Origin of the sequence: Bradyrhizobium sp. BWC-3-1 (genome assembly GCF_032917965.1) — a bacterium.
Classification (GTDB): domain Bacteria; phylum Pseudomonadota; class Alphaproteobacteria; order Rhizobiales; family Xanthobacteraceae; genus Bradyrhizobium; species Bradyrhizobium canariense_D.
Map to the genome: position 1 here is coordinate 2,734,230 of NZ_CP136625.1, position 227,812 is coordinate 2,962,041.

Consider the following 227,812-nt stretch of genomic DNA (forward strand, 5'->3'; position numbering starts at 1 on the left):
CTTGCGGTGCAGGCGGTACGCGCCCATGGCCGCCGTGGCACCAGGGTGGGGCCGGCGGAGAACATCGATGCCTGTGCCCCCGCGATCGACACGCCGGAGAACGTCCGCGCCGCAGAGATCGCGCTGCGCGAAATGAACGCCGGCTATCTCAACGTCATCATGACGGGCCAGTACACCGACGCCTTCCTGAATTTCGCCGGGCGCGACGCGCCGAAATACACGGATGCGGAGCTGAAGATCATCTCCTCGCCGGTCGATTTCCTCGGCCTCAACATCTACGCGCCGCAGAACTATGTGGTGGCCTCCGACCAGGGCGCGGGCTTCATGCCGCTGCCGATCCCGAAATCCTTCCCGCACATGAATTCGGACTGGCTGCGCGTCGGCCCCGAGACGATCTACTGGGTGCCCAAGCTGGCGGCAAAGATCTGGAAAACGGACGCGATTTATATCAGCGAGAACGGCACCTCCGGCGACGACGTCGTGACGCCCGACGGCAAGATCTACGACACCGACCGCATCATGTATTTGCGCAACTACCTGGCCCAGCTCCAGCGCGCCACCGCCGAAGGCGTGCCGGTGCGCGGCTATTTCCTCTGGAGCCTGATGGACAATTTCGAATGGGTATTTGGGCTCAACAAGCGCTTTGGGCTCTACCACGTCAATTTCGATACGCAGGTGCGTACGCCGAAACTCAGCGCCAGCTTCTATCGCAACGTGATCGCGAAGAACGCAGCGGGGGTTTGATTGCTCTCCCTCGCCCCGCTCTTGCGGAAGGGCGACGAGCTTGGCTCGCGTTGAGAGGGCGGGGTGAGGCGGTTCCGCCAGCGCGCATTGACTCCCTTGGCCCGCTGATTCAAAACGCTTCCAACCGTTCAACAAGAGGATAATGCCAATGATCGACGCACTCATCATCGATGCCTGCCGGACCCCGCGGGGCGTTGGCAAGGCCGGCAAGGGGGCGCTCTCGGGCATTCATCCGCAGCAGCTGGGAGCAACCGTGCTGCGCGCGCTCGCGACGCGCACCGGCATCGACACCGCCGACGTCGACGACGTCATCTGGGGCTGCAGCGCGCAGGTCGCAACGCAAGGCGGCGATCTCGGCCGCATGTCGGCGCTGGACGCCGGCTACGACGTGCGCGCGAGTGCCGTAACGCTCGACCGCTTCTGCGGCTCCGGCATCACCGCCGTCAACATGGCCGCAAGCTCGATCATGTCGGGCACGGAGGACCTCGTCGTCGCCGGCGGCTGCGAGATGATGTCGATGGAAGGACGCCGCGGCGGCGGTCCGATGATGATGGACAACGGCAATCTGCGCCTGCGAGCGCGGCATCCGCAGTCGCATCAGGGCGTCTGCGCCGACGCGATCGCGACGCTGGAAGGCATCACGCGAAGGGACGTCGACGCGCTGGGCCTCGAAAGCCAGAAGCGTGCCGCGCATGCGATCGCGAACGGCCACTTCAAGAAGAGCCTTGTGCCGGTGCATCGCGAGGACGGCAGCCTCGCGCTCGACCATGAAGAATATCCGCGGCCGCAGACCACGATGGAAGGGCTGAGCGCTTTGAAGCCCGCATTCCCCGCTGTCGCCGACCATGCGCTCGACGACAAGGGCACGACCTATCGCGGCCTGATCCTGCAGAAATACCCCGACCTCGAGATCGACTTCATGCACCACGCCGGCAACTCGTCCGGCGTCGTCGACGGCGCCGCCGCGATCCTTCTGGCTTCGCCCGCTTACGCCAGGGCGCACGGCCTGAAGCCGCGCGCCCGCGTCGTCGCGATGGCGAATATGGGGGACTCGCCGACGCTGATGCTGAACGCGCCGGTGCCGGCGACGCGCAAGGTGTTGGCGAAGGCGGGGCTGACCATCGACGACATCGACCTGTTCGAGATCAACGAGGCCTTTGCCGTGGTTGCGGAAAAATACATCCGCGACCTCAAGCTCGACCGCGCCAGGGTCAACGTCAATGGCGGCTCGATCGCACTCGGCCATCCCATCGGCGCCACCGGCTCGATCCTGATCGGCACCATGCTCGACGAGCTCGAACGGCGCGACTTGAAGCGCGGTCTCGTCACCATGTGCGCGGCCGGTGGCATGGCCCCGGCCGTCATCATCGAACGTATCTAGCACGAGCGAAGCTCGTCGCGCTCCCTAGAAATAAGGGAGAGAAAGTACCCGCGATCGCCACATCACGACGATCTAGGCTTGTTTTCCAGGGTGAATCGCGACCGGACTCCGACAAAGAGGCCGGTCATCGCTTGTCGAAAGCATCGAATCAGCTTTAGCAAGGCTGCGTGCGGGCCTTTGAAACAAGGTAAAATCCGCTGCCTGAGGCCTCTCCCGCTCCGGAAGTGGCTAAAAAGCAGGGTTTTTTGCCACAGAGGGCCAAAAAAGCCCGTAAAACCCCGACAAAACTGTGCAGAAGGCTATAGGCCTTCACCGGTTGGTCTAATATGCAGCCGTTAACGAATCAGAGGAGACACGATGGCCACCCAAATGTCGAAATCGCAGCTGATCGAAAAGATCGCGACCACCACCGAGCTTTCCAAGCGTGACGTCAAGAGCGTCATGGAGACGCTGACCGACGTCGGTCACAAGGAGCTCAAGAAGAACGGCCTGTTCCTGGTGCCGGGCTTCGCCAAGTTCGTGGTCATCAAGAAGCCCGCGACCAAGGCGCGCAAGGGCACCAACCCGTTCACGGGCGAAGAGATGATGTTCAAGGCCAAACCGGCCCGGAAGATCGTTCGCGCCCGCCCGGTCAAGGCCGCCAAGGACGCCGTGGGCTAACAAGGCGAAGGCCCCCTCGAGCGAGGGGGCCTTTTGTTCGGGGCTGTCGCGAGGACTTGAGACGGAGGGCTCAACCCTTGCGGCGCTTCGCCCGGACCGGGGCCGGCTGAAGCCGCGGTCCCGGCATCGCCAGCGCATCGCGAACCCCGTCGATGGCGCGATCCAGCAACTGGCGCAGCCGCTGCGTCGTCCGCGATCGCTTCGCTCTTTCCAGCAATTTCTTCATGGCATTCACTCCGCCGCTTCGACCTTGGCATCGGCTTGGGCCTCGGCCGGCTCGAGCGCCGCGGCGATGGCTTCGTCGACGCGCTCCAGCCAGATGAATTCGAGGTTGTCCCGCGCGCTCTGCGGGATGTCGTCGTAATCCCGCTTGTTGCGCGCCGGCAGCATCACCCGCTTCAGGCCCGCGGCCGCGGCTGCCACCACCTTCTCCTTGATGCCACCGACCGGCAGCACCAGGCCGCGCAGCGAGATCTCGCCGGTCATGGCGGTGTCGCTGCGCACCGTGCGATTGGTGAGCAGGGACGTCAGCGCCGTGAACATCGCAACGCCCGCGCTCGGTCCGTCCTTCGGGGTCGCGCCTGCCGGCACGTGAACGTGGATGTCGCTCTTTTCGAACAGCTGCGGATCGATGCCGAGCTGCGTGGCCTTGCTCTTCACCAGCGTCATCGCAGCCTGCACGCTCTCGCGCATGACCTCGCCGAGCTGGCCGGTCAGGATCATGCCGCCGCGGCCTGATACCCGCGAGGCCTCGATGAACAGGATGTCGCCGCCGACCGGCGTCCAGGCCAGGCCAGTGGCCACGCCTGGAATGCTGGTGCGCTGCGCGATCTCGCCTTCGAAGCGCGGCTGGCCGAGCACAGTGCCGATGTCCTTTGGCGTCACGACGATCTTGGCAGCCGTGCCCTCGGCGACCTGCACGGCAGCATGGCGGAACAGCTTTCCGATCTCCCGCTCCAGGTTACGCACGCCGGCTTCGCGGGTGTAGCCCTTGACCACCAGCTTCAGCGCCTCCGGCTCGATCTCGGCTTGCTCCGGCGTCAAGCCGTTGGCCTCGAGCTGCCGCCGCACCAGATAGCGCCGCGCGATCTCCAGCTTCTCATCCTCGGTGTAGCCGGCGAGGCTGATCAGCTCCATGCGGTCCAGCAACGGACCCGGGATCTGGTCCAGCATGTTTGCGGTCGCGATGAACACCACGCGCGACAGGTCGAAGGGCACGCCCAGGTAATTGTCCCGGAATGTCCCGTTCTGCTCGGGGTCGAGCACCTCCAGCATCGCGGCGGAAGGATCGCCCTGCACGCCGCGGCCCATCTTGTCGATCTCGTCCAGCATCATGACGCAGTTCCGGGCGCCGGCCTTCTTGATGCCCTGGATGATGTTGCCGGGCAGCGCGCCGATATAGGTGCGCCGGTGGCCGCGGATCTCGGCCTCGTCATGCACGCCGCCGAGGCTGACGCGCACGAAGGGACGGTCCATCGCGCGTGCGATGGACTGGCCGAGCGAGGTCTTGCCGACGCCGGGCGGTCCGATGAAGCACAGGATCGGCGCCTTGCCCTGCGGCGCCAGCTTGCGCACCGCCAGATATTCGATGATCCGGCTCTTGATCTTCTCCAGGCCAAAGTGATCGGCGTCGAGGATGCGGCGCGCTTCCTTGATGTCGATCGGCTTCTCCGCGGGCAGTGCCCACGGCAGCTCGATCAGCCAGTCCAGGTAAGTGCGGACCATGCCGGCCTCGCCGGCGGCCTCCGGCATGCGCTCGTAGCGGCGCAGCTCCTTCTTCGCATGTGCATCGGCCTCGGGCGGCATGTTGGCCTTGGCGATGGCAGCCGTCAGCTCGGCCACCTCGGCCGCCTTGCCGTCGCCTTCGCCGAGCTGGCGCTGAATGGTCGCCATCTGCTCGCGCAGGATCGCTTCGCGCTGCCGCTCGTCGAAGCTGGCGCGGGTCTGCTGGCCGATCTCGTTGCTGATGCGCAGCACCTCCAGCCGTTCGGCCAGATGCTTCGACACCTTCTCGACACGCAGAGCGAGGTCGATGGTCTCCAGCACCTCCTGCTTGTCCTGCGGCTTGATGTCCATGAACGAGGTCGCCAGGTCCGCCAGCGCGCCGGGCGCCGTGGTGCCCTGGAACATCGCGACCAGTTCGGGCGGCGCCTGCGGCAGCAGCTCGATCGCCTCGATGGCCTGGCGCTGCAGGTTCAGCCCGCGGGCCTCGATCTCGGGCGTGCTGGTGGTCGGCTCCGGAATCTGCTGGATCCGCGCGGCCGGGAACGGCGTCCCCGGCAGGAAGTCGAGGATGCGCGCGCGCTGCACGCCCTGGCAGACGATGTGATGGGTGCCGTCGGGCGCGGTGATGTAGCGCACGATGTTGGCGATGGTCGCGACCCGATAGAGGTCGTCCGGTCCGGGCTCCTCGGTCTCGGGGCTGCGTTGCAGGACGATGCCGACCGGTCGCTGCTCGCGCAGCGCCTGTTGCGCGGCGGCGACCGACTTCGGCCGTGCGATCGCGATCGGCGCGATGGCGCCGGGGAACAGCACCATTTCGCGCACGGGAATGATGATCAGCGCGTCTTCGGGAATCTTCACGTCGGAATTGCTCTGGGGATTGGTCGGTGCGGTATTCATTGGTTCGGTGGCCATGATCGACCTCAGGATTTGGCGAGGCGCAGCGCGACGCAGCCGTCCATCACGAAGCGGCTGATGGCGTAACGGCCAACGGGCAATGCAATGCGGCGCTCAAAACGCCCCTGCGGCAGTTCGAGCCGGTGGATGCGGGCGTTGCGAAGCTCTGGCGGAAGGGTGCGCTGGCCGGAGATGACGAGCACGCCGTCATGGATGACAGTCTCGACATTGTCGGGATTGACGCCGGGAAGCGCGACCAGGATCAGGAGCTCATGCTCGGTTTCGAGCACGTCGATCGGCGGCTCCCAGCAGGCTTCCTGCCGGCCGAACTGCTGGCGCAGCCGTTCGGCGCGGGTCAGCGAGTCCAAGGCTTCGGACAGCATCCAGTCGAGGGGATTTTTGGGTTGCATGATGCGGGCTCGGCGGGTGAGGAACGCTGAATATGGGGCCGGTTCCCGAGAATTCCAGCCCGGCTGCGCGCAGGTGCCATGCGGATCGTGCGATCCGAAAACAAGCGCCGCGGCCTTCCGGGCCGCGGCGTTCCGTCGTCACCCTATGTGTGCCTCAGGCCGCCTGGCGGTATTCCTCTTCCGCCTCGAGGTTGATCACGGAGGTGGCGAGCTCGGTCAGGGCGTGATCGGTCGCCTCTTCCTCGTCCAGCGTCGCCTGCAGCAGCTTTGCCGCGTCCTGCATGCCGAGCTCCTCGGCCCAGGTGCGCAGCGTGCCGTAGCGGGAGATTTCGTAGTGCTCGACCGCCTGCGCGGCTGCGAGCAGGCCGGCGTCGAGCGCAGGCGCGTTCTTGAACTCCTTCATGATCTCGGCACCTTCGTCGGTGATGCCGTTGATCGCTTCGCAAGGCTTGCCGCGGGCCGGCTTGCCCAGCATCTTAAAGATCTGGTCCAGACGTTTGACCTGGCCCTGGGTCTCGCGCAGATGCTTGTTGAAAGCCGCCGCGAGCTCCTTCGAGTTGGCAGCCTTGGCCATCTTGGGCAGGGTCTTGATGATCTTGTTCTCGGCGAAATAGATGTCCTTGAGCGTCTCCAGGAATAGGTCGCTCAACATCTTCGGCGCCTGACGGGCGCGGCCCGTCGACGATTTCTTGCTTGTGCGCTTCTTTGCTCGTTTTGCCATACATCCTCCTCTTGAGGTGACGCGCGAAGGCATCGCCTTCCGCAATCCTCAGGCGATCAAAAGCTTTCGGAGAACGAAAGTTCCAAACTGCAGCCTGCGCTCAGGTCGGGCGCTTGTAGGGATCTTCCTGCCGCTGCCGCGCCTCGGTGTTGCGGTCGAGCTGCGCGCGCTCGCGGCGCCGCAGGCGCCCCGCCTTCGCCACGCCGTAGACGAGGACCGCACCGAGCACGAAGGCACCGATGAACCAGAGCCAGAGCAGGTTGCCCGAAAGGTGACCCAGCAACATTCCAATTCCACTGTCACTCATTGTGCATCTCCGGTGATTTTCAAAGCGGTTCTATCGGGCTAAGTCAGTCCGCCAGCCATCGTTCCTGCGTCCAGGGAGCCCACCGAGACATGATCGACTTCACCCTGTCCGCGTTCGTGACGCTGCTGCTCGTGGTCGATCCGGTGGGCCTTGCGCCGGCCTTCCTCGCTGCGACCGGAGGCATGCCCGACAAGACCATGCGCACCATCGCGCTGCGTGCGCCGCTGATTGCGGCGTCGATCCTGGTGGTGATCGCCCTGATCGGAAACTGGCTGCTGCGCCAGCTCGGGATCGGCATCCCCGCCTTCCAGATCGCCGGCGGGCTGCTGCTGTTCGGCGTGTCCTACCAGATGATCTTCGGCGACCGTCCGCATCGCGAGGCCCGCGAGGCCGATAAGGCAACCTCGGAGCATGCCTCCGACGTCGCGGTATTCCCGCTGGCGATCCCGATGATGGCCGGTCCCGGCGCGATCGCGACCACGCTGCTCCTGACCGGCGATGCCGGCTACGGGCCGAGGCTCCCGATCATCATCGCGGTCGTCCTCGCCGTGTGCCTGCTCTGCATGCTCTGCTTTGTCTCCGCGAACATGATCGCGCGGAGCCTCGGGCGCACCGGCAACGCCGTCCTCTCGCGCGTGCTCGGCATGCTGCTCGCGGCCTATTCGGTGCAGTTCGTGATCAACGGCTTCGCTGCTGTCCGGGCGAGCTTGCCGTAGAGCTGCGACAATCTGTTAATGCGTTGATTTTCATGTTTATTCCATGATGCCATGAGGCGGTTAGCGGGATCGCGCGCGATCCGGTCCGCTTTCTCTTGCGCTGCCATATTGCTTGACGTACTCCCCGTCTGACAGGCGCCCATCGTCAGGAAATCGAGATGTCGATGACAGCGGACGAGCTCGACAAGAGACAGGCCATCATCGGCGCCTGCCGCCGCATGAATGCGCTCGGCATCAACCAGGGCACCTCGGGCAATATCAGCGTCCGGCATGTGGACGGGCTTCTGGTCACCCCGACCAGCGTGCCCTACGACGCCATGACGCCGGACCAGATCGTGTTCATGACGATGGACGGATCGCACGCGCCCGATCAGAGGCCGTCCAGCGAGTGGCGCTTCCACCTCGACATCCTGAAGGCCCGGCCAGACGTCGACGCCGTCGTCCACGCCCATCCGACCTATTGCACCATCCTGGCGATCATGGGCCTGGAGATCCCGCCCGTGCACTACATGATTGCAGCCGCCGGCGGCGACAGCATCCGCTGCGCGCCCTATGCCACCTTCGGAACGGCGGAGCTGTCCGAACATGCCGTGCGGGCGCTGGAGGGCCGGCTTGCCTGCCTGCTCGACCATCACGGCATGATCGCAATCGGCAAGTCGCTGGACAAGGCGATGTGGCTCGCCGTCGAGGTCGAGACGCTGGCGCGGCAATATCACGGCTGTCTCCAGATCGGAGAGCCGCCGCTGCTGTCGAGCGCCGAGATCGAGCGGGTCCGCCAGCGCATGTCCGGTTACGGCATGTCGGAAGAGTAGGGCGGACAGAACGTGTTCCTGCGGATCAGACATCTCGCCGACCGCAAGGGGACGAACCGCATCATGGTTCGGCTGCGGGCGCTGCTGCGCAGCAACGAATTCTATCTGATCCCGCTGGCGCTGGTGATCGGCACGCTCGCCGGCGCCATCGTGACGCTGATGGCCGAGATTGCGCAGATTGCCCATATGGTGATCTACGGCATTCCCATCGACGTCCGCCTGTCCGCCAATACCAGCGTCAGTCCCTGGGCCGCGCTGATCGCGCCCGCGCTGGGCGGGTTGGTGCTTGGTATAATGGAGTGGTGGCGGCGACGGCTCAAGCTCTCCAGCGCGGTCGATCCGATCGAGGCGAACGCGCTGCGCGGCGGCAATCTGTCGATGCGCGACAGCGTGGTGGTGTCCAGCCAGACGCTGATCTCGAACGGCTGCGGCGCCTCCGTCGGCCTCGAGGCCGGCTATACCCAGATCGGCTCGGGTATCGCCTCGTTGCTCGGCAAGTTCTTCAATCTGCGCCGCAACGATCTGCGCCTGATCGTCGGCTGCGGTGCCGCTGCGGCGATCGCGGCGGCCTTCGGTGCACCGATCACGGGCGCCTTCTACGCCTGCGAGCTGATCGTCGGCGTCTACTCGGTCGGCAGCGCGGCGCCGATCCTCGCCGCCTCGCTCGCGGGCGCCCTGACCGCGCAATGGCTCGGCGGCGCGCCATACTCGCTCGAAATACCCAAGGTCAGCGCCGTCGGCGTCGAGCAATATCTGGCGCTGATCGGTCTCGCGCTCGTCACCAGCGGTGTCGGCATCGCCGTGATGCGCTCGTCCTCGATGTTCGAGCGCCTGTTCAAATGGCTGCCGGTCTGGTTGCGCCCGGTGATCGGCGGCCTCATCGTCGGCGGTTTTGCGATCGTCACGCCGCAGGTGCTGGCGGCCGGCCACGGCGCAATGGTGCTCGATCTCTTTCACGACATGACGATCGGCCTGATCGCGCTGATCATCGCCTTGAAGGTGACGGCCTGCCTGATCTCGCTCGCCTCCGGTTTCCGCGGCGGCCTGTTCTTTGCCTCGCTGTTCGTGGGCAGCCTGATCGGAAAGTTCTTCTCCGCGGTGCTGCTCTTGATCAGCCCGAACTTCGTGATCGATCCGCTGGTCGCGATGCTGACGGGCATGGCGACGCTGGGCGTCGCCATCGTCGGCGGTCCCTTGACCATGTCGTTCCTCGTGCTCGAGATGACCCGCAACGTCGACGTTACCGCCGTGGTGCTCGCCGGCTGCATCGTCACCTCGATCTGCGTCCGCTTCATGTTCGGGCACTCCTTCTCGACCTGGCGCCTGCATCTGCGCGGCGAGACCATCCGCAGCGCCAACGACGTCGGCTGGCTGCGCAACCTCACCGTCGAGCGGCTGATGCGCTCAGATGTTGGCAAGGTGCCGTCGACCACGACGATCGCCGCGGTCCGCCGCGAATTCGCGCTGGGCTCGCGGCCCGGGATCGTCATCGTCAACAATGCGGACGAATATGTCGGCCTTGTCCTGCTGCCCGACCTGTTCTCGGGCGACCTCGACACCATCGCCGACGAAATCCAGGTGATCGAGCTCGCGCGCCTGACCGAGATCGTGCTGATCCCGGAAATGAACGTGAAGTCGGCGATGGCGGTGTTCGACGAGGCGGAGGCCGAGATGCTGGCGGTGGTCGATTCCACCGACAGCCGCAAGGTGGTCGGCTTCCTTACCGAGACCTTCGCCCGCCGCCGCTATGTCGAGGAGATCGACAAGGCGACGCGCGGCGTACTCGGCGCGCTGTCGTAAGGTCACGCGGAAGCGGGACGGCGTGCGTCATGCGCCGCCGTCCGCGCCTGCTATCGGCCTGGCTGCAAGGGAGCAGCGACGACGCTAGCCACGATCCGGCGGACCAGTGGCAGCACCATCAGCAGCGTCGGAAAGGCGACGAGCCATGACAGCGCCCAGGCGCCCGGCCAGGTCGCGAGGAACGCCGGCGTTGCGCCGAGGCTTCGAAGGGTTGAAATGACCGACACCACGGCTGTCATGAGGATGGACAGCACAAATGGCATCACGATCGACGCATAGCGCGCCGGCAGTTTGCGAACCGCAATCATCTGGTTTCTCTTGGAATAAGACGCGTCAGTCACGGTGAACCCAAGAATGGCATCGATCCCGACGGCGTCGGTTGATGCGTTGGTTCACGTAAAACGCTTACGGCGACCGAAAGACGGTGCGCCTGTTCATTATCCGCTCATGTTGGATGGTTCAAGCTGGATCTGGACGTTCGATCTACAATCGTTCAACGCGTGGCAGATGCCGCGATCACGAAACCATTTCAGTGGTTTGGACGTTTAGTCTTGTTTGATTATGTCGCTTCGAGCGAGAACAGGAAGGTCAAGATGAATAAAGGACCGATGATTTCCGCAGCCGGCCGCAGCGTTGGGCTGGCAGCTTTCGCAAGTCTTGTTCTGATGACGGCCCCGATCACCCCTTCGGCTGCCAACTCGCCCGCGCCCACCAAAGCCGCTGCCACGGGCTCGGTCGCTCCGGCTGCCACCGATTTCAGCGCGGCTCGCCGCCACCACTATTATCGGCGAGGTCCGAACGCTGCAGGCCTCGCTTTCATGGGCGTGGCGGCAGGTCTGATCGGCGGCGCGATCGCAGAGAGCAGGCGCCAGGAGTACTACGAGGACCGCTATAATTACGGTCCCGGTCCTTACTACGGCGGCCAGAGATATTACGGCGGCGGTCCCTACTATGGTCCGCGTGGCTATTATCAGCCGTATTAGGCGCCTGTCCTCGCCGCAGTCTCGTTCTCGCCAATGGGCGGTGTTTTGCACCGCCCCTTGTTGCTTCTGCGCGAGGCGTCTCATTGCGCGACCTGTGTCGCGGGCGCGTCAATCCCCTCCAGAAAAAATATTCCGCTTTACCGAAATTCGGAAACGGCGTATGTGTCGCCCATCCTGGCTCATCCTTGAGGGGCGATCTTGTGGTCGTCATGTTCGCGAGCCGGGCTTGCGGTGGACGCGGCAGCGTTCGGGTGCGAGAGGCCAAGGGCAGGGCGGATTGCTCTCCGTGAGCCCAAGGCTGCGTGCCGACGAGCGGCGCTGCTAGGCTTCGTCTCGTCTGTAAGTTTCCGGCTCCGTCGACAGGGCTGGGAAAACTGCGGCGAAATGGCGAGCCGTGCGTACGGCAAAACCGTGTGGTCCTGGCGTCCAGTCATTTCGGGCAGTCGAGGAAAACTAAAAAATGTCGACCAATGAAGGGCTTATGGATCGGTGCCCGGTGCTGCGTCCGGCCCGAAATCGCCGGGCCCTATTAGGCCCTAGTTTCACAGCTGCCGTGTCAAGCGAGAGTTGGGGCTGCGCCCGCGCGAGGTGTGACCCGGCTGGACTGCGCCCGGTCGGCCGGCGGGTCGCGGCGCGGCCCTGCTGGATGCGATGGCCGGGCTTGCCCCTGCGCTGGCAGCGCGCTGTGGGGGCCTCCCTGCGGTCTTCCTGTGGCCCGACACTGACGCCTGACGGCGTGGCCCGTCGCCCGCGGCTCGCCCCGTCCCAGTTGGTGGCCGAACGTTGATCCTGGTCAAGTACTGCAATCGGCTGCCGCTGGATGGATTGCAGAGCTGGGGAAGTAAACATGGAATTCCCACACTGGCTTATGATCGGCGGCGCTTTGCTCGTGTTCGTCGGGTTAGTCGGCGCTGCGCTTCAAAGAAGACCAGCGGCAGCCAACCCGTCAGAAAGTAAGGTAGCCGATGAGCGCCCGGCGGCGCCCCTGCCCAAGTCGCTCAACCGTGCGGCTCGTTCGCTATCCGGGGAAGCCTCCCCCGTAGAAAACCGAGCGTCCCGGCCTTCGCAGATCGAGTAATCGCAATCGTCATGCGACCACACGATGATGCCCAGCGACCTCCCGCGTGCGAGAACTGCGAGCGCGAAATGACGCTGCTCGGAAGATTGTCAGAGATCGGAATTCATAAAGCCGTGCGCGTGTACAGATGCCTGCCTTGCCAGCGCATTGCCACAACGCACGACTGAGGCAGCGGCTGGCAAACTGGCCCGGCTTGCCCCGGTGTGTCTGCAGCCCGGCGCTGGCGGGCTTCTGTACGGCCTTCCCGGGCCTCCGCTGAGGTGGCCCGGCTCCTGTGGTTGGCCGAATGAAGGGCCTACTTTTTCTGCTCTGTGGTGGTCGTCGTGACAGCCGGGGTGCCGTCGCGAGCGTCCCGCCGCTCGTCGCGCCCGGTGCGCCGTTCCTGACGCCGCTCAGTGCGTCCCGTGCGGCGTTCCTGTCGGCGCTCTGTTCGCCCGCTGCGCCGCTCCTGACGGCGTTCTGTGCCTGACTTCGGCGCGTCCGCTGGCGGCGTCGTAGGCGCGGCGGCTGGCGCGGTGGTTTGGGCAACAGCCTCTGAGGCTGCAAAAATTGAGGACGAAGCCACAAGCCCGAACATCCCTGCGTATCCAAGGAAAGTGAGTGCGTTGCGACGACAGACCTGTTTCGGCTCCGACATCTTCAAGCTCCCGGTTTGCTGGCCCGCTGATCAGTCATTTACGTGGTTGGCTTCTAGCCACTCTGGAATTCCCTCCGACGGAATTGACGCTCTTGGCAGGTGCGGGATGATGGTGCCTGCAGTGACAATCAATCCTTCGGTGAATCTGGCTCGCGCAAAATCCCGGGCCTGTGCTTCGGTGACAAACGTCTTCGTTAAGCGCGGATGTCGCCGTCTTAGCAGCGTGCCGTCCATCGGCACTTCAAAGGTGACATACCACGTGTACTTCATACCGCGCGGCCGCTGCCCGTCATCGGTCGCTATCCTCCGGGCCGAGACCAACCGCGACGGCTCTTTTTCTCCCCAGCTACCTGCAAACCACTGGTCTACCGCCGCACGCCGACGCGGTTGACGCCACCATTGGCATTGCCACCGGCATTATGGCGCACCGCAGCGCGGGCTACCGGACGCGCACCGAGCACCACACCGGGCCGAGCAACGCAGCCGGCGGGGTAGGCAGTGTATTGGCAATACACGACCGCATTGGCCGGGCCTGGACTGAGAGTGAGACCTGCAAGCCCCAACAGGCTGCTGGCAGCTATCCCTGCAACAGTCGCCGACTTGATCGAAAAATGCTTCTTAGGATGCATGGTGCGGGTCTCCCTTTTTCGTGCCAGCGCAACAGATGCACGGACGCCGTCTCAGGTGTGGCTGCACGCAGCGTGTCCGCTGAAGGATCGCCGGTGTTGACATAGATCAACCGAGTGTTTGCATCGCCACGCCAGAAGCTCACAGGACGCGAGTGCAGCGCACGCGTGTCGGTTCAGCGCCTGCGGTTCAGGTGGTATGGGTCGGCTTGCGCGCTGAGCCGGTACTGCTGAGCTCGAGGGTAACGAGCCTCGCCAGAAGGGTCGCCGGATAAAGCTGACCGATCACGCTCTCGATATTGCAGAGACTTCGTGCCAACGGATGTACCGGAACGATGTCTCCATACCCAGTCGATGTCAGCGTGACAAAGCTCATGTAAAAAAGCGATGCGGCCACTGAATGATCGTCCTCGAAAGCTATTCCCTTGATTGCGTCCGGAGCCGCTAGCCCTACAAACAGGAACAGCGTTGCAAAGGCCACCGCGATCAACAGGTACAGAAGGATCGCCCCGATAATTCGATGATATGTAACGAGACCTCGCCTAAATACGGCCTGAAGCACGACAACGCCTAACGTGCAGGCAATGACCAACCAAGCGCCCGCCAAGATGTGAAGATGGTAGGGTACAGGGTAGTAGATGCGCAGAAAGAATACGGCGACATTAAAAATCAGCGCCAGCGACATCAGAACGAGGGCAGTTGGGCTGTTGGAGATGATCACCATGCTGACGATGATCGTTAGCAACAGACCATCGGCAAACAGATGGAAGGCGGTAATGCCCATTGCTTGTAGCGGGGCGAAGACAAAAATCAGTAATGCCAGCACGCCCGTCAGCATCGAGAGCAGCCAGTCGATGCGTTCTCCACGCAAACGGCGCAGCTCGCTTATGGGCATCCTCATCGATGCTCCTAACACCGCATGGTGCATCGCACCGACCACACCTTCGCAGCAATACAATTCGAGCCTAAAGTTCAGCGATGTTGACGTAGATCAATGGAGCGGCCTGGCGCTCAGAACGTCGCTTGAGAGTCGGATGCGCCGCCTAGGAGCCCGATCCGCTCGGCAAGAGATACCAGCTCGGCTAACGACCGCACCTGCAATTTCTCCATCACTCCGTGACGGTGAGCTTTTATCGTGCGCTCAGTCGTTCCCAGCGCGTGAGCGATCTGCTTGTTAAGTCTGCCCCGCACGATGAGGTCAAAGACTTGTCGCTCGCGAGGCGTCAACTTAGAGAGGCGGGCACGAGCCATGCTCAGCATGTTCTGTAGGTCTTGTGATGATTGATGATGAGCAAGCGCTCCAGCAATGGCGCGAAGAAGGTCTTCTGAGCTTACGGGCTTGGTCAGGAAGTCCTCCGCACCGGCCTTTATGGTCTTTACCGTGAGAGGAATGTTGCGATAGCCGGAGAGAAATATGATCGGCAATGTCGAGCCGAGTTCGCGCAATCGCGTTTGTAGCGCAGGGCCATCCAAGTCGGGGATTTGCACGTCAAGAAGGATACAACTCGGAACGCTACCGCCCGGCAATCGGTCCAGCAACGCCTGTGCTGACGCATAGACGGCTACATCGTAACCGGCGTGCTTCAAATGACGCTCCATCGCTGTCAAAAAGGACGGATCGTCGTCAACAATATGCACGAGCCCCGGCACCGATCCCCTTTCGTTGCAAAGAGAGTACCGCGCAATTCAAGGTCCGTAAGTATCGTTTAGCGCTCTTTCGGGGCATGGCTGATCTGTCCGTTCTAGAGGCGACTATGCAATTTGTGCCACCTCCGCTGCCGCGCTGCCCGGCCGTCCCGTCGCCTGCCGCCGTGGTGAGGATGACCGGGTGATGGAGCGGGCCGATGCCGCAGTCCTACGCCTGCCCGTCGGCGAAAACGTCGAGGCGGTTAGGCCTCAATGCAGCGACGCGGCCGGAGACAATTGGTCGTTCTTGAAGGTATCAAGCTGAAAGCGGCTAAGAGTCTTGAACGGCGGTCTCTTGTCCAGCCAACTGGCGCGCTGCGTCGAGAGAGTCGATGATAGCGCAACACTCGATGATGCGGTCGTCCCGAAACCGGAGGAAGTGTGCAGCACGGTAGTGCGCGGACCGCTCCGTGGTGCGATCCTTCACCTTGACAATAACCGACAGGGCCGCGCGGTCTTCATTGACGACCGTAGTTAGAGGCCAAAACGAAAGGACTTCCAGTTCCTCATGCACTTCTGTGAATGCTCGCAGAACTTCAGCCTGCCCGCGCCGTCTTCCGAGATATGGGAAAATATCAGCCGGGGCATGGCTCAGGAAATCAATGTTCTCGTCAATTGCGTGCTCAAGATCATTCAAGCGACGATGGGCGAACTGCTCGTAAATCTCGCGGACACGTCGTTCGCTCAAGGCACCCACAGCATTCTCCCGGAGCTATGACAAACCATAGCAGGAACTTCAAGGCGGGACTGTTCCGTTGATTTACATCAAGCGGTGGGCTTGGCGGAGCAGCACCCTCTCGCATGCGGGGGGAATTCATAGAGAGGTGCTTGCAATGCTTCGCTATATCCTCGCGGCACTTGCCGCTTTCGTTTTGCTCATCGCCTGCTTGATCCCGGATGATGCCGAGGCTCGGCGCGGCGGAGGTGCCTATCGCGGTGGCGGCGGTTATCGCGGCGGTGCGGTCGCAGTTCGAGGACCGCGCGGCGGCGGCGCTGTAGCAGTGCGCGGCGGGCGCTACGGCTATCGTGGTGGAGCCTATCGCGGCTATGGCTATCGGGGCTACGGTGTAGGAGCGGCAGCGGTAGGCGCGGCTGCCCTGGGGACCGCTGCGTACCGCCGCAGTTGCTACGATGCTTACGGGAATTATATCTGCGCCTATTAATCCGTGGCAACGCGCGATAGCGCGCTTGGCCTCTGTGCGCAAGCGCTGGTGACCGTCCGCCGATGGCGGCCCTGCGCCATCCGGTCTGCAGGTACTGTGGGCGACGTGGCCTATCGCGGGGTCTGGCCGCCTAGCACCTCATTGATCTGCATCGAGCGATTTTGCGGTGCGCTGAAAAGATTTAGGAATCGTTGAGTAGAGGAGCAGTACACAGATGAGTGACCTTGTCGTAATTGCATTTCCGACCGAGGCGAAGGCGGAGGAAGTTCGTCAAAAGCTGCTGGCCATGCAGAAGGAGTTCCAGATCGATGGAGCTGGCGGATTGGGGAGAGAATTCGACGGGCGACATCAACGTGGCGTCTGGGGAAAGTTGCACTTTCCCGATCACGCTGCGCGGCGTGACGAGTAGCTCGGAAATCTCACGGAAGCCAGCACACGGCAAACTGAAGAAGCTTAACGTTGCGACTTACGAATACAAGACAAAGGCCCGGTACAAGGGAAGTGACACCTTTGCCATCAAGGCAGTGGGTAGGGGCCGAAAGCTTCTGGCACGTCAGTAATCACCGTGCACGCGACGATTAAGTAGGCGGGCGGGGCAGTGAGCGGCGCCAATGCGGATCGCAGTGGGCGGCCAACGGGCGACGCCGCACCAATCAGCCCAGAGGTTCCTCGGATTGTCCCCAATCACCAGAGAGTTGCTCCGTTCGGCATGTCTGGCGACCGAAGTGGTTGCGACTGGCGACCAACGTTTCTCGGCTCGGCATTAATAGCGGCTGGCTGCCGGCGGGCGTTATCTACGTTTGTTTATGAGGGCGGAGCTGAAGTCGTCAGTCGTTGCAAACCGAGGTGATTAACCAGAACAGACCTCGCGCTGCTTTGGCCGCAGACATCAAGAATTTGCATCAGAATTGCGGTCGAACAATTCCAGCGGGTTGCGCAGCGGCATCGTGTGTTGGTGAGTTGCGCCGCCGCATCAATGCGTTAGCACGATGAAATCCGTGTCTTTTCCGGTCTCACGGCTAAATCCGTGGTCGGAAATAATCAATGAAGAGGCCGGCGTCAGAAGTTTTGAGATCCTCTCAACCGTATCCTGTGCTATTTCAATGCGGTTAAGGACAGCGGCGGCCTGATCGGGAAGCGGTGCCGGCACGGTTTGCTTCGCGGGCGCTTCTCGCCCTTTCGTGGCAGCCCCGGACATAGGGGGCAATTCATCTGGAATCGACACGACGCTCCAGCGAATAGCGGTTCTCTCGTTCTGGAATTCCAGTGCGGTAAACACGTGCGTTCCCAGCGGCTCCTCCGGATTTTCGATCTTGACCGGGACATCAAACAACGGCGTGAAGCCCTGACGCACGAACAGCTTGCTCAACTTACGACTGACGAAGATGGAGATCGGAACGATCTTTTTAGGCACGCTTGCAGCGGGAGCTGAGCCCGGCTCCTGGAGGCTGGCGGCTTCTGGAGTCTCGGCGTTTGATAGCAGTGATCCCTGCGTTGCCGCGGCTGCACCGATGCTCTCGGTTGCGACGGTGGCACTCTGGAATTCGGACGAACCAGCCGCGGCCTTCGGTTGAAATAGATGCGGATTGGTTATCTCGACTGGCTGGACATCACCATGCGCAATGATCACGCGCGTGCCGCGCTTCGTGAGATGCCACAGTCGAACGGCAAAATTATCTTTCAAACGGATGCAGCCGTGTGACGCTGGATGCCCAGGCACGACACCGGCGTGCAACGCAATACCTGACCAGGTGATGCGTTGCATGTAGGGCATGGGGGCGCCGCTATAAATATTTGAACGGTGCCATCGTTGTTTGCTGATGACGCTGAACACGCCGAGGGGCGTCGGATGCCCCTCCGTTCCGGTGGACACCGGCGAGCGTGCAATCAGGGCCCCGTTGTCAAAAAGGGAGACCCGTTGGTCTGCTATCGAGATGATGATCTGGAGCGGGCCCTTCGGAAGGGGCTCGAGCCGAAGGCTCTTCGCCATTTCAGAGTTTGTCTGCCGGTGGTGGGGCTTGTGTTTGTACGGAGCGTATTGGCTTCGCCAGAACGTGTGTTGGGGTTCAAACAGAAATTGAGCGTGTGCGACCCCCGCAGGGAGCATGAAAATCGCGAATACAGCGGTTGTTATCGCGCCCTGCATTGCTGACAATTTCTTAACGAACATCGCCCGGTCCCATAGGCGCGATTCCATCGGTTCGAGACGATGCGCGAAGCTGGCGCCTGATGCGTCATCCTGACAGCGCACCAAGCCTCTCCTCCAAATCTGGTCGCAGTGGGTCGAAAATTGGACCGTACTCACAATTGCAGTGCGAGTTGCCATGGAGTGGGGCGCTACTGCTTGCGATTCGACGCGTTGCAATCGGGCAACATGCTTTGGAAATATCAAGGAGCGGCGGTTTGCGCTATTGCGCCACCCACATTGATCCCAAGAATGAGCCGCTTCGCATGCTTGGCTTTTCTACACGGCTCCGGTGGAGCCTATTGGGGGCGACGGCATCATGAACCCGCGGCGATTTACGATAGTGGCGCCGACATTTTGCGGAATGGTCGTTCTCGCGGGGTGGATCGCTGGCTGGCTAGCCGGGTTCGGTCCCGCCGGCACCGAGAACGCTCGCGCAGTGACAATCCAGGACCGCGCAGCATCTCTCGCCGCCACCGCGAGGCTCGCGGATGAACCGCAGGCAATCGCAATGGGCAACACCGGACCCGCGAACGCCGCTGTCGCTAGCGCCGAAGTGGCGACGGCCGCCGAACCCGCGGCGGGGACGGCTACCGACACGACGGCGGCCTCGGATAAATCGGAATCGATCGTCGTGGCCGCGTTGCCCGATCCGTCGCAGACGCGGTCGGCTGATTTACCGCGTGTGCAGGAATCGGTGGACTTGGGCCACCATGATGTCGCCCAACTGGCGCCGACGACGTGCGGTGCATCCGGCGGTGCCTCCAACTCGGGGCCGCAGGATTTCCGGTATCTCATTTGTTACATCTGGTCCGAACTGCCGCCTGCCGAGAAGCCGGCTGCGATCGTCTTGCGTTCGTTCAAGGACATCCCGGTCGGGACGCCGATGGAAGAGATCAAGCGGGCGTCCGACGCTTTCGGTCTGGATTTCACTTTCATGAAGGCGGTGGCCAAGGTCGAGTCCGGTTTCGACCCAAAGCAACGCACCGGGTCGTATATCGGGCTGTTCCAGCTGAGCAAATACGAGTTCGGTAAATTCGGCTCCGGAGATATTCTCAATCCCCGCGATAATGCCGTTGCGGCGGCCTACAAGATCATTACCGAAGGGATTCTGTTCGAGTGGGTGACCCACAGGAAGCCGGACTTGAACGATCTCTACCTGATCCATCAGCAGGGCTGGGAAGGCGCCGCGGAGCACCTCAGCGAACCCAATCGCGTGGCCTGGAAATCGATGTGCGCCACCAGTGAAGGCAGGGAGAAGGGCGAAAAATGGTGCAGGCGCGCGATCTGGGGCAATACGCTTCCGGCCGTTAAGGGGGCGTGGAAATCGGTGGAGAAGCTGACGTCGGAGGCGTTCGTCGGAATGTGGCGCGAGCGGGTTGCTCATTTCCAATCGAGATACATGGGCAACGCGACCGCCGACGCCGAGCGGGCGCAGGTACCAGTGAATGTCCGTTGAGGGGTTGGCAGGAGTTGCCGCACCAAGGGCGAGCGGGGCTTCACCGTCGCTGGTCGCGCGGTTGCACTTTACATGTCAACGACGCGCTCGGGTCGTTCCTGCTGCGTGCTAGCGAGGCGATCGATAAGGTGCCGATCTCTGTTTGTGGCCCAAAGCCGGCCAGTTCAACGCTCCAACTTAGACGGGATTTATCCTGGACACGATGCAGCGCTGCATGCTCAAAGCGACGTCGGAACCAACCGGCGATGACATACGTAAGGCGCGATGCGCTTCGCTCAATGGACAGCGCAAAGGCCCGGTTTGATGGGGTTCTCTCCGGGCCTCTGGCTCCGCTTCGTCGCGCGCCGGTTCGGGATCGACAACCGTCGCAGACGAGACGCCGGCAACGAATACAACCAAAGCCTGAGTCGGATGGTGAAATTGAGGCGCAGACAGCTCCACGCATGCACGGCGATCGGATACGTCTGGTGGCAAAATCTGGCTGAGATCATCAAGCGACCCGCTCACCATGCTGGCAAGCTCGTGCGCCGAAGCATGCTCTGCCCACCGGCGAGCCAACTCCAAACCTTTTGTCGATCTGCCGCTGCGTCCATAGACCCAGACTATCTCCGCGTCCGCGGCCCCGGCGAAACGGATGCCCCGCCGGGGCCTGTACGTTCTCGCCAATCCTGGAAGCTTGGGGGCTGGAAAGAATCGGCAAGGCGCACCGTAGACAAGCAGAAATTCAGGATTTGACTAGTGCACCTTGTGCCAGTGCGTGAATGCCAGCGGGAAGGCATGCTCGTGAACCGATATGGAAGTGTCGCCTGAGGGGCCGAGACTACTTATCCCAACACGGATGAAGAAGCCGCGTTAGTTAAGAACCCTTGATCCATCTCAAGTCTTGCAAGCAAGTGCGGCGTCAGCTTGGTCCATTCATCGCTCTTCGAGGAGGTGAGAATGATCAGGTTAATTGCAATTGGCGCGTTCGCTCTGTCTCTCGCGGTGTCGGCGCAAGCCACACCCATTGCTCCCATGCTCGCGCAGCCGGACAGCATGATCACGGAAATCGCCGCTGCCTGCGGCGCAGGCAGAACTAGGGTGAACGGCATTTGCGTGGCCCGAACAACCGTCCGGCAAACCCGTCGAGCCGTCCGCAGATGTGCGACTGGAATGACCTGCTAGCGTTTGGTCAATAATGCAATAGTTTAGCCCGTCGGGATGGCGGACGGGGCGGCGAAAGCACGCCTTGACCGGTAGTAGCGTGACCCATGATCAAAGCCGAGCACGCATCGAAGAGCGCCATCTGCGCGGTGCTCTCGATGACGTGATCATCGTTCCACTCGTTTTAATCGCGATCGCCGCAAACAAGATTCTGCATTTCACCATTTCGGTGTTGATGCGGCTGCTCGACTATACCTTCCCTCTGGTGATGGAGATTGTTTGGCTTCCGCTCTTCGCAGCCAAGGTGCTGGGCAACTTCGTCGTTGCTGCCGTGGGTGCCGCGCTGCGCATCCTTCCTCTTTCCGAGACGAGACGTCGAAAGTGGATCATATCGATGCGCCGCCGCTGGTCGCGGTTCCGGCGCAAGATTAGCTATCGAGCGTTCGAGCGAACCATGCACCTTGCCTTCGCAAGCGGTATGGCGTGGGTATTTCGAACATGTCGCCATCTCACCCCGAACACCGCATTGCTTGTAATCTTGGCTGCGGTACTGTGGCTTCCGATCTCTTTCGGGGTTGCGACAGCGATGCATGCGGTATTGTTTGCCAAATTAGCGTCCTGGCCAGCCTGGATGCAGCTTTTGCATCCGGTGGCTACGGTCATCGCTAAGAGCAAGCTTCTCGTATTACCGGTGTATCCGGCGGCGTGGCCGCAGGCAAAGAAAAGTGTGTTCGCTCGGTTCATGGGCAAGGCCTACGACAACATTCAGCGTCAGTACGTCACTAGAAAGCTAGGCTATCGTTATCGGCAGGCAGAGACGATCGGCGTCGCAGTGCTTCACGCGTTGATGAGGTTGGCCTGTTTTGCATCGCTGGGTAGATGGCTCCAAAACGCGCACGTCACCGAACATCTTGGCGTGGAAAGACCCACGCAGAAATTGCGTTTGTTCTTTTCCCGGTGGTCAGTCAAGTTTTCGGCCGAATACTACGAAGCACAGGAACGGCAAGCTTCGAACCCGCTCTAGACTGCAAGTCACAGTGACTGGATAGGTGCCGGAAAGTCCATTGAATCAGCGTCTCCCGAGCCACTGGGACCCAACTGAGGCTTGGCATGACACAGACGTCGGAAGAAACGCGAGTTCAACTCGCATTGCGGGTGGGGATGGGATGACCGAAGCAGTACTAGGGAGCGCAAGGTTCTTCCGGCGAACTGGGCCGCATCCGCTCGCGCTCGTTGCCAGCGCGGCGCGGGGTGTGGCGGACGGAGGTGAACTATTGCTGGAAGGCGTGGCCCCTCTCCAAACGGCAGGGCCAACTGAAGTGAGCTTCCTAGACAACCGACGTTACGCTTCTGCGCTGGATCAAACGTCCGCCGGGGCTGTGGTCGTTCACCCTGATATGGCTGCGCGAGTACCAGCAGCCACTGCGGCCATCATAACGAGCGAACCCTATGCCGCTTGGGGCCGCGTTGCTGCCCTTTTCTATCCTGTGCCGCCGCTGCGACCCGGTGTTCACCCGTCCGCCATAGTGGCGGATGACGCACACATTGATCCCTCGACAGAAGTTGGACCCCTGACTGTGATCGAAAGCGGAGTGGAGATAGGGCCCGGCTGTCGGATCGGTCCTTGCGCAGTCATTGGAAGCGGCGTCACCATCGGCAGGGATTGCCGGATTGGCGCACATGTAAGCCTTAGTTACGCGGTTTTGGGAGCACGCGTTTACGTATATCCGGGTGCGCGGATTGGGCAGGAAGGGTTCGGATTCGCCTCCACCAGCGACGGGTTTCTCTCCATCCCCCAGCTTGGGCGAGTTATTCTTGAAGATGATGTTGAAGTTGGTGCCAATTCGACGATTGATCGCGGATCATCGCGAGACACCATAATTGGCGCTGGCTCCCGCCTCGATAACCTTGTGCAAATCGGTCACAATGTTAGTCTCGGCCGCTGTTGCGTCGTAGTTGCACAAGTCGGGATCTCGGGTTCAACCGTACTTGAAGATTTCGTCCGCGTCGGGGGACAGGCTGCTATGGCAGGGCATCTCCGTATCGGTCGAGGTTCGGAAATCGGAGCGCAGGCGGGCGTCATCTCAGATCTAGCACCCGGTGCCAAGGTGCTGGGAAGCCCTGCTCAATCGATAAAAGCCTTCTTTCGACAGACGGTCACACTTAAGAAGATCGCGACCCAGAGGAAATGAGGCGCGCGCCGATAGCCAGTATCGTCGCCATCAAATAGAACGCAAGCCCCTTGGCGGAGGAGAAAATGGAGAGGGCCGTCCTCATAACCACCGTTGTGGCTCTCGGGATAAGCGTTGCAACATGCGCCGAATCTCAGATCGGCCAGTGTTCGTCCTACTACATCTCAGGAATCAATCTTGTGTCGGCGGCCGACGGCCAAGCCGGGCATGTTCAGACCTTTGTCGGGTTTGGCCCCTTCAAGGAAGAGGCGGAGCAGAGCGCCTCAGGATGGTGCTCGCATATCAGGTTCGATCTTGAGACCTGCTTGAACTCGGATCGACGCACCGCGCGCAACCCTCCGTCAGAGGGAGGTGACGCCGCCTTCACCTCAAGTACATGAAGGCGGTGGCGCGCATTACCGGTTGCAGTTAGAGCGCGTCACGAACTGTCAGACGCCGAAGGAGCGCGTGATGTGCGTCGCGATACTTGATGATCGCATCGGCTCAAGAAAAGCAGCGCGACAGCGGCAATCAGGTAACCTTCTAGCAACGGTCTCTCCTTGAAGAGGCTGTTAACCGAGCAGGTCCAGACAATTGGTAACGCCAGCGGTGTGGCTTTCGCGAGCGATTGCCAATGGTCTCAATGTTGGCAGCGGTCCATTAATCCCCCTGCCGCAGGACTCTAGAGCGGTGTCGCCGCTGATTTTCGGACCAATCTATGACTCGAAGACACATATCGCGCCGAAGCATTTCGGTTTTTCCAGATCGGCGGCAGGCGCCTGCCAATCGGACGTTTCGCGAATTTGGAAAGGAGGATTCTCTCCGGCGGCTTTCTGCGCGTCGTCCGACGGGAGAGCGCCGCGAACACCCTCATACATCATGGTGAGGCTCTCGTCCGTGAAAGCTCGATGGTCGGGAGGTAAAGCCTATTAGGTCAGCGGCCACCCGCCGGTCTGATGCGCTGACACAGGCGAGCAAATCGAGTCTCAAGAAGGCACTCGTACTGCCAGCAACCCGTTCTGCGGGACGATCGACTTAAGGAAGCTTCGACAAGAGGTCACTACTGTGATGGCGGAACCGCCTTAGGAAGCGCCAACCGTGCCCGAGCCGTCCGTCGTACCGTGACATGCAACTGGAAGCCCAGCGCGTCCAAGACCGTCAAAACGGTTGTGAAATTTGGATGCTTTGGACCACCGGCAAAGGCGCGATAGAGGGTTTGCCTTGCAATCCCGCATTCGTTGGCGATGTCGGAGACGTTATAATCACTCATAGCAGTGCCAATGGCCTGGCAGATTTCAGTGATGTCCGACCTCTCAAGGGCGCGATTGATGGCGTCGGTTGCGCCGCGGCGGCTTGAGGGACGGCTTGGCAACTTGAGAGATCTTTCGGACATGTTCTCTCCAACACAAAAAGGCCGGCATCTCTGCCGGCCTAATTTACTGGAGAAAGGACGGTCCGACGAGGCTTAGTATCTCGCCGCCACCGGCGCACCGTACCCGCCGAAGCCGCCGAAGCGATAATTGACGCGCAGTGTGACCATATCGACGTCTTGGTTGATCCGGTTCAGCGCACCGGCAACGATGGGGTTGGCAACCGAGAACGAGTTGTTTGCGTTGCCCATGAACAGATGATCGTACTCGATGCCAGCTGACCAGTTCGGTGCAAAACCATACTCCCAGCCCACACCTACGGTCCCGCCCCAGCGGGTTGCGCTTGCGGCCGCGAGTTCAGTCCCTGTGAGCGTGTCGAGGATGCTAAAGCGGTTGCTCGTCACCGCCGCGCCGCCTTTGACGTACAGCAAGGACGCGTTCCAGGAATAGCCGATCTGGCCGGTGAACAGCCCGATGCCGTCCGTTTTCGTCCGGGTCGAAAACGCGGGGTTGATCAGGCTGACACGCTGGCTGCTGAGGTCGGCCCAGTCACCTTGAGCTTCCAATCCAAACACCCACTGGCTGGCCTGCCAACGATACCCGACCTGACCGCCGACAAGGCCGCCCGAGCGCTCGCGACAGCCGTCAGCGAATACCACGCCGGCCGCGCCGACGAAATCCCAGCAATTGCGGCTCTGACCCCAGCCACCGTTCGCACCGATGTAGAACCCGGTCCAGTCGTAGATCGGAGCCGCCAGCGGCGGCGGGGCCTTGGTGTACGGACGTGCTGCCATGTCGGCAGCGGAAGCAGGGGCGGCGAGCCCCAAAGCAAACAACGCAACGGTACCGAGCAGAAATGTCTTCATCAGAGTCTCCATCCCCATGCGCCTGCGATTGCCGACGCTGTCGCAAGTTGCACCAGTAGAACTATACGACTCGCTCCCTGTCGTCCGTGTCCTGCCTGTCACACTGCGCCGCCAAAATGGCTAAGAGGGAACCGAATGCACTCTACCGTGCTTAGGAATTCGTTAACTTTTTCGAGAAGGCAGGTGTGCAGAAAAATGGACGGCCCTGGCCTGGATGACTGAGGCCGGCGGGCGCGTACCTTTTGAAGTTGGTACTTTTCTCGACTGACGATTTGAGTGTGGCCCTCGCGACGAACAGCTGCGGAGCGGTTGGCGCCCAAAAGCAAATCATTGGCCTTCTAGAACAAGCGCTCATTCGCGCTGCTTGTTATGGCGCTCGCCAGCAGGAACGTTGACGTTCATGTCAGCGCTGGCTGCCGGCCGACGGTTTTGTGAGCAAGGTCTTTTCCATTATGACCATATCCCGATTTAGCAGAATTGCAGCTTTCATCGACGGTCCCAACCTCTACGCTACAGCGAAGGCCCTCGATTTTGATCTCGATTACAAGCGGCTACTGAACGAGCTTCGCAGCCGAGGGACACTGACCCGAGCCTTCTACTACACAGCGATCATCGAAGATCAGGAGTACACGTCCATCCGCCCGCTGGTCGATTGGCTCGATTACAACGGCTTCACCGTGATCACAAAAGCCAGCAAAGAATTCTTCGACGCCAATGGCCGCCGCAAGATCAAGGGCAACATGGCTATTGAGCTCGCGGTGCATGCAATGGAATCGGCTCAGCACGTCGATGAGATCATTCTGTTCTCGGGCCACGGAGATTTCCGGGTGTTGGTCCAGGCATTGCAGCGGAGCGGGGTGCGCGTGACGGTCGTCTCGACGCTCTCGACCAAGCCGCCGATGATCGCAGACGAACTGCGGCGCCAAGCAGATGTCTTCACCGACCTCTTGGAATTGCGAAATAAGATTGGCCGCGAACCGTCAATTCGTCCGGGGCCGGGATCTTCCGAACGTCATGCATCGGACGGCCCCGCACAATGCTAGTAACATCGGCATGCTGGGTTCTCAGTGGTACTGAGGTTACGGAGCTTGTCCACTTACGTTGCTTCGCAGGCGGGCCTCGGATCAGTTATAGCCTTAGAAAGATTGCAGCATCCAGATAGCACCGTGCGAACATGTTTTCCAACTTCGGGCCCCGAAGGAAGATCATGCGAGGTGACAACCCGCCCTGCGTTGATACCCAATTCCGAACTGGAGCTGGGTACATCAGATACATCGTCCGTGTGGCTTCTTGATTTGTAATATGGCGTCCACGAGGACCAAGGTCCCAAGCTGCGTGGAAAGCAAGGGCTGTCTTTTCGGTTACGCAGATCCTGTTTGACGGGATCTTCGAAAGCACGATCGTGCAGGCGGAGGCGCAGAGCCCATCAATGACCACCGTCTGGCCCGTGTCCTTCAACTGATCATATCGATCAAGGTAACGTTGGATCAAGCCACCGCGATCATTGGCAATTCTCACCACGGCGTGGCTCTCGCTAGCGCATACGAGCAAAATTGCCGAAGTGAGCAACAGCGCAAGTATTTTCATATTTTGCCTTTTCCGACCGAGACATCAACTAGCAACACTAGCGACTATCATCAGGGATCCTGACTGGCGGGAGATGGAATCGCGGCTTCGCGATGCGCGGCCCAGCAAGTTGTGGCGTCCGGCATTCCGATCCAGCTAAAGGCAGGAACCCAGAAGAAGCTTGCCTGCGGGTAGGGACTGGCATTGATCTAAGTCAATGATTGGCGAGCCGATGAAAGTGAATGACAGCGAGAAGGAAGCTTCACTGCATCTGGTCCAGTGCGTCCCCAGAAAGTGGTCGAACGTGTATACGCAGCTGGGGAGGCGAGGGTACTCCCATGTCCGCGACGATACAGAGTGCCGCGGTAAGTTTTTGTAACCAAGTTCGGGCGCGGCTCGCGCACATGCCCAAGCCCGCCAGTAGCAGAGATCGTCATTTCGCAACACCTTGATCGGTGGCCGCCGGAACAAAAACTCAGCAGCCAAAGGTGTTGCTCAACTTACTCACGGGAGGGACTGCTCCCGATCTTACCTTGTGCGTTTGCCCTCCGTCGACACGAAGCCCGCCGTCAATGCTTGCTCCACCGCAGCCGCCAGCGTGTTGAGATGTTCCGCAATCTTTGCGAAAAGTTCTCGCTTCTGCGGCGATGTCGCTAGCGCGCTGATTAACGCAGCCTCTGCTGCTTGCTTTCGCAGTGCTTCCAGATGGTCCCAGTAACCCTTCACAGCGGCTCGCCACCGGGCTGGCCCAGGGCAAGCGCCTGCTCGACGAAGCCCTCGAATATGGACACCGCATCCTTAATCCTATGACAAGAACCGCTGTCCACCGAAAGCTTTGCATTGAGGTCGAATAGCTCTAGCCAAAAGAGTGGCGCACCATGCAGATCGAGTTCGGAGCCTCGCAGCATGCGGATTTCACAGTTTGCGACCGTGGCGACTGAAACGGACATACCTTGATCGTTGTCCGGGATGCATGAGAGCCGAACGTAAGCCTGCGCGATCTTCAGTTCCGTAAGCGCCCTGCCGGGCGTGCTGCGGTCGATCAAAATTCGGTCCTTGGGTTGGTATCGATGACCAAGCGCGAGCGTCGCTCGCGGGATAGCCTGCGCATTGGGATGGGGTCGGCCGGAGGTAGCAGTGATCGGCTCACACGTGCTTGCTAGAAGTCGCCAATTTTTTGTTCTTTGAGGTCACAAATTCTTTGTGGCGAAAGGCGTCTGCAATCGATCCGATTTCGCCCTTAGGACGGGAGGCGCCCCGTAAACCGCGATGGCTGACCGGCAGCTCCTACAACAGCCGCCGCTCCGATCCGCGTTAGCCATAGTAGCCGGGTCGGATCCGACCCGCGCCCGGCGCCAGCCGACCGGTTTGATCCAAATCAATATCCGCGAAGAATCATTCAGTTCGATCGGCGCGCAGACAGATGTGTTTGTCACGGACGTGCGGTGGCATTCTTGTGATCGTATTTATAAAGGGCTTTGACGTCTTGACCAGGACAGGAATGCGACTATGCGGTCGGCGGGATGCCTGAGTGCGATACCTAGCGCGACTGGTGGTATTGCTCGGCTGGCCTGCGCGCGAGTCGCGGAATCTGGGAAAGATCCAGCAGCGCTGCTTTCGAAAGCGGGATTGACGCTGAACGACTTCAGCGACCCCGCGGTCCGGCTCGAAGTGTCGACCCAGATCATGCTTCTCGAGTTGGCCGCCATAGAATTGGAAGACGATATCTTGGGTTTTCGGCTCGCGCGAGGCTTTGACTTGCGCCAAATCGGCCTTGTTTACTACGTTTTGGCGTCGTCTGAGAATGTCGCCGATGCGCTTCGCGCCGCGGAGCGGTACAGCCGGATCATGAATGAGGGAGTCCGGCTGCGCTTCAACATGGAGGGGCATACTGCGACCATCGCGCTCGAATATGTTGGTGTCGATCGAATGGGCGACCGGCAACAAATCGAATTTTGGATCGTGACGCTGGTGCGGATCTGCAGGCAGGTAACGGACGGTCGTCTGGTGCCGTCTCGGCTGCAGGTGAGGCATCTGCGAGCCGGGATGCCCCCCGAATTTAGAATGTTCTTTGGCAGGGACGTCGAGTTCGGCGCGGACCGCGATGTTATCTCTTTTCCGGTGCCAGTGGCACTGCTCCCGCTGGTCGGCCGCGACGGCTATCTGCACGATTTGTTGCGACGTTATGCGGATGAAGCCTTGGTACGGAAAGCGCCGCATGGCGCGACGCTCCGTTCAAAAGTCGAGAAGACGCTTACCACGCTGCTACCTCACGGTAGAGGCGTCGCGAAGGAAGTCGCGCGGCAGTTGGGACTGAGTACCCGCACCTTGTCGCGCAAGCTTGGCGAAGAGAAGACGTCCTTCGCTGAAATTCTTGATCAACTGCGCGCCGCGCTCGCCAAGCGTTATCTCGAAGAGGAGCAGCTGCCCGTGTCCGAAGTTTCTTGGCTGCTTGGCTATCGCGAACTGAGTTCGCTCACACACGCGTTCAAGCGATGGACCGGAATGACACCTCGACAGTTCCGGTCCAGGCGGTCTCAACCGAGCTGAACAAATTCATCGTTTTACGTGAGGTGTGACGCTGAACGCAAAAACGCGCTGATAGGCCAGAGAACCGCACGCGCCTCGTGCGGGAGGCCACGCTTTCCGTGACGCCGACGGATGCATTGCGCGGCATGATCTTGCTGAAAGTCATTGTGGTCACTGAACCAGCGTTGAGCTTGAGCGCGAGCCCGAACCATGCACAGCTCATTGATCACGGCCCCTCTTTGCCCAGGCATAGCGCCAAACGCATCGTCTGTGGGTCGCGGTTCTTAGCCGGCTTAAAGCCAAACTTGCCGAGCACCGCCAGCATCGACCTGTTCTCGGGCAGGACCTCCGCGGTGAGTTCACGCAATCCGGCATTGGAGGCGATCTCGCCAAGGTGGCGCATCAAGATGGAACCGATGCCTCGGCCCTGCCAAGCGTCTATGACGACGAAGGCCAACTCGGCTCGTCCGGGCTCAAACACGACGTAGCGGCCGCCTCCGACAATCATTGTCCGCTCGGGGCTCTCGACCTCGCACACCAGCGCGACGTGATTCTTGAAGTCGACATTCATGAAGAACGCGCGCTCCTTGTCGGAGAAATGACGCTTGATGCCGAAAAAACGGCGCTGCAACGACTGCGTGCTGGACTGATCCAGCGCGTCGAGGACAGCCGTCTCGTCGGCCGGCCGCAGCGCTCGGAGTTCGGCCGTGCTGCCGTCCCGCAAGTGTTCCGTCACGCTGTATTTAGCGATGTCCCACATGGAGGTCTCGGCTCGGGCGGCCGGAAAGCACGTCGGCCTGAGGCTGGTCTATGACAGGGCGGTTGGTCGCCCGTTTGATTTGTCTCAAGGGCCCGCAAAAAGCCGGCGGCCTGAATCTCAGCAGCAGCTCGACACATTCGGGCGGGATGACCCGCGTGACACGACTGGGCCGGGGTACTGACCGTCCAGCATTGACCTATATCAATGGCCCGCTGTTGCGGCCGGCTTTGGATGCATTCCTACGACATTGAGGTCGGAGCATGCAGATGGAAGTGCCTGGATCGCCCGGTGGTCCGATGTCCGGCCTCGTCGCCTCGGCCGTTGAATACATGGTCGACGCGGGACAACGGAGCATACTCTTTCTCGATGTGATGCGCCGGCGCGGCGACCAATATCGGGAGCACGTCGCCCAAACCGCACCACACGTTCTGCAATATGCGGCCGAACTGATCATCGACGGCCGCGAGTTGGACGAACCCGTCAATTACGTGCTTGTCCGCATCGTCCCGCCAGCCGCCGTCCAAATCGATTCCGCGCGGCGGCCGTTCATCGTGATTGATCCGCGCGCGGGGCACGGTCCAGGCATCGGCGGGTTCAAGGCCGACAGCGAGATCGGCGTCGCGATGAAGGCGGGACATCCCTGCTACTTCATCGGCTTCCTGCCGGAGCCGGTGCCGGGCCAGACTATCGAGCGTATCGCGCGTGCCGAGGCATTGTTCATCGAGAAGGTAGTCAGTTTTCATCGTGAAGCCGAAGGGAAACCCTGCGTCATAGGCAATTGCCAAGCCGGTTGGGCGGTCATGATTTTGGCTTCGGTGCGGCCCGAACTGTTTGGCCCATTGATCATCGCCGGAGCCCCGCTCGCGTACTGGGCGGGCGTGCATGGCAAAAACCCGATGCGATATTCGGGCGGCCTGCTGGGCGGAAGCTGGCTAACTGCGCTCGTTAGCGATCTCGGCGGCGGGAAGTTCGATGGTGCCTGGCTGGTCCAGAACTTCGAAGGCCAAAACCCGTCGAACACGCTCTGGACCAAGCAGTACAATGTCTATTCTAAGGTCGATACCGAATCCGATCGCTACCTCGAGTTCGAGCGCTGGTGGGGTGGGCACGTCAATCTCAACGCCGAGGAGATTCAGTTCATTGTTGACGAACTTTTCGTTGGCAACAACCTGGCCGCTGGCAATATCACCCTGTCCGACGGGCAGAAGGTAGACCTGCGCAACATCAGTTCGCCGATCGTGGTGTTCTGCTCCAAGGGCGACAACATCACTCCGCCACAGCAGGCGCTAGGTTGGATCCTCGAATGCTATGCCGACGTGGATGACATCAGGGCCTTTGGGCAGACGATCGTCTATACGGTTCACGAGAGCGTTGGCCATCTCGGCATCTTCGTTTCAGGCGGCGTCGCCAAGAAGGAGCACGCTGAATTTTCCAGCAACATCGATCTGATCGATGTACTACCGCCCGGCCTTTACAAAGCGACGTTCGAAGCCAAGGACGAGGAGACCACCAGTTCTGATCTCGTTGTTGGCCAATGGGTGATGCGCTGCGAGGCTCGAACGCTTGAGGATATTCGTGCCATGGGCGGCAATTCGCCTGAGGACGAGCGGCGCTTTGCCGCGGCCAAACGCGTCTCCGAGCTTAATCTAGCCGCCTACCGCAAGTTCGTGCAGCCCTGGATCAAGGGCATGGTGGCGCCGCAGACGGCGGAGTTGATGCGCAACCTGCACCCGCTGCGGACGCAATATGAGGCCTTTAGCAGTCAAAATCCGTGGATGAAAGCGGTGAAATCGGCAGCGGAAGGGCTGGAAGAGAACCGCAAGCCGGTTTCGAACGACAATCCGTTCCTGGCGTTTCAGGAGCAGGTCTCCAAGCAAATCGTTCATGCGCTGGACAGCTGGCGCGATTCGCAGGAAGCGATGAGCGAGGCGCTCTTCCTCAACGTCTACGGCTCGCCGGCGCTACAGGCGGCAGTCGGCATACATCCGAAAGGCGAACTGTCGCGCCGGCGCGAGATGCCGCCCGAACACCGTGCCATGCTCGACAAACGGGTCGCCGAGCTCCGATCCAGGATTGGCGAAGGCGGGCTTCGCGAGGCGGCCATCCGTGCCCTGCTTTATGTCGGCTCGGCGAGAGGAATGGTGGACGAACGCAGCATCGAGGCGTTGCGTCAGGCTCGTCGCGACGACAGCGGAGCGCGATTAACGCTTGCGGAATTTAAGATGCTGGTTCGCGAGCAGTTCTTCATGCTGCTGCTCGATCGCGAGGCGGCCCTGGCCGTTATCCCGAAGTTGCTTCCCGACGATGTCAATCAACGCCGCGCGGCTTTTATGACGATGAGCGAGGTGCTGTCGGCCAGCGAGCACATCACAGGCGAGCGCGCCAGCCGCCTGCAGCGTGTCGCACAGCTGTTCGGTCTCGACGCCGAAACGTTGGGGAGGGCGTCGAACGTTGCCCCTTTCGACCCCAAGGCGAAGGCATCGTAACACTGTCTGGAAGGAACCGGCTCATGTCAGCCGACACGTCGCAGGCACAGTCCCCGAGCAAGTACGACCGTCTGATCGCGGCTGCGCAGGCCGTGCCGCCGGCCCCAACCATCGTCGTGCATCCCTGCGATGAAAGCTCATTGCGCGGCGCTGTCGATAGTGCACAGGCCGGCATTATCCGACCGCTTCTGGTCGGACCTGAAAGGAAGATCCGGGATACGGCCGGCAGGCATGGTCTCGACATCGCGGGCTTCGAGCTTGTTGACGTAGCACATAGCGATGAAGCCGCTGCAAAGGCGGTAGAGCTGATCCACGCCGGCCGAGGTGAGCTGTTGATGAAAGGCAGCTTGCACACCGACGAATTGATGCGCGCCGTCACCGCGAAGGCCGGGGGCTTGCGTACCGATCGGCGTATCAGCCATGTCTTCGTGATGGACGTGCCGGCCTATGCTGAGACCATCTTCGTGACGGACGCGGCCATCAACATCTTCCCTGATCTGGACGCCAAACGCGACATCATCCAGAACGCAATCAATCTGTACGTGGAAGCTGGATTCGGCAAGTCGCCGCGCGTGGCAATCCTGTCAGCAGTTGAAACCGTGACCTCGAAGATTCCGTCTACGATCGAGGCGGCAGCACTCTGCAAAATGGCAGATCGCGGGCAGATCACCGGAGGGATCCTCGACGGACCGCTGGCTTTCGACAACGCCATCGACGTGGAGGCAGCGCGGATCAAGGGGATCAAGTCCGAGGTCGCCGGTCGCGCGCAGATCCTCGTCGTTCCCGACCTAGAGGCCGGCAACATGCTTGCAAAGAATCTCGCCTATTTCGCCAAGGCGGACGGCGCGGGCATCGTGCTCGGAGCCCGGGTCCCGGTCGTCCTGACCTCACGCGCGGATTCGGCGCGCGCGCGGATGGCCTCGTGCGCGGTCGCCGCGCTGTATGCCCATGCCCGGCGCCGGCGTGCTCCAACGATTGCCGCGTGAGCGCCATGGACACCATCCTTGTGGTCAATGCCGGCTCCTCCAGCGTCAAGTTCCAGGTCTATTCGATCGAGGGCGAAGGAATACTGCGGCGACAGCTGAAAGGGCAGATGGATGGGATCGGCAGCCGCCCGCGTTTGCGCGCGAGTGGCTCCACCGGCGATCCGCTTGCGGATCGCGCCTATCCGATCGAGGGGGTGCCGGATGTTCCGGCCGCGATGGACATTGCCGGTGCCTGGTTGCGGGACGAGCAACGCATTCGCCCGATCGCTGTCGGTCATCGCGTCGTTCACGGTGGCCCGGACTACGACCGCCCAATTCAAATCGATCATGGTGTCGTGACCCGGCTGGAGCGGTTCATCGCGCTCGCACCGCTGCATCAACCGCATAATTTGGCGCCAATCCGTTCGATTCTCGGCAATTTTCCAGAGCTTCTGCAGGTCGCCTGTTTCGATACCGCATTTCACCGAACGCATAGCGCGGTCGCCGATCATTATGCGATCCCGCATCAGCTTTATGCCGAGGGCGTGCGCCGCTACGGCTTTCACGGTCTCTCCTACGAATACATTGCGAAGACCTTGCCAAAGGTCGCGCCGAAAATCGCGAATGGGCGCGTGATCGTCGCTCACCTTGGAAGCGGCGCCTCGATGTGCGCTCTCAGCGCGGGACGAAGCGTTGAAAGCACCATGGGATTCACCGCTCTCGACGGGCTTCCGATGGGAACCCGCCCGGGTCAGATCGACCCCGGGGTGGTGCTGTATCTGATTTCCGAGAAGGGGATGTCAGCCTCCAACATCCAGAACTTCCTTTATCGCGATTGCGGCTTGAAGGGGTTATCCGGCGTCAGCAACGATATGCGGGAGCTGGAGAGCAGTGAGGATCCGCGAGCCAGACTCGCGATCGAATATTTCAGCTATCGCATAGGCCTCAATGCGGGGATGCTTGCCGCAGCGCTGCAGGGGCTGGACGCCTTTGTGTTTACGGCTGGTATCGGCGAAAACTCCGCAAAAATTCGCGCGCATGTCGCTGGCCAGCTCGCGTGGCTGGGCGTCACGCTCAATCAAGCCGAGAATACGCGCCACTCACAGCTGATCTCCGGTCCCGACAGTCGCATCCCAGTCTATGTGGTGCCCACCGACGAGGAGCTGATGATCGCGCAGCACACACTGTCGCTGCTGATGAAGACAACATCGACCAATCAACGACAGGAGAGGGCGTCATGATTCCCGTATTTCCGGATACCAAGATTGCCCTGAAGGGGAAAAAAGGCCTCGTCGTGGGCATCGCCAACGACCAGTCGATCGCATGGGGATGCGCAAAGGCCTTTCGTGCCCTTGGTGCCGATCTCGCCGTCACCTACCTGAACGACCGCGCGAAGAAGCACGTCGAGCCTCTCGCGCAGGCACTTGAGGCCTCTATTTTCATGCCGCTCGATGTCATGACGGAGGGGCAGACCGAAGAAGTGTTTGCCCGGGTCGAGAGGGACTGGGGCCAGCTCGATTTCCTGCTGCATTCGATCGCCTTCTCACCGAAGGAAGCCTTGCACGGACGTGTGGTGGACGTCGGCCGCGACGCGTTCCTGAAGACGATGGAGGTCTCCTGCTGGTCCTTCATGCGCATGGCTCATCTGGCCGAGCCGCTGATGAAGAACGGCGGCACCATGTTTACCATGACCTATTATGGAAGCCAGATCGTCGTGGAGAACTACAATGTGATGGGTGTCGCCAAGGCTGCGCTCGAGGCCTCGGTGCGCTATATCGCGGCCGAGCTGGGCCCGAAGGGTATCCGCGTGCACGCGATTTCGCCCGGACCGCTGGCCACGCGCGCGGCATCTGGCATTCCCGAGTTCGACGAACTGATGGATAAGGCGCAATCCAAGGCCCCGTCGCGCAGCCTCGTCAGCATTGATGATGTCGGCAACGCCACGGCATTTCTCGCACTCGACGGCGCCAAGCTCATTACGGGAAGCGTTCTCTATATTGATGGTGGTTATCACATCATCGATTGAAGAGGACGGGACGCGACTCAGCGATAGTGCAGGGCGATCAGCTCGGCGATGCAAGCCGGTCGTTTGCCCCCTTCTATCTCGATGACCAGATGATAGTTCACGCGCAGCCCGTCGGGAGGGACATCCTCCGTCTCAGCAACGCTGACGCGGCCGCGCAGCTTTGATCCCGCCGGGACCGGCGAAAGATACCTGATCCTATCCGCGCCGTAGTTCAGGGTGTTGCGGAGGCCTTTCAACCCCATCACAGAGCGGATGAACATCGGTGCCAGCGCCAGGGACAGCATGCCATGGGCGATAGTGGTGCCGCCGGGCATCTCTTTCCTCGCGCGCTCCTGATCGACATGGATCCACTGTTCATCGCAGGTCGCTTCCGCAAACTTGTTGATCCGGTCCTGCGTCACCTCGATCCAGTCGCTGGCGCCGATCTCGGTGCCGACTGCGGATCTGATCTCGTCGAAATCGCCAAATATTCGCATGTCCGTCACCTGGTCAGATATTCATTTCCGGCACGTGTTCGGGAACGACGAGGTCAGCCTCAGTCACCGCCATGACCTCGCCGATCGTGACGCCCGGCGCAGTCTCCAGCAACGTCGCCTTACCGTCGGGAAAGCCGATCACCGCCATGTCGGTGACGACGAGATGGACGGGCCGTGCCGAGGTGAGTGGCAACGTGCATTTCGCGACGATCTTCGACTTGCCTTTCGCCGCATGCTGCATGGCGACGATGACTCGCTTGGCGCCGCTCACCAGGTCCATCGCGCCGCCCATGCCGGGCACCATCTTGCCCGGGATCATCCAGTTGGCGAGATGGCCATGGGCATCAACTTGAAGGCCCCCAAGTACCGTGACGTCGACATGACCGCCGCGGATCAGTCCGAACGACATCGCGCTGTCAAAGGTCGAGGCCCCGGGCAGCGCGCTAATCGGGCGCCCCCCTGCGTCCGTTAGCGTCGGATGCGCCAGGCCTTGCTCGGGGATAGGCCCCGTTCCGATCAGGCCGTTTTCCGACTGGAAGAATACCTTCAGGTCCGTTGGAACGTAGTTCGCGACCAGCGTCGGGATACCGATGCCGAGATTGACGAGGTCGCCGCTCCGAAGCTCCTTGGCGACACGCCGGGCGATGATGATCTGCGGATCCATGTCGTCACCCGTTTGTAATGAGGTAGTCGACGAGCGGCGCCGGGGTCACGACGTGGTCGGGCGCGATCACCCCGACTGGCACGATGTTCTCCGCCGTGACGATCACGGTGTCGGCGGCCATTGCCATGACTGGATTGAAGTTGCGCGAGGTCAGGGCGTACGCCAAGTTGCCGAGGTAGTCGGCAAGGAAGGCGTGCACTAGCGCAAACTGCGCCCGCAAGGCTGTCTCAAGCAGAAAAGGCTTTCCGTCGACTTCGATCTCCCGCTTTCCCTGAGCAACCAGCGTGCCGACGCCGGTTGGCGTCAAAACTCCACCCAGCCCGCATCCACCCGCACGAATGCGCTCGACGAAGGTTCCCTGGGGTACCAGATCGACGGCGATCTGGTTTGCCAGCATCTGCTGCTGTGCCTTCGCATTGAGACCGATATGCGTTGCGGTCAATCGCGCGACCAGCGCAGCATCGAACAGCTTGCCGACGCCCTTGCCGGGGATCGCTGCATCATTGCAGATCAGCGACAGGCCGCCCTTCTTCTGCCGCACCACCTCGTCGAGCAGACGCTCCGGTGTTCCGACACCCATGAAACCGCCGACCATGACACTCGCGCCGACTGGGATCATTGCGACGGCTTCTTCGAGGGAAATGGCCTTCATGAGGAAGAACTCCGGTCGGCGCGTGCAGGGCGGTCAATGAATGCTGGAGGGCGGAAATCGCGCTGCTTTGATCTGCGTCAAGGCTCCGCATCATTCGCGGACGATTCCCACGCTCGCGAGCGTGTCGTGCCAGAGCTTGCGCAGTTCGGTGTGTCGGCTTTCCAAGACTGTGCTGACGGTATCGCGGAAGGGCACCAAGTCAGGACCTTTCAGGAACAGGATCTGTGCCTGTAACAGACGGCCGCTCTCGATCTCGATGCGGCGCAACGCCATCACGAAGGGGTCATTCGCGTTTGCCTCAAGCGGTAGCAACGCAGCTGGCCGGATCCCGGCGTGGACGGCATGCGCGAGCGCGGCGAGGTGTACTGCTTGCCAAAGAGAGCGATCGGCAGTGCCTTCGTTCGGCGTCGGAAGCCAGGCGGCCTCCCAAGACATGGCCATGTAGCCCAGGGCGAGATCCGGCACCCATGTGGTTGCGCGCATCAGAAGCGAGACGATCTCGCTCTCTCGGTAGAATTGAGCGTTCAATTCTGTCTGCCAGCCGGCCTCGAACTTCGCCGGCAGGGCGAGGCCGAATTGCCTTGCGAGAGCGCCATGGGCCGAGATCAGGAAAGCGGCGACGCGGGTCTGCTGACCGTGCGGCACGCGGCCTTCGGAGTCGAGTGGTCCGAGAAGTCCGCTCATGCCGGGGTCCTCTGGACGGGGATGGCACGCAGATGGTCGTAGCCGGCGGGAAATGGAGTGAGCTCACCGCTAGGATCTTCGGGCGCAATCCAGACCGCTTTGTTACCTTGCCAGCGTCCAGCCAGCACGTCGTCGGCGAATCGCGCGAGCAGGTCGGCTGTGAGCGCACCCTTTTCCAACGTGAAGGCGTGATAGGCGCCCGGGATGATCACGAGCGCGCTGTTGGGGATTTCGACTCGCAGCGTGTCGTGCAGGGCGCGCGGCGTCAGGAAGTCGAACTCTCCGTTCAGGATCATGGTTGGGACGGCGATCGAGGCGAGTTGCGGCGTCAGCGGCTGAAAGTCGAGGAACGACTCCATCAGGTTCTGTAACGCGTAGAGGTCATTGACAAGCCAGCCCTGCCGCTTGACCCCGTCGAGCTTGTCCAGCAGCGGCTTCAACCATTCATCGGACAGATTCATCGGCAGCAGCAGATCCTGGAGATAGCCGGTTCCACCCAGAATTAAGCCGGTACGTAGTGCGTTGCCGATCAGGAGAAGTTGAGGCGAAAGCTCGGCAAAGCAACTCATGGGCACCAGACCCGAGAGGCGCCTTCCATGCTCGATCGCGTAGCGCAGCGCGATCAAGCCACCGAAGCTGATTCCACTGAGGAAGACCGAACCTTCACCGAGCATCTCGATCAGGCGATGCAGCGCAAGGACATGGTCGTCCTGATTGATGAAAAGCGTCGGCTTGTCAGAGGCGCCCTGGCCGAGCAGATCGAATGTCGCAACGCGAAATCCCCGTGCGATAAGCGCGTCGCGATAAGCGCTCCACAGTTCGGAATATTGGGTCAGTCCATTGACCAGCACGTACGCCGGCGCCGTCGCAGGACCGTCGAGCTCATACCGGATCCGGTAGGAGCCGTGCGTGAGGAATGGCATCGCGGCGACTCGGCATGTAATTCGTTCTAAAGAATTGTCGCGCGGGCAGTGCGAATTCCCTTGCGCTAGATCAAAGGTCGCGCCGCGTCCGCTCCTAGCGTTTGGGAAAATCAAAGCCTGCCGGAGGAATTCGCCATGATCGGGAGACATGTCATGCGGCGATATCTCATCAGCCTGCTGTTGCTATTGATCGGGACATCGCTCGCGGTTGCGCAGCCCATCACGCGCCGCTCGTCGCAGATGCAGCATGACGGTCTGAAGAAGACCTACGAGATCGCGAATTTTCGACTTGGCGGCAAGTACGATCTCGCCGATCCCTCGAAGTGGGAGAATGGCGGCGAGGGCGGCGTCACGCTCGAATCGCTTGGCGCCGGGAAATTGCACACCGCCTATATCGCGGTCGGTACGCCGCGGCGCAACGCTGCCGGTGAGATCACCAATGCCGTCGTCATCAACTCATATTATTCTGGCGATGCCACCGACATGTACGAGCAGTGGGTCAAAGGAGCAGCCTTGTCAGGCACCGTGCCAATTATTGGTCCGGGCCGGCCCATCGACACGGATCGCTACTACGTCATCATGGTCGATCCACTCGGAACGTGGGGCGCCAGCAAACCGTCGGACGGTCTCGGCGTAAAGTTTCCGCAGTACAGCTACTATGACATGGTCCAGGCCAACTACCGGATGCTGCGCGAGGGGCTGAAGGTCGCGCGCGTTGCGCTGGTGTCCGGCGTATCCATGGGCGGCACGCAGACGTATGTCTGGGGCGTGATGCATCCCGAATATATCGGCGCACTGATGCCGATCGGCGGCACCACGCAGTCGGATGGCGAGGATCCCGTCGGCAACTGGACATTCCAGATGATGACGGCAGCGATCGAATCCGATCCGGTGTGGCAGGAAACGAAGGGTGATTATTACAAGCTGCCCAAGGAGAAGCATCCGATGCCGGGCGTGGCGTTCGGCTGGTCGATCCTCGGGATGACGGGCTATGACTTTGCGTTCCGTACGACCCAGAATTGGGGGGCAGTCCAGCCCGAAATCTTCTATTGGGACCCCCCGAACGAAAAGGCGGCGTTAAACGTCGTCAACCGTGCCAAGCTTTACGATGCGGTCGACCTGGTCTGGCGCAACCGTGTCGGCGAAACGCACAACATCAACCCTTATCTCGGCCGCATCCAGGCGCGGACGCTGGTGATGCACATCACCAATGACCTGTGGCTGAACTTCAAGTTGGCTCAGAAGGCAGTCGATCGCGTGCCTGGTGCAGACCTTATTGCTCAGGAAAGCCCGGTCGCCCATTATGGTGTGTTTCCGATCATCAACCAGCGCAAGAATGACCCGAAGTTCGTTGCCTTCATGGATGATGTGGCGAGCCTCGACCGCGCGCAGAAATTCGTTGACAAGAATTATCGGGTGCCCGGCGTCGCCGAGAACATCGACCCTAAAAAGTCGTTCTGGAAAGAGTTCGTGACCTACCCCTATCCGGTCAAATACGCCAATGCCAAAGACAAGGGCGGCAATTCCTGGCAGATCGGCTACATGGATGAATATGCTGGCACGGATAAGGATCCGAAGGTCCTCGTCGTCATCCATGGCAAAGGCGCTTTCGGCGGTCACTACGGCAACATCATGCAGTATGCGTTGCGCAGCGGCCTTCGCGTGATCGTGCCCGATCTGCCGCATTACGGCATGTCCGGGCCTGGCAATCTCGACAAGAGTCCGGCGCGCACGATGCAGGACATGCGCGAGGTCATCTACGACCTCGTCGTCAACCAGCTCGGCGTCAAGAAGGCGTATTATCTCGGCCATTCGCTCGGCGGTCAGTTCGTGATGGGCTACGCCCTGACCTGGCCGGATACAGTGCAGGGCCTCGCGCTGGAGGCGCCGTCAGGTCTCGAGGAATATCCGCGCGAGATCACCATCGCGAAAGGCAAAAAGGCGCCGCTGTTCGACCCGGCCTTCGATCATGACTTCGACAAGTGGAGGGCGACCTGGGACCAGACCGGGATCCTTGCCGCGGAGAAGGCGCGTGACGAGCAGAACATTCGTGACTTCTTCTACTTCAAGAAGCGTGACCCGGAGACCGGCGCGTCGGCTGCCAAAAGCGGCTATTTCTTCAGCGACAGCGAATATGCCCGCCTCCACACCGAGCAGCGCGTCCGGCTGACCAAGGGCAATCCGAAGGAGCTGGAGCAGTGGTGTAACATCTTTATCTACGACATCTACACGATCGGCGCCGAGCTCCAGCAGGATGATCCGAAGAACCTCTACGAGCGGCTCACGCAGATAAAGGCGCCGATCTTCCTCGCATTCGGCGACAAGGAGCCGTTCATCCCGACGCCGGCATTCAATGGGCTGACGGACCTCGGACGCGACGCCATCACGCCGTTCATGACGCGTATGACTAATGCGGGCAATCGGCCGATCCTGAAGATCTATCCGGAGACCGGGCATTTCATCCACACGGACAATCCGGTCGAATACCCGTCCGACATCGTGGATTTCGTGACGCGGGGAAGCGTCGACACCTCGTCGCCGGTCGGGACCGACCGCATGATCAAGGGGGCGGTGGTCTCGGCCTTGCCGGTGGCTCCGACACCGCCCGGCGCCGCGCCGACCGCCGGCCTGAACAAATAGGGCCGGTTCATGCCAAGGGTGCAGGCGGGCGAAGTCCAGCTGGGCTGGCGAGAGTGGGGACGAGGCGACGTCACCGTCCTCTTCATCCACGGCAATCTAGCCAGCAAGGACTGGATCGAGCTCGCTGCCCCGCTGTTTCCTTCTGGTCTTCGCGTCATCGGCATCGACTGGCGCGGCTGCGGCGACAGCGACCGGCCGAAGCCTACGGTTGACTACACCAACTACACGATGCAGCAGCACGCACAGGACATGCTGGCTGCACTCGATACCCTGGATATCAATTACTGCCACCTTGCAACGCATTCGACGGGCGGCATCATCGCGGCCCGTATGCTGCTGATGCAACCGCGCCGCTTCGGACGGGTATTTGCGCTTGATCCGGTCACGCCGCTGGGCATGGCCTTCAATACTGATCAGATCGGACTGTTTCGGGCTATGATGGCGAGCAAGGAGCTGACCCGCTCGGTGATGGCGACCGCAGCCTCATCGCTGTTCGTGCCTGAAAGCATGGCGCCGAATAAAGTTCCGCAGTTCCGTCCGGGGGGTGCGGACATTCAGGCGTTGTTCGACAGGATCATCGAACAAACTTTTGGCGTCTCCGAAGGCATCTGGATCGGGACACCCGTGAATCTCACGCGCGAACGGGACAGCCGGGAACTGGAAAGCCGCATGCCGGAGATCGGGCATTCGCACCTGGTATTGTGGGGCGAATGGGACGGCTGGATCCCCCCCGCCGATCTTCATATGATGGCCGCGGCAATGCCGGACTGCCGCCTCGTCGTGGTGCCCGGTATCGGGCATTCGATGAACCTCGAAATGCCCGCGCTCTACGCCGGCTATTTTGGTGCGTGGTTCGGGGGACTTGCGGCATAACAAGAAGGAAATGAACGCTATCACCGCGAAGGCAATCATCCCAATCGCCAACCTGTTGTTCATGATCCTTGCCGTCTTCATCAGCAACCAAGGCTAGTCCGAGATTCGGAGTGGGAGCTGTTTGCTAGATCAAAGAATGCACGGACGATGTTGGTGTTGCCTCGTGATCTTGGCGGGTTGATTAAAGGCGCATGTGCCCACACTGCACGGGGAGGAGCGGGACTGGTCACCTCAGCCTCTTCCTATTTGCGCGTCGCTGCTGAATCGACATCCTCAACCGGACGCTGCGCCGTTCAGGACACATTCGATAGTTTTTCATAAATCTGCCGCGGGGGCTCCACCCGAAAGGTGAACTTCCCGACGGCGCTCCACCACAAAGGTGAACGTCTGGGCGAGTGGCATCGACGGAGCCGACAAGCCGCACGGTGCCACCCGCTTCACAGCCGAGATCTAAGCTCAGGCCTCATCCCTTGCTTCTCTACGACTTACCGGCTTTTCTTCCTCTTTCGATATGACTGCTAGGATCTCAAGCTGGTGCGCGAGCGCAGTACAGCTACGCGATGCTTCGCAGGACTGCGGAACGACGCGCCGAATTCGCTGGATCGGCATCGAGCTCTTTGGCTTTCAACGCGAAAGTTTTGCATTGTGAGATAGAGGGGAGTTCTGCTGAGCCCATCTCGCTGCCCCCGTGAAAGCAAGGCTTACCCGGGGCTGAAAGGCACATGTTAATTCCGTCCCTGGCCCCGCATAAAGAGCGGTGTCGGGCAGGACCGGCGCTGGCTGCGCCACCTCGTAGATCCTACTCAGCGCAGTCGGCCGCCGGCATCCGCCCCTGACAGCGATGAGGGCGGGGGACCAGCCTCTCGTTTCTTTGACAGATTTCCCGCGCGGCGCGGACCGAAATTGCTACGGTCTGCTGTAGGCGTCTGGAGCTGGAGAACAAGCTTCAAAACGAGGGAGCCCAACCGAATGCCGCGCCAACCCTACTGGCGATGTTTTTGGAGTGGACGGCGACTTGATAAGGCCGCCAGAGAGACCGCGAGCGCGTCACAACGCAATTAGCACGACGCCGATGAGGGCGCCCGAAAACAGAACCGACACCACAACAAGAATTGCGAAGAGACGATCGAACAGCATGACGGCCTCCTTCGATTGATTCGCGAACATACCATGGTTCAGCGCTTTAAGAATCACACCGATTCCAGCGACTCCATTATCGGCAATGGGCTTTCCGTTTTTGGTACGACCCGGTGGCACAAACCTTCCGGTCGTAGAGTTTGGTCCTCTTGGGGACCCGTTTCTCGCACAGGCGGTCGGTCAGGATGACGCTGCTATTGCGGCCGCGCTTGCCAGCGGTGTCCGCGATGATGGTAGCATCCATGTGGTTTCAGCTCCTAAGGCTTGGGACCAAAGAGCTCGGCTTCAAGACTTTCAGTTTGTCGTGCGGACGCTGAAAGGCGTAGGGCCGGGCCCTTGGTGAAGCCCGCTGAAACAGCCCGCATCAGGGTAGTCGAAAAGCCCTTCTTTCAAAGTCTTTTGTTAGTTTCGGCGTGTTTCACCGAATGCCAAAATATAGACGTGTGGTCCTGGCCGTCGTTGCTACGTCAAGCCCTGGCGAATGCGGCATCTGCGTCAACCGGCGCGGTGGCGGTGACTTTCGTGGGGTGAGGGAGGCCAAAGAGAACTCGGCTCCCGGGAGAGCACGGCATAAGCCGTCCAACCATCGCGCAGGGAAGGCCGAGTGATTGGCTACACCTGTATGCTGCTGTGCGGTTTTCCTGCGTGTGCTTTTCGCGCAGCGGACCGCGGGTGCCAGCCGGCACCGGCCTTCCCTGCGCCCTCTTGGACAAGAGGGTGAAGCGACCAGGCAAAGCTCGGGCGAAATCAGCCGCGAGAACGCGAAGACGTGTCTGCGATTGGACTGGCGCTGCCGCCTCACACTCCGTGCGAGCGCAGCGAAGCAATCCAGAAATGCATCTCCGGAAAATGTCTGGATTGCTTCGTCGCAAGAGCTCCTCGCAATGACGACGTGGAGGCAGTTTCGCTGATCGCGCTAGGCTTCCGGCATCACCGTCCCGCTGGTGCAGACATCGCGCCGTTGGAATAGCGGGACCAGTCGGGCCCGGTCGGCTGCGACGGCCAGAGCGCGGCGTTGGAGTCGCGCACCGACTGGGTGATGGGATGGGGCTGCGCCTTGCGGACATGACGGCGGTCGTTCGCCGCGGCAGTCTGGATGGTGGCGGCGGCAATCAGCGTCGCGCCGAGAATGATGAAAGTCTTTTGCATTGTTTCTTTCTCCCGTGACGACGCCCGGCTGTGAGATGTGTGTTTTGTGTGTCGCCGTCGCGGCTGACATGGCGACGCGCCCGGCCGATATCACCGCTCGCGACATCACATTGGGGCGAGCCAATTTTCTAGCCTCGGCTAAATATTCGGCAATCGCGACCGGTGGCACGGGTGGACTTGCCTGCTCCAATCCGGTTCAATGGGCCAAATCTGGTTTTCAGGCGACAATGATGTCGAAATATCTGCTGGTCCTTCTGCTGATCGCCTCGCCGGCCGTGGCGCAGGTCAAGCTGACCCCAAAAACATCGGCGGCGCATCCGGACCCCTGCGCGCCGATCGGACGGACCGCGGACGGCAAGCTGGTCTACTCCATGAAATGCGAAAATTTGCCGGTGCCGCCTCCGTCGCCGCAGGCGGAACTGAGGGAGGCGCCGCAGCCCGCCGCCGAGCCGGAGCCCGAGACGCGGCGGAGTGGCGTTTTCGGCTGGTCCTACGACCGCAGGTAACGGGCCGCGCCCCTTGCGCGAAGCCCGACGGAGTGCTCTTTGCCTGAAAATTCCCCGTGGGGCCACCGCCCCGATCCAGAGAGATGAGATGACCAAACTCGTTATCCGCGCCGGCGACTTCACCTTCGATGCCCGTTTCGAGGAGCAAGCGGCGCCCAAGACTGTCGCCGCGTTCCGCAAGGCGCTGCCGTTCGAAAGCCACATCATCCACGTGCGCTGGAGCGGCGAGGGGGTGTGGATGCCCCTCGGCGACTTGGACTTCGGTGTCGGTTACGAGAACCACACCAGCTATCCCGCGCCCGGCCAGATCATCCTCTATCCCGGCGGCATCAGCGAGACCGAGATCCTGATGGCCTATGGCGGCGTGCACTTCGCGAGCAAGATGGGCCAACTCGCCGGCAACCATTTCATCACGCTGACCTCTGGTCTGGACAATCTGGCAACGCTCGGCAAGAGCGTGCTGTGGAAGGGTGCGCTGCCGATCCGCTTCGAGGAAGTCTGAGTGACTGGTACCCGCTACCCGCGCGATCTCCGCGGTTACGGCCGCAACCCGCCGCACCCGCAATGGCCCGGCAACGCGCGGGTCGCGGTGCAGTTCGTCGTCAATTTCGAGGAGGGCGGCGAAAACAACATCCTGCATGGCGACCCTGCCTCGGAAGCGTTTCTGTCCGACGTGCTCGGCGCACAGCCTTGGCCCGGCCAGCGCCACGCCAATATCGAATCGATGTTCGAATATGGCTCGCGCGCCGGCTTCTGGCGGCTGTGGCGGATGTTCAGCGAGCGGAAGTGGCCGACCACCGTGTTCGGCGTCGCCACAGCGCTGAAGCGCAATCCGGAAATCGTAGCTGCCATGAAGGAAGCGGGCTGGGACATCGCCAGCCACAGCCTGAAGTGGATCGAGCACAAGGACATGACCGAGGCGCAGGAGCGCGCGGAGATCGCGGAAGCGATCCGCGTCCACACTGCGGCGACCGGCTCGCGGCCGCTCGGCTGGTACACCGGACGCTCCTCGATCAACACCAACCGTCTGTTGATGGAGGAGGGCGGCTTCCTCTATCTCTGCGATTTCTACGCCGACGATCTGCCCTATTGGGTCAAGGGCGCCAGCGGTAAGCAGCTCGTCATTCCCTATACGCTCGACGCCAACGACATGCGCTTCATCAATCCGCAAGGCTTTGCCGAAGGCGAGCAGTTCTTCACCTATCTGAAGGATGCCTTCGACGTGCTCTATGCCGAAGGCCAGAGCGCGCCGAAGATGATATCGGTCGGCCTGCACTGTCGTCTCGCCGGTCGCCCCGGCCGCGCGGCGGGGCTGATCCGCTTCCTCGACTACATCGGCAAGCACGAGCGCGTCTGGGTGCCGACGCGATTGCAGATCGCCCAGCATTGGCACGACAAGCTCGCGCACCTTGCGGCCGACGCATTCGAGATCGGGTGAGGACGATGTCGCAGATATCGCTGTCTGATCTCAATGCCGCCGATGAAGCCGATTTCGTTGCCGCGCTCGCCAACGTCGTTGAATATTCGCCGTGGATCGCCGGTCAACTGGCCGCGAAGCGACCGTTCGCCGGCATCAACCAGTTGCACGCCGCGCTGATGGCGGCGATCCAGAGTGCCGAACCCGAGGTGCAATTGGCGTTGATCCGGGCGCATCCGGACCTCGCCAACAAGACCCAGCGCGCGGCGGGGCTCACCGCGGAATCGACCGACGAGCAGAACAGCGCCGGCCTCGACCGCCTGTCGGAGGCCGAATACGCGGCGTTCGAGCGCGTCAACAATGCCTATCGCGACAAGTTCGACATCCCCTATATCGTCTGCGTGCGCCGTCACACCAGGGATTCCGTGCTGCGCGATTTCGAGACGCGATTGCGCAATATCGCCAAGACCGAGACGCGACGTGCGATCGAGGAGATCGGCCGTATCTCGGCGTTGCGGCTTGATCAACTCGTCGAAGCCGATGACAAGCTCAAGGTCCACGGCCGGCTCTCGACCCATGTGCTGGACAACCACGCCGGCAAACCCGCGCCGGGCATTCCGGTCGAGCTGGTCGAGCTCGCGAATCTCGGCGAGAGCCGCGTGATAGCGCGCGCGGTGACCAATGCGGATGGCCGCACCGACCAGCCGCTGATCGGCGGCCGGCCGCTGCCGATCGGCCGCTACGAGCTCCGGTTTAGCGTCGCCAAATATTATGCCGAGCGCAACGTGCAGCTCACCGACCCGCCGTTCCTCGACGAGATCCCGATACGCTTTGCGATCAGCGAGCCGGAAAGCCACTACCACGTGCCGCTGCTCGTCACGCCCTGGAGCTATTCGACCTATCGCGGCAGTTAATTGCCGAACTTCTCGTGCAGCGCCGGGAACAGCCGGTCCGGCTTGAAGGGCGGCGCCGTGAAGCGGATGCCGGTGGCATCGGCGATCGCGTTGCCGAGGGCGGCGGCGACCGGATTGTACGGACTCTCGCTCATCGACTTCGCCCCCAGCGGCCCGATCGTGTCGGATGTCTCCGCGAAGAAGACCTCGGTGCGGGGGACGTCGGCGAAAGAGGGCAGGTGATAGTCGCGGAATTTGGGGTTGGCAACGCGACCGTCCGCGTCGATCACCATCTCCTCGTAGAGCGCGGCACCGAGCGCCTGCGCGACACCGCCTTCGACCTGGCCGCGGCATTGCATGGGATTGGCGACGACGCCGGCGTCTGCCGCATGCACGCTCCTGAGAATCCGGAGCTCGCCGGTGCCCTTGTTCACGGCGACGCGAAAGCCCTGCACGTTGAAGCCGACCGAACGCGGCGTCCCGCCGGAATTGCCGGCGCCTGCCAACGGCTGTCCGCGCTCGCGCGCGAGCTTTGCCAGCTCGACAAAGGACATGCGCCGTACGCCACTGACGACGGCCTCGCTCTCGAGCGTGCAGCTGCCGACGTCGCAGAGCCATGCGCCGGCGGCGGCCGCCTTCAGCTCGGTTGCGAGCTGCACGGCTGCCGCATGCGTCGCCTTCCCGGCGACGAACATGCCGGCGCTGCCATAGGCGCCGGTGTCGTGGCCGCCATGGGCGGTGTCGGACTGGAGCAGGCGGATCCGGTCGACGGTGGTCGCAAGCGTGGTCGCCGCGATCTGCCGGTGCACGGTGCTGGTGCCGTTGCCGAATTCGACGGTGCCGACCGTGAGGTCGAAGCCGCCGTCCTCGTTGAGCGCGACCGTCGCATCCGCGAGATGGCCCGCCGGGGGCACTGTGTCGATCATGGTGAGCGCGACGCCGTCGCCGATCAGCCACTCCGGCGACAGGTCCGGCTGCGGGCCATCAGCCTGCATCGCGCGCTCGACGAGGTCGAGGCACTGGTCGAGGCCGTAGGAGCCGTAGAACACGTCCTGAAATTCCGACGGCGGTGGCGACACCATGGGATCGCCCGGCTTGACGACGTTGCGCCGCCGCATCTCGTAAGGGCTGATGCCGAGCTGCTTGGCCAGTTCGTCGATCGCGGCCTCGACCGCGATCAGTGTTTGCGGCAAGCCATAACCGCGAAACGCGCCTGCCGGCACAGTATTGGTGTAGACTGCGCAGCCGTCGACCCGCTTGTTCGGGCAATTGTAGACGCTGATGGATTCCGCCAGCGAGTGGAACATCACCGGGCCGGCGTGATTGCCGTAGGCGCCGGTGTTGGAGAGCACGTCGAGCTGGAGCGCGGTGAGCTTGCCGTCCGCGTCGGCACCGGCCTTGACGTGGACCCGCATCGGGTGCCGCGTCGAGGTTGCGATGAACTGCTCCTCCCGGGTGAGCTCCAGCTTCACCGGCCGTCCGGTCTTGCGCGCGGCGAGCGCCAGAATGTCCTCGACGAACATCTCCTGCTTGCCGCCAAAGCCGCCGCCGACGCGCTCGCAGAAGACGCGGACCTTGTCCATGGGAAGCTCGAAGATATCAGACAGCGCGCGCCTGGTCAGGAACGGCACCTGCGTCGAGGTGCGGACATTGAGCACGCCGGAAGCGTCGAGCCAGGCGAGGCCGCCGTGGGTTTCCAAAGCGGCATGCTGCACACGGTGACTATGGAAGGTGCCCTCGAAGGTGACGGCAGATGTCGCGAGCGCAGCCGCCACGTCGCCGAATTCGCCATGCGTCTCCGCGGCGAGGTTGCGCTGGGCGTCGGCGACGCGGTTCGCGGTGGTGCGGTCGGGATGAATGATGGGTGCGCCGGGCGCCATTGCTATTTCAGGGTCGATCAGCGCGGGGAGGACCTCGTAGTCGATCTTCAACCGGCGGCAAGCGTCCTCGGCGGCGGCTTCGCTGTCTGCGACGACGGCGGCAACCTTCTGGCCGATGAAGCGGACGATTTCGTCGAGAACACGGGTGTCCTCGGGATCCATCCAGTCCTTCTCATGCCGCGCGGTCGACATCAGAGTGGTTGGCGCATCCTCATGCGTCAGCACCGCGTGCAGGCCGGGAACGCCCAGCGCTTCCGACTTGTCGATCGCGACGATCCTCGCGTAGGCGTGGGGCGAACGGAGCAGCTTGATATGCAGCAGGCCGTCGATCTGCGTGTCGAACGTGTAGCGCGCCTTGCCGCGCACGACATCGGGGCCAGCTGGCGCCGGCAGGCTGCGGCCGAATGCGGCGCCGGCCTCGACGCTCTCCTCGATGTTGGTCTTGCCTAGCAACGCGTCCTCGATGGCGCGATAGCCGGTGCAGCGGCAGATATTGCCCTTCAGCGCGACGCCGAGATCGGTGCGCTGCGCCTGGTTCAGCGAGGCGCAGGTCAGGATCATGCCGGCGGTGCAGAAGCCGCATTGAAAGCCCTGCGCATCGAGGAAAGCCTGCTGCATCGGGTGCGCGCCGCCGTCTCCGTCCAGACCTTCGATCGTGGTGACGGCGCGACCTTCGGCGCGGAAGGCCGGGATCAGACAGCTATGCACCGGTTCGCCGTCCAGCAGCACGGTGCAGGCGCCGCAATCGCCGGCGTCGCAGCCCTTCTTCACGCCGAAATGGCCGAGCTCGCGCAGGAACGTGCGCAGGCACTGGCCGGCGCGTGGCTCCTGCGGAAACGTCGTGCCATTGACCTCGAAGCTCATGACGACGGTGCTCCGAGGAGTTCGTCGCGAATCTCTTCGGCAAGCCGCAATGTCATGTGCTTGCGCCAGAGCGGCTTGCCGTGGATGTCGGTGTGGTACAGATCGTCCGTAATCTGCTGCGCGATAGCGTCGCGAAGCGCTTTCGTGTGAGGGGCCTCGCGAAAGGACAACCGGATCGGCCGCACCGTCGACGCGGAGACCGTGAGCGTCAGCGTGCCATCGGCATCCAGACTGCCGATCAGGAGCGCCGCCGAGCGGCCGACCGGCGCCAGCGAGATCTGGCGGAAGGCCGTACGACGCTTCAGCGCGGCGATCGGAATATCGATCTGCCGGAGCAGATCCCCCGGCGCCAGAAGGTTACGCTGGTTGCCGGTGACGAAGTCGATGACGGGCATCATCTGTTCGCCGCCGCCGGCCTTCCAGATGGTGCAGACGCCCTCCAGCGCCGCGGTGAGCGAGATCATCGGTCCCGCCGGCAGCGACATGCAGAGATTGCCGCCGACCGTCGCCGTCTTCCATATCTTGAACGAAGCAAGGAAGGCGCGGCAGCACTGGTTGATCAGCGGTGCCGCGAACCAGTCGGGTGGGCAGGCGAATCCATCGAGCTGCGCAACGGTGCAGGTGGCCGCGATGCTGAAATGGCTCTCGGTGACCGTCAGCGCCGGCCATTTGAGGTCGGTGAGATCGATGAGCCGAGTCAGGTGAACTTGCGGCTCCGAGAACAGCCAGGTGCCGCCCGCGAGCCAAGCATCACCTGGCGTCCAAACGGGCAGCTGCGCGCGCGTTTGCGGATGGGCGACCGCTGTGATGGTATTCAAGTCCATGGCGACGCCAACGCTTCCAACGAGTGAATCGAGCCCGGAGAAAGTCTTGCAAGACGAGCGCCAAGTCGCAACAACAAGTCGCAGCAAAAGCGCAATCGGGCCGGCCCCTGCCTTGCAGGCCTGTCGGGAGCGGATGTGAGGAGGAGCAGATTCATGAGCGACGCAAAGCCGATCTGGATCAGGGATCCCCTGGCCGTCCTCGCCGATGGCGCCGAGCGCGGCGTCGTGGTGCAGGACGGCCGGATCGTCGAGCTGGTTCCGGCCGGCGGCGCGCCCGCAACCGTTGACGTCGCGGTGTTCGATGCTGGCGACCACGTCGTGCTGCCGGGCCTCATCAACACCCATCACCATTTCTACCAGACGCTGACGCGGGCGCTACCCGCGGCGATGGACCGCGAGTTGTTTCCCTGGCTCCAGGCGCTCTATCCGGTGTGGGCGAAGCTGACGCCGGAACGGCTGCAGCTCGGCGTCACCGTGGCGATGTCCGAGCTGCTGCTCTCGGGCTGCACCACGACGACGGATCATCACTACGTCTTCCCGGCGGGGCTCGAGGAGTCCGTCGACATCGAGGTCGAGGTCGCAAAGCGGCTCGGCGTGCGCGTGCTGCTCACGCGCGGCTCGATGAACCTGTCGCAGCGCGACGGCGGTCTGCCGCCCGATAGCGTCGTACAGGATGAGGACACCATCCTCGCGGACAGCGCGCGCGTTGTGGCGAAATATCATCAGCGCGGTGCTGATGCGATGGTGCAGATCGCGCTGGCGCCGTGCTCGCCGTTCTCGGCGACGACGTCCCTGATGCGCGCCACCGCCGATCTCGCCGACAAGCTCGACGTACGTCTGCACACCCATCTCGCCGAGACCGAGGACGAGAACAAATTCTGCCAGGAGATGTTTGGCTGCCGTCCGCTCGACTATCTCGAACAATGTGGCTGGCTCAATGCACGGACGTGGCTCGCCCATGGCATCTTCTTCAATGCAGACGAGATGAAGCGGCTAGGCAAGGCGAAGACGACGATCAGTCATTGCGCCTGCAGCAACCAGCTCCTGGCCTCCGGCTGCTGTCCCGTCTGCGAGATGGAGGAGGCCGGTGTCGGCATCGGCATCGGCGTCGATGGCTCGGCCTCGAACGACGGATCGAACCTGATGCAGGAGGTGCGGGCCGCGTTCCTGCTGCAACGGGCGCGCTACGGGGTGACGAAGGTCAGTCACAGGGATGCGCTGCGCTGGGCCACCAAGGGCTCGGCGGCCTGCGTCGGCCGGCCGGAACTTGGCGAGATCGCCATCGGCAAGGCGGCCGATCTCGCGCTGTTCAGGCTCGACGAGCTGCGCTTCTCCGGCCATGGCGATCCCCTGGCTGCACTGGTGCTGTGTGGGGCGCATCGGGCCGACAGGGTGATGGTGGCGGGAAAATGGGCCGTGATCGACGGCGCGATCCCCGGCCTCGATGTGGCAGACCTCATTCACCGCCACAGTTCGGCGGCGCGGGCCATGCAGGCCGGACAATAATCAGGCGAAAATAGAAAGAGGGGGCGACCACAAGTGCCGGGTGCTTCTGGCCACCCCCTCCGAACCTCCTCCGGGAGGAGCAGGTGATTTAGGCGATGCAAGAAGCGTGCTACTTGCCCGGCAGCTTGTCGTCGATGCCTTTGACATAGAAATTCATGCCGAGGATCTGGCCGTCGTCGAGATTGGCGCCGCCCTTGCACTCGACCTCCTTGCCGTCCTGCCCAAGGACCGGGCACTTGAACGGATGCAGCTTGCCCGCGGTGATCGCCGCCTGGGCATCCTCGGCGATCTTCTTCACGTCGTCAGGCATGTTGGTGTAGGGCGCCATCGCGAACATGTGGCTGTCGAGGCCGCCCCATGTGTCCTCGGATTTCCAGGTTCCGTCGAGCTCGGCCTTGACCCGGGCGATGTAGTAGGGACCCCAGGTGTCGAGGATCGAGGTCAGCTGGGTCTTCGGCCCGAACTTGATCATCTCGGAATCCTGGCCGAAGGCGAGCTTGCCGCGTTCGCTGGCGATCTGCATTGCCGCCGGCGAATCCGTGTGCTGCATGATGATGTCGGCGCCCTGGTCGATCAGCGCCTTGGCGGCGTCGGCTTCCTTGCCTGGGTCGAACCAGGTGTTGGCCCAGATGATCTTGACCTTGATGTTCGGGTTGATGGTCTGCGCGGCGAGGATCGTCGCGTTGATGCCGGAGACGACCTCGGGAATCGGGAACGAGCCGATATAGCCGAGCACGCCGGACTTCGACATCTTGGCCGCGATCAGGCCCTGGATGTAGCGGCCCTGGTACCATTTGGCCGAATAGGTCGACATGTTCGGGTTGCGCTTGTATCCGGTCGCGTGCTCGAAATGCACGTTCGGGTATTTCTTCGCGACCTTCAGCGTCGGATCCATGTAGCCGAACGAGGTGGTGAAGATCAGCTTGTTGCCGGCGCGGACGAGCTGCTCGATCGAGCGTTCGGCGTCGGGGCCCTCAGGCACGTTTTCGAGAAAGGTGGTCTCGATCTTGTCGCCGAGCTCCTTCACCAGCGCCTGGCGTGCCAGCTCATGCTGATAGGTCCAGCCGAGGTCACCGACCGGGCCGAGATAGATAAACCCGACTTTCAGCTTGTCGGCGGCGGAGGCTGCACCGACGCTCCCGGCAAGCAAGAGCCCGGCGCCCAGCGCAAGAAGTGATTTCCTCATCATCAATCTCCAAACATCAGGGGAAAGCCATGATCCGCAACGTGCGCGCCCCATCGCGCACGGTGCGGAGATGAAACGCTAGCGGTCAGGCACGAACACGGTGCCAAGCGCAGCCGGTGCGGTCGATCCACCCGTGCGCGCGCGGGAGAGCAGGACCAAGACGATGACAGTCGAAAGATAAGGCAGCGCCGACATCAGCTGCGAGGGAATGCCGACGCCCCAGCCCTGCGCGTGCAGCTGCAGGATCGTCACCGCGCCGAACAGATACGCGCCGACCACGAGGCGGCCTGGCCGCCAGGACGAGAACACCACCAGCGCCAGCGCGATCCAGCCGCGGCCTGCGGTCATGCCCGGAATGAAGAACGGCGTATAGGCGAGCGGCAGATAAGCGCCGGCAAGTCCGGCGCAGGCGCCGCCGAACATCACCGCTAAGGTGCGGATGCGCAGCACGGGATAGCCGAGCGCATGCGCAGACACGTGGTTGTCGCCGCAGGCGCGCAGGATCAATCCTGACCGCGTGCGGTACAGGAACCACCAGACGCCGGCGACCAGCGCCAGAGAAAAATAGATAAAGGCGTCCTCGCCGAACAGCACGCGGCCGATCAGAGGGATGTCGGTAAGGCCGGGAATGTAAAGATGCGTTGCCGGCGTGATGCGCTCGCCGACGAAACCGGCGCCGATCAGGCCGGAGAGTCCGACGCCCAGGATGGTCAGCGCCAGCCCTGTCGCAACCTGGTTGACCGCAAGCCCGAGCGCCATCAGTGCGAAGACCAGTGATATCAACGTGCCGGCGACGATGCCGAACAGTGCGCCGATAAAGATCGAGCCGGTCAACCACGCACCTGCAAAGCCACATGCGGCGCCGACGATCATCATGCCCTCGACGCCGAGATTGAGCACACCGGAGCGCTCGGTCACGAGCTCGCCGGTCGCCGCGATCAGGAGCGGCGTCGAGGCGGCGAGCACCGCGAGGATGATGGCTTCAATGAGTTCCACGAGCCACCTGTCGGTTCGGGAAAACCAGCTTGAAGCGGTAGAGGATGAGGGAATCGCAGGCGAGCACGTAGAACAGCAGGATGCCCTGAAAAACCTTTGTCACGTCCAACGGGATCTTCATCGCGATCTGCGCCTGCTCGCCGCCGATAAAGGTCAACGCGAGAAAAAGGCCTGCAATTAATATTCCAAGGGGGTTCAACCGGCCGAGAAAGGCGACGATGATCGCCGTGAAACCGTAACCCGGCGAGATGCCGGGCTGGAGATGCCCGACCGGACCTGCAACCTCGATGATGCCGGCGAGGCCTGCCAGCGCGCCCGAGACGGCGAAGGTCAGGATGATCAACTGGTTGGAATTGAAGCCGCCGAACCGCGCGGCGCGCGGCGCCGCACCGACCACGCGAATCTCGAATCCCTTGATGGTGCGCCCGAGCAGGATCGCCACCGCCGCGACAACGAGAAGGGCGATGATCGAGCCGAGATGCAGCCGGCCGCCTTCGATCAGCAGCGGCACCGTTGCGACGGGGTCGAACTCGGCGGTGGTCGGAAAGTTGAAACCGTGCGGATCGCGCCAGGGGCCGCGCACGAGATAGTCGAGGAAGAGATCGGCGACATACACAAGCATCAGGCTGGTCAGGATTTCGCTGGCGCCGAACTTCACCTTGCAGATTGCCGGGATCATTGCGTAGAGCGCGCCTGCGGCGGCGGCGAGCACGAGCATGACCGGCAGCACCCAGACACCGGCGTCGGTGCCCTGCGTCTTCACCGCAATCCAGCTTCCGGCGACTGCACCGATCAGGAACTGCCCTTCGGCGCCGATGTTCCAGGCATTGGCGAGATAGCAGAGCGACAGCCCGATCGCGATCATCACCAGCGGTGTCGCCTTCACCGCGATTTCCTGGAGCGAATAGCTGTCGGTCAAAGGCGCGACGAAATAGGCGTGCAGCGCGAGCAGCGGATTCTTGCCAAGGATCGCGAACAGGATGACCATGGTCACGATCGTGAGGCCGATCGCGATCAGCGGCGAGATCAGCGCGATCGTGTTGGAGCGTTCGGCGCGCTTCTCAAGCACCAACTGCATGCGCGGCCTCCTTCGGCTCCAGCGTGCTGCCGCCCATCAACAGGCCTAGTTTTTCGCGCGTCGCCTCGCTGGTGGCGAGCGGTGCGGACAGATGGCCATGGAACATCACGGCGATGCGGTCGGCGATTTCCGCGAGCTCGTCGAGGTCCTGGCTGGTGACGAGCACGGCGGCGCCTGCGGTTGCGAGATCAAGCAGCGCCTGGCGGATGACGGCGGCAGCGCCAGCGTCGACGCCCCAGGTCGGCTGGCTCACCACCAGCACCGCGGGATTGCGCAGGATCTCGCGTCCCACGATGAATTTCTGCAGATTGCCGCCGGAGAGGGATGCTGCTTCCGGATCGCGCTTGGCCTTGCGGACGTCGAAGGTCTCGGTTGCGCGGTCAACCGTCTTCAGGGTGGCGGCAGTATCGATGAAGCCGTGATGGACCATGCCGCTGGCGGCGTGCCCGGTGAGAAGCGCATTCTCGGAAAGCTTCATGCGCGGCGCGGTGCCGTGGCCGAGCCGCTCCTCGGGAACGAATGCCGCGCCGAGCTTGCGGCGCTGCGTGATCGAGAGATGGCCGGCAGCAAGGCCTTCGATGACGATCGTGCCGGGATCCTTCGACAGGCGTTCGCCGGACAGCGCGGCGAAAAGTTCGTCCTGGCCGTTGCCGGCGACCCCGGCGATGCCGAGGATCTCGCCGCCTTTCAGCTCGAACGAGATATGCTCGAGCCGCACGCCATGCGCTTCGCCGGGGGCGAGCGAGAGGTCGTTGACGACGAGACGCGGCACCGTGGTCTGCCGGCCGGCGGCCGCCTTCACCTCCTTGATCTCACCGCCGACCATCATGCGCGCCAGCGAAGCGGCGGTCTCAAGCCTGGGATTGCAGGTCTCCACCTTCTTGCCGCCGCGCAGGATCGTTGCCGTGTCGCACAAGCGCTTCACCTCTTCGAGCTTGTGGCTGATATAAAGGATGGCGCGACCTTCGGCCTTGAGCCGCTCCAGCACGACGAAGAGCTGGTCGGCTTCCTGTGGTGTCAGCACCGAGGTGGGCTCGTCAAGGATCAGGAATTGCGGATCCTGCATCAGCGCGCGAACGATCTCAATGCGCTGGCGTTCGCCGACCGACAATTGCCAGACCTCGCGTTTGGGATCTAGCGGCAATCCATAAGTCTTCGACACCTGCTCAAGCCGCGCCGACATGTCCTTGAAGGATTCTTTCCCGTCGAGGCCGAGCGCGACGTTCTCGGCGACGGTGAGATTGTCGAACAACGAGAAGTGCTGGAACACCATGCCGATGCCGCGGCTGCGCGCTTCCGAGGGGCCGGACAGCACGATCGGCTGGCCCTGCCAGAAAATCTGGCCAGCGCTGGGCTGGATCAGCCCGTAGATCGCCTTGACCAGCGTCGACTTGCCGGCGCCGTTCTCGCCCAGCAGCGCGTGGATTTCCGTTGGCCAGATATCGATGTCGATGGCATCGTTGGCGAGGAAATCGCCATAGCGCTTGGTGAGCCCGACCGTCCTGAGGAGCGGGGACTCGCCGGAATGCAGGCTCTTAGCCGTGGGATCCAACATTCGCTGATGCGCTTGCATGGGGTGAAGTGCCTCAATACTGGGCTAGTTTGAACCGCCGCGTAAGGTGTGAAAAAGCGTCATCCCTTGCTCAACGCTTCGGCAGGCAGGAGGTGTCGGCGAGTCTCGGCTCTCGCCGGCGGCGATCGTCCTCAGACACCTTCCGAGCAGCCTTTGCAGTCCGGGCTTGCGTGTGACGCCTGTTGCAAATTTGTGACGGCTCAAGCCAAATCGGAACCCGCTATGCAGGCTTGGCGTGAAGTTAAGCAGAGACGCGCCAGCACGCGTATGCATTTGCGAACACCGCGACAGTAGCTTCCACCCATCTTGTTTGCCTTGTCCGGTCGACATGAAAAGGCGAACGAAATCAAATGGGGATATCCGGCAATGGGTCGCTCTCGGCCGACGGCGTGGCGGTGAGGTTGGCCTTCCAAATCGGCCGGTGAAACGCCGCGCCCTGTGCAAACAAGCGGCATGCCTTGAAACAAGTTGAGGCTTCTCACTCCGGGAGATCGGCGCAAGTGTCGCACCCAAGGGACGTTCATTTTTACGTGTCCAAACTTGGGGGTATTCAGGATGTCGTTTCGTTTCAAGGCAATTGCAGCAGGCGCGCTGTCACTTGCTACGGTTGCTACCGGTGGCCTGGCTCAGGCGGCGGATCTGCCGGTCAAGGCTGCCAAGAAGGCGGCCGACCTTCCGTTCTTCCTGGTGATCGACGACCGCGTCACCTTCTCCTACATCTTCAATGCCTCGCAGCCCGGTGCGTTCACCAACACCAACGGCGTGATCAACGCCAAGACGACGAAGCAGGTCTACTCCTTCACCCACTTCGATGCCTGGACCTACGGCACCAACTTCTTCACCATCTCGATGTTCAAGTCGGACCACAATGATCCGGCCGGCCCGTGTACCGCCACAGGCGTGGTCGTTTCGCCGGCTGCGGGCTTCGCTGCGACGCCGACGAGCTGTGCCGGCGCGACAGAAATCTACGGTCTTTTCCGCTCGACCTTCGGCTGGAACGAGATCTTCAACACCAAGGCTTTCACGCAGGGCCCGCTGCACAATATCTCGTTCGAGATTGGCATGGATGCCAACACGGAGAACCGCTATTTCGGCGCCGCCAAGCGCGACGTCGTTGCCGGTCTGCAGTTCGCCTTCGATCTCCCCTATAAGGGCTACTTCAACGTCGCGCCGCTGGTGTATTGGGAGTTCGCCAACCACAACTCCTTCTCGCAGTGCGGCGCCGGTTGGTCCGCTCCGTGTATTGCTGACGGCAACACATCGTTCAAGCCGACCTGGGCGATCGAAACCAACTACTATATGGACCTCGGCTTCCTGCCGCAGAACATGCAGTATTTCTCGATCAGCGGCCGCGCGGCGTGGTACGGCAAGAAGGGCACCGACACTGAGCCGCTTCCCGCCAGCGTCGCCAACGGCGTCTATCCCACCAAGGTCGAGTTCAACTCCGAGCCGATCCGCCTGACCCTCGATGCCTCGAAGGCGGTGTGGGGTGAGAAGTACTCGCACTTCGTGGACGTCTGGGTCGCCTACCGGTATTGGCAGAACAAGTTCGGCCTCGATCACAACAACGCGGTGGCCTGCACCACTTTGGCCGGTGGCGCGAGGGTGAGCACCGGCTCCTGCACCGAGTCCTCGCTCTACTCCGGTGTCACTGTGAAATTCTAGCCACCTGACACGCTTCAGGTGAACGACGATGGCGCCGCGTCAAACCTCCGCGGCGTCATCTTCGTTTGTGGGCAGGAAGGTCGGGGATGAGCCGTAGGCGCAATCCGCTCTACGAAATTGAATTGGTGTTTGCTACTTCGTCCACACGCCGTCGTGCAGCGCTTCGGCCTCGTCTTCGAGCAGCGGCCCCGCAACCTCTGTCGGCCGCTGGCCGCTGGCAAAGACTTCGCGACAGGGCAAGTCGAGCGTCGGGTTCTCCGGATGATCGCCGGTGATGCCGCGCAGGCGGTGCTCGCTGAGGCCATAGACGACACGGCCGATGCCGGCCCAGTAGATCGCGCCGGCGCACATCGCGCAGGGCTCGGCGGAGGAATAGAGCGTGGCTCTCGCCAACACCTCGCGGCCAAGCGTGCGGCAGGCCTGCGTGGCGGCGAGGCGCTCGGCATGCGCGGTGCCGTCGTGATCCGGCATGTAGCCGTTCTCGGCCTCGATCAGGACCTTGCCCTCGGCATCGACCACGATGCAGCCGAAGGGATGGTTGCCGTGCGTGAGGGAACGGCGGGCGACCGCGAAGGAAAGGCGGAGGAAGTGCTCGTCACGTTCGGACCCGCCGCTCATCGCTCTTCCCTGGTCAATGCCCCGCCATGTGCCGGCCGACCACGGTGAGATCGGCTTCGCTGGTCCGTGCTTCATACACGAATTCGCCGTGGAACATCACCACCAGCCGATCGGAGAGTTCAAGGAGTTCGTCGAGGTCCTCGCTGACCAACAGCACCGCGGCGCCGCGGTTGCGCGCGGCCATGATCTCGGCATGGATTTGCGCTACCGCCGCGAAATCGAGCCCGAAGCAGGGATTGGCCGCGATCAGCACCTCGACGTCGCCGCCGAGCTCACGGGCCAGCACGGCGCGCTGGACATTGCCGCCCGACAGCGCCGAGATCGGCGTGTCGGGCGTGCGGGTCTTGATCTTGTACTGGGCGATCTTCTTCCGCGCGTCGACGCGGAAGGCACCGCGGTTGAGCCACCAGCCGAGGCTAGCGAAAGGCGCGCGGTCGAATTCGCGGAAGGCGATGTTGTCGGCGACGCTCATGCCGCCGACACAGGCGTTCTTCAGCGGCTCCTCCGGCAGGAGTGACATATTGTGCCGCCGCATCTCCTCGCGGCTGGCGTGATAGGGATCGCCGGCGACGCGGATCTCGCCACTCTCAGCCCCGCGCTGCCCGGCCAGCACCTCGACGAGCTGGCGCTGGCCGTTGCCGGAGACGCCGGCGATGCCGACGATCTCGCCGGCACGGACCGTGAGGGAGACGTCATGCACGGCGATGGCGCCGGCGTCGTCGCGCGCGCGCATCTTCGCCACCTCCAGCCTCGCCTTGCCGGCCTCACCGGTGCGTGGCGGCTGCACCATCAGCTCCTCGGCGCTGATCATGGTGCGCGCCATCGCGTCCGGCGTCAGTTCGGAAACCTTGCCGGCACCGGCGAGCTTGCCGCGGCGCAGGATTGTGACGTCGTCGGCGAAGGCCATGACCTCGCGGAACTTGTGCGTGATCATCAGGATGGTCAGCTCGCCCTTGACGACCATGTCGCGGAGCATGCCAAGCACCTCGTCGGCTTCCGCCGGGGTCAGCACCGAGGTCGGCTCGTCCAGGATCAGGAAGCGACGCTTCAGGTAGAGCTGCTTGAGGATCTCGCATTTCTGCCGTTCGCCCGCGGAGATGTCGGCGACTTTTGACCTGAGCGGTACCTTGAACGGCATGCGCGCGAGAAAGGCCTCGAGCTCCTTCATCTCCTTCGGCCAGTTCAGCACGGCCGGCACGTCATCGCGCGCCAGCACCAGATTTTCGGCGACCGTCATCGCGGGCACCAGCGTGAAATGCTGGTAGACCATGCCGAGGCCGAGTGCGTGGGCGTCCTTTGGATTGCCGATCGCCTGCTCGCGCCCGCCGACGAGAATGTCACCCTCGGTGGCGTGGTAATAGCCCATGATACATTTGACGAGGGTCGACTTGCCGGCGCCGTTCTCGCCGAGCAACGCATGGAACGAACCCGGCCGCACTTTCAGCGCGACATTGTCCAGCGCCAGGAAATCGCCGAAACGCATGGTCATGGCGATGGCATCGACGCCGAAGGCGCCCGATGGCGGTGGCGTTTCGCCGACGATCACGAAATCGCTCCGATGAAGGCGTCGGAGGTCGAGACCGCACCGAACACACCGCCCTGCATCTTGATCATCTTCAGCGCGTGATCGTGGTTGCTCTTGTCGGTCGCACCGCAGCAGTCATGCAACAGCACGCATTCGAAGCCGCGGTCGTTGGCCTCACGCATGGTGGTGTGAACGCAGACGTCGGTGGTGATCCCGGTGAGCACGATGTTCTCGATGCCGCGCACGCGCAGGATCAGCTCCAGATCGGTGGCGCAGAACGAACCCTTGCCGGGCTTGTCGATGATGGGTTCGCCGGGCAGCGGCGCGAGCTCGGGGATGATGTCCCACCCGGGCTCGCCGCGCACCAGGATCCGGCCGCATGGGCCGGGATCGCCGATGCCGGCGCCGATCTGCCGGGAACGCCAGCGCTTGTTGGCAGGAAGATCAGAGAGATCGGGACGGTGGCCTTCGCGGGTATGGATGATGTGAAAGCCTTGAGCGCGCATTGCCGTCAGCAGTTTCTTGATCGGCTCGATCGGCGCCCGCGTCAGTGAGAGATCATAGCCCATCTTGTCCACATAGCCGCCGACGCCGCAGAAATCGGTCTGCATGTCGATGATGATGAGCGCGGTGTTCTCGGGGCGCAGATCGCCGTTATAGGGCCATGCATAGGGTTCGGACTTGATGGTGCGCTCGGGCATGATTTCGCTCTCTAGCGGGTGATCGACAATTCGGCCGGGGCTCCGGTCAACGTGCGTTTCGGCGAGCAGGTGATGATCATGATCGCCAGCGTCAGGAGGTAGGGGGCTGCGTTGAAGAGGTGGTAGCCGGAGGTGACGCCGACCGATTGCAACGCGGGTCCCAGCGCTGCGGCGCCACCGAAAGCGAGCGAGGCCCAGAGACACAGCAAGGGGTCCCAGCGCGCGAAGATCACGAGCGCCACGGCCGTGATGCCCTGGCCCGAGGACAGGCCCTCGTTCCAGCTTCCGGGATAGAACAGCGACAGAAAGGAGCCACCGATGCCGGCGAGGAAGCCGCCGACCATGGTCGCGCGCAAGCGGATCAGCAGCACGGAGTGGCCCATCGCACGCGCGGCGTCCGAACTCTCGCCGGCGGTGCGGATCAGGAGGCCCCAGCGCGTGGTCCGGAAGGCCCAGTAGAGAGTTGGGGCGAGCGCGACACCAATCAGGAACAACACGTTGACCCGTAGTGCCGCGCGCACCTGTGGAATGTCGCTCCACCAGCCGAAATCGATCGCGGGCAGCCGCGGCGCGGTGGGCTCGATCAGCGGCTTGCCGAGATAGAAGGCAAGCCCGGTGCCGAACAGCATCAAGGCGATGCCAACCGCAATGTCGTTGACGCGCGGCAACGAGCAGATGCCGGCATGCAGCGCGCCCAGAAGCGCGCCGGTGATGCCAGCGGCGAGCACGCCGAGCCACGGCGATCCCGTAAGGTAGGAAATCCCGTAGGCGCTCATCGCGCCCATTACCAGCGTGCCTTCGAGGCCGAGATTGATGCGGCCGGAGCGCTCGGTGATGCATTCGCCCAGGCTCACGAACAGGAACGGGGTCGAGACTCGAATGGCGCCGCCGAGCACGGCGAGCGGAACGGTCCAGAGTCCGATCGAGCCGTCTGCCATCTCAGGACTTTCCCTTCAGAAACCCGATGCGGCCGTAGAGCGCATCGCTGGCCAGCACGAAGACGAAGATGATGCCTTGCAGCACCAGCACGGATGCATCCGGCAATCCGAGGCGGCGCTGCAACAGCCCGCCGCTGGCGCTGATACCACCGAGCAGGATCGCGACGGGGATAATGGCGAGCGGATTTTGCCGCGCCAGGAAGGCGACGAGAATCCCTGTGAAGCCGTAGCCTGCGGCGAGGTTCGCGTTGGTGCGCCCCTGCACCGCGGCGACCTCGACCATGCCTGCAAGGCCCGCGGCGCCGCCGGCGAGGAAGCAGACGATCAGGATCAGCTTGCTGACATTGAGACCGACGATCTTCGCAGCGCGGATGTTGCCGCCGGCAACACGCGCGGCGAAGCCAAACACAGTGTGATAGATCAGGATATAGGCGGCGAACGCGGCGATCAGGCCGAACACGAGACCCCAATGCACATCGGTGCCGGGGATCGATCCGATCATGTTGGCCGCGCCGATCTCGCGGGTCGACGGCTTGTTCAGGCTGCCGGGGTCGCGCATCGCGCCTTCGACGAGATGGTTGAGGACCGCGAGCGCGATATAGACGAGCAGCAGGCTCGAGATCGTTTCGTTGACGCCGCGATATTGCCGTAGCGCGCCCGAAAGCATGACCCAGAGGCCGCCGCCGATCACGCCGGCGACGACCATGGCGATTTGCACGATAAGCGGCGGCATGCCCTGAAGCACCAGTGCTGCGCTGGTTGCCGACAGCGCGCCGATCAGGAGTGCGCCTTCGCCGCCGATGATGACCATGCCGAGCTGCGCGGGCAGCGCCGTGCAGAGTGCGGTAAGGATCAGCGGCGCCGCGCGCGTCAACGTGTTCTGCCATGAGAACCAGGTGCCGAACGCGCCGTAGTACATGTAGAAATAGAGGTCGAGCGGGCTCTTGCCGAACATCGCGACCAAGATGCCGAAGACCCCTAGCGCGCCGGCCAGCGCCGCGCCCGGGATCAGGATATATTCGATCGCTCCGCCGTGACGTTGGAGGAATCCCGGATCGGCGGCCGGGGCAACGGTCCCGACCGCTTCAGCGAGATCTGCAGCTTCCGTCGTCACGAAGTCGCCCCGACCACGCCCTCCACGAGATAGTCCATCTTCTCGAGTTCGGGATCCTTCTGGCCGCGATCGGTGCCGGCCGCGATCACCGTCTTGCCCTTGTTGTCGACCAGCCCTCCCTTGAAGATGGCGTAGCCGTCACCGGACAAGAACTTGGCCTTGACGTCGTCGGCGTGCTTGCGCGCCTCGGCGGAGACCGCTTCGCCATAGGGCGAGGTCTTGACGATCTCCTCCTTGAGGCCGCCGCGATAGAAGTTCGGGATGCTCTCGCCGGCGGCGATCATCGTGACGAACTTGGGGTACAGCGCTTCCCAGTTCCACTCGGCGCCCGTGAGATACGCTTTTGGCGCGAGCGGCGACTGGTTGACGTGATAGCCGCACACCATGGCGCCCCGACGCGCGGCGTTCTCGACCATGGTCTTGGGACCATCGACATGGCAGGTGAGGACGTCGACGCCCTGATCGATCAGGCTGTTGGTGGCCTCGGCTTCCTTGACCGGCATCGACCAGTCACCAGTGAAGATCACTTGCGTGGTGGCCTTGGGATTGGCAAGCCTCGCGCCGAGCGCGAATGCGTTGATGTTGCGCAGCACCTGCGGGATCGGCTTGGCCGCTACGAAGCCGAGCTTGCCGCTCTTGGAGCTGTAGCCGGCAACGATGCCCGAGATGTATTGGGCCTCGTCGATGTAGCCGAAATAGCTGCCGGCGTTTTTCGGGTCCTTGTCGCTCCACAGGCCGCCGCAGTGCTCGAAGTGCAGCTTCGGGAATTTGTTGGCCATCTTGACCATGTGAGGATTGTAGTAACCAAACGAGGTCGGGAAGAGCAGGGTGGCGCCGTCGAGATTGATCATGGACTCGATCGTCTTCTCGACCGCGTCGGTCTCCGGCACCTTCTCTTCTTCCACGACTTTGAGGCCGGGAATCTTCTTCAGCGCCGCCGCGCCCTGCGCATGCGCCTGGTTGTAGCCATAGTCGTCCCGCGAGCCGACGTAGATGAATCCGATGGTGGTCTCGGCCGCGAAGGCCGGACGAATGCCCGTCGCCGCACCGAGGGTGACGGCCGCGCCGCCCTGCAACAAATGACGTCGTGAGATCCTGCCAAATTCCATTGCTTGCTCCCCTTGGCGGATGCACCGCCTCATCTCGCGCTGCGCCGGTCTGGCGGAGCCCGGGATAGATTGTCGCAAGCTTCGTGCCAGAGGCTACCGAGGGAGGATTTCCACTTAAGTTATTGAGAGTAATTTGCTATTTTCGGTGATCCGAGCTTGATCAGGAAAGCAGCAGATGAAAATATAGGCAGTATTTTATGATTGTATGCAATGGAGTTAAGCAGTCTTACCCGGCTTAGGCATGTGCATGACGAGGGCCGGGTGGTCTGCCGGCGACCGCATTCATGCTAACCACGCGCTGATTGGAACGATGTCGGTAGCGTGATTTCGCTGGCATCGAACTTGAATCGATAGCCGCCAGGACTGCCGTCGCTGCGGTCTCGAGAGATGGAAAGCCCGCCGAGATGGTTGCTGGTACCGCCGTTCAGAATGGTTCGCTCGGCGAAGAGATCGCGCGAAGGATCAACGAGCTCGCGGCGATCTCGGAAGAAGGCGACAAGCTCACCCGCATCTATCTGACCGGCGAGCTGCGCAAGGCGGCGGACCTCATCCTGAGCTGGATGCACGACGCCGGTATGAGTGCACGTCTCGACGCGATCGGGAATGTCTGCGGGCGCTACGAAGGGGAGCGGCCGGGCGCGCCCTGCCTGATGCTCGGCTCGCACTACGATACCGTGCGCGATGCCGGCAAATGGGACGGGCCGTTGGGCGTGATCACGGCGATCGCCTGCGTCGCCGATCTCAACCGCCGCGGCAAGCGCCTGCCGTTCGCGATCGAAATCGTCGGTTTTGCGGATGAGGAAGGGGTACGCTTTGCCTCCACCCTGCTCGGCAGCCGCGCCGTGGCCGGCACTTTTGACGAAAGCGTCCTCAACACACGCGACAGCGATGGCGTCGCGATGCGCGATGCGCTGGTGCAGTTCGGGCTCGACCCCGATCATATCGGCGCGGCCGCGCGGGCCCGGCGCGAGCTGCTTGCCTATCTCGAGCTGCACATCGAGCAGGGGCCGGTGCTGGAAACGCAAAACCTCCCCGTCGGAGTTGTCACTGCGATCGCGGGCGCGACACGGCTTGCCGCGCGGCTAACCGGCATGGCGGGGCACGCCGGCACGGTGCCGATGGCGCTTCGGCGCGATGCGTTGGCGGGCGCGGCCGAATGCATCGGTGCGATCGAGCAGTTTTGCCGCACCGACGAGGGTGGGCTGGTCGGCACCGTCGGCTACATCCAGGCGAGGCCCGGCGCGACCAACGTCATCCCGGGCGAGGTGTCGTTCACCATCGATATGCGGGCGCCGACCGACATGCACCGCAAGCGCGCGGTCGCCGACGTCGTGAGGCAGATCGAGGCCATCGCAAAGCGCCGCCAATTGACACTTCAGCTCGACGTCACCCACGAGAACCGCACCGCGCCCTGCGCGCCCTGGCTCAAGGAGCAGATCGCGCAGGCGATCAAAGCGGAAGGTTTTTCCGTGTTCGAGCTGCCGAGCGGGGCGGGGCATGACGGCATGGCCATGATCGACATTGCCGACGTCGGCATGATCTTCGTTCGCTGCCGCGGCGGAATCAGCCATCACCCCGACGAGCATGTCGAGCTCGCCGATGCCGACGCCGGCGCGCGAGTGTTGCTGGGGCTGATCGAGAATTTTCGGCCGCGGCAAGGGTAAATCGGCTCCTCACGTCACCGGCTAGAGATAAGAATCAGACAGGTCTAGCGTCGTAACGGCGTCCCGCCGGACCACGAGACAACATTCGACGGCGCGTATGAACAGCGGCATCTCTTTTCCATCCCATGGCGAAAACCGATTTTACCAGGGTATGGCGGCGACCTTCGTTGCCAACGCGCTTCAGGCGGTGAACTTTCTCGGTGATCGATTCCTGAGGCAGTCGCATCATCCGTTCACGGCTATCGAGGACCTTTACCGGCACTCGATGGACAGTGCTTTTGCGGTATCTGAGTCCTTTCTCGTTACGGGCGCGCCGCACGCTTCTGCGTGCTATCCGCGCGACTTTGCCTGGTTCTATCCCGACATCCTCGACCCCGACACCATCATGGATTCGCAGGATGCGGTTCGCCGGGCTCGTCTGCTCGAAAAGAGCGTCCGCCTGCTGCTGGAAGCAGTTCGCGCCAACGTCGTCACGACGACGATCGTCCCGGCGGCGCGCGCCCGGTATCTCGGCGTGAACTATTTCTCGCGCCCTTCGGATACGCTGCTCGGCATTCTGGCCGGCCTGCGGCAGATGATCTCTGCCGAGGAGAGAGCGTCGTCCTATCTGGCGATGTCGCAATGCGCGCATGCCGGTCGCCTGCTGCTGGCCGAATATTGCGGTGATCTGAAGCGCGCGATCCTCCAGCTCGCAAGCGAGCTCGAGCCGTTCAATGATGATGGCTCTACGTATTTGCTGTGCGATGCCAGTGCTCCGCGCTCTGCGGCAACGGACACGCGCGCCGAGCGCAGGCGTTTCGTCACCAATGCCTGCGTCTACACGACCTTCGTGTGGGGCGTGCGGCTCGGGATCATCGACGAGAACGAGCTGAAGCGGCGGCTCGGACGCGACCTGGCGCAGTACAAGAGGGACCTGCTCCGCCTGTTCGGCAAGGGTGGCTATATCAGGCATTCCCTGGATGGCCCCTCAGGCTCGCCGGTGTCCTCGGTCGCTCTGGATTTCGTCAATGTGCATCGCGGCTTCTGGGATATGAACGAGCCGGCCGAGCGCGCGCTGTTCGCAGCCACGGCGGATCTGATCATGGCGGAGCCGCGCTTTCGCATCCCCGGCACATTCCACTTCCTGGTGTCCGCGGATAATCCGCGGAACAAGATGATCCACAAGATCGCGGCTCCCGCCTATCAGGGACGTTCCTCCTGGCCGACGTTCAACGTCGAATTCGCGGATCGCATGCTGGACTATGATGAATTCTCGTGCAGCGATACCTACCGTTCCTGCGCCCAGGGAATTCTGAAGGACATTCGCACCGCAACCGAAGTCCACGGCGGCTATCAGGAACTGATCTCGGAGCGGGGCCTGAAGTATCGCACCTGGGCCTACAAGGGTGCCGTGGCCCACTCCTGGTTTCCGCGTTTCCTCTCTGTGTGGAGGAGGGCGCATGGAACGCCGCTCCTCCATTGGAATGACTGAACGGCGGTCGTTACCCAGCCGTCACGTCCACAAGCTCGCCACCGTCGAGGACCTTGGCCGCCTTGGCGCGATCGAGGTCGCCTTCCCAGGCGGCCACCACCACGGTCGCAACGCAATTGCCGGTGAGGTTGCCGACCGCGCGAGCCATGCCGATGAACCAGTCGACCGACAAGACCAGCACGAGGCCGATCGCAGGGATGCTGGGCACCGCGTTCAGCGTCGCCGCCAGAATCACGATCGCGGAGCCCGGTACGCCATGGGCGCCCTTCGAGGTGATCAGGGAGACGCCGAGCACCAGCAGGAGGTCGCCGAAGGACAGCGGCGTGTTGGTCGCCTGCGCGATGAAGACGACCGCAAGCGTCAGGTAGATCGAGAACGCGTCGAGGTTGAAGGAATATCCGGTCGGAATCACGAGTCCGACGACGGAATCCTTCACGCCCATCCGCTCCAGCTTCTTCATGATCTGCGGCAGCACGGCGTCGGACGAGGCGGTCGCGAGCACGATCGTCAACTCCTCGCGCAGGTAGGCGAGGAATTTGAGGATGTTGATGCCGGCAAGCGCCATGACGCCGCCGAGCACGCCCAGCACGAAGATGCCGACCGAGACGTAGAACAGCGCAACCAGTGAGACGAGCTGCTTGAGCGAGCCGACGCCGTATTTGCCGACGGTGTAGGCGACTGCGCCGAGCACGCCAAGTGGAGCAACGCGGACGATAAGCCCCATGACGCGGAACAGCACGGTCGAGGCGGCATCGATCATCGACGTCACGAGCTTGCCCTTCTCGCCGCCGACCAGTGCGAGGCCTACGCCGAACAGCACGGCGAAAAACAGCACCTGGAGCACGTCGTTGCGCGACAACGCGTCGAACGAGGTGCTCGGGATCACGTTGAGGAGGAAGGAGCCGATGCCGCCGCCCTGAAGCTTGTGGGCGTTGTCGGCATAGGTATTGAGCGCCTTGGCGTCCAGCGTCGAGGGGTCGATGTTCATGCCATGGCCGGGGCCGAAAGTGTAGGCCAGGATGAGACCTACCACGAGCGCGACTGTGGTCATCACCTCGAAATAGACCAGCGCTTTGACGCCGACCCGTCCGACCTTCTTGAGGTCGCCCGCGCCGGCAATGCCGTGCACGACGACGCAGAACACGATCGGCGCCACGATCATCGAAATCAGCTTCAGGAAGGCGTCGCTGAGAATCTTGAGGGAGATGGCAAAATCCGGCGCGGCCACGCCGAGAATGATGCCGAGGATCAGCGCGGCCAGGACCTGGACGAACAGCGACGTGTAGAGCGGCTTTGGCTCGGCGGCCGGGGCCGCGGCAATGGTCGACATGGTGACTCCCCCGTTTTGACGACGTCTCGATCGTCGAAAGGAGCAACTAGCGTGCCAGATTGTCGCGGTTTTCGCTGAGGAGGAGGTCTATTCGGTCTTTTTGCGGTGCGACCGGCATCCGCATCGGCGCCGGGAAACCGTTCCAGGTGCCGTCGGTCACGTGGACAGACGATTTTGCGGTCCACAGTCACGTTCTGCGCGCGGGTGGCCGCGTCACGCCGCGAGATCCAGCAGCCGACACGATCCGCGTACCAGCACCTTGCGTCCATTCGGCGTCATGACCGGCACGCCGTCGCAGACGACGACAAGACCGAACTTGACGAGGCTCTCGATGAGATAGGCCTTGGAAAGGCGACCGTTCGAGACCGGGTCGCGAAGCGCCTTCAGAACCTCCCATTGGTCTGGCGAAAGATCGAAGTCGATGTCGTTGCTCATGTTGCCTCAAGCCGTAGTGCCGTTCGTGCGCCTCTGTTAGAGGCGCTGCATGAAGACCGTGCGACGACAATGAGTCGGGAATTCGGTGAGGCGTTTAGAACTTCTCTTCACAAATTGCTGCACGCCATTGCGCCACAAGAGTTAAGACCGCTCGGTCACGAGGACCGTCCGAGCCTCGATCACATATTGATGATGTAGGCTTGATGTTGGTCCGCGAACTGCCGCACTGCACGGGAAGCGCTGCTGTCCCATTCTGCGTCGCAATATGCACAGAAATCATGAGAACGAAGGGTTCGGGATTCTGTTACGCTGATTCGCGGGGAATGGCTACACACGGCAGGAGTGGAGTGCATGAACAGGCTGGTCGAAATTCGCAGTCAGGAATCCCTGTGCCGGGAGCGCGCCGCGCTTGATTTCCAGCGCCGGGTTTTCTGGCTTGCGCAAGCTCAGGAATGGGAGCAGCGCGCGCTTGACGAGATCGCCTATCATTTCCGGGAGTGCAATGTGGCTCAGATGGAGCTGGGGCGAAACTGACGTCGGCTGTGGGTAAGACCTACTGATAAGTCGCCACAATATCGGACACCGCGCGCTCGAGCTGCTGCGCGGTGGCGCACTGGCGCACCACGCTGCAGAAGGTCGCATAGCGCGGCATCTCGGAATCGCCAAAGCCCCAGGCGAGACGTCCTTCGGGATTGAGCCACACCAGTCGCTTCGAGCGCTCGGAGATGCGGCGCAGGATGTCGGCGCGCGGATCGAGATTGTTGCTGCGGGCATCGCCCAGCACGATCACCGTGGTCTGCGGCGTCAGCGCGCTCATGAACTCCTTCTCGAAATCGGCCAGCGACGAGCCGTAGTCGGAGGAGCCGAAGCCGACCTTGGACATGATCTCGGCCATCGCTTCTTCCGGCGATTTCGATTCCAGGATGTCGCTGACTTCGATCAGATGCGAGGAGAAGGCAAAGGAATTGACGTCGTCGACCACCTCGTGCAGCGAGTGGATCAGGAGCAGGAAGAAATCCGAGACCTGCGCCACCGAGCCCGAGACGTCGCAGAGCGCCACGATCTTCGGCCGATCGCGATGCTTGCGCTTCCAGGCCGTGAGAAAGGGGATGCCGCCCCAGGCGGCATTGCGGCGCAGCGTGCGGCGGACGTCGAGATGACCGCGCCGTTGGCGCTTGCGTGGTTTCGAATAGCGCTCGCGCAGGCGACGTGCGATCTGGCGGATGAGAGCGCGCATCTCCGCGACATGGCGGCGCTCGATGCGGGCAAGCGGCGCGTTGCGAAGAATCTCGTTGCGGAGGTTTTCAGCTTCCTCGCGGGCATAGAGCGCAAGCCCCTGCGCGACGGTGTCGCGGACGGCTTCGCGCAAGGCATCGAGCGCGGCGCGAAGCCGCTCGGCCAGTGCCGGATTGGTCGCGGTCAGCTCGTCGAGATCGTCGCGTAGCCGCTGGAGCCCCATGGCGTCGAGGATGCGGCTGGAGAAGATGCCGCGCTGGGTGGAGTAGCGGATGTCGGATAGGGAGGCCGCACCTGAGGCGCTGGCGATCGCGGCGGTGATCGCGTTGCGATCCTGCGACAGCAGCATCTGCGCGAGGGGACCCAATTCTGCGGGAGGCGAACCGCCGCTCGCATCGCTGGCCGCGCCCGACGACGGAGATTGATCCGCGTTCTCCGAAACATCGTTGCTGTTGGCTTCAGGCTGTTCCTGCCGCGGCTCCGGCTGGCTGAAGAACAGATCGAAACAGTCACCGAGCGCGAGCTTTTCGTCCTGCGACTTGGCGAGCGTCAGAAGGAGCGCATCGCGCAGGATGGTCCGGTCGGAAACGCCGACCTGCTCGACCGCGCGCATGGCATCGATGCTTTCGGCAGGCGAGACATGGACGCCGGCGCCCCGTGCCGCACGGAAGAAACGATGAATATTCTCGCGCATCGGCGTCAACCGAAGACGTTGGATCGTGCTGCCTTGGCAATGAAGGTCGTAATCTGAGGCTGAGCCGCCTCGATGTCGGCCTCGTATTTCAGGAGTACGTTGAGCGTGTCCTTGACGATCTCGGTGTCGAGCTCCGAGGCCTGCAAGAGCACCAGCACGCGGGCCCAGTCGATGGTCTCGCTGACCGAAGGCAGCTTCTTCAGGTCGAGCGAGCGGATTTCGTGGATGAAGCCGACCATCTGCCGCCGCAGCGTCTGCGAAATGTTGGGGACGCGGCTCTCGACGATGCGCTCCTCGAGCCGCTGCTCGGGGAAGCCGATGTGCAGATGCAGGCACCGCCGCTTCAGGGCGTCGCCGAGATCGCGCTCGCTGTTGGAGGTGAGGATCACCGTTGGCGGCGTGATCGCGGAGACGGTGCCGAGTTCGGGGATCGTGACCTGGAAATCGGAGAGAATTTCCAGCAGCAGCGATTCGAATTCCGCATCCGACTTGTCGATTTCGTCGATCAGGAGCACGCAGCCGCCCGGCTGCTCCAGCGCTTGCAGGAGCGGCCGCGGCTCGACGAACTCCTTGGAGAAGAACACGTCACCGAAATCGTGGAGCTGATTAAGTGCAGCGTGCAAAGTCTGCGCGCCGCCGAGGACTTCGCCGAGCTTGTCCTTGAGGATCTGCGTGTAGAGAAGCTGCTTGGCGTATTTCCATTCATAGAGCGCCTTGGCCTCGTCGAGGCCTTCGTAGCATTGCAGGCGGATCATCTTCAGGCCGCGCCAGGCCGCGATCGCCTTGGCAAGCTCGGTCTTGCCGACGCCCGCGGGGCCTTCGACCAGGATCGGCTTCTCGATCTGTTGCGACAAATAGACGGCGGTCGCGATCTGCCGGCTCGCGATGTAGCCTTGCGCGGCGAGGCCGCTCTCCACCGCCTCGATCGCTGTCGAGGGCTTCTGTTCAGCCACGAAAAGGCGCTCCCAAAGGTCTTGATTGAGGCTTGTTCTGCCTGCGTTCACGGCAAAGAACAAGCCTCGTTTGGGAGAGGCCAGACCCGCGCGAATGGGCGTTTTTTCCGCTCAACGCAAATAGTCGGGCGGCCAACCGGCCGCGGGATCAGTGCCGCAGCAACTCCGGCTTGCGGATCGTCTGTCTGACCTCGGCGCCGCAATCGGCGCATTCATAGACGAAGTCGATCGTGGCAAGACTCCAATGCGGTTCGACCTCGCGCACATACATTGGAAGGAACCCCATGCAAGCAGGGCAAATCACAGGCGCGATCTCGATATCCTGATGATGCTGTACATAAGCTGGCATCTCGGCTCTCCTTCGCAGACGACCTCCAAACCCGCGCGAAGGCTACTGCCGGCCGGCGAAAGGCCGACATCAACTCTTTCGAACAGAGGCGGAACGGCGGAGGTTTGTCGTTCGCTGTGACATTCTTGTTACGTCTCTGTACTGTGACGGGTGGACCAAATACCTATTTCAAAGCCCGATCCGATATTCGGACTTTGACCTCAACGATAAGGGAGCAACGCCCATGACGCATGCCATTCGCTTTCACAAGACTGGTGGTCCGGAAGTGCTGGTCTGGGAGGAGGTCAGTGTCGGCAAGCCCGGACCAGGCGAGGCACGAATCCGCCATACCGCCGTCGGTCTCAACTTCGTCGACATCTACAATCGTTCGGGCCTTTACCCGGTGCAACTGCCGAGTGGGCTTGGTAGCGAGGCTGCTGGCGTGGTCGAGGAGGTCGGGCCCGGTGTCGCCGATCTGAAGCCGGGCGATCGCGTCGCCTACGGCGCCTCGCCACTCGGGGCCTATTCCGAGGCGCGGCTGATCCCGGCCGACCGACTGCTGAAGCTGCCGGACGGTGTCGACGACAAGACCGCGGCGGCGATGATGCTGAAGGGGCTCACAACGCAATATCTGATCCGGCAGACCTATCGGGTGAAGGCCGGCGACACCATCCTGCTGCATGCGGCCGCCGGCGGCGTCGGCCTGATTCTCTGCCAGTGGGCCAAGCATCTCGGCGCGACCGTGATCGGCACCGTCAGCAACGACGAGAAGGCCAAGCTCGCCAAGGCGCATGGCTGCGACCATGTCATCATCTATAGCCGCGAGGATTTCGTGAAGCGCGTGGACGAGATCACCGGCGGCAAGAAGGTGCCGGTGGTCTATGACTCCGTCGGCAAGGACACGTTCTTGAAGTCGCTCGACTGCCTCGCGCCGCTCGGCGTCGCCGCGCTGTTCGGTGCGTCCTCCGGCGCCGTCGAGCCGCTCAATCTCGGTCTGCTGGCGCAGAAGGGCTCGCTCTACGTCACCCGGCCGACGCTGTTCACCTACGCCGCCAAGCGTGAGAGCCTGGTCGCGATGGCGGGCGAGCTGTTCGACGTCGTCAAGTCCGGCGCGGTCAAGATCGAGGTGCACCAGACCTATCCACTGAAGGACGCCGCAAAGGCGCATGCAGATCTCGCCGCGCGCAAGACCACGGGATCGACCGTCCTCACGGTGTGATCTCCGACCGGGCTGTGGCGCAGGCTGGCAGAGCGTTTTCGAGCGAACTGGATTCCGGTTCGCGTAGAGAAAACGCGTCAAAATAAGAAATCCAGAGCCCGTTCCGATTCGATCGGAACGGAAAAGGTCGGCCCTGGGCCTGCGTTATGTCCGCTCGTGCTTACGCAGATCGCGGGCGTGATCGAGGCGGAGAGCCTGGAGGTCGACTTCTTCGGGCGGGATCCGGGGCAGGGCAGCCTCAGCGAGGATCGCCTCGGTCACGTCTTCGACCGAATTCTCCACGATTTCCTGGATGAACGAGATATTCCGATATTCCCCTGAGGCAACGCGGGAAATGACCTCGCGCCTGGTGATTTCAGGGTCGACCACTGCCTCGCGGCCGCGGCGCCCATAGTCGATCATCACGACGAAATACTGCATGAAACGATCCTGCCGTGCCCATGGTCGGGACGGCAGAGTATTTCCGAAAAACGGAATCAAGTCAAGGTGAATTTCGTAAAAACGGAATTGCAGCCTACTTGCTCCTCTTGCGCGGGCGCGCCGACTTGGCGCGCAGCCGCTCCAGCTGCCCCTTGGGCATGGACAGGCAGATCTCGCCGACCCACTCTAGTTTCACGCCGACGATCTGCTTGGCATTGAAGCTGCTGAGATTGACGACGGAGGGGGATTTGCCTCGTTCGATGGTCTTCAGATAGCGCTCGCCGGTCTTGAGCCGGACCACGGCCTCCTCGCCGTAGAAGCTCGACAGGGGATGGCGCTGATCCTTGTAGACTACGATTACGTCGCCGCTCTCGTATTTGGGCAGCATCGAATCGCCCACGATCTCGAATGCGATGGTCTCCTCCATGATCGGAAAGGGCAGCGCGATGTCGCCAAGGCCTTCGGGGGGAACCTGCTCATAATCCGGCTCGATCACGGCACCGGCCCCCACGCGGCCCATGATCGGCGCGAGATTGAGCTCGAGATATTCCATGATCGGAATGATTTCCGAAGCCTTCACCAGGCGTTCGCCGCCGAGGATCTCCGAGACAGCGCCGGGGCGTACGCCCATGGCAGCCGCCAGGCCGCCCTTGCTCTTGCCCGTCTTTTCCAGGCCCCGTTCGATCATTGCAGCGTCCAACATGGTGATTCCCTCGATTGTCCATCGTCCGTCTCTTGTAATCCGAAATTCGGAATTGATGCAATTATGAATATCAGAATTATCGCTTGACTTCGACTTCGGAATACCGGAATGTAGGCTCCGCCTCGCGGTCGTGCGATCGGAGGAGGCGCATCACAGGACAGCAGCATGGAACCGGGCCATTGGCCGTCGGAGCACTCCGACGCGCTTCGCGACTATTTTCTCAAGGGGTTGTCTTATGCGGAGATCGGAAGACAGATTAACGCAAGGTTCGGAACGGCTTACACGCGCAACGCGGTGGTCGGCCGCGCCAAGCGGCTCGGGCTGATCGTGCAGGTGCGGATGACGAGCCCGTCGATCGTGCCGGTGCTGCCGTCTGGAGCCTGTCTTATCATCCCGCACCGTCCCGCGTTACTGAACCTGCCGCCGAAATCTGCGATGAAGCCTGCCGCGCAGGTCAAATTGCGCTGCGTCGGCGTCCAGCCGCGCCTGGTCCCGTTGGTCGAACTCGCTGCCGAGGACTGTCGCTATCCCTATGGTGGCGACAAGGACGGGGAGGAGATTACCTTCTGCGGCCATCCAAGTGAGCCGGGCTCGAGCTATTGCACGCCGCATGCGCGCCTGACGCGCCGCGCCGGAGCTGGATCCGCCCGCGTCGCCGGCCCCGTCGTGCTGAGGCTGGTCTCTGCCGCGTGACCCCACGACCGTCCGTTCAATCGTCAATTCGCAAGGAGTATCCGAGTGGCACGTGTCCGACGCAACAGTTCCTTTAAATCGGCGAATGTCTACGACCGACGCTCACGTGAGATACCGTTCAATGCGGAGGTGGCGGAAGTCGAGGTGGACAATCCGCTGGCGCTCGACCCCGGCGAGAAGATTATGGCCGTGCGGTCGATCCGCAGCGATCCGCTCGGCCGGCTGCATGCGCACCGTCAGATCGACGAGGCGCAGTATCGCGGCGGGCGCGCCTTCCAGGACGATTGGGAGAAGGCCGAGCGAGGCCCTCAGGCAATGGACCCGACTCGCGAATATGTCGATGGCGCGCGTACGCGCGAGCCGGTCACCGAGAGCCAACGCCAGGCGGTGCTGCGGCTGAACCGGATCGAGCGCGAACTCGGCACAGACGGCGCTGCGCTAGTGCACGACGTGTTGGTGCTGGGCCTGACCATGGACGAGATCGGCCAGCGTCGCGCCCTCCGTACGCAGCGCTGGATCGACTATTTTGGCCGACGTTTCCGTGAATGCCTGGACCGGTTGGCACTGATCTATGGCTTTGCGACGGAAACGGGGAGACTGCGTGCAGGGCAACGAAGATGACAACGCGCCCGCGACCACGGTCGCGGGCGCGCCGGTCCGCTGCTTAGGGATGCGGTAGGATCTGGTAGGTCGTGGCATAGGGCTCGACCCGCAGCGAGGCGTTGGCCAAAAGCCCGATTCTGGCGGTCGGCGTTTGCTGCAATTCGCCGTTCGGACCGCGATGCACGTTGTATTGCCAGACGGTGAGATCGCCCTTCTGTGCCAGAGCATGTGCAACGGCGCTCGCATCATTGCCGCCGAGGGCCTGAAGCTCCTCCGTCGACAATCCGACGACGATTTCATCCTTGATGGTGACGATCTTGAACAGGTTCATCCTGGTCTCCTGCGCCCACGCGCTTTGTGTCGAGAAGGTGAGAAGCGCGACTGCGGCGCCCTTGGTGAGATCGCAGCGAGAAAGCATGCCGTCGTCCTTTGGTGCTGGGGCGCCCGAATCGATCAATGCATCGGCCACGGCGCCCGTGATCTGCGTGACTGTTACGCCACCGCTTTGTCGTTTGCTCCTCGAAAACAGTTCACGGCCGGAAACAAATGCGGCCCGATGAATCCTGATGCGAAGAGGCAGGTCCAAGTCCAAGAGCTCGAGGGGACGGGTTGGATGAAATCCAAACGTCATAGTTTGTCTCTTGGTCAGAAGGCCGCGCTGTGGCTGCCGATCCATAGCGCGAGATCGACGCCTATTTCGTCGACGATACAACCGCCGACGCCAGATTCAACAATTACGTGTATACACTGAAGAAGCACTGGTTCGCGTCCACCAACGTCCATTCACATCCGAAACAACACGAAACGCAGCGTCGATTGACGGCAATCGAGGCTGTATGCCTGATCGATGCCGCTTCTTGACGCAGGTGGGTGACGGCCGGCCCTATTCCTGTTATCCGGAATTGCCGTGGTGCGATGCAGACGAAGCATCGCTGCGCCAACCGTTAGGCTTGCCGGAGGGGTTGTTTCTTGACATAGTTACAACCTCTTCAGGTGTGCGCGCTTGCACATGTAGCTCGGCGTGCGAATACACCGGGCTTCCCCCCGGGCGGAAGGCGCGCCGTCGCCATAGCATCCGGTTATAGCATCCGGTTGTGGCGTTGGGTTCTTAGTTGGGACCTCGATGTTGGATCACGAAGTCCGATGCTTGTCATAGGTGCGAGATGAAGAACCTCAATTTCGCAGCTGAGCTGCACCTCAAGCTCGGCGCGCCTGCAAGCGGCACCGTCGAAAGCCTGCGCCTGCTCCGCGCCTTTCTGAAGCTTGCGCCCCGGCAGCGTTTCGAGGTCATCAAGCTCGTCGAGGACCTCGCCACCGAAGAAACCCTCCCCGAACACCCCCTGTCGTGAGCCAGCCTGCGCGCCGGCTTTACGCCTTGCCCTTCGTATTCCTGCCACAGCCGGCCGCCGGGCGACGTCTTCCCCGGGGCTGGACGCTGGCAGGCGATCCGGCAAGTGTGGTATTCAGTTCTGAAAACGGGAGGAGTGCGACCATGATCGAACCGAAGCTCGAAGTTCCGGCCGAACTGCGCGACCTGGCCGAGAAGACGATTGACCAGGCGGAAAAGGCGTTCGGCATGTTTTTCGAAGCCGCCACCAAATCGATGACGACCGTTCCGGGCGCGGGGGCGGACGTGTCGAAGCAGGCGCTCGCTTTCACCGAGCAGAACATGAAGTCGGCGTTCGAGCATGCCCGCAAGCTCGTTCATGCGACCGACCTTCAGGAGGCGATGCGAATCCAATCGGATTTCCTGCGCAGCCAGTTCACCAGTGCCGGAGACCACATGCGCCAGATGACCGGTAGTCTGATGCAACCGGGGAAGGGCAAGTCCTAATTCTCGGTATGTTCACGGCGCGTCCACAGATTGGACTTGCACGGCGTGAATATCCGCCACTGGTATCGGTATGATGGGCCGTCGAATGGACCTCATTCGCCGCCCATCATCCTTTCCGCTGATCCCTGTCGGTTCTCAGGCAGGGATTTGCATCTGTCGCAGGTGTCTTGACCAATCGGTCGCTCTGCTAACGCAGCGATGCGATGTAGGCCGCGATATCGGCGGCTTCGATCCGGCTCAAGGGGAAATTCGGCATCTTCGGGTGCGGGTCTAGCAGGAAAAAGGCGAGTCTTTCCGAACTGAAGTCAGGCCTGCGCGCAACGGACACGAAAGAGGGGACGTCGGCGCTCGCCTGAGTCTGGCCGTTCGCCACGACATGGCAGCTGGCGCACCAGCGCCTCGCAAGGTCGGCGCCGTGATCTGGATCGGCGGCGAGAGCGGACGACGTGCCCACGCTCAAGGCCACGGCAACCAGCAGGCAAATTCGTCTCAAATGCCGGTGCATAGGGCAACCCTGTGTGTTGTTGGCTAGCGACGCCGTCCTCATCCGCAACACGAACCCGGAAACTGCGAGAGGTCGATGCGGGCGATGATCGACCGCAGCAGCTTGCGAGCCGAACGATAGAGATGCCGGGCGAATCTCGGCGTCCTTGCCGCGGGTAGGCCAAAGCTTGTCGTATCGATTCTTTTCGTATCAAGGCTTTCGATGGAGTGCGACACGTGCCTCTCCGAGATGGCGAGGCTCTTTCTATCGGGGTAGGCTTGCGGCAGCCTTGATCTGCCGCAAAGGGGCCGGACTAATAGTCGCCGGGGTTCATGATCATCGGGCTTCGTGTATCGGCCGGGGCGAGCGCGCTGCTGGCGCTGTCGCGCAGGAAGCGGTCGAGTGTCGCCTGGATCTTCTCCTTGACCGCATCGGGACCGCGATCGCTCATCTCGGTATGCTGTGCGCCAGTATGGATGATGTCGATGCCGCGCGCCTTGGCCTCTTCCGGCGTCGGCAGCACGCCGGGATCGGTTACAAATTGCGGATCCTTCGAGCGGAACGACAGGATCTTCATGTTGTCGCTAAGCACGAATGGCACCCGCAGATTGTCGAGCGTGATCACTTTCGACACCAGCTCCGGGTGCTGATGGGCGACGTACATCGAAACGTCGCCACCGTTGGAATGGCCGACGAGCGTGATGTGGTCGTAGTCGGCATTCTCCTGCCGCCGCTTCAACTCGCCCAGGGTGAAGAGGATGTTGGCCTCGCAGCGGATATAGACCTCGCGCCGGCCGACATATTGCTGACCGGCCTTGGTCATCAGCGGCGGATCGCTCGGCAGATCCTGCTGGATGCTGGCGACGAGATAACCGCGTGCGGCGAGCACGTTGGCCAGGAAGGAATATTCAGTGGCCTTGACGGTATTGCCATTGCTGATGATGGCGAGCGGGAGCTTCCAGAGGCCAAGATTGGCCTTGGTCTCGTAGTCGCGCCGTACAGCGATTTCGACCGCAATCGGCCGCTGGCGGGCGGCGTCGAACAGGGGCAACACCTCATGGCGGATCGCGAACCGGCTGACGACGAAATACTGGCCGACGCCGAGGACGCAGAGAAACGCCAGAACTGCAAACACCCTCTTCATGGTTCCGTCTCAAATCACTTTTGACTGAACATGGCCATTGGGAACTCCCGGATCGAGAGATCGTGAGCAGGTTACGGGATTAAATTTAGGCAAGACTGTGCGCTGGGCTCAAAAAAGGGCCGCATGTCGGGGGCTACAGCGCGAAGGACAAGGGTTTACAGACAGCCGCCCTTGCCGCGTTCGGAGCAGAGCCGCAATGCGCTTGACAGAGTAAACAGAAAGCGCGGGCTGCGGCGCTCGTTGTCGGGCGCCCGGTAGCTTAGGGGGACGGCCACGCCGAGATCGGCCTGGAAATCGTCCGGCAGGAAGAACCGCACGCCAGCTCCAGCCGAGGTCAGCGACAGACCCTCGTTCAGGCGGTAACCGTGGTTCCAGACTGCACCGGCGTCACCGAAGGCGTAGAGCTGATAGCCGGTCCAGTAGCGGAAATTGAGCTTCTGGTCGAAGCGCAGTTCGAGCGAGCCGGCAAGACCGTTGTCACCGCTGATCTCGGCTGCGCCATAGCCGCGCCCGAAGGCAGCGCCGCCGAGATAGAATTGCTGCGAGGTGAACAGCGGCCGTGACGCCGTCTGGGTCGCAGCGGAGAGCTTGAGCGACCAGACGTCGTTGAGCGTCTGGTAGCGCGTGAACCAGAGGTTCAGCACGGAGAAGTTCGATGACGCGCCGTCGCGCGACAACAGGTCGTCGTCGAAATGCGAGGCACCGAAGATGTCGAGGCCCTGGCGGTAGGTCAGCGTCGCGAAATTGGTGCCGCCGAAATGATCCTGGAGCCGGTAGTCGGCGGTCAGGCTCGCGGTCCTGATGTGGTCGTTGTACCAGGGGCCGTAAAGGTCATGCTCGGACACGTTGCTGAAGGTCGTCGCCGCGGTCAGGGTCAGCGAGGAGGATTGCGACTGCAATGGGACGATGCTGGCACGCAGCTCGAAGGCCTCGGTCGTGGTGATGTCGCTGTCGAGGCGGCGGGCATCGCCCGGCCGAACCGCGCTGTACAACACGGACCCGCCGAGACGCACGCCGTCGACGCCGACAGGTGCGTCGTAGGACAGCCGCGCGAAGCCAAGCTGGCGGGGGTCGTTGGCGATGGTCGACAGGTTGACCGCCAGCGTGTCGCCGGCCGTGAGATAGGAGTTGAACGCGCCGGTCGCATAGGTCTGCCACGGACCGACTGATGATGAGCCGAGATTGTCCAGACCGAACGACGAGAAGACGTGCCAGGTCTTCAAATAGACAATGAGGCGGAAGCGGCCGGTTGCACCGCCGATCTCCTCCAGTGCGGTATCGGTGATCCGGACGCCAGGTCTGCCGTTGACGAGAAAGAGCTGACGCTCCAGCGTTGCCAGGCGCGACGGTTGCTCAGCCAGAACCGGCCCAAGCATCGGTCTCACGCCGAACTGCTCGGCGCCATCGCCTTTCAGCTCGGCCTGCACGATGGCGCCTTCGATCACCTGGATCCGGAGCAGGCCGTCGGCAATGTCCTGCGGCGGCACGATCGCACGGCTCAAGTGAAAACCATCGGCACGGTAGAGATCGCTGATCGCGCCGGCGATCGCGGCGAGATCCGCCTGCGAAACCTTCTTGCCGACATAGGGCTGGTAGACCGCGGCGATGCGATCGGGGGAAACGGCGCGGGCTCCGCTGACGTTGACGCCGCGCAGCACGAATTGAGGTTTGGTATCGCCGCCGGTGCTGGGCTGGTCGACTGTCGGGAGCCTGACCGGCGGACGGCTCAGCGATTCCCGCTCGGTTTGGTTCTCAAAATATTTCTGAGGTTGGCGCGGATCGAACCCCGGCTGGTTCGCCTGCTGCGCGAAAGCCTGAGGAACTCCCGCGAAGATCGGCGCCAACAGCACCGCTGTGGTAATGAGATGCCGCTTCCCAACGCGCGCGACTCGCTTGTCCCCGTAGTTCGACGGAGATGTGCCCCTGATGCTATAAGGGTTCGTTAGCCACATGATTTTTCATAGTTTTTTATGGTCAACGAATGGTTAACGCGACCGCTCCGCTGGCCGCTTCCCGCTAATCCTATGTTGAGTGATTTCGGATACCCCTCAAGGCCGGCTGTAACGCGGACTGAGGATCGTCATGCTGAACAAGGTTGGAATGCGGTGCGCCTTGGCGGCTGCGCTGATGCTGGGAACGGCTTCCGCCGCATCCGCTGCGGATGATGGCGTCTGGTCGGTTGGCAAGGCCACCGGCGAGGTGTGGGTCGCCACCAGCGGCGCTCAGCAAGTGTCCTTGAGTCAGCAGGAGGCGCTCAAGCCCGGCGACACCATTCGTACCGGACGTAATGGCCGCGTGCTCCTCGTCCGCGGCGAGGAGACCATCCTGATCTCTCCCAACTCGGTGGTCGGCTTGCCGACGGAGAAAAAGGACGGTCTCTCGACCACCATCATCCAGCAGGCGGGCTCGATCCTGCTCGAGGTCGAGAAGCGCAACGTCAAGCACTTCGAGGTCGAGACGCCCTATCTCGCCGCCGTGGTCAAGGGCACCCAGTTCAGCGTCACCGTGAATGCGGGCAGCACCAAGGTGGGCGTGCTTCGCGGCCAAGTCGAGGTCTCCGACTTCAAGACCGGGCAGATCGCCCAGGTCCTGCCGGGGCAGGCCGCCACCGTCTTCGAGCATGGCAAGCCCGGCCTCTCTCTGAGCGGCTCCGGTACCTTCAATCCGATCGAGCACGGCAAGCCGCGCGCCTCGAGCATCGAGCGCGTCCCGGTGCCGAAATCGGGTCTGTCGGCCCCGCGCAACGCCGCGAGCGGCCATGCGATCCATGCGCTCGGTCCGATCGACAAGGGCGCCAAGGCGGCCGGCGCGCTCAAGCCATCGCAACCGGCGGCCGGAGCTCACGCGTCCAAGGGCGGTGCTGCAAAGCCCGGCGTCGTGCGCATCTCGAGTTCGCTGGGCGAGGTCAAGCTCAACGTCCACAAGGTCACGCACGGGCTCGCCCACGGCGGCGGTGCCCCCGGACAAGTGCGCAACGCGCACGCCGGCACCGAGACGGTCTGGAGCGACTCGAAAGCGAGCACGACGGCATCCAACAGCACCGGCCAGACTGCGGTCACCACGAGCAGCGGCGTGACGGCTGGCAGCACCAGCTCCTCGGCCGCCAGCACGACAATAGCCGCGACGACGGCCGGTGCGTCCAGCGACGGCTCTGGCGGCGGCAGTGGAAATTCCAGTGGCAAGTCCAACCCCGCCAAGGGCAACTCCGGTAACGGCAATTCCGGCAATGGGAATTCCGGCGACGGTAACGGCAACAACGGCGCCACCGGTAACGGTAGGGGCAACAACGGCAACGGCAACGGCAACGGCAACGGCGGCGGCAACGGCAGCAATGGCCACGGCAATGCCTTTGGCCACAACAAGCACTGAGGCGATTTCGTAGGGGATGAGGGGGCGTACCTGCAGAAGCAGGTGCGCGGGAGGATCGGAGTGACGCGCTATCGTCCGCATATTCTAGTCGTGACCGCGCTGGCGACCGTGCTGTCCACGGGGTGGCATGGTGCGCTTCGCAACGCGCTGACCGACCTGCGGTTCGCATGGCAATCGCGTGCCGCGAGCGGCAACGTCGTCGTGGTGGCCATCGACGCGCCCTCGATCGACCAGATCGGGGTGTGGCCCTGGCCGCGCCGGCTGCACGCGGAATTGTTGCACAGGTTAGAGGCCGCGGGGGCGCAGGACGTCGCTTTCGACGTCGATTTCAGCTCGCCATCCGATCCCGCCTCCGACGAGGCTTTCGTCAACGCGTTGCGTAAGGCCGGCGGCTCGACCATCCTGCCGTCCTTCAAGCAGCCCGCGCCGAATGGCGGCGCAGCTCACATCAATCGCCCCCTCAAGCCGTTCGGCAACCAGTCGTGGCCGGCGCTGGTCAATGTCGCGATCGAATCCGACGGGCTCGTTCGCCGCTATCCGTTCGGCGAGAAGCTCGGCGATGCCGTGATGCCGTCGATGGCCGTCGTGCTGGCCGGGCAGAACGCCAATCGGCGGCCGCCTTTCCTGATCGATTTCAGCATTCGGGCGAACTCGGTTCCGAGTGTCTCCTATGTCGACGTGCTCCGCGGCGAAACCGCCGCTCTGGACAAGCTGAGAGACAAGAAGATCATCATTGGAGCGACGGCGCTCGAGCTCGGCGACCGCTTCAGCGTTCCGAATGGCCGTATTATCTCCGGACCCATCCTCCAGGCGCTGGCAGCGGAATCGATCCTCCAGAACCGGATGCTGCGCTGGACCTCCGATACCGGCATGATCCTGGGTCTCGCTGGGATCTGCCTGCTGATGGTGTATTCGTGGCGCCGCTTCGGACCGGGAATTCGCGCCGCAATCCTGATCTCGGCCGGGGCGGTTTTCGAGCTGCTGGCGGTCCTGGTGCAAGCAAGATGGCCCTTCATCATCGACACATCGTTGTTCCACATCGCGATTGTGGCTTATCTGACGGCGATCGCACTCGACGAAATCGATTTCCGCGGTCTCTTGGGGCGCATCGCCGAAAGCCGCTTTCATCGTATCGCGATGTCGCTCGGCGATGGCCTCGTCTGCACCGACGAAGGTCAGCTGATCACCGTGTGGAATCCCGGCGCCAGTGCGACCTTCGGCTATATGCCCGCCGAGATCATCGGCCGCCCGTTCGAAACGCTGTGCGCCGTGTCGGTGGACGGTGACGCGAGGCCGTCCATGCGCGACGCCGCGCGCCAGGCCCTCCTGGTCCCTGGCGGGGCGGTCGTCGTCGAGTTCGAAGGGCGGCGCAAGAACGGTGAAACTTTCCCGGTCGAGGCGAGCTTCTCGGGCTGGCAGGGAACGGACGGCTTCCAGTACGGAGCCATCCTGCGCGATATCTCGGTCCGCAAGCGTGAGGCCGAACGCGTCAGATATCTCGCCGAGTACGACGCACTGACCGGTCTTGCCAACCGCAACACGCTGCATGCAGGGCTGGTCGGCATGATCGCGGATGCGGGGCAGCGCCCTTGCGAGGTCGCCCTGCTCGTGATCGGGCTCGACGGCTTCCAGAGCATCAATGACATGCTGGGTCATTCGGCCGGAGATCTCGTGCTGCAGGCGGTCGCTGGTCGCCTGAGAGCCGAGGCGCGCGGCGCTGTCGTTGCCCGGCTTAGCGGAGACGAATTCGCCATTGCGCGCAAAGGCGCCGATGGCGACCCGCCAATCGCAGAGTTCGCCGAGCGCATCGCGCGCGCCTTCGAAGCGCCGCTTGCGACCGGCACGCGGCAGCATCGCGTCAGAATCAGCATCGGCGTCGCCATCCATCCGGAAGGCGGGCACAACGCCGACGATCTCCTGAGCAATGCCCATCTCGCTCTGAGCAAGGCAAAGCTGACCCGGCGGGGCAGCCATGTGATCTTCGAGAGCGCGATCCGGGAGGAGCTGGAGAACCGGCTGACGCTGGAGAGTGAATTGGCGCTTGCCGCCGATCGCGGCGAGTTCGAGCTGTTCTACCAGCCCCAGGTTCGCCTGGTCGACGCCAGCCTGGTCGGGGCCGAAGCGCTGATCCGCTGGCGGCATCCCGTGCGCGGCTACGTTTCGCCAGGAGAGTTCATGCCGGTGGTCAATAGCTCGGCCCTGTCCGAGCGGATCGGAAACTGGGTGATGGAGACCGCCTGCCGGCAGGCACGCGCCTGGGAATTGTCCGGCGACAGAGTGCGCGTCGCGATCAATTTGTCGCCCTCGCAGTTGCACTCCGGCGATCTGGCGCATTCGGTTGCGGGGATGCTCGAAGCGACGGGGCTCACACCGTCGCTGCTCGAGCTCGAGGTCACCGAGGACATCCTGCTTCATGATGAAGCGCGCGTGCTCGACATGTTCAAACGCATCCAGCAGCTCGGCGTCCGCGTCCTGTTCGACGATTTCGGCACCGGCTATGCAAGCCTGAGCTATTTGAAGAAGTTTCCGCTCGACGGGCTCAAGATCGACCGGTCGTTCGTGTTCGGTCTGCTCGCGGATTCCGACGATGCCGCGATCGTCGGGTCGACCATCGGCCTCAGCAAACAGCTCGGACTGACAGTCGTGGCCGAAGGCATCGAGAATCGCGCGACGGCCGACTTCCTGGTGAGCATGGGATGCGAGGAAGGCCAGGGTTATTTCTTCGGCCGTCCGATGCCGGCGGAAGCATTCGAGCGGCAATTCCTCGCAGCCGAGTGCGCCGCCGTCAGTGCCGCCTGAACACTTGAGCTTCGATGAAGGTTCCCGCGACATCGCTCAAGTCGCAGGACGGCCGCTGACGGGAAAACCAGAAAGCTGATCGATCTTCCGTATCTGGCTTATCGGCGAAGTGTCGGCCCCTCCCAAGAGGTCCGCTTATCAGGGCATGACGGACCAGAGTTGCTGACGTTGAGATCTTGGCACTGTGACCACAAGCGGTCATCGCGATGACCAGGAGCTGTTCTTACCGACAGCGCGCACAGCATCCCCGAAGCGGATCTACTGCTACGAGGAGCGCTGATCACGAATCGGGGAGCGCGAGCTGGCCACCTGGATGATGCACTGATTTACGCGGAATAATTCGGAAGAGTCGCCGCGGACGCCGCGACGACTCTTCGTGGCCACAGCACATCAGGACGACTTGGCCTTTTCACGGGCTGCTTCGACTGCATCGATCCCGGTCTGCCTGATCCGATCCAGAGCCTCGCCGCCGGTATCGGAAACCTCTGCCAACAGCGTGTCGGAGTTTTCGCGCAACGCCTGCGAGACGGCACCAACACGGCTGTTCAGGTCGGCCTTCACAGCATCGCTGGTCTCTCCGACATACTCATTTTCGATGTCGGTTGCTCTAAATGCCCCTGCGACTGCAGCGCCGATGGCCAAGCCGACGACGCCAAGCACCAGCGGTTGCTTTTCGAGCATATCAGACAACGACGACTTTGCTTTTGAGACGGCTTCGCCGCCCGGAACCTGGTCGCCTACTTTGGCGAAGCCGTCCCGCACCATCTCTACGCCGCTCTCAAACTGGGCCCTCATCTTGTCGGCGGTGTCTGACAGAACGCTGGATGCGGCGCCCTTGGCTGACCGCAACGTATCGTCGCCATCGAGTGACCCTACGTGATCCATTTCGGGCGCCGTGGGAGGCGCCGCAGTGCGCTGGAGCGCCGATGCCGCAGTCCGCATCGTGCTCACTCCGCCATCGACCACACCGGACGCGGCAGCCGCCGTGGACCGAGCCGCGCCCTTGATCCTGTCGTCACCAGCCATAAGCCACAGCGCGCCGCCTCCAATAAGGACGGCGGCGAGGGGATTTTCCTTGGCCGCTGCGACCAGACTATCGAAAAAGCCAGTTTGCGTGCTGCTCATCGGACCATTCCCTTCACAGTGTCCTTGTCCTTTTCCAGCTGCCGGATGGTCTCCCGCGGCGCAAGATTACGGGCGTCCAGCCGGTTGATGCCGACCGCAAACAGCACGCCCGCGATGGCGCCAGCGACAATCGCGGATGTCAGGTAGGAAAGCGGTTGAGACCATCCCGCGGAGATCAACGCCGCGGACAGCGCCAACAGCGCCATCACAAGGGCAGGGATCACCAGGAGAGCGCCACCGGCAAGGAGGCCTGCTGCTCCCGTTATCTTCTGCGCTCTGTCGCTGAGTTCAGCCTTGGCCAAGTCGATCTCGTTCTGGAACAGCTTGGCGAACTGGCCCATCGCTTCGGCTACCAGCGTGGAGATGGTCCGAAGATCGTTCTGGCTTGTCTCGATATCATGCTGAATGGTCATGACACGCTGCCGCCTTTGAAGGACGTTGTTCGCTGCGGATTGTTGCCGGGCGCCGATGAGCCCTGCATTGATGCGTGACCGGCCTTGGCGGAAGACGTGGTTCCGCGCCATTCGTCGCCCTGCGTCGAGGACGTTCCACTGTTCGTTCCAGGTCGCGATGAAGGCGAGTCACCGCCGGAGGCCTTCAAGAAGCGGACGGCGGCGAAACCGGCGAGCACCGAGACGCCGAGGAAAGCAGCTGGCTGACGCTTCGCGAAATCGGTTGCGCCATCGAGGAGATCGCGGAAGCTGCCGTTGCGGATCTTCTCGGCGGTATCTTCAACATAGTCCGCGGCGGAGTTGATGCCGCGGGCGGCAAAAGGCACATCGCTCTCGAAGGCGCGAGCCGCTTCCCGAACATTGCCGGCAAGTCGCTCAATGAACTCGGCTCCAGTCCGCTGCTGCTCGCGTGCCTGGCCGCGAATCTGGTCCATGGTCCCCGAAGCGAGGTCCTTGGCCGCATCCCCGGCTTCCTTGAACTTGTCCTGGGCGACATCAGCGGTTGCGCGGAAGGCCTCGTCGGCCCGCTGCTTCACAGTTGCGCCAGCCTCCGCCATTTGGTCCTTCAGGTTCTTGGGAGATCCCGCGTTCCGATCTTCATTTGAATTCGTGTTTCTGCTCAGGTCTAGATCGCTCATGATGCGTTCCTTCAGGTATTGGAATTGCGGGAGGGATTGAAAGCGGCTCCGACGACGTCGTCGGCGGCTGTCTTGAGGGAGTCAGCGAGGTTCTGAGTCATGCGGCTGGCATGCTCACCGAGGCCGGCCTCAGCGACCCTGCTTGTTGCCGCGTCGGCTGCCGACACTGCGGCATCTTTTGCCGCGTCAAATCCCGATTGAGCCGCCTCGGCAGCGGCCCGCTTCACGCCGTCGCTCGTCTGGCCCATTGCCTTGGCTTCAACCTTGGTTTCCGGAAGAGCGGCTGCGACGATGGCTCCCATCGCCACGCCAAGGCCGGCGATCAGCGCGGCATTATCGCTGATAATCGCGCGAGCTTGTTGGGGCGCTCTGCCGGCCGCGTCCTTCGCTGCGGAGGCACCGTCCTTCGCCGCATCCACCCCGCTCTTAAGCTTCTCGCCAATAGTGTCGGCGGCCTGGGTAGCCCGTGCGCGCAAATCCGCCGCGAGACCGGCAGTCGAATCTTGCGCGATATCGGCCATGCTGGCGGCCTGATTACTGGCGGAAGATAGTTGATCCCTGAGATCGCCTTGCATGGCGCGCGCTCGGCCCGCCATGTCCTCGAAAACCTCGCCCGCCTTGTCCATCGCAGGGCCGGAAACCTCGGAGGCGCGGACTCGCACGGTTTTCGAGGTGAGCGCCAAGCCGGCACCGATCATTAAAAGCGGCAGGGGGACACCGCGCGCCAAGCGCAGAAGTGGAATCGCCACCGCGGTCCCGGCGGCCACCGCTCGCATAGGGTTGTCCATGATTTGCTGTTTCAGTCCGTCGACCCAGCCCTTTGTCGTATGGGTGACGTAGTCGGATACTTCCGACTTGATGTGCTGCGGCGAGACCTTGAGGCGGATGTCCTCGGCCGTCTCCGAGACCTGTTCTTTCAGCCGATCGACCGTAGCGGCCAACTGAGCGCGACTTCGCTCGGACTCACGTCTTAATTCCTCCACGGACCGCGTCATCGCATCACCCTCTCTCGCTTTTCGGATTTCTTGCAATCCAACTCACGGTTTTTTGAATTGTTCCTATTGCGCGCTCCAGCGGTGCATTCCATTCACAGAGCGCACTTGGCCCGGGCGAGAGCGCGATCTGATCTTCGCCAGCGAGACTGCAATACAACTCTGGAGGTGTCTGTGGCAGCTCAGACGGGAGTAGATATCAGCCTACCGGCGCAGAGGACCGCATGGTCTGTTTTTCTGTAGGCCCGGGCGCCGACCTTCATGGGGAGAGGTCCGGGTCCGTCGGGTGCACCGCTACTGCACGCCTTTATTGTCATCGGCAGCTCAATTCTGGTGCCGATTAGGATCGAAATGGAGGAGCTACGATTGAGGCCTAACTGGGCTGAGCGCCAAGAACAAACCAGCTAAACGACAGCGGATCTCGGATCAGCAGGAGTGGCGCACATGAGCGCTAGACGATCGCCAGCAGCATACTCGCCAGTCGTACTGGCCGGATCGGCGGCAGCAATCCGCAGTCCCGCCCTGTTTGGAGCATCCGCAATTGCCTCGCGAGAAGGAGGTCATCACCGAACTCCGCGGTGGCCAAGGAGTTGCGGCATAAGCTCAATTAGCTGTCCCCTGACGCGAGTGAAAGCCGATCCAGGAACGAAGAGCACAACGGTGCGTTCGGCACCTTTCGGGCTAATCGATGCTCACAGCCGGAGTGGACTGCACCGTCCTCTCACGGGAAGGCTTGAGCTGCTTTTGGCCCTTGCCGAAGGTCAATTGAATGCGTGTGCTTTTGATCCGAAGCCGACCGTCTCTACTAAACTGATGGTATGGACGAGATTTTCACAAACAACCGATCGGCGCGACAATGTAAGATGAAATCAGTCGGGGGAGGTCTCGCTTATTGCGTGATCCCAATCGCTGCAGGTCCGCTGCTCTCTGCGGCGACTGTGTTGCCGGTAAACCGGACATCAGGCGGCAGCCGCTTCCTGAGCACATGCGTTAGCGCCGACGCGCGACCGCGACGCCGAACAGGAAAGCAACGAACAGGCTGGCGAGCGGCGCTTCGCGCGTGATCGCGGCGACGGTCGCGAGGGGCCGGCCGGGCTTTCGCGCTTCGTCGATTGCGGAGGTTATGCGGTCGACAGCAGCATGAAGGCCACCTGCGATCTCGCCGACTGTGTGGGATACGTCCGTCGCTGCGTCGATGGCGCGCTCGGCCATGCCGGGATGCGAGGTGGATTGCGGGATCTCCGTGCTCAAGTGCGCGACCTCCGGGCTGATCATGTGACGGAGGCCGATACCTTTGGCTATCCGCGCGAGCGCTCGTTCTGAACAGCGGGTCGCTTGACCTTTGGCTATCCGCGACAGGCGCCGTGGTTTTTACGGCGGGTACCGGCCTTGAATGAGCAATTCGGCGCGCGGGCTTTTGTTCCGAGATGATGCGCCCCTGCGCGGACCGCCCCCCGTCAAACGACGGATGCGAATCTCTGTTAGGCTGGCTCAATCTTGCTGATCTCAGGAGACAGCTGTGACCGACCCGACCACGACGGATCGAGCCCGGCGTATCGCCTTGCTCGGCGCTCCCATCGACATGGGGGCTTCGCAGCGCGGTACCCTGATGGGCCCTGCGGCGCTCCGCACCGCCGGCCTTGCGACGCTGCTCGAGAGCCTGGATTTCGAGGTCGTCGATTACGGCGATCTCTCCGTGGCGGAGCTCCGGGACCTCGCAGACAGGCCGCCCGACAAAGCCAATCACTACCGCGAAATCCAGCGCTGGACGCGCGTGCTGAGTCACAGAGGCTACGAGATCGCGAAAACCGGCGCGCTGCCGATTTTTCTCGGCGGCGATCACACGTTGTCGATGGGATCGGTGAATGCCATGGCCCGTCACTGGCAGGAGCGCGGACGCGAGCTGTTCGTGCTCTGGCTCGATGCACATGCCGACTACAACACGCCCGAGACGACGATCACCGCCAACATGCACGGCATGTCGGCGGCATTCCTTTGCGGCGAACCCGGCCTCGACGGATTGCTCGGCGATGATCCCCGTGCCCCGATCGGTCCCGATCGGCTTGACCTGTTCGGCGCGCGCTCAATCGATAAGCTCGAAAAGGAGTTGATCCGCACGCGCCGGATTAGGGTTGTCGACATGCGGCAGATCGATGAGTTCGGCGTCGCCGTGCTGATCCGCCGCGTCATCGAGCGCGTCAGGGCCAGCAACGGCGTGCTGCATGTCAGCTTCGATGTCGATTTTCTCGACCCCTGCGTCGCACCCGGAGTGGGCACGACTGTGCCGGGCGGCGCGACCTATCGTGAGGCGCATCTGATCATGGAGCTTCTGCATGATTCCGGCGTGGTCGGATCAGTCGACATCGTCGAGCTCAATCCGTTCCTCGACGAGCGTGGCCGCACCGCGCGCACCGCGGTCGAACTGATAGGCAGCCTGTTCGGCCAACAGATCGCCGACCGTCCGACCCCGAGCAATGCGATCGCGCCGGGCGAGTGACGGACGAGCCGTTTGTGCATTGCGAAGAAGAGAACTGCCGTCGTCGCCACCGGATGTAGATCAGTCCAGATGGAAATCGCCCGTTTTTGAAACAGGTGCGAATTGCAAATGCTCGTCGCAGAATGTTTCATGCGGGTCGCGCTTCAGCCGAGGATCCGCAAATGAGCAGAACATTCGACAAACCCGCGGGGACGACTCGCCGCCGCTTTCTGGGCGGCGGCGCTGCGGTGGCGGGTGGTACCGTCCTGGGCGCCCGCGCATCGGTTGCCGCCGAGACCGACAACCTTCCACCCAACATTCCCGAATGGATGAAGGCGCCCGGCGAACCGATGGGAAGCCAGCCCTACGGCGCGCCGTCACCCTTCGAGAACGGCGTCATCAAGAACATCTCGAAGACGCTCAAGCAGTACATCTCGGCCTCCAGCCGTACGCCATTGCAGGAGCTCGACGGCATCATCACGCCCAACGGACTGTTCTACGAGCGGCACCATGGCGGCGTTCCGACCATCGATCCGGCCCAGCACCGGTTGATGCTGCACGGGCTGGTCGAGCGCCCGCTGATTTTTACAATGGATGATCTCAGGCGTTTCCCGTCGGAATCGCGCGTCCACTTTCTCGAATGCTCCGGCAATCCCGGCTACAGCAAGCCTTACGGCAAGACCGCGTCGGACCTCGTGGGTCTGGTCAGTTGTGCAGAATGGACCGGCGTCAGCCTCAAGCTGGTGCTCCAGGAGGCCGGATTGAAGCCGGATGCCAAATGGATCGTCGCCGAAGGTGCCGACGCGGCTGCGCTGACGCGCAGCATCCCGATCGAGAAATGCCTCGAGGACGCCATGCTGGTCTACAGCCAGAACGGGGAGCGGCTGCGTCCGCAGCAGGGCTATCCGCTGCGGCTCTTCCTGCCGGGCTTCGAGGGCAATATGAGTGTCAAGTGGCTGCGGCGCCTGCATGTGACTGCGGAGCCGGTTTACTCGCGCGAGGAGACCTCGAAATACACCGACCTGCTGCCGGACGGCACCGCGCGTGAATTTTCGTTCTACATGGAGGCGAAGTCGATCATCACGCGGCCCTCGGGCGGCCAACGTCTGAGCGCGCCCGGCTTCCACGAGATCACGGGCATCGCCTGGAGCGGGCATGGCAAGATCGCGCGCGTCGAGATGTCCGTGGACGAGGGAAAGAGTTGGCAAAGCGCGCAATTGCAGGAGCCGGTGCTGACGCGTGCGTTGACACGCTTTCGCTTGCCCTGGCAGTGGGACGGAAAGCCTGCCGTGATCCAGAGCCGTGCCATTGACGAAACCGGCTATGTGCAGCCGACTCTGGCCGAGCTGCTCGCGGTGCGCGGCGAGAACTATTTCTACCACAATAACGCGATCTGGCCCTGGCGCATCGCGGCTGACGGCGAGGTGACCAATGCGCTGGCGTGAGACTTGCGGCATTGCTGTCGTCATTGTGCTGTGTACGTTCCCGAGCGGAGCGCAGGCGCAAGCCCCGTACGGCCTCGGACGGCCCGCGACGGCTGCGGAGATTGCGGGCTGGAATATCGATATCGGACGCGACGGCAGCAATCTGCCGAAGGGAAGCGGCTCGGTGAGCCAAGGGCGCGAGGTGTTCGCCCAGCAATGTGCATCATGCCATGGCGACAAAGGCGAGGGCGGGCTGGGTGACCGGCTCGTCGGTGGGCAGGGCACGATCGCAACGCCAAAGCCGGTCCGCACGGTCGGCAGCTATTGGCCGTATGCGCCGACGCTGTTCGACTACATCCGCCGCGCGATGCCGCAGAACGCGCCGCAATCGTTGAGCGATGAAGAGGTTTATGCGGTGTCCGGCTACATCCTGAACCTGAACGGGCTGGTGGGGGCGGATGCGACGCTCGATGCCAAATCGCTTGCGGCTGTCAAAATGCCGAACCGCGACCGGTTCGTCGGCGATACGCGGCCGGATGTGAAACACTGAGCGCCTTGGGACGACCAGGTTCCGTATCCGCTTGGAACTTGCCTTGGCCAAGGGCGGAACTCGCAGGACGCGATTGCATTAACCTGTGAGAGGAAAAGCCTATGGATTCCACGATGGCAACGGATCGCTTCGCAAACTCCATGTCCTCAGCGCTTCGCCATCCCGGCGTAATCGCGTTGATTGTGGCCGCGTTGACGATTGCTGCGATGCTCATCGTCGATCACGGACCATGGAATCGGGCCAAAACGCAGCCCGCCCATGTTGCGATGTACGCAACCACGGGTGAAGCCGCGCGGGCCGCAGGTGCCAAAATTCTCCCGACCGAACCGCACTCCCCGATCGAGCCGGAGCGGCCGGGGCCGAAGACGTCCCCAACCGTGAATCCAGTGACGCCGTAAGACGCTCTAGCCTTTGCGGCCGTAGTTGAGCAATCCGCCGGTGGTCTTCGGCGGATGCGCGCGCAGGGCTTCCTCGTTCGGATCGGTGCCCCAGCCGGGCCGGTCCGGAATGACCAGATGGCCGTTCTGAATGTCGGGCTCATGCGTGAACAGTTCGTGGTCCCACGCCAGGCGATCGATGTCGATCTCCATGATGCGCAGGTTCGGCACGGCGGCGCAGAAATGCGCGTTCATCATCGAACAGAGATGGCCGTAGAAATTGTGCGGGGCAACGTTGACTTCGAACGCTTCCGCGGCGGCTGCGATCTTCATCGACTGCCAGACGCCGTTCCAGGGCGTGTCGATGATCGCGACGTCCATGGCCTGCTCGCGAAAATAGGGCAGGAATTCCCGCAAGCCCAATAGCGTCTCGCAGGACGAGATCGGATGCGGGCTTTGCCTGCGGATGTAACCGAGCGCTTCCGGATTGAAACTGTCGATCTCGATCCAGAACATGTCGAGGTCCGCGATGGTGCGCAGGATCTCCAGATAGCCCTCCGTCTTGGCGTTGAAGTTGCAGTCAAGCAAGATGTCGACGTCGGGGCCTGCACCGTCCCGGATCGCTTCCAGATGCATGCGCAGATCGCGCAGGATTTTGCGATCGACGTTGATCTCGGGAGCGAAGGGCGAGCCGAAGCCCGGTCGCCAACCGGTCGGTTTGCCGTCATCATAGGAGAAGATGTTGGTTTTGAGCGCGGTGAACTTCTTCTCGCGGACCTCGCGTCCGATTGCCTTGACGCCGTCGAGGTTCTCGATCGGCGGCTTGTACCAGGACGGGTGATTGATCCGCCACGTTGCGCAATGCGACCAATAGACCCTGACATGGTCGCGGATCTTGCCGCCGAGCAGTTCGTAGCAGGGCACACCAAGACATTTCGCCTTGGCATCGAGCAGCGCATTCTCGATCGCCCCGAGCGCCTGCGCCACCACGCCGCCGGCGGCGGGACGCGTGGCCGCGAACAGTTCGGCGTAGATGCGCTCGTGCCGGAAAACGTTCTGCCCGACGACGCGGGCAGACAGGCGCTGGATCGCAGCACCGACGCCGGGCGAGCCGAAGCCCTCGTCGAACTCGCTCCAGCCGACGATGCCGTCCTCGGTCGTCAGCTTGACGAAGTGGTAGTTTCTCCAGCCGGCGTCGCAGGCGAGAATTTCGAGACTTGTTGCTTTCGACGATTTGGTCATGTCGCTCCCTGTTGCCCGGCTGGGCTTTTTTCTTTGGCGGGCGCAAGCCCGGGTCCAGCCACGATTGTTAGGCTAACGGCCTTGCGCAGTGAAGCCTGGCGAGGTGTGCAGGGAAGCCCCTTCCGAACGTTCTATCGAGAAACGCGGGGAATCTGGTGGGGACAGCCATGATCTTGCCCGGGATCGTCCTGAAAAGGCGCCATGCTCTGACTTTTTTGGCCACAATCGGGATCGACCCTCCGGCCATGAGATTTCTGGCTGTGATTTCGATCCTGGCGCTGCTCACGATAAGTGGAGCCGCCATTTCAGATCAGTTTCTGACGGCCGATCAGCACGTCGCGCACGGGATGGAATAGCGCGGCGGGCGTATACGTTTTTGTCTTGGGGGAGACAGCGATGCTTTCGATCGACCAATTCCTGCGCTTCATCAGCGTGCCGGCCGTGTTCGCGGCCCTCGTCATCGCCTCGCAGATCTCGGCAGCCTTGTCGCAAGGCAAAGGCTAGTCAGCCGATCAATGACGAGCCGAGCAGGGCGAGCACAGCCAGCGCCATCAACGCGGTGCCGAGCCAGCCCAGCGCGACGAGCCATGACCGACCCTTGAAGCGACCCATGATCGCCTTGCTCGAGACGATCAGCATCATCATGGCCATGATCGGAACGGCCACGATGCCGTTGAGCACCGCGCTCCAGACCAGCATGTGGATCGAGTCGATGCCGGTGAACCCCAGACCGAAGCCGATGATGGTGGCGGCGGCGATGATGGTGTAGAAGCCGACCGCCTCGTCGGGCTTCGCCTCCAGCGTCGCGCGCCAGCCGAAGATCTCCGCCACGCCGTAAGCGGCCGAGCCCGCCAGCACGGGAATTGCGAGCAGGCCGGTGCCGATGATGCCGATCGCGAACAGGGCGAAGGTGAAGTCGCCGGCGAGCGGCCGCAGCGCCTCGGCGGCCTCCGTCGCCGAGTTGATGTTGGTGACGCCATTCGCGTGCAGCACCGAGGCGGTGGTGAGGATGATGAAGAAGGCGATGCCGTTGGAGAGCAGCATGCCGGAGAGTGTGTCGGCCCGGATGCGCGCCAGCTCGAGACTGCCGCCGCGCTTCAGCGCGCGCAGCGGCTTGTCGCGCTTGCCCTGGTTCATCTCCTCGACCTCCTGCGAGGCCTGCCAGAAGAACAAATACGGGCTGATCGTGGTGCCGAGCACGGCGACGACCATCATGAAATAGTCGGCGCTGACATTCGTCTTCGGCCACACCGCCGCGAGCAGCGCCGTGCTCCACGGAATCTTCACGGTGAAGGCGGTCGCGACATAGGCGAACAGCGCCAAGGTGAGGAATTTCAGAACCGGCGAATAGCGCCGATAGGGCAGGAACACCTGCAGCAGGGTCGAGCCCGCCGCGAAGATCAGCGCGTGCTCGTGGTTGAGGCCGCCGATCACCAGCGAGAGCGCCTCCGCCATCGCGGCGATGTCGGCGGCAATGTTGAAGGTGTTGGCGGCGACCAGCATGGCGACGAGCGACAGCACCGCCCAGCGCGGCGCGATCTGCATGACGTTGGCCGCCAGCCCCTTGCCGGTGACGCGGCCGATCCGGGCGCTGACGAGCTGGATGGCGATCATGAACGGCGTGGTCAGAAATACCGTCCAGAGCAGTCCGTAACCGAATTGCGCGCCGGCCTGCGAATAGGTGGCGATGCCGGACGGATCGTCGTCGGCGGCCCCGGTGACGAGACCCGGCCCCAGCCTCTGCAACAGCGACGGTGCGGATTTCGTGGGGCTGACGGCATCGTCGGTCATGGCAGGAGGGATCTCGGTCGGGGCGCGTCCTTCACAAATGCTAATGAGGGAACAAGGTTCCCGGGCTGCGGGTAAGGCGCGCCTCGTTGATTTCTGATAAAGCTAATTTCGTTTGACCCGTCGGGCAAAACACCTGTATAAGTGCATCATCGAAGAATACCCGGTGCAGCGTTTGCACGCATTCCGAGCGCGACCGGACTGCGATGGCCGGCCAGTGCGCAACCCGCGCACGGACACCGGCGAGACGTTTGTCTCCTGAGCGCGTGCGGTCGGGACTATTTGATGCTGACGAACATGCCCCAGGCGCCGGCCAGCGCGGCGCCGGCAAAGACGATCAGCGGGTTGTTGCAGAACGCACTGCCATAGGTGCACATGGTGACGCCGAACGAGCCGATCTCGTGATGGCTCGCGGAGTAGAACAGTCCCGACAGTACCAGCAGCGCGGCGGCGACGTAATACATCGATGATCTCTCCGGCCCTTTCCCGATTGCGTTGGTCGCAGGGGTCATTGTCCAGCATGGCGCGAACCAATTGCATCCTGGCGAACCCGCCCTGCTGCATTTGAACTAAAGTCGACCAATCCCGGGAGATGCTGTCCCCGCGGGCCGCAATCTGGACGTGTGATCGGGGCCAGAACATCTGCGCGGGAACTGTTGGACGCGCTCTCCATTAACGAACACGAACAGACCAATCGAGGGGAGGGGCCCATGGGCGCCGAGCGGATGCACCCTCCGCGGTACTGGCGGATGCGGGCGGAAGAATTTCGCACCAAGGCGGACAATTGCGAATATCGCGAGACGCGGGACGTGCTGCGCAAGGTGGCGCAAAACTACGACGAACTGGCCCGCCGCGCCGCGCGCATCTGCACCGTCGAGAGCCTGGATGAACTGCGGGGAGAGCCCGCCAACAGCAAGCCGGTTTGATCGTTCAGGGCAAACCCGCTTGATGGTTCAGGACGAAGCCGATGATCCGCGCGCGCGATCATGGGGCGTCGTAGGCCGTCGCTTCCATCAGAAGCGCCACCCGCGTGATAGGAACGAATGTCCACTTTGGTACTTTGGAACTCAATCCTCCAACGAGGGATGAGATGAGCAGTGGACAGCAAGCAGGCCCGGCAACGCGGCCGGATCAATATTACGAGCCGGGGCCGGCGTGCCCCAAATGCGAGAGGGGCACGCGCTGCCTGACCTCGATCTTCGACGTGAGGCGCGAACGCTCGGTCCTGATCTATCGGTGCGATTCGTGCCGCGAGGACGTCTGGATCTGAGCGCGCGCCGTCGTCGGCCCATCTGCGGGACGCCCCGTCGGAGATCTCATAGCAATCTCGGATAGGAACTTCGCGGGTTTCGCTCGCTTGTCGCCTGCATCGATCACGCAAGGCGAGACAGCTTCCGACCATGCAATCACGCTACCCGTTGTTGAAGAAGTGGACAGCGGAAGAGCACGAGCGGCTGAAGGCGTTGGCCGAAGCCGGTTGGCGGCCGGACGAGATCGCAGGCGAACTTGGTCGCAGTGAAGCCGCGGTGAGGGTGCGCGCCTGGCAGCACGGCATCGCGCTGCGCCTCGTCACGCAGAAGCGCGGACCCTGAAGACCGGCTGGGTCGAAGGCGGGCATCCCGCCCTGTGTTCACTTGTGAACGGTCCTCAATCGTCTCTCGACGTACTCTGCGAATGGGCAGCAACACGGGAGCTTGTCATGCTCACCCGCGAGGACTTCGAGACGGATCTCGACCGGCAGAAAATGCACCAGCTCGATGCAAGCCAAACGACACGACAATTGCTGCGCCGTTCGCGGGAGCAGATCGCGGCATCGATCTCACTGCTTCAGCAGCAAGTTCCGAAGATCTGGCACCCTGAACCTCCAGAACGATAGAAACCTCTTCCGCCGTTCCCGCGTTTGCGCGCATGGCGGATCAAGACACCAGGCAGCGGCCGATTTGTGCTGCGTGCAACAAACCCATGACATTCATCGACGCGGTGAGTTCACCGGACGGCGCGATGGCCATCTTTCGGTGCTCCCAGTGCAACAAGCTGTTCTGGGAGACGCCCGGGCGAGACCAAAGCCAAAGCCAAAGCCAAAGCCAAAGCCAAAGCCGAAACTAAGGCGTCGAAAAGAAACGGGCCCCAGCCCGGGGGGCGAGCTGAGGCCGTGGGGGGCGCCGGTCGTGCATCCGGACCGACGCGCGAATAACTTTTTGATCCCGAAAGCTGTTCCTATTTCAGGCGAGCGTGGACATCGCGCGCCCCGATGAAACACGCCTGAAACAGTTCTGAAACCCGATTGTCTCGAACGCCCCGCCGGCTGCGTCCGACCAACCTAGCGAAAAGGAGATCATCATGATCCAGGTTGGTTCGAAGGAAGAAGTCGCGTTTTTGCTGGCTCTGTTCGGCACCCACACCCAGCCGGTCAAGCGGCCGGCGAAATCGCGGCAGGCGTGAGGCGCTGATCCATGCCAGGCTTGGCCGAATGCCAGAGCCTCTTGCGGCTTCTGATCGCAAGGGGCGACCCGAAGGCCATCCCGCTCGCGACCGGCGCCATCGATCAATATCTGAACACCGCGCCGGTGTGCATGCGCGGCCGTGGCCTGCGCGTGCTCCAGCGCGACGCGCTCGACCAGCATGGCACTGCGGTGGGCGTGCAGCGCTCGTTCGCGGAAACGGTGGATGCCTACATCGTCGGGAAGCTTGCGGAGGAGTGAGGGGGCCGAATGTCGTTTCGCCCTGTCGCTTTCGGCTTCCTGAAGAGGCACGAACGCGGCAGGAGGGAACCGCGAAGTTCCCGGAACCCATTGATCCCGCATAGATTTTTTCGCGACTTCCGGAAACCTTTGTCCGCTTCGGACCTATTAGGGCAAAGGATGCTGCAATGCCCCGATATTATTTCGATCTGCGCGACGACACTGGTGTAGCGCTCGACGAGGAAGGCTTGGAGCTGGCCAGCTGGCGCGCCGTTCAGGCGGAGGCCGCCAAGTCGGTCGCGGACATGGCGCGCGATGCTATCCTCTCCGCGCCTGCCGCGGGCGGCAGGCAGACAATGGCGATCGACGTTCGCGATGCCAGGGGTCCCGTGATGCAGGTCAAGTTCTCGTTCGCGATCGAGACCTTCAGGACGCCTGCGGCATCACGCGATCATTGACGCGTGAGAACGCCGGGCGGGGATGACTCGGGCTCGAGCACGGCGATCTTGCGGCCGAGCTGCCAGACCTCGACCTTGCCGTGCCGCGTGAACTGCTGCGCGAAGGTGAGGGCGATCGCATCCGACGCGGCCTCGAACGCTTCGGCGGAGCGGAAGACGCCGTTGTCGCCGACCAGGTAAGCGCGATATTGCTGGGTCATGTCGGCGGCCTCAGCCCTGGCGATTGCAGCCAGGCGGCAATATGCATGGCGGTCTCGTCCTGCCGCGCCTGGCGCAGCAGCATCTCGCGGCGGCGCCCCGGCGCGAGCGTGCGCGCCTCCTCGCGCAGCCGCGCGGCCTCCGCGGCGAGCCGTTCGTCGAGTGTCGTGGTCTGCTTGAATCGTCGTCGCTTCTGCATGCACGTCTCCCTCGTTCGCGTGGGGGCGGGAGCGCTGTTGGGCGTTCTCATCACCGGCAGATGCCAATGGATAAAGCTTACAGCCGTCGTCTGAGAAGAAGACACATCATATGATATGTCGGTGGATTAAATTGCGAGAGCAGGTTCAGTGGTTTGAGCCGGTTACTCAAGTTGAGGCAATGTTCACTTTTGGACAGAAGCGAGCTGAGCTGGCGCGGGAAGGGACGCGCCGGATGATCAGCGTGGAATGTGTGGTCTCTGCGCCGGCTCGAGCGCTGCCCAGCTCAGTGCAGCAAAGCCGATGTCATCGTCACGCGCGAGAAGATTTCAGAACAACGTGCGTGTGGCTCGCCACCCGATGCGGGCGAGAGGATGAGTTGACAGTGTTCGCGTTTGTTCTAGCAAGGCAAAAATTCACCTCGGGGCGAAGAGCAGTGTATCTGATCTCGCTCCCAAAATTTGTGCGGGGTAGCCGATGAGCAATTCACTGCTCGCTTTGGTCCTTTTGGACACGCCGGGCGCCGGACATGGCGGCGCTTGCGAAGGCCCTCCGCGCTCGACATCCTGAACTGGCAACTGAGGTTGCAGAGAATGGAGACGCGCAACAGGCTCAGGCAAACTCGCCGCTCATTCGCTGTGGCAACGAGCTTGTTGCCGTCATGTCGATGCCGGCGCCCATTCCTGACGATCCCGGCTTGTGGTCGCGCGCTTCCACGACATGGCCGCAGGCCAAGGCGGCCGCGGCGCGACATCGAGGGCATCTGATCGTCTCTGTGCTTGGCCAAAATCAGCGTCCGTTGCCCGCCGCTCGTCTCACGACTGCCGTTATCGGCGCATTGATTGCGACGGTGCCGGAATGTTGCGCTGTTGTATGGAATGGCAAGGTCGCACGATCCGCCGATCTATGGTTGGACATGTCCAGCCGATCGTTTGCGCCGTATCCAGACTATCCTTCCTCACTGTGGGTGGACATATTGCCGTTCCGATCAAAGACAGGCATCGGAGCGGTAACGATGGGGCTGTCAGCATTCGCTGAGCGTGAAATCGAGTTCGAGACCCACAAGCTGACACTTCCCACGCTGGTCAATAAGGTGGACGGTCTTGCCGTCTATCTGGTTGAGCACGGGCTTGTGGTCAAAGACGGCGATACGTTTGGTCGCGACTCGCGCGAGCGCTTCTCGGCTCGTTATCAGGCCTCCGATCGATTCGAAGGCTTGCCCGTTCTTTTCTGTACCGATGGTTCGGCATAATTGACTGTAACGATACGCGGAGAGAGTTGCGCGCGTCCCATTCAGGATACGTCATTTGACACGTCGGGCAAAACACTGGCAGAATGCATGATCGAGATGAATTTGGATCGAGCCCGCGGGGGTTGCCGCGGGCTTTTTTGTTGGCAGTTGATGGCCGTTCTTCGTCGTGCCCCGATGGGCATGATGTTCAATGGGTCGTAGTCATGGGCGCGGATAGGGCAGTTTCTATTGCGAAACGACCCAGAGCGCGAAACCACAGCTTTTACGAAATGGGTCCCTACTACAGCGTGGGAGGCAAAGGGGGTATTGGCTCGAGGACGAAAGTATCCTTCCTCCGTACAGGGTATTCCGTCTGCCGGCTTCTACCGCGCCTGCGCGGTTCGTGTTTGATAAATCGGCTGGCAGCTTGCCAATTGACCTGGAGCCCTACTACGGCTGGTGGCTCTTTTCGGGTCGGACAAAAGCAGTATTGGAGTGGCTTGATCCGGAGGCCTTTGTGTTTGTGCAATGCACGGTGCGAGTGCCGCATGGTAGCTACGACGGCCCGGACTATTGGATCTGCGATGTTGTTCGCGTCCTTGATGCACTTGATGAAGCGCAATCGCGTTTGACCATCCGAACTGAGGACGATCCTCGCTCCCTCAAATTTGGAAAGAAGGTCTACTTGACCATGCTTGGCTCCAAGCTGATCTTTACAGAGGCTGCAGTCGGCAAAGCGCATATCTTTCGTATGGCTCACAGCGAGGCTGACGTCGTATGCGATCAAGACATGAAGGATGCCTGCAAGTCGGCCGGTCTGATGCATAGTCAGTGCAGGCCATACTAAACTGTCGGGGCAGCTCAATCCTGGGGACACATACCGTGCAGATTAAGCTACCCGAAACGGACCTCAAATCAGCCCAGAGCCTCCTAACCATTGAACTCAAGGATGGTAGCGGCCAGCACGTGGGCCAATACTTCTTCGGAAAGGGACACGGCCGAACGGTTTTCCTGTTCGGCAAGTACAAGGGCGCCTTCAAAACACACGCTGAGTGTCAGGCCTTCGTCGACGGCGTTCTTGCAGTGCTCTTCCCCTGAGAGAGGGTAGCAGCGACTGCCCTGAAAGGAGTGGAATGCTGGCGAAGGAAGCTCGCCGAAGCGGAGATACCAGATCGATAGAGGTTTGACATGATGCCTCCAGAACAGACGGGTGCGACCCCTTTACTGCGCGACCACACCCTTGACGCCCACATGGCGGCTTCTTCGACCTTGGTCTTGGAAAGGTCGAATGTGTTTCGGCATGGAATAAGGACCCGTTTTCGGGGTGATCGGCATCCAATCGGGGGTCTGACTCATTTCCGATGAAGTTCGCCGGGCGACTGTGGTTCTCAAACGGAGAATCAGCGCCATGCGGACGGGCTTTCAAATCTCATCGCTAGTACCGAGTGGTTTGGTGTTTGATGGTGTAAGTGACTCAATGGATTCGGTTATTCTGGCTGTTCGGTCAGAGGCTGCGGAGGCCCAATGCCCTTTGTGCGCGACAGCGTCGCGCCGAATCCATAGCCGATACATCCGGCACGTGGCTGATTTGCCGTCAGCGGGCAGAAGGGTGCGCCTCCGATTGCTCACGCGGCGCTTCACATGTGAGGTGCCGCATTGCCGCCGGCGGATCTTCGCGGAGCGGTTTGGAGAAGACATCGTCCCGCTTCGACGGCGCCGGACGGCACGGTTGGAATACATCGTCCATCACTTGGGGTTGGCGCTCGGCGGCCGGCCGGCGGCAAGCTTCGCCAAGCGGCTCATGCTGCCCGTCAGCAACGATACCTTACTGCGGGTGGTCCGCCGGCGGACGGCGATGCCGACAGATCCATTGCTTGTTGTGGGCATCGATGACTGGGCGTTCCGGAGAAATCATCGATACGGGACGATCGTGTGCGATTTGGAGCGCCGGCGGATCGTTACCCTGCTGCCCGACAGGGAAACTGCGACCGTTCGGGCGTGGCTATCGAAGCACCCAGCGATCAACATTGTGTCGCGAGATCGCGGTGGTGGATACGGCGAGGCAGCAGCCAAGGCGCTGCCGAACGCCATCCAAGTCGCCGACCGCTGGCATCTGATGGAAAATGCGAGCGCGGCCTTCCTTGATGCGGTGCGCCGCTCCATGAACAGAATCCGAACCGCAATTGGAGCGACGACGATCAACCCGGAATTGCTGACCTGTGCGGAAAAGCTGCGCTATCAGGGCTATTTGCGGCGGCAGGACAGCCATGCCGTAATTACGGCTCTCGTCAGCGACGGTGTGTCGCTCAAGGAGATCGTCCGCCGCACAGGACATAGTCGCAATCTGGTTCGCCAAATTAGCCGCGGCGGCGGTACGGATATGTTCCGCACCCGTCAAAGCACCCTGGACGGGCATCTGCCGTTCCTGGACGCGCAGTGGTCAGTCGGCTGTCGCAACGGTGCCGAGCTCTGGCGCCGCTTGAAAGGACAAGGCTTCAAGGGATCGCTGCGCGTCGTGGCGGAATGGGCGACGCGACGGCGACGTGCCGAGACTATCAGCCATCAACAATTGCAGAAGGTCCCCGCCGCCAGGACGATAGCGCAGCTGATGACGACGAAGCGCGACCACCTAACCAAAGCCGAGACCGTCACGCTTGCGGTCATCGAACAAAACGTTCCTATGCTGGCCGATGCCCAAGCTCTCGTTGGCCGCTTCCACGCGATGATCCGAAAGAAGGCCGAGATGGAGCTCGAACCTTGGATTGATGACTCCAAGCGGAGCCTCATTGCCTCGTTCGCGAATGGCATTGCCAACGATAAGGCCGCGGTGCACGCGGCTATCACGCAACCATGGTCCAATGGCCAAGTGGAAGCTCAGATCACCAAGCTCAAGCTGGTCAAACGGCAAATGTACGGGCGCGCTAAGCTCGATCTCCTTCAGGCTAGGCTGATTGGCGCGCCATAAAAACAATCACGATCATCGAATATGCGTCAGAGCCCAATCGGGACCCCGGGATAAGGGTCCACAATGGCTTCCATCGAGTCATGGAAGCCGAGGTTGGGATGCTGGTGGTGGAGACGATTGGTAAGATCCGTCGCGCCTACTTTGTTGATGGTCGTCCGATCAAGGCGATCTGCCGAGAACTTGGCGTATCGCGGAAGGTGGTTCGCAAGGTCATTCGTTCTCAAGCGACGGAGTTCCGGTACGAGCGCGAGACGCAGCCGCTCCCGAAGATGGGTGCCTGGAGTGCCGAGCTCGATCGGTTGCTGGCAAGGAATGAGAGCAAGGCGGCGCGGGAACGGCTGACGCTGATCCGGCTATTCGAGGAGCTTCGCGGCCTCGGTTATGCCGGCGGCTATGATGCGGTTCGTCGATACGCCCGACGGTGGAGCAAGGAACGCGGCACCTCGACAGCGTCGGCTTATGTGCCGCTGAGCTTTGCACCAGGCGAAGCCTACCAGTTCGACTGGAGCCACGAGGTCGTCCTGCTGAGCGGCACCACGGTGATGGTGAAGGCTGCTCATGTCCGGCTCTGTCACAGTCGCATGCTGTTCGTGCGGGCCTATCCGCGCGAGACGCAGGAGATGGTGTTCGACGCCCACGATCGGGCATTCGCCCTGTTCAAAGGCGCCTGCAGCCGCGGCATCTACGACAACATGAAGACCGCGGTGGAGACGATCTTCGTCGGTAAAGGCCGTCTCTACAATCGCCGCTTCCTGCAGATGTGCAGCCACCATCTGGTCGATCCGGTCGCCTGTACGCCAGCGTCGGGCTGGGAGAAGGGGCAGGTCGAGAACCAGGTCGGGCTGGTCCGGGAACGCTTCTTCACGCCGCGGCTGCGGTTCAAAAACCTCGACGAGTTGAACGCCTGGCTGCTCGACAAATGCATCGCCTACGCCAAGGCTCATCGCCATCCGGAGCTGACCGATCAGACGATCTGGGACGTGTTCGAAGCCGAACGCCCCAAACTCGTTCCCTATGCCGGCCGCTTCGACGGCTTCCATGCGGTGACGGCATCGGTCTCGAAGACCTGCCTGGTGCGCTTCGACAACAACAAGTACTCGGTCGCAGCCAGCGCAGTCGGACGACCGGTCGAGGTTCAAGCCTATGCCGATCGCATCGTGATCCGTCAGGATGGACGTATCGTTGCCGAGCACCCGCGATCCTTTGGTCGCGGCGAGACCATCTACGATCCCTGGCATTATGTACCGGTGCTGGCGCGCAAACCCGGCGCCTTGCGCAACGGTGCTCCCCTCAAAGACTGGGTGCTGCCGGCCGCGATCGAGCGGATCCGGCGCAAGCTTGCCAGCACCGACGATGGCAATCGGCAGATGGTCGACATCCTCAACGCGGTGCTGACTGACGGTCTGTCCGCGGTGGAAGCGGCCTGTGCCGAAGCGCTCAGTCACAGCGTCCATTCCGCCGATGTCGTTCTCAATATCCTGGCCCGTCAACGTGAACCCGCCCCACCGGCCAACATCATGACGCCGGCCGCACTGACGCTCCGCCATGCACCGATCGCCGATTGCGCCCGCTACGACAACCTCCGGAGGACCATCTGATGGAACGAACCCAAATCTTCGACCTCATGGGCGAACTCAAGCTCTACGGCATGAAGGCTGCCTTCGACGAGATCATGGCAACTGCCGTCAAGCGCCAGCACGAACCTCAGCGCATTGTCGGCGACCTGCTCAACGCCGAGATCAACGAGAAGCAAGCCAGGTCGATCAAATACCAGCTCACCATTGCCAAGCTGCCGCTCGCCAAGGACATCGCCGACTTCCAGTTCGACGGCACACCGATCAATCAGACTCTCGTCAATGATCTCGCTGGCGGCGGCTTCATCGCCCAACAACGCAACGTCGTGCTGGTCGGCGGCACCGGTACAGGCAAAACACACCTGGCCATTGCCATCGCCAGAAGTTGCATCCGCGATGGCGCTAGAGGACGCTTCTACAACGTCGTCGACCTCGTCAACCGGCTCGAGACTGAAACCCGCAACGGTCGGCAGGGACGGCTCGCCGAGCATCTGACCCGCATGGACTTCATCGCTCTCGACGAGCTGGGCTATCTGCCGTTCGCGCAATCCGGCGGTCAGCTCCTGTTCCATCTCATCAGCCGGCTCTACGAGCGCACCTCCATCATTATCACCACCAATCTCGCGTTCGGCGAATGGCCGAGCGTGTTCGGCGATGCCAAAATGACCACCGCGCTACTCGACCGATTGACCCATCACTGCGACATCGTCGAGACCGGAAACGACAGCTGGCGATTCAAAAGCCGCGACGATGTTCAAACAACCCGCGCTCGCGCCGTCTCCGCAACCCCGCCCAGCTCCGACGACCCGAGCGCTACCAGCAGAGCACGCCGATCAAAGGGGTCCCTTTTGGGCTCTGACGCAGTTTTGGTGCAACTGGGTTTATTCTGCGCCGATTAGTCTGGCTTGAAGCAGATCGATTTTGCCACGGCCGTACATTTGGCGTCTAACGAGCTTGAGGCGCGTAATCTGCCCCTCAGTCTGTCCGTTGGACCATGGCGAGGTGATCGCCGCCCGAACCGCCGCTTCATCGTTCGTTACACCGCGGGCGAACGATGCAACAAGACTGGCGCGAGCGCGCTCGATCCATGGGACGAGGCCCGCCTCGGTCTTGCGTCGGATCATCAGGTGGAATTCGGCGATGATCTCGCGTGCTTCGACCAGGGGCGGCACGCCAGCTTCTACCGCAGCGACGGTCACCGTCTCTGCCTTCGATAGCGTATCCCGTCCGACGGTCATGAGACGAGCGATCGTTCTGGCCGATGGGATCCGATGAAGGGTTTCGACATCAGTCTTTTCGGCCCGCCGTCTACGAGTCGTCCATTCGCCGACAACACGAAGGGAGCCTCGGAAGCCGCGCGCCCGTAAGCGGCGCCAAAGTTCAGCGCCGTTTCGGCAACCGGCTGCCCATTGGTCGTCGAGCCATGGCAGGTGCTGATCGAGAGAGCTCTCCCGGGTCCGGAAGACATCATGGCGTTCGCCACGGATCACCTGTCGTACCAGCTTCCTGCTGTGCCCGGTCTGGCGCACGATCTGCTTGATCGGCGTTCCGCATTTCGACAGGCCCAAGATGGTCGCGTTGGCCTCCTCGCGGCGGAGATAGCCCTCATATTGGAGACGCTCCGCCGCTGTTAGCAGCTTGGGATCGATCGTCGTCGCTCCGATTGCGCTGCGGATCTGGCGCATCGATTTTCGGACGGCATCGAGGAAGGCCCGACTGGCGTTCTCCATCAGATGCCAACGATCTGCGACCTGTACCGCGTGCGGCAGGGCCCTTGCTGCGGCTTCGCCATATCCTCCACCGCGGTCACGGGCGACGATCGTGATCGTGGGATGAGCAGCGAGCCAGGCCTGGGCGGTCGCGGGCTCACGGTCCGGCAGCAGGGTCACCACCCGGCGCCTTTCCAGGTTGCAGATGATGCTGGCGTATCGGTGATTGCGCCGCCAGGCCCAATCATCAATGCCGATAACCCTGAGCGGGTCAGCTGGCGGACGGCTGCGGCGGCGAACCACGCGAAGGAGCGTATCCTTGCTCACCGGCAGCATCAGCCGTTTTGCGAAGCCTGCCGCCGGTCGTCCGCCAAGCGCCAGACCGAGGTGATGGACAATGGAGTCCAGCCTCGCCGTGCGTCGCGCTGATGGAGCCAGCACCCCTTCGAAGCGCTCAGTAAATATTTGGCGCCCGCACAGGACGGCGTCGCAGCGGAAGCGGCGGGCGATCACCAGGAGCTGTGCGATCCGCCCCGAAAGTGGAAGATCAGTCACGCGTCGCCGATACCGGCTATGGACACGCCGGGAAACTGTTCCGCACAATGGACACAGACCAACGCTTCCAGACGCCCGGATCTCAATAACGGTCTTATCACCCTCGTAGTACGCACTCTCTACAACAAACCCACGCGGCACCAGACTGGAGCGGTGGAGTGCTTGCTGCATGGCGTTGATTCTCCTTCAATCAAAGCGCCACGCATCCCCCAAACTGCATCAAAAGTGATGGTGTGGAACGGCCCTTCGAACCGGCATCAAAAGTGCCTAACGTGGTCGCGTAGAGAGGCGCCACAAAGGAAGGACCGTTCCATGGAGAAGATTATCACGGTGGGTTTGGATTTGGCCAAGTCGATCTTTCAAGTTCACGGCATCGCCGAAAACGGGAAAGTCTTGGTTCGTCGCACATTGCGGCGATCGCAGGTTCTGCCCTTCTTTCGGAGCCTTCCAGCTTGTTTGGTAGGTATCGAGGCCTGTGCAAGTGCCCATCACTGGGCACGCGAGATCGCGGCGCTGGGCCACGCTGTCCGCATGATGCCGCCAGCCTACGTGAAGCCTTACGTCAAACGAAACAAGACCGACGTGGCGGATGCTGAAGCCATTTGTGAGGCGGTCACCCGCCCGACAATGCGGTTCGTACCGGTGAAGACTGCCGAACAACAAGCGGCCAGCATGATTTTGCGAACGCGAGAGCTGCTGATGAGGCAGCGCAGCCAGACTGCAAATGCCCTACGTGCTCATATGGCCGAATTGGGCATTATCGCCGGCACAGGCATGGCAAGCATCGCAAAACTCCTGGTGCTTCTCCGGGACGAAAAAGACAATAGGATCCCCGGCGCCGCCCGCTTTGCCCTGATTCTATTCGCTGAACAGATTGAGCTGCTTACAACCCGCATAGAGAAGCTCGACAGAGAGATTTTGGTTGCCGTCAGAAAGGACCCCGATGCGAGGCGTCTGATGAGCATACCGGGTGTCGGTCCTCTCATCGCCGCTACCGTTCGGACATCCGTCGCGAATGCTCGCGATTTTGCGACTGCACGAGATTTTGCCGCTTGGACCGGGCTCACACCGAGGGCACAGTCGAGCGGCGGAAAAGAAAGGCTCGGCGCGATATCAAAGCGTGGAAATCGGCAACTACGGACGCTCTTGATCGTTGGTGCGACCTCTATCATCAAGCTTGCTAAACGAGGCTTGAAAGTCCCACTCTGGATTCGGACCATGCTGCAAAGACGGCCGGTCAAGGTCGTATCGGTCGCGCTCGCTAATAAGATTGCGCGCACGATCTGGGCCTTGCTGGTCAGAGGCGGCATCTATCAGGCGCCGGCCGCAATGCTGAAATCCTAATCTCAAGAGCTCTCCGGCGGAAGAAGAACGCTGCCGAGGAGGCAAGGTGCAAATCTGGATGAACCCCGAATGACGTCATTCCCGGTAGCAATCAGACCGCCTGACTCACTGCGCTTCGAGCGCGAGAAATTGATTGGGCGATTGCTTCCGCGGATATCATCGTGGCCAGCGGCCAGGCGCCGCGTTCACAGGCCGAACATATGACCGCACCGTCATCCCTTGTTCAACCAGAGAAAGATCTTGCAGCCCGGGCCGTTCCACATATGAGTCAGAGCCCCTTTTGGATGCCGATAGGGGGTCCCAGTCGAACGCCGATTGACAGTTTCTCGAAGAACTCGAATGACAGCCCCGCCAACGGTGCGAATGCCGCGAAAAGCACGCTAGCAGCTGGGAGTGCCCACCAAAAATTGGCGTCTTGGCCGGCACGGTCTTCGATGAGGGGTATCGAGACTTCGCGCAGGAAAAAATGCAGGAGATAGATCGAATATGACCACTCTCCGACCTTGCGAAGGCAGAGATCAACCTTTGGAGGAACGCTTATTCCTGAGTTGTCGTACCACGCCACGAAACTGCCAAAGGCGACGGCCTGCGCCGACGGTATTATTATCCACAATGCTGAGGGAGACGGATAGGCCCCATCGAGGTTGAAGAAGCCGCCCTTGGCATCGAATATTTGCCAGAAGACCAGGAACAGCAGCCCACACGTGAAAGCCAGGATGCGACGTGCCTTTACGCCAAGTCCAGCCGTTGCGAAGAACATGCCCATAAGAAATTGGTCGATCGCCCCGACAATGGTCCAATACGCCACGAGCTGGACCTCTCCGTATTTTACCCAGAGGAGCGCACGCAGGCAGAGGCTTAGACAGATGCCGATGAGTAGGGCACAAGGCCCAAAGCGGTTGCTCAGCGCAAGTAGGTACGGGAACAGCAGGTAGAAGTGAAATTCGATCGTGATTGACCACGCTCCGTTCGGCAATGTCGGCAACATGACTCCGCGCCAGATCTGACTAAAGTAAATTGGAGACCCGACGTGAAGCTTGCCAAGAATATACCAAGCGGCCAAACACCCGGCGAGCAAGGGTACTAATCTTACTGCTCGACTCCAAAGGAACGCGGGATAGTTGATCGCCTGCCCGTTGACCAGCTTGGCGAATAGGTAGCCACTCAGTGTCATGAAGAGCCCAACGCCAACGTGGCCCTCTTCCACCAGCGCGAAAGGGAATGGCGGCACGGTTGAGAACGGCACCGGAAATTGAGTAGTTAAATGGGTGAAGTGCCACACGAAAACGAGGTAGGCCGCCAGAGCTCTTATGTGATCGAGGCGAGAAAAGTATAAGCCACTGCTGGATTTCATGAAATCACGAACCATGCTCGGTCTAAATTGACCAGATATGCTAGGACCAAGTCTTCGGTCTGAGCCTGGAGTGCGGCGTTCCGATAGATGACAATCTCGGACTCGTCAGCCCTGCGAACTATCAACTTCGCCGTCGAGAAGCAAAGCGGCACGCCGCTCGACGTCATCATCAGGTCCTCACGAACCAGTCCTCTTGGAATAATTCGAACGCCTTCCGGAAATTCTTCGCCTCGAACGCGAACGTAGCTTTCCTGTCGACGTCCATTGCGAATACCGAGCCCGAATAAAGCAGTTATTGACACTAACTTTCATGAGCATCGGACAAGCCCGTGCCAAGATAGTCACACAAAACTCTTAAGGCGCGATGACAGGGACCGACATTTAGGTGCGCTCAAGCCAGTCAACCGGCGATGTGAGGAAGACTCCTTTTGGCCCGTTTGGGCCCTATCCACTGGGTCGGCCATTGTTCGCTTCTCGGGAACACCTGAAACGACGCTCATACTCTCGAACCGACGATAATGACCTAAGACGTCTCGTTGGTTAAGTTAACTAGCTGCTCGAAGCTTCCGCAACGCCAGGCGTTCCTGCTTCTTGACCGCTGGTGGGCGCCTGTTGCGACTCTTTCAGGAGCAGCAGCGCCGCAGCTGTGACGAGACCGGTGGTGAGCAGGTACACGGGCGATATGTTCAAACCGGGCCCTTCGATGACCAGATAGGAGAACAATCCCGCGGTCGACGCGATGAAGCCGAGCCAGGCAAGCTTCGGAAAGCGAAATCCACGTTCGCCGCGCCAAAGATCAAGCACGAGGTAGTACACGAGAAGGCTGTTGCAGAGTGCAGCCGGCAGCACGCCCAGGACGATTCCGTTTTCGAACGCGAGATAGGATAACACGCCGTCGACCTGAGCCATCACCGCGAAGGGCACATAGCGCGGATTGAGGCAGGCCAGGCCGATCGACGCAAGCTCGAACGCGTAGAAGTACCGCTCGTGCATCTTCGGGAGCAGATACGGCATGAGCATGAGCGATACACAGGCGGCGAGCAGAATAAACTCCGGCCCCGCCCGTCGAGAGCGCGCGATGAAGATCGACAAGGCGAGCCCGCTCGCGGCCGCGAGCACCATGCCGACGGCGACTCCGATCGCGTACGGCATTCCGCCAGCCAGCACCCAGATGTTCGCTGCGTTCATGGTGAGGCGATTGAAGGTGTGAGCTTGGTCCAGATAGACCGCGAACACGGAGGCCAAAGATCTACCGGCGACCAGAACCGGAATGGCGAGAACCACATAGATCCCGGGAAGGGTGGCGAGCCATGCCGGGTGGATCCTGCGGCGCAGAATCATGCCGAGTACGAACGGTCCCAGGAACACGCCCTGAGCCTTCACCGAAAAGGCCATCGCAAATGACGCAACGCCATTTCGGTCCCGCATGAACAGCGCGACGGAAACCAGCGTGAAGAAGGTCCAGATCGAATCACTCTCCGCCCACACTGCGCCGTTGAAGATTACCGTCGGTGCAAGCCAGACAGCGCAGAAGGCCAGGGAAGCGCGCAACGGCAGCTTTGTCGCTCGCCAGACGATCTGGGCCACAGTGATCGCGCAGCCCAACTCGAATACTGCCGAGATCGCTTTCACGAGGGAAAGTGGCTCGCCCAGCCAATCAAATCGGGCGGCAATCAGCAGGAGATAGCTGTAGAACGGCGTGTAGTTGGTAAAGGCTTCGGCCAGCCCGGCGACTCCGTGATCGCGAGCAAAGACATACCAGGGGATCAGGAACTGAAAGGCGTCGTCGGTCGCGTGCTCCCGGGCGAGGTAACGGAGCCCAAGGCCTGCAAACCCGCACACCATCACTAGGCCGATCGCAAGCGGCGAGTTCGTGGGCAACGTCTCGTTAGGACTGATGCAGAGGCCGGGATCGGCCGACGTGCCGATAGTGTCTTTTTTCACGCGATCGCTTTTGCTGTTGAGGTCTTTGAAGGCGCTGCGACTTCATTTTTGCGATCAACCTAGACGAGCAATCACTTCCAGTTTCATAAAGAGCGGTTCTGCCATGGGCAATTTCTCCCAGAAAGATTGTTTGGTTAGCAAAGCCTTAGTGGAACTGATGATCGTTTAAAGTGGGTCGGCCGCAGGGACGCGAGTTCGTATTGGGCCGCCTTCATGGTCCTCACGTCGCCGAACGCGCCCGCGGAAGATGCGTTGACCGCTTGGTCGCCGGCGAGCATTAGTTGCGCCTCCCGTGTGGATTAAAGGGCCCGCCGGTGGCAAGGCCGTTCGCGTGATCTCATCCGTTCGGCACGATGAAGGGTTGAATGGGAGCAACACACTTTCTCACGAGAAAGTTGCCAAAGAAGGCGATCGAGATGTCGCTCAATGTGCTCGCCTACAACATCGGGCGAGCGATTATGATCGTGGGCGTAGGCGGATTGCTGGGGGCGATGCAGGCATGAGGTCGGCTCTTCGCGGCCAAATCAGCGCCTAGATGAAGCTTCTGGTTGTCAGGAGGTCGATCCCATCGCATCAAAGCCCCGGCGGCCGCGGAATGCGCCGGTAGGCCTCAAGTTTCACCGTTTTCACAGGGCCTGGGCCCTTAGCACACATGCGAAACGATGCTCAACAAGGGCCGCTATTGGACGCGTCGCACCATTTACTTCGGTTGCACAAGGCGGCTGCTATTGAAGTGAAGCGGGAGTTCTCAACGATGGACAGCATGGCATCGTAGAGCCCAATGGATTTGATACGTCGGGCAAAACCTGGCAGAATAACATGATCGAGACGAGTTTGTTTTCGCCCGCGCCGGGCCTTTGCGCCGCGGATTTTGCGTCTCGAATAACTGATTTGAAACTGTAGAGCCATTTTCCCTATGACTGAAATTGTGAAGTTCCAGCCGCGCTCTAAGGCAGTTCGCAGGATGAGGCATGAGCACGGAAGCGAAAGGGGCGTCGAAATCGCGTTGAAGCAGGTAGGGGCACCGGATGGCCACAATGGATCGCCGATGGGCTAGCTTATGAACCGGAAAGGCCGGCTCTGGAATTTGGCTTGCCCGGAAACGCAGCCGCACCGGAAGCCGACGAGCGGCGCAACATCCGAATCTTGAGTCGTGTTGCAAAAACCTGATACTCAACAGCCTGCGGCGAACCGCGGGCTGTTTGTTTCCGGCGGCGGGTGCACTGCTTCTCGTTACGCCGCAGGCGCCCCGAACCACCTCGTCAGCGCGTCCGCAAGTCCGTGATGACTTTGATCTCTCACCCAGGCCACGTGCCCGTCCGGCCGCACCAGCACGGCGCTTGGTACTGCGACTTGTCCGACGTTCGGAAGCTCCCAGGCGCCCTCGTGTTTGACATCCACTGTTTTGATGCGATCAGCCCATGGTGCGGTATCGAAGCTATTCTTCTCGCCAAGATTGAACAGCAAGCCCCGCGCGTCGTGCAGCAGCGTGAATAGTCGCAGCGGACGCCCTTCGAGTGTCAAATCGAGATCGGGGATGCGGCGCCCGAGCAGTGCGTGTCCTTTGCCGAGATCATAGTGCACGTCGAGCCCGCTCATCATCGCGCCAAAACGCTTACGCGGCTCGTCCATGCCGAGCAGTTCGGAGACGATTTCGCGCGCGGCCTTGAGGCCGTCCTCGCCGCGGCGGAGCAGGGCGATTTGCGCCATGGTGTTGCGCAGCACGCGCGCGGCGACGGGATGGCGCTCGGCGTGGTAGGTGTCGAGCAGGGTTTCGGGCGACAAACCCTTGACCACTTGCGCGAGCTTCCAGCCGAGATTGACCGCGTCCTGCAGGCCGGTGTTGAGGCCCTGCCCGCCGACAGAGTGATGGATATGCGCGGCATCGCCGGCGATTAGCACGCGTCCGCTGCGATAGGACACGGCCTGCCGTGCCGCATCGGTGAAACGGGAGATCCAGCACGGGCTGTGGAGTCCGAAGTCGGTGCCGTAGACGGCGACGAGGGCTTCGCTGAGATCGCGGGGGCCAGGCGCGCCGGTGCGATCGAGCGTCGCTTCCGTCACGACGACCAGCACGCGCCCGCTCTCGGTCTTGCTGAGGCCGTGAAAGCCGAGCGCGTCGTGGCGCAGGCCCCATTCCGGCTCCACTCGCATCTCGACTTCGGCCATGAGGTTGCTCAGCGTCGGACCTGTGCCTGCGAAGTCGATGCCGGCGGCCTTGCGCACCAGGCTGCGGCCGCCGTCACAGCCGACCAGATAGTTTGCGCGCAAGGTCTCGCCGCCGGAGAGCGTCACGTCGATGCCGGTCTCGTCCTGCGCAAAACCCGTCACCTCGTGGTTGCGATAGATCGGCACCGCGAGCTCGCTGACCCAATCAGCCAGGATGCGCTCGATGTGGCTCTGCCGCAGGGCGAGCCCGTAAGCGTGGCGGGTGGGGAGGTCGCTGATGTCGAGCCTGGTCCAGGCGAAGCCCGCGAGCTGGGTGATCTGTCCTTCGCGCAGGAAGCGATCCGCGACGCCGCGCTGGTCGAGGATCTCGATGCTGCGCGCGTGCAAGCCGCCGGCGCGCGTGCCTGTTAGCTCCTGGTCGGCGCGCCGTTCCACCACGGCGACGTCGACATGCGCGATCGCGAGCTCCGCGGCCAGCATCAAGCCGGTCGGGCCAGCGCCGGCGATCACCACCGCGTGGTCTTTCACTTGGTGTTGGGCGTGGCGGGCGCCAGCCCCTTTGGCGTGGCCGCGCGTCCGGGACGTCGGAAGCAGTACAGGCATGTGATGACCCTCGGTGTCGGATGGTGTTCGGGTCGAGGGTTCTACGGCAGGGTCGGGGGCTTGAAGCAAGCCCGTTGCACACCACATATCTGCGTGGGGAGAGAGAATCCTTTGTCCGCGTTCGCCGCGTTGACACGTCGGGCAAAACACCGGCATAATGCCATCATCGAAAGAGAATTTGGTTCAACCCGCGCGGACGCGATCCGCTGCAGGTTTTGTTTTAGGTTTTCTGGGCTTGCGACCTTCAGCAGATGCCGGTGGTCCGCTGCATGGTGCTGGCGAGTTCCTCGAACGAAAACGGCTTTCTGATCATGGGAAGGCCGTCGCGCCGGGGTTCACGCCCGGACAATTGCAGGATCTTCAGTTCCGGGCGGTCTCGCCTGGCCCGCTCGGCCAGTTCATGACCGTCCATGCCAGGCATGTTGATGTCGGTGATGAGGATGGAGATATCCTGGTTCTGCTTGAGCCGGTCAAGCGCATCGTGGCCGCTCCGGGCGCTGATGACTTCGCAGCCGAGATCTTCCAGCATGTCAACGATGACGTCGAGCACGCTGGCATCGTCGTCAACAACCAGTACGGTATGGCTCATCGCACAACGTTCCTTCTGAAGGAATAAACGCGGCCGCCGTGGCGTAAGTTCCGGCGAGATGTGCCCCGTCTGCGGAGCGGCCTAATCGTCCTTCGACAAATCGCCGGGTTTGGTGGGAAGGTCGATGGGGCCGCCCTCGCCATTCACGAGATCGCAGTCCTTGTCGCCGGCGTCCTCAACGACGGCTTCTAGCGTGTCCCGCTCCTTGTCGCTGCGCGGCTTTCGTCCAGGAAGATTTGGCGACGTGTTTTGTGAGGTCGTCTTGAGCGTCATCTGCCGGCCCTCCTGATCGCCTAACGCGGCTTAAGCGAATTCGTTCGTTTGACACGTCTGCGAAAACACTGGCAGAATGGCATCATCGAAACGAGTTGGTTCACCCGCGCGGAAAGCTTCCGCCGCGGGTTTTTTTCGTCTCGATCGAGATCGGACGGCCGCGGCGCGTTGCGGCCACGCACTCGTCGAACCTGGTGCGCCGCCGGCCGTACCATTGCTGGCCGCGGACGCGCGAACGTGCCGGCCCACGGCGCCGGGCCAGTGCTCGCGCCGCTGCGGTCTCCGGAGCCAATCTGGTTGTCTCCTACTTCGCTACGCGCGGCTTCGAGAACTTTGAAGGATCATCAAGCGGTGAAGATGACAGATGATGAAGTCAGGGCGATGGTTGCCGAGCTGCTGGCTGAGCAACATAGGCTTCAGCAGGCGAACTTTGATGCCATCGTATTGCGGACGGTGGCATCGGTGCTGGCGTCTTTCGGAATTGATAATGACGATCGAAAGGAGCTAAGGGCGGATTTTCAGCATCTGCGCCGATGGCGAACGAGCGTCGAGCAGGCGCAGAGCTACACGCTCAAGGCCGTGATTACGGTGATCGCCACCGGTCTGATGGGTGTCGTTGGGCTAAGCGTCAAGGTCGTGCTCGGCAAGTGAGCCTCAGCCGCGACGACATTGCTGCATTCCACTCACGTCGTCCTTCGCCAACGGACGGTCTCATGTACAGAATTCGCATCGTCGATGCATCCGATGACGACATCGCCGATACATTGGCCGACCTTCACCGGTTGACGTTCTTCGATGCGGCTCTCTTGCCACAATTCGAGTTAGGGGGCGTGGTGGCTTGCCTATCACGGCGCTAAGCCAGTAGCCTTCGCCGGTTTCGTGAACGTCAACGCACATTCGAAATGGCGGCTATTTCTCCAGGGTCGGTGTGTTGCAGCGGCACACGGGACGTGACCTCCAGTGCAGGATGATGCGGGTGATCGAGGCAAGGGCACGGCGTATTGGATGGGACAGCATCGTCTCGGATACGACGGACAATCCGGTGTCTGCCAATAATTTCATCCGGGCGGGCTATCGACTCTTTGAACCCCATGTGCCCTGGGCTTGGCCGCATACGCTTTACTGGCGAAAGCGGCTTCGCTGAGCGAGTGGAGCCAGGTTTCCCGTGGTGCGGAACGCGATTCACGCAACGCAAAAATGGTTCGCGCGAGATGAAGCGCAACACGGAACGTTCAAGGGCCCGGCAGCTTGACAGCTGCGGGGCCCTTTTTGCGTATTGAAGCGATGCGGGCGAAGGACTTGCGAAGTCAGCGGTGCCGGGCTTTAAGTTTGCTCCTGCGGGAAATTCGGCAACCATAAGCCGATGTAAGGGAGCGCCGTCGATGCCCACCAAACCTCAATTGCCGGAACGTTCGTCGCGGGCGACGGGGGCGCCTACCGCGCTCGATGGTCTGCTGGTCGTCGATTTCACGCGTGTGGTTGCCGGCCCGGCCTGTACGCAGACGCTTGCTGATTTCGGCGCGCACGTCATCAAGATCGAGAATCCGGACGGGGGCGACGACACGCGCGCGTATGAACACGCCGAGATCGGTGGAGAGAGCGCTGCCTATCTCAGCCTGAATCGCAATAAGCGCGGCATCGCGCTCGACCTTACCGTGCCGGAGGCTCGTGAGATTGCGCTGGGTTTGATTCGCAAGGCCGACGTGGTCGTCGAGAATTTTTCCAGCGGGGTCATGAAGAAGTTTGGCCTCGACTATGAAACGGTTGCGCCGCTCAATCCGCGGCTGGTCTATTGCTCAATCTCCGCCTACGGGCGAACCGGGCCGTTTGCCTCGCGTCCCGGTTTTGATCCGATCACGCAGGCGGAAAGCGGCTTCATGTCGCTCAACGGATTTGCCGATGGCCCTGCGGTTCGCACCGGCCCGCCCATCGTGGACATGGCGACGGGGATGTCTGCCTGCAACGCCATCTTGATGGCGCTGTTGGCGCGGGATCGGCTCGGTCGCGGTCAGCATGTCGAGGTCGCCCTGTTCGACGTCGCGATGGGCATGACCGGTTTCTATGGCATGGCCTATCTGATCAACGGCGAAAATCCCGGTCGGTTTGGTAATTCGCCGAGTGGCTCACCTACCGTCGGCGTGTACGAGGCCTCCGATGGACCGCTTTACATGGCCTGCGCGAACGACCGGCTCTATCGCCGGCTGGTGGTTGAAGTGCTGAACAGGCCCGATCTCATCACCGATCCGCAGTTTGCAACGCGCAAAGCCCGCTCCGAGCACAAGGAGCTTTTGCGAGCAGCCATCGCGGAGGTCTTTGCGAGCGATACTCTCGAGAACTGGATGACCAAGATGAAGCTGGCCAATATTCCGGTCGGCTATCTCCGAACGGTCGAGGAGGGGTTCAATGCACCGGAGGCGCGAGAGCGCCATCGCTTGAACCGGATTCCGCATCGTACGGCGGGGTGGGTCCCGAACATCGAGCCGCCGATTGCCATGAGCTTGACCGGCCCGGTTGATCCTGTGGCTGCTCCGCTGCTGGGCGAGCACACGGAGCAGGTCTTGCGTGATACGCTGGGTTACGACGAGCGTCGGATATCGCAGTTCACCCAAAAGGGCGTCTTCGGATCGGGCAAACCCTCGACGTCGGGCTGAGCCTGGAGGGCGATCCTACAGGCCAGGCCTCGCGCGGCTGGCGGATCATGGCTTGGCAATGCCGCCACCTTCGCGGTATCGCATCCTTCCGGCGCCTTGTTCAGGACCACCATACTCCGACAGCGCTGCCTCGGCTTGATTTGGCAAGGGTCTCGCCGCATAAATGCATAAAGCGAGGGATATGAATGGCGCCTGGTCAAGAGCCGAGCGTGGGCCGGCCCGCGGCGGTGCAATCCGATGAACCTGCCCATGCGGCAATGGTCGCGAAGGCCCGGGCCCTTCTGCCGCGGCTGCGAGAGCGGGCGGCACGGACGGAGGAGTTGCGGCATTTGCCGCCGGAAACCGAGAAGGATCTGCACGACGCGGGCCTGTTCCGGATGCTTCAGCCCAAGCGCATTGGCGGCGCAGAACTCGATTATGTCGCCTTGATCGATTGCGCGGACCTGCTCGGACAAGCGGACGCCTCGGTGGCATGGAATCTGGCCAATCTGGCGAGCCATCATTGGATGCTCGGCATGTTCCAGCCGACGGCGCAGGATCTGGTCTGGAGTCGTGATCCGGACACGCTGATCGCGTCCTCGTTCATTTTTCCGGCCGGACGTGCCACGCGAGTTGAGGGCGGATACCGGCTCCACGGCAGCTGGCCGTTCTCCTCGGGCGTTGCCTCCTGCGCGTGGAACATGCTTGCAAGCGTGGTCTACTCCGACGATGAGGCAGACGGCATCGAGTATCGGATATTTCTGCTGCCGAAAGCCGACTACAAGGTCCTCGACACATGGAATGTCGCGGGGCTGCGCGGGACAGGGTCCTGCGACGTGGAGGTCAGGGACGCTTTCGTGCCCGACGACATGACAGTCGCGGTCGGCGATCTTGACGGCGGTCCGACTCCGGGAAGCAAGCTCAATCCCAACCCGCTGTATGCGCTCCCGGTGTTCTCGCTGTTTCCCTACGTTCTCTCCGGCGTCGCGCTGGGGAACGCGCAGGCGTGTCTCGACGATTATGCGGAGGTCGTCCGTCATCGCATTTCCACCTACAACCACGCCAGGCTGAGCGACTTTCAAAGCACCCAGATCAAGATCGCGGAGGCGTCGGCGAAGATCGACGCTGCACGCCTGATCATGCGCTCGGCCTGTCTGAATGCGATGGAGGATGCAAGGCGGGGTCATATCCCCGATATGGCGACCAAGACCCGATATCGGCGCGACGGCGCTTTTTCAGTAAACTTCTGCACGGATGCGGTGTCGATGCTGTTTGCCGCGAGCGGAGCACGGGGCCTGTTCACGACGGGCGCGTTGCAGCGGCAGTTCCGCGATGCGCACGCGATCAACTCGCATCTCGCGTTCAATTTCGATGCGGCCGGGACCAATTATGGACGCGTGGCGCTGGGGCTGCCGTCCGAGAATCTCACGCTGTGAGGCCGGCCGATGAATGATCTGCCGAAGCAGCCGGCCGTTCCCGATCCGGCCAACGAACTCGCGAGCGACAGCTCGCCGATCGATCCCCGCGATTTTCGCAGCGCGCTCGGCACCTACGCCACGGGCGTGACGATCATCACGGCCGCGGCTACCGACGGCAAGCCCTATGGCCTGACGTGCAATTCGTTCGCCTCGGTCTCGCTGAATCCGCCGCTGGTTCTTTGGAGCCTCGTCGTCTATTCCTCTAGTCTGACCATCTTCCAGAACGCCAGTCATTTCACGGTCAACGTTCTTGGCGTTTCGCAACAGGCGCTTGCGAGCAAATTCGCCAAGTCGTCTGATGACAAGTTCACCGGTGTCGGCTGGACGCCGGGCCTCGGCAACGCGCCGGTGCTCGCCGAGAGCGTCGCCAATTTTCAATGCCGCTCGGTCAATCGCTATTACGGCGGCGACCACGTGATCTTTCTCGGTGCGGTCGAGGCCTATACTTACAATGCGAAGGAGCCGCTGCTCTTCGCGCGAGGTGCGTTTGGCCGATTTCTTGCCGACGAGCGCAAGTAGTCACTCCAAGCGTGCTCAGCTCGCGGTGAACGGTTCAGCGCTCCCCGCCGAAAGCTTGTAGATTTCGAGCGCGTCCGCATCCGCGCCTCGCGCGGCCTTGGCGAGCCTGAAAAGTTGTCCTGCGAGCGAGGCCATGGGCACCGGCGTCGACGTCGACTGCGCGACGTCGACGACGGTATCGAGGTCCTTGAGCATCGTGGCGATATGACCAAGCGGCGGTGAGTGTATGCCCTGGACCATCCGCGGCACAAACAGCTGCAACGGAATGGAGTCCGCGAAGCCGCCGGCGAGGGCTTCGGGTAACCGGTTGGCATCGATTCCGGCGTTCACGGCAAGGCGTGTTGCCTCCGCAAGAACGGCCATCGCGCATCCGACGATCACCTGGTTGCACAGCTTTGTGGTCTGCCCCGCGCCGGTCGGGCCCATGTGGGTGAACCTGCGTGCCATGGCGAGCACGTAGGGGCGGACCCGCTCGATATCGCCTGCTTTTCCGCCGGCCATGATGGCAAGCGTGCCTTCCTCGGCGCCCTTGGTGCCACCGGACACGGGCGCATCGATCCAGCCCGCGCCGTTCACAGCTAACAATCGCGTTGCAAGGTCTCGTGCGGCGTCAGGATGGATCGACGAGAAGTCGACCACGAGCTTGCCCGCGCCGGGCGCAGTTGAGATACTCTCGGGCCCGAAGATCACCTCTTCCACGGCAGCCGCATCCGTCACGCACATGAAGACGATGTCGGAGCTCTCCATCAAGTCACGGGGGGTGGCTGCGCGCCTGGCACCCGCCTCGACGAGCGCGGCCATCTTCCCTTCCGAACGGTTCCAGACAGTGATCTGATGGCCGGCGTTGAGCAGGCGCCGGCTCATCGGTGTCCCCATCAGTCCAAGGCCGAGATAGCCGAGCCGCTCGACGCCTTGCGGGTTTGTCTTGCTCGCTTCAGCCATAGGTTGCCTCCATCTGCCGCCGCGCGACGCTGCACTACCATACATGGCGTAACTCACGACGAAACCGCCCCGCCTGCATGGCTTGCTTGATTGTTTGAACCATGAAACATTTGCCGCGGTCGGGTTGGATGGCGCCGGTCGGCGCCCGGGCAGCGGAGTGGGCACGATGCGAACCGTTTCGAAGTGGATCCTGGCTTTGGGGGCGGCAGCGGCCGTGAGCGCGAGCGCAGGCTCGTCATGGGCACAGCAGACAATTCGCGTCGGCTGGACGATTCCGGCCGAGGAATCCAAATACTGGATGATGCGCCGCCCGGCTGAGTTTCCCAACATCGGCAAGGCCTACAACATCGAATGGACCCAGTTTCAGGGCACCGCTCCGATGACGCAGGCGTTGGCGGCGGGCGCGCTGGATTGCGCGACCCAGGCGCCGCTGTCGCTCGCCAACGGCGTGGTTGGCGGCAACCTCAAGGCCTACATCGTGGCGCAGCATGTCTTCGAGAAGGCCGGTGGTTTCTCGGTCTACTGGGCTGTCATGGACGACTCCCCGATCAAGACGATCGCCGATCTCAAAGGCAAGACGGTCGGAATCTCCGTGATCGGCGGCGGCACCCAAGGCCCGTTCAATCTGCTGCTGAAGCAGAATGGCATCGATCCGGCCAAGGACATCAAGCTGGTCGAGGTCGGCTTTGCCGTCTCCGAAGATGCGTTGCGGCAGGGCCGCGTCGATGCGGTCAACATGAACCAGCCGTTTGCCGCGCGCGCGGAGGCAAAGGGCGGCACGCGCAAACTGTTCTCGCTGTCGCAGGCGATGCCGAACATCGTGCACATCCTGGAAGCCTGCCGTGCCGATTTCGTCGACAAGAACCCGGAGCTGGTGAAGGCTTACGTGCGTGACATTACCTCCGGCATGAAGAAAGCGCTGGCCAACCGTGATGAGACGTTGAAGGTCGTCAACGAAGTCCTGAAGGCACCCATTCCGGTCCTCGAGACCTATCTGCTCAAGGACAACGACTTCGGCCGCGATCCGGGCGCGGCACCGAATTTCCCCGCGATCCAGAAGATGCTGGACATCTACGCGGAGACAGGGATGCTGCCAAAATTGGACGTCGCGCAATTCAAGCATCCGACGATCGTCGCTCCGCTACAATAGGCGATTGAACGAAGGATCCGAGCGAAGAGGTCGCGGCGTCCGGGATGATGCGGGACGTTGCATGAAGAAGATGCACGTATGAAGAAGCTCCGATCTCGGATCACGACGGATGGCCTCGACCGGGCTCCGCACCGCGCGTTCATGCGCGCCATGGGGCTCGACGACGCTGCGATTGCCAAGCCGATGGTCGGCGTCGTCAGCATGAAGGGCGAACAGACGCCCTGCAACATGACGCACGACTTTCAGGTCGCAGCGGCCAAGACCGGTATCGAAGAGGCCGGCGGCACGCCGCGCGAGTTTTCGACCGTGTCGGTTTCCGACGGTATCAGCATGAATCACGAAGGGATGAAGTTCTCCCTTTTTTCGCGGGAGCTGATCGCCGACTCGATCGAAGCCGTGGTCCATGGTCTCGCCTACGATGCACTGATCGGATACGGTGGATGCGACAAGACGCTTCCCGGCGTGATGATGGGCATGGTCCGTTGCAACGTGCCGGCTATTTTCATCTATGGCGGCAGCGCGCTGCCGGGCCGCATGGACGGGCAGACCCTCACCGTGCTCGACTCCTACGAGGCTGTCGGCAGCTTCATGACCGGAGAGATCGACCGCGCCACGCTCGAGCGGATCGAGCGGGCCTGCCTGCCGACCATCGGCGCGTGCGCCGGCCAATTCACTGCCAACACCATGGGGATGGTGTCGGAGGCGATGGGCCTCACCATTCCCAATGTGTCGATGGTGCCGGGTGTCTATGCCGAGCGCGCGCAGATATCCAAGCGGGCCGGCCGCCTCATCATGGAGATGCTGGAGCGCGGCGGGCCGTTGCCGCGCGACGTCGTGACGCGGAAATCCCTGGAAAACGGTGCGGCGATCGTGGCTGCCACGGGCGGTTCGACCAATGCTGCGCTGCATCTGCCGGCGATTGCGAACGAGGCCGGGATCGCATTCACGATCGACGATGTCGGCGAGGTTTTTGCCAGGACGCCGCTGATCGGAAACCTGCGGCCTGGAGGCAAATATACGGCGAAGGATGTCTACGACGTCGGCGGCGCTGCCGTGGTGATCCGGGAACTGATCCAGAGCGGGCATATTGATGGCAGTTGCCTGTCGATCACGGGCCGTACACTTGCCGAAGAGTATGGCGCCGCCAACCCTCCTGACGGAGAGGTCGTTTACGCGGCTCGCGCGCCGATCATGCCAGATGGCGGTGTGGCAGTGCTGAAGGGAAACCTCTGCCCTGATGGTGCGGTAATCAAGGTTGCGGGGCTGAAGAGCCAGTTGTTCGAAGGCGTGGCGCGCATCTTCGAAGACGAAGAAGCTTGTGTCGCAGCGGTTCGCGACCGCAGCTACAAGGCGGGCGATGTGCTTGTGATCCGCAATGAAGGGCCGGTGGGTGGCCCCGGCATGCGCGAAATGCTCGGCGTCACCGCGCTGATCTATGGCCAGGGCATGGGCGAGAAGGTGGCCCTGATCACGGATGGACGGTTCTCCGGCGCCACGCGAGGAATGTGCATTGGCTATGTGTCTCCCGAGGCCTTCGTCGGCGGTCCGCTGGCGCTGGTACGCGATGGCGACAGGATTCGGATTGATGCCGCGAACCGGCGGATGGACATGCTGATCGACGAGCAGGAACTCGCTGCTCGCCGACACGATTGGAAGCCGCGTCCGCCTCGTCACCGTGCCGGTGCCCTCGCCAAATATGCGCGATTGGTTGGCCAGGCACCGGGCGGAGCCGTCACGCATGGGGGCCCGGCAGAATGGCCCTGGTTCGGATGACGCGGCGAAGCTGGCCCCAAAAAGCCCGTGGTCTGGCAAGTTTTTTGCTAAGCTCGCGTCGCTGACGGAGCATGTTCAGCAAGCCTGTTGCGCAGGGTTCGCGCGAATGAAGTGAGACGGGATGAAGGTAGTGCCTTCGAGATCGAGCGAATGGATGAGACCGGTGACGCCGCAAAAACCGGCTTCTGCAATCATCGAGATCGAGAGCGTCTCGCAGGTATTTCAGACCTCGGCGCGCAAGGACCATGTGGCGCTATCGGACATCTCGCTGGCGATCGAGGAGGGAGCCTTCGTCTCCATCCTTGGTCCGTCCGGCTGCGGCAAGTCGACATTGCTTTACGTCGTCGGCGGCTTCGTCAGCCCGACCAGCGGCTCAGCAAAGATCAGGGGACGGACGATCACGGGACCAGGGCCGGATCGCGGTCCGGTGTTCCAGGAGTTCGCGTTGTTTCCGTGGAAGACCGTGCTGGGCAACGTGATGTACGGCCCTCGCCAGCAGGGCGTGCGCACCACCGAGGCGGAAGCACAGAGCCGGGCTTTGATCGAAATGGTCGGGCTCAAGGGCTATGAGAACTTCTATCCCAAGGAACTGTCCGGCGGCATGAAGCAGCGCGTGGCATTGGCTCGAACGCTTGCTTACCATCCTGAGGTTCTTTTGATGGACGAGCCGTTCGGCGCGCTCGATGCTCACACGCGAACGCGGCTGCAGAACGACCTGTTGAACATCTGGGAGCGTGATCGCAAGACGGTGCTGTTCGTCACGCATTCGGTCGACGAAGCAGTTTTCCTCTCGGACAAGGTCGTGATGATGTCGAAATCGCCCGGCCGCATCCGCGAGGTGATCGACATCGATCTGCCGCGGCCGCGCCGCCGCAGCGAGCTGCTGCTGGACCCTCGCTACCAGAAATACGTCGTCGATATCGAGCGGATGTTCGACGAGACCGACCCTGTCGAGTCTCCCTCATGATATCGCCCTCCGCCTTGGCGAGACGGGCTGCCCCGGTGCTTGCCTGCATCGGATTGCTCGCGATCTGGCAGGCGGCGTCCCTCGCGTTGAAGAATGACAGCTTTCCGACGGCAATCGAAGCAATTCGGGCGATTCCGGACATTCTTGGTGACAGGGAATCTCTGATCAACATCCTGGCCTCGCTCCGCCGCATGGCGGTCGGATTTGGCATAGCGGTATCGGTTTCGATCCCACTCGGCCTGTTGATGGGCCGCAGCCGGGCCGTCGCGGCCTTCTTCAATCCGCTCCTGATGGTGATCTACCCGGTGCCGAAGGCCGCCTTGATGCCGATCATCATGCTGTGGCTCGGCGTCGGTGACATCACGAAGACGCTGGTGATCTTCCTCGGCGTCAGCCTGCCCGTGATCTATCACAGCTTCGAGGGCGCCAGGGCGGTGGAAGAGAAGATGCTATGGTCGGGCGCGGCGATGGGGCTTTCGCCTGCGCAACGGCTGGTCCGGATCGTATTGCCGGCGGCGCTGCCGGAAATTCTGACCGGTTGCCGCACCGGACTCGTGCTGGCGCTGATCACGATGATCACCAGCGAGATGATCGCGCGTCAGTCCGGCGCCGGCAACATCCTGTTCAATGCACTCGACATGGGCCAATACGACACCGTCTTTGCGATGATCATCATCGTCGGCGCGATGGGAATCTGCCTGGATGCAATCTTCGAGCGGGTCCGCGCAAGGCTGGTGCGCTGGTCCGAACCGCAGTTCGACTTGCCCTTGAGCTTCTCATGATGCCGCAGCTTCGCTCCACCAGCATCATCCTTGGGCTCGCGCCGATCGTGCTGGTGATCGCGCTGTGGCAGGGCCTCGTATCATTTGGCTTCGCGCCTGCGGTTTTGCTGCCGCCGCCGGGATACGTCTTCGGCAGGCTGTTCCAGCAACTCGTGACATGGACGTTTCAGCAGGAGATCGCGGCGACCCTGATCCGGTTGTTTGCCGGCTTCGCGATTGCGGTCGTGCTCGGCGTCAGCATCGGCATCGCCGCCGCCGCCAGTCCGGCTATCAACGCCGTGGTCCGGCCGATCGTGCGCGTGCTGGCGCCGTTGCCCAAGGTCGCGCTCTATCCAGCATTGCTGCTGCTGCTCGGCTTCGGTCATGGATCGAAGATCACCCTGGTGGCGGCGGATGCACTTTTTCCCATTTTGTTGTCTACCTATTATGGCGCGTCAACGGTGGAGCAGAAGCTGATCTGGTCGGCCATGGCGGCGGGAACGCCGCGCTATCAGATCCTGTTTAAGGTGGTGCTGCCGGCGGCGATACCGTCGATCCTGACCGGTTGCCGGATCGGCCTTGTCATTTCCTGCATCGTGGTGTTTCTGGCCGAGATGATCACGTCGAGTGACGGGCTCGGACATGTGCTCGTCACGGCGGCCCGGACCTTTCAGGCCGTCGATATGTTCGTGCCGCTGATCACGATCTCGCTGCTGGGCCTGATCCTGAATGGCCTGCTCGGGGCCGTGCGCGCGTACCTGCTGCGGGGTTTCCCCGAAGCATGAAGTGACGAAGAAGAAACCAGAAGACCGGAGTAGACCATGCTGGCTGATCGCATCGAAGCAAAATGGATCGACGCATTTTGCGAGATTTTTGAGCGATGCGCGGTGAAGGCGGGTGATACCGCGGCGATCCTCTCGGAAACCCAGTCACGTGCGTTGAATGTTCACCTGGCGGAGCTCGCGCTGCTGCGCCTGGGCGCGCGACCGTTTCACGTGGTCATGCCGACCCCGCGTAACCGGAATATCGTTCCGGTTCGCTCGACAGGGGCGAGCGAGGCGATCCAGCGGCTCGGCCCGGTCATCACCGCGCTTCAACAGGCCGGCTTTGTGGTGGATTGCACCATCGAGGGCCTGATGCATGCGGTGGAGACACCCGAGATCCTCAAAGCCGGCGCGCGCATCCTGGTGATCTCCAACGAGCATCCCGAAGCGCTGGAGCGGATGGTGCCGGATTCCGCGCTCGAGAAGCGCGTTCGCGCGGCGGCGAAGATGCTGCGCGGGACCAAGCGGATGCGGGTGACGTCAAAAGCCGGCACGGCGCTCGACGTCGATATGGTCGGCGCGTCCACGGTCGGCGTTTGGGGCTGGACGGACAAGCCCGGTACGCTGGCGCATTGGCCCGGGGGCATCGTCGTCAGCTTCCCCAAGAGCGGAACGATCAACGGCACGCTGGTGATGGCGCCCGGCGACATCAACCTGACCTTCAAGCGTTACCTGACCTCGCCGGTGAAGATGACACTGAAGGACGATTATGTTGTCGAGCTGGAAGGCGAGGGCACGGATGCCGCAATGATGCGTGCCTATCTTGCCGCCTGGGGCGATCGGGAAGCCTATGCGGTGTCGCATGTCGGCTTCGGCATGAATCCCGGCGCGCGCTACGAGGCGCTGTCGATGTATGACCAGCGCGACACCAACGGCACGGAAATCCGTGCCGTCTCCGGCAACTTCCTGTTCTCGACCGGTGCCAACGAATTCGCCGGCCGTTACACGGCGGGCCATTTCGATCTGCCGATGATGGGGACGACGATCGAGCTCGATGGGGCCGCCGTGGTGCGTGAAGGGGTGCTGCAGGACGTCTTCGGCTAGTTCCGATCGAGCACCGGCGGGCGAGCCAGGTCAAAGTGACGGAGCAGGTCGACCATGGCCTGAAGCCGTTTTGCCCGATAGGCGTCGATGTCCATACCTGAATAATCCAGAAAGCCTGCGCCCGTTCGCAGGCCGATCCGGCCGTCGCGCATGTTCCGCGAAATGACCTCCGGTGCACGATAGCGGTCGCTGCCGAGTGCGCCCTCGAGATAGCGGCTGGCGTAGTACAAAATGTCGCCGCCACCCCAGTCGATGAATTCGAGCAGCCCAAGCACGGCGTAGCGGAAGCCGAAACCGTAGCGGATCGCCTTGTCGATGTCTTCTGCGCTGGCGACGCCTTCTTCGACCATGCGCGCAGCCTCGTTCATTGCCAGCGCCTGGATGCGCGGGACGATGAAGCCGGGAGTCGCTGCGCAGACCACCGGGACCTTGCCGATGCCTTCGAGTAGCGCCTTGACCGCCTCGATGATGCCTGGATCGGTGGCTTTGCCTGGCGAAACCTCGACCAGCGGGATCAGATAGGCCGGATTGAGCCAGTGCACATTAAGGAAGCGGCGAGGATTCACAATCGCGCCCGAGAGATCGTCGACGAGGATGGTCGACGTCGTCGATGCGATGATCGTATCGGGGCCGACTTGTTTTGAGGCCGCCCCCAGCACGTCCCGCTTCAGCTCGACGATCTCGGGGACGCCTTCGAAGACTATTCCGGCATCGGACAGTGCCGCATCGCTCTGGCTGGCCGGCACCACCGAGACCCGCGCGATCAGCGGATCGACATCCGCCTCGGTCAGTAGCCCCAGCTTCGCCAGGTTGGCAAAGGTCTTGCTGACTTCGCCGAGCGCATCTGCCTCCAGCCTGGCGAAATCTTCGGCTGAACGGGCCTTGATGTCGATCATCGTGACCATATGCCCGGCATAAGCAAACGCGACGGCGATGCCGCGGCCCATGCGGCCGGCCCCGAGACAGGCGATTGTGGCTCGGTTGGTCATCGGTCAAAATCCCTTGCGAAGAAGCGTCTGCAAAGCGGCCTTGTCGAGATTGCCGAGGCCCAGCGTCTCGAGGGTTCGGCCGCCTTGCGTAAAATCCTCACCGCAGATTGCGCCACCGATGGCCAGAAATCCCTTGGCCAGCGGCGTAGCCACGCCCGCCAGGCCGGCGACAGAGACCAGCAGCGATAGCCCAAGCCGCAAATCCTCTCTCATGTAGCGGTGCTCAGTCAGCACGATCCGCTCGCGCCAGTCGCCGGAATCGGTCAGCCGGTCGTGCGAGCCGCGGCCATACATCCAGATCTCGCCTTCCTTGGCATAGTGATGGGCGAGCGGAAAATGCGGTGCGCCATACCCGAGCGCCTCACGCACGGCCATCCGTTCGGCATCGAGCGCGTCGGTGACACGGCGAATCGCGGCTTGCGTTCCTTCCTTGTGGATGTCCCACTTCTCGAAATGCTCGATCGGGCCAGCATTCATCACGATCAGCGGCGGATGGATAATCGGGCCTGCATTCATCAGCGCACCGGAGAGAGCATCTCCGCACGGCTCGACCGCGCCGGGGAAAGCCTGTCCGATCACCTCAAGTGCGCGCGGCGCCTGATCGAGCGGGAGAACGCCGACCGGCAGTCGCTTGGCGCGGATGGTGATCGCCACCTCGAATGGTCCGTGCTTGCGGGTCAGCCAGGGCAAGGTCCCGGTTTCGGCAAAGCACGCCTTGGCGTGGTTGCCGGCATCCCGCGCAGCCTGGGCGAAGATCATCGAGCCGAACGTGGCCGGCGGCAGAAACACGACCTGTCCATCCCGCAGATGTGGAGCAAGCAGGCGCGCGATATCAGTCTGCGCGAAGGCGGGGGCGGGGCACAGGATCAGCTCTACGCCCTTGACGGCCTCGGCGATGCCGGTCGTCACCAGCGCCAATTTCACGTCGTGACGGCCGTTATGATCCTTCACCAGGATGCGCGAGCCGGCGGCGCGATGTGCTGCGACCTGATCCGCGTCGCGGCGCCAGAGCCGGACCTCATGTCCTGACAGCGCAAAATCGCCCGCGGCCGCGAAAGAGCCGTTTCCCCCACCCAGAACCGCAATCTTCAAGATGCTTCTCCTTGCGCGCGCGATTGCGCATCAAGCTGCTTCAGCAGGAAATGCTGGACCTTGCCCAGCGCGGTGCGCGGCAGGTCGGTGACGAAAATGATGTCGCGCGGAACCTTGTAGCGGGCGAGTTGGGCCTGAAGATGCACTTTCAACGCGTCTGCTTCCAGTTGACCGCCGGATCGCGGGATCACGTAGGCGATGGGCACCTCGTCCCAGCGTGGATCGGGCCGGCCGATCACGGCGCACTCGCTGACATCGGGATGTTCGAGCAGGACGCGTTCGACCTCCGCCGGATAGACGTTCTCGCCGCCGGAAATGATCATGTTCTTCTTGCGATCGCGCACCCAGAAATAGCCGTCCGCATCGCACAGGCCAATATCCCCGGTACGATACCAGCCGTCGTGCAGCGCATCGCGCGTGGCGTCCGCATTGCCCCAATATTCGAAGAACACGTTCGGGCCGCGCACCGCGATCTCTCCCGGCGCGCCCGCCGGCACCTCGTTGCCGGCCTGATCAATCAGTTTTGCTTCGCAGCACAGGCCGGCAAGTCCGGTCGATCCCGCGCGCGAGAGATCGCCACCAAGCCGGGTGTAGACTGCAATGGGGCATGTTTCCGTCGAGCCGTAGACCTGAAGCACCGGGACGCCGCGCGCGACGAAGCGGTCGATCAGATGCGGCGGCACGATGGTCGAGCCGGTCGCGACGGCTTTGAGTGATGAAAGGTCGGTCATGGTCCAGGCGGGATGCTCGCTTACGGCCTGGATGATCGCTGGCACCATCACGGTCAAGGTCGGCCGTTCCCGTTCGATGGCCGCAAGCGCGGTGTCCGGCGTGAAGCGTGCGTGAACCGTGACCGTCGCGCCCAGCTGGAGCGCAGCCGTGGTCTGGATGTTGAGGCCACCGACGTGGAAGAACGGCAACAGCGTCAGCACATGGTCATCGGACGTCATGTTGTGCATGTGCTGGCTCATGACGCCGTTCCAGAACAGCGCCTCCTGGCGCAGCACCGCGCCTTTGGGTCGTCCGGTCGTTCCTGACGTGTAGACAATGAGAAGCGGACAGGAGAGATCGGTGTGCGGGTTGCGGCCGGTGCCCCGGCTTCGAGCCAACAGGTTTTCGAATGTCGTGCCGTGGGGCGGCTCGAAATCGAGCCCGACAACAGCAGTCCCCTGAAGTTCGGCAAGAACCCCCTCAAATGCCTGCTCGAGCACCAGGACCTTGGCGCCGGCATCGGTGAGGATGAACAGCTGCTCGGCGATAGCCAGCCGCCAGTTCAGGGGCACCAGCATCGCGCCGAGCCGCGCGCAGGCATAGAGCAGAACCAGATAGTCCGGCCGGTTCAGGCTGAGGATCGCAACGCGGTCGCCCCGGCCGACGCCGAGCTCCTGCTTCAACGTCGCCGCCGTCCGCTCGATGCGTGCAGCGAACGCCGCATAGCTCAACCGTTCGCCCTCGAAGGCAATGGCTGTCTTGTCTGGCGCGAACGCCGCGTTGCGATCGATCAGACTGCAGAGATCCACCGTCAGTCGTCCGTTTCGCCGGGCTCGTACAGCGCTTCGCGCCCGATCCGGTCGAGGCAGAGCTCGGCTGTCCAGGGCAACATCAGCGAGCCGCAGCGGCTGTCGCGATAGATCCGCTCGAGCGGCAGCGAGCGGAGCATAGCCTGACCGCCACAGGTGCGGATCGCGAGCGCGGCGAGCTCATTGGCGCCCTCCATCACCGAATATTGCGCGGCATAGGCGCGAAGCACCTGCTCCTTGCTCGGATTGGCGCGCGCCTCGGTGACCGCCTGGAACCAGATTGCCTTGATCTGCTCGAGCTTGATCTGCATCTGCGCGACCGCAATCTGCTTGGTCGGATACATCCTGCGCTTGACCGGCGGCATGCCCGGTACTTCGCCGCGCAAATATCGCACGGTGAAGTCATGGGCGGCTTGCGCAAGGCCCATATAGGTCGGCGACAACGTCAGAAACATGTGCGGCCAGCGCATCGCGGCCTGGAAATAGACGCCCCGCGGCATCAGCGCCGAATCTGCCGGCACGAACACGTCCTTGAACAGCAGCGTGCGCGAGACTGTTCCGCGCATGCCGAGCGGATCCCAGTCGCCGACGACCGAAACGCCTTCCGATTTTGCAGGAATGGCCAGGTAAAGCGTATTGCGGCGCGAAGCCTTCTCGCCTTCCTCGATCTCGGTGCAGAGAACGCCGTAATAGTCCGCATGGCCGGAGAGTGATGCAAAGATCTTCTTGCCGTTGACGATCCAGCCGCCCCCGACCGGCCGTGCTTCCGTGCCGAAAGCGACCCCGCCTGCCGCTGCCGCACCGCCCTCCGAGAAGGGCTGCGAATAGATCGCGCCATCGTCGACGATGCGCTTGTAGTGGACCGCACGTCGCCGCTCGTGCTCGGCGCGAGTCTCTGCATCCATGTCGAGATCGTCGGCGAGCGGGCCCGACCACAGCGTCGAGCAGACATGCATGTTCCAGGTGAGCGCAGTCGCGCCGCAATAGCGGCCGATTTCGGCTGCCGCCAGTGCGTAAGTTTGATAAGTCGCTCCGAGGCCACCATGCTTCTTGGGTACGGCAATACCAAGCAGGCCGACGCGATGCAGGTCGCGATAATTCTCGGACGGGAAAATCGCCTCGCGATCGTAAGTCGCGGCGCGGCCGGCGAACACGCTCTGGCCGATCTCGCGCGCCCGCGCGATGATGCCGGCCTGCTCGTCGCTCAGTCGGAATGCGACGGGATCGAAGATCGGCGCATCCAGCGCGACCTTGTCACTCGCGCCGATGGTCTTGCTGACTTGCATTGTCATTGCGCAGTCATCCTACGTGTTGATCGCGACGGAGTTCAGGAACCGGCCGAGAGCCTCGTCAAAGGCATCGGGGCGCTCAAGGTTCGCAAGATGGCCGACACCGGCCAACTCGACATACTCGGCAGATGGAATGTAGGTCGCCGTCTTCGCCATCATTGGGGCTGGTGCGTTGTTGTCCTTGGAGCCGGACAGCAGCAGCGTCGGGATGGAAATGTCCTTGAGGGTGCTGCGTTGGTCGAAGCCAATCAACGCCAGCATCATGGCGCGATAGCTCGCCTCGGGCACGCTTGCCATGCACTCGCGTGCAAGCTCCATTCCCCTGGGATCAGGATCGTCGCCCACCAGTTCCTTCACCAGAGAGGGCGCCAGCGACTTCATCGTTTCGCCGCGATCGAGCGGCCCCAGCCGTGCGGCGATAAACGATGTCTGCCAATCGCCGTCGGCCTTGCCGAACGCGGGGCTGGTCTGCGCCAGCACGACCGCGCGCGCCGGTTTCGCGGATTGCACCAGCCATTGCTGAACGATCATGCCGCCGATGGAATGCCCGATCAGAATTGGCTTGCTCGCACCAAGCTGCTCGATGAATCGCTGAAGCGCATCCGCCAGGGCAGCGATGCTGACGCTGGCGAGCGGCGCCGATCCGCCATAGCCCGGCATGTCCCATGCAATCGCGTGAAAGCGGTCGCCGAATGTGGCAAGCTGCCGCCGCCAGGCCCGTGCCGCACCGCCGATGCCATGCAGGAAAATCAGAGGTGTCCCGCCCGGATCGCCCGCGGCTTCATAGGCGAAGCGGCCGTCCTTTGTTATCATTGGCGCAGGCTGCGACACGCGACATCCTTTTGCTCGGCCCTTCGATGCTAACAGGCCTGTGAGGGATGGGAAGAGATAATTTTATACTTAAAGCAATTTTCGGGCCGGTCTTCGACGTGCGGCTGTTCGAGGGGCCGCGTCGAGCTTCGTTTGCAAAAGTTTGAAGGTTAAAATATATCGGGAAGAGCGATCAGCAGAATGCAAGGAAGCCAGCGCATGTCCGGATTACCGCATTCGCCGCACGCGCTGGTGACCGGTGGCGGTCGCGGCATCGGTCGCGCCATCGCAGCAGCGCTCGTCGAGGCCGGTGCCACGGTGACCGTCCTTGGGCGGAACGCTGCGACGCTCGAGGAGGCTGTCAGCGCAGGGGCAGCACATTTTGCGGCTGTCGCCGACGTCTCGGACGAAACCTCAATGAAAGTCGCCATCGCTCAAGCGAGTGCGCGGCAGCCGATCGATATTCTGATCGCCAATGCGGGAAGCGCCGAGTCCGCGCCGTTCGCCAAATCCGACAGCGCCCTGTTCACGCGCATGATGGGCGTCAATTTCATGGGCGTGGTCCATGCTGTCAGCGCTGTGCTGCCCGGGATGAAGGATCGTCCCTATGGTCGTATCGTCGCGATCGCGTCCACGGCGGGGCTCAAGGGATACGCCTATGTCAGTGCTTACACCGCGGCCAAGCACGCTGTGGTCGGTCTCGTGCGGTCTCTCGCTCTCGAGATGGCCGGCAGCAACGTGACCGTCAACGCGGTGTGTCCCGGCTTCACCGACACCGATCTCGTCGCCGGCAGCATCGAGAACATCATGAAAAAGACAGGGCGTAGCCGGGAGCAGGCCATTGCCGAGCTCGCGAAACATAATCCGCAAGGGCGATTGATCTCTCCTCGGGAGGTCGCGGATGCCGTGCTCTGGCTGTGCGGCGAGGGCGCCGGCGCAATCACCGGGCAGGCAATCGCTGTTGCCGGCGGTGAGATTTAGCGCGCATGGCAAAGGCGCGGAGCAAGGAAGCCAAGGAGATCGTATGAGCAGACCAGCCAATCCCGTGACCTTACCGCTTGCGGACTATTCGCCGCAGCACTTCCTGCTGGCCGTCGTCGATGGTGTTGCAACCGTGACGCTCAATCGTCCGGAACGAAAGAATCCGTTGACCTTCGAGAGCTATCGCGAACTGACCGATTTCTTTCGCGCCTGCGCGTTCGACGATGCGGTCAAGTCCATCGTCATGACCGGCGCTGGCGCCAATTTCTCGTCCGGCGGCGATGTGTTCGAGATCATCGGTCCGCTCGTGAAGATGGACACCAAGGGGCTGACGGCGTTTACGCGGATGACCGGCGACCTCGTCAAGGCGATGCGGGCCTGCCCGCAGCCGATCGTTGCGGCGGTTGAAGGCATCTGTGCCGGCGCGGGCGCGATCATCGCCATGGCGTCGGACATGCGGCTTGCGGCGAGCGGGGCCGAGGTAGCATTCCTCTTCAACAAGGTCGGCCTTGCCGGTTGTGACATGGGCGCCTGCGCGATCCTGCCGCGGATCATCGGACAGTCCCGCGCTTCCGAGTTGCTCTACACCGGCCGGTTCATGACCGCGGAGGAGGGCGAGCGCTGGGGCTTCTTCAGCCGCCTCGTCACCCCGGAGCAGGTGCTGCCGCAGGCTCAACTGCTCGCCAAGCAAATCGCGGAGGGCCCGACCTTTGCCAACACCATGACCAAGCGGATGCTAGCCATGGAATGGGCGATGTCGGTGGAGGAGGCGATCGAGGCGGAGGCTGTTGCTCAAGCGCTGTGCATGACGACGGCCGATTTCGAACGGGCCTTCGAGGCTTTCGCCAACAAGGTCAAGCCGGTCTTCAGGGGCGATTAAGCCGGGCTTTGCCGGCAGCCTGCCGCAATGGGGACTTGCGCGCAATTATTTTAGGCTTAAAATAGTTTCGCCGGGTTCATTTGGCGAGGCTCCCATGAAAGTCGCGATCATCGGTGGCGGACCTGCGGGTCTCTACGCTGCAATCCTGCTGAAGAAGCAGCGGCCGAGCGCTGAGATCGCGGTGTACGAGCGCAACCGCGCCGACGACACCTTCGGCTTCGGCGTGGTGTTCTCGGACGCCACGCTTGACAATTTCGAGAAGCACGACCTTCCGAGCTATCGCCGCATCACCCAGGAATTCGCCTACTGGGATGACATCGCCGTGCACTTCCGGGGAACGGTCCATCGGGTCGGTGGCAACGGCTTTTGTGGCTGCTCGCGGCAGAAGCTGCTCCTGATCCTCCAGGCGCGCGCGCGCGAACTGGGGGTCGTCCTGAATTTCGAAGCGGACGTCGAGGACGAATCCCGCTTCGCCGACGCCGATCTCATCCTGGTCGCGGACGGCATCAACAGCCGCTTCCGCGACAAATACGTCGATCATTTCGCGCCGGAAATCGACCTGCGTGCCAACAAGTTCGCCTGGATGGGCTCGACCAGGCCGCTGGATGCCTTCACCTTCATCTTCCAGGAGACGGAGTGGGGGCCGTTCATCGCCCATGCCTATCAATATGAAGCCGGCCACTCGACCTGGATTTTCGAGACCGATCCGGAGACGTTCGAACGCGCCGGGCTGACAGGGCTGAACGAGACCCAGTCGGCTGCGCGGATGGCCGAGATCTTCGGCTGGTTCCTCGATGGGCACCAATTACTCACCAACCGCTCTACGTGGCGCAACTTTCCGATGATCCGCAGCAAGCGCTGGGTCAAGGACAACATGGTTCTGCTCGGCGACGCCAAGGCGAGCGCGCATTTCTCGATTGGCTCAGGCACCAAGCTCGCAATGGAAGACGCGATCGCGCTGGCCGAGGCGATGGACAAGGCGCCCAGCATCAAGGCGGCGCTGGACGTCTATGAGCACGGGCGGCGCGAGGAGGTCGAGAAGACGCAGCACGCCGCCGACGTTTCGCTGGTCTGGTTCGAGCATGTCGACCGCTTCTGGGATTTCGATCCGGTGCAGTTCGCCTTCGGCGTGATGACGCGCTCGAAGGCGATCACCTATGACAATCTGAAACTCCGGGCTCCCGACTTCGTGGCGGAGGTCGAAAGATCGTTTGCCAAGCGTGTTCGTGACAGCGGTTTCGACGTCGACACCGAGAAGCCGATGGTGCCGCTGTTCCAGCCATTCCGGCTGCGCGAGATGGAGATCGCCAATCGCGCCGTGGTGTCGCCGATGTGCATGTATTCGGCGAAGGAGGGCATGCCGACCGATTTCCACCTGGTGCATTATGGATCGCGCGCGATCGGCGGCGCCGGCCTGATTTTCACCGAGATGACCTGCGTTGCCCGCGACGCCCGCATCACGCCGGGCTGCGCAGGACTGTGGAATGACGAGCAGGAGGCGTCCTGGCGCCGCATCGTCGATTTCGTCCATGCCAATTCAGCCGCAAAAATCTGCCTGCAACTGGGCCACGCCGGGCGCAAGGGTGCGACGAAGCTGATGTGGGACGGCATGGATCGTCCGCTCGAGGAGGGCGGCTGGGAGGTGTTCTCGGCATCGCCGCTGCCTTATTTCCCCGACAGTCAGGTTCCGCGCGAGCTCGATCGCGCCGGCATGAACGCAATAAGGGACGCTTTCGTGGCGGCGGCCGAGCGCGGCGAACGCGGCGGCTTCGACATGCTCGAGCTGCATTGCGCCCATGGCTATCTGCTTGCGAGCTTCATCTCGCCGCTGACGAACACCCGCACGGATGAGTATGGCGGCTCGCTGGCCAATCGCCTGCGCTTTCCGCTCGAAGTCTTCGTGGCGCTGCGGGCCGTGTGGCCGTCGCACAAGCCAATGTCGGTGCGCATTTCTGCGACCGACTGGGCCGAGGGTGGCATCGGCGGCGACGATGCGGTGGCGATCGCGCGCGCCTTTGCCGAGGCCGGCGTCGATCTCGTCGACGTCTCGACCGGGCAGACCGTGCGCGATGCGCAGCCGATCTATGGCCGCATGTTCCAGACCCCGTTCTCCGACCAGGTCCGCAATGAGGCGCGCGTGGCCACGATGTGCGTCGGCAATATCACGACGGCGGACCAGGCCAACACCATCCTGGCTGCGGGCCGGGCGGACCTCGTTGCGCTCGGGCGGCCGCATCTAGTCGATCCCTTCTTCACCATGCGGGCGGCGGCTTGGTACGGGGCGGACGACGCGTTCTGCCCGCCGCAATATCTTCCCGGAAAAGATCAGATTTTCCGCAACAGCGTGCGCGACCGGCAGGATCTCGAGGAGCTGAGAATTAAGGCTAAGCCCAAGACCCGGGCCGAGCTCAAGGCGGAGGCGACAAAGCCGCTTGCGGCGGAGTGACCGCCCGTGCGAATTTGGCCGCGTTGCCTGGTGTGTACCGAGTGGAGTGAGGGCGATGAAGGCGATTATCGTCGGTGGCGGTATCGGTGGTCTCACCACCGCATTGATGCTGCGCTCGCGGGGCCTCGCTTCCGAGATTTTCGAGCAGTCTGACACCATCCGCGAGCTTGGCGTCGGCATCAACACGCTGCCGCATGCCATGCGCGAGCTGGCAGGCCTCGGTTTGCTCCAGCAGCTTGACGATGTCGCGATCCGCACCGACCAGCTCTATTACCTCAACCGTCACGGCCAGGAAGTCTGGCGCGAGGCTCGCGGCATCGACGCCGGCCATGACGTGCCGCAATTCTCGATCCACCGCGGTCGACTTCAGGGCGTCATCCATCGTGCTGTCGAGGAGCGGCTCGGGCCGGAGGCCATCCACACTGGCTGCCGCCTCGGTGCCTTCACGCAGGACGAGAGCGGCGTCACCGCTTACTTCTTCGACCGCTCAGGCGCGCACATCCATACCGCGCGCGGCGACATCCTGATTGGTGCCGACGGCATCCATTCGCGGGTCCGTGACACGCTGTTCCCGAGCGAGGGGCCGCCATGCTGGAACGGCCTGATGCTGTGGCGCGGTGCGCGGGATTGGCCGCTGTTCCTCACCGGCAAATCGATGATTGTGGCCGGCGGGCTCAGCGCTAAGGTTGTGATCTATCCAATCGCGGAGGGATCGAGCCCGGCGAGCCGTCTCACCAACTGGGCGGTGCTGGTGAAGGTCGGCGAGGGCAATGTCCCGCCGCCACGAAAGGAGGACTGGTCGCGGCCGGGCCGGCGCGAGGAACTGATGCCGCATGTGGCGCGCTTTTCGGTGCCCTACGTCGACGTGAAGAGCCTGATTTCGGCCACGCCCGAGTTCTACGAATACCCGACCTGCGACCGCGATCCGTTGCCCTATTGGTCATCGGGCAGAGTCACGCTGCTCGGCGATGCCGCGCATCCGATGTATCCGGTCGGCTCCAATGGCGCCTCGCAGGCGATCCTCGATGCGCGCTGTCTCGCTGACGCGCTGGTGCGCGCCGAACATCCGCGCCAGGCATTGCTTGAATACGAGAAGAAGCGCCTGCCCATGACCGCGGACATCGTCCGCTCCAACAGGCGTGGCGGTCCCGAGGGCGTCATCGACGCAGTCGAGCAGCTCGCGCCTGATGGTTTCGACAATGTCGACAACGTGCTGAGCTATTCCCAGCGCGAGGCGATCGTGCGCGGCTATGCCACCAAGGCTGGCTTCGCCGCAGTGCCGGGACTTGCGGCGGTGCGGGCTTAAGATGCCCTGCTAGCCGCCGGGAGGCGGCGGCAGGAAGTGGATGTTGAACTCGGCGGCCATCGCCACCACGTCCTCGGGCTTCTGTTCCTTCATGTTGTGGAGGCCCCAGAACAGGTCGAACAGCTTGCGGGTCGGTGACACCCAGAACAGCACCTTCGCGGTCTGCTCCGACTTGTTGAAGATGCCGTGCGGCACACCCATGCCGAGCCGGATCAGGTCGCCCGCGGTCGCCTGCGACTCGGAATTGCCGAGCATGAAATCGAGCTTGCCCTCCAGCATATAGAGATATTCATCCTGGTCGGGATGGATATGCGGCGGCACGAACGTGCCCGGCGGCAGCGTCGCATGCCAGGAGAAGCTGTGCTCCGTGTTGCTCTTCGGCACATAGGTCTGGCCGAGGATGTTCCAGGAGATGCCCTGGATTCCCTCATTGGCCCGTGTAATGCCGGTGATTTCGCTCTTCATTGTGATCCTCCCTCAACGCGCCGTGCGGCTTAGTTCGCCGCCTTGCAGTCCTTGGCGTAGCGGTCGCCGTAATTCTCAAAGACTTTCTGAACGATCTCGGTCTGGAACTTGCCGTCCGCGCGCTTGGCGACCTTGGTCAGGTAGAAATCCTGGATCGGATAACCATTGGTGTTGAACTTGAAGGCGCCGCGCAGCGAGGTGAAGTCGGCCTTTTTCAGAGCGGCCGCGACCGCAACTTTGTTCGAGAGATCGCCCTTCACGGCCTTGACGGCGCTGTCGATCAGCATCGCGGCATCATAGGCCTGGAAGGCGTAGGTGCCGGGCACGCCGTTAAAGGCGGTCTCGTAGGCGGCGACGAACTTCTTGTTCTGGGGATTGTCGAGATTGGGCGCCCAGTTCGCGCCGCCGAACATGCCGACCGCCGCGTCCTGCTGCGCCGGTAAGGTCGATTCATCCACCGTGAAAGCCGAGAGCACCGGAATGCTGTCGGCGAGGCCGGCCTGCTTGTATTGCTTGACGAGATTGACCCCGAGGCCGCCGGGCATGAACGTGAAGAGCGCATCGGGCTTCTGTGACGAAATCTTGGAAAGCTCCGGCTGGAAGTCCAGCGTGTTGAGCGGCATGTAGGATTCCTCGACGATCTCACCCTTGTAGTCGAGCTTGAAGCCGGCGACCGAGTCCTTGCCGGCCTGATAATTCGGCACCATCAGATACATGCGCTTGTAGCCGCGATCCTGCGCGACCTTGCCGAGGATTTCGTGCACCTGATCGTTCTGATACGAGGTCACATAGAAGAACGGGTTGCAATCCTTGCCGGCAAAAGTTGATGGGCCGGCATTGGGGCTGATCAGGAAGGTTTTCGATTCCGTCACCGGCCGGTGGATCGCCTGAAGGATGTTGGAGAAGATCGGGCCGACCACGAAGTCGACCTTGTCGCGCTCCAGAAGCCCCTTGACCTTGGTGACCGCTGCGTCCGGCTTCAATTCGTCGTCGACCACGACGACCTCGACTTCGCGGCCGCCCATCTTGCCGCCGAGATCCTTGACCCCGAGCGCAAAGCCGTCGCGAACCTGTTGGCCGAGTGCAGCGGCGGGTCCCGACAGAGTCACGATTACCCCCAGCTTGATTTTCTCCTGAGCGAGGGAAGGGCTCACCGCGGTGCCAAGCAGCAAGGCGGCTGCGGCCAACGTCATTTGCGTCTTCATGATCTGTCCCCCGTGACAACAGGACTTGCGCTGCAAGCCGCTACTCCAATCCAAGTTTATGCCGATGATTGCTGCCGCGGCAAGCGAGCTCAAAGCGTCGTCATCCGGCGGGCAGCGGTGCATGCAAGCGGCGCGCCAATTATTTGAAGCCTAAAGAAATCGGCATGCGGTCGATTGTTGCGGCTTTACGCTTGCAGCCGGCGTCGATTTATTTGAAGCTCAAAACGTGGGGGATCCGTGCCGGGCGCCAATGCCGGCCGCGAGTGACTGCATCAACATGCTCGATTCCGAGACCAAGGCCGTCGAAACTCCGGAGGATCACGCCGAAGAGCTTCGGCTGTGGCTACGCCTCTTGACCTGCACGACCCTGATCGAGGGCGAGGTTCGTGGCCGGTTGCGGCAGCGCTTCGACGTCACATTGCCCCGTTTCGACCTGATGGCGCAGCTCGACAAGGCACCCGACGGCATGACGCTGTCCGACGTCTCCAAGCGCATGATGGTCTCGAACGGCAACGTCACCGGTCTGGTCGAGCGCCTCGTGGAATCCGGTCATCTCGACCGCCGCACGTCGGAGACGGACCGCCGCGTCCAGGTGATCCGGCTGACTAAACTCGGTCGCGCCGAGTTTCGCAGAATGGCCGCGGAACACGAAACTTGGATCGCCGATCTCTTCGCCGATCTGACGCCGAAGGATGTGCGCGAATTGATGCGGCTGCTCGCCAAGACCAAGGCATCGGCGCAGAAATCGGCCGCTCGCCGCCGGGCGTAGGTCCGCGGCTGAGGCACCCACCAATCCCGTTTGCCGCCGGAAAAAGCATGGGATGCCCAAAATCCGCTATTGCGCGAAATTGCTTTAAGCCTAAAATGTTTCCGAGTGAGTGCTGCCGGGTGCTTTCCATGCTGAAAGGAGCGTGCGATGGCCAACGCCGCCAAGGTTCAAATCTCGGGCTCGCATGACGACAATGCCGCGACAGCCCATGTCGATGCGTTCGCGCGGCAGCATCTTCCGCCACGCGAGCTCTGGCCGGAATTCATCTTCACACGACCGGAACTGCAATATCCGCCCCGCGTGAACTGCGTCAGCTATTTCCTAGACCGCTGGGTCGAGCAGGGACATGGCGACGCTGCCTGCGTGATCAGCCCCGCCGTCAGCTACACCTATCGTGAGCTGCAAACGCGCGTGAACCGCATCGCCAATGTGCTGGTCGGCAAGCTTGGTCTCGTCACCGGCGGGCGCGTGCTGCTTCGCTCGGCCAACAATCCGATGATGGTCGCGACCTATCTGGCGGTGATCAAGGCCGGAGGCATTGTGGTGGCGACGATGCCGCTGTTGCGCGCCAAGGAGCTGTCCTATCCGATCCAGAAGGCGGAGATCACACTCGCGCTCTGCGATGGCAAGCTCGCCGAGGAAATGGAGAAAGCGAAAGCCGCAGCCCCCAGCCTCAAGCGCGTGGTCTATTGGGGCACCGGCAGTGGCGACTCGCTCGAGGCGCTGATGGGGGATGCAAGTCCGGAGTTCAAAGCTGTCGATACTGCATCCGACGACGTCTGTCTGATCGCTTTCACGTCGGGCACGACCGGCGATCCCAAGGGCACCATGCATTTCCACCGTGACATGCTGGCGGTCTGCGATGGTTATGCGCGCAACATCTTGCGGGCGGAGCAGACGGATCGCTTCGTCGGCTCGGCACCGCTCGCCTTCACGTTTGGCTTCGGCGGCGTGCTGTTTCCGATGCACATCGGTGCCTCCTTTGTCGTTCTGGAGAAGACGGCGCCCGACGACATTCTGAATGCGATCGAGCAGTACAAGACCACGGTCTGTTTCACCGCGCCGACCGCGTACCGGGCGATGATTGGCAAGCTTCCGGGCCGCGATATTTCCTCGCTTCGCAAATGCGTGTCCGCCGGCGAGACGTTGCCCAAGCCGACATTCGATGCCTGGCTGAAGGCGACCGGCATCAAGCTGATGGACGGCATCGGCTCGACCGAGCTGCTGCACATCTTCATCAGCGCGACCGAGGACGACATCCGGCCCGGTGCGACGGGCAAGCCGGTGCCGGGGTATGAAGCGAAGATCGTCGACGATTCCGGCAATGATTTGCCGCCGGGCACGATGGGACGGCTCGCGGTCCGCGGGCCGACCGGATGCCGCTATCTCGCCGACGAGCGGCAACGCAAATACGTCCAGAACGGCTGGAACATCACGGGCGACACCTATCTGATGGATAGCGACGGCTATTTCTGGTATCAGTCGCGCTCGGACGACATGATCGTGTCGGCCGGCTACAACATCGCAGGCACGGACGTCGAGGCGGCGCTGCTCACGCATCCCTCGGTCGTCGAATGCGGGGTCGTCGGCGCGCCAGACGAGGCGCGCGGCATGATCGTGAAGGCCTATGTCGTTGCCGCGCCGGGCGTAACGCCGGATGCCGAGCTCGTGGCTGCGTTGCAGGAGCATGTCAAACGCGAGATCGCGCCATACAAATATCCGCGCGCGATCGAGTTCGTGACGCAGCTACCGAAGACCGAGACCGGCAAACTAAAGCGCTTTGCCCTGCGGCAACTGGCGCAGACCGCGGTGCCGTCCTCCGGCGTCGCGGCGGAATGAGAAGGATAGAGAATTGTCAGTGACCACGCCGAAAGGCCCGCACCTCGCGGTGCTGCCGACAACAGCCGAGGATGAAACCCGATCCAGGGCGCAGGTGCTCCAGCCGTCCGGTTGGCCGGTACCGAAAGGCTATGCCAACGGCATGGCCGCCGAGGGACGCATCGTCGTCACTGGCGGCGTCATCGGCTGGGATGACGAGGAGCGTCTCGCGGAGGGTTTTGTCGCGCAGGTGCGCCAAACCCTAGGCAACATCGCCGCGATCCTCGCGGAGGCCGGTGCGCAGCCCGAGCATCTGGTGCGCCTGACCTGGTACGTCGTCGACATGGACGAGTACCTGACGAACCTGAAAGAGCTCGGCAAGGCCTACCGCGCCATCTTTGGCGCGCACTACCCGGCGATGGCGCTGGTTCAGGTCGTCCGGCTCGTCGAGAAGGCGGCGCGCGTCGAAATCGAAGCCACCGCCGTCATTCCGCGCTGAGCCGACGGCTGGCCCAGCTCGTCTTTTTTAGGTTCGCCTTGGCGAGATCACCTAGTTCTCAGGCTCCGCATCCGGCGCAAGATCGGCGGAGCGGAACGGCTTGGCCTTGTCGAGTTTCCGGTAGGCGCGCGAGGCGGTCCGCAACAGTTTCTTTTCGCGCTTGCGGTTGAGGAAGCGAATGCCCGCCTCGGGAACGGCCTCGTTCAATGACGCCGCCAAGGTTTGCCCTCGCGCATCGTCATTCAATCGCCCGAGGGACTTTTGCGCCTTGCGCAATTGCTTGAGGATCGACTGCTGCTTTGTCAGCGACTCGTCTGCGAACAGGTCCTCGAGCGACTCGATCGAATAGGTCAGCCGTTTGTTGAGAAGCCGCAGCTTGTGCCGTTTCTCGACATCGAGCTTGCGGAGCTTGCGTGCTTTCTTGAGCAGCGTCTTTTCCCATTCCGTGAGTTTCGCTGTTGCGTGGTCGGCGAGCGTGCAGCGGCGTAGCCTGATAGCTTCCTTGCTGCGCCGGGTCGACCAGAGGCCGCTCTCGATCCAGGCTGACGTCTGCTCGACGAGATGGCGATACCTCGCGGATTGCAGCGCGCGCGCCAACTGGCGATGGCTCTCGGCGCGCTTCTCATCCCAGTGCTGGAGCTCGGCAATCACGGTCAACTCGCCGCCACTTTCGGCGATGACCCGTTCGATCGCCACGTCGAGGTCCCGTACCACCCCGAGCTGGCTGTTCAGCCATTTCAGTTCGGTCCAGACCTCCGGGCGAAGGGCGTCATCGACCATCGGCGAGAAGAAGCGGATGGCGGTGCGCAGATGCGTCAGTGCAATCCGGATCTGGTGCAGTGCCTCGGGATCGCCGCGGCAGGTGCCGTCATGCTGGGCGCGAACGGCGGCGAGGTGACGGCGGGCGATGATCCGGAACGCCGTGTCGCAGACCATGCCGGGGCTGAGGCGGCCGGGCAGGGCATTGCGCCTCGCCGCAGGCTTGACGCGCGCGGCCGTCGAACTCGTGCTGGGTCGCGCCATTTGCAGATTGCCTTACTTGCTCTCGGCGATCGCGTCCCGGCAGTTCTGGAGCGTCTGCTCTTGCGTCCCGGATGCATCGATGGTCGCCCAACCGACATGGCCGATATTATAGTGCTCTTGCAGCGCGGCAACCTCTTGCGTGGCGTCGGATGCGTCGCCCCGGCGGCCCCCGATCCGCGCCTGCCGGGTCGCGAGGTCTGCAACCAGAAACAGGCCGCTCAGCGGGACGTTGCGCTCGCGCGCCAGGGTGGCGACCGCGTCTCGTTCGCCCTGACGGGCGAACACGCCGTCGATGATCGCTGAATGGCCTTGCGCCAGCACCCGCCCGGCGTGCTGAGCCAGCATGTCGTAAACGCGGGCCGTGACCTCCGGCGTGTATGCGGATGCCGGCAGCCGGTCCGTTTCCTCGACCCCTAACATCTGCTTGCGGACGAGGTCGCTGCGCAGCACGACGGCGCCCGGCCGCGGCGTAACGTCCGGCGCGAGCGCGCGTGCCAAAATCGTCTTTCCGGTGCCTGACAATCCGCCGATTGCAATCAGCCGGCGAGCGGGCGGCTGGATCAGCGCGCGGGCGAGGCCAAAATAGCGCCGCGCCCCGTCGAGAATGCTGGGATCATCGGAATGCGGCGGCTTCAGCCGTGCCAGCGCGACCTGGGCGCGGATCGCCGCCCGGACGGACATGAACAGCGGCAGTGCGGAGAGCGCGTCGAGATTTTCGACCGGAGTCGCGGCGAGATAGCGGTTCAGCACGATGTTGGCCGCGCGTGCCTGATTGTGGTGCAACAGATCCATCAATCCGAATGCGAGATCGTAGAGCACGTCGGTGGTTGCCATCCGGGCGTCGAACTCGATGGCGTCGAACAGCACCGGCTTCTCGTCGATCGACACGATGTTCGCAAGATGCAGGTCGCCATGGCAGCGGCGCACGAAGTCTTTTCGGCCGCGCTCTTCGAGCAAAGGTCGGAGGCGGAGGAACATTGCTTGCGAGTCTCTGCCGAGTTCTGCGATCTCTTCGGCTTCGAAATGATTGCCGGTCCGCAGGCCATTGCTGTTGCCATCGATCAGGCCGGGGATGGAGGAAACCCATGCGTTGCCGTCGGCGCAAACAGCCTGCGCATGCGAAGCCGCGATCGCGTCGGCGACAGCCGAGGCAAAAGTGTCATCCAGCGCTCCGGCCTTGGCCAGATGATCCAGCGTCCGGCTTTCGTCGAAGCGCAACATGTCGACCGCATACTCGATCGGCCGGCCGCTTCCGTCGACCTTCACCGATCCATCGGGCTCTTCCGTGATCGCCACGACGCGGTGATAGATCTGCGGCGCCAGCGGCCGGTTGATCCTGATCTCCTCCTCACACGCCGCCTTGCGCTTCTCGAGCGTTGAGTAATCGAGGAATGGAAACTGCACGGCGCGCTTGATTTTCAGGGCGCGCCTGCCTTCGAGGAAGACCGAAGCTGCGTGCGTATCGATCCGCCTCACGTTCGGATGACCCGCGGAATTGGTGAGCGCCGCAAAGATCCGGTCCTGGGTCGCAGAATCGTCTGTCATTCCAGCTGGTACGTCCAGATGCGTCGGAAGCGGCTCACCCGCGATCAGGGTAATCCATAGAAGCAGATCGCGGCCAGTCCTTGACTTCGGTCAACGCCTGTCTCCTTCCGGCCGGTCGAAGTTCCCGGGCTTGACGAGGATCAAGCGTCCCGACCAAAGCCGGCCTATTCTGGTGCCTGAGGAGAATCCCGATGCCGATCAAGGACGTCTTTCTGCCGCTCGTCGGCCAGCCACGCGGCCCGGCCCTTGCTGCGATCGAGACATGCGTGGCCGTTGCCGCCGACCTCGGCGCCAGGATCACCGCGCTGGCACTTGAGGAGGATGTCTTCGTGCGGCCGAAGGTGATGCTCCCCGATGCGACCGAGGCAAACCGGACGCTTGGCGCGGGCGACAGTCAGCATCTCCTGGATGCGTTCACCCGCGCAACCTCCCGCACCGGCATTCGCGCTCAAAGCCGGTCGGCCAAGGTGCCGGCAGACCAGATCGCGTCAGTCCTGGCCGAGCACGGACGCTTCAGCGATCTCACGCTGCTCCCCGTGACGCCACACGACAGCCGAACCGAGCACATCATCGAGACGCTCCTGTTCGAATCCGGGCGGCCAGTGCTGCTCTGCCCGGAGCAGCATGTGGACGAGCTGCGCCCGGAATTGGAGAACGTCATGATCGCCTGGGATCATTCCGCGCGTGCGGCGCGTGCGGTCGGCGACGCGCTGCCTATCCTTCAGGCAGCAGCCCTGGTCCGCGTGGTGACCGTGGCGGACGACAAGTCCGACGCGATCGTGCAATCCGGCACGGCTCTGGTCGATCATTTGAGGGAACACGGGGTCTACGCCTCGTTCGAAACCGCGAAGGGCAACGGCAGCTCGATTGGCAAGGTGCTCGGAAGCTGGGCGAATTCCCATGCCATCGATGCGATCGTGATGGGCGCCTACCATCATTCGCGCCTGAACGAGATCGTTTGGGGCGGTGTGACAAAGACCGTCATTGGCGAACCACCGTGCTGGGTTATGCTCTCGTACTAGGCGGATCGCCAGTTTATCGGCCTGATCGTCAACCATCGGAACCGCCACCGACCGGGCGCATTTGCTTTCATGTCAATCTATCGTCTGAAGAACCTGCTGTCGCCGCGTTCGGTTGCGCTCGTCGGTGCGAGCGCCCGCCCGGTCTCCGTTGGACGCGCCGTTCTGGAGAACATCCGTAAGGCCGGATTCACGGGACAGTTCGGCCTCGTCAATCCGCGCCATGCCGAGATCGGCGGCGTCGCGGCCGTGGACAGCCTCGATCAATTGCCGTTCTTGCCCGAGCTTGTGATCATCACCGCGCCGGCGCGCGCGGTTCCCGGCATTGTCGATCAAGCCGGGCGGCGCGGCTCGGCCGGTGCCCTGATTGTCTCGGCTGGGCTCGGCCACGGACCGGGATCCCTGCACGAGGCCGCCATCACTGCGGCCCGCAAATACGGCATGCGGCTGATCGGGCCGAACTGCCTGGGCATCATGATGCCCGGCGTGAGCCTCAATGCCGGTTTTGCCGCGCACATGCCGGGGCCCGGGAATCTCGCGCTGATCTCGCAATCAGGGGCGATCGCGGCCGGCATGGTCGATTGGGCCGCGCAGCGCGGCGTCGGCTTCTCCGGCATCGTCTCGATCGGCGATCAAATCGACGTCGATCTTGCCGATCTGCTCGACTATTTCGCGATGGATCACAAGACCCGCGCGATTCTGCTCTACATCGAATCCATCAAGGACGCGCGCAAGTTCATGTCGGCCGCGCGTGCCGCGGCGCGCGTGAAGCCGGTCGTCGTGGTGAAGTCCGGCCGAATGGCGCAGGGCGCGAGGGCGGCCGCCACCCATACCGGTGCGCTCGCGGGGGCCGACGCCGTCTATGACGCGGCGTTCCGCCGCGCGGGCGTCCTGCGGGTCTCCGATCTGCGCGAGCTGTTCGATTGCGCCGAGACGCTCGGCCGCGTCGAGTCGCCGGCGGGAAAGCGCCTCGCCATCCTGACCAATGGCGGCGGCATCGGTGTCCTCGCCATCGATCGATTGGTCGAGCTCGGCGGCATTCCGGCGAGCATCTCGGCGGACGCCCGCAAGAAACTCGATGACGCGCTGCCGCCGACCTGGTCCGGCGCAAATCCCGTCGACATCGTAGGTGACGCCGATGCGTCGCGCTATGCGGCGGCGCTCGACGTGTTGCTTGCCGATCCCGACAACGATGCGGTCCTCGTCCTCAACGTGCAGACCGCGATCGCCTCGGCTGCCGATATCGCAACGATGGTGACCGAACGCGTCAAGGCATATCGCGAGAAGCACCGCAATTGGGCCAAGCCCGTGCTCGCCTCGTGGATCGGAGCAGACCAGAACATCATCGAAACACTGTCCGGCGCCGGCATCCCGAACTATCCGACCGAGGATGATGCCGTGCGCGGCTTCATGTACCTCGTGAGGCACCGCGAAGTCGTGGAGGAACTGAGCCAGGTTCCACCGGCGATGCCCGAGACTTTTGTGCCGGACGCACGTGCCGCAAGACAGATCGTAGCTGCTGCCATCGCAGACGGCCGCCAATGGCTCGAACCCGTCGAGATCAAGCACCTGCTCGAAGCCTACGATATCGCGATGGTGCCCACATACGCCGCGGCCGATGTCGAGCAGGCGGTGGCCTACGCGAAAGACATCTTTGCGCAAGGCGCCACCGTCGTGCTGAAAATCATGTCGCGCGACATCGTCCACAAATCCGATGTCGGCGGCGTCGTGCTCAATCTGACGACGGTCGAGGCGGTGCGCACCGCTGCCACCGACATTATCGCTCGGGCGAGAAAGCTGCGTCCCGAAGCTCGCATCGAGGGCGTCATCGTGCAGGCGATGGTGGTGAAGGCTAAGGCCCGCGAGTTGATTCTGGGCCTCGCCGACGATCCGACCTTCGGCACGGTCGTTGTGTTCGGCCGCGGCGGGACCGCGGTCGAGATCATCAACGACAAGGCGCTTGCGCTGCCGCCGCTCGATCTGCAACTGGCCCGCGACCTGATCGACCGCACGCGCGTGTCCCGGCTGCTTCGCGCTTACCGGGACGTGCCGGCGGTGAAGCCCGACGCCGTCGCCATGGTCCTGGTCAAGCTGGCGCAGATGGCCGCCGACATTCCCGAGATCCGCGAATTCGACATCAATCCGCTGCTGGCGGATGAAACCGGCGTGACCGCGGTCGACGCTCGCGTCGCGGTCGGGCCGCCGCAACGGAAGTTTGCCGGCTCCGGCGCCGCCAACTTCGCCGTTCGGGCCTATCCGTCGCAATGGGAGCGCCGCCTCAAGCTCAAGGAGGGCTGGCGGATCTTCGCGCGGCCCCTGCGTCCGGAGGACGAGCCGACCATCCACGCATTCCTGCGTCATGTCACGGCGCACGATCTTCGTCTGCGTTTCTTCGCGCCGATGAAGGAGTTCACTCACGAGTTCATCGCGCGCCTGACCCAGCTCGACTATGCGCGCGCGATGGCCTTTATCGCATTCGACGAGGCGACCGGTGAGATGGTCGGCGTTGTCCGACTCCATTCGGACTCGATCTACGAGAGCGGCGAATATGCGATCCTGCTGCGGTCCGATCTCAAGGGCAAAGGTCTGGGATGGGCCCTGATGCAGTTGATCATCGACTACGCGAGATCGGAAGGCCTCAAGGCGATCTCGGGTGATGTTCTCAGGGAGAACACCACCATGCTGGAGATGTGTCGCCAGCTCGGCTTCGATGTGAAGCCGGATCCGACCGAGCCGGATATATGCGATGTCAGGCTGAAGCTCTGAGCGCGCCGCTACAGCTGGCCTTGAGACAGGTCAAGCCAGCCGCCCCATGCTGGCCTAGAACTGCCGGCTGAACGGGCCCCGGTTGTCCCGACGAGGTGGAATCGTGAACTCCGAACCGCTGTTGCTGGCGAGGCCCTCCGGCGAAGAGCTGAAATTGTGCCCGGAAGGGCCGTGGATTGCCGCGAACGTGTCGCTGCTGGAGACGTTGTCCCGGTCGGTCGGGGCGGATGTCGATCGATCCAGAGCCGTGACGCTGGACATGTCGGGCGTCAGCGCGCTTGACACGCTCGGCGCCTGGGTCCTGGAAAAGCTATCGCGCAGGGCTTCATCATCCGGTCAAGCGGCCGAGTTTATCGGTGTCGCCGACCATTTCAGCGGCCTGATGGACGAGGTGCGCCAGGTCAACCGCCACACGCCGCTGCCGGCGCCCGCACCCAACCCGGTTCTGCTCAGACTGAACGATCTCGGCAAGTCCACGGTCGGAGCGCGCGAAGACATCACGATCTTTCTCCAAATGCTGGGCGCGTTGTTCATCGCCGTGATCGGCGTGCTGCGCCGGCCGCGCTCGCTGCGGCTGACATCGCTGATCTATCAGCTCTACCGCATCGGCTGGCAGGCCATCCCCATCGTCGTGCTGATCACCTTCCTGATCGGCGCTATCATCGCCCAGCAGGGATTCTTCCATTTCCGCAGGTTCGGCGCGGAGTCCTACACGGTCGACATGGTCGGCATCCTGGTGCTGCGCGAGCTCGGGGTGCTGATCGTCGCCATCATGGTCGCCGGCCGTTCGGGAAGCGCCTACACTGCCGAGCTCGGCTCGATGAAGATGCGCGAGGAGATCGATGCGCTCTCGACCATGGGCCTCGATCCCGTCCACGTCCTGATTCTGCCGCGGGTTGCGGCCCTGGTGATTGCGCTGCCAATCCTTGCCTTCATCGGATCGATTGCCGCACTCTATGGCGGCGGCCTGGTCGCGCAGTTCTACGGCGGTATGGCGCCGGCGATCTACATCGCGCGGCTGCACGAGGCGATCTCGGTCACCCATTTCGAGGTGGGCATCCTGAAGGCGCCGTTCATGGCGCTGGTGATCGGAGTAGTCGCCTGCAGCGAGGGCTTGCGCGTGAAGGGCAGCGCCGAGTCGCTGGGACGACAGACCACGACGTCGGTGGTCAAGTCTATCTTCCTGGTGATCGTGCTCGACGGCCTGTTCGCGATCTTCTTCGCCTCGATCGGAATGTGATCATGGGCGAATCGCAAGAGCAGTTCGCGATCCGCGTCCGCGACCTCGTGGTCGGCTTCGGCCGGCAGACCGTGCTCGATCGTCTGTCGCTCGACGTGCGCCGGGGTGAGATCCTCGGGCTCGTGGGGGCGTCCGGTGGCGGCAAGTCGGTGCTGATGCGAACCATCATCGGCCTCATCCCGCGCCAAGGCGGGACCATCGAGGTTACGGGACGGCCAATCGGCGGCCGCACCGAAGGTGCGGCCACGACCTGGGGCATCCTGTTCCAGCAGGGCGCGCTGTTCTCCTCGCTGACGGTCCGGCAGAACATCCAGTTTCCGCTCCGTGAAAATCTCGTCCTGTCGCAGGAGCTGATGGACGAGATCGCGATCGCCAAGCTCGAAATGGTCGGGCTGCGGCCCCAGGATGCCGATAAATATCCGGCGGAGCTATCCGGCGGCATGACCAAGCGCGTGGCGCTGGCGCGCGCGCTCGCGCTCGATCCGCCGATCCTGTTCCTGGACGAGCCGACCTCAGGCCTCGATCCGATCGCGGCGGGCGATTTCGATGCGCTGATCGGGACGCTGCAAAAGACCCTCGGCCTCACCGTGTTCATGGTCACCCATGATCTGGCGAGCCTGACCACGGTCTGCGACCGCGTCGCCGCTCTCGCTGACGGCAAGATCGTGGCGATCGGTCCGATGCGCGAGCTGCTGCAATCCGAGCATCCCTGGGTGCGCGCCTATTTCCACGGCAAGCGCTCGCGGATGCTGCAACACGAGATGAGATGAGACATGGAAACCCGCGCTCCCTACGTGCTGATCGGCAGTTTCGTCCTGGCGGCGATCCTCACGGTGTTCGGCTTCGTCTATTGGCTGAACAACACCGGCGGGATCGGGCCGCGCACCAGCTATCACGTGCAATTCCAGGGCCCGGTGCCCGGTCTTCTGGTCGGCGCCGGCGTGCTGTTCAACGGCATCCGCGTCGGCGAGGTCACCCAGCTCGGGCTTTCGCCGGACAATCCACGCGTCGTCAATGCGACGATCTCGGTTGCTTCAACCACGCCGGTGCGCGCCGACAGCAGGGTCGGGCTCGATTTCCAGGGGCTGACCGGCGTGCCGGTGGTGACGCTGGAGGCAGGCGTCATCGTCACTAAATCCGGCGAGCCCCCGACCTTGATTGCCGAGGCCGGTGCGGGCCAGAGCATGACGCAGGCCGCGCGCGATGCACTGCGGCGGGTCGATACCGTGCTGGAGGACAATTCGGGTCCGCTGAAGGACACCATCGCCAATCTCAAGACCTTCTCCGACGGGCTTGCGCGCAACACCGGCAAGATTGACGGCATTTTGGCGGGCCTGGAGAAGATGACCGGTGGCGGAACGCCGGCGCAGAAAGTCACCTATGACCTGCGCACGCCGCAGAACCTCGGTCCGGCCGGCAAGACGCTCTCGGCGTCACTGGCCATTCCCGAGCCGACGGCGGTCGCCATGCTCCAGACCCAGCGCATGCTGTTCGCGCCGGGCGGCGATAATCCGGGCTTTGCGGACTTCCTCTGGGCCGACAGCATTCCCAAGCTGATACAGGCGCGTCTGATCGACAGTTTCGAGAACTACGACATCGCCCACGCGCCGTTGCGCACGGCCGATCTCGGGCAGGCGGAGTATCAGCTGCTGATCGACCTCAGGCGCTTCCGCATTGCCACCGAGGGGGAGGCACGGGTCGAAATCGGACTGTCGGCCCGGATCGTCGACAAGAACGGCAAGGTGATCGCCTCGCGTCTCCTCGAGACCAGCGAAAAGCTCGACAAGGTCGAGCCGGCCATAGCGGTCGCAGCGTTCGGTGTGGCCTTCACACGCATCGCGAAGGAGCTGATCGGCTGGACGGTGCAGGCGGTGTGAGGGCGACTATTCCAGGGTCTTGAGGTAGGACAGGAGATCGTGGATCTGGTCCGGACTGAGCTCGAAGGCCGGCATGTCGGCGTGGCCGGTGTTGATGCCCTCGGCCAGCGCCTCCCCAAGGCTCTCGATGGGATAGCGCTGGTGCAGGGTCCGCAGCGGCGGTGCGATCTTGAGCGGACTGTTCGACGCACGGTCGATCGCGTGGCAGCGCGTGCAATTGGCTCGCGCAAAGGCCTTGCCGCGTTGTTCGGCGGTCGGGGCAGCCAGGGCAGGCGTCATCAGAAGCAACCCGATCAAGCCGTGACGCAGCGTTCCTTGCAGCATGTAAAGCGACCCCATTTACGTCTGGGAGAAGAATAGAGCGGGGATTCCCTCCAAAATTGATCTGGGTCAACCGGCTTTGGCGCACTGCAGTAAAATGCAGCTGCGCGGCGGGATGGGCCTGATGGGCAGCCGGCGCTTGGAGCGGTCGATGAAGCCCGTAGTCACGATTGAGCCGAACTGGCAGCTCTGCAGCGATTGCGCCGTCCGCGCATCAGCGGTTTGTTCGTCGTTGGATGCGGTCGAGCTTCGGGAATTCGAGCATCTCGGCCGGCGGGTCCATTTTTCCTCAGGCGAGACTGTGTTCTCCGAGGAGGACATCACGACCTCGTTCTACAATCTCCTCGAGGGCGTCATGCGGCTGTACAAGCTGCTGCCCGACGGCCGCCGGCAGATCGTGGGCTTTGCCTTGCCCGGCGATTTCCTGGGGATGAATATTTCGGGCAGGCACAATTTTTCGGCCGATGCGATCGGCGCGGTGACGGTATGCCAGTTCGCGAAGTCACCCTTCGGCCGTTTCATCGAAGACCGGCCGCATCTCCTCAGGCGGATCAACGAGCTGGCGATTCGCGAGCTGAGCCAGGCCCGGGACCACATGGTCCTGCTCGGCCGCCGTTCGGCGGACGAAAAGGTTGCGGCCTTTCTGCTCGGCTGGCGCGAGCGGCTGGTCTCGCTGAAGCGGGCGTTGGACACGGTTCCGCTTCCAATGAGCCGCCAGGACATCGCCGACTACCTCGGCCTGACCATCGAGACCGTCAGCCGCACCTTGACCAAGCTGGAGCGCCACGGCGTGATCGAGGTCATTCATGGCGGGATCAGCCTGCTCGATCCGGCGAAGGTCGAGGCCTTGGCCGCAGCCTGATTCCGACGCAGCGCTGCTCGATTTTGATCGGGATCAATGCATTCGGCCGCCCGCCCCGAATAATGCTCAAACCACAGGGGAGGGCATTATGCCGGCTGACGCGTTGCTTATGAGCACCATTGTCGTGGCAATCTTTGTCACATTCGCCGGGGCTCTGGCCTGGGCAGACCGCCAAACCAGTACAGGCCGGCCCGAGTCGCGTCGAAGCTTCTGAGATCACCGTCCCATCTTGCGGCGCCCGCGGGGCGGGCTATGCCGTGCGAGTTCGGGACGGTGGCAGCGCCTCAACGCAAGGTGGCGTGCGGCACTTGCAACTCTGCATCGACTGGGACGCATTGGCTCATCCTTCGGCTGCCGGCTTCACGCCTGGCCGCGGCATGTTCGCCGCGTTTGCCTCAAATAGGGCACATGCTTTCCGGTTGAAAAACTGGGCTACACTGACTACGCAGGGACCCCAGTGCCTCGCAGTCTTAGGAGCCCAGTGGCGTGCCTCAGGACAAGACCGGCGACGACCCCAGACAAGCGGCGGGGAATAAATTATCGGTCCTGCGCAAGCACCCGATCTTTGCGGATCTGGAGCCGGAGGCGCTGGATCAGCTCTGCCGTTACGCCAAGCACACCACGGTGAAGCGCGGCGCGACGATCGCTGCCAAGGGCGATCCCGGCAACAATCTGTTCGCGGTGATCACAGGGACGGTGAAGATTTCCTCTTCGTCGCCCGACGGCCGTAACGCCATTCTCAATCTGATCGGTCCCGGAGAGATCTTCGGCGAAATCGCGGTGCTCGACGGCGCCCCCAGGTCGGCCGATGCGACCGCCAACACCAATTGCGAGCTCTACATCATCGATCGCCGGGACTTCCTGCCGTTCGTGAAGAGCCAGCCGGCGCTCGCAATGAAATTCATCGAGCTGCTCTGCGCGCGCCTGCGCTGGACCAGTCAGCAGGTCGAGCAGGTGATCCTGCAAAATCTGCCGGGCCGGCTTGCGAGCGCGCTGCTCGGCCTCACCGAAGAGCGCAAGTTCGACTCCGGCAGCGGCACGCTCGCCATCACGCAGCAGGAGATCAGCGAGATGGTGGGGATGACGCGCGAGAGCATCAACAAGCAATTGCGCGCCTGGGCGGGCCGCAACTGGGTTCGCCTCGAGCACGGCGCCATCGTCGTGCTCGACATTAATGCCTTGCGCGAACTCGCCGAGAGCGGGCTCGACAGCTAGCTGTCGATGATCGCGACGGCGCGGGTCCAGCCCGCGGACGCGCGCTCGATCTTCACCGGAAAGCACGAGACCGTGAACCCGGTCGAAGGCAGCTGGTCGAGATTGTGCAGCTTCTCGAGATGACAATAGCCGATGTGCCGTCCCGCCTTGTGGCCCTCCCAGATCAGGCCGGCATCTTTCGTTTCGGCATATTTCTTCGCGGTGTGGACGAACGGTGCGTCCCAGCTCCAGCCGTCGGTGCCGGTCAGCCGCACGCCGCGTTCGAGCAGGTACATGGTGGCCTCATAGCCCATGCCGCAGCCTGAGCTGACATAGTCGGCTTGGCCGAACCTGGCGCCGGCGCCGGTGTTGACGACGACGATCTCCAGCGGCGACAGCGCATGCCCGATCCGCCTCAACTCCTTCTCGACGTCGTCGGCGCTCGCCACGTAGCCGTCGGGCAGATGCCGGAAGTCGAGCTTCACGCCGGGCTGAAAGCACCATTCCAGCGGGACCTCGTCGATCGTCCATGACCGCTCGCCGCGATTCATGGTCGGATGGAAGTGCCAGGGCGCATCGAGATGCGTGCCGTTATGGGTCGACAGCGAGACCTGCTCGACGGCCCAGCCCTGGCCGTCCGGCAGATCCTGTGCCGTGAGGCCGTCGAAGAACTGCAGCATCCGCGGCAGGCCCTGCTGGTGATCGATGTACTGGATCGTCGGGTGATTGCCCGGCGGATCCGCCGTCACGTCGTTTCTGAGCGGCACGGAGATGTCGATCAGCTTCCGCGGCATGGGCATTCCTCGGGATGTCCGTTTTGCTTCGCAGCATCTTGAGAGGACCGCACCGGCCGCGTCAAGCAACGCGCATGAACGATTGCCGCGCCAGACGACAGATGATTTCGGAAAAACTGGACGAGGAGCCGGCTGTCTGCCCAAAGCCGGTCTGATCCATCGATGCAACTCTAGCATTGATCGATGCCGGATTTGGCTTGGACAGAGAATGCCGCGCGCCCTAGGGACGACGATGGCGCTTGACTTCACACCGGAAGTGGAGCGACCCAAGGCGGCCCGCAGCATCTGCCCAACGATATAATCACCTCAGGAGGAAGCCCAGATGAAGATACTCACCGGCGTCATCGCAGCCGCTCTGCTGGCGGTCTCAGCCCCCTTGGCGACCGCACGCGATTTCCGTTCCGCCGACATCCATCCCGCCGATTATCCAACCGTCGAGGCCGTCAAGTTCATGGGCAAGCAGCTCGCCGCGGCGAGCGGCGGCAAGCTCGGCGTGAAGGTGTTCCCCAACGGTGCGCTGGGCTCCGAGAAGGACACCATCGAGCAGCTCAAGATCGGCGCCCTCGACATGATGCGGATCAACGCATCGCCCTTGAACAACTTCGTGCCGGAAACCATCGCGTTGTGCCTGCCCTTCATCTTCCGGGACACGCAGCACATGCGCACTGTCCTTGACGGCCCGATCGGCGACGAGATCCTGGCGGCCATGGCGCCCGCAGGCCTGATCGGCCTTGCCTATTACGACAGCGGCGCCCGGTCCATTTACACCGTGAAGGCACCGATCAAGTCGCTCGCGGACGTCAAGGGTCTGAAAATTCGCGTCCAGCAATCCGATCTGTGGGTCGGCATGATCCAGAGCCTCGGGGCCAATCCGACGCCAATGCCCTATGGCGAGGTCTATACCGCTCTCAAGACCGGTCTGGTGGACGCTGCCGAGAACAACTGGCCCTCTTACGAGTCCTCGCGCCACTTCGAGGCCGCCAAGTTCTACAACGTCACCGAGCACTCCCTGGCGCCCGAAGTTCTCGTGATGTCCAAGACGGTCTGGGACACGCTGAGCAAGGAGGACCAGGCGATGGTCCGCAAGGCGGCCAAGGAATCGGTGCCCGTCATGCGCAAGCTCTGGGACGAACGCGAGCAGGCCTCCCGCAAGACGGTCGAAGCGGCCGGCGTTCAGGTCGTGACGATCGCCAACAAGGCGGAATTCGTCGACGCGATGAAGCCGGTGTACGACAAGTTCGCGGGTGACGAGAAGCTGAAGAGCCTCGTCAAGCGTATCCAGGACACGAAGTAAGGCCATAGCGTCGGTCCGGCGTTGCCGACTGGCGACGCCTGACCGACGCATTGGACGCGCGCAAGGAGACTTGCAAGGAGACTTGGATGACAGACCCTCACGTCGCAGACCACGAACTGGACGTAGCCGGACGCCCGTCCACCGGCTTGCTGTCCCGGATCAATGCTCCCGTCGCTCGGCTAGGGATGTACCTGTCGGTGACCGGGCTGCTCGTCATCGTCACCATCGTCTTCTACCAGGTGTTCGGACGCTACGTGCTCAATTCCAGCCCGACCTGGACGGAGAACCTTGCGTTGGTTCTTATCCTGTATGTCACGTTGATCGGCGCCGCCGTGGGCGTGCGCGATGCCGGACATATCGGCATGGACAGTTTGCTGGTGATGCTGCCGGATCGCGCGCGGGAGAAGATCGAGCTTGTCATCCACGTCCTGGTCGCCGGCTTCGGCGTCGCGATGGCCTATAACGGCTGGATCCTCGGGGCCTCGGTCGGAACCGTGAAGATCCCCAATCTCGGGCTTCCCGAGGTCATCCGCTACGTGCCGCTGATCGCCTCCGGCGTCCTCATCGTCTCCTTTTCAATCGAGCACATCATCGCTCTCCTGCGCGGCGAAGAGGTCGTCCCCTCATGGAACTGATCATCCTCGGCGCCACTTTTTTCGGCTTTCTGGTCCTCGGCGTACCGGTCGCCTTCGCGATCGGCCTCTCGGCGATTTGCACCATCCTCTACGAAGGCCTGCCGGTCGCCGTCATCTTCCAGCAGATGATGTCGGGGATGAACATCTTCTCCTTCCTCGCCATCCCGTTCTTCGTCTTCAGCGGTGAACTGATGCTGCATGGCGGCGTCGCCGACAAGATCGTGCAGCTTGCCAAGAATCTCGTCGGACACATCCGCGGCGGGCTCGGCATGTCGAACGTGGTCGCCTGCACGCTGTTCGGCGGCGTCTCCGGCTCGCCCGTGGCCGACGTGTCGGCGATGGGGGCGGTGATGATCCCCATGATGAAGAAGGAAGGCTTCGACACCGACTACGCCGTCAACGTCACCACCCATGCCTCGCTGGTCGGAGCACTGATGCCGACCAGTCACAACATGATCATCTATGCGCTCGCGGCCGGCGGCAAGGTCTCGATCGGCGCGCTGATCGCCGCCGGGCTCCTGCCGGCCCTGGTGCTGATGGTGTGCATGCTGGTCGCCGCTTACGCGGTCGCGGTGAAGCGAGGCTATCCGGCCGGCAAGTTCCCGGGCTGGCCCGCGGTTTTTCGCTCGTTCGCGGCCGCTCTGCCCGGCCTTCTGATCGTCGGCATCATCCTGGCGGGCATCCTGTCCGGCGTGTTCACGGCCACCGAATCCGCGGCCGTCGCGGTCACCTATACGATCCTGCTGACGTTCTTCATCTACCGCACCATGACCTTGCCGAACTTCCTGCGCGCTGCGGCCAAGGCGGTGAAGACCACGGGCGTGGTGCTGCTGCTGATCGGCGTCTCCACCATGTTCCAGTATCTGATGGGGCTTTACGAGGTGGCCGACTTCGCCGGCGAGATGATGAGCAAGGTCTCGACGCAGCCCTGGGTCATCTTCCTGCTCATCAACGTCATTCTGTTCGTGCTGGGCACGTTCATGGACATGGCAGCGACCATCCTGATCTGCACGCCGATCTTCCTGCCGATTGCGATGAAGGCCGGCATGGATCCGGTGCAGTTCGGCATGCTGATGCTGATCAACTGCGCGCTCGGGCTGAACACCCCGCCGGTCGGGACCACGCAGTTCGTGGGCTGCGCCATCGGCGGCATCTCGGTGGGCGCGGTGATGCGCACCATCCTGCCGTTCTACGCCGCCCTGATCGCAGCTCTGATGTTCGTGACCTACGTTCCCGCCTTCTCGCTGTGGCTGCCCCGCCTGCTGATGGGCTACAAGGGATAGCAGCAATACAGGAGAATCTATCCGTGACCGACTATCGCAAGCTCTTCGATCTCACCGGCAAGACGGCCGTGGTGCTCGGCGCCGCCTCGGGCATCGGCAAGTCGTCGGCCGAGGCGCTGGCCGGGCTCGGCGCCCGTGTCGTCTGCGCCGATCGCGCGCTTGACGCCGCCGAAGCAACTGCCGCCGGCATTCGTGAGAAGGGCGGCTGGGCCGAGGCGGCTGGGTGTGACGCCGCGAGCGCTGCGGACGTCAATGCGCTGGCCAAGACCGTGATGCAGAAATTTTCGCGGCTCGACATTGCGGTGACGACGCCCGGGCTCAACATCCGCAAGACCATCCTCGACTACACCGAGGAGGATCTCGACCGCGTCCTCAACCTCAACATCAAGGGCACGGTCTGGTTCTTCCAGGCCTTCGGCCGCATCATGGTCGAGCAGAAGGGCGGCAGCATCATTGCCTGCTCCTCGGTACGGGCGGTGACCATCGAGCCCGGCCTCGGCGTCTACGGCTCGACCAAGGCGGCCATCGGCCTGCTGGTGAAGGGCTTTGCCTCCGAGGTTGGACGCTCCGGCGTGCGCGTCAATGCGATCGCGCCGAGCATCGCCGAGACCGCGCTGACCGGCCCGTTCAAGCAGCGTCCCGACATCTACAATCTCTATGCCGGCCACACCGTGTTCAACCGCTGGAGCAGCGCCGACGAGGTCGCGACCGCCGTCGCCTATCTCGCCTCGGACGCCGCGAGCTATGTCAGCGGCAGCACGCTGTTCGTCGATGGGGGCTGGACGGCCGTCGACGGGCCGCCGACCGGCCTCACCCAGTTACACAAATAAAGCGGTTATCTAGCCGGCAAAGCCGGCGCGCTGGCGCAGATCCTTGCGGTCTGCGCCGGTCAGCAACGCGATCAGCGCGGCCGCCTCTTGCGGATGTGCGGCCCGCGTGGTCACGCCGGCCGTGTACATCGTCACGAGCTCGCAGCCCGGCGGCAGCGCTCCTGACAGTGCGATGCCGTCGGTCGCGATGATCTCGGTCGCCTGCGTGCAGCCGATCGGATGTTTGGCGCTGGATGCCGCAAGCTCCCGCATCGCGGTCGTGCCGTTCGGAAAGATCTTCAGGCGCGAGGCGACCTCGTAGGCGATGCCGAGCTGATCCAACACCTTTGCAACGTGCTGTCCGGCGGTCGAGGCTTTCGTATCAGGGACGTAGATCGCATCGGCGCTTCGCAGCACCTCGCGCAGGTCAGTTTCGGTCGTCACCGTCACCTTGGGATCGCGGCTGCGGACCGCCAGCGCGGTTTCGACTCGCCCGACATTTGTGATTGAGGAGGGGACGACGAGCGTCTCTTCGGCAAGCTTTGCAAGCAGCGCCTGCGTCAGGATCACCAGATCGGCCGCCGTCCCCGCGCGCAGCTTGTCGGCCATGATGCCGACCGCGCCGAACTCGCCGTCGATGCCGAAGCCGGTCTGCGTCTTGAAGGGATCGCTGAGGCCGCGCACCAGGCCTTGCGCCGCGCCTCCGCTCAAAATGCTCAGTGTCGTCACGATGCCAGCTCCATGGCTGCAATGATCTTGTCGCGGGTGATCGGCAGGTCGCGCACGCGCACGCCGAGGCAATCGTAAACGGCATTTGCGATCGCGGCCGTCACCGGGCCGTGGGCGGCCTCGCCGGCGCCGACGGGCTCGATCTCCGGCCGCTGAACGATCTCGACATCCACCATTGGCACCTCGCTGAAGGTGAGGATCGGATAGTCGGTCCAGGACGTCGATGTGACGCGCGTTCGGTCGAAGTGGACGCGCTCCTTCAGCACCCAACTCGTCGCCTGGATCGCGCCGCCCTCGATCTGGTTGATGACGCCGTCCGGGTTGATGGCCTCGCCGACATCGACCGCCAGCGTCAGCCGCTTGACGCGGATGTCTTCAGTGCCTTCGATCTCGGCAATCGCGGCGCAATAGGCCCCCATGTTCTTGTAGCGGGCGAAGCCGACGCCATGACCGATGCCGGCCTGCTTCTGCGGTTTCCACTGCGCGCGTCGTGCCGCGGCCCGGATGACGTCCTTCGCGCGTTCGTCGCGCAGATGGCGCAGGCGGAACGCGATCGGGTCTTCGCCGCGCAGGGTGGCGACCTCGTCGAGCAGGGACTCGATCGCGAACACATTGCCTTGTCCGCCGAGCGTCCGCAGCGCCGAGGTCCGCACCTGCATGGTCAGCAGCCGGTGGCTCGTGACCGTCCAGGCGGGGAGGTCGTAGAGCGGAACGGAGTTGCGGTCGCCGCCGCCGCCATTGGCCGCCGGCGGATTGGTCGAAATCATCCGCGGGTAGGGGTTCGTGATCTCGGTTGCGGCGAGCAGCGCGGGCTGCGCCGCGCGCCCCGGCCGCGCCGCGTGGCCGTTGCTCCAGATCGCATGGCGCCAACCGACGATCTCGTTGTCCGCGTCGAGATCGGCCTCGATCTCGATCGCCATCGCCGCGCCAAACGGTGCGTGGGACATCTCGTCGTAGCGTGACCATTGCACCCGCACCGGACGGCCGCCGGCAGCCTTCGCCAGCAGCACGGCATCCAGCGCGACATCGTCAGCGGCATTGTGTCCGTAGCAGCCCGCGCCTTCCATGTGCTCGACCACCATGTTTTCTGGCGGCAGCTTGAGCACGATCACGAGGTCGGCCCGCAGCAGGTAGACGCCCTGGCTGTGCGTCCACACGTGGACGCGGTCACCGTCCCATCGGGCCATCGCACAGGATGGAGCGATCGAGGCATGCGCGATGTAGGGACGGATGTATTGCCGGCGGAGGGTGCGCGCAAGCTTGGGTGTCGCCGCAGTCGTCCGGACATCGATCACGGTGGTCTCGACCGGCTGGCTCTTCAAGAACCCGGCGAGATCATTTTCATCCGGCAGCGGCTCGCCGGCCGACCATGTCGCCCCCTTGCGCAAGGCTTTCAGCGCGGCTTCCGCCGCTACCTCGCTGTCGGCAACCACGCCGGAAAAGCCGCCGTCGCGGACGATCGCGACGAGGCCGGGAACGGCTCGCGTCGCCGTCTCGTCGAGCGCGATCAGCCTGGCGCCCGAGATGTCCGGCCGCAGCACGCGTCCGTGCAGCAAGTCCGGCAGCGGACAGTCATGGATAAAGCGCGCCCGTGCGAACACCTTGTCGGGAATGTCGATGCGCTGAACCGGATGTCCGGCCACAGTGCGCTTGGCGACAATCTTCGCCGTCGCGCTCGCATTGGCGTCGTGGTCGAGCGAAACGCCGCCGGCCAACTCCCAATAGCTGGTCCTGACATTGCCGGGGCCCGAGATCGTGCCGTCATCGATCTCGAGCAGCGATGCATCGACACCAAGACGTTCGGATGCCGCGGTGAGGAAGCGCTGGCGGACCTCCGCACAGGCGTGGCGCAGCGCGCGGCCGGACTGCTGGATCGAAAGGCTGCCCGAGGTGACGCCTTCGTTCGGGCTTGCCGCCGTGGAGGCGCGGATCATCTCGATGCGGCCAATATCGACGTCGAGTTCGTCGGCTGCGATCTGTGCCAGGGCCGTGACGATGCCCTGGCCGATCTCGACCTTGCCGGGCGAGATCGCCACACGGCCGTCGCCGACGAGCTTCACCCAGGATGACAGCTTGGGATTGGCCGCAAGGCTGACCGGCAGTATCGGGGCAGGGGACGGCGCACTCATGATGTCGCCATCTCCGCGGCCGCCCGCAGCACGGCGCGGACCATGCGGTTGTGCGATCCGCAGCGGCACAGATTGCGATCAAGCGCGGTTCTCACCTCCGCCTCCGTCGGCGACGGATTGCGCTTCAGCAGCGCCGCCGCGCTGATCAGGATTCCCGAGACGCAATAGCCGCATTGCATCGCCTGCTCGGAGATAAAGGTGCGTTGCAGCGGATGCGGTCGCTCCGCGGTGCCGAGGCCTTCCACCGTGACGACCTCCTTGTTGGCGACCGACCACATCGGCATGTCGCAGGAGGCCATCGCGCGATCACCGACCATGACATGGCAAGCGCCGCACTCGCCGGCCCCGCAGCCGAAATGCGGACTTGTGACGCCGAGCCGGCCGCGCAGCACATCGAGCAATGTCTGATCCGGATCGGCATCCACCGCTACTGCCTTGCCGTTGAGCTGGAATTGAATGGTCGGCATTGTCGCGCTACGGCCTCAGGACTTGTCGAACTTCTTGACGACGTCGGCCCATTTCTCGATGTCGCCGCGCAGGAACTTGTCGAATTGCTCCGGCGTCATCGACATGGGCACCGCGCCCTGCGCAGTCCAGAGCTTGACGATGTCGGGCCGCTTCACCATTGCGTTCACGGCGGCATTGAGCTTGTCGATCACGGGTTTCGGCGTGCCGGCCGGCGCCATCAGGCCGAGCCAGATCGTGGCTTCGTAGCTTGCGACCCCCGCCTCGATCGCGGTCGGCACGTTCGGCAGCACGGCTGAGCGTTGTTTGCCGGTGGTCGCAAGCGCGCGGACCTGGTTCTCGCCGATGTTCGGCGCCATTGCCGGCACCGCGTCGATCATCATCTGCACCTGCCCGCCGATCACGCCGCTGCGGGCCTCGCCACTGTTGCGGTAGGGGACATGGACGAGATCGATGCCGGCCATCGCTTTGAACAGCTCGCCGGCCATGTGATAGGGCGTGCCCTGGCCGGAGGAGGCGTAGTTCAGCTTGCCCGGCTGCGACTTGGCGAGGGCAACGAACTCCTGCAGCGTCTTCGCTGCGACTTGCGGGTTCACCACGATGACGAGATCGGAAGAGTTCACCGGTGCGATCGGCGCGAGGTCGCGCATCAGCTCGTATTTGCGTTTATCCGGCGTCAGCAGGGATTCGTTCGCGGTCTGGGTGTTGGACATCATCAGCAGCGTGTAGCCGTCGGCGGGCGACTTCGCCGCTTCGACCGTGCCGATGACGCCGCCCGCGCCGGTGCGGTTCTCGATCACGAAGGGCTGGCCAAAACTCTCCTGGAGCGCATTGCCGATCTGCCGGGCCGCGACATCGGCCGGCCCGCCGGCGCCGAAGGGCACGACGATCCGGACCGAATGGTTGGGATAGTCCTGCGCCAGGGACGGGGCTGCGGAGCATGCGCTGAGCAGGCCGGCGGCCAGCGCCAGCATGAATTGTCGGGCCGTCACACCCACCTCCCTGTCGTTCTTGTTGGCCGGCACTGTAGCGGCAGGGAAGGCGGACTGTCGACGCCTCACAAAGCCGATGGCGCCTGGAATATCCGGCGGTTTTCGGTGTGGCGGGTCTGCTCTTCGCGGTCGCGGTAGGAACCGGCGGCGCACGCGGTCTGAGCAAATCGCATGGGCATTGCCGGATAAATACCCTCGGCTGACAGGTCTTTTGGTGTTACCAAATTGGACATGAACCAGCACGCCAAGATCGAAATCCGCCATTCGACCTGTCCGCATGATTGCCCGTCGGCCTGTGCCCTCGACATCGAGGTGGTCGAGGGGCGCAGCATCGGTCGTGTCCGCGGTTCGAAAAAGCAGACCTATACGGCCGGCGTGGTCTGCGCCAAGGTCGCCCGTTATGCCGAGCGCATCCATCACCCCGATCGGGTGACCTATCCGATGCGCCGCACCGGGCCGAAGGGCTCCGGTCAGTTCGCGCGGATCAGCTGGGACGAGGCGCTGGACGAGATTGCGGATCGCTTCAACCAGGCCGAGCGCGAATTCGGCGCGGAGTCAATCTGGCCCTATTATTACGCCGGCACAATGGGGCTGGTGATGCGCGACGGTCTCAACCGCCTCACCCATGTGAAGAAATATTCGCGGTTCTATCAGACCATCTGCGCCAATGTCGGCCGCATCGGGTTCGCGATCGGCACCGGCAAGATCGCCGGCGTCGATCCGCGCGAGATGGCGCTGTCCGATCTGGTGGTGATCTGGGGCACCAACCCCGTCAACACGCAGGTCAACGTGATGACGCACGCCGCCCGTGCCCGGAAGGAGCGTGGCGCCAAGATCGCGGCCGTCGACATCTACGACAACGAGACCATGAAGCAGGCGGATATCAAGATCATCCTGCGGCCCGGCACCGACGGCGCGTTCGCCTGCGGCGTGATGCACGTCCTGTTCCGCGACGGCTATGCCGATCGCGCCTATATGGACAAGTACACCGACTGCCCTGATGAGCTCGAGGCGCATCTGAAGACGCGCACGCCCGAATGGGCGTCGGCGATCTCAGGCGTGCCGGTGGCGGAGATCGAGGCTTTTGCCAGATTGGTCGGCGAGACCAAGCGGACCTTCTTCCGGCTCGGCTACGGGTTCACCCGCTCGCGCAACGGCGCGGCGCAGATGCATGCTGCAAACTGCATTCCCGCGGTGACCGGCGCCTGGCAATATGAAGGCGGCGGCGCCTTCTTCAACAATTACGCGCTGTGGCACTTCAACGAATCCATCATCGAAGGCCACGACGCCATCGACCCGACCATCCGCGCGCTCGACCAGTCGCAGATCGGCCGCATCCTGACCGGCGATTCCAAGGCTCTGCACGGCAAGGGTCCGGTCAAGGCGCTGCTGATCCAGAACACAAACCCGATGACGGTGGCACCGGAACAGGCACTGGTGCGGCAGGGGTTTGCGCGCGAGGATCTGTTCGTCGCGGTGCACGAGCAGTTCATGACCGAGACGGCCGAGATGGCCGACATCGTGCTGCCGGCGACGATGTTCATGGAGCATGACGATCTCTATTACGGTGGCGGGCACCAGCACATCTCGGTCGGCCCGAAGCTGATCGACCCGCCCGGCGAGTGCCGCTCCAACCACGAGGTTTTGCAGGCGCTGGCGCCGCGGCTTGGCGCCAGGCATCCAGGGTTCGAGCTGACGCCGCGTGAGTTGATCGACGCGACGCTGAAGCTGAGCGACCACGGCGACATTGCCGGCCTCGAAGCCGATCTCTGGCGCGACCTGCAGCCGGACTTCCGCACGTCGCATTATCTCGACGGCTTCGCCCATGCCGACAGGAAATTCCATTTCAAAGCGGATTGGGCGCATCCGCCGTTCGGCCAGACGATGGGTGACTTCGACAAGATGCCGTCTCTGCCGGACCATTGGGCCGTGATCGAGCATTCCGACCAGGCCCATCCGTTCCGGCTTGCCACGAGCCCGTCGCGCAGCTTCCTCAACACCACCTTCAACGAGACGCCGTCCTCCCAGGCGCGCGAGGGCAAGGCGAGCGTGATGATCCATCCCCTGGATGCGGCCGCGCTCGACATCGCCCATGGCGACGCCGTGACGCTCGGCAACACCCGCGGCGAGACAACGCTGATCGCCACGCTGTTCGAGGGCGTGCGCCGGGGCGTGCTGATCGCGGAGTCCGTTCATCCCAACAAGAACCATATCGGTAACCGCGGCATCAACATGCTGACGGGCGCGGACACGATCGCGCCGATCGGCGGCGCCGCTTTCCACGACAACAAGGTCTGGATCAGGAAAGCGGTGGCGGCCTGATCCGCAACATGCCTTCGATCGCGTTACAGTTTGTGTCGAGACGCTAAAGCGGCGCCGCGCCGCAAATTGCCCTTGCACCTTTGGCCCGAGCTGCCGCAAATGGCTGCAAAACGGAGAGCCCAAGGAAGCGAGCGCGCCATGACCGACACCACAGCCGTGATCACCGAGAAGCGCGGGCAGGCGCTCTGGATCACCATCAACCGGCCCGAGAAACGCAATGCGCTGAATGGCGAGGTCATCGCCGGCATCACGCGCGGCTATCGCGACGCGCATGACGACAAGGATGTCCGAATCATCGTGCTGACGGGCGCTGGCGATAAGGCGTTCTGCGCCGGCGCGGATCTGCAGAACTCCGGCGCGGCCTTCGCGATGGATCATTCGAAGCCGAATGTCGACTATGCCGATCTGCTGCGTTTGTCGCAGAACGCGACCAAGCCCGCGATTGCGCGCCTCAGTGGCGTCTGCATGGCAGGCGGCATGGGCCTGCTCTGCATGACCGACATGGCCGTCGCCGCCGATCACGTCATCTTCGGCCTGCCGGAAGTGAAGGTCGGCGTGTTCCCGATGCAGGTGTTGAGCCTGTTGCAGTCGATCGCGCCACCGCGCCTCGTCAACGAATGGGCGTTGACCGGCGAGCCGTTCGACGCGAAAGCGGCATTGGCAGCAGGCCTGCTGAACTACGTCGTGCCCACGGCCGAGCTGGATGCCAAGGTCGACTGGCTGATCGGCCGCATCGTCGACAAATCCCCGACCGCGATCCGTCGCGGCAAATACGCGATGCGCGCCATCGCCTCGATGTCGTTCGACGAGAGCATCGCCTACACCGAAAGCCAGATCGCGCTGCTTGCTATGACCGAGGATGCCAAGGAAGGGCTGAAAGCGTTCAGCGAGAAGCGCAAACCAGTGTGGACAGGAAAATAGGCGATTCTTTCAGCGTATTCATCGGTTCTGCCATAGGCCGACGTGCCTTTATTCCGACGGGAGATTGGCGTTTAGCCGGATAAGGAGAGATCTTGTCCGCTCTTCGCGACGCTTTTTTGTGGCAATGATCAACTGCCTGGCCGTACGCTTGGCGTAGGTTGGCAGTTGGCGACTTGATCTATGACGACCAGCCGCGCGCAACTCTGCATCCGTGAGATCGCTGTCGGCGCCCTCGGTAAATCCTCCGTGTCGGAAAGACCTAAAAGAAAGCTCCTGACGTAGGCCAGCCTCTGTGATGATGGTTTTTACCACACTACGGAGATAGCGGAGATCCTTGCGTGGGGTAATCCATGGGAGCGGGATTGCCGACTGACGATGCGCATGATCACGACGGAATACCAGACCGGAGAGGGTGGTCCTCTTGATCTCGTCGAGTTCCTCCATGAGTTCAGGAAAGAGAGGGGTGCCGGTTTCGTCCGATAGCGGCCACCAGGCCTCCTCTCCATTCTTCGGATGCACGATTCTGACGCTATTTGGCCGCTCGCGGGGTCGATAATGCGAAACGTCGAAGGCGCCGAACACGTGCTGCTCTCGTTGCAGCCACTCCCACGACAACAAAGCAGCTGTTGCAATCGAGCGGTAATCAAGCTTTATCGCGGCGGCTCTGAACGCGACGAGTTCGTCCCAGGTTGCGGTCGGTGTGGGCCGTATCGGCTGCCCAGGCGGATGAGATTTTAATCCCATCCGGGAAAACGGGTTGGTCGCTGGTACGATCCTTTCTTGAGCACGCTGACCAACGAACCAAGCACGGCGACAGGCCCCCATAGCCATAGTTACATAGCGACGGCGCTCGCGAACGACGACCTCTCCACTGTTGTTGACTTTCGTCACGACCAATAGTTTTCCATAAACTGCGTCGACGAACGCTTTGGTGAAATCGGAAAGCTGCTTAGACCCAGCGCGACTTCCATCTTTCAGCTCGTGATTGGCGAACAGTGCGAGACTTTTTGTGTAGTGCCGCTGTGTAGTGCTTTCGATTTCGGTCCACTTCTGGTGAGCTTGGAAGACGCCGACGAGCCAATCGAACGTGCCGGGTTCGATAGTCGCCGGCATGATGTCGCTTAGACCCCGTGAATGCCAACTGTCGAACGCCGGCAGGAGGACTTTCTCTACCCGCTCGACGGCACTTGCGTAATCGCAGCCTAGAGCTTCAGGGTTTAAATCGCAGCCCTGTCGACGGGCCCAGGTTGGGGGTGCAAAATAGTAGGCTATTCTATTCTTCGCCAATATTTTGCGGCGACAATAACGGGGCAGGCGCGGTGCCGTTTCAAGCGATATCACACCAGGCATAAAAGATCCTCCTCCTCCTTAAGATCTCCCTTTCCGATAGATGCTGCGAAGTGATCCATGGTCGCTTTTGACCAAACTGGCTGACGCAGGCGCCCTGTTCCGCGAAAGCCGATTGGCGGGGGGGAATCTCCTCGGCTGATCGCGCGCATGAGTTCGCTTGTGTCTCCAAAGTCAAGGTAAGCGGCAGCCATGTCCGCTCTCATCATCGTGGGCCAGGTTCCAGCGAGAGGGTAGCGGGCAGGTAGTGCGGTGTGCGACGAGACTAGGCGGTTTGATCTCACTGCTGAATGCCCGTGGTGTACATGTGCTGATTTCACTGACGAACGTGACGGGATCTGGTCGATCCAGATTGCTCTTCGCCCCTGGTTGGCGAGCGAGAGTTCGGATCGCGGACTAAGCGGAGTTTTACGGCCAAAGAGTTTCCTCCTCCACTGCGAAGCGCGGCCGGGCGGGAAAAGGCCGGATTGGCGCGCGAAAAGGAAGCCTTTGGTGTGCAGTTCTCCAAGAAAGCCCAATGTTGCTCGCGAAAGAAAAAGGGAACAGTTGCGGCGCTCCGTTGGCAGGGCCGGTATCCGGCAGGCAGCTGCTGTGGATGATAGATCAATAGTCAATCCGACAGTCCGATGGGAGACTTGTATCGAAGCCTTCGGATCGCTTTCGAGCGTCGGAATTTGAACGTGCGGGTTGGACTAAGCAGGCTATGGTTGCTGGGCTGAGCACTGCTCGGCCGGCCATTGCTCGAATGGTTCAATTGCTCACGTACTGGGACTGATAGTTGCAGATATCCGTGAGCTGCAAGCCTCTCGTGATGCGCTTGAGCCGGATGGACGATGCAAGGCAGAATGCAGCCCGAACTGCGCCTGGATGGGTAAATAGGACTAAAAGACTTTTCGACGCGCCGACGAATTCAAGCGACGAAACGAGGTCCTCTGGTCAAGCCCTGGCGAGTTCTCCCGTTTGCGCGCGCGCGGCTGCGCCGCAACGGGCTCTTGTGAACCGAGCCGCGCTGCGTCTCGGCCATCCGGCTTCGATCCCTCGCGCAGGGATAGCGGAGCTCCTCGCCGGGGGCACTCGGAAAAGGGGCTCGCCTTGCGGCGATCGCTATCACTGCCCCGTTCCCGGGTGCCGCTATTAAACCGGTCTCGTCGCTGCACTCGGACCCGCGTGCCGCTTCGGGTCGCTATGCTCACGCTCTCCGGGTGCCATTTTCCATAGGGCGATACGCCCCTGGCGCACGCCTCGTGCGGCCTGCGGCCCCGGTACCTCAACTCAATTCCCATGAAGATACGATGCAAGACGGGCTGCGTCACAGATTTCGCATTCTCTCAAGTAGGAGGAGAGAGTCAGAGTATCGGCCGGGTTTTGCCATGACGGGTTACAGGCTGCGAGAGAGGCTCGCGGTCCCCGTCGCGGAGACCCGCGATGTCCAGACATTATCCTCACGCGCGCATCGGTAAGGACCGGGCCAACCTTTACGACGACATCACCAACAAGATTATCGCCGAGTTGGAGGCTGGCCGAGTCCCGTGGGTGCAGCCTTGGGGCACCGCGGCGGCGAAGGGGCCTCTGGCCTTGCCGAAGAGTGCGGCGTCCGGCCGCCAATACAGCGGCATAAACATTTTAATTCTATGGGGTGCTGTGACCGAACAGGGATTTACAGGGCAGAGCTGGCTTACCTTCCGCCAGGCGCTGTCGCTCGGTGGCCACGTCCGCAAGGGCGAGCGCGGCACGACCGTCGTCTATGCCGACCGCTTTGTGCCTGCCTGCGAAGAGCGCCGCGCACATGAGGCCGGAGAGGAAGCTCAGGCTATTCCGTTCCTCAAGCAGTTCACAGTCTTCAACAGCGATCAATGCGGCGGCCTGCCTCCAGAGATCGCAACAACGGCGCCGCCTCCGCCGCCAGGCCTGATCGAGCCGCAGGTCGAATACCTGATCAAGGCGACCGGCATCGACTTCCGCATCGGCGGCAACCGTGCCTTCTATATGCCGACGGAAGATTATGTGCAGGTGCCGCCTCCGCAGGCCTATTTTGAACCAATCAATTGGCATCGAACGGCCCTCCACGAGCTGGCGCATGCCAGTGGCCATCCATCGCGTCTCAACCGTGACCTGTCAGGCAGCTACGGTACCAAGAAGTATGCCTTTGAGGAGCTGGTTGCGGAAATCTCGTCTGCGTTCAGTTGCGCCTCGCTCGGCATCGTGCCGACGGTGCGGCATGCCGACTATATCGGCTCATGGCTTGAAGTCTTGCGCGAGGACAAACGTGCCATTGTCCGGGCTGCTTCCAAGGCCAGCAAGGTTGCCGATTATCTGCTTGGCTTTCTCCCAGAACCCGTCGGCGACATGCCGAGGGAGGACCAGCAGGCGACGTAAGGCTCTGCTTGGTGGCCGCGGGCACAAGAGTAAGAGGGGCAGGGTCGTTTCCGTGACGGGTTGGAGGCCGAGAGAGAGGCTCCCGGCTGCCCGTCGTGGAGAATCAGCATGCCAAAAGCTGTCCAAAAGATCACGTCGGCCGATGTCGGAGTGACCCGTGGAAAGCACATCGAAGTGTCGGGATCCCATGCCAAGATGCGCAAGATCTTGCGAGGTTACGGGCACTTTGGAGAGATCATCTTCTGTAATCTCCGCATGTTCGTGCGAACGGTCGCAAGTGGCATAGAGATGCTGTCGAAGGTACGCGACCGGCATCCAGCCGAAGGTGTCCTTTGGCAGGAGGCGGCCTGATGTCCCGCCAACCTTGCGAACTGGCACGCCGCCTCGCGCGAGAGGCGGAGGCGGTATGCCGACACTATCTCTCCAATGGCAAGCGGGCGGGGCGGTATTGGGTGGTCGGCGACGTCCACAACAACCCGGGCCGCTCATTGTTTGTACGGCTCCAGGAATCGCCGAAGGGAGCGGCGGGCAAGTGGACCGATGCCGCAACCGGCGCGCATGGTGATCTCCTCGACATCATCCGCGAAACGCTGGCTTTGCGAGACTTTCGTGAGGTCGCCGAGGAGGCGAGGCGCTTTTTGAACCTGCCTCGCTCTGAGCAGAAGCCGGCCCCAAGACCTATTCCCTCAGTCGTACCGCCCGGATCGCAGGAAGCCGCCCGTCGGCTCTTTGCGATATCCCGCGCGATCGAGGGGACCATTGCCGAGGCTTATTTGCAGGGCCGCGGCATAACCCGCATCCACCATGGCGGCAGTCTGCGCTTCCATCCACGCTGCTACTATCGGCCGGACGACCATCTGCCGACCGAAACCTGGCCGGCAATGATTGCCGGCGTCACGGATCTCGATGGTCGGATCACCGGCGTGCACCGCACCTGGCTCGATCCGGACGGCTTTGATCGCGTGCGGCTCGGTAAGGCTCCGATCGATACCCCACGACGCGCGATGGGCGATCTGCTCGGTAACGCCGTTCGGTTCGGCCTGGCGGATGACGTGCTCGCTGCCGGCGAAGGTATCGAGACCATGCTTTCGCTACGCTACCTGCTGCCGACTATGCCGATGGCGGCCGCGCTTTCGGCTAATCACCTTTCCGCCATGACGCTGGCGTCTAGCCTGCGCCGGCTCTACATTGCGCGCGATGCCGATGCCGCCGGTGGTGCGGTGGTGGCAACTCTCAGCCAGCGCGCAGCAGACGCCGGCATTGAAGTGGTCGTGCTGTCGCCCCGGATGGGCGACTTCAACGAAGATCTGCAAGTCTTCGGTCTCCAGGCCCTCCGAGCAGCGCTGCGGTTTCAGCTTGCGCCAGAGGATGTCGTTCGCTTCCTGCATTCGTCGATCGTGGCCGCGGAATAGCTCCCGGTCTTCGATCGACGTTGATGGGCCGGTCATAGGCGAGGCCAATACCGGAAGAGGACGCGACCTCGGCCTTTTAGGGGGCGATCGGACGGCAGCCGGCCCGGGCCGGCAATGGCTGCGTCCGGCTATTTTCCGCCGCGCGCCAGCGATGTGAAGACACATCATGCAGTTGGCCGCGCGCTTTGCATCGCGAAGCAAAATAGCCGGCCTCCGCCATCCTCCGCTGCCGCTTCGGCCCTGTCGGGTTCTGGCCCGGTCGGCCCGCCGTCAGAGGATCGCCACGAAGACCGCGATGGTCGCGGCCGATCCGGCAAAGGACCTCTTCCATGACCGACGATGACGACATCGAACCGCCGCATGCCTCTTCCCCGACCGACCACATCGTCACTGAATTACAGCTGTTCGGCTATCGACCCTTCGACGACCAACCCGATCCAAGACCGCTCCCGGAGGGCAAGATGATCGTCGGCGCCATAGCGGACATCTTTGATGCCCTGGTTGCGACCCTGAACGACACGCGACTTGAGCCGGACCTTGACGATCTGCTCTGGTCGACTGTCAACCTGTTCCATCGTGCCCTCGACCGCATCGAACGGCAGCTCGATAACAACGAACAGGCGCAGCATAAGAGCCAGCACGAGCAGAATGGCTCGGAAGTGCGATCGGTCGAACTCGAGCGCCTGACGGCCGAAGGGCTCACCCTGATCGAGCGCCGCAACTGCCTGGAACTGTTCCGGGATCAGGCCATCGAGCGATTTGAGGTCCACACCGGCTCAGCTTGGCGTCCTCGGTCGGGATCATTGGTCAATCACCGAACCCTCACCGCAGCAATGATCGACTCCCGCGACTTCATCGCCGCCAAGCGTCGTTCCGAGACCGAGGTCATGTTGCCACCAGGACCGAAAATTGCACTCACCGGTGGGCTCGACTTCAATGACCATCATCTGATCTGGGATCGTCTCGACAAGGTTCATGTCAAGCATCCCGACATGGTCCTGCTCCATGGCGGCTCGCCCAAGGGTGCCGAACTGATCGCCTCCAAATGGGCGACCACCCGCAAGGTACCTCAGATCGCCTTCAAGCCTGACTGGACGAAACATGCCAAGGCTGCCCCCTTCAAGCGCAACGACGCCATGCTCGAACTCCTGCCAATCGGCGTCATGCATTTCCCGGGCACGGGAATTCAGGATAATCTCGCCGACAAGGCGAAGCGGCTCGGCATTCCCGTCTGGAAGTTCGGCGGCGCATGAGCGCCGTCGCCTCGAAGACGCCAAGGTGGAGTTGCACGCCCCGACTCCGCCTCGTTTCGTTTTTACATCCAAAACTGCGCCGTGGTGGTGGCGGAAGGCGCGATTGATTAATCCATGCACATGGAGCCCCACCATGCTCGCGCTTGGGCTTGTTCTCAACACACTCGGCATTGGCTTGTTCTGCTGGGCTATCTTTGCGCTCGCGGTGTATGCGCTACCGTTTTTCATCGCACTCAGTATTGGGATGTTGGCATTTCGTGATGGCACGAGCGTCTTCGGCGCACTGCTTATCGGAACGGCCGATGGCGCGTTGACGCTTGCCGCTGCTCAGGTCGCCGTCGCCCTTAGTCGGTCCTTGGCGTTGCGCGTCGCGATCGCAACCGTATTCGCGGTCCCTGCGGCAATCGCCGGCTATCATGTCGTGTTTGCCCTATCGCAGATCGGGGTGCCTTCACTCGTTTGGCGCGAGGCCTTCGCTTGCGTAGGTGCGGTTTGCATCGGCGGCACGGCATGGACACGCTTGACCGTGTTAGCGCGGACCCGCCCTTGGCGTCGGCCGGGGTGGTGGAGAATATGCCTCGACCAACTCTCACAGCCGCCACGCATGAGTGACGAGGCTTCGTCGCCATCATCGGTCGAGCAAAAGGTCGCACGGCCCGCCACGTTGAACGAGGGATCATCGAGCTTGAGCGAGAGATAATCGCGGCCTTCTTCGGAGCGCTTGGACCAGGCTGCGCCAATCTCTGTCTGGCCCACGTAGCTGCGGTGGAGCAGCGCGCCGCGCTCGATCATTCCATCCGGGACGATATCGCCCTTTGCGGCAGATTGTTTCTCTTTCTGCGCCGAACCGTACCGACCCCTTGTTCAGCAGAACCGAGATTGGCCAGTCTTCTCCTCAAGATTGCGCTTCAGCACGCAGACCACGTGGCCTCTTTGATGGCTTGATCTGGCCGAAGACCGGCTGCGCCTCGATCGTCTGAGCCGCAACGCCGTTGCTGCGACTTTCTTCCCCTGGGCTGCGCCCATTCCTCGCGAGGCATGTGTGGACACCCCTTCGGTCAAGGCCTGAGTCGATAAAAATGAACGCCGGTAGAGTGCTTACATGTGTCCGGCCTTGATATTCGCAGCATGAACACTGCGGGGCCCTGATGAAGTCCGCGGATCATGGTCCCTATCAAGAAAGCGCATACAGGATGCTGTCACGCGATCGGGTTTTCCTGATCCCCGGTTCACAACCGGTTTTCATCACTTATCGATGCACGCCCTCCCGAACTGGCTGCCCTTTCAGGTCAGCCAACCGCTGCAGCCAACTCCGGCTGATAGTTCACGTTCCTCGCCATGACGGCCCATGCAATTCGCGCCATCTTGTTTGCCAAGGCAACAGTCGCGAGCCTGGGAGGTTTTCTATCCAGAAGCTTCTTCACCCAGCCGTAAAGCGGGGTTTGCTGTCCGGCACGAACCCGCCGCAATACTGATGTGGCTCCGAGTACGAGCAATACGCGGAGATGTCGGTCGCCTGCCTTAGTGATCCGACCATTTCGTTCTTTCCCGCCCGACGACGATGATTTTGGCGTCAGGCCCAACCATGCGGCGAACGCTCGACCAGATTGGAAGGCCGATGGATCGGGCATTGCGGCAACGAGCGCGGTCGCAGTGATTGTCCCAACGCCGGAACCGACGCCACCCTTCGGCTGGCTTCACTCGTTCGGTGCCAGGTGCGGAGTTCACGTTCCAGTTTCCTGATCTGCTCTTTGATGTTCTCGATCTGCTCCGCATACATCACGACTATGGACCGAACGAGCGGCGTAATTCCAAACTCATCGCCTTCGCGTCCCAGGACGCGGTCAATAAGCTCCGGAATACGCTCGATTCCCAACGGTGCGATAATGCCAAATTCCGATAGGTGACCGCGCAGCGCGTTAACAAGCATAGTTCGTTGCCGGATCAGCAATGCCCGGGTCCTGTGGACCACGAGCACCGATTGCTGCTCGATCGTCTTCACCGGTACAAATCGCATGGTCGGCCTGGTCAGCGCTTCGCAGATCGCCTCAGCGTCGACGGCGTCGTTCTTCCCGCGTTTGACATACGGCTTTACATACATCGGGTTCATCATCCGAACGCCGTGGCCCAGGGCGCCCAGCTCTCTGGCCCAGTGATGGGCCGAGCCGCACGATTCCATCCCGATGTGGCTGGGTGGAAGCTTCTTGAAATAAGCGACGAACTCAGCTCGAGCGAGCTTCTTGCTCGTCACTTCTCCAGTCTCATGATCGATTGCGTGAACCTGAAAAACCCGCTTTGCGATATCAACGCCAATCGTAAATCCAGACATGCGCACCTCCTGATAATTTCTAGGGACCAAGATCCCCAGCCTGAGGCTTGGTGGTGGGGGTGTCCACATCATCAAGAAACTCGCCGCAACGACGTCCTCCGCTGCGCTCCGGCCCGAGCGGGTGCGTCGCCGATCGTCCTCGGCCTCTAGATCGCCATCGAGGCCTCGGTGGTCGCGGGCTCGAAACACAACAGGAGAAGTGACATGGCTAACATCGGTTCTTTCAAGAAGGTCGGCAACGATTTCCAGGGCGAGATCATCACTCTGAGCCTGCAAGCCAAGGGCGTCCGCATCGTCGCCGAGACGAACCGCTCCAACGACAACGCTCCCAGCCACCGCATCTATGTGGGCCGGGCGGAGATCGGGGCAGCCTGGTCGAAGCGCTCCGAAGAGGGACGCGACTACCTCTCGCTCAAGCTCGACGACCCCTCCTTCAACGCGCCGATCTACGCGAACCTGTTCGATGAGGAGGGCGGCGAAGGCTACACCTTGCTCTGGTCGCGGCCGCGCAAGAACGGCGAGTAAGACTCTGTCCAAGGCCCCGCCCGATCCTCGGGCGGGGCCTTCTAAGCTCCTAGCTCAGTACTCGCGAGAGCGGGCGCTTCCTTGCGACGTTCATGGTGGCGTCCTGGCCTCGAGCATCTCCGACGCGGAACTCTCGGCTGGATGATTCGCAGGGCTCACGGAAGTGTTGAGAACAGTTGACGTGCTGCTCGAACCTCAGGAGTCTCGTTGCTCTCCCTGAACTTGGCACAGATAGGGTCGAGAAGATTCCGCGCCTGAAGTTTCAGACCTGATGCAGCCCACAACGCCGCCAAGCTCGTTGCTGATCTTAGCTCCCAGATCGCTGCCCCTTGACGGAGGGCCACCCGCAAAGCCTGCTTGAGGAGGGCCTCGGCTTGCGCCTGATTTCCGCCGGAGAGGCGCACGATTTCTGCTCGCAAGCGCAGGATTTCAGGGTCGCAAAGCGCTTCGCCGTTGTCTTCGGACTGTCGTTCGAGTTCCTCGAGTAGGCACCTCGCCGGCTCGATTCTCCCCATTTCGATCAGAGCGGTGGCGAGTTCGGCTTTGAAGCGGTTGTGATTGGCTGAAATTCCCCGGTCGTCCAGCCGCGCGATTCCCGCAGCTAGTTCCTTTGCGCCCGTCTCCACGTCTCCCTGACGGATCAGGATCATCCCGCGAAGGGAAGGCACCCAGTTGGCATACGGCCGATGACGCTGACCGTGGGTCTCGAGCCGGGTCAGATATTTCTCGGCCAGGTCCAGGCGACCGGCGAAGATCGCGGTCGGACATGCAGCCTGCTGGAGAGCGTAGAATTCCGACACAGGGTCCGCTCGAGATTCGGCTTCCCGAACGGCGTCATGCGCCGTGCCGATCGCCTCTTCGATTTCGCCGCGCAGAAATTGAACCTGCGCGAGCGTGCTCAGTGCAAGGCTCCTCTGATTGTAGACCAGTCTCGCATCTATCGGATTTTCCGACCGATCCAGGCGCTCCAGCACGCTTTGTAGAAGTCGTGCGGCTTCGATCTGGTCACCCATGACATGGCGGATATTGGCGATCAGCCGGTCTCCGATGAGTATTGCGGCAGCTTCCCCGTTGCGGAACCCTAGCTGTCTGAATGCCTCGGCATGTGCTGCCGAGACCTTGAATCGCCCGGCGTTCCATGCGTTGACCATCAAGCTCCATCTGGCCCTCAATTGGTGCGGCAGATCGTCGAGATTCTCCGCGATGGCGCGCGCACGCTCGGCGATCGCGATCATATGCAGTCCATGGGAATCGATCTGGAGCAGCGATGCGAACAGTTCGACAAGGAGCTGCATCTCGGTTCGGGGATCGCCCGCAAGATCGGTGGACTCAAGGGCGTGGTTCACGCGCGCGCGGCACTCCTCGACGAGCTGCCGCGACCACCAGAGTGGAACGGACGCGAGTGTGAGTGGGAGTCCGATCGCATATGCCTGTTCGTGCGCGAAGGCCCAGTCGAGAGCCGCGCGTACGTCGTCGATCTGCACCGGCGCTCGTCGGCGTAGCCGCTCGAGCATAAGCAGTGCGTGCCGCTGACGGATAGTTGCTTCCTCACCTTCCTGGCGAAGACGCTTCAGCGCGAAATGTCGGGTCGTGACTAGCATCCGGAAGCGCCGCGTGTCTCCGTCAGATTCGATCGAAAGAAGCGATTTCGCCGCCAGGGCAGCGAGTTCCCGAATCGCCGCCGCAGCGGGGCGGCTTTCATCCGCTGCAACCGCCACAGCGTCCTCGGCAGTGAACGCGCCGGCGAATACCGACAATCGCCGAAACAGCGCGCGGTCGGAAGGCGAGAGCAGATCATGGCTCCACTGGAGCGTCGCCGTGAGCGTCTGATGGCGAGCGATAGCTGTCCTTCGCGAGCCCAGGTCTTCGAGCTGCAGCCGGCCGAGCTGTTCGGCTAAGCTCCTTACGCCCAACGAATCTGCCTGCACCGCCGCCATCTCGATTGCGAGCGGCAGGCCGTCCAAGGCGCGGCAGAGGGCGCAGACATAGGGCGCCTCGCGATCGCCGAAGGCGAAGCCCCCAGCAGCCGCTGCGCGTTCAGCAAACAATTGGACGGCCGAATAGCTCAAGGCCTGCTGCGCCGAAGCGAGATCGACGTAGGGAACGTCGAGCGGATCGACGCGGTAGATCCATTCTCCTTCTACCCGGAGCATTTCGCGGCTGGTCGCGATAATGCGGACCCGTGGTGCACCTCGCGCCACCGCCTCGCAAAAAAGGGCGGCCGCATCGACGAGATGCTCGCAATTGTCCAGCAGTATCAGGACGCGCCTGTCCTTCAGGCCCGCGACCAGCATCTCCGTCGGATTTCCTGAAAGCACTACCTTTCCCAACGCGGTCGCGACCGCTGTTGGGACCCACTCGGGCTCGGCCACCGACGCAAGATCGACAAAGACCACGCCGTCTGGAAAGTCGGGTTCCAGTCGGGCTGACACGGCTTGGGCCAACCGCGTTTTTCCGATGCCTCCGGCACCTGCCACGGTAACCAGCCGGTTTTGTCGGACCAACGCGGCCAGATGGTTGATGGCGGCCTCACGTCCGATCAGCGACGAGAGGGGTTGCGGAACGCCTTCCAGCGTGCGGGGCTCCTGCACCGTCGCACTCGGGTGGGCTTCAAGCGTTACAGGCGCCGCCAGCCGATAGCCCCGCCCAGATTCCGTCCGGATAAGGGACGCACCGCCTTGCATTCGTCCGAGCGCGCTGCGGAGCTTGGAGACGTGTGCCCGAAGTGTGCCGTCGTCGACGTGAACCCGTCCCCAGACGCGCGCAACCAGGTCCTCCCGGCTCACAAGATCGCCGCGAGCTTCTATCAGAGCGAGCAGGATTTCGAAGGCACGGGGGCCGAGCGGGATCGGCGCTTCCCCCTCAAATATCTGTCTTTTGAGGCGATCCAGACGCAAGCCTCCGAAACGGAGCACAACGTACTCCGGGATGGCTTTATCAGCCGACCGCTCACCCGCCAGTGTCGTCATCGGGCGCTCGCCACACCGCAACAATTCTTCGCAACACGCAACATACTCCTCGGTGCCGCCCCGTCTATAGTTCGCCAGGCCCGATTGTCGCCGACAAGCATGGAGCTGGCGATGGGGAATACAACCCGGAAAACGGTCATTCTAGTCCATGGAGCTTGGGCCGACGGCTCTTGCTGGTCGCCCGTAATCACTCAACTCAATGGCGCAGGAGTTGCGACAACCGCGGTCCAACTCTCCTTGTCTTCGTTGGCTGAGGATGTGGCGACCGTTCAGCGGGCCATGGCTCTTGAGGAAGGACCGCTGTTGCTGGTGGGGCATTCGTATGGCGGCGTGGTCATCACCCAGGCTGGCGATGATCCGAAAGTCGCGGGGCTCGTCTACGTGGCTGCGTTCGCGCCCGATGCGGATCAATCCGCCTTTTCCTTGGGCGAATTGCTTCCGCCATCACCCGCGGGATCGGAGCTGAAGCGCGATGGATCTGGCTTCTTCAAACTCACCCGCAAGGGAATCCTCGAGGACTTCGCCCAGGACCTACCCGTCGGACAGAAGGAAGTCATGGTCTCTACTCAGGGACCGACATCCATCCACGCGCTCAGCGCACCGGTCAGCAGCACCGCCTGGAGAGGCAGGTCCTGCTGGTACGTACTGGCGGAAAATGATCGCACCATCTCGCCTGCGCTCCAGGAACGAATGTCCAGTCACATCAGTGCCGAGACTATTCGCGTTCCCGCCAGCCACGTTGCGATGCTCTCCTGTCCTCAAAAGGTCGCCGAGGTGATCCTGCTCGCCAGCACAGCAACGACGCCACGACAGACGAGCGCACATATGCCCTCAAGGGGGAGCAGATAATGAGCCAGGCAAACGTTCTAGTCAGCGGCGCAACCGGGCGCACCGGGGGAGCCGCGATCGATGAGCTGCTCAAGATGGACAAGCGCGTGCGGGCCTATGTGCGCTCGGAGGACGACCGGGCTGCTGAGCTGAGGCGGCGCGGAGTTGATGTCGCCATCGGCGATTTCACCAACATTGATGGCATCCGTGCTGCCATGCAGGGCGTCAGCTCGGCCTATTTCCTTCATCCGATTGCGCCGGGAATTATCGGCGCCACTGCCTATTTCGCGCAGGCCGCGAGAGAAGCGGGCGTGACGGCCATCGTGAACATGTCGCAGATTTCGGCCCGCCGGGACTCGGCGAGCCATGCCGCGCAGGATCACTGGGTTTCCGAGCGGGTCTTCGACTGGTCAGGCGTGGCGACGACCCATCTGCGCCCGACCTTCTTTGCCGACTGGCTCGTCTCCTCGCATTTCGCGAAGGAGATCTGGGCCAAGAAAAGGATCGAATTTCCGTTCGGGAATGGGCGCCACGCTCCGATCAGTACGGAGGATCAGGGACGGGTCATCGCCCACATCCTCGCGAATCCGAAAGGCCACGAGCGCAAGATCTACACCCTGCATGGTCCAGTCGAGATGGACCATACCGAGATCGCCGCCGCCATGAGCGACGTGCTTGGCGCGAAAATCGCCTACGCGCCGACATCGATCGAAGAATTTAAGCGCAAGATGGAACAGGTGTACAAGTTTCCCCCATTCCTGGTCCAGCACCTCAACGAAGTGGCGCAGAACTATCGGGAAGGCATTTTCGCGGGCACGAACGACGTCGTCGAGACAGTTACCGGAACGCCCCCACTATCCATCGCAGCTTTCATCGAAAAAAACCGGAGAGCCTTTGCATGACGGTCACGCTTGGGGTTCGAGCAACTCGACAGATCTGAGGAAGAACATCGCATTCATTGGTTTGTCCAACTGGAAGCTTCCTAGATAAGCGAAAGGTCGCCCGTATGCCGAAGACATGGTTCATCACAGGTGCGAGCAGCGGCTTCGGACGGGAGCTGACTGAGCTTCTGCTTCATCGCGGCGACCGGGTAGCCGCCACGATACGCAAGCCCGACGCTCTCCAAGACCTCGCGGAAAAGTATGACGAGCGTCTTTGGGTCGCCGTTCTTGACGTTACGCACGGCGAGGGCGTGCGCCACGTCGTCAACCGGGCCTTCGCCGAGCTGAAGCAGATCGATGTCGTTGTAAGCAACGCCGGCTACGCGCTGTTTGGCGCAGCGGAAGAGGTCAGCGACGTCCAGATCGAGCGTCAGATCGACACCAACCTGCTCGGTTCCATCCGGCTCGCCCGCGCGGCAATCCCCCACCTTCGGCAGCAGGGCGGTGGCCGGATCATTCAGATTTCGTCTTCAGTCGGTCAAGCGGCCTATCCGACGATGGGCGTCTATGCCGCCACCAAATGGGGTATCGAAGGTTTCTTTGAGGGTACCATCCCGGAGATCGCCCCCTTCGGCATCGAGGTCACGCTGGTTGAACCAGGCGCATCACGCACGAATTTTGCTTCATCCAGCGCAGACGCGGGCCAGATTCTCCCCGTCTATGACCGAACACCTGCCGGCGACTTCCGTCGCATGGCAGCGTCAGCTGGCCTTGCGATGTTTCCCGGTGATCCCCGCAAGCTCGCCTCGGCGATCATCGCTTCGGCCGATCAGACTCCCGCGCCGAAACGGCTGACACTTGGCAGTGATGCCTATGCGCTCGTCCATGCGGCCCTGACGGAACGGCTTGCAATCCTGGAAAACCAGAAAGCACTGGCACACTCGACGGACGTAGAGATCCAAGGGGCAACGTAGTGTCCGCTCGTATTGGCAAAGAGAAGCAGACGTGAATGATCAAAACTCCAGATACCGAGAGTGCCCGCAACGCGCCGCAGCTCTTGCAGCCAACAGCCATGGAAAAGGATTTTGAGATGGACTTCTTCACCGAGGGAAATCCTGCTTCGCGGCGTGATCTGTTGCTTGCTACCGCTGGAGGCTTGGCGCTCGCTCTCGCCAATCCGGCCCGTGCCGCTCAAAACAAGCCGAATATCGAAGCGCCGATCGCTTCGGCCATCCCCTATGTCGAGCATCGCATATCTCACGACGGCCACATGATCTACGCTCGCGAGTATCCCGGTCAGGATCCGGCCTTTGTCATGATGCATGGATTCCCTGACAATCTTCATATCTACGATTACGTGGTGCCATATCTAACGCGCGCCGGCAGGCGGGTGGTTGTGTTCGACTTCCTGGGCTTCGGCCAGTCGGAGAAGGTCGTAGAAGGCTATCAGTACACATTCAAGCAGCAGGTAGGAGACGTGGCCGCTGTTGTCGATGCGCTGAAGCTCGACAGGTTCATTCCGGTTGGTCACGACTCCGGCGGCCCGTGCGCTGCCAACTACGCACTCGAGAATCCTGATCGAGTTGCCTGGCTTTGCCTGCTGAACTGCTACTATGCGGAATCGCCGACATGGAGACTACCCGAAATCATTGAAGTCTTTGGCGACCCCGGGCTCAAGGAGCTTGCCCAGGCATTCTTGACCAACCCCGACAAAATGGACTGGCTCATCACGTTTCAGGACAACCATTTTCAGGTCAAGATGCCACCGAATTTGAGGGAGCGCTTTGTCGGAATCGTGCGACCGATCGTCAATGGTAACTTCGCAGCAGGAGCCGGCCCGGCCTTTGCGCAAATGACCTCTCAGGTGCGCGAAAGCGTCGCCTATAATACGTCACGACTCTCGGACGTCCGTCAGTTCACCACCAAGGTCAACCTTATCTGGGGCGCCCTGGATCCTTACTTGACACCGGCCACGGCGGCCGCGATCGCCGCGAACTATCCCAACAGCGAAGTCAAGTCGGTCGAAGCCGGCCACTGGCTGATGATCGACATGCCGGCCGAAGTGGCGCAGCTCCTGCTCACATCGGCCTAAAAATCATGTCCAACAATCTGGCGGTGCGTTTGGGCGCGCCGCCCATGCTACCACGACCCGGACTGACGAATCGTGAGCCCTAATTCTGAGGATGATACATGAGTGCGCCTGTCAGCATCGGAGGGGTTATTGCTCCGGATTCCGATCTTGCGCGCAAGCCGCTAAGCTCGCCGAGCAGGCCCATTCCAAGGTGCTGCACAACCACGTGCACCGGACGTGGTGGTTTGCCGAGTTTATCGGCATGAAGAGAGAGATGAAATACGATCGCGAGCTCGTGTACATAGCGTCGCTGCTCCACGACCTCGGACTTTCGGCATCGCACGCCGCCGACAAGCGATTTGAAGTCGACGGCGCCGATGCCGCCAGCCGTTTCTTGCTTGAAAACAACTACCCAAAACCGAAAGCCGACGTCGTGTGGGATGCGATTGCACTCCACTCCCTCGCCGAGATCGCCGACCGCAGGCAGCCAGAAGTGGCTCTCGTCCATTTCGGCGCACACGTCGACGTCATGGGACTTCGGATGGAGGAAATTCCGCCATCGCTGATCGACGACACCTTGTCTCTCTATCCGCGGATAGGAATGAAGGCGGCGTTCACTGAAGCTCTGGCCGAGGTTGCCAGAAAGAAGCCGTATACCGCGATTGGTACAGGCTTGGCCGACATCGGGCGCCGCCTCGTGCATGGTCTCGTGATTCCGAACGTATGTGACATCATCCACGCCGCGCCATTCGAAAGTTGAAGCGCGCTCCGCCGAGTTGCGTTCGGCGGCCGGGGCGTCACCTCTGGGGGCGCGGGCTTGCGAAGGCGCAGTCTCGTTGGCCGAATCGACTCTCGCGGCCCGATTACTTTCGCCTGGCAGGTTTTGATCGCTCGTTTCGCGCCTCTTCGTCTGGCGTGACGAGATCAACGTGGCTGATGCCCAACGTGCTGGCGAGTTCAAACAAAGTTACAACGGTTGGATTGCGGCGGCCACGTTCCAGGTCACTGATATACTGTTGGGTGAAACCGGACGCTTCGGCGAATTTCTCCTGCGTGAAGCGCTTCTGCTTCCGCAGTCTTGCGAAATTCCGACCGACCAACTTGCGCATGTCCATCGGCGCAAGTTGCGGCTTTACATACTATGAGGTTTATCTCCTATAATATGTATTCAACTATCACGTGCTGGCCCCATCGGCGGAATACGGCTAAATTTGGACGCGTTCACCACTCTGGGGGCCGGCGTCTAGAATCGTTGTAAGTGGATTGGAAGCCATGAAAAAGCCGCCGCTCGATCCCGACATTGCGGACGTTGCCCCCTCGGATCCGAAGCTAACGCCGTATGACGAGCAGCATGTCGTCACGTACATTCGCATTCTGCAGGCGGAGGGTGAGGGGGCGGACTGGCGTGAAGTAGCTCGAATCGTCTTACATCTCGATCCGGAGCGCGAGCCGGACCGTGCGCGGAGCGCATATCAGAGTCATCTTGCCCGCGCCAAATGGGTGACCGAGCAGGGACGCCTCTTGCGCGGAATTGGCTCAAAATAGAAGAGAATCGCCGACTACAGGCTTGCAGCAAGAACGATTTTCTCCCGCTAACCGGTGGTCATTCTCATGCACCACGTGGTGCCAAACTAGGGGCTTCCTACAACCGCCTCGTTCATAATTATTGCGCCGCAATCTTGTTCGTTAAGTGCAATGGGGCGGAAGCAATGCCTGAATTCGACTGGCGGTCGCCGGATTCGTTTAAGAGCCTAGAGAATGCCGAGATCACTGAAATCGCCTGGGTAGGTCTTCGTATGAACGTGGACTACCAACGTGACTACGATGCGATCATCGCTAACAACTCAGATGGCACGGTGACTGAGGAATTCAGGAGGAGGTGGGGCCTCTGCTTTCGCCCATGACCCGCAGAGGTCGTTCCACGAGCAGGCAATCTTTTGGGCGCCCGAGGTTCTCCCGACCGTCGTCCCGGTCACTGTAACCGCTTCAACGCCTGGTCAAAGCCCAACGCCTCAGCCGCCGCTGGATCTTGCATCTGGTCAGGTGCGCCGTGCCGCTGACGGCTGGCATGCCGTGCTGCAAATCGGTTCGGTGGAGCATCGCATCTGGTCGAAACAGCCGCTGACCGCAGGCGCTCGCTATGCGGCCGAGTTGCCATTTGACGGCGATTTGGAGGCGCGCGCGCATGCCGCCTCGCGGCTGTGGCGCGCGATGAACGGACACACGCCAGGACCTCCGCTTCATCGCGTGCCCAAACAGCGGCGCGAACGACTGTGCGCAGCCCTTCGCGCCGTCGCCGCGTATCTCGCCGGCGCGACTTATCGCAACATCGCAGAAGCTCTGTTTGGCAAGCCGCGCATATCGGATCGTGGCTGGAAAACACACGATCTGCGCAGCCGAACCCGTCGCCTTGTACAAAGCGGCCTCGCATTTGTGCGCGGAGGCTATCGCAAGCTGCTTCGGCCCAGGCGCAGGGTCGAGTAGCGCCCTTCCTGGGTGGCCGAAAATCGCCCCCTCAATTTTCGGCATCCCCCTTCGACATCGCACTTCTCCATGATGACCGCACGCACGCCGGCGCCGCCATCCGCGGTGCGCTGTCCTCTTGGAGTTCTCAAATGCCCGATCCGATGACCGGTCTACCTCCGCGATTCCTGCGAACACCGGAGGCTGCGCGCTACCTTGGCCTCTCCGGTCGCACGCTCGAGAAGCACCGCACGTACGGCACCGGGCCGACGTATCGGAAGATCGGCGGGCGCGTCGTCTACGCTCTGGACGATCTGAAAGCCTGGGCTGACCTGGGCGCGAAGACATCGACGTCTGACCCCGGGAAGGGGACCGTGCTGCCGGCCAGGAAGCATCCGGTGCTGCGCCCATATGCGGGCCAGGAACGTCGCTGATCGCGGGCGAGAGCAGTGACCATGCGGCGCAAACAACATTCCGAGCGCGACCAGCTGGAACTCTTTCGGGCGCTGCCCGGCGATCTCGCGCCCCGCGATGCGCAGGATCTCATGGCTTACCCGTTCTTCTCGCTTGCAAAAACGAAGCGGATTGTACCGATCGATTTCCGTGCCGGTGCGATCGCAATTCGTGTCGAAGCCGTGGCGGAGCACGGCATGGCAACGATTTGGGATGCAGACGTTCTCATCCGGGCTGCTTCCCAGATCGTCGAAGCCCGTGACGCCGGCCTGAAGACGTCGCGCCTGATGGCTGCAATGCCTTACGAAATTCTGACGTTTGTTGGCCGCGGCACCAGCGCACGTGACTATGACCGCTTGAAGGCTGGTCTTGACAGACTTCAGTCAACGACCGTGCTGACCTCGATCCGTCAGCCGGCAGAACGACGGCGACACCGCTTCTCCTGGATCAACGAGTGGAAGGAGACGGCCGATGCAAATGGTCGTCCATTTGGGCTCGAGCTGATCCTGCCGGATTGGTTCTACGCCGGCGTTATTGATGACGCACTCGTGCTGACGATCGACCGCGCCTATTTCCATCTGACGGCCGGGCTTGAGCGCTGGCTCTACCGCCTCGTGCGCAAGCACGGTGCCCGGCAGGACGGCGGCTGGAGCTTTGACCCTTGTGCATCTCCACGGCAAGTCCGGCACCCTCTCGCCGCTCAAGCACTTTGCTTACGACATACGCCAGATCGTCGAGCGTCAGACATTGCCCGGCTATCAGCTCGTGCTCACGCGCGACCCGAACGGTGCCGAGCGGCTGAACTTCGTGCCCACGCTCGTTGCTCCCTTAACGGCACGCCTGCGCCGGCGCGGACTCATTCCAAATTCGGAGGACAACCTGTGGATCAGCTCGTGCTATCGAGGACCGCAACCCTCGCGCTATCGGGGACCCGATCCTCGTGCTATCGAGGACCGGAATCAAGCATAAGTACTTGTTTCCCTGCGCTTTGCAGCCGCTCTAACTTTACTAACCGGAAATCCTTCGGATTTCTTCTAACGGAACAGGCCGAAAGTCGCGTTGGCAACGCTCGGCAACGGCAGTCCGACAAGCCAGCTTGCCTTTGCAGGCCATACACACTCTCGACCGAGCACCAAGCTCACGGCCGCCAGCTCCAGCGTCAGGGAGTGGCGGCATGAGCGACCTTACCGAAGTAGAAGTGCTGTGGCTTGAGAAGCGCATCGAAAACCGCATTCGGTTCGGTCGTATCGTCAAGGAGCGGAAGCTTGATCGTCACCGCCGAGTCCTGTCATTTGCGCCCGGCAGCATCTTTGCCTTCGTCCGTTGGACCTCCAACGACTTCGGCACGATCACTTCGCGCATCGACATCTTGCGCGCGGTTGCAGCGGGACAGCGCTGCTCGACGGTACCATATGTGACACCCGGCGGCGAGATTCTGCTGCGCCTGTCAAGCTGGCCGAAGGTCGAGCGCGTGTTGCAAATGATTGACGCCGTAGAAGCACTCGGCATCGATCCCGCCGACGTAGCTCCCGATCATTGGCATCACGTTCATAACCGCCTGTCCGTCAACGAAAACCCGCGCTCGTATACGAAAGCGCGCCATCAGGCCTGGCTTCATCGCCAAAAGGTGATGCGATGACGGGCCGCCTCATGATGCTGGCCGTAACGGCTGGGGTCGCTGCTGCGCTGACCGCGACGGTCGTCCTGGAGCCGCTTCCGCTTTACATCTGGAACGCATCCACGAGCGTGCCGGTCGGTCTCTACCGCCTCCGAAAGGCGGACCGATTCCAAGTCACTGAACTGGTCGCCGTGCAGCCGCTGGAGCCGCTCGCGACCTTCCTCGACCTTAACGGCTATTTGCCCATTGGCGTCCCCATGCTGAAGCGCGTGCTTGCCCTTCCGGGGCAGAGTGTTTGCAGAACCGGCCTCACGATTTCGGTCGACGACGTGGCGGTCGGCGAGGCGAAAGATCACGACAGACGGGGCAGGCCGCTGCCGAAATGGCAGGGCTGTCACGTCGTCGGCGACGGCGAGCTCTTTCTCATGAATTGGCAGTCCGACGAGTCTCTTGACGGCCGGTATTTTGGATTTCTTCCGGGGTCTGCGGTGATCGGCCGTGCGCTCCCGGTGTGGACGTGGAAGGGGTGATCGTGCGTCTTCGACGTGTTCTCCTTGCCATTCCCTTGTTCGATCGATTGCGGGATCATTCCTCCGTCGCGGTCGATGTCCGCAAGGCTGGCGCGAGCCTAACCGCGTGCTTGGGTCGGTTGGGCAAGCGCGTTCCTACTGTCGTGCCCCTGATGCTTCTTCTGACCGCGTGTGGCGGTGCTGCTTTGGCCCAGAGCGGATCAGCCGCCCAGCCGGCGATCAGTCAGGCCGCTCACTCCTTTGCCGGCTTCATCAATGAAGCCTCACAACGCTTTGCGATTGCGCCGAACTGGATCCGGTCAGTCCAAGGCATCGAGAGTGCCGGTGACGTGCACGCCAGATCGCCAAAAGGCGCAATGGGCCTGATGCAAATCATGCCGGCGACCTGGGCGGAACTTCGCGAGCGCTACAATCTCGGGAACGACCCCTACGACCCGCACGACAACATTCTGGCCGGCACGGCTTACTTGCGCGAACTGCTTGATCGCTATGGCTCGCCTGGCGTGTTTGCCGCGTACAATGCGGGACCAGCTCGCTATGAAGAGCATCTCGCAGGCGGCTCTTTGCCAGACGAGACGCACGCATACCTCGCAAAGCTTGCCAATCTGCTTGCCATCGAACTACCGCCAAGGTGGACGTCCAGCGGACAGTCATCAGCAGCTGCGACGCTGTTCGTCACGCGATCCGATCTCATGAAAACGCGGGATCGGTTGCGGGCGCTTGTGCCGTCGAGCGGTGTCAGGACCGCAATCCCGGCGCCCGATGTTTCGCCCATGGTCCCGCGGCATATTGGCGTGTTCGTCCGTCGATCGGATGCGGGAGTATCGCAATGACCAAGTTTTCGGGTTCGCAAGCCTTGGCGTGCCTCACCGGGCAAGTGGTACGTGCTGATGGCGTACGGGCGATGCCTTCGGCCCGCGCTCTGCGCGTCGCTTCGCTCCTCATCGAGCCACCCTTCGGGTGTCTCGGCACTTCGGGTAATGATCGCTATCGCAAGCGCTCGGAAGCAGTGGGGGCTGCACGAGCTGCCTGCCAGGTCGCGGCGACTCTTTCGGGAACCGGCGACCGGGAGACCACGACAGCAGGACGGCGAGATAAAAGGGGCTCGCCGGTCGAACCGCAAGCCATTGGCATGGCTTGGGTTCTGGCGTGCCGGTCGGTCGGGGCGCGTGCCGCACCTTGCATTTTGACGAATGCAATCAAAGGCCTTTTCGGCACTGTGTGCGCTTTTGATCGTGGGGAGCGCTAAGGATGACAGCAGGTGACAGCGAACTGCGTATCCGGCCTGGGCGCATCCGCAGCACCCGCGCGCCAAAGCCGAAGAGCTTCATCAACAAGGTGCTGCGCGCGGCGAACAAAGCCGGGCACACATCGAGCCAGTCTGCGGTTGGCAGGCGCTCTGCGGTCTACGGGCGCTCGACCTTTGGCCGCGGTAGACTCGGTTTCAGCCGCGCCAGATTGTTCAGCCCGGCGCGGCGCGTCGTGATGAAGGCGCGGGTGGTTCGGCACAAGGGGCGAGCCTTCCGTTCTGCACCACTAACCGCCCACCTCTCGTATCTGAAGCGCGACGGCGTGACGCGAAGCGACGAGCGGGCCGAGATGTTTGATGAGGGCTGCGACTGCGCCGATAGCGCGGCCTTTGCAGAACGGTGCAAGGACGACCGCCATCATTTCAGGTTCATCGTCTCGCCGGAAGACGCCGGCGACCTGACCGACCTGAAGGCCTTCACCCGCGATCTCGCCAGGCAGATGGAGACCGATCTCGGTACGCGGCTTGATTGGGTGGCCGTTGATCACTGGAATACCGACAACCCTCACGTTCATCTTCTCATCCGGGGAGTGGATCAGGATGGAGCCGATCTCGTGATCTCACGCGACTACATCAGCCAAGGCCTGCGCTCGCGCGCCGAGGAACTGGTCGCGATCGAACTGGGCCCCAAACCGGAGCACGAGATCCGCAATTCGCTGGAAATGGAGGTCACGGCGGAACGTTGGACGCGGCTCGATCGGGAGATCCGGTTGGCGGCGGATGAGACCGGCACAATCGATCTTCGCCTCGAGAATCCCGGCAAGTCCGATCCCGAGATCCGGCGCCTGATGGTCGGTCGGCTTCAACATCTGGAGAAGATGGGCCTTGCTGCATCCGCCGCACCCGGAGAGTGGATGGTCGGGCTCGAGGCTGAGCGCAGCTTGCGCGACCTCGGCATGCGCGGCGACATCATCAAGACCATGCACCGCGCCTTTACGGAGCGTGGAGAAGCGCGCGGCGTTGCCGACTTTGTCATCGAAGGTGGACAGCCTTCGTCCCAGATCATTGGACGGCTAGTCGATCGGGGATTGCACGATGAGCTGACGGGTGAGGCTTACGCGCTGATCGATGGAACTGATGGGCGCGCGCACCACGTCCGCGTGCGAGGCATCGAGGCTTTCGAACACGCACCGCCGATCGGCGGAATCGTCGAAGTCCGACGCTTGGGCTGCGTCGGCGATCCGCGGCCGACCGTGGTGCTCGCAACCCGTTCCGATCTCGATCTCGGTGGGCAGGTCACGGCTAAAGGAGCGACCTGGCTCGACCACAGGCTCGTCGAACGCGATCCCAAGCCGCTCGCCATGGGCGGATTCGGTCGCGAAATCCGCGACGCCATGGAAGCCCGTATCGAGCATCTGGTTCAGGAGGGTCTGGCTCGGCGGCAGGGCCAACGCATCATCTTGCAGCGCGACCTTCTGGACACGTTGCGCCGACGTGAACTGGACGAGGTGGCCGCAAAAGTCTCGGCCGACACCGGCCTGCCTTACGTGAAAGCGGCCTCCGGGGAGCATGTGGCAGGTACGTATCGCCAGCGTCTGACGCTCTCCTCGGGGCGCTTCGCCATGATCGATAACGGGCTGGGTTTCCAACTCGTGCCTTGGTCGCGCGAGCTCGAGAAGAGGCTCGGCCAACACGTCACCGGCGTGGTGAAGGACGGCGGCGGTATCGAATGGAGCTTTGGTCGCAAGCGCGACCTCGGCCTCTAGCAATCTCGCCAATTCGGTTGCGGAAAGGGCGTTCGGAATGTCTGGAACCAAGATACTTTGGGGGCAGGTGGTCGTTGTCGGCCTGATCGTCCTGTTGGCCAATTGGGGCGCGACTGAGTGGACGGCTTGGCGGCTCGCCTGGCAGCCCGAACTCGGGCGACCCTGGTTCGAACTGTCAGGCTTCAAGATCTATTACCCGCCGGTCTTCTTCTGGTGGTGGTTCGTCTACGACGCCTATGCGCCTCAGGTCTTTGTTGAGGGCGCCTTCATCGCGGCGTCGGGGACATTCATTTCGATTGCGGTGGCGATCGGCATGTCGGTCTGGCGCGCGCGTGAAGCCAAGAATGTCGAGACCTATGGTTCGGCGCGCTGGGCCGATGCGGAAGAGGTTCGAGCGGCCGGGCTTCTCGGTCCGGATGGTGTGGTGCTCGGCAAGCTCGATCGCGACTACCTCCGCCACGACGGACCGGAGCACGTGTTGTGCTTCGCGCCCACTCGGTCCGGCAAAGGCGTCGGTCTTGTCGTTCCCTCCCTGTTGGCTTGGCCCGGCTCGGCCATCGTTCACGACATCAAGGGCGAGAACTGGCAACTGACCGCCGGCTTTCGCTCACGGCATGGCCGGGTCCTGTTGTTCGACCCGACTAACCCAAAATCTTCGGCCTACAATCCGCTGCTCGAGGTCCGGCGCGGGGAATGGGAGGTTCGCGACGTCCAGAACGTCGCCGATGTCCTGGTCGACCCCGAAGGCTCGCTCGACAAGCGGAACCATTGGGAGAAGACCAGTCATTCGCTCCTCGTCGGCGCCATTCTCCACGTCCTCTATGCCGAGGCGGACAAGACCTTGGCCGGCGTGGCCGCCTTCCTGTCCGACCCGAAGCGGCCGATCGAGACGACCTTGAAGGCGATGATGACCACGCCGCACCTTGGCGAACTGGGGGCTCATCCCGTGGTGGCCTCGACGGCGCGCGAACTCCTCAACAAATCCGAGAATGAACGCTCCGGCGTCCTTTCTACGGCGACGTCGTTCCTTGGCCTTTACCGGGATCCTGTCGTGGCCCAGGTGACCCGACGTTGCGACTGGCGGATTGCTGATCTGATCGCCGACGTCAGCCCGACGACGCTTTATCTCGTGGTGCCGCCTTCCGATATCTCGCGGACCAAGCCGCTAATCCGTCTGGTGCTGAACCAGATTGGCCGGCGCTTGACCGAGGACTTGCACGCTCGCGACCGCCGCCATCGCGTCCTGATGATGCTCGACGAGTTCCCAGCACTTGGGCGGCTTGATTTCTTCGAGTCCGCGCTCGCCTTCATGGCGGGATACGGCATCAAGAGTTTCTTGATCGCGCAATCACTCAATCAGATCGAGAAGGCCTATGGGCCTAACAATGCGATCCTCGACAACTGCCACGTCCGTGTCAGCTTCGCGACCAATGACGAGCGGACTGCCAAGCGCGTCTCGGACGCACTCGGCACCGCGACCGAAATGCGGGCGATGAAGAATTATGCCGGACACAGGCTAAACCCGTGGCTCGGGCACCTGATGGTCTCCCGTCAGGAGACTCCAAGGCCGCTGCTGACCCCCGGCGAGGTCATGCAGCTTCCGCCGATGGACGAGATCGTCATGGTGGCAGGGACGGCGCCGATCCGGGCCAGGAAGGTCCGCTACTACGAGGATCGGCGGTTCACCGAGCGGGTTCTGCCGCCGCCTGATCCTGCGGCCGCGAGCCGGTCTTCGCGAACCGATGGATGGTCAGCGCTCGGAATGCCAAAGCCGCCGGGGGGACCAAGTGACAACGCCGCGGAGGTCCAGGAAGACACAGCGAACAGCGGCCTCCGTCGCGAGCCCGAACTCCCCGATCACGTCGCGATTGTCAAGGAGACGACCGAGCCGAGGCCGGCAGAAGAGTTTGCCGTCGTGCTTGACGACGACGAGGACGCGGTTCGCCAGTCTCGACTTATCCGTCAGCAGATGCGCGGCATCACCCGTCAGGTCGTCATGGACCCAAATGACGGCATGGACCTGTGAGGCAAATATGCGCGACCGGATGAACGTGTATTTTCCGCCAGAGCTTCTGAGACAGATCTCGGACCTCGCCGATCGCAAGAAGCTTTCCCGGTCTGCGATCGTGGAAGCGGCTGTTGTTTCATTTCTGTCACCGGACGGAGCGGACAAAAGGGAGGCGGCGTTTACCCGTCGCCTGGACCGGCTATCGCGTCAGATGCAGCGGCTGGAGCGTGACGTCGGTCTGACGGCAGAGACCCTCGCCCTGTTCATCCGCTTCTGGCTGACGATCACGCCACCCCTGCCCAACGAAGCCCAGGCTGCGGCGCAAGTGAAGGGTCGGGAGCGTTTCGAGGGATTCGTCGAAGCGCTCGGACGCCGGCTGCAGAAGGGGCAGAGCTTTCTGCGGGAAATTCCAGAGGATATCCGCCGTGAGGAGTCCGAGAACAAAATCTAGGAGACTCAGCATCTCTTCCGCTCTCGATGTGAAAGCGGAAGCCGACCAGTGCAGTGGAAATTGGCCGCTCCTGTGAAGGGTTTCGGATGCCGGCCCCATGACGGTGTTGCCGCGCACAGGGGGGCTGGCGTCCGAAAGCCTCCAAAGGAGGAAACCGCGCTGGGGGGACGTAGGACGATGCCGCGTGATCGAGCTAGTCGCGTCAAACAACCTTCAGACGATCAGGACGATTGCCTATGGGGATTTAATGTTTGGCGGCACCTGTACTTTCAATGGCTTGGCTATAGCAAAAATACCACACCACACAATCTAAACGTGAGTTCCTCGATATTTGAAGGCCATGAGGCAAACTGATCTCTGGCGGCTGGAAAGCCCCCGGAGCTATCAGAGCCGAAACTGTCTCGAGCTGCTCGTCAAGAGCATCACCGCATTTGTAAGTCTGCTTACGTCGAGATGCCTGGACGGGGTCCAACTAGCGCGACGTTAAACACAATCGCGATCGAGGATTCGAGTTGGCTCTTGTGCAATGGTTGGTGCTCCGCCACGAACTTCCAGATCAGCACGTTCTCGATCATCGGATCGTCGCCAGCTACGCACCAATTGCCCCGCTCGTCACGATGAGCTGTCGCCTATTGCTTCGCCGTGTCGCCAGCCGCGGCGTTCTACCGCGCGAGCGGTTTAGTCCTCTGACCCAAAGCGGGACTCCAGCGCATCGAGCTGCCCCTGAGGGAGTAGCGAGATTTCCTCGCGCCCCTCCCCAAGGGGGCAGCTGCTTCGCCAAGCAGCTAACAGCCCCAGCTTCACCGCCCTGAAACTCGGGTCCTTTTGCTGTCTGGATAACTGCAGACCTCACGAGGGCATGATGCAAGTTTATCGCTCGATCCTTGCTGTCCAACGGTCATGGACCGCACTGAAACAGCGACACCATGAGGCAGTGAGCCTGACGTATTGAAATCCGCTATACCGATGGTAGTCTTCTACTTTTACTACTCGCGCCTATTTGCTCTGACGCCATCCTGATAGTGCTTTTTTTGTGTTGGGGAGGACATTATGCGAGGCTCTCGCGCAATCCTTTACGCCGAACGACTTAGCGAACTCACCTCTCAGCTCTCAGAATTGGAAGATCTTCGAGATCTGGTGCAAGAAGCTGAGCGAAGCGCCCGCGGTGTGCCTCCATTACGCTTGGCACATCCACCGTCGCGCCGCGTTCGACGTCGTGAACGGGGCGGTTTGTCTGTTCGCCTCCGTCGCCACGCGCCACTAAACGGGAATGCAGGAGCTATCAGCCCCCCTGACAACGACAACCAAGTCGATTGGACTTTGCTGGAGCCATTCCCCGACCAATGGTGGGCTTCCTCCTAAAACCTCTCCAAGCGCTGACTCGACGAAGAGAGCGATCCAATGCACCACATCCAGAGTACGCATATGCCGCGATATTAAAACTGACCGCCCAGCAGCTTGAAGCACTTCGCATCCCCACAGAGATCCAAAAAGAAAATTCCGAAATCCTCGTTTTGAGAGAGAAGATAAAACTGGCGGCCGATCAGAAGAAGGCTCGCCTGCAATTCCTTGCTCGGTGCCTGCCACGCGCTTGAAGGTAAATGATCCTGAACTCCACAATCACGTGTCCCAAGTGCGGTCACGCTGCTGCCGAAATTATGCCGACCGACGCTTGCCAATTCTTCTACGACTGCAGAGGCTGCGGCGAGCGCCTGAGGCCGCTCCCCGGCGACTGCTGCGTGTTCTGTTCCTTCGGCACCGTTCCCTGTCCGCCGGTTCAAGAGAACGGCAAGGGCTGCTGTAGCTAGCTGCCCTGAGGGGAGTGAACTTCACCCGTTCATTGCGCGATGAGGCTTGAGCAAGGAGCTACTCAGTGGCATTCCCGCTTGTGGTCCATCGGCGAAGTAGCAGCGCACCGGGTGAGGTCCGCTGAGTGAGGCATGGCGGACCAGATTTGCTCACGTTGAGTTCTTCGCATTTTGACCCCAAACCGACATCGAGGCGGTCTGGGGATGTCCGAGCAAAGATGAGCAAAGTTCCGGAGAGCTTTGATCCCTGTTGTGCTATCGGGGAGAATGAGCCCGACACCTGACCCAGCCGAACCCGTAGTTGAGGGAAAGCCAGGCAACGAACCTGAGGATTTGACCGGAAGTGCGCTCCGATTACGTATTCGGCAGCAGGAGCTGCTCGCCGAACTCGGGTGGTCTTGGCTCTGCAACGCACGAGCTTCGCCGACCTTCTCAGTCACGCCGCGCGCATGACGGCCGAAGGCTTGAATGCCGAATTTTGCAAAATCTTGGAGTACATTGCGGCAGACAAGCGTTTGCTTGTTCGCGCAGGCGTCGGTTGGAGCAAAGGTGTGGTTGGCAGCGCGACAGTCCCATTTTCGGGCGGATGGTGGTGAGCGGAGAGTTCGGAGGTGATTGGATACTCCGCCGCCCTGTGGGATGCGTGCTTATTACATGTGGGTCGTCTTCCACGTTGGTCCGCAGCCTGCGTGGGCAGTCGCTCTGGTTGCCGAAGCCGGACATCTTGGCAATTTCCGCAAGCGAGAGTTTCTGCCGTCAAAACGTCTCGGTAATCTTGCTCAGGCGAGGGGGGCGATCCGGGTCGAATCCGCAGGCGTGCGCCGCCTGCTCGATCATCCGATAGGCCGGAACAAGCATGGTGATCGGATCGGTGGCGGCGTCATCCTCGGTCAACCAGGGCAGCGAGCCACGCGGCCCACCGCAGAGATGCAGCGAGATCTTTTGCTCGCGCAATTCCTCTGCCAGCGCGTCCACGGTGGCCGCCGTTTCATCCATGAGGCGCATCATGAGAACCGGCGTGCGCGATGATAGCGCGGCGCGTGGCCCATGCTGCAACTCAGCGGCGCTCAGTCCAATGGAAGGCAGGCGCAGGATTTCCGAAAGCTTGAGCGCGATCTCTCGCGCCGAGCCCAGGCCCAGGCCCCGAGCTGCCACGAACACCGCTGATGCCTTGGCGAAGTCGTCGGCAATCTCGGACCAGTCGAGCGCGAGCGCGCGATGTAGGCGCTCGGGCAACCTGTCGAGCGCGGACCGCAGCGCATGATCTTCCGCCAGCTCGGCCACGAGTGCGGCACCAACGGCCATCGAGCCGATCACAGACTTGGTCGCCGCCACAGAGTGCTCTTGGCCGGCGTCGATCGGAACGACGAACTCGGCTTCGTCAGCCACCGGCGAGGACGTCACATTGACAATGGCGACGGTGCGCGCGCCCGCGGCCCGGGCGGACCTGGTCGCTGCGACAAGATCCGGGCTGCGCCCGGATTGCGAGATCACGATGAACAGCGCATGGCGCAGCATCAGGGGCGTGCGAAATGCCGTGATCACCGAGGGAGCGCTGGCTGACACGGGAAGGCGAAGCCGCGTCTCGACAAGGTACCTCAAGTAGACTCCGGCATGCCCGGAGCTTCCCCGCCCGCATATGACGCACAGGGGCGCCGAGCCGATCCCAACTCGCTGTGCGATGTCGCGTGTGGCGGGGCGGCTGCGAAGGATGTTGGCAACAACATCCGGGCTTTCCCCGACTTCGCTCGCCATAGCCGATGATGTCACGGCTCAACCGCTCCGTCTGGGTTGCGTGCAGTCACCTCCTTGGAATGGCGGTCGCGATTCGAGTCGCGATTCTCGGCGAGCTCGTCAAACACGCGCCGAAGGTTGCCGTTACAATTATTCAGAACCGTCTGTGCATCGGCCCTGTTGACACCCAACGCCAGAAGGGCTGCCGTCTTGATGTCTCCCTCGGCCTGCTCGAGCGAGCGTGCCGCCTGTGATGGATCGCAGTGCGCGATTTGCACCACCATGGCCTCCGCCCGCCGCTTCAGCTTCGCATTGCTTGGCGGCATGTTCACCATCATGCTGCGATACACCCGGCCAAGGCGCAACATGATCCCTGAGGAGATCAGGTTGAGCACGACCTTCTGCGCGGTGCCCGCCTTCATCCGCGTCGAGCCGGCGATCAGCTCGCGGCCGGTCTCGATGAGGATCGGAAATTTTGCAGATGCCAGCAGTGCGGTGCCGCGATTGTTCGCGACCCCGATCGTCACCGCACCGAAAGAGCCAGCCTGCTGCAGCGCCGCCACCGTGAAGGGGGTCGTTCCGCTGGCGGCAACCGCGATCACCACGTCGTGCGATGTGAGCCGCGCGGCGTTGATCTGCGCGACTGCATCATCGACGTCGTCCTCCGCGCCCTCGATGCTCGTGACGAATGCGCTGTCTCCGCCAGCGACGATAAAGCAGACGCGCTCATTGGGCCAGGCGAAGGTCGGCGTCAACTCGGCGCCGTCCTGCACCGCCACGCGGCCGGAGGTGCCGGCCCCGACATACACGATGCGTCCATGATCGCCGAGCGCCGCCTTGGCCGCTTCGGTCGCCGCGGTGATCGCGGGAAGGGCATGGCCAATCGCCGCAACTGCCGCAAGTTGGCCCTCCCACATGGCTTCCATCGCTGACGTCAACGACCATGCGTCGAGATCAGCAAAGCGGGGGTCGACTTCTTCGGTTGCCATAGAGTTGATCCCTGTGTCCTTAGCCGCGGAACTTTGAGACCTGTTTGTGGTCAGTTTCTCCTTTGGGTACGTCCAGCCGCCCCCGCGCCACTAGAAGGGCGCCCGCGGCGGCGTCGGCATCAGGGCGCTTCAGCCGGGCGCATAGATCGGGCGTCAGCCAAGGCGTAATGGCATCTGCGAGCCCACCCACCAGCGCGAGCCGGTCAATTCCTCTCGCCAGGAACAGATCGAGCAGATCGCCAATGGCATCGGCCGCCCGTTCGACAATGCGACGGCCGACCGGATCGCCCTGATTGGCGTGCCGCATCACTGTCGGCGCGAACGCGGCATAGTCGGTGGCCCGGGCTTCTTCAGACCAGGCGACCGCTTGATAAGGATCATGATCAAATGCGCCCAGCACCTCTGCAAGCAATGGAGTCAACTCGCCCCGGCGATCCGCGGCCCGTAGCGCCGACCGCACGACCTGTAGGCCGATGTCGGCGCCGCTGCCTTCGTCCGAGACTGGAAATCCGTAACCGGCAATGCGGATCTCGCAGCCGCCGATCAGGCCGACGCCAACCGAGCCCGTGCCGGCCACGACGATCGCTCCGTCCGCGCCGCTGTGGGCACCCAGACAGGCAGTCATGCCGTCGCTGATGAAGATAACGGACGCAAAAGGATGTGCGATCTCCTTGAGCGCCGCTTCCGCGCCTCGGCGGCCAAGCCCCGCGAGCCCAATTCCGGCGCGCATCTGCGCAAAATCCTCGTGCGCGAGTCCAGCCTGTCTGGCGGCCGCTTCGGTTGCCTCCATGATGGAGCGCCAAGCCTTGTCGACGCCAATCCGCGTCGTCGCAGGTCCCGAGCTTGCTTCGCCAAGCAGCCTGCCGTTTTCATCCTCGATGCGTGCACGGCAGCGAGTTCCGCCGCCATCAATGCCGAGATACGTGGTACCTTTTGTTCCCATCCCATGTTAACGCGAGGGCTTGGGCCGGGGTCCCATGCGTAATTGGGCACGTGCGAGTTATGGCACTCGTCTCACAGGTCTGTGACTGCCACTCTCGGATGAATACCGATGGACGACTGCTCCTCTTCCACCGCTCTTACGATTGCAGCGCCGCAAATCTTTGACGGTGTCGCCATGCGCGGGCGGGGAACCATCAGAATTTGGAAAGGCCACATTAAGAGCATCGCCTTCGGCGACTCGGGACGTGGTGCTTCGGTCCAGCTTCCCCCAAATGCGATCCTTGCACCCGGATTTGTCGACGTTCAGGTGAACGGAGGCGGGGGCGTTCTTCTCAACGACCAGCCAACCGAGGCCGGCGTCTGCCGCATCGTCGCAGCGCACCGTAAGGCGGGGACCACGGGATGCTTGCCGACCCTCATCACCGATCGTAGCCAGGTCATTGAGCGATTGGCTGCAGCAGCCGAGGTGTGCCTCAAAATTCCCGGCGTGCTCGGCTTTCATCTGGAAGGACCGGCCATCAACAAGTCCCGCAAGGGCATTCATCCAGAAGCCGAGATACGCGTGCCCAACGGCCGCGACCTCACCGCCATCAAAAGCTTTGCGAACCGAGGCCGCTCCTTGGTGACGCTGGCCCCGGAATGCGTGCCCGCCTCCATGATTGATGAATTGATCGGCGCCGGATTACGGATCGCTGCCGGCCACAGCGACGCTACCGCAGCCCAGATCGGGCAGGCGGTCGATCGTGGCGTATCGGCCGTGACCCATCTGTTCAATGCCATGTCACAGCTATCGGCACGGGAGCCGGGCCTGGTCGGCGCCGCGCTTGGAGATGACAGGCTGTTTGCAGGGATCATCTGCGACGGCATCCACGTCGACCCCGCCGGTTTGCGTATTGCGTTCCGCTGCAAGGGGCGCGATCGATTGATGCTGGTCACGGACGCCATGCCGCTGGCGGGCACGAAAGATCGGCAATTCATGCTGCAAGGGAGGCAAATCACCTTGCACGACAACCGCCTGACGGGCCCCAATGGTACACTCGCGGGCGCTCACCTCACCATGATCGAGGCGGTGCGCAATGCCGTTGCGCTGCTCGGAATATCCCTTGTGGATGCCCTCATCATGGCCTCCCGTACGCCGGCGGCGTTTCTTGGCCTCGAGTCCGAACTTGGACGGATCGCGCTCGGCTACCGCGCTGATCTAGTGGCCTTTACTCGGAACTTCGAAGTCATTGGCACATGGATCTGCGGCGTCGGTTCGATCAGCGAGGTCGGCGAGGCTTCTCAGCGAGGTTAGATGCACAACCATCCATCCTCGTGCAGAAATATGGTGGTGTATGTCTTGAAACGCCGGCGAAAATTCGTGCGGTTGCCCGCAGTCTTGCCGAGCTCGATGGCCGTGGTCATCGGGCCGTGGCGATCGTCTCTGCTATGGGCACAACCAGTTGATCCAGATGGCTCATCAGGTCAGCCCCCAATCGCCGTGAGCTAGACATGCTGCTAACGACCGGTGAGCGCATCAGCATGTCCCCGAGGAGCGCTTTCCGATCACGTGCCCGCCATCAGCTTCACCGGCAGCCAGGCCGGCGTAATGACCGACGACTCACATTGCTCGGCGCGCATTCTGGATGTGCGGCCCATTGGGTTATGCGAGGAACTCGGTCGCGGACGCGTCGTGGTGCTGGCAAGATTCAGGGCGTGAACGCGGCGACCAGGAAATCACCACGCTCGGGCGCGGCGGCAGCGACACCACGGCTGTTGCGATGGCGGCCGCGCTGAAAGCCGAGCGCCGTGAAATCATCAAGGAGGTGGACGGAATCTGTTCGGCCGATCCTCGCATCGTACCGGACGCAAAGTCCCTGCGACGAGTGGACTTCGCATTCCTGTCGGAGATGTGCTCCTAGGGTGCGAAGATCCTGCATTTTCGCAGCGTCGAGCTGGCGCAAAAGCCAGAATGTGCCGTTCCAAAAATGACGTCGGCGAAGCGTGTGCGGGGTTGATCGGATTGGATTCGAGCGGCAACAATGGGGTTGGCCCGGGGTTCGCACGATGACCGATTTCCAACTGCCCGAGACGCGCTACGCCCAAAGCGGCGATGTCAGTATCGCCTATCAGGTCATGGGCGAGGGACCAATCGACTTGATTCTGGTGCCGGGCTTTGTCTCCCATATCGAATTCGTGCATGAACTAAACGGTTTCACCTCCTTTGTCCGTCGTTTGGCGAGCTTTGCGCGCGTCGTGACGTTCGACAAAAGAGGGCAAGGGCTGTCGGATCGGATGGTGGGTGCACCGTCGCTGGAGGTGCGCATGGATGATCTCCGCGCGATCATGGACGCAATCGGCTCCAGGCGTGCTGCCCTGGTCGGGTTCTCCGAAGGCGGTTGCATGAGCATCATGTTTGCCGCAACATATCCCGAGCGAGTATCCCATCTCATTCTGATTGGCTGCTTTAGCCGCTCCGCAGATCGGTTCTCAGATGAAGCATGGGAAGTACGCATCGAGCAGCTCGTGAAGCACTGGGGTGCCGGCCAATTGATCAAGACGATTGCTCCCAGCGAAGCGGGCAAACCCTCGGCCGTCGCGCAATTCGGACGGTTCGAGCGGCTGGCGAGCAGCCCTGGCGCATTGCGGACGATCCTGCAGCTTAATCGCCAGATTGATGTCACCGCAATTCTGCCGACACTGCAGGTACCCACGTTGGTGCTCCATCGCAAAGCTGATCTTCAGGTGCCGGTCGACGTTCGGACGTAAGCTCGCCCGAGCAATTCCGGGGGGCAAGTATATCGAATACGCGACGGGTGACGACCACGCGTTCTGGCTGGGCGATATCGAGACCATGCTCGGGGATATAGAGGAGTTCATCACAGGCCATCGTGATCACGGAATGGTTGAGCTGGAACGTGTGCTCGCTACCGTACTGTTCACCGATATCGTCGATTCCACCCGCAGCGCCGCAGCGATGGGCGACCAGCGTTGGCTCCGGCTGCTTGGGGACCACGATCAGCTCGTGCAACAGATGGTGGGTAAGCACCGCGGCAACCTGGTGAAAACGCACTGGCGACGGTATTGTCGCGACGTTCGATGGGCCTGGCCGCGCCGTGCGTTGCGCGATCGCAATCGGTTCGGAGACGAAACAGATCGGTCTTCCCGTTCGCGCCGGACTGCATACGGGCGAGATCGAGATCAGGGGCAATGACATTGGCGGCATTGCGGTACACGCCGCTGCGCGTGTGATGTCGCATTCCGGGGCCGGCGAGGTGCTGGTGTCTCGTGTCGTCACCGATCTCGTCGCGGGTGCTGGTCTGAAGTTTGCCGAGCGTGGCTCCTTCGAACTGAAGGGTCTTCCTGGCCGCTGGGATCTTTTTGCAGCGAGCGGTTAGCATCGAAAGGCGGAAAGACCGCTTTTTGCGCTTGGAGGGCATTAGTGGTTGCGAGCTTCTGAAGGCACTCCTGCAATGCAGCAAGCTTGTAGCTGCCCCGGACTTGATCACAGACGCTTTGGCTCCTGCACGCCAAAGCACCGGATGACGAACGTTAATCCGCTCTTCGCGGGCTAGCGGCTGTCACAAGGGCAACGTTCCATCCACGAAGGCTAAGCTCCTGGGCACAGCTTGGCGCATCGCAAAATCGATCAGCCTTGAGCTGTACCTCCCTTCTCGGGCTTAATGCATCGTCTGTTAGGCCGCAGAGTTTTTCAAAGTGGGAGGATACGATGAGATTCATACTTGGAATTCTGTTGCTTCTCTCTGCTCGTTTGCAGCCCACGCCCAGGACTCGCCGTTCCGGAAGGAATTGAAGCGAGCAGATTTGACCGGCAGAAACATGGAGATCATCACCAAGGGCAGCCTGTGACCCACTGCAGACGTTAGCGCTGCGCTGCCATGGGCGGCCGCGAAGCGTTACCAAGGATTAATTTCTTCGGCAGGAGACGGAAAGAATCGATCTTCTAAGATGGAGTTGGCGAAGGAGATCGAATAATCGCCACGCGCCACAGCTCAATCCTGCATGCTATTATCGCAGCCGGTCTGTTTCTGGAGCCCGTATGTAGTGCAAGCCAACCTAAGCAAGCGCTTCCATCAAGAGCCGAACGAACGGCCCGCCGGTTCGCGCCGGCGGGGCTTCTCGCTATGAGAGGCAAGCGACGAGGGCGAGAACCACGTCGGCGCCAAAATCGCCCGAAAACAGCGAAAAGAGAATGCCGGCGCCAAGCACCACTGCAATCAACTGAGGCGCGAACATTTGAAATCCACTCGTTGCTCGGAAACGAGCAGAATTTAAACTCCGACCATTTCCGGACTGCTTCGGGAGGGCAGTAAATGACTTCGTTCACCGAACCGTGATCTGGCTGCCCCGGGGGCGTCGAGCTGCCCTTCGGCTCACCTTAAAAGACCATTGACGATTTCATTGCATACCAGTGGGCATGGAGCTTCTGATCCTTGAGCTCGTGGTTGGGCTAGTCTTGTTTGCGGCCGCGTACGTCGCTGCATTGGCTATAAAGTCGCGTGCGAAACGCAAACGAGCGGAAACACCGACGCAGCCCCAGCCTACTGCCTCCGCGGGACAGCGAACGCAGTTTGGGCAGCGACCGCCGTTCAAAGAGTAGGAAGCCGCGGTGAGGCCGATCTCGCCAAGTACGAGAACGGCCCCGGCTTCAGGGGGCTTTGGAGGTAACGGCGGGGGCCGCTCCGGCAGCTCCAGCGAGCCAGCGCAACAGTAAACCGAGGCACCATTGCTCGGTATCTAGCGGACCGCCGATGGCGACTCAAGATCCTAGCAGTCGTCGTCCAAGCATGACACAATGATGGTCCATATTTGATTGCGTCTCGGAGGGGAAAGCCCGATGCGCCTTGCATTGCCTTATCTTGGAATTTGTCTCTGCGCGTCGGTCGCGGCGTGGTTGTCCTTCACGCTGATCTACTGACCCAGCAGATCATCTTGACCGGGACACCTCACGCCCCATTCAATATGCAAATGCGGAGCCCCGGTCACGCAGCACAACCAAACAGCAGGCGAACGCTAAAGCCGTTCGCCGCCGCGCTGTCGCGCGCAGCTTGTTTTTGCCGAACAATCGCTAGGCCCTCGTTGCACGCAACAAATTCGTTGCTCCCCACACGCATTCCAAACCTTTCGCAAAACGAACGATTCTCATCCGTTAATGCTTTCCACAAGTTGCTGTTGTGCCGCCGCGCGCATGTCGGGAGTAGCGATGAAAGCCGCATAGAGGCCACATGCCACCATCGCGCCAAGGAATAGCGGAAACGCAAGTGAATCTGGAGCAAGATTGATGACTGGAGCGCTGACTCTGTTTTCGGCCATTCCGTTTCTCCTCTTAAATAACTGCTGAAAATGTCTTTGGCGCACCGCAAATTCTAGGCGCTCTTGGTCAGCGCCCAACGTGAACCTGTTCACATTGCTGCACAACGAAACAACGAAGGGAAAAGAGGGGAGAGAGTGTCAACACCGCTAACGTAGTCCGGTTGTTGATCCGACTTGGTCCACCGAAATGTTGATCGTTTCTTGATGGCGGTGATTCGAGATTACAATTAACATCCGGAAGATTTTGATTAACGAAATGTAGTAGGCGATATTGAGATTTCAAATTGCTGCACTCAGAGCGCTCATTTTCGCGACATTCGCTGGTGCTGCAATCGCACAAACGCCCCCACTTGTCACAGACGAGATGATGGTGAAAACGGGCGATCCGGCGATCGAAATCTACGTCCGCAACAAGCGACCAGCAAACATGACAATATTCCGCCCCGAGCAGACGGTGTTGTATGTTCATGGCGGGACATATCCCTCAGAAACCGCGTTCGGCCTCAAGCTCGATGGTGTCTCGTGGATGGAGTATATGGCCGCGCGCGGATACGACGTTTGGCTTTTGGACTTGCGCGGTTACGGCAAATCGAGCCGCCCACCTGAGATGGCCGACAAGCCTGAAGCTAATCCACCCATTGTGCGAGGTGACACCGCCGTAAAGGACATTGGTACGGCGGTCGATTTCATCCTACAGCGGCGCAACATATCAAGGCTGAACTTGCTAGGCTTTTCGTGGGGCACCACGCTTATGGCGACATACACGACCCAGAACGCGCGGAAAGTGGAGCGGCTGATTTTGTATGCGTCGATTTGGATCAGACAGACAGCCTCGCTGGTGCAGACCGGTCCGGGTCCCCTCGGTGCCTATCGGATGGTCAACCGCGAACAGTCCAAGCAGCGTTGGTACACCGGCGTCCCGGAGGCGAAGAAGGCAACCCTAATTCCGGCTGGATGGTTCGACGCTTGGGCTGATGCAACCTTCGCGACGGATCCCGTTGGCGCTCAAATGACGCCAGCGGTGGTCCGGGCGCCCAACGGGGTCGTACAAGACGGCATGGAATTTTCTGGGGCCGGCAAGCCTTACTACGATCCTTCAAAGATAACAGTGCCCACTTTGCTGGTTGGGGCCAAATGGGACAAGGACGCCCCGCCCTACATGGCGCAAGCCCTGTTCCCTCTGTTGGTCAACGCACCCGATAAGCGCTATGTCTTATTGGCTGAGGGTACCCACTCCATAAGCCTGGAGCGAAATCGGCTGAAGCTTTTCGAAGCCGTCCAAGCATTTCTCGACGAAGCAAAACGTTCCTGATCTCACCTGCGGTTGACTCGTGGTGTCTGAGCGAAACGCTACGTCAACTTGTGGCCCATCGGGGAAATGGCGGCAGCCCTCCGGGACGTCCGCTCACCGAGGCATGGCGGACCAGATTTGCTCAGGTTGAGTTCTTCGCATTTTGACCCATACCGGAAGTCGGTGTCTGGGCCGCGACGCGGCTCGCGTCGGCCTGTTTCCGAGGGACTGTCCTTCGCTACCGTCGGTCGACATCATTCGGCCGATCGTATACCTCGCGGGTTCGTGGTTCGGTTTGAGGTCACGTAATCGATCTCTGAATACGCAATGCCCATATCCATCAGCTCCCGATCACTCAGGTTGGAAAGATCGCGCCGCAGCCGCTCCCATTTTCGCCATTCCTGAAAGGCCGTCCAACAATTTTTGGACGCGCCTACATTGCTCGGCTGCGCTGAGGTGGTCTGGACCAAGCCCGTTGTCTGGTAGATCGTGTTCATTGCAGCATCCTAGGTGCCTTGTTTCCACCCAGATAAGCTGCCAAGATTTAGCCCAACACGCTTGACGTGCTGCTTACATTTTCCTTATGGACAGCTTATTCTTTCCTTCCGAATTGTTGCCGCCTCTAACCGGCGACCGCCTACAGGGATTTCGCATCTTGCGCTATCTCTTCGAAAATTATGAACTAGATTCCGGCCGCCGCGAGCTATCCCGCGACACAAACGTCGTTGCCCTGGCGCCACAGACCTTTGACCTGCTCGACTATCTCATCCGCAACCGCGAGCGCGTAGTTGGCAAGGACGAGCTCATCACCGCCATTTGGAAGGGACGGTGCGTGTCCGATGCCGCGCTGACGACCCGGCTAAATGCAGCTCGATCCGCGATTGGCGATTCCGGGGAGCGCCAGCGTTTGATCAAGACGCTCGCGAGGAAGGGCTATCGCTTTATCGGTACGGTGCAGGAAGCCGACAGAGCCCCACGATGGCAGTAAACGAATCCCAAAGGGAGACCGCTAAAACTGCCCTCACACTTCCCGACAAGCCGTCGCTCGCCGTTCTCCCATTCACCAATCTGAGCTCGGATCCAGAGCAGGAGTATTTCGCCGATGGCATGGTCGAGGACATCATCACCGGTCTTTCACGGTCCAAATCGCTGTTCGTCATCGCGCGACAATCTACTTTTAGCTATAAGAGCAAGCCTATCGACATTAGGCAGGTCGGGCGCGAGCTAGGCGTTCGGTACGTGCTCGAAGGCAGCGTGCGCAGATCCGGCGACCGGGTTCGCATTTCCGGACAGTTGATCGAGGCCACGACGGGTGCCCACCTCTGGGCGGACCGCTTCGACAGCCAACTCAGTGATATCTTCGATCTGCAGGACCAAGTGACGGGTAGCGTGATTGGCGCACTCGTTCCTCAATTGGAACGGGCCGAGATAGAGCGCGCAAAACGCAAGCCAACCGAAAATCTTCAGGCCTACGATTACTATCTTCGTGCACTCTCAAGCTTCTATCAATTCACTCGCGAACAAAACATTGAAGCCCTCAGACTGACCCGGCTTGCCGTCGAGATCGATCCCGGATTGGCCGCAGCATACGCGCTGGGCGCTTATTGCTACGTGCAACGAAAGATCTTCGGCTGGACGGTCGATGCAGATCAGGAACGCGATGAGACCCGACGGCTGGCGAGGCGCGCAATTGAGCTCGATAAGGAAGATCCAACTGTCCTTGTGAGGGTCGGGCAAGCTATGTCCGCGGTACTGTATGAGCTTGACGAGGGCATGAGCTTTGTTTTCCAGGCCTATGAGCTCAATCCAAATTTGTCTGCTGCACGGTATACTATCGGCTGGGAACACATACGCCGCGGCAATGTCGAGGAGGCGCTCAGGCAGTTCCATGCCGGGGTGCGTTTAAGCCCGATGGATCCGTTTCTTTTTCTGATGCAGACCGGAATAGCGTTTGCTCATTTCTTGACAGATCGATGTGAAGACGGATCATCGTGGGCCAAGTTGGCTGTGCTGCACCGACCCAACTATCTCAACGCACACTTTATTCTGGCGGCATGCCACGCAATCTCTGGCAGGGTCGAGGAAGCCCGAATGATCGGTGCACGCCTGATGGAAGCGAGGCCGGCTCTGCGCGTCTCTACGCTCGTTACCAAGGTTGCTAGACTTTACACGCCGGAGCACCTCGAGAGGATAGCGCGAGCCTGTCGTATCATGGGCCTACCCCCCTAGTTCCGTGCGGTCGTTCGGGAAGTGCTGATCTCATCCAATTCCCATGAACGCGCACTTTGAGCGTTCGGTTGTGGCCCGCTGCATATGATCATGGCCATTCCCTCACCTGCGACTTGCCTGCATGGAATTCCGGCGTCAAGTCTTCAGATCATGCTGCCGGGCAGGAAGCAGCGAACGCGCGGATGGCCATCGATGTAGTGCTTCCATACCATAGTCGGACCGGCGCGGTTCGGTTGCTTTAGGACGGCGCCCTCAAGAACCAGGACCCACTCACCTTCGATGCGGACGCGGTAATGGCCACGGTCGGATTCCCAATCGGCGTCGAAGACGATGTATCCATCGGTATTCGTACAGCACTGCCCAAACTCGCTGTGCAAGCTCTCGAACCATGGCTTCAGCCGTCATCACGGGCGAGCACCGGTGTCGCCAACGCAATCAGGCCAAGCATCAGCGCTGCATGTATTCTCGCGGACATTCGTTCCTCTCTACGAGGCTGCAAGCGCATTATGCGCCGATCTGCTTCCTCGCCCTGCGATATGCGGAAAATGAAAGCCCGACAAAATCGCTTTTACCTCTGGCTATGGAGCAAATGCCGCTGCCTATGGAAGGCCGGGTGTACCAGGGCGAACGCGAATACAAAACGCGACCTCACCGGCAGGTCCAAACCGTCTTGGCCGTCCTGCCCGATCAGAATGAGGCCCGCTCCACCATTCGCCACTGTTAGGATGACCGCTTCACCAGCCCATGTCCTGATCGGCTCCATCGCCAGGATAAGGAATTCGCCGATCGGCTGGTCCAGATACTGAAGTCTTAGCTGCGGTGCGATTTCGGCGGGCGCAAGCAGAAGGCTCAGCAATTGCGCGCGCGCATAGACGTCCCGCAGCGCTGCCGTTTTGCCCTCAAAGCCAAGTTCGGCTGGCGACACGGCAACAAGCTCGACCTCGGCTTTCTTCCCGCTGAGGGTAAAGGCTGGTCTTCCGATAATCTCGTCAGCCGAGCTCCCAACACCGCAGCCCAGTGCACTCATCGCGCCCCGAAGAGCGGCCAAATCCCTAAAGGTCCCGACAGTAATCCTCTTCCAAAAAGGAACCTCGGCGGCGGAGCTGAAAGACGTCCGGGTGTCGCGGGCTGGCGGAGCCCCCTTGAGCGCCAAGTGATTGCGCAGGACATCCTGCGCAGAGCATTGGGCATCAGCAGCGTTGGCGCAGGCGACGACAAGCGCACAGCAGACAAGTAGAGTGGCACTCCGTTGTGCAAATGCAGCAGCCCCGTCGCACTCTCCTGGACTCGTAGGTCGCACTCATCGTCGCCTCCGCTACGTTTCTCGCCGCCTAGACTGCCAAAGCGCGGTTCGGTAGGCTTTACGAGCGGCTTACATTTTCCTTATGGGCGGCTTATTCTCTTCATTCCGACTGGCGCAGGGGCGCAGCGTCGCTCCGAGACTGGCTACGGGGATAGAAGTTGCGCTATCTGTTTGAGGAGTACGTCTTCCACACCGATCGCCGCGAGCTGCATCGCGGGCTCGTCCCTGTCGCACCACAGGTGTTCGATCTGCTTGATTACCTGATCCGCAACAGGGAGCGAGTTGTCAGCAAGGACGACATCATCAAAGTCATTTGGAATGGGCGCAGCGTATCCGACGCGGCGCTGACAACCCGCCTGAATGCCGCCCGGACTGCAATCGGCGATTCCGGCGAGGAACAGCGCTTCATAAAAACACTACCGCGCAAGGGCTTCCGTTTCGTCGGAGCAGTCCGGGAAGTGAAGGAACCGGCAGGCGCAGCAGTTGCCGATAATCGGTTAGAACTTCAGAAAGCCGACCTTGCGCTCCCCGACAAACGGTCTATCGCTGTGCTGCCGTTTGAGAACCTGAGCGGCGATCCCGAGCGGGAATATTTCGCCGATGGCATGGTGGAAGAAATCATCACCGCGCTGTCGCGCTTTAAGTCTCTGTTCGTTATCGCACGTCATTCAAGTTTCACCTTCAAAGGCAAAGCTGTCGATATCCGGGAGGTCCGACGCAGGCTCGGCGTGCGCTATGTCTTGAGGGGGCCGTGCGCAAGCCATCGGGGAAGGTTCGAATCACAGGGCAATTGATTGATGCGGTGACAGGCGCGCATCTATGGGCGGACAGATTCGGGCGTGATCTGACGGACATTTTTGCTCTCCAAGACGAACTTGCACTCGTTGTCTCGGCTGTTCAGCCAAAGATGCTTCAAGCAGAGATTGAAGCGGCTACGCGGCGGCGACCAGAGAACCTCACTGCCTATGATTTTTTTCTTCGATCCATGCAACAGTATTACCTGACGACCCGCGAAAGTTTGGCCGAGGCGATTGAGTTGGCTCATCGGGCTTTGGAGCTAGACCCGAGGTTCAGCTCTGCAGCGGCTCTGGCAGCTGACTGTCACGCGAGCAACTTCGCTTTAGGCTATGCCAACGATCCCGAGTTCGACGCCAAGGAAGCAATTCGGCTTGCACGTTTGGCGTTGAGCCTCAATGAGGATGACCCCGACACGTTGTCAAGGGTTGCCGTAATCTCAGCGGGCCTGGTCGGCGATAGTGAAGCCGAAATCGAAATGGCTGACCGGGCGGTCGCGCTCAACCCGAATTCCTGGCGCACTTGGAACAATAGAGGCTGGGTCTGTACAATGGGGGGACTGCCCGAAGAGGCTATCCAAAGCTTTGAACGTGCAATTCGCATGAGTCCGGTAGACCCGCTGCTACACATGTTTCTGGGCATTGGGCATGCTCTTATGGGCCTTGGCCGGTTTGACGAGGCGATCATTGTCTTGAAGAAAGCGCTTCGTCAGAATCCTTCCTTTGTGCCGGCTTGCCGTGGACTCGCGTCTGACTTCGCCCACCTCGGACGCGACGCTGAGGCGCACGCCGGGGCGGCGCGTGTGCTTGAGATCGATCCCGCCTTTACAATATCGGCGCATATCGCCGGGGCCCCCAAAAGCTCAAAGCTGTTGATCGAGGGCCTTCGGAAAGCGGGGCTGCCCGAATAAGCTTCCTGCGCTGTGCGGACGGGGTGATCGATGACCACTTCTGGCCCGACGGCGAAGATCGCTATCGCGCCCTGTAGGTCGGCAGTTGAGGCCAGACCGGACATTGGGAAGACCCGAGCAAATCGACGCGAATGACCCACAAGCGAAGTCAGGCCATATCTGCTTCCCGGCGTTCCAGATGCTTGCGAACGCGACAGCGGCCGGTTAGTTGGCGCGAAACGAACACCCTACTTCGGCAAAAGCTGTTGACCCGCTCAATGGCTAAGGCAAGATAGCCAAACCACAGTGTGCGCACGCATACCTCTCTCATCGGATACCGCGACGCTAAGGGTTCAACGGCAAGGGGAAATCATGGGCTTTATCAACATAGGCTACAACGCCTTGCTGGCTAACCATCCAAGTATGACCGACGATTTCAAAACAATGATCAACGGCTCCATAAAGAAATTTCACGACGAACCAGGGCACAAGAATACCTGCGGTTCGAAAATCAGTTGGGCATTCAACCACGTCGATGGTCACTATATCAATTGCGATGGCGACTACGGAAAAGGTGGCGTGCTCGTCAAAAAAGTTCGGTTTCTTATGGACGACGACGGTTGGGAGTATATTTTTTCGACGCTCGATCTTCGGCAGTACCTCAATAATAGGTATGGCTCCGGACAGATGTTTCCGAACACATCTAAACTGGGGAGCCGAAACGGGGTGATCATATTTGAACCAACAGACACCAGTACCATCGGCCATACGGACATCTGGGTAAATGGGCAGATACACGATGCTGACTTGTACTTTGGCAGTTGGTATTCGGCAGTGACAAACGACAGAGTCTTTTTTTGGGACCTCAATTCGTAACGTAGTGAAAAGCACAGGGTTATATCGGCTAGTGGGCAGCCGGCTTGTGCCTGCAACACCTTGGCGGTGACATGAACTTCGTGCTCCGCCCGGACGGTCACCCACATTTTCGGCGTCGTTGCTTTCGATAATTTTGCTTGGCCGTGAAGCACCAGGACGTCGACCGTCAAAGTATCCGTTGATTGCCGGAGTGATCGCAGCTGACTTGGCTCGCTCCTCAGATCTCATCTTTTAATTTCTTCTGATAGACCATCGCGGTTGCTGCGATTCCGCTTCTGGCCCGTTGCGTCAGTTGTGGCAGTGCAGCGACACTTCCGCGCCCGGCGGTAGCTCGGAAATCACGAACTCAGGGTCGATCGATGCGATTGACTGGAAACGCGAGATGGACAGCCTGAGAACTTCAGCGCAAATGCACCTTTGAAGCGAGTCCTGACAATTGTGCATCGCTGCTTCTATCGCGGAGCGGCAATGCGGCGGCGAGATTTCATTAGAGGAATTACGGCTGTTTCGGCAACGTTGCCGGTTGCTGCGGGCACCCAGCAACTATCTGCGCAGCCGCTGATCGGCTTTCTTAGTACGCGCTCGCCCGAAGAAGCTACGATTCACATGGATGCCTTCCGCCGCGGGCTCGAAGAAATGGCCTATGTCGAAGGCCGTAACGTCGCCATCGAGTATCGCTGGGCGAAGGGCGATTACAGTCAATTGGGACCCCTTGTCGCCGATCTGCGGAGCCGACCGCTTTCGGTCATTGTTGCTACCGGCGATCCGGCCGCACTCGCAGCCAAGGCGGCGGGCATCGCTGTGCCGCTTGTCTTCGTCGTCGGCCAGGATCCAGTGCGCGCCGGTCTGGTCGCAAGTATGAATCGGCCAGGCACGGCCACTGGTGTAAACTTCTTCACGGGCGATCTGGGCGCCAAACGGCTGGGGCTTCTCTGCACCTTGGTCCCCTCGGCTCGCGTTGTGGGGCTTTTGCTCAACCCGGCCTTCGGAATGGAAGCGTTCGACGAGTTCCGGCGGTCGGTAGTCAGCGCAGCTCAGTCGCTCGACCGCGAGGTAATCGTGCAGAGCGCAACAACCGATATTGAGATCGAGGCCGATTTCGTCGCGTTGACTAAAGCTGGCGTTTCGGCGCTGATGGTGCAGAACGATCCATTCTTCGACTCTCGGCGGAGCAAGATCATTGCTCTCTCGTCTACTCACAAATTGCCCGGCATCTTCCACATTCGGGAGTTTCCGGCGGATGGCGGCCTAATGAGTTATGGTGCCAGCCTCGCCGATGCTTACCGTCAGGTCGGAGTGTATGCGGGCAAGATCCTCCGCGGAGCGAGAGCGGTCGATCTTCCAGTCCTGCGGCCGACGAAGTTCGAACTAGTCATCAACATGCGAACTGCGAAAGCACTCACCCTCACAGTACCACCAGCCATTCTCATGGAGGCCGACGAACTGATTGAGTGAAATCAGGAGGCGTCCGGAACTGGCCCATCAGCGAAGAGGCAGCGGCGCCCCACGAGGTCCGCTCACTGAGGCATGGCGGACCCGATTTGCTCAGGTTGAGTTCTTCGCATGTTGACCCTTAGCGGACTTGGAGCCCTTCCTGTCACCGGGCCAAAAACTGTTGGACGTCATCGGTCCTGCTTGCAGATCACTTTTGCATTTTTCAGTTTGCTTCCTGACCAAAGGGGCAGAGCGTAGTGCTGCCCGCTGTGGCACCGACGTAATACGTTGCAGTTTGCACAAAGCTTCGAGCGAGCCGCGAAAGAAGATCAAACAAAAAAACCCCGCCGAAGCGGGGTTGTTGATGCGATGCTCGTCAATGCTAGCCTTTAGCCATGCATTCTTTGACATACGCCCGCTTCTTCGACAGATGGAGCCCCTGCGCGGAAGCTTCCTTCTTGCAAACCTTCTGCCTCGCGAGCCACTCGGGATTCTGCGTCGCACTCCCTGCAAGCGCAGGTGTGGTGGCCGCTGCCAGCGCAGCGGCTATGATAACGGCAATGTATTTCATAAAATCTCCAGAAGTGTGATGCACCAAGGACCATGTTAAGTTCCCTGATCGCGAAGGCAATGTAGAGGGCGCTCAAAATACCATCAAACTGGTCGCTTTTTGAGTAAGGAGGAGGCAGCGTGACGAAGAACCATGCAACTGCGCGCTGCTTTCCCGTTCTGACTGCGGCGAGGTTGGTTTTCATACCCACTTCTTGTCGTCCACACAGCCGAAAGTTGGCTAGCTGTCGTCCACCGTCCAACAGGCACGACGCGTCGCCCCAACTTCCGCTTGTGGCCCGTTTGAGACCCTGCGATGGCGCCAAAGACGTCTGCTCATCGGGGCTAACCGGAAGTCATCGCGGAGGACTAAACCGACGCGATTGACGCGAATGGGACGAACTTGGGAAGGGCCGCGACCCCCGAAGCGTCGAGCCGAGCCGGTACTGAGCGCAGCGCAACGGCATTCCGGTGACCTCTTAGCCAGTATTTTTGACCGCCTCAGCCAGTATCCCGTAAAGCTGCTGCTTGCTGAATTGCTTGGGCCGCTGCCTCTCCGCTGCGTTCCGCGACACCTTCTTTCCGACTGGACCGGCGCAAGCTGCCGACGACGTCGCCCTCAGCTTTGGGGTCGGCCTTATCTTCGGCCTCGCCGTGGGCAGCTTGCGACCGCGCTTCAGGCCCTTACGGGTCAGCATGCCGCAGACCGCGTTACGACTGCATCCGAGCCGGCGCGCTATCTGCGCCGCGCTATGTCCTGCAGACCAGAGGCTGATGAGGAGCCCTATGTCTTTCGCATCCCAGCCCACGGGGGATATTATAGCACCCACGGCCGAACACACGTCAATCCAGTCTTCGTCCGGCTCGCGTACGGCCGCCGGTTCGTCGAGCTTGATCTCGGAGAAGGCGACGCGGGAATGGTCGTCTATGCAGACGTGGACGAAATCCCAGCCAGCGCCGCGTCTCTTGTTCGGACCACTGGCGAGAAGAGCTGGGTCGCTGAGCCGGGACAGGTTGACCGAACGTAAAGCCCTGCATCGCCGCGGAATGCGCTCACCACCGGACAGTTCGGCTGCGCCTTCGCGCGGCGCCTGATGCACTCCGCCGAATTAACTTCCAACAGCAACATACGATTCACATATGTGGATGCTGGAACAACGTCGGCGGATTTCAGTCTCCGTTGCATCATTTTCCCGATTGGTCCGCCGCCGGGCCATGATCCAAGCTGGTTAGAAAGCTTGGTTGGGGGTCACACGACATGCGTGAACATCATGGTCTAGCGGTTGACGCCATTGGGCGGCTGCATGAGCGTCTAGAACGGCTTACGTCTCAATTGTCCGAAGTGGAGTGTCTTCGGGCCCGCGTGCTCGAAGCGGAGCGGAGCGTACTGATCACCGTCGAAGCCGCTCCGTCCCGTTCGCGAGCGCCATCGCGGCATACGCCTTTTCCAGTTTCCCCAGCCCGTTAATCTGTTTGAAGTTGTGGCACGCCAACTTTAGCTGCCCCTCGGCTTCGTCGGAAGGCTCTGGCAGAGGCCGCTAGTTTTTACGACGGTGCGGCGTTGGAACGCTTCGCTGATTACCGAGTGTTCCCGGCACACGGCCCCACGGTAGTAAGGCAGTCGTGCCCAGCTCCCCCCAATCCCTCGGAGCCGGGGCAACCCGGTCCACCACCATGTTTAGAGGTATTGCTATCGCGCTATTTGGGCTGCCATCCTTCGCAGCTCAATCAGGCGCTCTTCTATGGTCGATACTGACACTGCGCGCAGGCTTGTGCGGAAGATTAGTCGCGTTTTTGGGTCGTAGGTAAGCTGTGATGCCATCATTCGCGCGAGGCATGCGAGCTTCCTCAACGGCTACTTCTTCAACAGTATCCCTATCCTTCGCGCCATTCGCCTCACCGATCCTGCGTGACGGCCCAGCTCGGCTGCGATCTTCGATACGCCAGCGCCTGCCCGGGCCAGCTTGGACAGTTGCTGGACCTCGCGGTCGGCCCATTGCTTTGGCTTTTGTGTTTTCATGATGCGGCGCTCAAACCTGCCGCAACTTAACCATTGTGCCTGGTTGCCGGCACTTGGGAAATTTACGGGTGTGCCGGCCACCACGAGCCTAAGCGGTGCGGCGGCTCTCCAAAACGACAAGTCCACGATGTCATTGCGAGCACATCATCGTTTGATAGCGCATCTATAAGCTTATCGCCGCTGAAACTGCGTTGTGTAGCCGCACGGATATCGTGCAGCACGCGCGAGCGTGATGTCGCTCACATCGCCCTTTTCCATCTATGGAAGGAAGACCGGGGGATGGTGGTTTCCCTGACGATCCGACATCGGGTCGCACGCTGCGGGATGCCTGCCGTGACACATCGAAGCTATGGCCGTCGATTCGGACGAAGACGATCAGGACGACGATGGCGATGATGATGAAACCCGACTCGCAGCTCCATTTGAGGGAGTCAAAAGTCCGGCCATAATGATCTTTAAGGCAGCTGAGAATTGCGATGGCGGACGCTCTGGGGGCGTTTCCCTGGGGGCGACCGCGGATGGTGGAGCAAGCGCGCGTTCCAAGGCGTAATTGCGTGATCAGGCCAGGGCTGAAGAGGTCCTTCTCTCCGCGCCGAAATTCTTCCCTCTATCGTTCGCGAGCACCGCATGTGCACCAGCAGGCGTGGCGGAGCCATGTGGTCCGTCAGAGCACAAGGCTTCAACCAGGACGAATGTCCAGTCGGAACATTGCGCTAAATGAACAGCGTTGGCGCTCGAAACGAAAGCCAACCGCAGCAAGCGCGTGTCGAGTCGCGGTCGGGAAAAACAAAAATTAGTTCTGACGCATAATCATAATGACTCCAACGTAAAAACAAACGCCGGTTGCCCCAATCCATCAGATGCTTCGAGCAGCCGCTGAAGATACACGGGGAGCTGTCCTTGCCGCGTAGCTACATCTATCTCACGCGCGTAGCTCCTTCGGACCCTTTCCGACCATTTGCCGAGCGCGCGAAAAACGATCGCAATTGGCGTTACTACGAACTCGACGCCAGCCATTCAGCGCACATAACCGCTCCCGTAGCTCTCACCCAGGTACTTCAAACGATCGCCTCGCAGCCGACAAGGTCCATGTTGCCCGGCGGTCGTCGGCAATCGCAAACCTGGCATTGGGCAATTGTCGAGCGGCAACTTAAAAGAACGCGAATGAGTCACAGGCCCTGACCCAACCTGAAGTCGTGCAATTCTGCTAGGTTCGAAATCCGGGCGTATAGCCCGTGCGGGAGGCAGCGGTGACAAACTGGGAGGTCTCCAACGATCCATCTGGCAAGCCGCCATCCGAAAATAGGCGGCCTGACAAACCAGCATCCGATGAGGAGCGACCGGGGAAGCCCCTATCTGATCGCAGTTTAAGTGATTCGCCTGCGGGAACAATTGCCGTTGATCGGCGGCGCGCTCGCGTCGATTGCCGCCGTCGGTGCTATCGAGGGCGGCCTCGTCGACTACTGGAGCGTATGGAAGACGCTCCGCACAGACGTGTTTCCGGAGAGCCAAAACCCAGGAGGCTACGGCACGGCACGACATTGCTCCCCGTTTGTCTCTCGTTATCCCGCCATTCGCAAACCTCAACAACGATGCAGAGCAGGACTATTTCGCCGACGGCATTACGACCGATCTGACGACCGACCTCGCGCAAATGCCCGATACATTCGTGATCGGGCGCGGGACGGCTTTCACCTATAGGAATAAGCAGGTCGATCTCAAGACGCTCGGCAAGGACCTTGGCATCCGGTGGGCGGTTCAGGGAGCTGTGCAACGGGCCGGAGATCGGGTCCGGATGAACGTGTCGCTTGCTGACCTTTCGACCGGCCGTGACGTCTGGTCGGATCGTTTTGACGGCGATCGGATGAATCTCGCCACCTTGCAGGACCAGGTCACGGCGCGGCTTGCCCGCTCTCTCAACGTTGAACTCATCCAGGCCGAAAGTCGGCGCAGTCTGATGGACCAGCCCGCGAATCCAGATGCCGTGGATTTCACCATGCGCGGATGGGCAAAAGTCTATGGACCTCAGAGTAAGGTAACGATCACCGAGGCAAAGGACTTGTTTGAGGCCGCGCTGCATCTCGATCCGGACCACATTGATGCGATGCTCGGTAAAGCGTGGTGCATTGCCAGCGGCATACTGAGCGGATGGTCAACGTCCGTGACGGAAGACAACAAGATCGCCACCAGCTTAATTGATCAAGTTCTTTCAAAGCGACCAACGAGCGCGAATGCGCACATAACCAAAGGAAACATTTTACTCTATGGAGATCCCGAGGCGGCATTACCTGAATTCGACGCCGCCTTGGAAGCCGACCCAAATTCCCCGATTGCATACGCAACAAAGGGAATTGCACTGGTCACAGCGGGACGCGCGCACGAATCATTCGACCCAGTTCAGATTGCTTTACGCCTAAGCCCCAAAGATCCGGCGCGTAGCACCTGGCATTTCTTCCTGTGCCATGCTCACGTCCATGTGCAGCAATACACCGAAGCCATTGAGGAATGCAGGCGCTCGATCAATCTGAACAAATTATACTGGATGCCGTATGTGGATCTGATTTCAGCTTATGGAGCCACCGGTCAATTTGAAATGATCCGGCAGATGACGACCGCGTTGGATGCAATCCTGCCGGACTTCACGGTCCAATGGTTCCGTCAAATAGGCTACGCACGTTCGAGCAATGCGCAGTTTCGCCGTGAGTACGACAGCATCCTTGATGGACTTAGAAAGGCTGGCGTCCGCGAGCAATGACGTCACCAGGATCTTCGTTGCTTGCTTACCAGCAGAGTGTTCTCTGGCCCTGAGCCGAGAAGCACTCGAGCCGCAGTGACGTCCGCTGTCGCTGGTGAGTCAGATGCCGAGCAGCCTTAGCTCAACAAGCGGCTGTCCCCCAAAACCGACATCAGTGCCGCGCTCGACAGAATTCATCAATGTCCCTTACGCACTCGCGCCAAGGTTATGTGCAAGCTGGCAGAGGGTTGTGCGAGTGTGGTGCTTGCTCGCCGATAGCGTTCCCACATAGCCTTTCCGTCTAGATCTTCAACCAGCTCAAGTCCAACACAGGCGAGATCGTTGATGATTTCGTCCGGATAGAATCCCGAAATCCAACGTTCGCCGATCTGCGCCACCAAGTTGGCATTCTCGTTGTGTGGTGATTGCGATGTGTTCTGGGCGAACTCGGCTTGGTCCATATAGGTGAATACAAGTTCGCTTCCCGGAGCCCCGCAAGTTGCCACTGCACGCAAGGTTGCCAGATTGGCTTGGCGTGTCAGGTACACCGAAACGCCGAGCCACGAGAAGAATGCTTTCTTGTCTTTCCGGAAGCAAGAGCAAGCCAAAGCCGACACCAAATCCTCGTTTGTGAGGTCGGCAGCTATGAAATGTACAGACGGCGGAAGCGACATGCCGCATTCTTTAATACGCTGGATCTTCATCGTTTGCGTCGCCGGATGGTCTATCTCGAAGATCGTCAGGGCGTGGGAAAAAGCGGGCCGGCGAAGCGCGAAGCTATCCAACCCGGCGCCGATAAGGACATACTGACTGATGCCCCTGATTGTCGCCTCGCGCAGCGCGTCCTCTGCATAGCGAGAGCGGATTACCACTCCAGGCAGTGCGGTATTGGCGAGCAGGAAGTCGTCCAACACTGTATTGGTTCCCTGCAGGGCACGGGCACGCGCGTCTTTATCCATGCGGCCAATACACGCTCAGTCATCCTTTCGCGTTCAGCTTCGGGAACGAGTGGATCGCCCCAGGGATCGTCGAACAGGGGAGACGGGTCGAACCGCGAATGCAGCGCTCTCATCAGCGACGTTGCGAGTGCGGTGCGGCTGGGCAATGACTCCATCATCCCGATCCTTCCTGGGACGGCTTGTCTCGCTGAGTACTAGGGCGATCTGGCGCGTACGGACGATAGACTAGAATAGGCGATGGTTAAAGCTGCCCATCGACTGAACAGAGCGGCAACAACTTGCGCACCAGCCGCACTGAAGGCTTCGGAAGGAAACGCGATTTAGAGCGCTGCATAAGTCTGGACATGGCCTGAAGCCGGCAAACATCAATGACCGATTGAGTCGGCTTTAAAGCGGACTTGATGAATCTATCAGTTCGCGCCCAAGTACAAATCAGGTCGGCCTTTCTTTTTCAACGCCAGCCTACGACGGCACCAATTTAGCCAAGCCCACAAAAAGCTGGACGCGCTATCGGCTCGCACGAACCGATAGCAACGGAGTGAGCCAGCATGCAAGCCTTAACAGCATGGCGTCGAATCGCATGCGTTTTTCTACCTTTTGCTGCTGGATATTATCTCTCGTACGTGTTTCGAACGATCAACGCTTTGATTGGCGGTCAGCTGAGCTCGGATATCGGTCTGGAGACTGCCGATCTCGGGTTGCTTACGTCGGTCTATTTCCTTGTCTTTGCGGCGGTCCAGATTCCCATCGGGATATCGTTGGACCGCTTTGGTCCGCGCCGCATTCAGAGTGTTCTGCTCCTGGTCGCAGCGGCGGGGGCCGCACTGTTCGCGGTAGCGACTGGTTTCCTGTCACTTTTGATCGCGCGTGCCATGCTCGGGCTTGGCGTGGCCGCGGCGCTGATGGCAGGACTGAAGTCCATCGTCCTTTGGTTTCCCAAGGAACGAGTTGCCTTGCTCAACGGCTACATGATCATGCTGGGATCGCTGGGAGCTGTGACCGCTACGGCCCCCGCCGAATACCTGCTCCGTTGGATGACCTGGCGGCAGCTCTTTGAGATCCTGGCGTTCGCTACCGGCGCGACGGCAATTCTAATCTATGTCGTGGTGCCTGAGCGCATCATGGGCCGATCTACCATTCGCAATACCCTTAGCTCCGTTTTGGGCGATCGGCGTTTCTGGCGAATTTCCCCGTTGTCGGCCACTTGCGTCGGATCGGCCTGGTCTCTGCAGGGGTTGTGGGCATCGCCATGGCTAACCGACGTGGAGAGATTCGACCATCCGAGGCTTGTTGGACAGCTGTTCACGATGTCCATCGTTCTTTGCGGCGGCGCCTGGTCGTTCGGGACATTGGTCCATTGCATCCGACAAAGACGGGCTGGAGTAGAGATCATCGTGGCCGCGATCGCAGGGCTATTCATCGCGGCCCAGCTATCCTTGATCCTTCGCTTGCCCTTGCCATCAATCTTGCCGTGGTCAGTGATCGCAATCGCTGGAACCGCGACTGTGGTCAGCTTCGCGGCAATCGCTGAATACTTTCCGCCGGAACTCACTGGTCGTGCCAACGGCGCCTTGAATGTGCTGCACTTCGGTTGGGCATTTGTTTCCCAATGCGGGACCGGCCTCATCTTGCAGCAGTGGCCAGTGGTGGATGGCCACAGGACCGTCTTTGCCTATCAAGTCGCGTTCGGTCTCAATCTGGTGGTGCAGATCGCCGCGTTTGTCTGGTTCGCTCTACCATGGCTTGGATCCTTCGGGCGGTGGATGGGTTCAAGCCCGCTCCGTTTGCCCGCTAGCGTTTCCGACGCAGTCGAAACGTTCATGCCGTGCGAACAATTGCTCGTGGTCATGCCGGCGAATACCGATTCGGAGTGGTGAGGCACGTCCGCAGTAAGCTTGCCGACGAATAGCATCAATATTCAGCAGCGCTCCGGTTCGCTTCACTCGAGCGTGAAGTATGAGTTTTCGGTCTTTCTTTTTCTACGCCAATCTACGCTTGCCGTAAGCGCTTGTTGCGCCAAATCCATTGATGCTTTTTCTAATCAACCGATCCGAGAACGCTCCAGACGTTCTCATTCGGTGGGGACGGCAGTGGCAATCAAATCTATTCAATCGGAAGCGAATTCGCGCGGTGCGCGAATGCTCCGCAGCGCACTTGGCGCGGCAATCGCAGGCTACCTGGAAGACGATACGATCGTCGAAGTCATGCTCAATCCCGATGGGCGGCTTTGGATTGACCGATTGTCGAGTGGGTTGGTTGACACTGGCGAAACCTTGTCGACGGCGGACGGCGAGCGCATCGTTCGTCTGGTGGCCCACCATGTAGGCGCGGAGGTGCACGCAAGCTCACCACGCGTCTCGGCTGAACTTCCCGGAACCGGCGAGCGTTTTGAGGGCCTGTTGCCTCCGGTCGTTGCTGCCCCCGCTTTCTCCATCCGCAAGCCCGCGGTCGCCGTCTTCACGCTCGACGACTACGTCGCCGCCGGGATCATGAGCTCCGGGCAAGCCGACGCCCTGAGGAGTGCGGTCGCCACTCGCAAGAATATCCTGGTGGCCGGTGGCACATCGACCGGCAAGACCACCTTGACCAACGCGCTTCTGGCCGAGGTAGCGAAGACCGCTGACCGCGTCGTCCTGATCGAAGATACGCGCGAACTTCAATGCAAGGCGCCCAATCTCGTAGCGCTACGGACCAAGGACGGCGTAGCCACTTTATCCGACCTTGTCCGCTCCTCGCTTCGACTGCGTCCTGACCGCATCCCGATCGGCGAGGTCCGCGGCGCCGAAGCTCTCGACCTCCTGAAGGCGTGGGGCACCGGTCACCCCGGCGGGATCGGCACCATTCATTCGGGTAGTGCGCTCGGCGCTCTGCGGAGGCTCGAGCAGCTCATCCAGGAAGCCGTCATCACGGTTCCGCGCGCCCTGATCGCCGAAACCATCAACCTCGTCGCCGTGCTCGGGGGGCGCGGTGCTGACCGTCGCCTCGCTGAACTCGCCCTTGTTACAGGGCTTGGCGCCGCCGGCGACTACAGCCTTTCACCAGCAGGAGACTGACATGCGTCCACGATTCCGTATTCCCCGAGAAGCTGCTTTGCTGGCGATTGCCAGCCAGGTTGTACTGACGACAGCGCCCGCATGGGCGGCCGGCTCGAACATGCCATGGGAGCAGCCGCTCAACCAGATCCTGCAATCGGTCGAAGGCCCCGTCGCCAAGATCATCGCCGTTATCATCATCGTCGTAACCGGCCTTACCCTCGCTTTCGGCGATTCATCCGGCGGGTTTCGCAGGCTGATCCAGATCGTGTTCGGTCTGTCGATCGCGTTCGCCGCCTCGAGCTTCTTCCTGTCGTTCTTCTCGTTCGGCGGCGGCGTGGTGATCTGATGGACGAGGCGGTCGCAGGTTTTGTCGTGCCGGTTCACCGTGCGCTTACCGAGCCGATCCTGATGGGCGGTGCGCCGCGGGCGGTCGCCATCGTCAACGGCACGTTGGCGGCCGCCCTTGCACTCGGACTGCGGCTCTGGATCGCAGGTCTTGTCCTCTGGTTCATCGGCCACATGGCCGCCGTCTGGGCCGCCAGGCGCGATCCCGCCTTTGTGGATGTCGTGCGGCGCCATCTGCGCATTCCCGGTCATCTCAACCTCTGAGTTCTCGGTCATGATGAACCTTGCCGAATATCGCCATTCCAATGCGCGTCTTGCCGATTTCCTGCCTTGGGCCGCCCTCGTCGACAAGGGCATCATCCTGAACAAGGATGGCTCGTTCCAGCGGACAGCGAAGTTCCGTGGACCCGACCTCGATAGCGCGGTGCCAGCTGAACTTGTCGCGGTCGCCGGTCGTCTGAACAACGCACTTCGCCGCCTGGGATCCGGCTGGGCCGTGTTCGTTGAGGCGCAGCGCCATTTTGCCGGCAGCTATCCTCCGAGCACATTTCCGGATGTCGCATCCGCGCTGGTCGACGCCGAGCGCAGGGCCCAGTTCGAGGAGGCCGGCGCCCACTACGAGTCCAGCTACTTCCTGACTTTCCTCTATCTGCCCCCGGAGGAGGGCGCAGCCAAGGCAGAGCGACTGCTCTATGAAGGGCGCGATCGGACCGTTGGAGCCGATGCTCGCGAGGTACTTCGCGGCTTTATCGATCAAACCAGCCGCGTACTCGGGCTTCTGGAAGGATTCATGCCCGAATGCGCATGGCTCGATGATCAGGCCACGCTGACCTACCTGCACTCGACGATCTCGACCAAGCGTCATCGGGTTCGCGTGCCCGAAATTCCCATGTACATCGATGCGTTGTTGGCGGACCAGCCGCTGACCGGCGGTCTCGAGCCGATGTTGGGCTCGGCGAATTTGCGAGTCCTCACGATCGTCGGCTTCCCGGGGGCAACGACGCCGGGAATTTTGGATGACCTCAATCGCCTGCCATTCTCGTACCGCTGGTCGACCCGGGCGATCATGCTCGACAAGACCGATGCCACCAAGCTTTTGACCAAGATCCGCCGCCAGTGGTTCGCCAAGCGAAAGTCGATTGGCGCCATCCTCAAGGAGGTCATGACCAATGAGGCGTCGACGCTGCTCGATACCGACGCCCACAACAAGGCACTCGATGCCGACGCGGCGCTGCAGGAACTGGGATCGGACCAGATCGGACAGGCCTTTGTCACGGCAACGATCACCGTCTGGGACGGTGCTGCCAATGCTGCGGATGAAAAGCTCCGCCTGGTCGAGAAGGTCGTTCAGGGCCGCGATTTCACCTGCATGATCGAGACAGTGAACGCCGTGGAAGCCTGGCTCGGCAGTCTCCCCGGGCATGTCTATGCCAATGTGCGGCAGCCGCCGGTGTCGACCCTCAACCTCGCCCATATGATTCCGATGTCGGCTGTATGGGCGGGCGAGGCGCGGGATCTGCATTTTGGCGCTCCGCCGCTGCTGTTCGGCAAGACCGAGGGATCAACCCCGTTCCGGTTTTCGCTTCACGTCGGTGACGTCGGCCATACCCTGGTGGTGGGGCCAACAGGTGCTGGCAAGTCGGTCCTGCTAGCCCTCATGGCAATGCAATTCCGCCGTTACCCGAACTCCCAGGTGTTTGCGTTCGACTTCGGTGGATCGATCCGCGCCGCCGCACTTGCCATGGGCGGCGAATGGCATGATCTCGGTGGTGCCTTGTCTGACGGAGACGATCAACCCGTCGCGTTGCAGCCGCTGGCCTGGATCGACGATGCTTCCGAGCGCGGATGGGCCACCGAGTGGATCGGCGCGATCCTGGCACGCGAAAAGGTCGAGATCACCCCGGAGGTCAAGGA

General features: G+C 61.9%; 211 protein-coding genes and 8 pseudogenes (2 of these 219 only partly in view). 125 read left to right on the plus strand and 94 right to left on the minus strand.

The features are described 5' to 3' along the window. The 3 genes from RX329_RS13175 to RX329_RS13185 form a co-directional block, all read left to right on the plus strand. Positions 1-744: the 3' portion of a GH1 family beta-glucosidase gene (locus RX329_RS13175; protein ID WP_085361044.1), read on the plus strand. 720 nt of this gene lie to the left of the window's left edge; the window shows 744 of its 1,464 coding nt (coding positions 721-1,464); the start codon falls outside the window, past its left edge; the stop codon is at positions 742-744. A 148-nt stretch (positions 745-892) separates the two neighbouring features. Continuing rightward, complete coding sequence (locus RX329_RS13180; protein ID WP_085350582.1) at positions 893-2,125, plus strand: acetyl-CoA C-acetyltransferase; 1,233 nt, start codon at positions 893-895, stop codon at positions 2,123-2,125. 357 nt (positions 2,126-2,482) lie between these two features. Then, positions 2,483-2,785 (plus strand): HU family DNA-binding protein, encoded by a 303-nt coding sequence (locus tag RX329_RS13185; protein WP_007601427.1) that lies wholly within the window; start codon positions 2,483-2,485, stop codon positions 2,783-2,785. 70 nt (positions 2,786-2,855) lie between these two features. Here the strand turns inward: RX329_RS13185 and RX329_RS13190 are convergent, their stop codons facing one another. From RX329_RS13190 to RX329_RS13210, 5 genes are all read right to left on the minus strand, one after another. Further along, positions 2,856-3,011, minus strand: coding sequence for a hypothetical protein (locus tag RX329_RS13190; RefSeq protein ID WP_162847267.1), 156 nt, complete (start codon positions 3,009-3,011; stop codon positions 2,856-2,858). 5 nt (positions 3,012-3,016) lie between these two features. Continuing rightward, positions 3,017-5,422, minus strand: a complete 2,406-nt coding sequence (gene lon, locus RX329_RS13195) for an endopeptidase La (protein WP_085350583.1) — start codon at positions 5,420-5,422, stop codon at positions 3,017-3,019. An 8-nt stretch (positions 5,423-5,430) separates the two neighbouring features. Then, entirely contained in the window at positions 5,431-5,814 is a 384-nt protein-coding gene (locus RX329_RS13200) for an Hsp20/alpha crystallin family protein (protein WP_007601432.1), read from the minus strand. Positions 5,815-5,968: 154 nt separating this feature from the next. Then, positions 5,969-6,535, minus strand: a complete 567-nt coding sequence (locus RX329_RS13205) for a ferritin-like domain-containing protein (RefSeq protein ID WP_085384836.1) — start codon at positions 6,533-6,535, stop codon at positions 5,969-5,971. Positions 6,536-6,635: 100 nt separating this feature from the next. Further along, positions 6,636-6,842: a hypothetical protein gene (locus RX329_RS13210; RefSeq protein ID WP_007601434.1), complete on the minus strand. Its 207-nt coding sequence runs from the start codon at positions 6,840-6,842 to the stop codon at positions 6,636-6,638. Positions 6,843-6,931: 89 nt separating this feature from the next. Here RX329_RS13210 and RX329_RS13215 point away from each other — a divergent pair, with 89 nt between their 5' ends. The 3 genes from RX329_RS13215 to RX329_RS13225 all read left to right on the plus strand — a co-directional run bounded on the left by RX329_RS13215 (position 6,932) and on the right by RX329_RS13225 (position 10,170). Continuing rightward, on the plus strand, positions 6,932-7,558 hold the full coding sequence (locus RX329_RS13215) for a MarC family protein (RefSeq protein ID WP_085350584.1): 627 nt from the start codon (positions 6,932-6,934) through the stop codon (positions 7,556-7,558). Positions 7,559-7,716: 158 nt separating this feature from the next. Further along, positions 7,717-8,370: a class II aldolase/adducin family protein gene (locus RX329_RS13220; protein WP_201263222.1), complete on the plus strand. Its 654-nt coding sequence runs from the start codon at positions 7,717-7,719 to the stop codon at positions 8,368-8,370. A 12-nt stretch (positions 8,371-8,382) separates the two neighbouring features. Continuing rightward, positions 8,383-10,170 (plus strand): chloride channel protein, encoded by a 1,788-nt coding sequence (locus tag RX329_RS13225; RefSeq protein ID WP_085361046.1) that lies wholly within the window; start codon positions 8,383-8,385, stop codon positions 10,168-10,170. A 50-nt stretch (positions 10,171-10,220) separates the two neighbouring features. Here RX329_RS13225 and RX329_RS13230 read toward each other — a convergent pair whose 3' ends face one another. Beyond that, positions 10,221-10,478, minus strand: a complete 258-nt coding sequence (locus RX329_RS13230) for a DUF2798 domain-containing protein (protein WP_085350586.1) — start codon at positions 10,476-10,478, stop codon at positions 10,221-10,223. A gap of 285 nt (positions 10,479-10,763) precedes the next feature. Here RX329_RS13230 and RX329_RS13235 point away from each other — a divergent pair, with 285 nt between their 5' ends. Both RX329_RS13235 and RX329_RS13240 read left to right on the plus strand, forming a co-directional pair. Next, positions 10,764-11,153 (plus strand): hypothetical protein, encoded by a 390-nt coding sequence (locus RX329_RS13235; RefSeq protein WP_317245907.1) that lies wholly within the window; start codon positions 10,764-10,766, stop codon positions 11,151-11,153. A 1,364-nt stretch (positions 11,154-12,517) separates the two neighbouring features. Further along, positions 12,518-12,700, plus strand: coding sequence for a hypothetical protein (locus RX329_RS13240; RefSeq protein WP_317245908.1), 183 nt, complete (start codon positions 12,518-12,520; stop codon positions 12,698-12,700). A 198-nt stretch (positions 12,701-12,898) separates the two neighbouring features. Here RX329_RS13240 and RX329_RS13245 read toward each other — a convergent pair whose 3' ends face one another. The 5 genes from RX329_RS13245 to RX329_RS13265 form a co-directional block, all read right to left on the minus strand. Continuing rightward, positions 12,899-13,138: a hypothetical protein gene (locus RX329_RS13245; RefSeq protein WP_317245909.1), complete on the minus strand. Its 240-nt coding sequence runs from the start codon at positions 13,136-13,138 to the stop codon at positions 12,899-12,901. Between the two features lie 95 nt (positions 13,139-13,233). Then, complete coding sequence (locus RX329_RS13250) at positions 13,234-13,497, minus strand: hypothetical protein (RefSeq protein WP_085350588.1); 264 nt, start codon at positions 13,495-13,497, stop codon at positions 13,234-13,236. Between the two features lie 187 nt (positions 13,498-13,684). After that, positions 13,685-14,395 carry an ion channel gene (locus RX329_RS13255; protein WP_317245910.1) on the minus strand — a complete coding sequence of 237 codons (711 nt, stop codon included), beginning with the start codon at positions 14,393-14,395 and terminating at the stop codon, positions 13,685-13,687. A 110-nt stretch (positions 14,396-14,505) separates the two neighbouring features. Beyond that, a complete protein-coding gene (locus RX329_RS13260) occupies positions 14,506-15,144 on the minus strand; it encodes a response regulator transcription factor (RefSeq protein ID WP_085395370.1) in 639 nt (212 codons plus the stop codon). A 307-nt stretch (positions 15,145-15,451) separates the two neighbouring features. Beyond that, positions 15,452-15,877: a nuclear transport factor 2 family protein gene (locus RX329_RS13265; RefSeq protein WP_317245911.1), complete on the minus strand. Its 426-nt coding sequence runs from the start codon at positions 15,875-15,877 to the stop codon at positions 15,452-15,454. 136 nt (positions 15,878-16,013) lie between these two features. On the opposite strand from RX329_RS13265, the gene RX329_RS13270 reads away from it, so the two are divergent. Both RX329_RS13270 and RX329_RS13275 read left to right on the plus strand, forming a co-directional pair. Beyond that, positions 16,014-16,343, plus strand: a complete 330-nt coding sequence (locus RX329_RS13270) for a hypothetical protein (protein WP_085350592.1) — start codon at positions 16,014-16,016, stop codon at positions 16,341-16,343. A 214-nt stretch (positions 16,344-16,557) separates the two neighbouring features. Continuing rightward, positions 16,558-16,752: a hypothetical protein gene (locus RX329_RS13275; protein WP_162496344.1), complete on the plus strand. Its 195-nt coding sequence runs from the start codon at positions 16,558-16,560 to the stop codon at positions 16,750-16,752. A gap of 564 nt (positions 16,753-17,316) precedes the next feature. Here the strand turns inward: RX329_RS13275 and RX329_RS13280 are convergent. After that, positions 17,317-18,594: a L,D-transpeptidase gene (locus RX329_RS13280; protein ID WP_240543337.1), complete on the minus strand. Its 1,278-nt coding sequence runs from the start codon at positions 18,592-18,594 to the stop codon at positions 17,317-17,319. A gap of 373 nt (positions 18,595-18,967) precedes the next feature. Between RX329_RS13280 and RX329_RS13285 the strand changes: the two genes are divergently transcribed. Continuing rightward, complete coding sequence (locus RX329_RS13285; protein ID WP_244561594.1) at positions 18,968-19,987, plus strand: transglycosylase SLT domain-containing protein; 1,020 nt, start codon at positions 18,968-18,970, stop codon at positions 19,985-19,987. A gap of 824 nt (positions 19,988-20,811) precedes the next feature. Here RX329_RS13285 and RX329_RS13290 read toward each other — a convergent pair. Then, positions 20,812-21,078, minus strand: a complete 267-nt coding sequence (locus RX329_RS13290; protein WP_158091540.1) for a hypothetical protein — start codon at positions 21,076-21,078, stop codon at positions 20,812-20,814. Positions 21,079-21,215: 137 nt separating this feature from the next. Between RX329_RS13290 and RX329_RS13295 the strand changes: the two genes are divergently transcribed. The 3 genes from RX329_RS13295 (at position 21,216) to RX329_RS13300 (ending at position 23,702) form a co-directional block, all read left to right on the plus strand. Continuing rightward, the gene (locus RX329_RS13295; RefSeq protein ID WP_240543330.1) at positions 21,216-22,154 is read left to right on the plus strand and encodes a hypothetical protein; all 939 of its coding nucleotides are present in this window, start codon (positions 21,216-21,218) and stop codon (positions 22,152-22,154) included. 142 nt (positions 22,155-22,296) lie between these two features. Further along, positions 22,297-23,322, plus strand: a complete 1,026-nt coding sequence (gene lpxD, locus RX329_RS41925; protein WP_085350594.1) for a UDP-3-O-(3-hydroxymyristoyl)glucosamine N-acyltransferase — start codon at positions 22,297-22,299, stop codon at positions 23,320-23,322. Between the two features lie 65 nt (positions 23,323-23,387). Next, positions 23,388-23,702: a hypothetical protein gene (locus RX329_RS13300; protein ID WP_143273226.1), complete on the plus strand. Its 315-nt coding sequence runs from the start codon at positions 23,388-23,390 to the stop codon at positions 23,700-23,702. Positions 23,703-24,361: 659 nt separating this feature from the next. Here RX329_RS13300 and RX329_RS13305 read toward each other — a convergent pair. Beyond that, the gene (locus RX329_RS13305) at positions 24,362-24,694 is read right to left on the minus strand and encodes a hypothetical protein (RefSeq protein ID WP_143273228.1); all 333 of its coding nucleotides are present in this window, start codon (positions 24,692-24,694) and stop codon (positions 24,362-24,364) included. 72 nt (positions 24,695-24,766) lie between these two features. Continuing rightward, a complete protein-coding gene (locus RX329_RS13310; protein ID WP_085350678.1) occupies positions 24,767-25,537 on the minus strand; it encodes an outer membrane protein in 771 nt (256 codons plus the stop codon). 452 nt (positions 25,538-25,989) lie between these two features. Between RX329_RS13310 and RX329_RS13315 the strand changes: the two genes are divergently transcribed. Next, on the plus strand, positions 25,990-26,580 hold the full coding sequence (locus tag RX329_RS13315) for an NYN domain-containing protein (protein ID WP_085350679.1): 591 nt from the start codon (positions 25,990-25,992) through the stop codon (positions 26,578-26,580). Positions 26,581-27,825: 1,245 nt separating this feature from the next. Here the strand turns inward: RX329_RS13315 and RX329_RS13320 are convergent. After that, on the minus strand, positions 27,826-28,149 hold the full coding sequence (locus tag RX329_RS13320; protein WP_085350598.1) for a hypothetical protein: 324 nt from the start codon (positions 28,147-28,149) through the stop codon (positions 27,826-27,828). Between the two features lie 583 nt (positions 28,150-28,732). On the opposite strand from RX329_RS13320, the gene RX329_RS13325 reads away from it, so the two are divergent. Continuing rightward, positions 28,733-29,653 (plus strand): helix-turn-helix domain-containing protein, encoded by a 921-nt coding sequence (locus tag RX329_RS13325; protein WP_240543328.1) that lies wholly within the window; start codon positions 28,733-28,735, stop codon positions 29,651-29,653. Positions 29,654-29,858: 205 nt separating this feature from the next. On the opposite strand, the gene RX329_RS13330 is transcribed toward RX329_RS13325, so the two are convergent. Then, positions 29,859-30,392, minus strand: coding sequence for a GNAT family N-acetyltransferase (locus RX329_RS13330; RefSeq protein ID WP_085350600.1), 534 nt, complete (start codon positions 30,390-30,392; stop codon positions 29,859-29,861). Between the two features lie 260 nt (positions 30,393-30,652). Between RX329_RS13330 and RX329_RS13335 the strand changes: the two genes are divergently transcribed. From RX329_RS13335 to fabI, 4 genes are read left to right on the plus strand one after another with little or no spacing between them, the layout of a single operon-like run. Next, on the plus strand, positions 30,653-32,878 hold the full coding sequence (locus tag RX329_RS13335; protein ID WP_317245912.1) for a DUF3141 domain-containing protein: 2,226 nt from the start codon (positions 30,653-30,655) through the stop codon (positions 32,876-32,878). A gap of 23 nt (positions 32,879-32,901) precedes the next feature. Further along, complete coding sequence (locus tag RX329_RS13340; RefSeq protein WP_085350602.1) at positions 32,902-33,864, plus strand: phosphate acetyltransferase; 963 nt, start codon at positions 32,902-32,904, stop codon at positions 33,862-33,864. A 5-nt stretch (positions 33,865-33,869) separates the two neighbouring features. Continuing rightward, the gene (locus RX329_RS13345; protein ID WP_317245913.1) at positions 33,870-35,084 is read left to right on the plus strand and encodes an acetate/propionate family kinase; all 1,215 of its coding nucleotides are present in this window, start codon (positions 33,870-33,872) and stop codon (positions 35,082-35,084) included. After that, positions 35,081-35,869 carry an enoyl-ACP reductase FabI gene (fabI, locus tag RX329_RS13350; RefSeq protein ID WP_317245914.1) on the plus strand — a complete coding sequence of 263 codons (789 nt, stop codon included), beginning with the start codon at positions 35,081-35,083 and terminating at the stop codon, positions 35,867-35,869. Before RX329_RS13345 ends, fabI begins: the two co-directional genes overlap by 4 nt. Positions 35,870-35,886: 17 nt before the next feature. Here the strand turns inward: fabI and RX329_RS13355 are convergent, their stop codons facing one another. From RX329_RS13355 to RX329_RS13375, 5 genes are all read right to left on the minus strand, one after another. Next, on the minus strand, positions 35,887-36,345 hold the full coding sequence (locus RX329_RS13355) for a MaoC family dehydratase (protein ID WP_085350605.1): 459 nt from the start codon (positions 36,343-36,345) through the stop codon (positions 35,887-35,889). A gap of 13 nt (positions 36,346-36,358) precedes the next feature. Beyond that, positions 36,359-37,009: a 3-oxoacid CoA-transferase subunit B gene (locus tag RX329_RS13360; RefSeq protein ID WP_085350606.1), complete on the minus strand. Its 651-nt coding sequence runs from the start codon at positions 37,007-37,009 to the stop codon at positions 36,359-36,361. A gap of 4 nt (positions 37,010-37,013) precedes the next feature. Continuing rightward, complete coding sequence (locus tag RX329_RS13365; RefSeq protein WP_085350607.1) at positions 37,014-37,661, minus strand: CoA transferase subunit A; 648 nt, start codon at positions 37,659-37,661, stop codon at positions 37,014-37,016. Between the two features lie 90 nt (positions 37,662-37,751). Continuing rightward, a complete protein-coding gene (locus RX329_RS13370) occupies positions 37,752-38,345 on the minus strand; it encodes a hypothetical protein (protein ID WP_085350608.1) in 594 nt (197 codons plus the stop codon). Further along, positions 38,342-39,268, minus strand: coding sequence for an alpha/beta fold hydrolase (locus RX329_RS13375; protein ID WP_317245915.1), 927 nt, complete (start codon positions 39,266-39,268; stop codon positions 38,342-38,344). Before RX329_RS13375 ends, RX329_RS13370 begins: the two co-directional genes overlap by 4 nt. A 135-nt stretch (positions 39,269-39,403) precedes the next feature. Here RX329_RS13375 and RX329_RS13380 point away from each other — a divergent pair, with 135 nt between their 5' ends. Together RX329_RS13380 and RX329_RS13385 are read left to right on the plus strand one after the other, a co-directional pair. Then, entirely contained in the window at positions 39,404-41,908 is a 2,505-nt protein-coding gene (locus RX329_RS13380) for an alpha/beta hydrolase (protein ID WP_317245916.1), read from the plus strand. A 9-nt stretch (positions 41,909-41,917) separates the two neighbouring features. Continuing rightward, complete coding sequence (locus tag RX329_RS13385; RefSeq protein WP_085350611.1) at positions 41,918-42,781, plus strand: alpha/beta fold hydrolase; 864 nt, start codon at positions 41,918-41,920, stop codon at positions 42,779-42,781. A gap of 2,067 nt (positions 42,782-44,848) precedes the next feature. On the opposite strand, the gene RX329_RS13390 is transcribed toward RX329_RS13385, so the two are convergent. Beyond that, on the minus strand, positions 44,849-45,067 hold the full coding sequence (locus tag RX329_RS13390) for a hypothetical protein (protein WP_007612884.1): 219 nt from the start codon (positions 45,065-45,067) through the stop codon (positions 44,849-44,851). Between the two features lie 227 nt (positions 45,068-45,294). Between RX329_RS13390 and RX329_RS13395 the strand changes: the two genes are divergently transcribed. The 4 genes from RX329_RS13395 to uraD all read left to right on the plus strand — a co-directional run bounded on the left by RX329_RS13395 (position 45,295) and on the right by uraD (position 47,904). Next, the gene (locus RX329_RS13395; protein ID WP_018456703.1) at positions 45,295-45,573 is read left to right on the plus strand and encodes a hypothetical protein; all 279 of its coding nucleotides are present in this window, start codon (positions 45,295-45,297) and stop codon (positions 45,571-45,573) included. 88 nt (positions 45,574-45,661) lie between these two features. Then, positions 45,662-46,075, plus strand: coding sequence for a DUF3830 family protein (locus RX329_RS13400; RefSeq protein WP_085350612.1), 414 nt, complete (start codon positions 45,662-45,664; stop codon positions 46,073-46,075). Beyond that, positions 46,076-47,011, plus strand: a complete 936-nt coding sequence (gene puuE, locus RX329_RS13405) for an allantoinase PuuE (protein ID WP_085350613.1) — start codon at positions 46,076-46,078, stop codon at positions 47,009-47,011. A 5-nt stretch (positions 47,012-47,016) separates the two neighbouring features. Then, a complete protein-coding gene (gene uraD / locus RX329_RS13410; protein ID WP_085350614.1) occupies positions 47,017-47,904 on the plus strand; it encodes a 2-oxo-4-hydroxy-4-carboxy-5-ureidoimidazoline decarboxylase in 888 nt (295 codons plus the stop codon). Here the strand turns inward: uraD and RX329_RS13415 are convergent. Both RX329_RS13415 and RX329_RS13420 read right to left on the minus strand, forming a co-directional pair. Then, positions 47,901-50,627 (minus strand): molybdopterin-dependent oxidoreductase, encoded by a 2,727-nt coding sequence (locus tag RX329_RS13415; protein WP_085350615.1) that lies wholly within the window; start codon positions 50,625-50,627, stop codon positions 47,901-47,903. The two genes, uraD and RX329_RS13415, sit on opposite strands and share 4 nt — an antisense overlap. Continuing rightward, positions 50,624-51,451, minus strand: coding sequence for an FAD binding domain-containing protein (locus tag RX329_RS13420; RefSeq protein WP_085350616.1), 828 nt, complete (start codon positions 51,449-51,451; stop codon positions 50,624-50,626). The genes RX329_RS13415 and RX329_RS13420 overlap by 4 nt, the downstream gene beginning before the upstream one ends. 153 nt (positions 51,452-51,604) lie before the next feature. Here RX329_RS13420 and RX329_RS13425 point away from each other — a divergent pair, with 153 nt between their 5' ends. Continuing rightward, positions 51,605-52,957: an 8-oxoguanine deaminase gene (locus RX329_RS13425; protein ID WP_085384831.1), complete on the plus strand. Its 1,353-nt coding sequence runs from the start codon at positions 51,605-51,607 to the stop codon at positions 52,955-52,957. 109 nt (positions 52,958-53,066) lie between these two features. Here the strand turns inward: RX329_RS13425 and RX329_RS13430 are convergent, their stop codons facing one another. The 4 genes from RX329_RS13430 to RX329_RS13445 form a co-directional block, all read right to left on the minus strand. After that, positions 53,067-54,143, minus strand: coding sequence for a BMP family ABC transporter substrate-binding protein (locus RX329_RS13430; protein WP_085384856.1), 1,077 nt, complete (start codon positions 54,141-54,143; stop codon positions 53,067-53,069). 78 nt (positions 54,144-54,221) lie between these two features. Next, positions 54,222-55,139: an ABC transporter permease gene (locus RX329_RS13435; protein ID WP_085350619.1), complete on the minus strand. Its 918-nt coding sequence runs from the start codon at positions 55,137-55,139 to the stop codon at positions 54,222-54,224. Continuing rightward, entirely contained in the window at positions 55,126-56,217 is a 1,092-nt protein-coding gene (locus tag RX329_RS13440) for an ABC transporter permease (protein ID WP_085350620.1), read from the minus strand. The genes RX329_RS13435 and RX329_RS13440 overlap by 14 nt, the downstream gene beginning before the upstream one ends. Next, a complete protein-coding gene (locus RX329_RS13445; RefSeq protein ID WP_085350621.1) occupies positions 56,201-57,772 on the minus strand; it encodes an ABC transporter ATP-binding protein in 1,572 nt (523 codons plus the stop codon). Before RX329_RS13445 ends, RX329_RS13440 begins: the two co-directional genes overlap by 17 nt. A 573-nt stretch (positions 57,773-58,345) precedes the next feature. Here RX329_RS13445 and RX329_RS13450 point away from each other — a divergent pair. Further along, positions 58,346-59,455 (plus strand): hypothetical protein, encoded by a 1,110-nt coding sequence (locus tag RX329_RS13450; protein ID WP_085350622.1) that lies wholly within the window; start codon positions 58,346-58,348, stop codon positions 59,453-59,455. Between the two features lie 132 nt (positions 59,456-59,587). Here the strand turns inward: RX329_RS13450 and RX329_RS13455 are convergent, their stop codons facing one another. From RX329_RS13455 to RX329_RS13480, 6 genes are read right to left on the minus strand one after another with little or no spacing between them, the layout of a single operon-like run. After that, positions 59,588-60,073, minus strand: coding sequence for a nucleoside deaminase (locus tag RX329_RS13455; protein ID WP_085361054.1), 486 nt, complete (start codon positions 60,071-60,073; stop codon positions 59,588-59,590). A gap of 13 nt (positions 60,074-60,086) precedes the next feature. Next, entirely contained in the window at positions 60,087-61,619 is a 1,533-nt protein-coding gene (locus RX329_RS13460) for an ABC transporter ATP-binding protein (RefSeq protein ID WP_317245917.1), read from the minus strand. Then, positions 61,616-62,299 (minus strand): cysteine hydrolase family protein, encoded by a 684-nt coding sequence (locus tag RX329_RS13465; RefSeq protein ID WP_085361056.1) that lies wholly within the window; start codon positions 62,297-62,299, stop codon positions 61,616-61,618. Before RX329_RS13465 ends, RX329_RS13460 begins: the two co-directional genes overlap by 4 nt. An 11-nt stretch (positions 62,300-62,310) precedes the next feature. Further along, on the minus strand, positions 62,311-63,237 hold the full coding sequence (locus RX329_RS13470) for an ABC transporter permease (protein WP_018456688.1): 927 nt from the start codon (positions 63,235-63,237) through the stop codon (positions 62,311-62,313). Between the two features lies 1 nt (position 63,238). Next, positions 63,239-64,351, minus strand: a complete 1,113-nt coding sequence (locus RX329_RS13475; protein ID WP_317245918.1) for an ABC transporter permease — start codon at positions 64,349-64,351, stop codon at positions 63,239-63,241. Continuing rightward, the gene (locus RX329_RS13480) at positions 64,348-65,460 is read right to left on the minus strand and encodes a BMP family ABC transporter substrate-binding protein (RefSeq protein ID WP_317245919.1); all 1,113 of its coding nucleotides are present in this window, start codon (positions 65,458-65,460) and stop codon (positions 64,348-64,350) included. Before RX329_RS13480 ends, RX329_RS13475 begins: the two co-directional genes overlap by 4 nt. 404 nt (positions 65,461-65,864) lie before the next feature. Here RX329_RS13480 and RX329_RS13485 point away from each other — a divergent pair, with 404 nt between their 5' ends. Continuing rightward, positions 65,865-67,124, plus strand: a complete 1,260-nt coding sequence (locus RX329_RS13485) for an allantoate amidohydrolase (RefSeq protein ID WP_317245920.1) — start codon at positions 65,865-65,867, stop codon at positions 67,122-67,124. A gap of 97 nt (positions 67,125-67,221) precedes the next feature. Next, positions 67,222-68,595: a hypothetical protein gene (locus RX329_RS13490; RefSeq protein WP_317245921.1), complete on the plus strand. Its 1,374-nt coding sequence runs from the start codon at positions 67,222-67,224 to the stop codon at positions 68,593-68,595. Positions 68,596-68,605: 10 nt separating this feature from the next. Here RX329_RS13490 and RX329_RS13495 read toward each other — a convergent pair whose 3' ends face one another. Together RX329_RS13495 and RX329_RS13500 are read right to left on the minus strand one after the other, a co-directional pair. Beyond that, complete coding sequence (locus tag RX329_RS13495) at positions 68,606-69,925, minus strand: dicarboxylate/amino acid:cation symporter (RefSeq protein ID WP_018456682.1); 1,320 nt, start codon at positions 69,923-69,925, stop codon at positions 68,606-68,608. Positions 69,926-70,138: 213 nt separating this feature from the next. Next, complete coding sequence (locus RX329_RS13500) at positions 70,139-70,360, minus strand: hypothetical protein (RefSeq protein ID WP_018456680.1); 222 nt, start codon at positions 70,358-70,360, stop codon at positions 70,139-70,141. Between the two features lie 351 nt (positions 70,361-70,711). On the opposite strand from RX329_RS13500, the gene RX329_RS13505 reads away from it, so the two are divergent. Beyond that, a complete protein-coding gene (locus RX329_RS13505; RefSeq protein ID WP_317245922.1) occupies positions 70,712-70,894 on the plus strand; it encodes a hypothetical protein in 183 nt (60 codons plus the stop codon). Positions 70,895-70,913: 19 nt separating this feature from the next. Here RX329_RS13505 and RX329_RS13510 read toward each other — a convergent pair whose 3' ends face one another. The 3 genes from RX329_RS13510 to RX329_RS13520 form a co-directional block, all read right to left on the minus strand. Beyond that, positions 70,914-72,290 carry a vWA domain-containing protein gene (locus RX329_RS13510; protein WP_317245923.1) on the minus strand — a complete coding sequence of 459 codons (1,377 nt, stop codon included), beginning with the start codon at positions 72,288-72,290 and terminating at the stop codon, positions 70,914-70,916. Positions 72,291-72,295: 5 nt separating this feature from the next. Further along, positions 72,296-73,243: an AAA family ATPase gene (locus tag RX329_RS13515; protein ID WP_007601482.1), complete on the minus strand. Its 948-nt coding sequence runs from the start codon at positions 73,241-73,243 to the stop codon at positions 72,296-72,298. Positions 73,244-73,391: 148 nt separating this feature from the next. Beyond that, positions 73,392-73,592 (minus strand): hypothetical protein, encoded by a 201-nt coding sequence (locus RX329_RS13520; RefSeq protein WP_085350632.1) that lies wholly within the window; start codon positions 73,590-73,592, stop codon positions 73,392-73,394. 223 nt (positions 73,593-73,815) lie between these two features. On the opposite strand from RX329_RS13520, the gene RX329_RS13525 reads away from it, so the two are divergent. Then, positions 73,816-74,790 carry a quinone oxidoreductase gene (locus RX329_RS13525; RefSeq protein ID WP_317245924.1) on the plus strand — a complete coding sequence of 325 codons (975 nt, stop codon included), beginning with the start codon at positions 73,816-73,818 and terminating at the stop codon, positions 74,788-74,790. Positions 74,791-74,934: 144 nt separating this feature from the next. Here the strand turns inward: RX329_RS13525 and RX329_RS13530 are convergent, their stop codons facing one another. Both RX329_RS13530 and RX329_RS13535 read right to left on the minus strand, forming a co-directional pair. After that, complete coding sequence (locus RX329_RS13530) at positions 74,935-75,210, minus strand: hypothetical protein (protein WP_085395314.1); 276 nt, start codon at positions 75,208-75,210, stop codon at positions 74,935-74,937. A gap of 94 nt (positions 75,211-75,304) precedes the next feature. Then, positions 75,305-75,913 carry a helix-turn-helix transcriptional regulator gene (locus RX329_RS13535; protein WP_007612810.1) on the minus strand — a complete coding sequence of 203 codons (609 nt, stop codon included), beginning with the start codon at positions 75,911-75,913 and terminating at the stop codon, positions 75,305-75,307. Positions 75,914-76,078: 165 nt separating this feature from the next. Here RX329_RS13535 and RX329_RS13540 point away from each other — a divergent pair, with 165 nt between their 5' ends. Beyond that, positions 76,079-76,606 (plus strand): GcrA family cell cycle regulator, encoded by a 528-nt coding sequence (locus RX329_RS13540; RefSeq protein ID WP_317245925.1) that lies wholly within the window; start codon positions 76,079-76,081, stop codon positions 76,604-76,606. Between the two features lie 45 nt (positions 76,607-76,651). Further along, positions 76,652-77,227, plus strand: coding sequence for a hypothetical protein (locus RX329_RS13545; RefSeq protein ID WP_317245926.1), 576 nt, complete (start codon positions 76,652-76,654; stop codon positions 77,225-77,227). Positions 77,228-77,270: 43 nt separating this feature from the next. On the opposite strand, the gene RX329_RS13550 is transcribed toward RX329_RS13545, so the two are convergent. Beyond that, on the minus strand, positions 77,271-77,627 hold the full coding sequence (locus RX329_RS13550; protein ID WP_317245927.1) for a hypothetical protein: 357 nt from the start codon (positions 77,625-77,627) through the stop codon (positions 77,271-77,273). A gap of 745 nt (positions 77,628-78,372) precedes the next feature. Here RX329_RS13550 and RX329_RS13555 point away from each other — a divergent pair. Both RX329_RS13555 and RX329_RS13560 read left to right on the plus strand, forming a co-directional pair. Continuing rightward, positions 78,373-78,558 (plus strand): hypothetical protein, encoded by a 186-nt coding sequence (locus tag RX329_RS13555; RefSeq protein WP_007612798.1) that lies wholly within the window; start codon positions 78,373-78,375, stop codon positions 78,556-78,558. 143 nt (positions 78,559-78,701) lie between these two features. Further along, complete coding sequence (locus tag RX329_RS13560) at positions 78,702-79,043, plus strand: phasin (RefSeq protein ID WP_007601491.1); 342 nt, start codon at positions 78,702-78,704, stop codon at positions 79,041-79,043. A 187-nt stretch (positions 79,044-79,230) separates the two neighbouring features. Here the strand turns inward: RX329_RS13560 and RX329_RS13565 are convergent, their stop codons facing one another. The 3 genes from RX329_RS13565 to RX329_RS13575 all read right to left on the minus strand — a co-directional run bounded on the left by RX329_RS13565 (position 79,231) and on the right by RX329_RS13575 (position 82,623). Continuing rightward, on the minus strand, positions 79,231-79,548 hold the full coding sequence (locus RX329_RS13565; protein ID WP_317245928.1) for a cytochrome c: 318 nt from the start codon (positions 79,546-79,548) through the stop codon (positions 79,231-79,233). 292 nt (positions 79,549-79,840) lie between these two features. Next, positions 79,841-80,671: an alpha/beta fold hydrolase gene (locus RX329_RS13570; RefSeq protein WP_085350638.1), complete on the minus strand. Its 831-nt coding sequence runs from the start codon at positions 80,669-80,671 to the stop codon at positions 79,841-79,843. Between the two features lie 155 nt (positions 80,672-80,826). Beyond that, positions 80,827-82,623, minus strand: coding sequence for a ShlB/FhaC/HecB family hemolysin secretion/activation protein (locus RX329_RS13575; protein WP_317245929.1), 1,797 nt, complete (start codon positions 82,621-82,623; stop codon positions 80,827-80,829). 130 nt (positions 82,624-82,753) lie between these two features. Here RX329_RS13575 and RX329_RS13580 point away from each other — a divergent pair, with 130 nt between their 5' ends. Both RX329_RS13580 and RX329_RS13585 read left to right on the plus strand, forming a co-directional pair. After that, positions 82,754-84,040 (plus strand): FecR family protein, encoded by a 1,287-nt coding sequence (locus RX329_RS13580; RefSeq protein WP_317245930.1) that lies wholly within the window; start codon positions 82,754-82,756, stop codon positions 84,038-84,040. 60 nt (positions 84,041-84,100) lie between these two features. Then, on the plus strand, positions 84,101-86,839 hold the full coding sequence (locus tag RX329_RS13585) for an EAL domain-containing protein (protein ID WP_317245931.1): 2,739 nt from the start codon (positions 84,101-84,103) through the stop codon (positions 86,837-86,839). Between the two features lie 390 nt (positions 86,840-87,229). Here RX329_RS13585 and RX329_RS13590 read toward each other — a convergent pair whose 3' ends face one another. The 5 genes from RX329_RS13590 to RX329_RS13610 all read right to left on the minus strand — a co-directional run bounded on the left by RX329_RS13590 (position 87,230) and on the right by RX329_RS13610 (position 91,321). Continuing rightward, positions 87,230-87,964 carry a hypothetical protein gene (locus tag RX329_RS13590; protein ID WP_085361067.1) on the minus strand — a complete coding sequence of 245 codons (735 nt, stop codon included), beginning with the start codon at positions 87,962-87,964 and terminating at the stop codon, positions 87,230-87,232. Further along, entirely contained in the window at positions 87,961-88,377 is a 417-nt protein-coding gene (locus tag RX329_RS13595; RefSeq protein WP_085361068.1) for a phage holin family protein, read from the minus strand. The genes RX329_RS13590 and RX329_RS13595 overlap by 4 nt, the downstream gene beginning before the upstream one ends. After that, positions 88,374-89,054, minus strand: coding sequence for a hypothetical protein (locus RX329_RS13600; protein ID WP_201263829.1), 681 nt, complete (start codon positions 89,052-89,054; stop codon positions 88,374-88,376). The genes RX329_RS13595 and RX329_RS13600 overlap by 4 nt, the downstream gene beginning before the upstream one ends. 11 nt (positions 89,055-89,065) lie before the next feature. Continuing rightward, the gene (locus RX329_RS13605; RefSeq protein WP_317245932.1) at positions 89,066-90,049 is read right to left on the minus strand and encodes a DUF3618 domain-containing protein; all 984 of its coding nucleotides are present in this window, start codon (positions 90,047-90,049) and stop codon (positions 89,066-89,068) included. A 987-nt stretch (positions 90,050-91,036) separates the two neighbouring features. Next, positions 91,037-91,321, minus strand: a complete 285-nt coding sequence (locus RX329_RS13610; RefSeq protein WP_085384818.1) for a hypothetical protein — start codon at positions 91,319-91,321, stop codon at positions 91,037-91,039. Between the two features lie 244 nt (positions 91,322-91,565). Here RX329_RS13610 and rocF point away from each other — a divergent pair, with 244 nt between their 5' ends. The 4 genes from rocF (at position 91,566) to RX329_RS13630 (ending at position 94,894) form a co-directional block, all read left to right on the plus strand. Further along, complete coding sequence (rocF, locus tag RX329_RS13615; protein ID WP_317245933.1) at positions 91,566-92,543, plus strand: arginase; 978 nt, start codon at positions 91,566-91,568, stop codon at positions 92,541-92,543. Positions 92,544-92,704: 161 nt separating this feature from the next. Then, entirely contained in the window at positions 92,705-93,967 is a 1,263-nt protein-coding gene (gene soxC, locus RX329_RS13620; protein WP_317245934.1) for a sulfite dehydrogenase, read from the plus strand. After that, entirely contained in the window at positions 93,954-94,496 is a 543-nt protein-coding gene (locus RX329_RS13625) for a cytochrome c (RefSeq protein WP_317245935.1), read from the plus strand. The genes soxC and RX329_RS13625 overlap by 14 nt, the downstream gene beginning before the upstream one ends. 101 nt (positions 94,497-94,597) lie before the next feature. After that, positions 94,598-94,894: a hypothetical protein gene (locus tag RX329_RS13630; RefSeq protein ID WP_018454872.1), complete on the plus strand. Its 297-nt coding sequence runs from the start codon at positions 94,598-94,600 to the stop codon at positions 94,892-94,894. A gap of 6 nt (positions 94,895-94,900) precedes the next feature. Here RX329_RS13630 and RX329_RS13635 read toward each other — a convergent pair whose 3' ends face one another. From RX329_RS13635 to RX329_RS13645, 3 genes are all read right to left on the minus strand, one after another. Then, entirely contained in the window at positions 94,901-96,115 is a 1,215-nt protein-coding gene (locus tag RX329_RS13635) for a mandelate racemase/muconate lactonizing enzyme family protein (RefSeq protein ID WP_317245936.1), read from the minus strand. 504 nt (positions 96,116-96,619) lie between these two features. Then, positions 96,620-97,906 carry a divalent metal cation transporter gene (locus RX329_RS13640; protein ID WP_317245937.1) on the minus strand — a complete coding sequence of 429 codons (1,287 nt, stop codon included), beginning with the start codon at positions 97,904-97,906 and terminating at the stop codon, positions 96,620-96,622. A 275-nt stretch (positions 97,907-98,181) separates the two neighbouring features. After that, the gene (locus tag RX329_RS13645) at positions 98,182-98,367 is read right to left on the minus strand and encodes a hypothetical protein (protein ID WP_018454867.1); all 186 of its coding nucleotides are present in this window, start codon (positions 98,365-98,367) and stop codon (positions 98,182-98,184) included. A 246-nt stretch (positions 98,368-98,613) separates the two neighbouring features. Here RX329_RS13645 and RX329_RS13650 point away from each other — a divergent pair, with 246 nt between their 5' ends. From RX329_RS13650 to RX329_RS13675, 6 genes are all read left to right on the plus strand, one after another. Then, positions 98,614-98,829: a hypothetical protein gene (locus RX329_RS13650; RefSeq protein WP_085384813.1), complete on the plus strand. Its 216-nt coding sequence runs from the start codon at positions 98,614-98,616 to the stop codon at positions 98,827-98,829. 164 nt (positions 98,830-98,993) lie between these two features. Next, on the plus strand, positions 98,994-99,173 hold the full coding sequence (locus tag RX329_RS13655) for a hypothetical protein (RefSeq protein WP_085395288.1): 180 nt from the start codon (positions 98,994-98,996) through the stop codon (positions 99,171-99,173). Between the two features lie 130 nt (positions 99,174-99,303). Further along, positions 99,304-99,495 carry a hypothetical protein gene (locus tag RX329_RS13660; protein WP_027519295.1) on the plus strand — a complete coding sequence of 64 codons (192 nt, stop codon included), beginning with the start codon at positions 99,304-99,306 and terminating at the stop codon, positions 99,493-99,495. Positions 99,496-99,602: 107 nt separating this feature from the next. Continuing rightward, entirely contained in the window at positions 99,603-99,779 is a 177-nt protein-coding gene (locus tag RX329_RS13665) for a hypothetical protein (RefSeq protein ID WP_166517529.1), read from the plus strand. A gap of 577 nt (positions 99,780-100,356) precedes the next feature. Continuing rightward, positions 100,357-100,605 carry a hypothetical protein gene (locus tag RX329_RS13670; protein WP_085350655.1) on the plus strand — a complete coding sequence of 83 codons (249 nt, stop codon included), beginning with the start codon at positions 100,357-100,359 and terminating at the stop codon, positions 100,603-100,605. 167 nt (positions 100,606-100,772) lie between these two features. Then, positions 100,773-101,042, plus strand: coding sequence for a DUF6894 family protein (locus tag RX329_RS13675; protein WP_085361079.1), 270 nt, complete (start codon positions 100,773-100,775; stop codon positions 101,040-101,042). Here the strand turns inward: RX329_RS13675 and RX329_RS13680 are convergent. Both RX329_RS13680 and RX329_RS13685 read right to left on the minus strand, forming a co-directional pair. After that, entirely contained in the window at positions 101,036-101,242 is a 207-nt protein-coding gene (locus tag RX329_RS13680; protein ID WP_085361080.1) for a hypothetical protein, read from the minus strand. The genes RX329_RS13675 and RX329_RS13680 overlap by 7 nt on opposite strands. Further along, positions 101,239-101,439: a hypothetical protein gene (locus RX329_RS13685; protein WP_018454858.1), complete on the minus strand. Its 201-nt coding sequence runs from the start codon at positions 101,437-101,439 to the stop codon at positions 101,239-101,241. Before RX329_RS13685 ends, RX329_RS13680 begins: the two co-directional genes overlap by 4 nt. Positions 101,440-101,966: 527 nt before the next feature. Between RX329_RS13685 and RX329_RS13690 the strand changes: the two genes are divergently transcribed. From RX329_RS13690 to istB, 6 genes and pseudogenes are all read left to right on the plus strand, one after another. Then, positions 101,967-102,689, plus strand: coding sequence for a DUF4261 domain-containing protein (locus tag RX329_RS13690; protein WP_317245938.1), 723 nt, complete (start codon positions 101,967-101,969; stop codon positions 102,687-102,689). Between the two features lie 382 nt (positions 102,690-103,071). After that, entirely contained in the window at positions 103,072-103,515 is a 444-nt protein-coding gene (locus RX329_RS13695; RefSeq protein WP_410706288.1) for an imm11 family protein, read from the plus strand. A gap of 35 nt (positions 103,516-103,550) precedes the next feature. Next, the gene (locus tag RX329_RS13700; RefSeq protein ID WP_027519289.1) at positions 103,551-103,766 is read left to right on the plus strand and encodes a hypothetical protein; all 216 of its coding nucleotides are present in this window, start codon (positions 103,551-103,553) and stop codon (positions 103,764-103,766) included. Positions 103,767-104,076: 310 nt separating this feature from the next. After that, positions 104,077-105,633 carry an ISL3 family transposase gene (locus tag RX329_RS13705; protein ID WP_317244500.1) on the plus strand — a complete coding sequence of 519 codons (1,557 nt, stop codon included), beginning with the start codon at positions 104,077-104,079 and terminating at the stop codon, positions 105,631-105,633. Positions 105,634-105,731: 98 nt separating this feature from the next. Further along, a pseudogene (gene istA, locus RX329_RS13710) lies at positions 105,732-107,222 on the plus strand (IS21 family transposase); the annotation flags it as partial. An 8-nt stretch (positions 107,223-107,230) separates the two neighbouring features. Continuing rightward, positions 107,231-108,106: an IS21-like element helper ATPase IstB gene (istB, locus tag RX329_RS13715; RefSeq protein ID WP_317245939.1), complete on the plus strand. Its 876-nt coding sequence runs from the start codon at positions 107,231-107,233 to the stop codon at positions 108,104-108,106. Here istB and RX329_RS13720 read toward each other — a convergent pair. Continuing rightward, positions 108,089-109,642: an ISL3 family transposase gene (locus RX329_RS13720; RefSeq protein WP_247411055.1), complete on the minus strand. Its 1,554-nt coding sequence runs from the start codon at positions 109,640-109,642 to the stop codon at positions 108,089-108,091. The genes istB and RX329_RS13720 overlap by 18 nt on opposite strands. A 141-nt stretch (positions 109,643-109,783) precedes the next feature. Between RX329_RS13720 and RX329_RS13725 the strand changes: the two genes are divergently transcribed. Further along, positions 109,784-110,815 carry an IS110 family transposase gene (locus tag RX329_RS13725; RefSeq protein ID WP_317245940.1) on the plus strand — a complete coding sequence of 344 codons (1,032 nt, stop codon included), beginning with the start codon at positions 109,784-109,786 and terminating at the stop codon, positions 110,813-110,815. 268 nt (positions 110,816-111,083) lie between these two features. On the opposite strand, the gene RX329_RS13730 is transcribed toward RX329_RS13725, so the two are convergent. Together RX329_RS13730 and RX329_RS13735 are read right to left on the minus strand one after the other, a co-directional pair. Continuing rightward, positions 111,084-112,184: an acyltransferase gene (locus RX329_RS13730; protein WP_317245941.1), complete on the minus strand. Its 1,101-nt coding sequence runs from the start codon at positions 112,182-112,184 to the stop codon at positions 111,084-111,086. A 534-nt stretch (positions 112,185-112,718) separates the two neighbouring features. Then, positions 112,719-114,113 (minus strand): hypothetical protein, encoded by a 1,395-nt coding sequence (locus RX329_RS13735; protein ID WP_317245942.1) that lies wholly within the window; start codon positions 114,111-114,113, stop codon positions 112,719-112,721. A 338-nt stretch (positions 114,114-114,451) separates the two neighbouring features. On the opposite strand from RX329_RS13735, the pseudogene RX329_RS13740 reads away from it, so the two are divergent. Next, positions 114,452-114,616, plus strand: a pseudogene (locus RX329_RS13740) (IS5/IS1182 family transposase); the annotation flags it as partial. Positions 114,617-115,346: 730 nt separating this feature from the next. Here the strand turns inward: RX329_RS13740 and RX329_RS13745 are convergent. The 3 genes from RX329_RS13745 to RX329_RS13755 all read right to left on the minus strand — a co-directional run bounded on the left by RX329_RS13745 (position 115,347) and on the right by RX329_RS13755 (position 117,747). After that, positions 115,347-116,885 carry an FAD-dependent monooxygenase gene (locus RX329_RS13745; RefSeq protein ID WP_317245943.1) on the minus strand — a complete coding sequence of 513 codons (1,539 nt, stop codon included), beginning with the start codon at positions 116,883-116,885 and terminating at the stop codon, positions 115,347-115,349. 244 nt (positions 116,886-117,129) lie between these two features. After that, positions 117,130-117,435 (minus strand): response regulator, encoded by a 306-nt coding sequence (locus RX329_RS13750; protein ID WP_244561257.1) that lies wholly within the window; start codon positions 117,433-117,435, stop codon positions 117,130-117,132. A gap of 120 nt (positions 117,436-117,555) precedes the next feature. Then, positions 117,556-117,747, minus strand: a complete 192-nt coding sequence (locus RX329_RS13755; protein ID WP_085360126.1) for a hypothetical protein — start codon at positions 117,745-117,747, stop codon at positions 117,556-117,558. A gap of 351 nt (positions 117,748-118,098) precedes the next feature. Between RX329_RS13755 and RX329_RS13760 the strand changes: the two genes are divergently transcribed. From RX329_RS13760 to RX329_RS13780, 5 genes and pseudogenes are all read left to right on the plus strand, one after another. Then, positions 118,099-118,398 (plus strand): hypothetical protein, encoded by a 300-nt coding sequence (locus tag RX329_RS13760; protein ID WP_317245944.1) that lies wholly within the window; start codon positions 118,099-118,101, stop codon positions 118,396-118,398. Positions 118,399-118,460: 62 nt separating this feature from the next. Then, positions 118,461-118,891: pseudogene (locus RX329_RS13765) on the plus strand (GNAT family N-acetyltransferase). Between the two features lie 238 nt (positions 118,892-119,129). Continuing rightward, the gene (locus RX329_RS13770) at positions 119,130-120,398 is read left to right on the plus strand and encodes a CoA transferase (protein WP_317246404.1); all 1,269 of its coding nucleotides are present in this window, start codon (positions 119,130-119,132) and stop codon (positions 120,396-120,398) included. A gap of 185 nt (positions 120,399-120,583) precedes the next feature. Then, the gene (locus RX329_RS13775; RefSeq protein WP_085394662.1) at positions 120,584-121,813 is read left to right on the plus strand and encodes an acyl-CoA dehydrogenase family protein; all 1,230 of its coding nucleotides are present in this window, start codon (positions 120,584-120,586) and stop codon (positions 121,811-121,813) included. A gap of 9 nt (positions 121,814-121,822) precedes the next feature. After that, positions 121,823-122,374, plus strand: coding sequence for a flavin reductase family protein (locus RX329_RS13780; protein ID WP_317245945.1), 552 nt, complete (start codon positions 121,823-121,825; stop codon positions 122,372-122,374). 15 nt (positions 122,375-122,389) lie between these two features. On the opposite strand, the gene RX329_RS13785 is transcribed toward RX329_RS13780, so the two are convergent. Further along, positions 122,390-123,316 carry an NAD(P)-dependent oxidoreductase gene (locus tag RX329_RS13785; RefSeq protein WP_317245946.1) on the minus strand — a complete coding sequence of 309 codons (927 nt, stop codon included), beginning with the start codon at positions 123,314-123,316 and terminating at the stop codon, positions 122,390-122,392. A 166-nt stretch (positions 123,317-123,482) separates the two neighbouring features. Here RX329_RS13785 and RX329_RS13790 point away from each other — a divergent pair, with 166 nt between their 5' ends. The 6 genes from RX329_RS13790 to RX329_RS13815 all read left to right on the plus strand — a co-directional run bounded on the left by RX329_RS13790 (position 123,483) and on the right by RX329_RS13815 (position 129,835). Continuing rightward, entirely contained in the window at positions 123,483-124,466 is a 984-nt protein-coding gene (locus RX329_RS13790; protein WP_085349537.1) for an ABC transporter substrate-binding protein, read from the plus strand. Positions 124,467-124,544: 78 nt separating this feature from the next. Then, positions 124,545-126,239 (plus strand): dihydroxy-acid dehydratase, encoded by a 1,695-nt coding sequence (gene ilvD / locus RX329_RS13795; RefSeq protein ID WP_317245947.1) that lies wholly within the window; start codon positions 124,545-124,547, stop codon positions 126,237-126,239. A gap of 121 nt (positions 126,240-126,360) precedes the next feature. After that, positions 126,361-127,206, plus strand: a complete 846-nt coding sequence (locus tag RX329_RS13800; RefSeq protein ID WP_410706289.1) for an ABC transporter ATP-binding protein — start codon at positions 126,361-126,363, stop codon at positions 127,204-127,206. Then, positions 127,203-127,988: an ABC transporter permease gene (locus RX329_RS13805; RefSeq protein ID WP_317245949.1), complete on the plus strand. Its 786-nt coding sequence runs from the start codon at positions 127,203-127,205 to the stop codon at positions 127,986-127,988. The genes RX329_RS13800 and RX329_RS13805 overlap by 4 nt, the downstream gene beginning before the upstream one ends. Next, positions 127,985-128,752, plus strand: a complete 768-nt coding sequence (locus tag RX329_RS13810) for an ABC transporter permease (protein WP_317245950.1) — start codon at positions 127,985-127,987, stop codon at positions 128,750-128,752. Before RX329_RS13805 ends, RX329_RS13810 begins: the two co-directional genes overlap by 4 nt. Positions 128,753-128,788: 36 nt before the next feature. Next, positions 128,789-129,835, plus strand: coding sequence for a peptidase M29 (locus RX329_RS13815; protein WP_247485365.1), 1,047 nt, complete (start codon positions 128,789-128,791; stop codon positions 129,833-129,835). Here the strand turns inward: RX329_RS13815 and RX329_RS13820 are convergent. From RX329_RS13820 to RX329_RS13840, 5 genes are read right to left on the minus strand one after another with little or no spacing between them, the layout of a single operon-like run. Then, complete coding sequence (locus RX329_RS13820; protein WP_247404966.1) at positions 129,832-130,824, minus strand: 3-hydroxybutyryl-CoA dehydrogenase; 993 nt, start codon at positions 130,822-130,824, stop codon at positions 129,832-129,834. The genes RX329_RS13815 and RX329_RS13820 overlap by 4 nt on opposite strands. A 3-nt stretch (positions 130,825-130,827) precedes the next feature. Then, positions 130,828-131,916 (minus strand): NAD/NADP-dependent octopine/nopaline dehydrogenase family protein, encoded by a 1,089-nt coding sequence (locus RX329_RS13825; protein ID WP_247404963.1) that lies wholly within the window; start codon positions 131,914-131,916, stop codon positions 130,828-130,830. Beyond that, positions 131,913-133,436, minus strand: a complete 1,524-nt coding sequence (locus tag RX329_RS13830; RefSeq protein WP_317245951.1) for a long-chain-fatty-acid--CoA ligase — start codon at positions 133,434-133,436, stop codon at positions 131,913-131,915. Before RX329_RS13830 ends, RX329_RS13825 begins: the two co-directional genes overlap by 4 nt. 2 nt (positions 133,437-133,438) lie before the next feature. Further along, positions 133,439-134,728, minus strand: coding sequence for an acyl-CoA dehydrogenase family protein (locus RX329_RS13835; RefSeq protein WP_317245952.1), 1,290 nt, complete (start codon positions 134,726-134,728; stop codon positions 133,439-133,441). A gap of 12 nt (positions 134,729-134,740) precedes the next feature. Then, positions 134,741-135,538, minus strand: a complete 798-nt coding sequence (locus tag RX329_RS13840; RefSeq protein WP_317245953.1) for an alpha/beta hydrolase — start codon at positions 135,536-135,538, stop codon at positions 134,741-134,743. A 216-nt stretch (positions 135,539-135,754) separates the two neighbouring features. Here RX329_RS13840 and RX329_RS13845 point away from each other — a divergent pair, with 216 nt between their 5' ends. The 4 genes from RX329_RS13845 to RX329_RS13860 all read left to right on the plus strand — a co-directional run bounded on the left by RX329_RS13845 (position 135,755) and on the right by RX329_RS13860 (position 141,148). Then, positions 135,755-136,516, plus strand: coding sequence for an SDR family oxidoreductase (locus tag RX329_RS13845; protein ID WP_317245954.1), 762 nt, complete (start codon positions 135,755-135,757; stop codon positions 136,514-136,516). A gap of 43 nt (positions 136,517-136,559) precedes the next feature. Continuing rightward, positions 136,560-137,396, plus strand: coding sequence for an enoyl-CoA hydratase family protein (locus tag RX329_RS13850; RefSeq protein ID WP_317245955.1), 837 nt, complete (start codon positions 136,560-136,562; stop codon positions 137,394-137,396). A gap of 94 nt (positions 137,397-137,490) precedes the next feature. After that, on the plus strand, positions 137,491-139,842 hold the full coding sequence (locus RX329_RS13855) for a bifunctional salicylyl-CoA 5-hydroxylase/oxidoreductase (protein WP_317245956.1): 2,352 nt from the start codon (positions 137,491-137,493) through the stop codon (positions 139,840-139,842). A 55-nt stretch (positions 139,843-139,897) separates the two neighbouring features. Further along, positions 139,898-141,148: a flavin-dependent oxidoreductase gene (locus RX329_RS13860; RefSeq protein WP_085349502.1), complete on the plus strand. Its 1,251-nt coding sequence runs from the start codon at positions 139,898-139,900 to the stop codon at positions 141,146-141,148. 9 nt (positions 141,149-141,157) lie between these two features. On the opposite strand, the gene RX329_RS13865 is transcribed toward RX329_RS13860, so the two are convergent. Together RX329_RS13865 and RX329_RS13870 are read right to left on the minus strand one after the other, a co-directional pair. After that, positions 141,158-141,613 (minus strand): cupin domain-containing protein, encoded by a 456-nt coding sequence (locus RX329_RS13865; protein ID WP_007601580.1) that lies wholly within the window; start codon positions 141,611-141,613, stop codon positions 141,158-141,160. Between the two features lie 29 nt (positions 141,614-141,642). Further along, positions 141,643-142,818: an ABC transporter substrate-binding protein gene (locus RX329_RS13870; RefSeq protein WP_317245957.1), complete on the minus strand. Its 1,176-nt coding sequence runs from the start codon at positions 142,816-142,818 to the stop codon at positions 141,643-141,645. Positions 142,819-143,068: 250 nt separating this feature from the next. Here RX329_RS13870 and RX329_RS13875 point away from each other — a divergent pair, with 250 nt between their 5' ends. The 3 genes from RX329_RS13875 (at position 143,069) to RX329_RS13885 (ending at position 145,904) form a co-directional block, all read left to right on the plus strand. After that, a complete protein-coding gene (locus tag RX329_RS13875) occupies positions 143,069-143,587 on the plus strand; it encodes a MarR family transcriptional regulator (RefSeq protein ID WP_317245958.1) in 519 nt (172 codons plus the stop codon). Positions 143,588-143,734: 147 nt separating this feature from the next. Beyond that, the gene (locus RX329_RS13880; protein WP_317245959.1) at positions 143,735-145,426 is read left to right on the plus strand and encodes a benzoate-CoA ligase family protein; all 1,692 of its coding nucleotides are present in this window, start codon (positions 143,735-143,737) and stop codon (positions 145,424-145,426) included. 19 nt (positions 145,427-145,445) lie between these two features. After that, positions 145,446-145,904, plus strand: a complete 459-nt coding sequence (locus RX329_RS13885; protein WP_085360091.1) for a RidA family protein — start codon at positions 145,446-145,448, stop codon at positions 145,902-145,904. Between the two features lie 51 nt (positions 145,905-145,955). Here the strand turns inward: RX329_RS13885 and RX329_RS13890 are convergent, their stop codons facing one another. Both RX329_RS13890 and RX329_RS13895 read right to left on the minus strand, forming a co-directional pair. After that, positions 145,956-146,927, minus strand: a complete 972-nt coding sequence (locus RX329_RS13890) for a CHAD domain-containing protein (RefSeq protein WP_085384660.1) — start codon at positions 146,925-146,927, stop codon at positions 145,956-145,958. Positions 146,928-146,939: 12 nt separating this feature from the next. Beyond that, on the minus strand, positions 146,940-148,472 hold the full coding sequence (locus tag RX329_RS13895; protein WP_317245960.1) for an AAA family ATPase: 1,533 nt from the start codon (positions 148,470-148,472) through the stop codon (positions 146,940-146,942). Between the two features lie 191 nt (positions 148,473-148,663). Here RX329_RS13895 and RX329_RS13900 point away from each other — a divergent pair, with 191 nt between their 5' ends. The 5 genes from RX329_RS13900 (at position 148,664) to RX329_RS13920 (ending at position 155,374) form a co-directional block, all read left to right on the plus strand. Then, positions 148,664-149,494, plus strand: coding sequence for a universal stress protein (locus RX329_RS13900; protein WP_247471747.1), 831 nt, complete (start codon positions 148,664-148,666; stop codon positions 149,492-149,494). 69 nt (positions 149,495-149,563) lie between these two features. Next, entirely contained in the window at positions 149,564-152,257 is a 2,694-nt protein-coding gene (locus RX329_RS13905; protein ID WP_317245961.1) for a bifunctional acetate--CoA ligase family protein/GNAT family N-acetyltransferase, read from the plus strand. 103 nt (positions 152,258-152,360) lie between these two features. Beyond that, complete coding sequence (locus tag RX329_RS13910) at positions 152,361-153,497, plus strand: ABC transporter permease (protein ID WP_317245962.1); 1,137 nt, start codon at positions 152,361-152,363, stop codon at positions 153,495-153,497. 2 nt (positions 153,498-153,499) lie between these two features. Then, the gene (locus tag RX329_RS13915) at positions 153,500-154,267 is read left to right on the plus strand and encodes an ABC transporter ATP-binding protein (RefSeq protein WP_317245963.1); all 768 of its coding nucleotides are present in this window, start codon (positions 153,500-153,502) and stop codon (positions 154,265-154,267) included. A gap of 3 nt (positions 154,268-154,270) precedes the next feature. Then, entirely contained in the window at positions 154,271-155,374 is a 1,104-nt protein-coding gene (locus RX329_RS13920) for an ABC-type transport auxiliary lipoprotein family protein (RefSeq protein ID WP_317245964.1), read from the plus strand. A gap of 6 nt (positions 155,375-155,380) precedes the next feature. Here the strand turns inward: RX329_RS13920 and RX329_RS13925 are convergent, their stop codons facing one another. Next, on the minus strand, positions 155,381-155,698 hold the full coding sequence (locus RX329_RS13925) for a cytochrome c (protein WP_317246405.1): 318 nt from the start codon (positions 155,696-155,698) through the stop codon (positions 155,381-155,383). 148 nt (positions 155,699-155,846) lie between these two features. Between RX329_RS13925 and RX329_RS13930 the strand changes: the two genes are divergently transcribed. Further along, the gene (locus RX329_RS13930; protein WP_317245965.1) at positions 155,847-156,557 is read left to right on the plus strand and encodes a helix-turn-helix domain-containing protein; all 711 of its coding nucleotides are present in this window, start codon (positions 155,847-155,849) and stop codon (positions 156,555-156,557) included. 486 nt (positions 156,558-157,043) lie between these two features. Further along, on the plus strand, positions 157,044-157,772 hold the full coding sequence (locus RX329_RS13935) for a Crp/Fnr family transcriptional regulator (RefSeq protein WP_018454810.1): 729 nt from the start codon (positions 157,044-157,046) through the stop codon (positions 157,770-157,772). Here the strand turns inward: RX329_RS13935 and RX329_RS13940 are convergent. After that, positions 157,769-158,545, minus strand: a complete 777-nt coding sequence (locus tag RX329_RS13940; protein ID WP_018454809.1) for a cyclase family protein — start codon at positions 158,543-158,545, stop codon at positions 157,769-157,771. The two genes, RX329_RS13935 and RX329_RS13940, sit on opposite strands and share 4 nt — an antisense overlap. 322 nt (positions 158,546-158,867) lie before the next feature. Here RX329_RS13940 and RX329_RS13945 point away from each other — a divergent pair, with 322 nt between their 5' ends. From RX329_RS13945 to RX329_RS13960, 4 genes are all read left to right on the plus strand, one after another. Further along, a complete protein-coding gene (locus RX329_RS13945; protein ID WP_085349491.1) occupies positions 158,868-159,839 on the plus strand; it encodes a TRAP transporter substrate-binding protein in 972 nt (323 codons plus the stop codon). Between the two features lie 86 nt (positions 159,840-159,925). Next, a complete protein-coding gene (locus tag RX329_RS13950) occupies positions 159,926-160,474 on the plus strand; it encodes a TRAP transporter small permease (RefSeq protein ID WP_026232817.1) in 549 nt (182 codons plus the stop codon). Further along, positions 160,465-161,757, plus strand: coding sequence for a TRAP transporter large permease (locus RX329_RS13955; protein WP_018454806.1), 1,293 nt, complete (start codon positions 160,465-160,467; stop codon positions 161,755-161,757). The genes RX329_RS13950 and RX329_RS13955 overlap by 10 nt, the downstream gene beginning before the upstream one ends. Positions 161,758-161,780: 23 nt before the next feature. Continuing rightward, positions 161,781-162,587: an SDR family oxidoreductase gene (locus tag RX329_RS13960; protein WP_317245966.1), complete on the plus strand. Its 807-nt coding sequence runs from the start codon at positions 161,781-161,783 to the stop codon at positions 162,585-162,587. A 9-nt stretch (positions 162,588-162,596) separates the two neighbouring features. On the opposite strand, the gene RX329_RS13965 is transcribed toward RX329_RS13960, so the two are convergent. From RX329_RS13965 to RX329_RS13985, 5 genes are all read right to left on the minus strand, one after another. After that, positions 162,597-163,295 carry a substrate-binding domain-containing protein gene (locus tag RX329_RS13965; RefSeq protein ID WP_317245967.1) on the minus strand — a complete coding sequence of 233 codons (699 nt, stop codon included), beginning with the start codon at positions 163,293-163,295 and terminating at the stop codon, positions 162,597-162,599. Next, positions 163,292-165,424: a xanthine dehydrogenase family protein molybdopterin-binding subunit gene (locus RX329_RS13970; protein ID WP_317245968.1), complete on the minus strand. Its 2,133-nt coding sequence runs from the start codon at positions 165,422-165,424 to the stop codon at positions 163,292-163,294. The genes RX329_RS13965 and RX329_RS13970 overlap by 4 nt, the downstream gene beginning before the upstream one ends. Further along, positions 165,421-165,891 carry a (2Fe-2S)-binding protein gene (locus RX329_RS13975; protein WP_317245969.1) on the minus strand — a complete coding sequence of 157 codons (471 nt, stop codon included), beginning with the start codon at positions 165,889-165,891 and terminating at the stop codon, positions 165,421-165,423. The genes RX329_RS13970 and RX329_RS13975 overlap by 4 nt, the downstream gene beginning before the upstream one ends. A gap of 15 nt (positions 165,892-165,906) precedes the next feature. After that, entirely contained in the window at positions 165,907-166,863 is a 957-nt protein-coding gene (locus tag RX329_RS13980; RefSeq protein ID WP_317246406.1) for a tripartite tricarboxylate transporter substrate binding protein, read from the minus strand. 83 nt (positions 166,864-166,946) lie between these two features. Then, on the minus strand, positions 166,947-167,114 hold the full coding sequence (locus tag RX329_RS13985; protein ID WP_317245970.1) for a hypothetical protein: 168 nt from the start codon (positions 167,112-167,114) through the stop codon (positions 166,947-166,949). Here RX329_RS13985 and RX329_RS13990 point away from each other — a divergent pair. Both RX329_RS13990 and RX329_RS13995 read left to right on the plus strand, forming a co-directional pair. Beyond that, entirely contained in the window at positions 167,113-169,203 is a 2,091-nt protein-coding gene (locus RX329_RS13990; RefSeq protein WP_085360066.1) for a molybdopterin-dependent oxidoreductase, read from the plus strand. The two genes, RX329_RS13985 and RX329_RS13990, sit on opposite strands and share 2 nt — an antisense overlap. Positions 169,204-169,341: 138 nt before the next feature. Continuing rightward, a complete protein-coding gene (locus tag RX329_RS13995; RefSeq protein ID WP_247441450.1) occupies positions 169,342-170,124 on the plus strand; it encodes an enoyl-CoA hydratase/isomerase family protein in 783 nt (260 codons plus the stop codon). Positions 170,125-170,172: 48 nt separating this feature from the next. Here the strand turns inward: RX329_RS13995 and RX329_RS14000 are convergent, their stop codons facing one another. Beyond that, entirely contained in the window at positions 170,173-171,474 is a 1,302-nt protein-coding gene (locus RX329_RS14000; protein ID WP_317245971.1) for a hypothetical protein, read from the minus strand. A 1,422-nt stretch (positions 171,475-172,896) separates the two neighbouring features. Here RX329_RS14000 and RX329_RS14005 point away from each other — a divergent pair. The 4 genes from RX329_RS14005 (at position 172,897) to RX329_RS14020 (ending at position 176,512) form a co-directional block, all read left to right on the plus strand. Continuing rightward, on the plus strand, positions 172,897-173,847 hold the full coding sequence (locus tag RX329_RS14005; RefSeq protein ID WP_317245972.1) for an ArdC family protein: 951 nt from the start codon (positions 172,897-172,899) through the stop codon (positions 173,845-173,847). Between the two features lie 108 nt (positions 173,848-173,955). Further along, positions 173,956-174,198: a hypothetical protein gene (locus RX329_RS14010; protein ID WP_085394633.1), complete on the plus strand. Its 243-nt coding sequence runs from the start codon at positions 173,956-173,958 to the stop codon at positions 174,196-174,198. Further along, positions 174,198-175,259: a toprim domain-containing protein gene (locus tag RX329_RS14015; protein ID WP_317245973.1), complete on the plus strand. Its 1,062-nt coding sequence runs from the start codon at positions 174,198-174,200 to the stop codon at positions 175,257-175,259. The genes RX329_RS14010 and RX329_RS14015 overlap by 1 nt, the downstream gene beginning before the upstream one ends. 329 nt (positions 175,260-175,588) lie before the next feature. Further along, positions 175,589-176,512, plus strand: a complete 924-nt coding sequence (locus RX329_RS14020) for a DUF2493 domain-containing protein (RefSeq protein WP_317245974.1) — start codon at positions 175,589-175,591, stop codon at positions 176,510-176,512. Positions 176,513-177,088: 576 nt separating this feature from the next. Here the strand turns inward: RX329_RS14020 and RX329_RS41930 are convergent. Both RX329_RS41930 and RX329_RS14030 read right to left on the minus strand, forming a co-directional pair. Next, positions 177,089-177,319 (minus strand): annotated as a pseudogene (locus tag RX329_RS41930) (DUF736 family protein); the annotation flags it as partial. Positions 177,320-177,801: 482 nt separating this feature from the next. After that, positions 177,802-178,841: pseudogene (locus RX329_RS14030) on the minus strand (IS110 family transposase). A 204-nt stretch (positions 178,842-179,045) separates the two neighbouring features. On the opposite strand from RX329_RS14030, the gene RX329_RS14035 reads away from it, so the two are divergent. Continuing rightward, the gene (locus tag RX329_RS14035; protein WP_007605948.1) at positions 179,046-179,366 is read left to right on the plus strand and encodes a DUF736 domain-containing protein; all 321 of its coding nucleotides are present in this window, start codon (positions 179,046-179,048) and stop codon (positions 179,364-179,366) included. 155 nt (positions 179,367-179,521) lie between these two features. Here RX329_RS14035 and RX329_RS14040 read toward each other — a convergent pair whose 3' ends face one another. After that, on the minus strand, positions 179,522-182,335 hold the full coding sequence (locus tag RX329_RS14040) for an ATP-binding protein (RefSeq protein ID WP_317245975.1): 2,814 nt from the start codon (positions 182,333-182,335) through the stop codon (positions 179,522-179,524). A gap of 111 nt (positions 182,336-182,446) precedes the next feature. On the opposite strand from RX329_RS14040, the gene RX329_RS14045 reads away from it, so the two are divergent. The 5 genes from RX329_RS14045 to RX329_RS14065 all read left to right on the plus strand — a co-directional run bounded on the left by RX329_RS14045 (position 182,447) and on the right by RX329_RS14065 (position 186,875). Beyond that, entirely contained in the window at positions 182,447-183,184 is a 738-nt protein-coding gene (locus tag RX329_RS14045; protein ID WP_317245976.1) for an alpha/beta hydrolase, read from the plus strand. Next, the gene (locus RX329_RS14050; protein ID WP_317245977.1) at positions 183,184-184,065 is read left to right on the plus strand and encodes an NmrA family NAD(P)-binding protein; all 882 of its coding nucleotides are present in this window, start codon (positions 183,184-183,186) and stop codon (positions 184,063-184,065) included. The genes RX329_RS14045 and RX329_RS14050 overlap by 1 nt, the downstream gene beginning before the upstream one ends. A 104-nt stretch (positions 184,066-184,169) precedes the next feature. Further along, the gene (locus RX329_RS14055; RefSeq protein ID WP_317245978.1) at positions 184,170-185,018 is read left to right on the plus strand and encodes an SDR family oxidoreductase; all 849 of its coding nucleotides are present in this window, start codon (positions 184,170-184,172) and stop codon (positions 185,016-185,018) included. Positions 185,019-185,053: 35 nt separating this feature from the next. After that, on the plus strand, positions 185,054-186,136 hold the full coding sequence (locus tag RX329_RS14060; RefSeq protein WP_317245979.1) for an alpha/beta hydrolase: 1,083 nt from the start codon (positions 185,054-185,056) through the stop codon (positions 186,134-186,136). Positions 186,137-186,389: 253 nt separating this feature from the next. Next, complete coding sequence (locus RX329_RS14065) at positions 186,390-186,875, plus strand: HD domain-containing protein (protein ID WP_317245980.1); 486 nt, start codon at positions 186,390-186,392, stop codon at positions 186,873-186,875. 103 nt (positions 186,876-186,978) lie between these two features. On the opposite strand, the gene RX329_RS14070 is transcribed toward RX329_RS14065, so the two are convergent. Further along, on the minus strand, positions 186,979-187,230 hold the full coding sequence (locus tag RX329_RS14070) for a helix-turn-helix transcriptional regulator (protein ID WP_317245981.1): 252 nt from the start codon (positions 187,228-187,230) through the stop codon (positions 186,979-186,981). Positions 187,231-187,387: 157 nt separating this feature from the next. Between RX329_RS14070 and RX329_RS14075 the strand changes: the two genes are divergently transcribed. From RX329_RS14075 to RX329_RS14130, 12 genes and pseudogenes are all read left to right on the plus strand, one after another. Next, positions 187,388-187,660, plus strand: coding sequence for a DUF2285 domain-containing protein (locus RX329_RS14075; protein WP_317245982.1), 273 nt, complete (start codon positions 187,388-187,390; stop codon positions 187,658-187,660). 164 nt (positions 187,661-187,824) lie between these two features. Beyond that, on the plus strand, positions 187,825-188,019 hold the full coding sequence (locus tag RX329_RS14080; RefSeq protein ID WP_317245983.1) for a transcriptional regulator domain-containing protein: 195 nt from the start codon (positions 187,825-187,827) through the stop codon (positions 188,017-188,019). Between the two features lie 139 nt (positions 188,020-188,158). Further along, positions 188,159-188,599 (plus strand): DUF2285 domain-containing protein, encoded by a 441-nt coding sequence (locus RX329_RS14085; RefSeq protein WP_317245984.1) that lies wholly within the window; start codon positions 188,159-188,161, stop codon positions 188,597-188,599. A 131-nt stretch (positions 188,600-188,730) separates the two neighbouring features. Next, a complete protein-coding gene (locus RX329_RS14090) occupies positions 188,731-189,012 on the plus strand; it encodes a helix-turn-helix transcriptional regulator (RefSeq protein WP_317245985.1) in 282 nt (93 codons plus the stop codon). 21 nt (positions 189,013-189,033) lie between these two features. Further along, positions 189,034-189,913 (plus strand): annotated as a pseudogene (locus tag RX329_RS14095) (replication initiator protein A); the annotation flags it as partial. 292 nt (positions 189,914-190,205) lie between these two features. After that, positions 190,206-190,670, plus strand: a complete 465-nt coding sequence (locus tag RX329_RS14100) for a DUF2840 domain-containing protein (RefSeq protein ID WP_317245986.1) — start codon at positions 190,206-190,208, stop codon at positions 190,668-190,670. After that, positions 190,667-191,179, plus strand: a complete 513-nt coding sequence (locus RX329_RS14105) for a S26 family signal peptidase (protein WP_317245987.1) — start codon at positions 190,667-190,669, stop codon at positions 191,177-191,179. Before RX329_RS14100 ends, RX329_RS14105 begins: the two co-directional genes overlap by 4 nt. Beyond that, on the plus strand, positions 191,167-192,012 hold the full coding sequence (locus RX329_RS14110; protein ID WP_317245988.1) for a lytic transglycosylase domain-containing protein: 846 nt from the start codon (positions 191,167-191,169) through the stop codon (positions 192,010-192,012). Before RX329_RS14105 ends, RX329_RS14110 begins: the two co-directional genes overlap by 13 nt. Before the next feature lie 418 nt (positions 192,013-192,430). Further along, positions 192,431-194,194: a relaxase/mobilization nuclease domain-containing protein gene (locus RX329_RS14115; protein WP_317245989.1), complete on the plus strand. Its 1,764-nt coding sequence runs from the start codon at positions 192,431-192,433 to the stop codon at positions 194,192-194,194. Between the two features lie 37 nt (positions 194,195-194,231). Then, positions 194,232-196,220 carry a conjugal transfer protein TraG gene (locus RX329_RS14120; RefSeq protein WP_317245990.1) on the plus strand — a complete coding sequence of 663 codons (1,989 nt, stop codon included), beginning with the start codon at positions 194,232-194,234 and terminating at the stop codon, positions 196,218-196,220. A 7-nt stretch (positions 196,221-196,227) separates the two neighbouring features. Then, positions 196,228-196,653 carry a CopG family transcriptional regulator gene (locus RX329_RS14125; RefSeq protein ID WP_317245991.1) on the plus strand — a complete coding sequence of 142 codons (426 nt, stop codon included), beginning with the start codon at positions 196,228-196,230 and terminating at the stop codon, positions 196,651-196,653. A 1,601-nt stretch (positions 196,654-198,254) separates the two neighbouring features. Then, positions 198,255-198,461: a GDCCVxC domain-containing (seleno)protein gene (locus tag RX329_RS14130; RefSeq protein ID WP_317245992.1), complete on the plus strand. Its 207-nt coding sequence runs from the start codon at positions 198,255-198,257 to the stop codon at positions 198,459-198,461. Positions 198,462-199,217: 756 nt separating this feature from the next. Here the strand turns inward: RX329_RS14130 and RX329_RS14135 are convergent. From RX329_RS14135 to RX329_RS14145, 3 genes are read right to left on the minus strand one after another with little or no spacing between them, the layout of a single operon-like run. After that, positions 199,218-200,216 (minus strand): SIS domain-containing protein, encoded by a 999-nt coding sequence (locus tag RX329_RS14135; protein ID WP_317245993.1) that lies wholly within the window; start codon positions 200,214-200,216, stop codon positions 199,218-199,220. An 11-nt stretch (positions 200,217-200,227) separates the two neighbouring features. Next, complete coding sequence (locus RX329_RS14140; RefSeq protein ID WP_317245994.1) at positions 200,228-201,184, minus strand: N-acetylmuramic acid 6-phosphate etherase; 957 nt, start codon at positions 201,182-201,184, stop codon at positions 200,228-200,230. A gap of 19 nt (positions 201,185-201,203) precedes the next feature. Further along, a complete protein-coding gene (locus RX329_RS14145; protein WP_317245995.1) occupies positions 201,204-202,127 on the minus strand; it encodes a BadF/BadG/BcrA/BcrD ATPase family protein in 924 nt (307 codons plus the stop codon). Positions 202,128-202,235: 108 nt separating this feature from the next. On the opposite strand from RX329_RS14145, the gene nagA reads away from it, so the two are divergent. The 4 genes from nagA (at position 202,236) to RX329_RS14165 (ending at position 205,503) form a co-directional block, all read left to right on the plus strand. Beyond that, positions 202,236-203,420 carry an N-acetylglucosamine-6-phosphate deacetylase gene (gene nagA / locus RX329_RS14150; RefSeq protein WP_085394009.1) on the plus strand — a complete coding sequence of 395 codons (1,185 nt, stop codon included), beginning with the start codon at positions 202,236-202,238 and terminating at the stop codon, positions 203,418-203,420. A gap of 343 nt (positions 203,421-203,763) precedes the next feature. After that, positions 203,764-204,027 carry a hypothetical protein gene (locus RX329_RS14155; RefSeq protein WP_317245996.1) on the plus strand — a complete coding sequence of 88 codons (264 nt, stop codon included), beginning with the start codon at positions 203,764-203,766 and terminating at the stop codon, positions 204,025-204,027. A 145-nt stretch (positions 204,028-204,172) separates the two neighbouring features. After that, positions 204,173-204,874, plus strand: coding sequence for an alpha/beta hydrolase (locus RX329_RS14160; RefSeq protein ID WP_317245997.1), 702 nt, complete (start codon positions 204,173-204,175; stop codon positions 204,872-204,874). Positions 204,875-205,221: 347 nt separating this feature from the next. Continuing rightward, positions 205,222-205,503 carry an adenylate/guanylate cyclase domain-containing protein gene (locus RX329_RS14165; RefSeq protein WP_317245998.1) on the plus strand — a complete coding sequence of 94 codons (282 nt, stop codon included), beginning with the start codon at positions 205,222-205,224 and terminating at the stop codon, positions 205,501-205,503. A 1,765-nt stretch (positions 205,504-207,268) separates the two neighbouring features. On the opposite strand, the gene RX329_RS14170 is transcribed toward RX329_RS14165, so the two are convergent. Continuing rightward, positions 207,269-207,439, minus strand: a complete 171-nt coding sequence (locus tag RX329_RS14170; RefSeq protein WP_317245999.1) for a hypothetical protein — start codon at positions 207,437-207,439, stop codon at positions 207,269-207,271. Between the two features lie 364 nt (positions 207,440-207,803). Here RX329_RS14170 and RX329_RS14175 point away from each other — a divergent pair, with 364 nt between their 5' ends. Further along, on the plus strand, positions 207,804-208,751 hold the full coding sequence (locus RX329_RS14175; protein ID WP_317246000.1) for an alpha/beta hydrolase: 948 nt from the start codon (positions 207,804-207,806) through the stop codon (positions 208,749-208,751). A gap of 233 nt (positions 208,752-208,984) precedes the next feature. Here the strand turns inward: RX329_RS14175 and RX329_RS14180 are convergent, their stop codons facing one another. After that, entirely contained in the window at positions 208,985-209,227 is a 243-nt protein-coding gene (locus RX329_RS14180) for a DUF1127 domain-containing protein (RefSeq protein ID WP_317246001.1), read from the minus strand. A gap of 158 nt (positions 209,228-209,385) precedes the next feature. On the opposite strand from RX329_RS14180, the pseudogene RX329_RS14190 reads away from it, so the two are divergent. Continuing rightward, a pseudogene (locus RX329_RS14190) lies at positions 209,386-210,959 on the plus strand (winged helix-turn-helix domain-containing tetratricopeptide repeat protein). 143 nt (positions 210,960-211,102) lie between these two features. Here RX329_RS14190 and RX329_RS14195 read toward each other — a convergent pair. Both RX329_RS14195 and RX329_RS14200 read right to left on the minus strand, forming a co-directional pair. After that, positions 211,103-211,434 (minus strand): annotated as a pseudogene (locus RX329_RS14195) (hypothetical protein). Between the two features lie 93 nt (positions 211,435-211,527). Beyond that, positions 211,528-211,986, minus strand: a complete 459-nt coding sequence (locus RX329_RS14200) for a hypothetical protein (protein WP_317246004.1) — start codon at positions 211,984-211,986, stop codon at positions 211,528-211,530. Between the two features lie 434 nt (positions 211,987-212,420). Here RX329_RS14200 and RX329_RS14205 point away from each other — a divergent pair, with 434 nt between their 5' ends. From RX329_RS14205 to RX329_RS14220, 4 genes are all read left to right on the plus strand, one after another. Next, positions 212,421-213,056 (plus strand): winged helix-turn-helix domain-containing protein, encoded by a 636-nt coding sequence (locus RX329_RS14205; protein WP_317246005.1) that lies wholly within the window; start codon positions 212,421-212,423, stop codon positions 213,054-213,056. Then, the gene (locus RX329_RS14210; RefSeq protein ID WP_245329368.1) at positions 213,014-213,967 is read left to right on the plus strand and encodes a tetratricopeptide repeat protein; all 954 of its coding nucleotides are present in this window, start codon (positions 213,014-213,016) and stop codon (positions 213,965-213,967) included. Before RX329_RS14205 ends, RX329_RS14210 begins: the two co-directional genes overlap by 43 nt. Before the next feature lie 351 nt (positions 213,968-214,318). Beyond that, positions 214,319-214,822, plus strand: coding sequence for a T6SS effector amidase Tae4 family protein (locus RX329_RS14215; protein ID WP_085394002.1), 504 nt, complete (start codon positions 214,319-214,321; stop codon positions 214,820-214,822). A gap of 468 nt (positions 214,823-215,290) precedes the next feature. Next, positions 215,291-216,277 carry an ABC transporter substrate-binding protein gene (locus RX329_RS14220; RefSeq protein ID WP_085394001.1) on the plus strand — a complete coding sequence of 329 codons (987 nt, stop codon included), beginning with the start codon at positions 215,291-215,293 and terminating at the stop codon, positions 216,275-216,277. Positions 216,278-216,638: 361 nt separating this feature from the next. Here the strand turns inward: RX329_RS14220 and RX329_RS14225 are convergent, their stop codons facing one another. Together RX329_RS14225 and RX329_RS14230 are read right to left on the minus strand one after the other, a co-directional pair. Then, positions 216,639-216,827, minus strand: a complete 189-nt coding sequence (locus RX329_RS14225; RefSeq protein ID WP_317246006.1) for a hypothetical protein — start codon at positions 216,825-216,827, stop codon at positions 216,639-216,641. 457 nt (positions 216,828-217,284) lie between these two features. Continuing rightward, positions 217,285-217,647 (minus strand): GcrA family cell cycle regulator, encoded by a 363-nt coding sequence (locus RX329_RS14230; protein ID WP_317246407.1) that lies wholly within the window; start codon positions 217,645-217,647, stop codon positions 217,285-217,287. A 2,730-nt stretch (positions 217,648-220,377) separates the two neighbouring features. Here RX329_RS14230 and RX329_RS14235 point away from each other — a divergent pair. Beyond that, a complete protein-coding gene (locus tag RX329_RS14235; protein WP_245329428.1) occupies positions 220,378-221,580 on the plus strand; it encodes a tetratricopeptide repeat protein in 1,203 nt (400 codons plus the stop codon). Between the two features lie 176 nt (positions 221,581-221,756). Here the strand turns inward: RX329_RS14235 and RX329_RS14240 are convergent, their stop codons facing one another. After that, positions 221,757-222,518 carry a class I SAM-dependent methyltransferase gene (locus RX329_RS14240; protein WP_317246007.1) on the minus strand — a complete coding sequence of 254 codons (762 nt, stop codon included), beginning with the start codon at positions 222,516-222,518 and terminating at the stop codon, positions 221,757-221,759. A 548-nt stretch (positions 222,519-223,066) separates the two neighbouring features. On the opposite strand from RX329_RS14240, the gene RX329_RS14245 reads away from it, so the two are divergent. The 5 genes from RX329_RS14245 to trbE all read left to right on the plus strand — a co-directional run. Next, positions 223,067-224,395: an MFS transporter gene (locus tag RX329_RS14245; protein WP_317246008.1), complete on the plus strand. Its 1,329-nt coding sequence runs from the start codon at positions 223,067-223,069 to the stop codon at positions 224,393-224,395. Between the two features lie 261 nt (positions 224,396-224,656). Next, positions 224,657-225,571: a P-type conjugative transfer ATPase TrbB gene (gene trbB, locus RX329_RS14250; RefSeq protein WP_317246408.1), complete on the plus strand. Its 915-nt coding sequence runs from the start codon at positions 224,657-224,659 to the stop codon at positions 225,569-225,571. A gap of 1 nt (position 225,572) precedes the next feature. Further along, complete coding sequence (locus RX329_RS14255; RefSeq protein WP_085394394.1) at positions 225,573-225,899, plus strand: TrbC/VirB2 family protein; 327 nt, start codon at positions 225,573-225,575, stop codon at positions 225,897-225,899. After that, positions 225,899-226,162 carry a VirB3 family type IV secretion system protein gene (locus RX329_RS14260; RefSeq protein ID WP_317246009.1) on the plus strand — a complete coding sequence of 88 codons (264 nt, stop codon included), beginning with the start codon at positions 225,899-225,901 and terminating at the stop codon, positions 226,160-226,162. The genes RX329_RS14255 and RX329_RS14260 overlap by 1 nt, the downstream gene beginning before the upstream one ends. A 10-nt stretch (positions 226,163-226,172) precedes the next feature. After that, positions 226,173-227,812: the 5' portion of a conjugal transfer protein TrbE gene (trbE, locus tag RX329_RS14265; RefSeq protein ID WP_317246010.1), read on the plus strand. Its footprint extends 802 nt past the window's final position; only the first 1,640 of its 2,442 coding nucleotides appear in the window; it begins with the start codon at positions 226,173-226,175; the stop codon falls past the right edge of the window.

Excerpts from the sequence above, each read along its gene's own strand:
- RX329_RS13235 (WP_317245907.1), top strand. The coding sequence starts at position 10,764 with ATGAATAAAGGACCGATGATTTCCGCAGCCGGCCGCAGCGTTGGGCTG.
- RX329_RS13400 (WP_085350612.1), top strand. The coding sequence starts at position 45,662 with ATGACCAAACTCGTTATCCGCGCCGGCGACTTCACCTTCGATGCCCGT.
- RX329_RS14160 (WP_317245997.1), top strand. The coding sequence starts at position 204,173 with ATGACCGATTTCCAACTGCCCGAGACGCGCTACGCCCAAAGCGGCGAT.
- RX329_RS13745 (WP_317245943.1), bottom strand. The coding sequence starts at position 116,885 with ATGCCTGTACTGCTTCCGACGTCCCGGACGCGCGGCCACGCCAAAGGG.
- RX329_RS14240 (WP_317246007.1), bottom strand. The coding sequence starts at position 222,518 with ATGGATAAAGACGCGCGTGCCCGTGCCCTGCAGGGAACCAATACAGTG.
- RX329_RS14175 (WP_317246000.1), top strand. The coding sequence starts at position 207,804 with ATGATGGTGAAAACGGGCGATCCGGCGATCGAAATCTACGTCCGCAAC.
- RX329_RS14120 (WP_317245990.1), top strand. The coding sequence starts at position 194,232 with ATGTCTGGAACCAAGATACTTTGGGGGCAGGTGGTCGTTGTCGGCCTG.
- RX329_RS13380 (WP_317245916.1), top strand. The coding sequence starts at position 39,404 with ATGATCGGGAGACATGTCATGCGGCGATATCTCATCAGCCTGCTGTTG.
- RX329_RS13245 (WP_317245909.1), bottom strand. The coding sequence starts at position 13,138 with ATGAAGTACACGTGGTATGTCACCTTTGAAGTGCCGATGGACGGCACG.
- RX329_RS14180 (WP_317246001.1), bottom strand. The coding sequence starts at position 209,227 with ATGAACACGATCTACCAGACAACGGGCTTGGTCCAGACCACCTCAGCG.
- RX329_RS14200 (WP_317246004.1), bottom strand. The coding sequence starts at position 211,986 with ATGAGTGCACTGGGCTGCGGTGTTGGGAGCTCGGCTGACGAGATTATC.
- RX329_RS13625 (WP_317245935.1), top strand. The coding sequence starts at position 93,954 with ATGCGCTGGCGTGAGACTTGCGGCATTGCTGTCGTCATTGTGCTGTGT.
- RX329_RS13835 (WP_317245952.1), bottom strand. The coding sequence starts at position 134,728 with ATGACAATGCAAGTCAGCAAGACCATCGGCGCGAGTGACAAGGTCGCG.
- fabI (WP_317245914.1), top strand. The coding sequence starts at position 35,081 with ATGATTCCCGTATTTCCGGATACCAAGATTGCCCTGAAGGGGAAAAAA.
- RX329_RS13860 (WP_085349502.1), top strand. The coding sequence starts at position 139,898 with ATGAAGGCGATTATCGTCGGTGGCGGTATCGGTGGTCTCACCACCGCA.
- RX329_RS13540 (WP_317245925.1), top strand. The coding sequence starts at position 76,079 with ATGGAACCGGGCCATTGGCCGTCGGAGCACTCCGACGCGCTTCGCGAC.
- RX329_RS13520 (WP_085350632.1), bottom strand. The coding sequence starts at position 73,592 with ATGCCAGCTTATGTACAGCATCATCAGGATATCGAGATCGCGCCTGTG.
- RX329_RS13690 (WP_317245938.1), top strand. The coding sequence starts at position 101,967 with ATGGCGGCGCTTGCGAAGGCCCTCCGCGCTCGACATCCTGAACTGGCA.
- RX329_RS13315 (WP_085350679.1), top strand. The coding sequence starts at position 25,990 with ATGACCATATCCCGATTTAGCAGAATTGCAGCTTTCATCGACGGTCCC.
- RX329_RS13550 (WP_317245927.1), bottom strand. The coding sequence starts at position 77,627 with ATGCTTTCTCGCTGCGATCTCACCAAGGGCGCCGCAGTCGCGCTTCTC.
- RX329_RS14090 (WP_317245985.1), top strand. The coding sequence starts at position 188,731 with ATGCCCGATCCGATGACCGGTCTACCTCCGCGATTCCTGCGAACACCG.
- RX329_RS14105 (WP_317245987.1), top strand. The coding sequence starts at position 190,667 with ATGACGGGCCGCCTCATGATGCTGGCCGTAACGGCTGGGGTCGCTGCT.
- RX329_RS13805 (WP_317245949.1), top strand. The coding sequence starts at position 127,203 with ATGATATCGCCCTCCGCCTTGGCGAGACGGGCTGCCCCGGTGCTTGCC.
- RX329_RS14050 (WP_317245977.1), top strand. The coding sequence starts at position 183,184 with ATGAGCCAGGCAAACGTTCTAGTCAGCGGCGCAACCGGGCGCACCGGG.
- RX329_RS13920 (WP_317245964.1), top strand. The coding sequence starts at position 154,271 with ATGGAAACCCGCGCTCCCTACGTGCTGATCGGCAGTTTCGTCCTGGCG.
- RX329_RS13275 (WP_162496344.1), top strand. The coding sequence starts at position 16,558 with ATGAGTGACCTTGTCGTAATTGCATTTCCGACCGAGGCGAAGGCGGAG.
- RX329_RS13190 (WP_162847267.1), bottom strand. The coding sequence starts at position 3,011 with ATGAAGAAATTGCTGGAAAGAGCGAAGCGATCGCGGACGACGCAGCGG.
- RX329_RS13385 (WP_085350611.1), top strand. The coding sequence starts at position 41,918 with ATGCCAAGGGTGCAGGCGGGCGAAGTCCAGCTGGGCTGGCGAGAGTGG.
- RX329_RS14115 (WP_317245989.1), top strand. The coding sequence starts at position 192,431 with ATGACAGCAGGTGACAGCGAACTGCGTATCCGGCCTGGGCGCATCCGC.
- RX329_RS13560 (WP_007601491.1), top strand. The coding sequence starts at position 78,702 with ATGATCGAACCGAAGCTCGAAGTTCCGGCCGAACTGCGCGACCTGGCC.
- RX329_RS13660 (WP_027519295.1), top strand. The coding sequence starts at position 99,304 with ATGCAATCACGCTACCCGTTGTTGAAGAAGTGGACAGCGGAAGAGCAC.
- RX329_RS14020 (WP_317245974.1), top strand. The coding sequence starts at position 175,589 with ATGACCGACGATGACGACATCGAACCGCCGCATGCCTCTTCCCCGACC.
- RX329_RS14125 (WP_317245991.1), top strand. The coding sequence starts at position 196,228 with ATGCGCGACCGGATGAACGTGTATTTTCCGCCAGAGCTTCTGAGACAG.
- RX329_RS13395 (WP_018456703.1), top strand. The coding sequence starts at position 45,295 with ATGATGTCGAAATATCTGCTGGTCCTTCTGCTGATCGCCTCGCCGGCC.
- RX329_RS14135 (WP_317245993.1), bottom strand. The coding sequence starts at position 200,216 with ATGGCGAGCGAAGTCGGGGAAAGCCCGGATGTTGTTGCCAACATCCTT.
- RX329_RS13205 (WP_085384836.1), bottom strand. The coding sequence starts at position 6,535 with ATGGCAAAACGAGCAAAGAAGCGCACAAGCAAGAAATCGTCGACGGGC.
- RX329_RS13415 (WP_085350615.1), bottom strand. The coding sequence starts at position 50,627 with ATGAGCTTCGAGGTCAATGGCACGACGTTTCCGCAGGAGCCACGCGCC.
- RX329_RS13945 (WP_085349491.1), top strand. The coding sequence starts at position 158,868 with ATGAAGATACTCACCGGCGTCATCGCAGCCGCTCTGCTGGCGGTCTCA.
- RX329_RS13490 (WP_317245921.1), top strand. The coding sequence starts at position 67,222 with ATGAACAGCGGCATCTCTTTTCCATCCCATGGCGAAAACCGATTTTAC.
- RX329_RS13230 (WP_085350586.1), bottom strand. The coding sequence starts at position 10,478 with ATGATTGCGGTTCGCAAACTGCCGGCGCGCTATGCGTCGATCGTGATG.
- RX329_RS13310 (WP_085350678.1), bottom strand. The coding sequence starts at position 25,537 with ATGAAGACATTTCTGCTCGGTACCGTTGCGTTGTTTGCTTTGGGGCTC.
- RX329_RS13940 (WP_018454809.1), bottom strand. The coding sequence starts at position 158,545 with ATGCCGCGGAAGCTGATCGACATCTCCGTGCCGCTCAGAAACGACGTG.
- RX329_RS13725 (WP_317245940.1), top strand. The coding sequence starts at position 109,784 with ATGGAGAAGATTATCACGGTGGGTTTGGATTTGGCCAAGTCGATCTTT.
- RX329_RS13865 (WP_007601580.1), bottom strand. The coding sequence starts at position 141,613 with ATGAAGAGCGAAATCACCGGCATTACACGGGCCAATGAGGGAATCCAG.
- RX329_RS13685 (WP_018454858.1), bottom strand. The coding sequence starts at position 101,439 with ATGCAGAAGCGACGACGATTCAAGCAGACCACGACACTCGACGAACGG.
- RX329_RS13480 (WP_317245919.1), bottom strand. The coding sequence starts at position 65,460 with ATGGAATTTGGCAGGATCTCACGACGTCATTTGTTGCAGGGCGGCGCG.
- RX329_RS13355 (WP_085350605.1), bottom strand. The coding sequence starts at position 36,345 with ATGCGAATATTTGGCGATTTCGACGAGATCAGATCCGCAGTCGGCACC.
- RX329_RS13365 (WP_085350607.1), bottom strand. The coding sequence starts at position 37,661 with ATGAAGGCCATTTCCCTCGAAGAAGCCGTCGCAATGATCCCAGTCGGC.
- RX329_RS13635 (WP_317245936.1), bottom strand. The coding sequence starts at position 96,115 with ATGACCAAATCGTCGAAAGCAACAAGTCTCGAAATTCTCGCCTGCGAC.
- RX329_RS13375 (WP_317245915.1), bottom strand. The coding sequence starts at position 39,268 with ATGCCATTCCTCACGCACGGCTCCTACCGGATCCGGTATGAGCTCGAC.
- RX329_RS14245 (WP_317246008.1), top strand. The coding sequence starts at position 223,067 with ATGCAAGCCTTAACAGCATGGCGTCGAATCGCATGCGTTTTTCTACCT.
- RX329_RS13990 (WP_085360066.1), top strand. The coding sequence starts at position 167,113 with ATGAACCAGCACGCCAAGATCGAAATCCGCCATTCGACCTGTCCGCAT.
- RX329_RS13605 (WP_317245932.1), bottom strand. The coding sequence starts at position 90,049 with ATGACGCGGTCCGTGGAGGAATTAAGACGTGAGTCCGAGCGAAGTCGC.
- RX329_RS13470 (WP_018456688.1), bottom strand. The coding sequence starts at position 63,237 with ATGGCAGACGGCTCGATCGGACTCTGGACCGTTCCGCTCGCCGTGCTC.
- RX329_RS13655 (WP_085395288.1), top strand. The coding sequence starts at position 98,994 with ATGAGCAGTGGACAGCAAGCAGGCCCGGCAACGCGGCCGGATCAATAT.
- RX329_RS13250 (WP_085350588.1), bottom strand. The coding sequence starts at position 13,497 with ATGCATCCTAAGAAGCATTTTTCGATCAAGTCGGCGACTGTTGCAGGG.
- RX329_RS13900 (WP_247471747.1), top strand. The coding sequence starts at position 148,664 with ATGCCGATCAAGGACGTCTTTCTGCCGCTCGTCGGCCAGCCACGCGGC.
- RX329_RS14060 (WP_317245979.1), top strand. The coding sequence starts at position 185,054 with ATGATCAAAACTCCAGATACCGAGAGTGCCCGCAACGCGCCGCAGCTC.
- RX329_RS13180 (WP_085350582.1), top strand. The coding sequence starts at position 893 with ATGATCGACGCACTCATCATCGATGCCTGCCGGACCCCGCGGGGCGTT.
- RX329_RS13845 (WP_317245954.1), top strand. The coding sequence starts at position 135,755 with ATGTCCGGATTACCGCATTCGCCGCACGCGCTGGTGACCGGTGGCGGT.
- RX329_RS14100 (WP_317245986.1), top strand. The coding sequence starts at position 190,206 with ATGAGCGACCTTACCGAAGTAGAAGTGCTGTGGCTTGAGAAGCGCATC.
- RX329_RS13535 (WP_007612810.1), bottom strand. The coding sequence starts at position 75,913 with ATGTTGGACGCTGCAATGATCGAACGGGGCCTGGAAAAGACGGGCAAG.
- RX329_RS13785 (WP_317245946.1), bottom strand. The coding sequence starts at position 123,316 with ATGGCTGAAGCGAGCAAGACAAACCCGCAAGGCGTCGAGCGGCTCGGC.
- RX329_RS13995 (WP_247441450.1), top strand. The coding sequence starts at position 169,342 with ATGACCGACACCACAGCCGTGATCACCGAGAAGCGCGGGCAGGCGCTC.
- RX329_RS13510 (WP_317245923.1), bottom strand. The coding sequence starts at position 72,290 with ATGCGCGAGAATATTCATCGTTTCTTCCGTGCGGCACGGGGCGCCGGC.
- RX329_RS13360 (WP_085350606.1), bottom strand. The coding sequence starts at position 37,009 with ATGGATCCGCAGATCATCATCGCCCGGCGTGTCGCCAAGGAGCTTCGG.
- RX329_RS13485 (WP_317245920.1), top strand. The coding sequence starts at position 65,865 with ATGGTTGCTGGTACCGCCGTTCAGAATGGTTCGCTCGGCGAAGAGATC.
- RX329_RS13800 (WP_410706289.1), top strand. The coding sequence starts at position 126,361 with ATGAAGGTAGTGCCTTCGAGATCGAGCGAATGGATGAGACCGGTGACG.
- nagA (WP_085394009.1), top strand. The coding sequence starts at position 202,236 with ATGGACGACTGCTCCTCTTCCACCGCTCTTACGATTGCAGCGCCGCAA.
- RX329_RS13465 (WP_085361056.1), bottom strand. The coding sequence starts at position 62,299 with ATGCCCGAGCGCACCATCAAGTCCGAACCCTATGCATGGCCCTATAAC.
- RX329_RS14170 (WP_317245999.1), bottom strand. The coding sequence starts at position 207,439 with ATGGCCGAAAACAGAGTCAGCGCTCCAGTCATCAATCTTGCTCCAGAT.
- RX329_RS13670 (WP_085350655.1), top strand. The coding sequence starts at position 100,357 with ATGCCAGGCTTGGCCGAATGCCAGAGCCTCTTGCGGCTTCTGATCGCA.
- RX329_RS13210 (WP_007601434.1), bottom strand. The coding sequence starts at position 6,842 with ATGAGTGACAGTGGAATTGGAATGTTGCTGGGTCACCTTTCGGGCAAC.
- RX329_RS14010 (WP_085394633.1), top strand. The coding sequence starts at position 173,956 with ATGCCAAAAGCTGTCCAAAAGATCACGTCGGCCGATGTCGGAGTGACC.
- RX329_RS13855 (WP_317245956.1), top strand. The coding sequence starts at position 137,491 with ATGAAAGTCGCGATCATCGGTGGCGGACCTGCGGGTCTCTACGCTGCA.
- RX329_RS13815 (WP_247485365.1), top strand. The coding sequence starts at position 128,789 with ATGCTGGCTGATCGCATCGAAGCAAAATGGATCGACGCATTTTGCGAG.
- RX329_RS13955 (WP_018454806.1), top strand. The coding sequence starts at position 160,465 with ATGGAACTGATCATCCTCGGCGCCACTTTTTTCGGCTTTCTGGTCCTC.
- RX329_RS13850 (WP_317245955.1), top strand. The coding sequence starts at position 136,560 with ATGAGCAGACCAGCCAATCCCGTGACCTTACCGCTTGCGGACTATTCG.
- RX329_RS13330 (WP_085350600.1), bottom strand. The coding sequence starts at position 30,392 with ATGTGGGACATCGCTAAATACAGCGTGACGGAACACTTGCGGGACGGC.
- RX329_RS14215 (WP_085394002.1), top strand. The coding sequence starts at position 214,319 with ATGGGCTTTATCAACATAGGCTACAACGCCTTGCTGGCTAACCATCCA.
- RX329_RS13530 (WP_085395314.1), bottom strand. The coding sequence starts at position 75,210 with ATGCAGTATTTCGTCGTGATGATCGACTATGGGCGCCGCGGCCGCGAG.
- RX329_RS13775 (WP_085394662.1), top strand. The coding sequence starts at position 120,584 with ATGGCGCCTGGTCAAGAGCCGAGCGTGGGCCGGCCCGCGGCGGTGCAA.
- RX329_RS13880 (WP_317245959.1), top strand. The coding sequence starts at position 143,735 with ATGGCCAACGCCGCCAAGGTTCAAATCTCGGGCTCGCATGACGACAAT.
- RX329_RS13505 (WP_317245922.1), top strand. The coding sequence starts at position 70,712 with ATGAACAGGCTGGTCGAAATTCGCAGTCAGGAATCCCTGTGCCGGGAG.
- RX329_RS14000 (WP_317245971.1), bottom strand. The coding sequence starts at position 171,474 with ATGCCTGGTGTGATATCGCTTGAAACGGCACCGCGCCTGCCCCGTTAT.
- RX329_RS13895 (WP_317245960.1), bottom strand. The coding sequence starts at position 148,472 with ATGACAGACGATTCTGCGACCCAGGACCGGATCTTTGCGGCGCTCACC.
- RX329_RS14130 (WP_317245992.1), top strand. The coding sequence starts at position 198,255 with ATGATCCTGAACTCCACAATCACGTGTCCCAAGTGCGGTCACGCTGCT.
- RX329_RS13770 (WP_317246404.1), top strand. The coding sequence starts at position 119,130 with ATGCCCACCAAACCTCAATTGCCGGAACGTTCGTCGCGGGCGACGGGG.
- RX329_RS14220 (WP_085394001.1), top strand. The coding sequence starts at position 215,291 with ATGCGGCGGCGAGATTTCATTAGAGGAATTACGGCTGTTTCGGCAACG.
- RX329_RS13215 (WP_085350584.1), top strand. The coding sequence starts at position 6,932 with ATGATCGACTTCACCCTGTCCGCGTTCGTGACGCTGCTGCTCGTGGTC.
- RX329_RS14255 (WP_085394394.1), top strand. The coding sequence starts at position 225,573 with ATGCGTCCACGATTCCGTATTCCCCGAGAAGCTGCTTTGCTGGCGATT.
- RX329_RS13420 (WP_085350616.1), bottom strand. The coding sequence starts at position 51,451 with ATGGACTTGAATACCATCACAGCGGTCGCCCATCCGCAAACGCGCGCG.
- RX329_RS13730 (WP_317245941.1), bottom strand. The coding sequence starts at position 112,184 with ATGGTTCGTGATTTCATGAAATCCAGCAGTGGCTTATACTTTTCTCGC.
- RX329_RS14055 (WP_317245978.1), top strand. The coding sequence starts at position 184,170 with ATGCCGAAGACATGGTTCATCACAGGTGCGAGCAGCGGCTTCGGACGG.
- RX329_RS13270 (WP_085350592.1), top strand. The coding sequence starts at position 16,014 with ATGCTTCGCTATATCCTCGCGGCACTTGCCGCTTTCGTTTTGCTCATC.
- RX329_RS13980 (WP_317246406.1), bottom strand. The coding sequence starts at position 166,863 with ATGCTGGCGCTGGCCGCCGGCCTGCTCAGCGCATGCTCCGCAGCCCCG.
- RX329_RS13335 (WP_317245912.1), top strand. The coding sequence starts at position 30,653 with ATGCAGATGGAAGTGCCTGGATCGCCCGGTGGTCCGATGTCCGGCCTC.
- RX329_RS14035 (WP_007605948.1), top strand. The coding sequence starts at position 179,046 with ATGGCTAACATCGGTTCTTTCAAGAAGGTCGGCAACGATTTCCAGGGC.
- RX329_RS13590 (WP_085361067.1), bottom strand. The coding sequence starts at position 87,964 with ATGAGCAGCACGCAAACTGGCTTTTTCGATAGTCTGGTCGCAGCGGCC.
- RX329_RS13220 (WP_201263222.1), top strand. The coding sequence starts at position 7,717 with ATGTCGATGACAGCGGACGAGCTCGACAAGAGACAGGCCATCATCGGC.
- RX329_RS13495 (WP_018456682.1), bottom strand. The coding sequence starts at position 69,925 with ATGTCGACCATTGCCGCGGCCCCGGCCGCCGAGCCAAAGCCGCTCTAC.
- RX329_RS13425 (WP_085384831.1), top strand. The coding sequence starts at position 51,605 with ATGAGCGACGCAAAGCCGATCTGGATCAGGGATCCCCTGGCCGTCCTC.
- RX329_RS14070 (WP_317245981.1), bottom strand. The coding sequence starts at position 187,230 with ATGGACATGCGCAAGTTGGTCGGTCGGAATTTCGCAAGACTGCGGAAG.
- ilvD (WP_317245947.1), top strand. The coding sequence starts at position 124,545 with ATGAAGAAGCTCCGATCTCGGATCACGACGGATGGCCTCGACCGGGCT.
- RX329_RS13790 (WP_085349537.1), top strand. The coding sequence starts at position 123,483 with ATGCGAACCGTTTCGAAGTGGATCCTGGCTTTGGGGGCGGCAGCGGCC.
- RX329_RS13680 (WP_085361080.1), bottom strand. The coding sequence starts at position 101,242 with ATGACCCAGCAATATCGCGCTTACCTGGTCGGCGACAACGGCGTCTTC.
- RX329_RS13390 (WP_007612884.1), bottom strand. The coding sequence starts at position 45,067 with ATGCAAAAGACTTTCATCATTCTCGGCGCGACGCTGATTGCCGCCGCC.
- RX329_RS13720 (WP_247411055.1), bottom strand. The coding sequence starts at position 109,642 with ATGCAGCAAGCACTCCACCGCTCCAGTCTGGTGCCGCGTGGGTTTGTT.
- RX329_RS13345 (WP_317245913.1), top strand. The coding sequence starts at position 33,870 with ATGGACACCATCCTTGTGGTCAATGCCGGCTCCTCCAGCGTCAAGTTC.
- RX329_RS14005 (WP_317245972.1), top strand. The coding sequence starts at position 172,897 with ATGTCCAGACATTATCCTCACGCGCGCATCGGTAAGGACCGGGCCAAC.
- RX329_RS13445 (WP_085350621.1), bottom strand. The coding sequence starts at position 57,772 with ATGTTGGATCCCACGGCTAAGAGCCTGCATTCCGGCGAGTCCCCGCTC.
- RX329_RS13370 (WP_085350608.1), bottom strand. The coding sequence starts at position 38,345 with ATGAGCGGACTTCTCGGACCACTCGACTCCGAAGGCCGCGTGCCGCAC.
- RX329_RS13300 (WP_143273226.1), top strand. The coding sequence starts at position 23,388 with ATGGAGAGGGCCGTCCTCATAACCACCGTTGTGGCTCTCGGGATAAGC.
- RX329_RS13975 (WP_317245969.1), bottom strand. The coding sequence starts at position 165,891 with ATGCCGACCATTCAATTCCAGCTCAACGGCAAGGCAGTAGCGGTGGAT.
- RX329_RS13675 (WP_085361079.1), top strand. The coding sequence starts at position 100,773 with ATGCCCCGATATTATTTCGATCTGCGCGACGACACTGGTGTAGCGCTC.
- RX329_RS13970 (WP_317245968.1), bottom strand. The coding sequence starts at position 165,424 with ATGAGTGCGCCGTCCCCTGCCCCGATACTGCCGGTCAGCCTTGCGGCC.
- RX329_RS13870 (WP_317245957.1), bottom strand. The coding sequence starts at position 142,818 with ATGAAGACGCAAATGACGTTGGCCGCAGCCGCCTTGCTGCTTGGCACC.
- RX329_RS13290 (WP_158091540.1), bottom strand. The coding sequence starts at position 21,078 with ATGCCGTTCACCCTAGTTCTGCCTGCGCCGCAGGCAGCGGCGATTTCC.
- RX329_RS13610 (WP_085384818.1), bottom strand. The coding sequence starts at position 91,321 with ATGATCAGCCCGGAGGTCGCGCACTTGAGCACGGAGATCCCGCAATCC.
- RX329_RS13440 (WP_085350620.1), bottom strand. The coding sequence starts at position 56,217 with ATGCAGTTGGTGCTTGAGAAGCGCGCCGAACGCTCCAACACGATCGCG.
- RX329_RS14075 (WP_317245982.1), top strand. The coding sequence starts at position 187,388 with ATGAAAAAGCCGCCGCTCGATCCCGACATTGCGGACGTTGCCCCCTCG.
- RX329_RS13840 (WP_317245953.1), bottom strand. The coding sequence starts at position 135,538 with ATGATAACAAAGGACGGCCGCTTCGCCTATGAAGCCGCGGGCGATCCG.
- soxC (WP_317245934.1), top strand. The coding sequence starts at position 92,705 with ATGAGCAGAACATTCGACAAACCCGCGGGGACGACTCGCCGCCGCTTT.
- RX329_RS13450 (WP_085350622.1), top strand. The coding sequence starts at position 58,346 with ATGTCGTTTCGTTTCAAGGCAATTGCAGCAGGCGCGCTGTCACTTGCT.
- RX329_RS14225 (WP_317246006.1), bottom strand. The coding sequence starts at position 216,827 with ATGAAATACATTGCCGTTATCATAGCCGCTGCGCTGGCAGCGGCCACC.
- RX329_RS13575 (WP_317245929.1), bottom strand. The coding sequence starts at position 82,623 with ATGTGGCTAACGAACCCTTATAGCATCAGGGGCACATCTCCGTCGAAC.
- RX329_RS13930 (WP_317245965.1), top strand. The coding sequence starts at position 155,847 with ATGAAGCCCGTAGTCACGATTGAGCCGAACTGGCAGCTCTGCAGCGAT.
- istB (WP_317245939.1), top strand. The coding sequence starts at position 107,231 with ATGGAACGAACCCAAATCTTCGACCTCATGGGCGAACTCAAGCTCTAC.
- RX329_RS13705 (WP_317244500.1), top strand. The coding sequence starts at position 104,077 with ATGCGGACGGGCTTTCAAATCTCATCGCTAGTACCGAGTGGTTTGGTG.
- RX329_RS13595 (WP_085361068.1), bottom strand. The coding sequence starts at position 88,377 with ATGACCATTCAGCATGATATCGAGACAAGCCAGAACGATCTTCGGACC.
- RX329_RS13600 (WP_201263829.1), bottom strand. The coding sequence starts at position 89,054 with ATGAGCGATCTAGACCTGAGCAGAAACACGAATTCAAATGAAGATCGG.
- RX329_RS13950 (WP_026232817.1), top strand. The coding sequence starts at position 159,926 with ATGACAGACCCTCACGTCGCAGACCACGAACTGGACGTAGCCGGACGC.
- RX329_RS13925 (WP_317246405.1), bottom strand. The coding sequence starts at position 155,698 with ATGCTGCAAGGAACGCTGCGTCACGGCTTGATCGGGTTGCTTCTGATG.
- RX329_RS13185 (WP_007601427.1), top strand. The coding sequence starts at position 2,483 with ATGGCCACCCAAATGTCGAAATCGCAGCTGATCGAAAAGATCGCGACC.
- RX329_RS14045 (WP_317245976.1), top strand. The coding sequence starts at position 182,447 with ATGGGGAATACAACCCGGAAAACGGTCATTCTAGTCCATGGAGCTTGG.
- RX329_RS13430 (WP_085384856.1), bottom strand. The coding sequence starts at position 54,143 with ATGAGGAAATCACTTCTTGCGCTGGGCGCCGGGCTCTTGCTTGCCGGG.
- RX329_RS13645 (WP_018454867.1), bottom strand. The coding sequence starts at position 98,367 with ATGTATTACGTCGCCGCCGCGCTGCTGGTACTGTCGGGACTGTTCTAC.
- lon (WP_085350583.1), bottom strand. The coding sequence starts at position 5,422 with ATGGCCACCGAACCAATGAATACCGCACCGACCAATCCCCAGAGCAAT.
- RX329_RS14065 (WP_317245980.1), top strand. The coding sequence starts at position 186,390 with ATGAAATACGATCGCGAGCTCGTGTACATAGCGTCGCTGCTCCACGAC.
- lpxD (WP_085350594.1), top strand. The coding sequence starts at position 22,297 with ATGACCGAAGCAGTACTAGGGAGCGCAAGGTTCTTCCGGCGAACTGGG.
- RX329_RS13565 (WP_317245928.1), bottom strand. The coding sequence starts at position 79,548 with ATGCACCGGCATTTGAGACGAATTTGCCTGCTGGTTGCCGTGGCCTTG.
- RX329_RS13890 (WP_085384660.1), bottom strand. The coding sequence starts at position 146,927 with ATGGCGCGACCCAGCACGAGTTCGACGGCCGCGCGCGTCAAGCCTGCG.
- RX329_RS14080 (WP_317245983.1), top strand. The coding sequence starts at position 187,825 with ATGCCTGAATTCGACTGGCGGTCGCCGGATTCGTTTAAGAGCCTAGAG.
- RX329_RS13915 (WP_317245963.1), top strand. The coding sequence starts at position 153,500 with ATGGGCGAATCGCAAGAGCAGTTCGCGATCCGCGTCCGCGACCTCGTG.
- trbB (WP_317246408.1), top strand. The coding sequence starts at position 224,657 with ATGCTCCGCAGCGCACTTGGCGCGGCAATCGCAGGCTACCTGGAAGAC.
- RX329_RS13240 (WP_317245908.1), top strand. The coding sequence starts at position 12,518 with ATGAAGGGCCTACTTTTTCTGCTCTGTGGTGGTCGTCGTGACAGCCGG.
- RX329_RS13255 (WP_317245910.1), bottom strand. The coding sequence starts at position 14,395 with ATGAGGATGCCCATAAGCGAGCTGCGCCGTTTGCGTGGAGAACGCATC.
- RX329_RS13650 (WP_085384813.1), top strand. The coding sequence starts at position 98,614 with ATGGGCGCCGAGCGGATGCACCCTCCGCGGTACTGGCGGATGCGGGCG.
- RX329_RS13820 (WP_247404966.1), bottom strand. The coding sequence starts at position 130,824 with ATGACCAACCGAGCCACAATCGCCTGTCTCGGGGCCGGCCGCATGGGC.
- RX329_RS13570 (WP_085350638.1), bottom strand. The coding sequence starts at position 80,671 with ATGAAGAGGGTGTTTGCAGTTCTGGCGTTTCTCTGCGTCCTCGGCGTC.
- RX329_RS14145 (WP_317245995.1), bottom strand. The coding sequence starts at position 202,127 with ATGGGAACAAAAGGTACCACGTATCTCGGCATTGATGGCGGCGGAACT.
- RX329_RS13305 (WP_143273228.1), bottom strand. The coding sequence starts at position 24,694 with ATGTCCGAAAGATCTCTCAAGTTGCCAAGCCGTCCCTCAAGCCGCCGC.
- RX329_RS13500 (WP_018456680.1), bottom strand. The coding sequence starts at position 70,360 with ATGAGCAACGACATCGACTTCGATCTTTCGCCAGACCAATGGGAGGTT.
- RX329_RS14015 (WP_317245973.1), top strand. The coding sequence starts at position 174,198 with ATGTCCCGCCAACCTTGCGAACTGGCACGCCGCCTCGCGCGAGAGGCG.
- RX329_RS13200 (WP_007601432.1), bottom strand. The coding sequence starts at position 5,814 with ATGCAACCCAAAAATCCCCTCGACTGGATGCTGTCCGAAGCCTTGGAC.
- RX329_RS13580 (WP_317245930.1), top strand. The coding sequence starts at position 82,754 with ATGCTGAACAAGGTTGGAATGCGGTGCGCCTTGGCGGCTGCGCTGATG.
- RX329_RS13810 (WP_317245950.1), top strand. The coding sequence starts at position 127,985 with ATGATGCCGCAGCTTCGCTCCACCAGCATCATCCTTGGGCTCGCGCCG.
- RX329_RS13340 (WP_085350602.1), top strand. The coding sequence starts at position 32,902 with ATGTCAGCCGACACGTCGCAGGCACAGTCCCCGAGCAAGTACGACCGT.
- RX329_RS13985 (WP_317245970.1), bottom strand. The coding sequence starts at position 167,114 with ATGTCCAATTTGGTAACACCAAAAGACCTGTCAGCCGAGGGTATTTAT.
- RX329_RS13455 (WP_085361054.1), bottom strand. The coding sequence starts at position 60,073 with ATGAGCGGCGGGTCCGAACGTGACGAGCACTTCCTCCGCCTTTCCTTC.
- RX329_RS13630 (WP_018454872.1), top strand. The coding sequence starts at position 94,598 with ATGGATTCCACGATGGCAACGGATCGCTTCGCAAACTCCATGTCCTCA.
- RX329_RS13640 (WP_317245937.1), bottom strand. The coding sequence starts at position 97,906 with ATGACCGACGATGCCGTCAGCCCCACGAAATCCGCACCGTCGCTGTTG.
- RX329_RS14260 (WP_317246009.1), top strand. The coding sequence starts at position 225,899 with ATGGACGAGGCGGTCGCAGGTTTTGTCGTGCCGGTTCACCGTGCGCTT.
- RX329_RS13905 (WP_317245961.1), top strand. The coding sequence starts at position 149,564 with ATGTCAATCTATCGTCTGAAGAACCTGCTGTCGCCGCGTTCGGTTGCG.
- RX329_RS13555 (WP_007612798.1), top strand. The coding sequence starts at position 78,373 with ATGAAGAACCTCAATTTCGCAGCTGAGCTGCACCTCAAGCTCGGCGCG.
- RX329_RS13525 (WP_317245924.1), top strand. The coding sequence starts at position 73,816 with ATGACGCATGCCATTCGCTTTCACAAGACTGGTGGTCCGGAAGTGCTG.
- uraD (WP_085350614.1), top strand. The coding sequence starts at position 47,017 with ATGTCGCAGATATCGCTGTCTGATCTCAATGCCGCCGATGAAGCCGAT.
- RX329_RS13665 (WP_166517529.1), top strand. The coding sequence starts at position 99,603 with ATGCTCACCCGCGAGGACTTCGAGACGGATCTCGACCGGCAGAAAATG.
- RX329_RS14140 (WP_317245994.1), bottom strand. The coding sequence starts at position 201,184 with ATGGCAACCGAAGAAGTCGACCCCCGCTTTGCTGATCTCGACGCATGG.
- RX329_RS13755 (WP_085360126.1), bottom strand. The coding sequence starts at position 117,747 with ATGACGCTCAAGACGACCTCACAAAACACGTCGCCAAATCTTCCTGGA.
- RX329_RS14040 (WP_317245975.1), bottom strand. The coding sequence starts at position 182,335 with ATGACGACACTGGCGGGTGAGCGGTCGGCTGATAAAGCCATCCCGGAG.
- RX329_RS13875 (WP_317245958.1), top strand. The coding sequence starts at position 143,069 with ATGCCGGCCGCGAGTGACTGCATCAACATGCTCGATTCCGAGACCAAG.
- RX329_RS13780 (WP_317245945.1), top strand. The coding sequence starts at position 121,823 with ATGAATGATCTGCCGAAGCAGCCGGCCGTTCCCGATCCGGCCAACGAA.